This window comes from Leptolyngbya iicbica LK, from assembly GCF_004212215.1.
GTDB classification, from domain to species: domain Bacteria; phylum Cyanobacteriota; class Cyanobacteriia; order Phormidesmidales; family Phormidesmidaceae; genus Halomicronema; species Halomicronema iicbica.
The window spans coordinates 1,345,325-1,576,010 of the sequence record NZ_QVFV01000001.1; the positions used below are offsets into that span (position 1 = coordinate 1,345,325).

General features: G+C 54.3%; 201 protein-coding genes and 3 pseudogenes (2 of these 204 cut by a window edge). 82 read left to right on the forward strand and 122 right to left on the reverse strand.

The annotated features are described in order from the left end of the window. The 6 genes from DYY88_RS05660 to DYY88_RS05685 all read right to left on the reverse strand — a co-directional run. Positions 1 to 977: the 5' portion of an acetyl-CoA carboxylase carboxyltransferase subunit alpha gene (locus DYY88_RS05660; RefSeq protein WP_039725937.1), read on the reverse strand. Its footprint begins 19 nt before the window's first position; only the first 977 of its 996 coding nucleotides appear in the window; its start codon is at positions 975 to 977; its stop codon lies off the left edge, out of view. Positions 978 to 1,255: 278 nt separating this feature from the next. Next, entirely contained in the window at positions 1,256 to 2,311 is a 1,056-nt protein-coding gene (locus DYY88_RS05665) for a long-chain acyl-[acyl-carrier-protein] reductase (RefSeq protein WP_039725938.1), read from the reverse strand. 369 nt (positions 2,312 to 2,680) lie between these two features. After that, positions 2,681 to 3,376 (reverse strand): aldehyde oxygenase (deformylating), encoded by a 696-nt coding sequence (locus tag DYY88_RS05670; RefSeq protein WP_039725939.1) that lies wholly within the window; start codon positions 3,374 to 3,376, stop codon positions 2,681 to 2,683. A 671-nt stretch (positions 3,377 to 4,047) separates the two neighbouring features. Then, positions 4,048 to 5,085, reverse strand: a complete 1,038-nt coding sequence (locus DYY88_RS05675; RefSeq protein WP_039729511.1) for a fatty acid desaturase — start codon at positions 5,083 to 5,085, stop codon at positions 4,048 to 4,050. Between the two features lie 174 nt (positions 5,086 to 5,259). Beyond that, a complete protein-coding gene (locus DYY88_RS05680) occupies positions 5,260 to 6,309 on the reverse strand; it encodes a fatty acid desaturase (protein ID WP_039725941.1) in 1,050 nt (349 codons plus the stop codon). Positions 6,310 to 6,649: 340 nt separating this feature from the next. Continuing rightward, positions 6,650 to 8,374, reverse strand: coding sequence for a helicase HerA domain-containing protein (locus tag DYY88_RS05685; protein WP_039725942.1), 1,725 nt, complete (start codon positions 8,372 to 8,374; stop codon positions 6,650 to 6,652). Positions 8,375 to 9,019: 645 nt separating this feature from the next. Here DYY88_RS05685 and DYY88_RS05690 point away from each other — a divergent pair. Next, complete coding sequence (locus tag DYY88_RS05690; RefSeq protein WP_044151080.1) at positions 9,020 to 11,449, forward strand: CLIPPER-2 domain-containing protein; 2,430 nt, start codon at positions 9,020 to 9,022, stop codon at positions 11,447 to 11,449. A gap of 995 nt (positions 11,450 to 12,444) precedes the next feature. Here the strand turns inward: DYY88_RS05690 and DYY88_RS05695 are convergent. The 3 genes from DYY88_RS05695 to DYY88_RS05705 all read right to left on the reverse strand — a co-directional run bounded on the left by DYY88_RS05695 (position 12,445) and on the right by DYY88_RS05705 (position 14,814). Next, entirely contained in the window at positions 12,445 to 13,320 is an 876-nt protein-coding gene (locus DYY88_RS05695) for an S-methyl-5'-thioadenosine phosphorylase (RefSeq protein ID WP_039725946.1), read from the reverse strand. A gap of 160 nt (positions 13,321 to 13,480) precedes the next feature. Continuing rightward, positions 13,481 to 14,353 (reverse strand): MBL fold metallo-hydrolase, encoded by an 873-nt coding sequence (locus DYY88_RS05700; RefSeq protein WP_039725947.1) that lies wholly within the window; start codon positions 14,351 to 14,353, stop codon positions 13,481 to 13,483. A gap of 77 nt (positions 14,354 to 14,430) precedes the next feature. Further along, positions 14,431 to 14,814 carry a hypothetical protein gene (locus DYY88_RS05705; RefSeq protein WP_039725948.1) on the reverse strand — a complete coding sequence of 128 codons (384 nt, stop codon included), beginning with the start codon at positions 14,812 to 14,814 and terminating at the stop codon, positions 14,431 to 14,433. Between the two features lie 275 nt (positions 14,815 to 15,089). On the opposite strand from DYY88_RS05705, the gene DYY88_RS05710 reads away from it, so the two are divergent. Continuing rightward, on the forward strand, positions 15,090 to 15,329 hold the full coding sequence (locus DYY88_RS05710) for a ferredoxin-thioredoxin reductase variable chain (RefSeq protein WP_039725949.1): 240 nt from the start codon (positions 15,090 to 15,092) through the stop codon (positions 15,327 to 15,329). A 122-nt stretch (positions 15,330 to 15,451) separates the two neighbouring features. Here DYY88_RS05710 and DYY88_RS05715 read toward each other — a convergent pair whose 3' ends face one another. From DYY88_RS05715 to rpmI, 4 genes are all read right to left on the reverse strand, one after another. Continuing rightward, complete coding sequence (locus DYY88_RS05715; protein WP_039725950.1) at positions 15,452 to 15,991, reverse strand: tetratricopeptide repeat protein; 540 nt, start codon at positions 15,989 to 15,991, stop codon at positions 15,452 to 15,454. 232 nt (positions 15,992 to 16,223) lie between these two features. Then, on the reverse strand, positions 16,224 to 17,009 hold the full coding sequence (locus DYY88_RS05720) for a transporter substrate-binding domain-containing protein (protein ID WP_236146322.1): 786 nt from the start codon (positions 17,007 to 17,009) through the stop codon (positions 16,224 to 16,226). A 15-nt stretch (positions 17,010 to 17,024) separates the two neighbouring features. Next, positions 17,025 to 17,375 carry a 50S ribosomal protein L20 gene (rplT, locus tag DYY88_RS05725; RefSeq protein WP_039725952.1) on the reverse strand — a complete coding sequence of 117 codons (351 nt, stop codon included), beginning with the start codon at positions 17,373 to 17,375 and terminating at the stop codon, positions 17,025 to 17,027. Positions 17,376 to 17,468: 93 nt separating this feature from the next. Continuing rightward, on the reverse strand, positions 17,469 to 17,666 hold the full coding sequence (gene rpmI / locus DYY88_RS05730; RefSeq protein WP_039725953.1) for a 50S ribosomal protein L35: 198 nt from the start codon (positions 17,664 to 17,666) through the stop codon (positions 17,469 to 17,471). 187 nt (positions 17,667 to 17,853) lie between these two features. Here rpmI and DYY88_RS05735 point away from each other — a divergent pair, with 187 nt between their 5' ends. From DYY88_RS05735 to radA, 3 genes are all read left to right on the forward strand, one after another. Next, positions 17,854 to 18,183, forward strand: a complete 330-nt coding sequence (locus DYY88_RS05735) for a S24 family peptidase (RefSeq protein ID WP_039725954.1) — start codon at positions 17,854 to 17,856, stop codon at positions 18,181 to 18,183. Positions 18,184 to 18,189: 6 nt separating this feature from the next. After that, a complete protein-coding gene (locus tag DYY88_RS05740) occupies positions 18,190 to 19,479 on the forward strand; it encodes a Y-family DNA polymerase (protein WP_039725956.1) in 1,290 nt (429 codons plus the stop codon). A gap of 238 nt (positions 19,480 to 19,717) precedes the next feature. Then, positions 19,718 to 21,184, forward strand: coding sequence for a DNA repair protein RadA (gene radA, locus DYY88_RS05745; RefSeq protein WP_039725957.1), 1,467 nt, complete (start codon positions 19,718 to 19,720; stop codon positions 21,182 to 21,184). 40 nt (positions 21,185 to 21,224) lie between these two features. Here radA and DYY88_RS23980 read toward each other — a convergent pair whose 3' ends face one another. Further along, positions 21,225 to 21,398, reverse strand: coding sequence for a hypothetical protein (locus DYY88_RS23980; RefSeq protein ID WP_160299516.1), 174 nt, complete (start codon positions 21,396 to 21,398; stop codon positions 21,225 to 21,227). A gap of 398 nt (positions 21,399 to 21,796) precedes the next feature. Between DYY88_RS23980 and DYY88_RS05750 the strand changes: the two genes are divergently transcribed. Beyond that, positions 21,797 to 22,723: a response regulator gene (locus tag DYY88_RS05750; RefSeq protein WP_039725959.1), complete on the forward strand. Its 927-nt coding sequence runs from the start codon at positions 21,797 to 21,799 to the stop codon at positions 22,721 to 22,723. Here the strand turns inward: DYY88_RS05750 and DYY88_RS05755 are convergent. The 3 genes from DYY88_RS05755 to DYY88_RS05760 form a co-directional block, all read right to left on the reverse strand. After that, entirely contained in the window at positions 22,706 to 23,074 is a 369-nt protein-coding gene (locus DYY88_RS05755; protein WP_130199330.1) for a hypothetical protein, read from the reverse strand. The two genes, DYY88_RS05750 and DYY88_RS05755, sit on opposite strands and share 18 nt — an antisense overlap. A gap of 266 nt (positions 23,075 to 23,340) precedes the next feature. Next, positions 23,341 to 23,514 carry a hypothetical protein gene (locus tag DYY88_RS23985; protein WP_165390098.1) on the reverse strand — a complete coding sequence of 58 codons (174 nt, stop codon included), beginning with the start codon at positions 23,512 to 23,514 and terminating at the stop codon, positions 23,341 to 23,343. A 31-nt stretch (positions 23,515 to 23,545) separates the two neighbouring features. Beyond that, the gene (locus DYY88_RS05760; protein ID WP_052288282.1) at positions 23,546 to 24,187 is read right to left on the reverse strand and encodes a hypothetical protein; all 642 of its coding nucleotides are present in this window, start codon (positions 24,185 to 24,187) and stop codon (positions 23,546 to 23,548) included. A 333-nt stretch (positions 24,188 to 24,520) separates the two neighbouring features. Here DYY88_RS05760 and DYY88_RS05765 point away from each other — a divergent pair, with 333 nt between their 5' ends. Next, a complete protein-coding gene (locus DYY88_RS05765) occupies positions 24,521 to 26,899 on the forward strand; it encodes an NACHT domain-containing protein (RefSeq protein ID WP_052288283.1) in 2,379 nt (792 codons plus the stop codon). Continuing rightward, a complete protein-coding gene (locus DYY88_RS05770) occupies positions 26,896 to 27,711 on the forward strand; it encodes a response regulator (RefSeq protein ID WP_084606999.1) in 816 nt (271 codons plus the stop codon). The genes DYY88_RS05765 and DYY88_RS05770 overlap by 4 nt, the downstream gene beginning before the upstream one ends. 150 nt (positions 27,712 to 27,861) lie before the next feature. Here the strand turns inward: DYY88_RS05770 and DYY88_RS05775 are convergent, their stop codons facing one another. Further along, complete coding sequence (locus DYY88_RS05775) at positions 27,862 to 28,344, reverse strand: hypothetical protein (protein ID WP_130199331.1); 483 nt, start codon at positions 28,342 to 28,344, stop codon at positions 27,862 to 27,864. A gap of 336 nt (positions 28,345 to 28,680) precedes the next feature. Between DYY88_RS05775 and DYY88_RS05780 the strand changes: the two genes are divergently transcribed. Both DYY88_RS05780 and DYY88_RS05785 read left to right on the forward strand, forming a co-directional pair. After that, complete coding sequence (locus tag DYY88_RS05780; protein ID WP_044151081.1) at positions 28,681 to 29,667, forward strand: phosphate/phosphite/phosphonate ABC transporter substrate-binding protein; 987 nt, start codon at positions 28,681 to 28,683, stop codon at positions 29,665 to 29,667. Positions 29,668 to 29,732: 65 nt separating this feature from the next. Continuing rightward, entirely contained in the window at positions 29,733 to 32,609 is a 2,877-nt protein-coding gene (locus tag DYY88_RS05785; RefSeq protein WP_084607000.1) for a response regulator, read from the forward strand. A 310-nt stretch (positions 32,610 to 32,919) separates the two neighbouring features. Here DYY88_RS05785 and DYY88_RS05790 read toward each other — a convergent pair whose 3' ends face one another. The 7 genes and pseudogenes from DYY88_RS05790 to ptsP all read right to left on the reverse strand — a co-directional run bounded on the left by DYY88_RS05790 (position 32,920) and on the right by ptsP (position 40,417). Then, entirely contained in the window at positions 32,920 to 33,096 is a 177-nt protein-coding gene (locus DYY88_RS05790; RefSeq protein WP_084607207.1) for a DUF4278 domain-containing protein, read from the reverse strand. 501 nt (positions 33,097 to 33,597) lie between these two features. Further along, positions 33,598 to 34,056, reverse strand: a complete 459-nt coding sequence (locus DYY88_RS05795; RefSeq protein WP_165390099.1) for a hypothetical protein — start codon at positions 34,054 to 34,056, stop codon at positions 33,598 to 33,600. Positions 34,057 to 34,308: 252 nt separating this feature from the next. Then, positions 34,309 to 34,584 (reverse strand): annotated as a pseudogene (locus DYY88_RS05800) (photosystem II q(b) protein); the annotation flags it as partial. A gap of 290 nt (positions 34,585 to 34,874) precedes the next feature. Continuing rightward, on the reverse strand, positions 34,875 to 35,054 hold the full coding sequence (locus DYY88_RS05805; protein WP_039725966.1) for a DUF4278 domain-containing protein: 180 nt from the start codon (positions 35,052 to 35,054) through the stop codon (positions 34,875 to 34,877). Between the two features lie 233 nt (positions 35,055 to 35,287). Beyond that, positions 35,288 to 35,482 (reverse strand): hypothetical protein, encoded by a 195-nt coding sequence (locus tag DYY88_RS05810; protein WP_039725968.1) that lies wholly within the window; start codon positions 35,480 to 35,482, stop codon positions 35,288 to 35,290. Between the two features lie 258 nt (positions 35,483 to 35,740). Continuing rightward, positions 35,741 to 37,642 (reverse strand): glucose-specific PTS transporter subunit IIBC, encoded by a 1,902-nt coding sequence (gene ptsG, locus DYY88_RS05815; protein ID WP_044151084.1) that lies wholly within the window; start codon positions 37,640 to 37,642, stop codon positions 35,741 to 35,743. Between the two features lie 216 nt (positions 37,643 to 37,858). After that, a complete protein-coding gene (gene ptsP, locus DYY88_RS05820) occupies positions 37,859 to 40,417 on the reverse strand; it encodes a phosphoenolpyruvate--protein phosphotransferase (protein WP_039725969.1) in 2,559 nt (852 codons plus the stop codon). Between the two features lie 819 nt (positions 40,418 to 41,236). On the opposite strand from ptsP, the gene DYY88_RS05825 reads away from it, so the two are divergent. Then, positions 41,237 to 41,671, forward strand: coding sequence for a DUF4278 domain-containing protein (locus tag DYY88_RS05825; RefSeq protein WP_039725970.1), 435 nt, complete (start codon positions 41,237 to 41,239; stop codon positions 41,669 to 41,671). A gap of 35 nt (positions 41,672 to 41,706) precedes the next feature. On the opposite strand, the gene DYY88_RS05830 is transcribed toward DYY88_RS05825, so the two are convergent. From DYY88_RS05830 to DYY88_RS05865, 9 genes are all read right to left on the reverse strand, one after another. After that, complete coding sequence (locus DYY88_RS05830; RefSeq protein WP_044151085.1) at positions 41,707 to 41,928, reverse strand: nucleotidyltransferase family protein; 222 nt, start codon at positions 41,926 to 41,928, stop codon at positions 41,707 to 41,709. A gap of 48 nt (positions 41,929 to 41,976) precedes the next feature. Beyond that, a complete protein-coding gene (gene vapC, locus DYY88_RS05835) occupies positions 41,977 to 42,378 on the reverse strand; it encodes a type II toxin-antitoxin system VapC family toxin (protein ID WP_039725971.1) in 402 nt (133 codons plus the stop codon). After that, positions 42,375 to 42,569 carry a type II toxin-antitoxin system VapB family antitoxin gene (locus DYY88_RS05840; RefSeq protein ID WP_039725973.1) on the reverse strand — a complete coding sequence of 65 codons (195 nt, stop codon included), beginning with the start codon at positions 42,567 to 42,569 and terminating at the stop codon, positions 42,375 to 42,377. The genes vapC and DYY88_RS05840 overlap by 4 nt, the downstream gene beginning before the upstream one ends. 98 nt (positions 42,570 to 42,667) lie before the next feature. Continuing rightward, positions 42,668 to 42,913 carry a type II toxin-antitoxin system MqsA family antitoxin gene (locus DYY88_RS05845; RefSeq protein WP_039725974.1) on the reverse strand — a complete coding sequence of 82 codons (246 nt, stop codon included), beginning with the start codon at positions 42,911 to 42,913 and terminating at the stop codon, positions 42,668 to 42,670. 61 nt (positions 42,914 to 42,974) lie between these two features. Continuing rightward, positions 42,975 to 43,361, reverse strand: a complete 387-nt coding sequence (locus DYY88_RS05850; protein ID WP_039725975.1) for a type II toxin-antitoxin system VapC family toxin — start codon at positions 43,359 to 43,361, stop codon at positions 42,975 to 42,977. Further along, positions 43,358 to 43,588: a type II toxin-antitoxin system VapB family antitoxin gene (vapB, locus tag DYY88_RS05855; protein ID WP_039725976.1), complete on the reverse strand. Its 231-nt coding sequence runs from the start codon at positions 43,586 to 43,588 to the stop codon at positions 43,358 to 43,360. The genes DYY88_RS05850 and vapB overlap by 4 nt, the downstream gene beginning before the upstream one ends. A 29-nt stretch (positions 43,589 to 43,617) precedes the next feature. After that, positions 43,618 to 43,770 (reverse strand): hypothetical protein, encoded by a 153-nt coding sequence (locus DYY88_RS23990; protein WP_160299517.1) that lies wholly within the window; start codon positions 43,768 to 43,770, stop codon positions 43,618 to 43,620. A 39-nt stretch (positions 43,771 to 43,809) separates the two neighbouring features. Next, positions 43,810 to 45,303: a pentapeptide repeat-containing protein gene (locus DYY88_RS05860; protein WP_052288285.1), complete on the reverse strand. Its 1,494-nt coding sequence runs from the start codon at positions 45,301 to 45,303 to the stop codon at positions 43,810 to 43,812. Between the two features lie 152 nt (positions 45,304 to 45,455). Further along, on the reverse strand, positions 45,456 to 48,794 hold the full coding sequence (locus DYY88_RS05865) for an Eco57I restriction-modification methylase domain-containing protein (RefSeq protein WP_236146323.1): 3,339 nt from the start codon (positions 48,792 to 48,794) through the stop codon (positions 45,456 to 45,458). A 103-nt stretch (positions 48,795 to 48,897) separates the two neighbouring features. Between DYY88_RS05865 and DYY88_RS05870 the strand changes: the two genes are divergently transcribed. The 7 genes from DYY88_RS05870 to DYY88_RS05895 all read left to right on the forward strand — a co-directional run bounded on the left by DYY88_RS05870 (position 48,898) and on the right by DYY88_RS05895 (position 53,314). After that, positions 48,898 to 49,725, forward strand: coding sequence for a GIY-YIG nuclease family protein (locus DYY88_RS05870; RefSeq protein ID WP_084607001.1), 828 nt, complete (start codon positions 48,898 to 48,900; stop codon positions 49,723 to 49,725). A gap of 552 nt (positions 49,726 to 50,277) precedes the next feature. Beyond that, positions 50,278 to 50,457, forward strand: a complete 180-nt coding sequence (locus tag DYY88_RS05875; RefSeq protein ID WP_039725980.1) for a DUF4278 domain-containing protein — start codon at positions 50,278 to 50,280, stop codon at positions 50,455 to 50,457. Between the two features lie 228 nt (positions 50,458 to 50,685). Further along, the gene (gene psb34, locus DYY88_RS05880; protein ID WP_039725981.1) at positions 50,686 to 50,856 is read left to right on the forward strand and encodes a photosystem II assembly protein Psb34; all 171 of its coding nucleotides are present in this window, start codon (positions 50,686 to 50,688) and stop codon (positions 50,854 to 50,856) included. A 70-nt stretch (positions 50,857 to 50,926) separates the two neighbouring features. Then, positions 50,927 to 51,124, forward strand: coding sequence for a cyclic electron transport protein PGR5 (pgr5, locus tag DYY88_RS05885; RefSeq protein WP_039725982.1), 198 nt, complete (start codon positions 50,927 to 50,929; stop codon positions 51,122 to 51,124). Between the two features lie 246 nt (positions 51,125 to 51,370). Further along, positions 51,371 to 51,868, forward strand: coding sequence for a hypothetical protein (locus tag DYY88_RS05890; RefSeq protein ID WP_130199333.1), 498 nt, complete (start codon positions 51,371 to 51,373; stop codon positions 51,866 to 51,868). Positions 51,869 to 51,893: 25 nt separating this feature from the next. Then, entirely contained in the window at positions 51,894 to 52,052 is a 159-nt protein-coding gene (locus DYY88_RS24425; RefSeq protein ID WP_207223286.1) for a hypothetical protein, read from the forward strand. 170 nt (positions 52,053 to 52,222) lie between these two features. Beyond that, positions 52,223 to 53,314, forward strand: a complete 1,092-nt coding sequence (locus tag DYY88_RS05895; RefSeq protein ID WP_039725985.1) for an AI-2E family transporter — start codon at positions 52,223 to 52,225, stop codon at positions 53,312 to 53,314. Between the two features lie 64 nt (positions 53,315 to 53,378). On the opposite strand, the gene DYY88_RS05900 is transcribed toward DYY88_RS05895, so the two are convergent. Continuing rightward, on the reverse strand, positions 53,379 to 55,286 hold the full coding sequence (locus DYY88_RS05900; protein WP_084607002.1) for an amidohydrolase: 1,908 nt from the start codon (positions 55,284 to 55,286) through the stop codon (positions 53,379 to 53,381). A 469-nt stretch (positions 55,287 to 55,755) separates the two neighbouring features. Here DYY88_RS05900 and DYY88_RS05905 point away from each other — a divergent pair, with 469 nt between their 5' ends. Continuing rightward, the gene (locus DYY88_RS05905) at positions 55,756 to 55,935 is read left to right on the forward strand and encodes a DUF4278 domain-containing protein (protein WP_039725986.1); all 180 of its coding nucleotides are present in this window, start codon (positions 55,756 to 55,758) and stop codon (positions 55,933 to 55,935) included. A 1,024-nt stretch (positions 55,936 to 56,959) separates the two neighbouring features. On the opposite strand, the gene DYY88_RS05910 is transcribed toward DYY88_RS05905, so the two are convergent. The 5 genes from DYY88_RS05910 to DYY88_RS05930 all read right to left on the reverse strand — a co-directional run bounded on the left by DYY88_RS05910 (position 56,960) and on the right by DYY88_RS05930 (position 61,161). Continuing rightward, positions 56,960 to 57,958, reverse strand: a complete 999-nt coding sequence (locus DYY88_RS05910; protein WP_044151087.1) for an aldo/keto reductase — start codon at positions 57,956 to 57,958, stop codon at positions 56,960 to 56,962. Positions 57,959 to 58,153: 195 nt separating this feature from the next. After that, positions 58,154 to 58,585, reverse strand: a complete 432-nt coding sequence (locus DYY88_RS05915; protein WP_052288287.1) for a hypothetical protein — start codon at positions 58,583 to 58,585, stop codon at positions 58,154 to 58,156. A gap of 140 nt (positions 58,586 to 58,725) precedes the next feature. Then, positions 58,726 to 59,310 carry a rod shape-determining protein MreD gene (mreD, locus tag DYY88_RS05920; protein ID WP_044151088.1) on the reverse strand — a complete coding sequence of 195 codons (585 nt, stop codon included), beginning with the start codon at positions 59,308 to 59,310 and terminating at the stop codon, positions 58,726 to 58,728. Continuing rightward, positions 59,307 to 60,140: a rod shape-determining protein MreC gene (mreC, locus tag DYY88_RS05925; RefSeq protein WP_044151089.1), complete on the reverse strand. Its 834-nt coding sequence runs from the start codon at positions 60,138 to 60,140 to the stop codon at positions 59,307 to 59,309. The genes mreD and mreC overlap by 4 nt, the downstream gene beginning before the upstream one ends. A gap of 16 nt (positions 60,141 to 60,156) precedes the next feature. Then, on the reverse strand, positions 60,157 to 61,161 hold the full coding sequence (locus tag DYY88_RS05930; protein ID WP_039725987.1) for a rod shape-determining protein: 1,005 nt from the start codon (positions 61,159 to 61,161) through the stop codon (positions 60,157 to 60,159). Positions 61,162 to 61,716: 555 nt separating this feature from the next. Between DYY88_RS05930 and DYY88_RS05935 the strand changes: the two genes are divergently transcribed. Further along, positions 61,717 to 62,082: a single-stranded DNA-binding protein gene (locus tag DYY88_RS05935; protein WP_039725989.1), complete on the forward strand. Its 366-nt coding sequence runs from the start codon at positions 61,717 to 61,719 to the stop codon at positions 62,080 to 62,082. Positions 62,083 to 62,168: 86 nt separating this feature from the next. Here DYY88_RS05935 and fni read toward each other — a convergent pair whose 3' ends face one another. The 4 genes from fni to DYY88_RS05955 all read right to left on the reverse strand — a co-directional run bounded on the left by fni (position 62,169) and on the right by DYY88_RS05955 (position 69,701). Next, complete coding sequence (fni, locus tag DYY88_RS05940) at positions 62,169 to 63,242, reverse strand: type 2 isopentenyl-diphosphate Delta-isomerase (RefSeq protein WP_044151090.1); 1,074 nt, start codon at positions 63,240 to 63,242, stop codon at positions 62,169 to 62,171. 120 nt (positions 63,243 to 63,362) lie between these two features. Beyond that, a complete protein-coding gene (locus DYY88_RS05945) occupies positions 63,363 to 64,850 on the reverse strand; it encodes an MBOAT family O-acyltransferase (RefSeq protein WP_039725991.1) in 1,488 nt (495 codons plus the stop codon). Further along, entirely contained in the window at positions 64,847 to 68,038 is a 3,192-nt protein-coding gene (locus tag DYY88_RS05950; protein WP_052288288.1) for a TonB-dependent receptor, read from the reverse strand. Before DYY88_RS05950 ends, DYY88_RS05945 begins: the two co-directional genes overlap by 4 nt. Before the next feature lie 634 nt (positions 68,039 to 68,672). Beyond that, entirely contained in the window at positions 68,673 to 69,701 is a 1,029-nt protein-coding gene (locus tag DYY88_RS05955; RefSeq protein ID WP_163685917.1) for a tetratricopeptide repeat protein, read from the reverse strand. A gap of 392 nt (positions 69,702 to 70,093) precedes the next feature. Between DYY88_RS05955 and DYY88_RS23995 the strand changes: the two genes are divergently transcribed. The 3 genes from DYY88_RS23995 to DYY88_RS05965 all read left to right on the forward strand — a co-directional run bounded on the left by DYY88_RS23995 (position 70,094) and on the right by DYY88_RS05965 (position 74,242). Then, the gene (locus DYY88_RS23995; RefSeq protein ID WP_165390100.1) at positions 70,094 to 70,261 is read left to right on the forward strand and encodes a hypothetical protein; all 168 of its coding nucleotides are present in this window, start codon (positions 70,094 to 70,096) and stop codon (positions 70,259 to 70,261) included. An 84-nt stretch (positions 70,262 to 70,345) separates the two neighbouring features. Then, positions 70,346 to 73,465, forward strand: coding sequence for a phosphoenolpyruvate carboxylase (gene ppc / locus DYY88_RS05960; protein WP_367889265.1), 3,120 nt, complete (start codon positions 70,346 to 70,348; stop codon positions 73,463 to 73,465). Positions 73,466 to 73,702: 237 nt separating this feature from the next. Then, entirely contained in the window at positions 73,703 to 74,242 is a 540-nt protein-coding gene (locus DYY88_RS05965; RefSeq protein ID WP_052288289.1) for a putative outer membrane beta-barrel protein, read from the forward strand. A 333-nt stretch (positions 74,243 to 74,575) separates the two neighbouring features. On the opposite strand, the gene DYY88_RS05970 is transcribed toward DYY88_RS05965, so the two are convergent. The 4 genes from DYY88_RS05970 to DYY88_RS05985 all read right to left on the reverse strand — a co-directional run bounded on the left by DYY88_RS05970 (position 74,576) and on the right by DYY88_RS05985 (position 77,933). Further along, positions 74,576 to 74,992 (reverse strand): hypothetical protein, encoded by a 417-nt coding sequence (locus DYY88_RS05970; RefSeq protein WP_039725994.1) that lies wholly within the window; start codon positions 74,990 to 74,992, stop codon positions 74,576 to 74,578. Positions 74,993 to 75,046: 54 nt separating this feature from the next. Further along, a complete protein-coding gene (locus DYY88_RS05975) occupies positions 75,047 to 75,892 on the reverse strand; it encodes a GDSL-type esterase/lipase family protein (protein WP_039729535.1) in 846 nt (281 codons plus the stop codon). 108 nt (positions 75,893 to 76,000) lie between these two features. Continuing rightward, positions 76,001 to 77,092, reverse strand: coding sequence for a redox-regulated ATPase YchF (gene ychF, locus DYY88_RS05980; RefSeq protein WP_039725995.1), 1,092 nt, complete (start codon positions 77,090 to 77,092; stop codon positions 76,001 to 76,003). Between the two features lie 145 nt (positions 77,093 to 77,237). Beyond that, positions 77,238 to 77,933 (reverse strand): HAD family hydrolase, encoded by a 696-nt coding sequence (locus DYY88_RS05985; RefSeq protein WP_039725996.1) that lies wholly within the window; start codon positions 77,931 to 77,933, stop codon positions 77,238 to 77,240. Positions 77,934 to 78,240: 307 nt separating this feature from the next. Between DYY88_RS05985 and DYY88_RS05990 the strand changes: the two genes are divergently transcribed. Both DYY88_RS05990 and DYY88_RS05995 read left to right on the forward strand, forming a co-directional pair. Beyond that, on the forward strand, positions 78,241 to 78,813 hold the full coding sequence (locus DYY88_RS05990) for a DUF2854 domain-containing protein (RefSeq protein ID WP_039725997.1): 573 nt from the start codon (positions 78,241 to 78,243) through the stop codon (positions 78,811 to 78,813). Between the two features lie 64 nt (positions 78,814 to 78,877). Beyond that, positions 78,878 to 79,870: a ligase-associated DNA damage response exonuclease gene (locus DYY88_RS05995; protein ID WP_039725998.1), complete on the forward strand. Its 993-nt coding sequence runs from the start codon at positions 78,878 to 78,880 to the stop codon at positions 79,868 to 79,870. 66 nt (positions 79,871 to 79,936) lie between these two features. On the opposite strand, the gene accB is transcribed toward DYY88_RS05995, so the two are convergent. Together accB and efp are read right to left on the reverse strand one after the other, a co-directional pair. Then, a complete protein-coding gene (gene accB / locus DYY88_RS06000) occupies positions 79,937 to 80,428 on the reverse strand; it encodes an acetyl-CoA carboxylase biotin carboxyl carrier protein (protein ID WP_039725999.1) in 492 nt (163 codons plus the stop codon). A gap of 71 nt (positions 80,429 to 80,499) precedes the next feature. Beyond that, a complete protein-coding gene (gene efp / locus DYY88_RS06005) occupies positions 80,500 to 81,060 on the reverse strand; it encodes an elongation factor P (protein WP_039726000.1) in 561 nt (186 codons plus the stop codon). Between the two features lie 142 nt (positions 81,061 to 81,202). Here efp and DYY88_RS06010 point away from each other — a divergent pair, with 142 nt between their 5' ends. Both DYY88_RS06010 and thiL read left to right on the forward strand, forming a co-directional pair. After that, positions 81,203 to 82,324 (forward strand): peptidylprolyl isomerase, encoded by a 1,122-nt coding sequence (locus DYY88_RS06010; RefSeq protein WP_039726001.1) that lies wholly within the window; start codon positions 81,203 to 81,205, stop codon positions 82,322 to 82,324. A gap of 12 nt (positions 82,325 to 82,336) precedes the next feature. Continuing rightward, positions 82,337 to 83,335 (forward strand): thiamine-phosphate kinase, encoded by a 999-nt coding sequence (thiL, locus tag DYY88_RS06015; RefSeq protein ID WP_039726002.1) that lies wholly within the window; start codon positions 82,337 to 82,339, stop codon positions 83,333 to 83,335. 226 nt (positions 83,336 to 83,561) lie between these two features. On the opposite strand, the gene nblR is transcribed toward thiL, so the two are convergent. From nblR to glmM, 6 genes are all read right to left on the reverse strand, one after another. Further along, positions 83,562 to 84,257, reverse strand: a complete 696-nt coding sequence (gene nblR / locus DYY88_RS06020) for a response regulator transcription factor NblR (protein ID WP_039726003.1) — start codon at positions 84,255 to 84,257, stop codon at positions 83,562 to 83,564. Between the two features lie 169 nt (positions 84,258 to 84,426). Then, complete coding sequence (locus tag DYY88_RS06025) at positions 84,427 to 85,344, reverse strand: NAD(+) kinase (protein WP_039726004.1); 918 nt, start codon at positions 85,342 to 85,344, stop codon at positions 84,427 to 84,429. A 313-nt stretch (positions 85,345 to 85,657) separates the two neighbouring features. Beyond that, positions 85,658 to 87,049 (reverse strand): RuBisCO small subunit-like domain-containing protein, encoded by a 1,392-nt coding sequence (locus tag DYY88_RS06030; protein ID WP_242517574.1) that lies wholly within the window; start codon positions 87,047 to 87,049, stop codon positions 85,658 to 85,660. Between the two features lie 35 nt (positions 87,050 to 87,084). After that, entirely contained in the window at positions 87,085 to 87,756 is a 672-nt protein-coding gene (locus DYY88_RS06035) for a response regulator transcription factor (protein WP_039726005.1), read from the reverse strand. A gap of 332 nt (positions 87,757 to 88,088) precedes the next feature. Further along, a complete protein-coding gene (gene ftsH, locus DYY88_RS06040) occupies positions 88,089 to 90,005 on the reverse strand; it encodes an ATP-dependent zinc metalloprotease FtsH (RefSeq protein WP_039726006.1) in 1,917 nt (638 codons plus the stop codon). A gap of 570 nt (positions 90,006 to 90,575) precedes the next feature. Then, the gene (gene glmM / locus DYY88_RS06045; protein WP_039726007.1) at positions 90,576 to 92,018 is read right to left on the reverse strand and encodes a phosphoglucosamine mutase; all 1,443 of its coding nucleotides are present in this window, start codon (positions 92,016 to 92,018) and stop codon (positions 90,576 to 90,578) included. Positions 92,019 to 92,139: 121 nt separating this feature from the next. Here glmM and DYY88_RS06050 point away from each other — a divergent pair, with 121 nt between their 5' ends. From DYY88_RS06050 to DYY88_RS06065, 4 genes are all read left to right on the forward strand, one after another. Then, entirely contained in the window at positions 92,140 to 92,598 is a 459-nt protein-coding gene (locus DYY88_RS06050; RefSeq protein ID WP_044151096.1) for a DUF309 domain-containing protein, read from the forward strand. Between the two features lie 161 nt (positions 92,599 to 92,759). Then, positions 92,760 to 93,308 carry an LptA/OstA family protein gene (locus DYY88_RS06055; RefSeq protein ID WP_201278963.1) on the forward strand — a complete coding sequence of 183 codons (549 nt, stop codon included), beginning with the start codon at positions 92,760 to 92,762 and terminating at the stop codon, positions 93,306 to 93,308. Positions 93,309 to 93,611: 303 nt separating this feature from the next. Continuing rightward, entirely contained in the window at positions 93,612 to 94,340 is a 729-nt protein-coding gene (gene lptB / locus DYY88_RS06060) for an LPS export ABC transporter ATP-binding protein (protein ID WP_039726008.1), read from the forward strand. A gap of 52 nt (positions 94,341 to 94,392) precedes the next feature. Then, on the forward strand, positions 94,393 to 95,589 hold the full coding sequence (locus tag DYY88_RS06065; protein WP_084607005.1) for an LptF/LptG family permease: 1,197 nt from the start codon (positions 94,393 to 94,395) through the stop codon (positions 95,587 to 95,589). 68 nt (positions 95,590 to 95,657) lie between these two features. Here the strand turns inward: DYY88_RS06065 and DYY88_RS06070 are convergent, their stop codons facing one another. After that, complete coding sequence (locus DYY88_RS06070; RefSeq protein WP_052288290.1) at positions 95,658 to 96,194, reverse strand: hypothetical protein; 537 nt, start codon at positions 96,192 to 96,194, stop codon at positions 95,658 to 95,660. Positions 96,195 to 96,411: 217 nt separating this feature from the next. Between DYY88_RS06070 and dxs the strand changes: the two genes are divergently transcribed. Continuing rightward, positions 96,412 to 98,334 carry a 1-deoxy-D-xylulose-5-phosphate synthase gene (gene dxs / locus DYY88_RS06075; protein WP_039726009.1) on the forward strand — a complete coding sequence of 641 codons (1,923 nt, stop codon included), beginning with the start codon at positions 96,412 to 96,414 and terminating at the stop codon, positions 98,332 to 98,334. A gap of 158 nt (positions 98,335 to 98,492) precedes the next feature. On the opposite strand, the gene DYY88_RS06080 is transcribed toward dxs, so the two are convergent. The 5 genes from DYY88_RS06080 to DYY88_RS06100 all read right to left on the reverse strand — a co-directional run bounded on the left by DYY88_RS06080 (position 98,493) and on the right by DYY88_RS06100 (position 109,868). After that, positions 98,493 to 99,764 carry a sensor histidine kinase gene (locus tag DYY88_RS06080; RefSeq protein WP_039726010.1) on the reverse strand — a complete coding sequence of 424 codons (1,272 nt, stop codon included), beginning with the start codon at positions 99,762 to 99,764 and terminating at the stop codon, positions 98,493 to 98,495. A 16-nt stretch (positions 99,765 to 99,780) separates the two neighbouring features. After that, positions 99,781 to 101,556, reverse strand: a complete 1,776-nt coding sequence (locus DYY88_RS06085) for a putative bifunctional diguanylate cyclase/phosphodiesterase (protein WP_044151098.1) — start codon at positions 101,554 to 101,556, stop codon at positions 99,781 to 99,783. A 42-nt stretch (positions 101,557 to 101,598) separates the two neighbouring features. After that, positions 101,599 to 104,697, reverse strand: coding sequence for a GAF domain-containing protein (locus DYY88_RS06090; protein WP_044151099.1), 3,099 nt, complete (start codon positions 104,695 to 104,697; stop codon positions 101,599 to 101,601). A 640-nt stretch (positions 104,698 to 105,337) separates the two neighbouring features. Further along, on the reverse strand, positions 105,338 to 107,881 hold the full coding sequence (locus tag DYY88_RS06095; protein ID WP_044151100.1) for a glycogen/starch/alpha-glucan phosphorylase: 2,544 nt from the start codon (positions 107,879 to 107,881) through the stop codon (positions 105,338 to 105,340). Between the two features lie 388 nt (positions 107,882 to 108,269). Then, the gene (locus DYY88_RS06100) at positions 108,270 to 109,868 is read right to left on the reverse strand and encodes a glucose-6-phosphate isomerase (RefSeq protein WP_039726011.1); all 1,599 of its coding nucleotides are present in this window, start codon (positions 109,866 to 109,868) and stop codon (positions 108,270 to 108,272) included. 262 nt (positions 109,869 to 110,130) lie between these two features. Between DYY88_RS06100 and DYY88_RS06105 the strand changes: the two genes are divergently transcribed. From DYY88_RS06105 to DYY88_RS06125, 5 genes are all read left to right on the forward strand, one after another. Continuing rightward, positions 110,131 to 112,116 (forward strand): FAD-dependent oxidoreductase, encoded by a 1,986-nt coding sequence (locus DYY88_RS06105; protein ID WP_084607006.1) that lies wholly within the window; start codon positions 110,131 to 110,133, stop codon positions 112,114 to 112,116. A 23-nt stretch (positions 112,117 to 112,139) separates the two neighbouring features. Next, positions 112,140 to 113,360 carry an esterase-like activity of phytase family protein gene (locus tag DYY88_RS06110; RefSeq protein ID WP_242517575.1) on the forward strand — a complete coding sequence of 407 codons (1,221 nt, stop codon included), beginning with the start codon at positions 112,140 to 112,142 and terminating at the stop codon, positions 113,358 to 113,360. A 242-nt stretch (positions 113,361 to 113,602) separates the two neighbouring features. After that, complete coding sequence (locus tag DYY88_RS06115) at positions 113,603 to 114,754, forward strand: NAD-dependent epimerase/dehydratase family protein (protein ID WP_039726012.1); 1,152 nt, start codon at positions 113,603 to 113,605, stop codon at positions 114,752 to 114,754. A gap of 154 nt (positions 114,755 to 114,908) precedes the next feature. Next, positions 114,909 to 116,045: a glycosyltransferase family 4 protein gene (locus tag DYY88_RS06120; protein ID WP_039726013.1), complete on the forward strand. Its 1,137-nt coding sequence runs from the start codon at positions 114,909 to 114,911 to the stop codon at positions 116,043 to 116,045. A 101-nt stretch (positions 116,046 to 116,146) separates the two neighbouring features. Beyond that, positions 116,147 to 116,674 carry a DUF4864 domain-containing protein gene (locus DYY88_RS06125; protein WP_207223287.1) on the forward strand — a complete coding sequence of 176 codons (528 nt, stop codon included), beginning with the start codon at positions 116,147 to 116,149 and terminating at the stop codon, positions 116,672 to 116,674. A gap of 95 nt (positions 116,675 to 116,769) precedes the next feature. Here the strand turns inward: DYY88_RS06125 and DYY88_RS06130 are convergent, their stop codons facing one another. Next, positions 116,770 to 117,936, reverse strand: a complete 1,167-nt coding sequence (locus DYY88_RS06130; RefSeq protein WP_039726014.1) for a DNA double-strand break repair nuclease NurA — start codon at positions 117,934 to 117,936, stop codon at positions 116,770 to 116,772. Positions 117,937 to 117,964: 28 nt separating this feature from the next. Between DYY88_RS06130 and DYY88_RS06135 the strand changes: the two genes are divergently transcribed. After that, on the forward strand, positions 117,965 to 119,152 hold the full coding sequence (locus DYY88_RS06135) for a succinylglutamate desuccinylase/aspartoacylase family protein (protein WP_242517576.1): 1,188 nt from the start codon (positions 117,965 to 117,967) through the stop codon (positions 119,150 to 119,152). An 8-nt stretch (positions 119,153 to 119,160) separates the two neighbouring features. On the opposite strand, the gene DYY88_RS24620 is transcribed toward DYY88_RS06135, so the two are convergent. Together DYY88_RS24620 and DYY88_RS25025 are read right to left on the reverse strand one after the other, a co-directional pair. Continuing rightward, entirely contained in the window at positions 119,161 to 120,300 is a 1,140-nt protein-coding gene (locus DYY88_RS24620; protein WP_052288291.1) for a pentapeptide repeat-containing protein, read from the reverse strand. Positions 120,301 to 120,486: 186 nt separating this feature from the next. Continuing rightward, a pseudogene (locus DYY88_RS25025) lies at positions 120,487 to 120,708 on the reverse strand (hypothetical protein); the annotation flags it as partial. A 13-nt stretch (positions 120,709 to 120,721) separates the two neighbouring features. Between DYY88_RS25025 and DYY88_RS24625 the strand changes: the two are divergent. After that, the gene (locus DYY88_RS24625; RefSeq protein ID WP_052456670.1) at positions 120,722 to 120,961 is read left to right on the forward strand and encodes a hypothetical protein; all 240 of its coding nucleotides are present in this window, start codon (positions 120,722 to 120,724) and stop codon (positions 120,959 to 120,961) included. 287 nt (positions 120,962 to 121,248) lie between these two features. On the opposite strand, the pseudogene DYY88_RS25030 reads toward DYY88_RS24625, so the two are convergent. From DYY88_RS25030 to DYY88_RS06155, 4 genes and pseudogenes are all read right to left on the reverse strand, one after another. Next, positions 121,249 to 121,404 (reverse strand): annotated as a pseudogene (locus DYY88_RS25030) (pentapeptide repeat-containing protein); the annotation flags it as partial. 159 nt (positions 121,405 to 121,563) lie between these two features. Then, positions 121,564 to 121,827 (reverse strand): DUF2442 domain-containing protein, encoded by a 264-nt coding sequence (locus tag DYY88_RS06145; RefSeq protein WP_039726015.1) that lies wholly within the window; start codon positions 121,825 to 121,827, stop codon positions 121,564 to 121,566. Next, positions 121,799 to 122,044 carry a DUF4160 domain-containing protein gene (locus tag DYY88_RS06150; RefSeq protein WP_072041305.1) on the reverse strand — a complete coding sequence of 82 codons (246 nt, stop codon included), beginning with the start codon at positions 122,042 to 122,044 and terminating at the stop codon, positions 121,799 to 121,801. The genes DYY88_RS06145 and DYY88_RS06150 overlap by 29 nt, the downstream gene beginning before the upstream one ends. A 145-nt stretch (positions 122,045 to 122,189) precedes the next feature. Then, the gene (locus DYY88_RS06155; protein WP_039726016.1) at positions 122,190 to 123,932 is read right to left on the reverse strand and encodes an SWIM zinc finger family protein; all 1,743 of its coding nucleotides are present in this window, start codon (positions 123,930 to 123,932) and stop codon (positions 122,190 to 122,192) included. Here DYY88_RS06155 and DYY88_RS06160 point away from each other — a divergent pair. Beyond that, on the forward strand, positions 123,931 to 124,437 hold the full coding sequence (locus DYY88_RS06160; protein WP_207223288.1) for a hypothetical protein: 507 nt from the start codon (positions 123,931 to 123,933) through the stop codon (positions 124,435 to 124,437). The genes DYY88_RS06155 and DYY88_RS06160 overlap by 2 nt on opposite strands. A 37-nt stretch (positions 124,438 to 124,474) precedes the next feature. Here the strand turns inward: DYY88_RS06160 and DYY88_RS06165 are convergent, their stop codons facing one another. Further along, on the reverse strand, positions 124,475 to 124,996 hold the full coding sequence (locus DYY88_RS06165; protein WP_039726018.1) for a DUF1415 family protein: 522 nt from the start codon (positions 124,994 to 124,996) through the stop codon (positions 124,475 to 124,477). A 183-nt stretch (positions 124,997 to 125,179) separates the two neighbouring features. Next, a complete protein-coding gene (locus tag DYY88_RS06170) occupies positions 125,180 to 125,782 on the reverse strand; it encodes a GNAT family N-acetyltransferase (protein ID WP_044151101.1) in 603 nt (200 codons plus the stop codon). Positions 125,783 to 126,035: 253 nt separating this feature from the next. Between DYY88_RS06170 and DYY88_RS06175 the strand changes: the two genes are divergently transcribed. The 6 genes from DYY88_RS06175 (at position 126,036) to DYY88_RS06200 (ending at position 130,187) form a co-directional block, all read left to right on the forward strand. Next, on the forward strand, positions 126,036 to 126,428 hold the full coding sequence (locus DYY88_RS06175; RefSeq protein WP_236146324.1) for a DUF8631 domain-containing protein: 393 nt from the start codon (positions 126,036 to 126,038) through the stop codon (positions 126,426 to 126,428). Positions 126,429 to 126,802: 374 nt separating this feature from the next. Beyond that, positions 126,803 to 126,988: a TLTLP motif-containing protein gene (locus DYY88_RS06180; protein WP_072041306.1), complete on the forward strand. Its 186-nt coding sequence runs from the start codon at positions 126,803 to 126,805 to the stop codon at positions 126,986 to 126,988. A gap of 216 nt (positions 126,989 to 127,204) precedes the next feature. Next, positions 127,205 to 127,714, forward strand: coding sequence for an inorganic diphosphatase (locus DYY88_RS06185; RefSeq protein WP_039726019.1), 510 nt, complete (start codon positions 127,205 to 127,207; stop codon positions 127,712 to 127,714). A 331-nt stretch (positions 127,715 to 128,045) separates the two neighbouring features. Beyond that, positions 128,046 to 128,957 carry an MBL fold metallo-hydrolase gene (locus tag DYY88_RS06190; protein ID WP_236146325.1) on the forward strand — a complete coding sequence of 304 codons (912 nt, stop codon included), beginning with the start codon at positions 128,046 to 128,048 and terminating at the stop codon, positions 128,955 to 128,957. 110 nt (positions 128,958 to 129,067) lie between these two features. Continuing rightward, on the forward strand, positions 129,068 to 129,442 hold the full coding sequence (locus tag DYY88_RS06195; protein ID WP_039726020.1) for a DUF423 domain-containing protein: 375 nt from the start codon (positions 129,068 to 129,070) through the stop codon (positions 129,440 to 129,442). Positions 129,443 to 129,974: 532 nt separating this feature from the next. Beyond that, a complete protein-coding gene (locus DYY88_RS06200; protein WP_039726021.1) occupies positions 129,975 to 130,187 on the forward strand; it encodes a hypothetical protein in 213 nt (70 codons plus the stop codon). A gap of 221 nt (positions 130,188 to 130,408) precedes the next feature. Here DYY88_RS06200 and DYY88_RS06205 read toward each other — a convergent pair whose 3' ends face one another. Continuing rightward, positions 130,409 to 131,335, reverse strand: a complete 927-nt coding sequence (locus tag DYY88_RS06205) for an acyl-CoA desaturase (protein WP_063776170.1) — start codon at positions 131,333 to 131,335, stop codon at positions 130,409 to 130,411. Between the two features lie 229 nt (positions 131,336 to 131,564). On the opposite strand from DYY88_RS06205, the gene DYY88_RS24430 reads away from it, so the two are divergent. From DYY88_RS24430 to DYY88_RS06220, 3 genes are all read left to right on the forward strand, one after another. Beyond that, complete coding sequence (locus tag DYY88_RS24430) at positions 131,565 to 131,816, forward strand: transposase (RefSeq protein ID WP_201278964.1); 252 nt, start codon at positions 131,565 to 131,567, stop codon at positions 131,814 to 131,816. 458 nt (positions 131,817 to 132,274) lie between these two features. Further along, the gene (gene dxr, locus DYY88_RS06215; protein ID WP_039726023.1) at positions 132,275 to 133,465 is read left to right on the forward strand and encodes a 1-deoxy-D-xylulose-5-phosphate reductoisomerase; all 1,191 of its coding nucleotides are present in this window, start codon (positions 132,275 to 132,277) and stop codon (positions 133,463 to 133,465) included. Between the two features lie 9 nt (positions 133,466 to 133,474). Further along, positions 133,475 to 133,681 (forward strand): hypothetical protein, encoded by a 207-nt coding sequence (locus DYY88_RS06220; protein ID WP_039726024.1) that lies wholly within the window; start codon positions 133,475 to 133,477, stop codon positions 133,679 to 133,681. 124 nt (positions 133,682 to 133,805) lie between these two features. Here DYY88_RS06220 and DYY88_RS06225 read toward each other — a convergent pair whose 3' ends face one another. Together DYY88_RS06225 and DYY88_RS06230 are read right to left on the reverse strand one after the other, a co-directional pair. Next, positions 133,806 to 135,716, reverse strand: coding sequence for a fumarate reductase/succinate dehydrogenase flavoprotein subunit (locus DYY88_RS06225; RefSeq protein WP_039726025.1), 1,911 nt, complete (start codon positions 135,714 to 135,716; stop codon positions 133,806 to 133,808). A 286-nt stretch (positions 135,717 to 136,002) separates the two neighbouring features. Continuing rightward, positions 136,003 to 137,382, reverse strand: a complete 1,380-nt coding sequence (locus DYY88_RS06230) for a glycosyltransferase family 2 protein (RefSeq protein WP_242517577.1) — start codon at positions 137,380 to 137,382, stop codon at positions 136,003 to 136,005. 416 nt (positions 137,383 to 137,798) lie between these two features. On the opposite strand from DYY88_RS06230, the gene ebsA reads away from it, so the two are divergent. From ebsA to DYY88_RS06250, 4 genes are all read left to right on the forward strand, one after another. Further along, on the forward strand, positions 137,799 to 138,179 hold the full coding sequence (ebsA, locus tag DYY88_RS06235; protein ID WP_302849228.1) for a type IV pilus biogenesis protein EbsA: 381 nt from the start codon (positions 137,799 to 137,801) through the stop codon (positions 138,177 to 138,179). 81 nt (positions 138,180 to 138,260) lie between these two features. After that, a complete protein-coding gene (locus DYY88_RS06240; protein WP_039726027.1) occupies positions 138,261 to 139,361 on the forward strand; it encodes a phosphotransacetylase family protein in 1,101 nt (366 codons plus the stop codon). Between the two features lie 54 nt (positions 139,362 to 139,415). Further along, a complete protein-coding gene (locus DYY88_RS06245; protein WP_039726028.1) occupies positions 139,416 to 139,931 on the forward strand; it encodes a DNA recombination-mediator protein A in 516 nt (171 codons plus the stop codon). Between the two features lie 21 nt (positions 139,932 to 139,952). After that, a complete protein-coding gene (locus DYY88_RS06250; RefSeq protein ID WP_039726029.1) occupies positions 139,953 to 140,381 on the forward strand; it encodes an MAPEG family protein in 429 nt (142 codons plus the stop codon). Between the two features lie 30 nt (positions 140,382 to 140,411). On the opposite strand, the gene DYY88_RS06255 is transcribed toward DYY88_RS06250, so the two are convergent. The 5 genes from DYY88_RS06255 to DYY88_RS06275 form a co-directional block, all read right to left on the reverse strand. Continuing rightward, positions 140,412 to 142,262 (reverse strand): purple acid phosphatase family protein, encoded by a 1,851-nt coding sequence (locus tag DYY88_RS06255; RefSeq protein WP_039729561.1) that lies wholly within the window; start codon positions 142,260 to 142,262, stop codon positions 140,412 to 140,414. Between the two features lie 41 nt (positions 142,263 to 142,303). Then, positions 142,304 to 142,732 carry an SMU1112c/YaeR family gloxylase I-like metalloprotein gene (gloA2, locus tag DYY88_RS06260; RefSeq protein ID WP_039726030.1) on the reverse strand — a complete coding sequence of 143 codons (429 nt, stop codon included), beginning with the start codon at positions 142,730 to 142,732 and terminating at the stop codon, positions 142,304 to 142,306. 273 nt (positions 142,733 to 143,005) lie between these two features. Further along, positions 143,006 to 143,656, reverse strand: a complete 651-nt coding sequence (locus DYY88_RS06265; RefSeq protein ID WP_052288292.1) for a DUF192 domain-containing protein — start codon at positions 143,654 to 143,656, stop codon at positions 143,006 to 143,008. A gap of 220 nt (positions 143,657 to 143,876) precedes the next feature. Continuing rightward, entirely contained in the window at positions 143,877 to 146,252 is a 2,376-nt protein-coding gene (locus tag DYY88_RS06270; protein WP_052288293.1) for a CHAT domain-containing protein, read from the reverse strand. Between the two features lie 36 nt (positions 146,253 to 146,288). Beyond that, complete coding sequence (locus DYY88_RS06275) at positions 146,289 to 148,799, reverse strand: two-partner secretion domain-containing protein (protein ID WP_160299520.1); 2,511 nt, start codon at positions 148,797 to 148,799, stop codon at positions 146,289 to 146,291. 262 nt (positions 148,800 to 149,061) lie between these two features. Between DYY88_RS06275 and DYY88_RS24000 the strand changes: the two genes are divergently transcribed. The 3 genes from DYY88_RS24000 to DYY88_RS06285 all read left to right on the forward strand — a co-directional run bounded on the left by DYY88_RS24000 (position 149,062) and on the right by DYY88_RS06285 (position 150,870). Beyond that, a complete protein-coding gene (locus DYY88_RS24000; RefSeq protein WP_163685920.1) occupies positions 149,062 to 149,226 on the forward strand; it encodes a hypothetical protein in 165 nt (54 codons plus the stop codon). A gap of 9 nt (positions 149,227 to 149,235) precedes the next feature. After that, a complete protein-coding gene (gene nei / locus DYY88_RS06280; protein WP_039726032.1) occupies positions 149,236 to 150,060 on the forward strand; it encodes an endonuclease VIII in 825 nt (274 codons plus the stop codon). A gap of 369 nt (positions 150,061 to 150,429) precedes the next feature. Continuing rightward, the gene (locus tag DYY88_RS06285; protein ID WP_039726033.1) at positions 150,430 to 150,870 is read left to right on the forward strand and encodes a hypothetical protein; all 441 of its coding nucleotides are present in this window, start codon (positions 150,430 to 150,432) and stop codon (positions 150,868 to 150,870) included. A 260-nt stretch (positions 150,871 to 151,130) separates the two neighbouring features. Here the strand turns inward: DYY88_RS06285 and DYY88_RS06290 are convergent, their stop codons facing one another. Further along, complete coding sequence (locus tag DYY88_RS06290; RefSeq protein WP_207223289.1) at positions 151,131 to 152,003, reverse strand: mechanosensitive ion channel family protein; 873 nt, start codon at positions 152,001 to 152,003, stop codon at positions 151,131 to 151,133. A 5-nt stretch (positions 152,004 to 152,008) separates the two neighbouring features. Further along, positions 152,009 to 153,193 (reverse strand): hypothetical protein, encoded by a 1,185-nt coding sequence (locus tag DYY88_RS06295; RefSeq protein WP_052288295.1) that lies wholly within the window; start codon positions 153,191 to 153,193, stop codon positions 152,009 to 152,011. 289 nt (positions 153,194 to 153,482) lie between these two features. On the opposite strand from DYY88_RS06295, the gene DYY88_RS24005 reads away from it, so the two are divergent. Then, entirely contained in the window at positions 153,483 to 153,620 is a 138-nt protein-coding gene (locus DYY88_RS24005; protein ID WP_165390101.1) for a hypothetical protein, read from the forward strand. Here the strand turns inward: DYY88_RS24005 and DYY88_RS06300 are convergent. Beyond that, entirely contained in the window at positions 153,617 to 154,819 is a 1,203-nt protein-coding gene (locus DYY88_RS06300; protein ID WP_084607210.1) for a murein hydrolase activator EnvC family protein, read from the reverse strand. The genes DYY88_RS24005 and DYY88_RS06300 overlap by 4 nt on opposite strands. A 414-nt stretch (positions 154,820 to 155,233) precedes the next feature. On the opposite strand from DYY88_RS06300, the gene DYY88_RS24010 reads away from it, so the two are divergent. Both DYY88_RS24010 and gorA read left to right on the forward strand, forming a co-directional pair. Then, a complete protein-coding gene (locus tag DYY88_RS24010) occupies positions 155,234 to 155,392 on the forward strand; it encodes a hypothetical protein (protein WP_160299521.1) in 159 nt (52 codons plus the stop codon). A 44-nt stretch (positions 155,393 to 155,436) separates the two neighbouring features. After that, positions 155,437 to 156,789: a glutathione-disulfide reductase gene (gorA, locus tag DYY88_RS06305; RefSeq protein WP_039726035.1), complete on the forward strand. Its 1,353-nt coding sequence runs from the start codon at positions 155,437 to 155,439 to the stop codon at positions 156,787 to 156,789. Between the two features lie 353 nt (positions 156,790 to 157,142). On the opposite strand, the gene DYY88_RS06310 is transcribed toward gorA, so the two are convergent. Next, complete coding sequence (locus DYY88_RS06310; protein ID WP_242517578.1) at positions 157,143 to 158,510, reverse strand: tRNA nucleotidyltransferase/poly(A) polymerase-related protein; 1,368 nt, start codon at positions 158,508 to 158,510, stop codon at positions 157,143 to 157,145. A 122-nt stretch (positions 158,511 to 158,632) separates the two neighbouring features. On the opposite strand from DYY88_RS06310, the gene DYY88_RS06315 reads away from it, so the two are divergent. Next, complete coding sequence (locus DYY88_RS06315; protein WP_039726036.1) at positions 158,633 to 158,881, forward strand: Ycf34 family protein; 249 nt, start codon at positions 158,633 to 158,635, stop codon at positions 158,879 to 158,881. Between the two features lie 112 nt (positions 158,882 to 158,993). Here DYY88_RS06315 and DYY88_RS06320 read toward each other — a convergent pair whose 3' ends face one another. From DYY88_RS06320 to recA, 7 genes are all read right to left on the reverse strand, one after another. Next, complete coding sequence (locus DYY88_RS06320) at positions 158,994 to 159,230, reverse strand: hypothetical protein (RefSeq protein ID WP_039726037.1); 237 nt, start codon at positions 159,228 to 159,230, stop codon at positions 158,994 to 158,996. A gap of 304 nt (positions 159,231 to 159,534) precedes the next feature. Beyond that, entirely contained in the window at positions 159,535 to 160,551 is a 1,017-nt protein-coding gene (gene glsA, locus DYY88_RS06325; RefSeq protein WP_302849229.1) for a glutaminase A, read from the reverse strand. Positions 160,552 to 160,870: 319 nt separating this feature from the next. Next, positions 160,871 to 161,014 (reverse strand): CAB/ELIP/HLIP family chlorophyll-binding protein, encoded by a 144-nt coding sequence (locus tag DYY88_RS06330; protein ID WP_039726038.1) that lies wholly within the window; start codon positions 161,012 to 161,014, stop codon positions 160,871 to 160,873. A gap of 125 nt (positions 161,015 to 161,139) precedes the next feature. Further along, on the reverse strand, positions 161,140 to 162,987 hold the full coding sequence (ggt, locus tag DYY88_RS06335) for a gamma-glutamyltransferase (RefSeq protein ID WP_236146326.1): 1,848 nt from the start codon (positions 162,985 to 162,987) through the stop codon (positions 161,140 to 161,142). Between the two features lie 100 nt (positions 162,988 to 163,087). Then, entirely contained in the window at positions 163,088 to 164,215 is a 1,128-nt protein-coding gene (locus DYY88_RS06340; RefSeq protein WP_039726039.1) for a zinc ribbon domain-containing protein, read from the reverse strand. A 237-nt stretch (positions 164,216 to 164,452) separates the two neighbouring features. Continuing rightward, on the reverse strand, positions 164,453 to 165,139 hold the full coding sequence (gene bchM / locus DYY88_RS06345; protein WP_039726040.1) for a magnesium protoporphyrin IX methyltransferase: 687 nt from the start codon (positions 165,137 to 165,139) through the stop codon (positions 164,453 to 164,455). A gap of 337 nt (positions 165,140 to 165,476) precedes the next feature. Next, positions 165,477 to 166,535: a recombinase RecA gene (recA, locus tag DYY88_RS06350; RefSeq protein WP_039726041.1), complete on the reverse strand. Its 1,059-nt coding sequence runs from the start codon at positions 166,533 to 166,535 to the stop codon at positions 165,477 to 165,479. 160 nt (positions 166,536 to 166,695) lie between these two features. Between recA and xseA the strand changes: the two genes are divergently transcribed. The 5 genes from xseA to murD all read left to right on the forward strand — a co-directional run bounded on the left by xseA (position 166,696) and on the right by murD (position 173,633). Then, positions 166,696 to 167,922 (forward strand): exodeoxyribonuclease VII large subunit, encoded by a 1,227-nt coding sequence (gene xseA, locus DYY88_RS06355; protein WP_039726042.1) that lies wholly within the window; start codon positions 166,696 to 166,698, stop codon positions 167,920 to 167,922. A gap of 109 nt (positions 167,923 to 168,031) precedes the next feature. After that, positions 168,032 to 168,253, forward strand: a complete 222-nt coding sequence (gene xseB, locus DYY88_RS06360; protein WP_039726043.1) for an exodeoxyribonuclease VII small subunit — start codon at positions 168,032 to 168,034, stop codon at positions 168,251 to 168,253. A 337-nt stretch (positions 168,254 to 168,590) separates the two neighbouring features. Then, positions 168,591 to 169,793, forward strand: a complete 1,203-nt coding sequence (locus DYY88_RS06365; RefSeq protein WP_039726044.1) for an adenylate/guanylate cyclase domain-containing protein — start codon at positions 168,591 to 168,593, stop codon at positions 169,791 to 169,793. 235 nt (positions 169,794 to 170,028) lie between these two features. Then, positions 170,029 to 172,185, forward strand: coding sequence for a glycine--tRNA ligase subunit beta (gene glyS, locus DYY88_RS06370; protein WP_039726045.1), 2,157 nt, complete (start codon positions 170,029 to 170,031; stop codon positions 172,183 to 172,185). 98 nt (positions 172,186 to 172,283) lie between these two features. After that, positions 172,284 to 173,633: a UDP-N-acetylmuramoyl-L-alanine--D-glutamate ligase gene (gene murD, locus DYY88_RS06375; protein WP_039726046.1), complete on the forward strand. Its 1,350-nt coding sequence runs from the start codon at positions 172,284 to 172,286 to the stop codon at positions 173,631 to 173,633. A 30-nt stretch (positions 173,634 to 173,663) separates the two neighbouring features. On the opposite strand, the gene DYY88_RS06380 is transcribed toward murD, so the two are convergent. Both DYY88_RS06380 and DYY88_RS06390 read right to left on the reverse strand, forming a co-directional pair. Continuing rightward, the gene (locus DYY88_RS06380; protein WP_039726047.1) at positions 173,664 to 174,746 is read right to left on the reverse strand and encodes a glycosyltransferase family 4 protein; all 1,083 of its coding nucleotides are present in this window, start codon (positions 174,744 to 174,746) and stop codon (positions 173,664 to 173,666) included. Between the two features lie 150 nt (positions 174,747 to 174,896). After that, positions 174,897 to 175,532, reverse strand: coding sequence for a hypothetical protein (locus tag DYY88_RS06390; RefSeq protein WP_052288296.1), 636 nt, complete (start codon positions 175,530 to 175,532; stop codon positions 174,897 to 174,899). Positions 175,533 to 175,846: 314 nt separating this feature from the next. Here DYY88_RS06390 and DYY88_RS06395 point away from each other — a divergent pair, with 314 nt between their 5' ends. From DYY88_RS06395 to DYY88_RS06410, 4 genes are all read left to right on the forward strand, one after another. Next, positions 175,847 to 176,386, forward strand: a complete 540-nt coding sequence (locus tag DYY88_RS06395) for a Ycf51 family protein (protein ID WP_039726048.1) — start codon at positions 175,847 to 175,849, stop codon at positions 176,384 to 176,386. Positions 176,387 to 176,412: 26 nt separating this feature from the next. Then, positions 176,413 to 177,576 carry an iron-containing alcohol dehydrogenase family protein gene (locus tag DYY88_RS06400; RefSeq protein WP_039726050.1) on the forward strand — a complete coding sequence of 388 codons (1,164 nt, stop codon included), beginning with the start codon at positions 176,413 to 176,415 and terminating at the stop codon, positions 177,574 to 177,576. Between the two features lie 185 nt (positions 177,577 to 177,761). Next, positions 177,762 to 178,964, forward strand: a complete 1,203-nt coding sequence (locus DYY88_RS06405) for an aspartate aminotransferase (RefSeq protein ID WP_039726051.1) — start codon at positions 177,762 to 177,764, stop codon at positions 178,962 to 178,964. Positions 178,965 to 179,063: 99 nt separating this feature from the next. Further along, positions 179,064 to 179,252, forward strand: a complete 189-nt coding sequence (locus DYY88_RS06410; protein WP_039726052.1) for a Sec-independent protein translocase subunit TatA/TatB — start codon at positions 179,064 to 179,066, stop codon at positions 179,250 to 179,252. A 250-nt stretch (positions 179,253 to 179,502) separates the two neighbouring features. On the opposite strand, the gene DYY88_RS06415 is transcribed toward DYY88_RS06410, so the two are convergent. After that, the gene (locus DYY88_RS06415) at positions 179,503 to 180,468 is read right to left on the reverse strand and encodes a cell division protein FtsX (protein WP_367889267.1); all 966 of its coding nucleotides are present in this window, start codon (positions 180,466 to 180,468) and stop codon (positions 179,503 to 179,505) included. A gap of 356 nt (positions 180,469 to 180,824) precedes the next feature. On the opposite strand from DYY88_RS06415, the gene DYY88_RS06420 reads away from it, so the two are divergent. After that, the gene (locus DYY88_RS06420) at positions 180,825 to 181,670 is read left to right on the forward strand and encodes a polysaccharide deacetylase family protein (protein WP_039726053.1); all 846 of its coding nucleotides are present in this window, start codon (positions 180,825 to 180,827) and stop codon (positions 181,668 to 181,670) included. Between the two features lie 222 nt (positions 181,671 to 181,892). Here DYY88_RS06420 and eno read toward each other — a convergent pair whose 3' ends face one another. From eno to DYY88_RS06435, 3 genes are all read right to left on the reverse strand, one after another. Further along, positions 181,893 to 183,191: a phosphopyruvate hydratase gene (eno, locus tag DYY88_RS06425; RefSeq protein WP_039726055.1), complete on the reverse strand. Its 1,299-nt coding sequence runs from the start codon at positions 183,189 to 183,191 to the stop codon at positions 181,893 to 181,895. 86 nt (positions 183,192 to 183,277) lie between these two features. Next, on the reverse strand, positions 183,278 to 185,698 hold the full coding sequence (locus tag DYY88_RS06430; RefSeq protein ID WP_039726056.1) for a phosphoketolase family protein: 2,421 nt from the start codon (positions 185,696 to 185,698) through the stop codon (positions 183,278 to 183,280). Between the two features lie 637 nt (positions 185,699 to 186,335). Next, positions 186,336 to 187,334, reverse strand: a complete 999-nt coding sequence (locus DYY88_RS06435; RefSeq protein ID WP_039726058.1) for a 2-hydroxyacid dehydrogenase — start codon at positions 187,332 to 187,334, stop codon at positions 186,336 to 186,338. Between the two features lie 180 nt (positions 187,335 to 187,514). Between DYY88_RS06435 and DYY88_RS06440 the strand changes: the two genes are divergently transcribed. The 4 genes from DYY88_RS06440 (at position 187,515) to DYY88_RS06455 (ending at position 191,931) form a co-directional block, all read left to right on the forward strand. After that, entirely contained in the window at positions 187,515 to 188,015 is a 501-nt protein-coding gene (locus DYY88_RS06440) for a T3SS (YopN, CesT) and YbjN peptide-binding chaperone 1 (RefSeq protein WP_039726059.1), read from the forward strand. A gap of 571 nt (positions 188,016 to 188,586) precedes the next feature. Next, on the forward strand, positions 188,587 to 190,614 hold the full coding sequence (locus DYY88_RS06445; RefSeq protein ID WP_039729577.1) for an elongation factor G: 2,028 nt from the start codon (positions 188,587 to 188,589) through the stop codon (positions 190,612 to 190,614). A 325-nt stretch (positions 190,615 to 190,939) separates the two neighbouring features. Next, on the forward strand, positions 190,940 to 191,188 hold the full coding sequence (gene rpmB, locus DYY88_RS06450; RefSeq protein WP_437438578.1) for a 50S ribosomal protein L28: 249 nt from the start codon (positions 190,940 to 190,942) through the stop codon (positions 191,186 to 191,188). A gap of 323 nt (positions 191,189 to 191,511) precedes the next feature. Continuing rightward, a complete protein-coding gene (locus DYY88_RS06455) occupies positions 191,512 to 191,931 on the forward strand; it encodes an ACT domain-containing protein (RefSeq protein ID WP_039726062.1) in 420 nt (139 codons plus the stop codon). Positions 191,932 to 192,118: 187 nt separating this feature from the next. Here DYY88_RS06455 and DYY88_RS06460 read toward each other — a convergent pair whose 3' ends face one another. Beyond that, positions 192,119 to 192,316 carry a hypothetical protein gene (locus DYY88_RS06460; RefSeq protein ID WP_039726063.1) on the reverse strand — a complete coding sequence of 66 codons (198 nt, stop codon included), beginning with the start codon at positions 192,314 to 192,316 and terminating at the stop codon, positions 192,119 to 192,121. A 246-nt stretch (positions 192,317 to 192,562) separates the two neighbouring features. Here DYY88_RS06460 and DYY88_RS06465 point away from each other — a divergent pair, with 246 nt between their 5' ends. Then, positions 192,563 to 192,940, forward strand: a complete 378-nt coding sequence (locus DYY88_RS06465) for a rhodanese-like domain-containing protein (protein WP_039726064.1) — start codon at positions 192,563 to 192,565, stop codon at positions 192,938 to 192,940. Positions 192,941 to 192,985: 45 nt separating this feature from the next. Here DYY88_RS06465 and DYY88_RS06470 read toward each other — a convergent pair whose 3' ends face one another. Both DYY88_RS06470 and trpB read right to left on the reverse strand, forming a co-directional pair. Continuing rightward, positions 192,986 to 193,627 carry a ribonuclease D gene (locus DYY88_RS06470; protein ID WP_367889268.1) on the reverse strand — a complete coding sequence of 214 codons (642 nt, stop codon included), beginning with the start codon at positions 193,625 to 193,627 and terminating at the stop codon, positions 192,986 to 192,988. After that, on the reverse strand, positions 193,624 to 194,907 hold the full coding sequence (gene trpB / locus DYY88_RS06475; protein ID WP_084607010.1) for a tryptophan synthase subunit beta: 1,284 nt from the start codon (positions 194,905 to 194,907) through the stop codon (positions 193,624 to 193,626). Before trpB ends, DYY88_RS06470 begins: the two co-directional genes overlap by 4 nt. A 234-nt stretch (positions 194,908 to 195,141) precedes the next feature. Between trpB and DYY88_RS06480 the strand changes: the two genes are divergently transcribed. Further along, entirely contained in the window at positions 195,142 to 195,825 is a 684-nt protein-coding gene (locus tag DYY88_RS06480; RefSeq protein WP_039726068.1) for a Bax inhibitor-1/YccA family protein, read from the forward strand. An 8-nt stretch (positions 195,826 to 195,833) separates the two neighbouring features. Here the strand turns inward: DYY88_RS06480 and DYY88_RS06485 are convergent, their stop codons facing one another. Further along, complete coding sequence (locus DYY88_RS06485; RefSeq protein ID WP_052288679.1) at positions 195,834 to 197,357, reverse strand: glycoside hydrolase family protein; 1,524 nt, start codon at positions 197,355 to 197,357, stop codon at positions 195,834 to 195,836. Between the two features lie 233 nt (positions 197,358 to 197,590). Then, on the reverse strand, positions 197,591 to 197,944 hold the full coding sequence (locus tag DYY88_RS06490) for a hypothetical protein (protein ID WP_039726070.1): 354 nt from the start codon (positions 197,942 to 197,944) through the stop codon (positions 197,591 to 197,593). 394 nt (positions 197,945 to 198,338) lie between these two features. On the opposite strand from DYY88_RS06490, the gene DYY88_RS06495 reads away from it, so the two are divergent. Further along, positions 198,339 to 199,175 carry a photosystem II manganese-stabilizing polypeptide gene (locus DYY88_RS06495; protein WP_039726071.1) on the forward strand — a complete coding sequence of 279 codons (837 nt, stop codon included), beginning with the start codon at positions 198,339 to 198,341 and terminating at the stop codon, positions 199,173 to 199,175. Positions 199,176 to 199,549: 374 nt separating this feature from the next. Here the strand turns inward: DYY88_RS06495 and DYY88_RS06500 are convergent, their stop codons facing one another. From DYY88_RS06500 to surE, 5 genes are all read right to left on the reverse strand, one after another. Then, positions 199,550 to 201,733 (reverse strand): PhoX family protein, encoded by a 2,184-nt coding sequence (locus DYY88_RS06500; RefSeq protein WP_242517579.1) that lies wholly within the window; start codon positions 201,731 to 201,733, stop codon positions 199,550 to 199,552. A gap of 271 nt (positions 201,734 to 202,004) precedes the next feature. Further along, positions 202,005 to 202,913 (reverse strand): AAA family ATPase, encoded by a 909-nt coding sequence (locus DYY88_RS06505; RefSeq protein ID WP_039726074.1) that lies wholly within the window; start codon positions 202,911 to 202,913, stop codon positions 202,005 to 202,007. 59 nt (positions 202,914 to 202,972) lie between these two features. Next, positions 202,973 to 204,040 carry a bifunctional riboflavin kinase/FAD synthetase gene (locus DYY88_RS06510; RefSeq protein WP_039726076.1) on the reverse strand — a complete coding sequence of 356 codons (1,068 nt, stop codon included), beginning with the start codon at positions 204,038 to 204,040 and terminating at the stop codon, positions 202,973 to 202,975. 275 nt (positions 204,041 to 204,315) lie between these two features. Beyond that, the gene (locus DYY88_RS06515) at positions 204,316 to 205,191 is read right to left on the reverse strand and encodes an MBL fold metallo-hydrolase (RefSeq protein WP_039726077.1); all 876 of its coding nucleotides are present in this window, start codon (positions 205,189 to 205,191) and stop codon (positions 204,316 to 204,318) included. Positions 205,192 to 205,379: 188 nt separating this feature from the next. Then, a complete protein-coding gene (gene surE / locus DYY88_RS06520; protein ID WP_044151104.1) occupies positions 205,380 to 206,264 on the reverse strand; it encodes a 5'/3'-nucleotidase SurE in 885 nt (294 codons plus the stop codon). A 342-nt stretch (positions 206,265 to 206,606) separates the two neighbouring features. Here surE and pheS point away from each other — a divergent pair, with 342 nt between their 5' ends. Then, a complete protein-coding gene (gene pheS / locus DYY88_RS06525; RefSeq protein ID WP_039726078.1) occupies positions 206,607 to 207,608 on the forward strand; it encodes a phenylalanine--tRNA ligase subunit alpha in 1,002 nt (333 codons plus the stop codon). A gap of 488 nt (positions 207,609 to 208,096) precedes the next feature. Further along, complete coding sequence (plsY, locus tag DYY88_RS06530; protein ID WP_039726079.1) at positions 208,097 to 208,741, forward strand: glycerol-3-phosphate 1-O-acyltransferase PlsY; 645 nt, start codon at positions 208,097 to 208,099, stop codon at positions 208,739 to 208,741. 28 nt (positions 208,742 to 208,769) lie between these two features. Here plsY and DYY88_RS06535 read toward each other — a convergent pair whose 3' ends face one another. The 10 genes from DYY88_RS06535 to DYY88_RS06580 all read right to left on the reverse strand — a co-directional run bounded on the left by DYY88_RS06535 (position 208,770) and on the right by DYY88_RS06580 (position 217,546). Next, positions 208,770 to 209,069: a hypothetical protein gene (locus tag DYY88_RS06535; RefSeq protein ID WP_039726080.1), complete on the reverse strand. Its 300-nt coding sequence runs from the start codon at positions 209,067 to 209,069 to the stop codon at positions 208,770 to 208,772. A gap of 21 nt (positions 209,070 to 209,090) precedes the next feature. Beyond that, positions 209,091 to 209,918, reverse strand: coding sequence for a pyrroline-5-carboxylate reductase (gene proC / locus DYY88_RS06540; RefSeq protein WP_367889269.1), 828 nt, complete (start codon positions 209,916 to 209,918; stop codon positions 209,091 to 209,093). 74 nt (positions 209,919 to 209,992) lie between these two features. Further along, positions 209,993 to 210,622 (reverse strand): cell division protein SepF, encoded by a 630-nt coding sequence (locus DYY88_RS06545; protein WP_039726084.1) that lies wholly within the window; start codon positions 210,620 to 210,622, stop codon positions 209,993 to 209,995. A 417-nt stretch (positions 210,623 to 211,039) separates the two neighbouring features. Beyond that, positions 211,040 to 211,726: a YggS family pyridoxal phosphate-dependent enzyme gene (locus DYY88_RS06550; RefSeq protein WP_039726086.1), complete on the reverse strand. Its 687-nt coding sequence runs from the start codon at positions 211,724 to 211,726 to the stop codon at positions 211,040 to 211,042. Further along, on the reverse strand, positions 211,723 to 211,995 hold the full coding sequence (gene pipX / locus DYY88_RS06555) for a transcriptional coactivator PipX (RefSeq protein WP_039726088.1): 273 nt from the start codon (positions 211,993 to 211,995) through the stop codon (positions 211,723 to 211,725). The genes DYY88_RS06550 and pipX overlap by 4 nt, the downstream gene beginning before the upstream one ends. 377 nt (positions 211,996 to 212,372) lie before the next feature. Next, positions 212,373 to 213,854, reverse strand: a complete 1,482-nt coding sequence (locus tag DYY88_RS06560; RefSeq protein ID WP_039726089.1) for an anthranilate synthase component I — start codon at positions 213,852 to 213,854, stop codon at positions 212,373 to 212,375. Beyond that, a complete protein-coding gene (locus tag DYY88_RS06565) occupies positions 213,854 to 214,783 on the reverse strand; it encodes an energy-coupling factor transporter transmembrane component T family protein (protein ID WP_039726091.1) in 930 nt (309 codons plus the stop codon). Before DYY88_RS06565 ends, DYY88_RS06560 begins: the two co-directional genes overlap by 1 nt. 16 nt (positions 214,784 to 214,799) lie before the next feature. Then, positions 214,800 to 216,164 (reverse strand): ribosome biogenesis GTPase Der, encoded by a 1,365-nt coding sequence (gene der, locus DYY88_RS06570; protein WP_039726093.1) that lies wholly within the window; start codon positions 216,162 to 216,164, stop codon positions 214,800 to 214,802. Positions 216,165 to 216,260: 96 nt separating this feature from the next. Beyond that, entirely contained in the window at positions 216,261 to 216,776 is a 516-nt protein-coding gene (locus tag DYY88_RS06575; protein ID WP_039726095.1) for a hypothetical protein, read from the reverse strand. 41 nt (positions 216,777 to 216,817) lie between these two features. Further along, complete coding sequence (locus DYY88_RS06580) at positions 216,818 to 217,546, reverse strand: J domain-containing protein (protein ID WP_039726096.1); 729 nt, start codon at positions 217,544 to 217,546, stop codon at positions 216,818 to 216,820. Between the two features lie 231 nt (positions 217,547 to 217,777). Between DYY88_RS06580 and DYY88_RS06585 the strand changes: the two genes are divergently transcribed. Then, on the forward strand, positions 217,778 to 219,589 hold the full coding sequence (locus DYY88_RS06585) for an ArnT family glycosyltransferase (protein ID WP_084607011.1): 1,812 nt from the start codon (positions 217,778 to 217,780) through the stop codon (positions 219,587 to 219,589). Between the two features lie 84 nt (positions 219,590 to 219,673). Here the strand turns inward: DYY88_RS06585 and cysK are convergent, their stop codons facing one another. The 4 genes from cysK to DYY88_RS06605 all read right to left on the reverse strand — a co-directional run bounded on the left by cysK (position 219,674) and on the right by DYY88_RS06605 (position 224,636). Then, positions 219,674 to 220,636, reverse strand: a complete 963-nt coding sequence (cysK, locus tag DYY88_RS06590) for a cysteine synthase A (RefSeq protein ID WP_039729582.1) — start codon at positions 220,634 to 220,636, stop codon at positions 219,674 to 219,676. Between the two features lie 5 nt (positions 220,637 to 220,641). Continuing rightward, positions 220,642 to 221,076 carry an RrF2 family transcriptional regulator gene (locus DYY88_RS06595; RefSeq protein ID WP_039726097.1) on the reverse strand — a complete coding sequence of 145 codons (435 nt, stop codon included), beginning with the start codon at positions 221,074 to 221,076 and terminating at the stop codon, positions 220,642 to 220,644. Positions 221,077 to 221,307: 231 nt separating this feature from the next. Beyond that, on the reverse strand, positions 221,308 to 222,435 hold the full coding sequence (locus DYY88_RS06600; protein ID WP_242517580.1) for an iron uptake porin: 1,128 nt from the start codon (positions 222,433 to 222,435) through the stop codon (positions 221,308 to 221,310). A 764-nt stretch (positions 222,436 to 223,199) separates the two neighbouring features. After that, positions 223,200 to 224,636, reverse strand: a complete 1,437-nt coding sequence (locus DYY88_RS06605) for an iron uptake porin (RefSeq protein ID WP_052288297.1) — start codon at positions 224,634 to 224,636, stop codon at positions 223,200 to 223,202. Positions 224,637 to 225,239: 603 nt separating this feature from the next. On the opposite strand from DYY88_RS06605, the gene DYY88_RS06610 reads away from it, so the two are divergent. Beyond that, the gene (locus DYY88_RS06610) at positions 225,240 to 226,043 is read left to right on the forward strand and encodes an IS5 family transposase (protein ID WP_039726060.1); all 804 of its coding nucleotides are present in this window, start codon (positions 225,240 to 225,242) and stop codon (positions 226,041 to 226,043) included. Between the two features lie 176 nt (positions 226,044 to 226,219). On the opposite strand, the gene DYY88_RS06615 is transcribed toward DYY88_RS06610, so the two are convergent. Both DYY88_RS06615 and DYY88_RS06620 read right to left on the reverse strand, forming a co-directional pair. Then, positions 226,220 to 227,596 (reverse strand): ABC transporter ATP-binding protein, encoded by a 1,377-nt coding sequence (locus DYY88_RS06615; protein WP_039726100.1) that lies wholly within the window; start codon positions 227,594 to 227,596, stop codon positions 226,220 to 226,222. Between the two features lie 143 nt (positions 227,597 to 227,739). Then, positions 227,740 to 228,633 (reverse strand): ABC transporter permease, encoded by an 894-nt coding sequence (locus DYY88_RS06620; protein WP_052288298.1) that lies wholly within the window; start codon positions 228,631 to 228,633, stop codon positions 227,740 to 227,742. Positions 228,634 to 229,192: 559 nt separating this feature from the next. Between DYY88_RS06620 and DYY88_RS06625 the strand changes: the two genes are divergently transcribed. Continuing rightward, positions 229,193 to 230,686, forward strand: the 5' portion of a protein-coding gene (locus DYY88_RS06625; protein ID WP_052288299.1) for a sensor domain-containing protein. It continues 201 nt past the right edge of the window; 1,494 of the gene's 1,695 nt are visible here — the first part of the coding sequence; the start codon lies at positions 229,193 to 229,195; its stop codon lies off the right edge, out of view.

Below are 230,686 nucleotides of genomic sequence, written 5' to 3' on the forward strand. Positions count from 1 at the left end.
GCAGTTTCGGCAAAGACGCCCACTTGCCGGAATTTTTGGTAGCGCAGTTCCCGGCGTTCTGCTGGAGATAATACCAACAACGATTCCAGGTTATCTCGGAGCGCTTCACGCAAGATTTCTGTAGCTTTCACTGGGTCAGCGTGGGCTCCGCCCAATGGCTCTGGCAGCAGCACATCGAGAATACCGAGATTCATCAAATCCAACGCAGTGATTTTGAGGGCTTCGGCAGCTTCGGCGGCGCGGCCCGCATCTTTCCACAAAATAGCCGCACAAGCTTCTGGACTCGCTACGGTGTAGACCGAGTGTTCCAACATCATGAGGCGATCGCCAACGCCGATGCCTAACGCTCCACCCGAGCCCCCTTCACCAATGACAGTGCAGATAATGGGGACATCGAGCGCAAACATTTCACGCAGGTTATAAGCGATCGCCTCGCCTTGCCCCAACTCTTCAGCTTCGTAACCAGGAAAAGCCCCGGGAGTGTCAATGAACGTAAAAATTGGCATGTTAAAGCGATTGGCATGTTGCATCAACCGCATGGCTTTGCGATAGCCACCTGGCGAGGCCATGCCAAAATTCCGCGCCACATTATCCTTGGTGTCGCGACCCTTTTGATTGCCCAACATAACGACCGGACGCCCCTCGAACCGGGCAATGCCTCCCACCAAAGCAGGGTCATCTTTGCCGGAACCGCGATCGCCATGCAGCTCAATCCACTCGTCGCTAATCGCTTGAATATAATCCAACGTGCTCGGACGGCGAGGATGGCGAGCGACCTGCAGCCGTTGCGCTGGGGTCAAACTCGCGAAAATTTCTTGCCGCAGTTGGTCCGCACGGGTCTCTAACTGCCGCAGTTGTGCGGAAACATCGACTTCATTGTCTTCTGCCAAATTACGAATCTGGTCAATGCGCTCTTCCAGCTCCACCAGCGGCTTTTCAAAATCTAACAGAATGGTTTTGCGTTGGGTCGTCGGCATAATTTCAACTAAATCGGTTTCAGAGTCACGGCAAGCTAATGGCAGCTAAATGCAATTCAGGCTGATCAAATCAGGAAACCTCTTTCAGTAAGCATAGCGGCTCCTGTTTTTCTCTCTTGAGGGATTCACAGACTGCGATCGCCCAGTTCGTCGTCTATCCGCCACACGACTAGACAAACACTCCCATAACTCAAGCACTGATGAGCCATCAGCAAGCTATGACAGCGAAAGCTTGCACAGGGCTGTCAGGGCATATCATGGGTTTTCCCTAGCCGTAGTCAAGACCCTCCCGAAACAAGAGACGGAGAATTGAGCTGAAGCAACGGGCGGAAGCCGTGACGTACCGAAGATTGACCAATCATGTCCATTTTTTCCAGGGTGATTTGGTTGCGGCCCCATGAAAAGTTCGTGTACCACTTTTCAAACTCCAGCAACATGGACTCGGCAAAACACGCAAATAACTGCCGCGCTGGCACATCCATATTCACAATGGTCATAATGCGCCAGTCAATATCCAGGGAATGTTCGACAATGCCCCCTTTCAAGACATAGACACCTTCGGCGTTAAAGTGAGTATCCAAATTTTTGGGATAACCGCCATCAATCATGAGGCAAGGTCGTTTGAGAATAGACGGGTCAATATTGACCCCCTTAGGCATACTCGCGACCCAAACCACAATGTCGGCCTGGGCCACAGCCTGCTCCAGGCTATCGGCAACCGTGCCTCGACCCAGCTCTGTTTGCAGGTTTTGCAAACGCTCTCGGTTCCGCGCCACTAACAACAACTCTTGAATGTCCGTGCGAGCGGTAAGCCAACGACAAACGGCACTGCCGATATCACCCGTAGCCCCACACACCGCAACAGTGGCGGTGGAAAGATTGATATCCAACTTTGCGGCAGCGGCCTCAACTTGCCGACAAATGATGTAAGCCGTGTGAGTGTTGCCCGTCGTAAAACGCTCAAATTCCAACGAGACATTGCGCACCTGCCGCATCTGACTCAAATTAAAATTTTCAAAGATAATCGATGAAAATCCTCCTAAAGCCGTGATGTCAATGCCGTTTTTCTGAGCATGAGCCATCGCATTGACCACTTTACGAGCCGCTGTTTTGATGCGGCGAGCGGCCAGCATCTCAGGGAGAAAACAGGATTCGACGTAACGCCCTTCAATTACCTGCCCTGTAGCGCTAGTGACTTTGATGTCGTCAACAATCTGTGGCGGTGCGCTACACCAAAAATCGAGCCCTTGATCAGCATATTCGGGATAACCCAGGTCCCGTGCGACTGCTTGAGCGTGATCGAGACTAGTTAAGTGTCCAATAAGACCAAACATCGGTAATCCTGCGTGCCACCTGTGAGGGAATAAAGAATGAGGCGATAGCCAAAGATTTTCTCACCATACAGCATTTTTTACTTACCAAAGTCCATCATGCGATCGGAAAGTGCGGACTTTACTCAGCGCCCATTAGAACGACTGCATCAGCAACTTCACCGCCATTCAGCATATGAGTCTCGGGGCGTAGCCAAGCTCAAGCGCATGTTCACCGGGAGAAAACCGCTCCACCTGCGATGTTGAAGAATATTTGTAAAAAATGCGATCGCGACCTTGAGATTAAGGCGCGATCGCATCTTTACCCGTGAAAGCCAACTCATGACGGTGGCTTTCATACGATTATCACTTTCGTCTAGGCATAAACGAAACTTAAACAGTTGCCAGCCCTTGCGCCGACAACTTCATGACTTCACGGCTCGAAAAGCCAATGTTACCAAGCGCTTCACCGTAGGTAATCATGAAATCCTCAACGAGGGCTTCTTTTTCCATCCCTAAGACATTCGCATCATCCGCAACTTGATTAAGCATGGCCCAAACAATCGGCAGATTTTGGCGATTGGCTTCTTCTAGCTCAGCTTTGGAAGCTTCGAAGTTAGCTTTGAGCCACTCCTCTCCAAAATTGAGGTGCATATACTCGTCCTTAACGACGCCCTCAGTAATTTTGCGGGCAAAATCATCGGCAACGGGAATATAGATGTTGTAAGCCGAAATTGCAAAAGTTTCGATGATCAGTGACTGAATTAATAAACAAGTCACGATCTTGCCTTCGTCCCAGGCTTGCTTAAAATTCGTGTGCAGTTGCTCAAAAAAAGCTTGCGCGAACGCCATATCGGCAGTCACGGACAAATTCCTGCCGCATGCCTGAAAGCCTTTCATGTGGCGCTTTTCCATCTTAGCCAAACGCAAGAGATCATCCTTAGCGTCGGGGATGAGTTCTGCCAACTTACAGTAGTTGTCGAATGCCTCTTGCTCACCCTCAATTACGATCGCATTGATCCGGCTGTAAGCGTCTTTGTAGCTCTCAGACTGGTAATCGAGTGCAGGAGTGATATCCAACTGTTGCATAGCTATATAGTCCTTGCGTCTAGCATATGATACTGTCAATCCTGCTCCCAATAATACACCTCTAAAGTCAAGACCCCGCAACATAAAATATTACTGGGAAGCGGACCGAACTCATTTCAGTCTAGCTTTAGAAAAGCGGGGTCGAGGCAGTAAGTCTGATTTAGTCAACGCTGTGCCTGACTCGAGCAAATTTGATGGGTTGAGCTAGGGTGTCGATTGATAGAGACTGACCTATCAGTGCTCAAAAGAATCGATCTAAGCAGTCCAGAAGTTACATCTAACTGTATTTTTATCATCGGCACTGCTGGTAAAACGCTGACGTGCTCTGCTGAACGGTACCCCAAACGACTTACCGCCGAGGAAATTATCCCCTCGGCAGTAAGCTTGATGATGTGCATGGCCTAGTTCGAAACCGTTCCCAAATAAGACCCATCACTCTTCACTCAATCAAGGGGCCATGCACTGAAATAACCTTCCCAGACCAGCGCAGGACCTGAAAGGGTTGGGCAATGCCAAGCCCCAACGATTGTGGATGCTATTTTCAGGCAACTTCCTAACCAGAATTGATCGCTATCCTGGCGACAGCCGCCTGAATAAACTCGACATAAGTGCTCGGATCCATCACTCTGGCGAATTACATCCTCTTCTTCTGCAGGCACTTACACGCTGCACTATTTTTGTCGAGCGCGCTGATAGTACACCGGCGAGCCCTGATCAGCCACAAAATGGCAGGTGCGATAAGAACGCCAAAAGCTTTTCCAGATAGGCGTAGTCGATTTGCGATAATAGCTGCCCAAGACTGGCTTAATTGCTTCAGTCGCCGTTTGCAGATGATAGTGAGGAATGCTCAAAAAGATGTGGTGAGCTACATGGGTGCCAATGTCGTGATGAATTGGATTTAAAATCCCATAGTCACGGTCAATGGTGGACAAAGCCCCCTTTAGGAAAAACCAGTCTTCGTCGGGATACCAAGGAATATCAGCTTCGGTATGGTGCAGGTAAGTGACTAAATCGAGCCACATTACGAAAATCACATAAGGCACTCCGTAATAGGCCCCTAACGCCAGCCAACCAATTTGGCTGCCAATTGCAACTAGCAACGCCAGCATTCCCAACAACCAAATCGTGCTGGTCAGAACGTCCCACTTTTCGCTGGGCTTAAACAGGGGACTGTCAGGCAGGAAATGAGAACCACCGGGGCGACTGGGCGATCGCCGAAATAAGTAGACCGGATATGCAATCAACGGTGCGTAAAAGCGAACCAGTTTTTCGGGCCAGGTCATCTCGTTGTACTTCGTTTCACTGACGGGATACCAGCTTTCATCGGTGTCCAGGTTTCCTGTGTTGGCGTGGTGGGTACGATGGCTGATCCGCCAACCATGAAAGGGGACCAAAATAGGCGTATGGCTGAGGTGACCGACTAGATTATTGACCCACTTGTATTTAGAAAAAGAGCCGTGACCGCAATCGTGACCAACGACAAATAACGCCCAGAACATAGTGCCTTGGGCGAACCAATAAATGGGCCACAGCCACCACGCTTGGATGGCAGTGGCGGCAAAGAATAAGCCAGCAATAATGCCAATATCCAAAAAGAAATAAGCCAGCGATCGCGGTAGAGAAGGCGCAAAACAATAATCCGGAATCGCTGCACGCAGATCTTTCAGCGTAAACGGCAGCTCACTAGGGGTCGCTGCAAGACGACTCACTGACGAGGGTGGTTCGGAAGAAGGAGGAGATTGTAATTGCACAGATGAAGGCCAATCGAAGGATAAGGTGTGAACCGCTAAACCCATAGGCTTAGCAAGACAAGATCAACCAACTAGTGTTGAGCTAGCGATTCATGCTCTCAACACTATCGGCATGGAAAATACTGGGTGAGCCTATCGCAAGCTCTGAAAGGAGCGATAAGCATTCACTTCGTCATATAAGTGACATTGGCGCGTAATCTGAGCCATGAGTTGCCAAGAAAACTGACGAATGTGGATGTGCTCACCCCAGTTGCTCATCAGGCTCTGATGAGCGCGGCGCAAATTGTAAGAGGGAATACCCACGGATAAGTGGTGAGGAACATGCACATTGATGTCGTGACAGAGCACCTCAACCCACTTGGGATACGTGCAATGGACAGTGCCAGCGAGTTGAGCAGGAACTGCGGACCATTGAGCAACTGGACGAAACTGAATCTCAGGAATCGTGTGATGCACAATCGTAAAAGTGCTCATCCAAAAGTGATACCCCAGCCAGGGCATGAGCCAGAATTTCACAATGCCCCACAGCCCGAGTGTGAAGTACATCGTAGGAAAAAAGACTGCGGCAAAGGCTAGCACGACTGCGATTGAAGTTTTTACCGCTCGGCGATCGCGCTCGGCAAAGTTGCTGACCCTAAAGTGCAGAACGGCCCAATGTGCAATTGAGCCCACCCACCAAAAACTGCCTCTGAGGAGGCGATATCCCTTTTGCAACCACTGAGGTGCCGCTTGAAAGGCTTCCACCGTCCAAGGCTCCCAGGCGTTATCGACATGCAGCTTATTCGTATGAACGTGGTGATGATCATGCAGAATCCGCCAGCAATGAAACGGATAGATGAGCGGCATCATCATAATGTGGCCGACCCAATTATTCACCCAGCGGCGCTTCGCAAAGGAGCGATGACCACAATCATGACCGACTACAAATAGTCCAGTCGCCGCAGTGCCGGCAAAGAACCAGGCAAAAGGAAGTAAATACCAAGGTACGATTGCAATTGCACCGATGCCTGCAGCAACACTCAGGAGTGTGACAAGGACTGAAAACCAGGCTTTACGCCAGTCCTTTTCGAAACAAGATTTGGGAATTGTCTGAATAACGTCGCTTAGCTTCAGCTCATGTAGCTGAGAAGCGTTAGCTGCCGGGGAGAAGGCTCCGGCAGAAGACGGTAAGGTAGCAGTCATTCATAGCCTCGCATAAATATCAGACTGCGTTAGAGCGCTGATCCAAACCACCCCTTCCCTATGTTGTTGACGCCGCAAGACAGCAACGATGTGTTGCACATTCCGACGTTGCACTGATGAAATCGATGGGCAGCTCAAAATCTTTATTAAGAGTCTGATATACAAACCTTAACAGTCTACCCTAAGGTGACCGGACTTTTACTCCGGATTCTCACTCAAATCAAGCTTTTCAGACTTAGGCACAACCTGGTTTAAGCCCCATTCTCGAAGGGGTACACCGTAGGGGGTGATGCGCTGATGTGATATGTGGCGATCTCTGATGGTCTGTGCTCAGTCGCGGTTAAAAACCGAGATCTGCCTTGGCCGCTTCTGAGGCTCGGAAAAGAGATTCATCCGGCATATCTTCCCAGGCGGTGGCACCAACTTCCTGATAAAACTGAGCGTCATAGGCGCGGGTGCGCACGACTACCGGCATCGGCGTTGCGTGGCCCAGGATTAATGCCTGTTGTTTGGAATCCAGCTTTGCCAGGACCGATCGCAGGCTTTGGGCTCCGGAAACGCCCGTAAAAATCGCGTCGATATCTTTCTCATCATTCAGCAAGGCCGTGATGCGGGTACCGATTTGCGACATCACTTCGTTATCAATACCAGAGGGGCGCTGATCGACCACCAATAACGTGACGAAGTATTTGCGCATCTCGCGGGCAATGGTACCAAAAATCGTTTGGCGCGCCGTCGCTGGGTCGAGAAAGCGATGTGCTTCTTCAATGGTAATCATCAGCTGTTGGGGGCGATCGCTAGGATTTTTGGTTTGCAAAAACCGTTCCGCCTTTTGGACATAGATGGCGTGAATGCGGCGAGCAATCACGTTAGTTGCCAACATATAAGACAGCAAATTCGACTGGGAGCCAAATTCCACAATGACGTGCTTACCCCCATCGATCGCCGTCAAAATTTGGCCCACATAATTATGCGGACAGGCGGCGCGGATGTATTTCAGATCAGCTAACCGATTCAACTTCCGCTGGAGCGCCATGATCGAAGACTTATTGCCCATCTTGGTTTCACAAAAGTCTTGAATCTCTTCGTTCGTCATTGCCAGCAGCCGATTAATCCAGCTTTTGCCAAACTCATTGCGCAGAATAATGGCATTTTCTAAGCTGGCTTCCGATAGATTCAGCTCACCGCGTACCAGCATCAGATCTTCCACATCAATCTGATCAAAGCTGATGTAAAGTTCCTGAGCATCTCGTACGCCCCGGCGTTTGGTCGCTTCAGGATCAAGGGTAAAGATCTGCACCTGACCCGGAAATAGTTGCCGCAAGCCCTTAACGGTGCTGAAGTGCTTGCCCTCGCTCACGGCTTCCCAGCCATACTCGGAGTGCATGTCAAAAATCAGATTGACCGCCGCTTGTCGCTGAATCGTGCCCGATAGCAACACCCGGGTGAGGAAAGATTTGCCGGTGCCTGACTTGCCAAAAATGCCGTTGCTACGCTCGACAAATCGATCCAGATCCAGACAAATTGGCACGCTCATATCAATGGGCTGGCCAATAACGAAATTACGCCGATGGGGGTCATCTTCCCACCCAAACACGACACGAAAGTCACGCTCAGCGGCGTCATACACCTGGCTGAAATGGCTGGGAATCGTTTTGACGGGCAACAGTTCTACATTGGCGCTGCTTTGCACTTCATAAGACGCCGCACCTTTAGGACGCTGCTTTGGCGATCGCGCCGATTGACCATTGGCGATCGCATCTTCAGATTGGGGGGTAAACATCAACATGGGACTAAGGCTGGCAGTACCATAAGTCCCAGTGCCAGAGAGCACTTCTTGCAAAAACAAATTGCTGGGTTCAGGCGGATTAGCCAAAATGCGCGCACTGGCAGTGCCCAGCGCAACATCGGTGAGCATACAAAAAAAGCGCGATCGCCGACCTTGCACCACCAAAAACTTGCCCACTCGCAAATCTTCGACCGAGACATCGGGATGCAGACGCACTTCTAGGCCCCGAATGAGTGAGCCCTCGATGACAGACCCCAGCGGCTTGCCAAACTCCATAGGGTATCCCCCGCAGTATTGCTCCTAATAGTAGATCGATCCATCCACTTTTAGTACAAAAGTTAGTACGTCACTCAATATCGGAGGGCGTTTTGCAGACTGTTCAGCAATAGCTAGAGAGGCTGACGGCCCACAACGCTGACCGACACTCCCAAACATGGAGAGGAGATCGCGATCGCAACACCATGCAGACGATTCGCTCTCAATTTCCAGATCGGTTCTTCCGGAACGGGAACTTTTACGCAGAATGCATACACAGGACAGGGGCCTACCAGCTGATCAGAGTCGTTGCCGCGTGCCTTGACCGTGATTCTGGCTACAGGTCAAACTCACCGTCATAAACACCAGACTCTAGCACTTGGTTGTAATGGTCTCCAGGGGCCTCTCTCAGAGCAGATCAGAGCACTGGCAGCATGCTCCCAAGCAGCAAATTGGCCGCAGATTTTGACGACTTACAGATTTTTGAAGACTTCAGTATTAGAGCAGCTACTGCCAGTGACCAGGGAGAACAACCCGACCGATTGTTGTTCTTGTTTAGAGTTATCCCAGTCACTCTTGCGTAAAGCCAAATGATACCGAGAGTTTGCCAGTGCTAGGCATTCACTTTGGGGTGCAATTGCCATGCTCAGCTCAAGGAATATAGTGATGACGCATTACACGAATACCCCCACATCGCAGTCCACAACCAGCTCTTCTTTGCCAACTCCTAACCGGCAACTGGGGAGGCAAGTCGCCCCCAGCTTACAGAAGTTGTTAACCCTATCGACCGGGAGTCTTTTACTCTCAACCGTCGCTAAGGCACAGGCCCAAAGTGCCGTCTTTTGCCCGCTAACCGAGGGCCAGTTACCCCTTGAATGCGCCGATCGCTCGCTGACTCCTGACGAAGCTCAAGTTACAGCAACCGCAATTAATCAGCCCGATCTCGATCGCCCTCTCAACCGTGCAGTCGTGCCAACGTTTTCCGCAATCGCGGCGGCACCTCCCGATCAGGCGAGCCATGCAGAGAGCGTTCCCCAGGTTGAGGCCCAGGTTGCGATCGCGGCATCAGCTTCCCCCACCCCAACTTCCGTCATCGCCAGCCAACCTGAGCCAATGCCAGCAGCGATCGAAGCGGCATCAGTCGATTTAGCGGTGGAAAATCTCCAAAAATCGCTCAATCGTGCCGGATTTGCAGTGGAAGTCAACGGCGTCTTTGATCAACCCACGCAAACCGCACTGCAACAGTTCAAAGCGCAACGGGGTCTCAACGTTGTCGGTATTGCCGCGACTCCTGAACAAACCAATCTGGTTTCAGCCATGCCAGCGGGCTACAGTGGCGGTCAAAGTCTGCTGCTCGTGCAAAACTCTGATGACGAGTCGTCTGAGTCCGCCCCGGAGAACAGTACGGAAGCAGCCGACACGGATAGCGACAGTGACGCAGACGCAACCGATACGCCGCCTGCAGCGGAGACAGAAGCCGAAAATAGCACCGAGACAGAAACAGAAACAGAAACTCCAGCAGCCGAGGACAGCACCGACCCAGAGCCAGAAGCAGAAGCTCCAGCAGCCGAGGACAGCACCGACCCAGAGCCAGAGGCAGAGGCAGAAACAGCCCCGAATGTCCCCGAAGGTAGCGAAGACGTCGAGGACACCGATACAACCCCACCAGACACCTCCGCCGACAGCCCCACCGAAGACGATACAACCACCACGACGACAGATGAAGGCGACGATACGACAGCTGATGAGGAGCCGTCGGGTGAGCTGGACACGGACCCATCAGAGGGAGAAAGCACTGGCGCAACGGATGACCGTACTGATGCCGAAGCAGCTGACGATGCCCCGGAAACGAATGCCAACGAGCCCACTGGCGCAGATACGCCAGCAGAAGACACCCCAGCAGCGACGCCAGACCGTGTTCACGCCCCAACCCCCGAGGCATCTGTGGATAAGTCAGGAAGTCCAGCCATGACGCCGCGATCGACGCCTCCGGCAGATGCCGCGAAAAAACCGGATGAGCCCGGCGGCAACATCAGCAATACCGCCACCGGCACCAGCCGCGAAACTCCGCCCCAAGGAGCCAGCGCCGATGTACCGGTCACCAGCCAGCCGGTCTTTGGCTTTAATAAAACAGTTACGGAGGTGATTAACCCCGATGGTTCGATCGCGGCTGACAACCTTGTCGATGAGGCGGGTGACACGATTAAGTACACCATGCGGGTCAGCAATTTTGGGAATGTGACGCTCACTGGAGTCGCGATCGCCGATCCCTTGTTAAAGGCCGCTCCAGCGGAAAATGTCACCTTGAGGGTGGGCGAAGAGCTCTTTTTCCAAGGGGAATACACAGCCACGCAAGCCGATATCGATGGTGAGAACGCATACATTCACAATGAGGCGAGCTTTAGCAGTCATCAAACCTCACCCAAAACCGATGGCGAAGCCGTACCGATTCGCAAAACCCCAGCCCTAACCGTCGACAAGCAAGCGACGAATATCGATCGCAAAAACGATGGTCAACTCAATGCCGTCGGCGACATCATTGACTATTCAATTGTGGTGACCAATACGGGCAATCAAACGTTGACCAACGTCCAAGTCAACGATGGTTTGATCGGCAATCAGACCATCGATCAGTTAGCTCCCAGTGAGAGCAAAACCTTTTTAGGCCAGTATAAGTTGACGCAGCAAGATATCGACTCCAATGGCGGCGGCGACGGTGATATTGATAACTCAGTGATTGCCAAAGCCGATCAAGTTCCCCCTGCCGAAGCTTTTGCCGAAGTTGAATTACAGCAAAAACCAGCCTTAGCGATTGAGAAGCGAGTCTTGGAGGTGGATGAAACGGGAGATGGCGTGCTCAATAATGCTGGTGAAAAGATTCACTATGAGGTGATCGTGACGAATACTGGCAATCAAACGTTGAACAACGTGATTGTGACCGATCCGTTACTGGGCGGCACAGTGGACGAAGGATTCTCATTATCGCCAGGGGCCAGCAAGTCTTATAAGTTGACTTACACCATCACCCAGGCCGATTTAGACAATGGCGGTGCGCCTTTGAATGCACCAGAATTCCTCAACCCGAGCCAACCATAATCAACCAATACCTTCACAGCACCGACAGCGGGCCGCATCCCTGGTCTACGGCCCGCTGTCCGATCTGGAAGTGAGTGAAACGTGGATATATGTAGACACTCATCGGCAAGGGACACTGATGTCGTCGCTTTGCTGGCTGTATTTAACGTTGGGGACACCCGTCATGGCAGCTGGCCAGAGCGACTAACCGCGTTCCATCACAGCGCCGACGCGCACTCATCCGACCCATTTCATACGGTTTTAGTTTTGAAACGTCCCACATTGCCAATAAGGCTTGGTTATAGCAGAAGAAAAATCCTGGTCATTAGTGAGCCGATAAATCGAACTGCCCCATTTATGAGGCTTGGTAGTGCCTCTGCCACAGAGCTGAAATAACGTAAATTCATTGGTTATGTTTTCGACTGTCCCAGTAAAGGTTAAAACTGGTATCAGTAGTCGTCAAATGTACCCAGCCTCGCGGCTCTAACCGCCATGAGTCCCACTTTTGTCTCAACTATCCTGACTGCCATGATTGTGATCGGCGGCTGGGTTCTCGATCAAAACACTTTGGGCTGCAGGACCCCCGTTCGGGCAATACTCGGTCTAATCACACTTGCGATTGGATCTTGGATTTGTCTAACGATTGTGTTTGCATTTGCGTTTAAAGTTCCAGGAGCTTATGGCCCTGTGCAATATTGGGTGGGAGACTCGGAAGCTCACCGTTTCATCTCTGGACCTCGAACCATCGCACTATTTGCCATCTTGGGAGGTCTTATCTTTTCTAGTCTATCGATCCTCGCGACCTTGCTCTCTTTAGCATTCGGCCCGAAAGGAATCCGATTCAAGAGAACTGTTCTTCCGACAGCAGCACTCGCCATCTATGGATTAGCCTGGTGGTTATTCATTCGTTGCGGGTTTTACCCCAGTGCTTGAGCTGATACTCGAAATTTACAGTTGAGAATGTCTCGAGGGTATGCGGGACATTTCAACACTAAATCCGTATCACACCCGAGTCCTTACCGATATTTTTTAAGCAATAAGTCCAACTTTTCCAGCGTCGCTGCGGGAGCCTTGTCTAGAGGAGTGATCACCGCATACTTCAGCGCATCATGGGCTTCCGAAGCGGGGGGTTGAGTAGCTAGACTGCGCACCGCAGCCCGAATGACCGCTTGGGCATTTTTGGCATTCTTTTGCAAATTGCCAATGACCATTTCGACGGTGACGCTATCGTGATCGGGGTGCCAACAATCGTAATCGGTGACCAGTGCGAGCGTAGCGTAGGCAATTTCGGCTTCGCGCGCCAGCTTCGCTTCCGGCAGATTGGTCATGCCAATGATGGTCGCGCCCCAACTGCGATACAAATTTGATTCCGCCTTGGTCGAAAAGGCCGGTCCTTCCATACAGACGTAGGTGCCGCCGCGATGCAGGGTGACGTCGGGCAAATTGAGACTGGTGGCGGCATCGGCGACGACTTTGGCTAAGGCATGGCAAATTGGGTCGCCAAAGGCAATATGGGCAACAATGCCTTCGCCAAAAAAGGTGGAAATGCGGTTTTTGGTGCGATCAATAAACTGGTCGGGCACCACCATGTCTAACGGCTTAGCGGACTCTCGCAACGACCCCACGGCGGAGGCAGAAATCAAATACTGGACGCCGAGTTGCTTCATGGCATAGATATTGGCCCGAAACGGCAACTCGGAAGGCATAAGAGTGTGGTTGCGGCCATGACGGGCGAGAAATGCGACCCGAGTCCCTTCTAAAGTGCCGACAATCAAAGCGTCGGAGGGCTCGCCAAAGGGAGTGTTGACTCGCACTTCTTCGATATCGGTGAGGGCATCCATTTTGTAAAGTCCGCTGCCGCCGATAATGCCAATGGTCGCCTGTGATGTCATAGAAACGCTTTGCTCAACGCCGTTGATTGTAGCGAGTCCAGCCCGGTTTTTGCGATCGCGCGCTCATCAGAGACGTCATTGATACCGCTATGCCCTACTTTGAGCGATGACTCAAATCGCTTATAAATCCAAGAATTCAGAGCCTGAACCGCGCTACCCGTTATTGCGATCGCACCCAGTCCAGACATGTTTGCATCTGCTGCTGCATGACATCAGGAGCCGCGTGATAGCGACGACCATGCCCCGGCAACACCCACTCAAACTGGTATGTCGCTAACTTTTCCATTGATCGCACCAGTTCCGCCCAGGAATACCAGCAGTAATTGCGAAAGGCGTAGAGTTGTTGCAATCGTACAGACCACGCGAGGTGATCGCCTGTGAACAGGAAGCGATCGCGATATAGCAAGACCGTATGTCCTTGGGTATGACCCGGCACAGGAATAATCGTAATATCGGGCGCAAACACAATCGGCTCAGTCCCCTGCAAAGGCAACTCAATGTCGGCAGTACTGGGGGTGATGTCAGCGGCGTGTAAGAGGCGATCGCACCCAAACCGCTCATGCCATTGTCGATGATCCGCGACATCATCCCGATGGGTCAGATACAAATATTGCACCCCACCTAACGCCTCTAACTGTTTAACCAGGGGCGCGGCAAATCTTGGGGAATCGGTCAAGATGTTGCCTTCGGGCCGCTGAATGAAATAGCTCGCCGCGCCATAGGATTTTTCAGAATGGTAGCCGCAGTGGTAGACATTCTCCGCAATGGGAATCGGCAAACTTGCTTGCGCTGCTTTCATATCTGGCGGAGGAGCCACAGTGCCAATTGAAGCCGTAGGACAGGAAAGCACCGCCTGCAAAGCGGCCAACCGTTCAGCCTCAGTCGTGGGCTGATGAAACACGGCTGACATACCAGCCTCTCGGGTAAACACACTGGGCACCATCCATCGACAAGTGTCACAGTCGATGCAAGAGGTGTCTACATAAATGTCGCCATCAACATTTTGGGGGCGACGATCTTTGAGATGGGCCATAGTCTTGGTCAACGCTCCAAGCGCAGCTAGTTTAGGTATAGCACTGCCGCTAGGAAGCGTTGGATGGGGTGATCAGGTCATGCCACTGCGGGCACATCGGAAGGATCGGGACGTTGAGCGATCGCTTTAGCAGATTTGGCCGCTTTGCCGGAGAGGATGCGATCACCAGATTCTGCCACCTTGAGCACATCGCACCCTGGCGGCGCAGGAAAGGCACAGGCCAACTTAGCTGCGACACTGGGTGGTGCTTCAAACAGTAAATTTGTGAATCCTTCAGCCTCGTGACGATTAATCAACTTAGCCTGCAACTCAAATAATCGTAGCGCCACCAACGGATACACCTGCTGAGGAATGCCCAGCAAAGCCCATCCCTTCTTTTCCTTCGCCCGCCGAAAGCGCACAGTCTCCCAAACTGGCGAGGCAAAAGAGACATCAGCCGTGGTTGTGGCAAGACCAGTCATAACAGTTTTTGCATGAACATCTGTTCTAACTCAATATTAGTTCGTCTGTACTTTATTCGCAAGTTGGCCTGTGATCAATGCCGTTCATTTTGAGCCCTGGGCCAGAGCGATCGCCTGGGCTCGTCGTCCCCAACCCAAGGGGTGCTTGTGGGTTTACACATGGGCAAATGAGTAGTTTCTGTTACAACCTGTGCAAAGATGGAAAAGCTGTCAAAAATGTCGTTGCTTTCCCCTAAGAGCAAACGGCGAGCAATTGAGAGGAGGCATAGTTAGCCATGCAGGTTGGCGATCGCGTACGAATCAAAGATTCGGTTATCTTTTATCATCATCCCCTGCACCGCAACGCTGCCTATGATGCGCAGGGCATGGAAGGGGAAGTGACCAAGATCCTTAAAGATTGGCAAGGTCGTCCCATCAGCGCTAATTTTCCTGTGGTTGTCCAGTTCGCTGTAGAAGGGGCCAAGCGGCCTTTTCAAGCACATTTACGTAGTGACGAACTGGAAACTGTCGCTTAATCGCCGTCCCTTATTTTTCTCCATCCGTACTGGCTGACAACAGACCAGACAGACGTTAAAACCCTCGTTGTTGTTGATGTTAAGCAACGAGGGTTTCTTGTTGTTGGGGTATTTTGGATCGATTATTCCTGGCCAGCAGGCGCTAAGCGTTTACGCAGCGACTCGGCGCGACGTTTAGCAGTCTTGTTGTCAGGGTCGTACTGCAGAGAGAGCTCATACGATTCCAGCGCTTGAGCCGTCAGTTGCTTGCGCTCGTAACTATGACCCAAATTATTCAAAGCGGTGACATAGGTCGGGGCAATGTCTAGGGCTTCTTTATACTGGCGGATGGCCAGGTCATATTGCTCTTGAGCAAAATAGGCATAGCCCAGAGCATTGCTAATCAAAGCCGCTTGTTCTGACTCTTCCTCAGTTAGCAGCTTAAGCGCTTGCTTAAGTTGAATCACCGCCTGGGAATAGAGTTTTTTATCCAGCAAGAGGCTACCCAGTTCGTAGTACTCTTGAGCGCTGCCCTTTTCTTTGCTCAACTTGCTTTGCAGACGGTTGAGGGTACCCTCGACCCGTCGCGTCTTAAATACTTGGCGAATGACCAAAACCGCCGCCACACTTAATAAACCGAGCAGCGTTACCAGATAGGTCAACAGCAGATTGGTATCTTCCATATCTCCGCTTGTGAAAATCAATTCAGAACTAGCATCTTATACCGATCATCTTGACATGCTAAATGCTCTCCTTGAGGAGTTCTCTCTGAAGGTTGGAAATTCTTGACAGAAGGCGAGATGTCACGGGAGATCAGCCGTCTCAGCCCTGGTCGCAATAAGGGGGCAAGGGAGCAGCGGAGCCAGGGGGAGAGCGTGCTGGAGTCGTCCCTCAGGTTGATTGCGGGACGATCGCTCAGGGCAAGCCCCAGTAAGTGGCGCGTTCTTCGAGCCAGCCGTCGGCGTGCCACTGGCCGATCGCACCATTTACAAACCGCTGCAAGTCCATGTACTGATTGCCTTTGGGGAAGGCGATCGCCAACGGTTCCGCCGTCAGCACGCTAGGCAACAACCGATAACTGGGATACTCCTGTACCCAACCGGATAAAACAGTGAGGTCGGCCGCGATCGCATCCACCTGACCTGCCTCCGCCATCATGTAGCCCTGTTGATAGGAATCGATCCCCACCAAGGTTGCGGTCGGCAGCGTGTAGTTCACATGGGTCACAGCTTCTGATCCGGCAATCAAAGCGATCGTGCCGAGCTCTAAATCCTGCAGGGTACGAATGGCCGGGTCGCGAGTCAAGAAGGCCGTCCCATCCAGATAGTAGGGGGTGCTGAAATTTACGACTCGTTGCCGCATGGGAGTGATGGCGAGACCGGCGATCGCCAGATCAACCTCGTCATTCAGCACTGCCGAAAGCCGATCCAAGTTCGACACAGGGACAAACTGGATCGCCGTTGCATCATCAAAGAGTTCAACAGCAAGCCGGGTAGCAATGTCAATTTCCAGGCCTGCCAGCTCTCCGGTATCATCCACAAACCCGAGAGGACGCCAGTTGTCCTTAACGGCGACCACCAGATAGCCGCGTTCTTCGATCGCAGCTAAATCGGCTGAAAACGCAACTGGGGCTGCAAGAACTTGCACCCCCAGTACCATGCCAAAAATAGAAATCGGTAAGCGCATGTCGTGAGCTGACAAGACTACCTCAAAAGTTTAGGCTTTGCTGGCAATTTCGACGACCTTGCCAAATCCTTCGGGATCTAGAATCGCCATCTGCGCCAACATCTTACGGTTAATTTCAATATCAGCTTTTTTCAGCTGTCCAATCAGTCGGCTGTAGCTCATGCCGTGTAGGCGAGCTGCTGCGTTGATGCGCGTAATCCACAACCGACGAAAATCCCGCTTCCGACGACGGCGATCGCGATAGGCATACCGCAAGGCCTTCATGACCTGCTGATTTGCCGTGCGAAAGAGCTTGGAATGCGATCCACGAAAACCTTTTGCCAACTTGAGCACCTTTTTGCGGCGCTTGCGGGCGACATTACCGCGTTTGACCCGTGCCATTCTGTCTTAGTCCTTGGTATTTACAACTATCAACTCTGAAAAAGTTGATCGATTCAGATTCAAAGCCTGATGCCTTTCACTCCCAGCTCACGGCTAGGAATAGGGCAGCATCAGCTCAACATTGGGCGCATCGGCATCAACGACCACAGCTTTCTGAGATAGACGGGCTTTACGCTTGGTCTTTTTCTTATCCAGCAGGTGATTGCGGAATGCTTTGCGACGTACGAACTTGCCACTGCCTGTGCGCTTAAAGCGCTTAGCAGCCGCTCTGCGAGTTTTTAGCTTCGGCATGACGACGTTTTCCTATTTTCGACGCAGTCTTCCATGATATACCCAGCTTCTAGATCTACACAAGGGCTCTGCAACTCTGGCAGTTTTGCCATCCAAGGATGCTGGCGGCTTTTCTCAAAAAATGTGCGGATGTTGGGCGAGCCTTCCTGAATTGAAGTATAAATGAACTACTCAGGCGAGGAAGGCCATGGGTTTTCCAGTGCCCGGCGATGTCATTGAACAGAGCCTCGACCTCAATCGTTATCTCATCCGCAACCCCGCAGCGACTTTTTTGATGCGGGTCACGGGCGACATGGTGGTTGACACGGAGGTGCAACCAGGCGATTTGCTGGTTGTGGATCGTTCGCGCTCGGTACAGGGAGGCGGGTTGGTGGTGAGCGTCATGGAGGGACAACTGCTGGTGTTGCGGGTTGAACTCGTAGGTCCGCGCCTGGTACCGGCGATCGCTCCTGAACCTGCAGATTTAACCAGTCTGGAAATTTGGGGTGCGGTGACCAACATTATTCGCGCGGTTTAGATCACCATGTTTGCGCTGGTCGATTGCAATTCATTTTTTGCCTCCTGCGAAAAGGTCTTTCGTCCCGACTTGGCCAACCAGCCAGTTGCCGTACTGTCGAACAATGATGGATGTGTAGTGGCGCGATCGCCGGAAGCAAAACCGTTGGTGCCCATGCAGGCGACCCTGTTCTCGATTCGACATTTGGTCCAACGCGGCAAACTCCACGTTTTCTCTTCGAATCCGGTGCTGTACAAAGACATGTCGCGGCGTGTGATTGAGACGCTGCAACATTTCAGCCCCGAAGTGGAACAGTATTCCATTGACGAAGCCTTTTTGGGGCTGCATGGCTTTGCTCACCGAGACTTGACGGACTACGGTCAACAAATTAGAGCCACGGTGCAACAGTGGACGGGGATTCCCGTATCGGTGGGCATCGCGTCGACCAAAACCCTGGCAAAGCTCGCCGCCCACGTGGCGAAACGGCATCTCGGCTGCAAGGGCGTGCTGAACTTCAACGCGTTGGAGGAGGTGGATCAAGTCTTGGCGGCGATCGCGGTCAGCGAAGTTTGGGGCATTGGCCGCCATCTCACGGCCAAACTCCAGGCCCAGGGCATTCTCACCGTGCTGCAACTCAAACAGGCAGACGCAAAGCGCCTCAAAAAACAGTTTGGCATTCTCGTCATGCGAACCGTGATGGAGTTGCGAGGAATCGCGTGTTTTCCGATGGAGCCAGTGGCCGCGCCGAAAACGATGCGGATCGTGTCTCGCTCTTTTGGCCATGTCGTGACTGAACTCTCTGAGATCAAGGAAGCCGTGGCGACCTATGCCGCTCGCTGTGCCGAAAAGCTGCGGGATGATGGTCTGCTGGCCCATCAATTTGCAGTGGCCATTCGCACCAGTTATTACCGACCAGACAATCAATACGCTGCCGTTCGGTCCGTCTCCCTAGAGCCACCGACCAATGACACCGCAACGCTCATTCATGCCGCCATGGGCCTGACCACAGCGGCCTTTAAGCCAGGGTATGACTATCTCAAAGCGAAGGTCATCGCGACTGAACTCACCCCAGCGGACGCTGTGCAGGGTGAGTTGTTTGCCGCGCCGACCAATACCGAGAAGCGCGATCGCCTCATGACCACTATTGATGCCCTCAACCGCCAACTCCATCCCGATGCCGTCAAGTTTGGGGCAATGGGGCTGAACCCGACTTGGGGACTGCGATCGAACTATTTTTCTCAACGCTACACTACGCACTGGGATGAGATTCCGACCGTCCAGGTGTGGCCACTGTCGCAGCATTGCGGATGCAATTAACGTCAAGATTGATGGTTGAGGTTGTAGCGTGGGGTCGAAATCACAAGACCCAAGGGCTCAAGGGCTGATTTAACTGGTCCCGTGGTTGACCCGCGCGACGAGACACCCCAACTTTCTTACGGTTGGCAGAGCACTGCGCACTCTCGACTGGTCGTCTCCCCCTTTGAGCCAGCCGCCAATTCAACCGCCAGAAATCGCTCGAAAATGGTACAAAGTTATTGGACTCTGGGGACATCGCATGGCTAAGTCGCGCTCAATTTATGTGTGCAACAGTTGCGGGGCCGAGTCGTCGCAGTATTTTGGCAAATGCACCGTCTGCGGCAACTGGAACACCATGGTCGAGCAGGTGACCCAGGCAGCAGAACCCGCCAAGATCGGCGCCGTGCGGGGGCGATCGCGTTCCACCAGTCCGGCCAAAGCGGCCAAGAAGGAGCCCCGCCTGGCCCGCACCCTCAACCAGATTGAAGACCGCCCCCAGCAACGCCAACCCTCCGGCTACGACGAACTCGATCGCGTCCTCGGCGGCGGCATTGTGCCCGGTTCCCTGGTGCTGGTGGGGGGTGATCCGGGGATTGGTAAATCCACCTTATTGCTGCAAGTCGCGAATTATTTGGCCCAACAGATGGGCGTGCTGTATGTCTGCGCGGAGGAATCGGGACAACAGGTCAAGCTGCGATCGCAGCGCCTGGGCATTGGCAGTGTGGAGGGGAATGCCGACGCTGTCCCCCAGCCATCCGCCACGGACGCTGAGCCGACGGCAGCTAATCGGGGACTCTATCTACTGCCGGAAGTGGATCTGGAAACGATTTTGATGGAGTTGGAATCCCTGAAGCCAACGGTAGCGGTGATCGACAGTATCCAAGCGCTGTATTACGGTGCGCTCACTTCAGCGCCGGGGTCAGTGTCACAGGTGCGGGAATGTACGTCTGGCTTGATGCAGGTCGCCAAGCGCGATGACATTGCCCTCTTCATTGTCGGCCATGTGACAAAAGAGGGGGCGATCGCGGGGCCAAAAGTGCTGGAACATTTGGTCGATACAGTGCTGTATTTTGAGGGCGATCGCTTTGCCAGTCATCGCCTGCTGCGATCGGTCAAAAATCGGTTTGGGGCCACCCACGAGCTGGGCATTTTCGAAATGGTGGATCGGGGGCTGCAAGAAGTCCGCAATCCGTCGGAATTATTTTTGGGCAACCGCGATGAAGCCGTGCCGGGCATTGCCACCATCGTGGCCTGTGAAGGCACGCGGCCTCTGGTGGTGGAGTTGCAGTCTCTCGTCAGTCCCACCAGCTACAGTTCGCCGCGCCGATCTACCACGGGCATTGAGTTCAACCGCCTGCTGCAAATTCTGGCGGTGTTGGAAAAGCGGGTTGGCATTCCCCTTTCCAAACTCGATGCTTACGTCGCCTCATCCGGGGGATTGAATGTGGGCGAACCCGCTGCCGATTTGGGCATCGCGTTGGCCGTCGCCGCCAGCTTTCGCGATCGCATCATCGATCCTTACACCGTCATTTTGGGCGAAGTGGGGCTGGGCGGACAGGTGCGGCCCGTTTCGCAATTAGAACTGCGGCTGAAAGAAGCCACCAAACTCGGGTTCAAGCGGGCGATCGTCCCCAAAGGGCAGGGCGGTGTAGACACGCCGCTGGAAGTGCTCCCCGTGGCCCGGGTGATGGATGCGATCGCGATCGGGCTGGGCAGCACCGCTTAAACCCAGGTGAGCCTCCACTGCAGCCCAAAGTAGGTACTTGCTACTGGGTATCCGTTTGCTCGGTCTTTAACAAGTTTTGAATGTTTTGCAGGTTGGGATCATTACCCCAAATTTTGGCGGCCTGAAATAGTAAGACAGCCAAGACCGCGAGACCCAAAAACAGCTTGGCGTAGCTAACGGCGGTGCGCAGAGCAGGGCTAGTGTAAACACGCATTGCAGAATTCCTCCACAAACATTAATGCAATGGACCAAAAAATATTGGGAACAACTGGGTGACCTTGATAGGCGCTAGGCGCTATCGGGTAGATGTCGATAAGGGTCAAGCCCCAGCTCAAAGAGAGCACGGCAATTGAGTTAAGTGATTTTACCGCTGCTTTCTATTATGAAAACTGATGAGTTAAGTGCGATCGCTACGTTTCAGCTTTTACACAAAATTAATACAGAGCCGAACTCCGACTAAGCTTTGATGTCGGCCATGAGATGATCGGTGCGATCGCTCAATGTCCGTCAGCGCCTACACACAAGCCCGTCTATCGGTATCGCCTCAGCGGCTTTAGGCTCTTGAGCCGCCCACTATAAAATTGAAGCAATGATCTGACTTGAAGCAAGTTTGTGAATGCCCCTATTGACCAGCGCAACCCACTCATTTTGATCGCAGATGACGATCGCGCCCTGAGAAAACTATTGGCGATGGCGCTCACCCAAGCTGGGTATCACAGTGTCCAGGTGAGCAGCGGCGAACAAGTGCGACAAGATTTTTTGCGTCTGCAACCCGATCTGGTCTTACTAGATGCGGTGATGCCCGATGGCAATGGGTTTGAATGCTGCCAGCAACTACGCACCGAGTTTCAGACCGAGATTCCCATCCTGATGGTGACGGTGCTGGACGATCAAGACTCGATTGATCGGGCATTTGCGGCGGGAGCCACTGACTACATTACCAAGCCCATTCATTGGGCAGTGTTGCGACAGCGAGTCAAGCGGCTCTTGCTCAGTTATCAAGCTGCCCAACAAGCGCAAGACATTCAGCAACAGCTCCACTTAGCCCACAGTTGGGAAAGTCTACAGCAGGCAATGGTGCAAGGGTTGCATCAACACCTCGCGATCCACTCGTTATTGGCAAATCACACAGAGCTCTATCAAGACTGCTTTCAGGCGCAACAGATCATTGTCTTGAACGTTGATCACACCATCCGGTGGCAATGGCCTAACGCGGCTAGTGAACCACCATCGGCGTTGCATCACGAGCTGGGGAAACTCCTGGCGTCGCTGGCGCAGTCAGCATCAATCGTCCCCCATGCGCCGGCACAGCTCCCGGCCTCTGGCCCCCAATCTGCGGCAGTAACCGCCGCCTTGCAAGACTTGGCAACATACCTCAACTTGACGGCAGTCATCGTGTGGCCACTCGTTTGGGAAGGGGCTGTTTTAGGCTGGCTGCTGCTGGGTAGTCATGCCGAAACCATCGGATCTGCAAACACCCTGGCTCGTGGCCGCCAATTCGCCAGCCTGCTAGCGATCGCTTTAGGAATAACTCAATAAAGCTGAGGGCCGTTCAATCCAGGTATTTTCCCCATGCGGCTCGTGAGTAGGTAACCACGGCCAACGTGACGCGATGGCCAAGACTGGTTGAATTTCTTCAGTACAGGGAACGATTTGCCAAGCGCTCGGAGACCACGACTCAGTCAGCCATTGCTGCGTGATGGCATTGTAAATCGAGACTTCTGCCGTTCGGTAGTTCACGCCAAATAACGCCCCGGTCGCTGAGTGAGTCCCCGTAATTAAGGGGCGCACAGGCATCAGCTCAATCTGCCCAAATCCAGCATCAAAGGTTAATAACGGACGACCCTCTGGCTGACAATAGGTCACCTGCCAATCATGTAAATGAAGCATGACATGGGGTTGTTCTGGACGGCACTCTCCCTTGAAGGTACCAGTGAGGAGATGGCCATTTTGCAATCGATACGTAAAGCGAAACCGCTTGGTTGGGCCGTTAGAGGACTGCTGCGGTCTGAGCCGAGTGTCCGGTAAATGGGGTAAGGCTGACAGGAAAATCATACTGGCTATGGTGTGGAGGAATAAGTGAATAGGTTCATCGGGTTAGGCGTAAGCCACCTGATGGGCTGCCCGTGGCTGCGAAGCACGCGAGCAGGGCGACGTTACGGTGCCGAAAATCCAACGCTGACGGTGAACGTCCCAGAGCGAGAGGTCATATCAATCGTCACCATGCCAATAAACGGACAAACGACTGGCAGAATGGCGATGGAACAGCTTGACCAGTTCTGGGGCCGCAGGCGCAGCCAATTTTGCCATCTGACGGGGCGATCGCTCACGAACGTAAGAACGTCTCGAAAGAGCGACCCCCTAGACAGACTTGGTTTTCGTCATGGCCATCGCCAGGGGAGCACCCGCCAACAGCATCAAGACCCCGGTGATAGACAAAGACGGCTCATCCAGTTCCACCACTTCTTGACTGACACTCGCAGGCACAAAAATCGAAGCATGGGAGAGCGCTTGAGGCTTACCTTTAGCATTGGTGGAAACGCCCAAAGTGCTGAAGGTGCCGTCAGTGACGGTGGTGGCATCGGTAAATAAATAAGCACTGAACGCATTACTCGATTTGAGACTGAGAACAAACGGGCCAGTCAAACTATCCATGTTGAGCAAACTCCAAGTTCCCGCCACCTCGCCTTGATCAGCGGTAAAGTCGCCTTCATCAGACTTGCCCCACAAACTCCAGTCGCTCGCCTCGGTAAAGTCAGCAAACAAGCCATCATTCAGAGCCGTTAAGAAGGCACTTTGAGCACCCGTATCGTTGCCGGTAAAAGCGCCCTGGCAAGTCGCAAAGTTAGCGCCGCCAGCGGTGACCAATGCACTGCTGCAGTCTAATCCGGTGACCTGCAAACCGCCCAAATCTGCGGCTTGACTCGGCAAAGTCGTGACCGCGAGGGTGCCAACGGTTGAGAGGGTTAAAGCCAAAGCTTGCAGAGCGATCGAAGTTTTCATCATGACCTCAGTGATTTATATTTTGTCGGCAATTTTTGTCGGCAATCGAGGCGCGTCTGCCTTGATTGCGTTTTCCATAATCAAAGTCTGGCAAGGTCGTGTTGGTGTTCTTGTTTGGGCTTTGTATAAGTTCCGTATAAGTTTCTTTGGTTAAACCCTCGCGCGGCGAAAAGTTCCCGCTGAGGACCCTCAAATCACCTCTCAATACATCTCCCATCGATCGCTGTAAATGCCCATGCTGTCAGGGAGCTTGGCGTTTGACACACAAGTTGTCCGGAAATCTGTAGGTAGGGCAGCAAGATGAAGCAGAGTCATTGAAGGGCGGCTTGGGTTATGGGTCGGCGATCGCTAAAAGCTTCTTCACAGGGCCAACAAAAAGCCCGACAAGCGTTTGAGCGCACACAATGGACGCAAGAACAGCTAGCCTACGAAGTCGGGTTGAATACGCGGCAGTCGGTCTGGAAGTTTTTGACCGGACGTCCGGTAGAGCGCTACATCTTCGTTGATCTTTGCTTTCGGCTCAATTTAGATTGGCAAGAAATCGCTGATTTACCCACCCCTGTCAGCTCTTTGTCAAAGGGTACTGAGCGGCAGGCTAAGTCGCCCAGCCATGATCCGTTTACCTCGCCAACGGCGATCTCCACCGCCAGCGAAACCGACGATTTGGCCCAGCAATGGCGTGAACACGTGCAGCCGACCATTGCAAACCAATGCGGGGTTTTGCAATCGTCATTAGATCTGGGTCGCCCCCTCTCACTGGAATCGTTGTACACGCCGATTCGCATCGTGCCGCATCTGCGACATCAGCAATGGCTGGATTTAGATGAACTGCAACCCGCGACTCATTTACAACGGTTGCAATTGGCCCAAGCCCATCCTGACGCGGTGGATGCCATGACGGTCATTGAGCAAACCAGTCGCATCTTGCTCTTGGGCAAACCGGGCTCAGGTAAAACCACCTTTTTGCAACATGTGGCTAATCAATGCATCGCGGGACACTACCGACCCGATTGTGTGCCGTTGTTTCTGCAATTGCGGCACACCCTACTAACGCCGCACCTCACCGCAACCGAAGCGGGGCGATCGCCACTCCTCGGCACCCTCACCACCCTCGCGACCACAGCCGGACTCACCACCGCGCAACTACAAACGCTTCTACAGCAAGGGCGGTTGTTGTTGCTGCTGGACGGTTTAGACGAAGTGCCCACCGCGCAACTGAGTGAGCTGCTGCAAGACATTCAAAATTTGGCCCAAACCTATCCCGATAATCCCTGTTTAATTACCGGTCGCCTATCCAATCAACTCCCCTATTTACCAGGCTTTTCGGATGCCGAGGTCGATGATTTTAACCGGCTTCAAGTCCAGACGTTTGTCGAGCGCTGGTTTCAGGCTAATTTGCCAGACCGAGCACTGGCCCAACGTAAAACCCAAGATTTTTTAGATGCGTTGGATAGTGAAGCGCACCAACCTTTAAAGGAACTAGTAGCCACACCAATTTTGCTGAGCTTACTTTGCTCCGTCTTTTTAGGTCGATCAGACTTTCCCAAACAACGCGCCAAACTCTATCAAGCGGGGTTAGATATTCTCTTAGAACGGTGGGACCTGGCGCGGGGCATCCAACGTGATGATCGTTATCGGCAATTGCGAGTGGCTGACAAACTGCAACTGCTGGGGAAAATCGCCGCAACCACCTTTGAGCAGGGACAGTACTTTTTTGAGAAAACCACCCTCTTAGCCCTCATCACTGACTATTGCCAAAGTGTGAGCGAGCAGCCCGCCGCCATCGACTTAGAAACTCAGTATCGGGAAAGTGAGGCCATTCTCGAGGCGATCCAAATCCAGCATGGTCTGATTGTGGAACGGGCGAAAGATATCTATTCGTTCTCACACCTCACCTTCCAAGAGTATTTGACCGCTCGCAAAATCTTGTATCAAGCCACACCCGCCGACTTAGCCGCGACCGTTGCCGACTTTGCCGCCCATACCTTAGACCCCAACTGGCAAGAAGTGCTCCGCCTGAGCGCCAACATGATGACCGTAGCGGATCCTTTGTTAGCTCGTATGCATCAGGAAATTACCGGCCTGATCGCCCAGTCCCCAGACTGTCAGGCGGTGTTAACGGCGATCGCAGACAAGGCCGCAGCTATCGAAAGTGATTATCAACCCGCCGCCATTCGGGCATTTTATTTAACCCTCTTTAGCGATCGCGACCTGCGGTTAGCCACGGCTCTAGATCCCGCCATTGCCCAAGCACTGGCCCCAGATGTCGCCCTTGACTTAGCGCTCGCCCGCAGCTTCGAGTTAGCGCTATCGGTACGGCAAACGCCCGCCGTCGACGCCATGTTAAATCTCATATTTGCGCTGCAACTCGACCAAAAATTTGCGCTGACACCCGCTTTCCAAGCAGCCTTTACAGACTTAAGATCACAGCTACCCGACTGGGAGAATGACTGTGAGTCTTGCTATGCTTGGTGGCGCGATAAGGGTGATCATTGGCTCACCCAATTCCACACGTTACTCATGCAACACCGACACATCGGTCACCTGCGACTCTTGCCTGCGACTCAGCGCGCCTTGCTCCAGCAGTATTACCAACTGCATCTCTTTTGGCTCGATTGCTGGGGCGAAAGTCATACCACACCCGAGTTTGCCGCCACCTACTTACCAACCCTCTTGCAACCCTCGCCACTGGCCCCCTCACCGCAGTTATGACTTCCCCTCTCCCCCGTTCCCCATCGGCGATGTCCTCCTTAAAAATTCTGCTGGCAGAAGATCATCCGGTCAATCAGAAAGTGGCTCTGCTCTTGCTCAAAAAATGTGGCTACCAGGCAGACGTCGCCGCCAATGGCTACGCCGTTCTCGAGGCCATGGCTCAGACTCCTTATCAAGTGGTCTTGATGGATGTGCAAATGCCAGAAATGGATGGCATTCAAGCAACTCAGGAGATTTATCAGCAATATGCACCCGACCAGCGGCCTTATATCATTGCCCTCACTGCCTCGGTGACCCAGGGCGATCGCGAAGAGTGCCTGGCCGCTGGCATGCAGGCTTTTTTAACTAAACCGATTGATGAGGCATCGCTGCGGGTAGCCTTGACCACCGCTGAGGCGCACCTCAATCAGCTGGCATCCCCAACACCCACCCTCCCAACAACAGCACTCCCCAACGACGAGAAACTGCTGGAGCCGCAGGTCCTCGCCGGTCTGCGCCAACTAGCTGGAGAGGCCGCCCCCACGGTGCTGGCTGAATTGCTAGAAGATTTCCTGGCCGACACATTGAGCAACATTGCCAGCATCCACACCGCGATCGCTGAACGTGACGCCGCAGCGTTGCATCAATTAGGGCATCGCTTGCGATCGAGCAGTGCGAATTTAGGCGCTGTGGCCTTATCCCAGCTGGGGCAACAGCTCGAAGACCAAGGGAAAGCCGGTACCTACCCAGATGCGGCACAAGTCGAAACCCAGATGCAACGCACCTACACCGACACCGAAACGGCCTTACGGGCATGGGTACAGTCCCTTTAGACCCATGAGGCTAAGCCCCTGGTCACCGCAGCGATGCCCCTGATGGTCAAGCATGGGGCGATCGCTTCATAACCGATATCCGGAACCAGTCATTTCAGTCAGACCACTGTCTTTTGTGAGCTGGACCTGCTACCGACAGAGACCGTTAAATCAAAACCACACAATGCCAGACGCTGACATAAGCTCAATGGATTCTTCAAAATTCCAGTCGATGGGCAAGGTTGACCAGGACTTGGGCTGAGTCGCAGCAGCGGACTCTGATACAGCCGCCGCCGGGACAGCTGTCGGCTCATCTTTAGGCGCTACCGGGTTATCAGCCAAACTCAAGTTAAGCCAGGGAATCTGGCACGCTGAACTGCTCACCGATGCCGCGATGGGCGCTGTCGGTGTCGCGTGAGTATGCCACACCGAGACCGATGTTAAATGAGCGACCAGAGCAGGAGCCTCTGCTTGGACAGCGGTTTGGAAATCTTGCAACACACCGTCAAAATATGGCACCTGGGCAGGATGGTGCTCCAGACTGGCGCCCCAAGCCGTTTCAGCCGCGATCAAGGTAGCAACAATGGACAGACCAAAGCCACTGGCAAAAATTGCAATGCTCGACATCCGCGATCGCCGTAATGTTGCTCTCATCGGGAAACCTCCACTCGTTTTCAGGATGTTTCCACTATGACCACCCCCTGTTCGCGTTCGAGTTTGCGTTGTGCTTGACTTCTCGCGATCGCGTATAACTTCACCGGGCATCCATCCATCTCTGGAGGTTCAACCGACCTATAACCACGGTTGCAAACCACACCATCCGGTTATTGACAGCCCTAAAGATGACCTGACCAACCCGTGTTACACAAGCATGCACGGGGTGACCAAAACCGGACTAGAGAAGATAGCACTTCACAGGGGCATACTAAGGACGCGCATCATACCCTTTTTATTCCTAAAAAGTTTTGATTCTGCTAACTCTTCGTCATTATGCAAAGTTTCTGTAATTGGCATGGCTTCTCAGCCCTGATTGGGGGAGTCAGCCTGGTGCTTGGGCTCACCGCCTGTAGCGAACCAACTGATAAAATCACCGTCTTAGAACCGACCAATCAAACTTCAGCAGAGCTGGTAACGGCGTCGGAATCACCGACCGAGACTGTCAAATTTGGGGTCTTAGCAATTGACAGCGCGGTCTCTGTCAACGAACGATACACTCCGTTGTTAGATTACCTAACGGCAGCTACTGGGCAAACATTTGAGCTAGTGCCCCTGACGCAAGCCAGCCAATTTCAAGCAGTGGAAGCTAAAACGCTGGATTTTACAACCAATAATCCTCTGGCATCTGTACAAATTCAACGACTATATAACACCCAGTTTTTAGTCACTCACTCGCGCCCTCAAACGGGACCAAAATTCAGCGCTTTGATTATTGTTCACCGAGATAGTGACATCCAAACATTAGAGGATTTAAGGGGCAAGCATGTCGCTTGCGTAAACTTTCAAACAGCCGCAGCTGGATGTGTCTTTCAAATTCAACACTTGCTAGAAAATGGCATTGATCCATTTAGCGAGTTTGGCAAATTCGAGGAAAACAAATCTCAGGACAATATTGTTTTCTCGGTTTTAAATGGCTCTCTCGATGCGGGCTTTATCCGCAGTGGTCAGTTAGAAAAGATGCTCACTCGCGGTTTGCTAGACAGTGTCGATGAGGTGCGAGTGCTTGAACCCAGGGATGATGATTTTTTATACGAACACACAACTGCTTTGTACCCAGAATGGCCGATCGCCGCTTTGCCTGATACAGATCCAGCGCTCATTGCCGACGTTAAGGCAGCGTTGATGGCCATGCCGCCAGGGCACCCGGCATTAGCAGCGGCGAAGCTCGATGGCTTTGTTGAGCCAGAAGACTATAGCGCGATCGAAACCTTAATTGAAAACCTACAACTCAAAAGCTGGGATGCCCCTACCACAGACTAATGCACGTCAGCATCAACTTTCTTCTATACACTCCACTACGATTTACCGCGTCGTTCGCCTAGACCATGAAGGCTACTGTCAATAAGGTTCTCAATCAATTACATTGTTGGCCGCTGCGTCGTCAGAGCTTGACCTTTCAGTATCTAGCCGTGGCGAGTGTCTTCCTGCTAGCCATTCAGCTTGTCTTTGGCCTGATTCAGATTGAATGGCGATATGTGCGCCAGCTGCACTTGCTAGAGCAAAAGGTTGAGAAAAATGCCCGTTTTATTAGTGGCGTCGTGCCAGAAGCCATTCTGACGCTTGATTTCTTATCTGTAGAAACGTTGATCAGGCAGGCAAGTGAGGATGAAGATATCCTGTACATTCTGGTCTTAGATAACGAAGCACAACCGCTAACGCGATCGCTCCCACGCGATCATCCAGCCTTACTGCGTGCCCAGCCCGCCGAGCTGCCGCCACTGCCCCCCCTCGACTTAGTCGAACAGGCACGCACTCAAAATCATGTGCGCGAAATTCGCGCGCCCATTATGTCTGATGGTCGACAATTAGGCGAAGTTTGGCTCGGCTACTCTACCCAAAACCTACGGCAAGAGCTTTATCGGGCCAGTTTGATCATTTTGCTGGCATCGGTTGCGGTGAGCTTGCTGATGGCCAGCCTGACACTGATCCTGTTTAACCGCCAGGTCAATCGCCCCTTGCACGCCGTTATTGAATGGGCTCAAGCGCTCGCCGCAGGCAACTTAGAGCAGCGAGTACTCACCCAGCGCCAGGATGAAATTGGGCAGCTCAATGCCGCTCTCAACACCATGGCCCAACAATTGCAAACCACCTTAGCAGGACTACAACAGCGGATCACTGAGCGACAGGCCGCCGAGCAGCAACTGCAGCAAACCGCTAAGGAACTGGTGCAAGCGAGAGACGAGGCATTAGCAGCGACCCAAGCCAAGGGAGAGTTTCTGGCAAATATGAGTCATGAAATTCGTACCCCGATGAATGGGGTGATTGGCATGACCAGTCTGCTTCTAGAAACGCCTTTGACCCAGCAGCAACAAGACTATGCAGAAACGATTCGCAGTAGCGGCGAAAGCTTACTGACCATCATCAATGACATCTTAGATTTCTCCAAAATTGAGTCCGGCAAACTGGAGTTAGAAAACCAATCTTTTCATCTCCGGACTTGTCTGGAAGAGGTCTTGGAGTTGTTAGCGACTAAGGCCGCCGTCAAATCAGTCATGCTGACCTATGCCATGGATGCCGATGTGCCGCCGGTCATCAATGGTGATGTCACTCGTTTACGCCAGATTTTGGTCAACTTGGTCGGCAATGCGATCAAATTCACCCCAGCGGGAGATGTCGTCGTCAAGGTCACCACAACGGTGATTGCCGACACTGAGCCCCCACCTCAGTGTGAGGGGACCCCCTGTCAATCGCCAGCCTGTCAAACTCATCAAATTCAGTTTGCTGTGCAAGACAACGGTATTGGCATCCCGGTTGCTCGCCAAGAGCGACTGTTTAAGTCGTTTAGCCAGATCGACGCCTCTACCTCCCGGCAGTATGGTGGGACCGGCTTAGGATTAGCGATTTGCAAGCAACTGTGTCACCTCATGGGGGGTGATATTTGGGTCGATAGTGATGAAGGACAAGGCTCAACGTTTTCCTTCACGATTTTGGCAAACGCCTGCCCTGTGCCGGATGCGGAGACTGCTCCCCTGCCAGAGGAGGTCTTGAACAGCAAGCGCCTGCTCATTTTGGAAGAGCACGAACAGACTCGCGCAATCTTGGCTGATCAGTGCCAGCAGTGGGGTATGGTCGTTCAGACGACCACAGCGATCGCTACGGCGCGCTCTTGGCTAGAGCGTTCGGTACCGTTTGATGCGGTCATACTCACCACCACGCTTGCCGCCACCAATATCACCGAGTTCGTGAACTGGATTCGACAGCAATCAGCCTACCAAGCCCTCCCCTTAATCCTGCTATCAACCGTCATTCCAGAAGAATTTGCCGCCGCCAACCAGATTACCAACGCCATCGTATTAAAGAAGCCAATTCGCCAGTCTTACTTACACGATGCACTCATGCGCGTATTTGTGTCGCCGACAGCCCCCGCCTCGCCCCCGCTAGCCGTTCCCAACAAACTCCTGAATCCCCATTTCTCACAGCAGCACCCACTCAGAATTCTGTTGGCCGAAGATAATACCGTTAACCAAAAGCTCGCACTCGGTTTGTTGCAGCGCATGGGCTATCGCGCCGAAGCGGTGGGGAATGGTTTGGAGGTGATTGACGCGCTGTATCGTCAGCCCTATGACTTGATTTTGATGGATGTGCAAATGCCGGAAATGGATGGACTCACGGCTACCCGAGAAATTTGTCGGATCTGGCCCCGCCAACGCCCCTGGATCGTGGCCGTTACTGCTAACGCGATGCAGGGCGATCGCACCGCCTGTTTAGCCGCTGGCGTCGATGCTTACATCAGTAAACCGATTCACCTGGCTGAGTTGGTCACGATTCTTGAACAATGCCCTAAATATGACGCCCCCGCGACGCCCAGAGCCACACCGCCATCGTCTGCTGCTGTTGATATTCCAGTTTCTCAAGCTGCGGCAATGGCCTTGCCACTCATTGATCGAGCGACACTAGACAGCTACGGTTTTGATGCGGGAACGCTAGCGATGCTAATTGAGAGTTTTGTGACTGAGACGCCTGACCTCTTAGCGCAAATTGCGGCGGCGATCGCGACGGCAAATGCCCCACAACTCAGCTTTGCCGCGCATACCCTCAAGTCTGCAAGTGTGGCGCTAGGCGTCGCTCGGTTATCCGCCTTGTGTCAGCATCTGGAAGGGTTAGGCAAAGCAGGTACCGCTGCAGCAGCGAGCGACCAACTCGAGATCCTTCAGGATTTATATATTCAGTCGGTGCAGGCATTGGAAGCACTCGTTGCATAAGCATCAACCCTCTGGAACCCCGACGCGCATCCATGGCCGGAGACACCAGACCAGCATCAATGGGGCAATCGTCCATACTGCTCGTGCGATGCTCCCAACGGTGAAAATCACGATTACTCTCAGAGAGGCGCCCAGTCCCTTCTTGCCCTGAGTCTTTCTGATGCGATTCTTGAGTCCGTCGATTAATGCTGATCATCAGCAGTCGGAGATGGCAGTTAGTCAGGCTAGAAAAAACGCCCCTTTCCGTGACTGGAGAGAGGCGTGAGTTGTCTGGTTTATGTTGAGCAGGAGGAAAGCAAGAAAGCTAGACCTAAGCGGTGTAGCGGACGCCGCGATAGGTCAGTTCTTCAGTCGGCTGACGTAGGGCGACGTTGAATTGCTTTTGGCTGTAGGATTTGCCTCGGAAGGTGAGGGTTTCGCCAGTTTCAGTAGCAGCGATCGCAGGCGTGGCAGCTTCGTAGGATTGGCCGAGGAAAGAGAGTTTCATGGTGGGGACTCCGTTGCGGGTGTGGGTTTTGTTTGATGCATCAATCATCTCGTGAAAGCCCAATGTAGTGGGTGATACGAGTATCGATGGCCTGGTGATAATTACGAGCTAGAGCTGTGTTACCAACAGGAGCCACCAGTGATGAAAGTAGTCAACAAGTTATGAGACGGATCACATCTACAGTCGGGCAGGCCAAGAAAAAGGTTCTGGGCCGTCAGGATACAGCGCCTCGGAGCTCAAAAGATAATTCTCTTACGGAGTTCGGACACTGAGCCTGGTGAAGTCCCTCAACGAGCGTTGTTAAGGGGCTGGCAAGTTGTGGATAGAGCAGGAAACAGCGTGGGCGTTAAGCAGGTGGTGATGACGATTCCTTAGTGGCTAGCGGCCAAGCCATCGACGGTCTGGATGGGGGAGTTCGGTAAGTCGAGTCCCAGCCCTCTGCATACAGTTCATCAAACCAGTTGAGATAGCGCAGCATCTCCAGCTTTAACGGGCGAGCCATTACGCCACAGCATCTTTCTCAAGGTTGTCCTGGCGGAGTTGGTCAAAGTCGATCGCGCCTTTGTCCAGGTTCTCTTCGCGGAGGGCATCGAAATCAATGGCGGCCACTTCGTAGACGGCCCCTTTATCCAAGTTCTCTTCACGAAGTTGGTCAAAGTCCACCGCGCCTTTGTCCAAGTTCTCTTCGCGGAGAGCATCGAAATCAATGGCGGCCACTTCGTAGACGGCCCCTTTATCCAAGTTCTCTTCACGCAGTTGGTCAAAGTCTACAGCGCCTTTGTCCAGGTTCTCTTCGCGCAATTCACTGAAGTCAGGGATAGCGTAGCTCGCGGGAGCAATGGCGATCGTTGCAGCGTTACAGCAAGAGCTTTCATGGTTTGAACTCCTTTGTCGCTTCTGCGACTGATTTATCTTGAGTTCTATAGTCGGCCCCCCACCTGAGGTCTGCCTGACTGCCATCTGAGCTGGGCTTAATCGCTTCCTGAGAAGTCTGAGCGATTGCTAACCGTAACCTGAATCCGAGTGAGCCCCGTCACCACGCATCTGAAAACTCCCCTTAACGCAAAAAGGCACTCCCCAGAAGAGGAGTGCCTTTCATTAGGTTCTCAGACTAGCTGAGCAGTCGAGGACTAACCGATGATTTCGGGAGCCTCAGCCGCTGCCAAGTCGAGGGGGAAGTTGTGAGCATTACGCTCGTGCATCACTTCCNNNGTGCAGACCGATGGCGTTGGAGGAAGGCACCACCGCACCGTAGATGATGTTGTTGCCGTACATCAAGGAGCCAGCGACGGGCTCACGGATGCCGTCGATGTCAACGGGAGGTGCAGCAATAAAGGCGATAACGAAGCAAGTGGTCGCTGCCAGCAGGGTGGGGATCATCAACACGCCGAACCAGCCCACATACAGGCGGTTTTCGGTGCTGGTCACCCACTGACAGAACTGTTCCCAAAGGGAAGCAGATGTCTGTTGTTGAAGTGTCGTAGTCATTATCAAAAATGAGTGCAGTTTACAAATGCCCTGTCCAAGCTAAGGACATAGGCGAGAAAGTGTATGTATGACTATAAATTAACGAATGTGTAACGGAATGTAAACCATCGTTCGATAGAGTTCGTTTATAGATCTCATCCGCGCTCATTAGGACTTTTGCTTTTTTAAAGTTGAATCTTGCACTCTGCAATATCTGTGCTGGGCCAGGATAGAAAAAAGCCCCTCACCGGATTGGTGAAGGGGCAGGTGTTGTCTGACTTGAGTCACGCAAGCGGGAGGAAACATCGTGTTTAAGAGTGGTAGCGCACACCGCGATAGGTCATTTCGTTACTGGGCTGGTGGCGTGGGCTGACGGTATATTGCTTGCGGTGATAAGGCTTACCGAGGAAGGTGGCGGTTTCGCGAGTCTCGACAGCGTCAACCGCAGGCGTGGACGCTTCGTAGGACTGGCCGAGGAAAGCAAGTTTCATGGTGAGGGCTCCGTAGTGGGGGCGTTGTTATGGATAGAAACAGCCCCTTTCGGAACACTTCCTGGCATAAAAGTGTGTCCCTTCTCACAGGGGAGTGTGATAGAGCGCTCAGCATTAAAAAGCCTCCCCAGACTGTCGCGGCTGAGGAGGCTTCACCTTTCATTCAGGAGACCATCTGGTGATGGCGCTTATAGAATGCCCAAATGCTGGGGGCGGATGGGTGCGGCGGAAAGTTAAGCGGTGAGGTGTTCGTTGAGGCCATCAATGGCGGCATCAATGCCAGCGGCGGCGGTCTCTAAGTGGACATCCTGGTGGCCTTCGCTCAGGCAGTGTTCGAGGTAGCCCAGTTCGATGACCAGGCGTTGGACGATCGCTTTCAAGCGACGTTGGTGGTTCGTTGGGCGGGTGGTGATGGTGGTGGGGTGCATGGCGAGAATCCTCGGCAGTTCGGCATTACTGTTGTGATATCGCGGCTCCCCTTGTTGCAGCTAGACCCCATTTCTCAACAAAGACCGCGTTGCACGATCGCTTTCGCGCAACACGGTCTCGCATCACCATCTGGGAGCCGGGTCATCGTCATCCCCCTACACGCGATCGGGCAATGACTGGTGGCGGCCAACCTTAAACCGGATCTGCCTGCTGCGGTCAGGCGCTAACAAGCTCGCTACGTCAATGCTGAGGGCTGACTAAGCAGGGGCTTGCAGGCGCTGGTTCATTTCGGTGGCGTATTGCTCGGCGTTGAGGCCTACCACCAGGTGCAGCACCTGATCTTCTAGCCGCATGGCCGCTTTTACGCCAGATGCAGTCAGGACCGCATCGTTAACTTGCGCGGGGTCAGTCACTTCCACCCGCAGGCGAGTCATCGCCACCGGATCTACGACCCGAATGTTGTTGACGCCCCCGAGCGCCGCAATCATTTGCTGAGCTTTTGCACCGGCTGCGGGGTCAGCCTGCACGGTGGGTAACGCTGGCGCTGCAGTTGCCATCGATTCACCGGCGACCATTTCGGGCACCTGATCCGCCTCATCCCCAGCGGTCTTCAGGTATTCGATCATGTCGGTTTTGAGGTTTTCCGATCGCGGGCCAAAAATCGCTTGGGCATTGTTGCCAATTTGCAGCACGCCGGAGGCGCCGAGCGCCTTCAATCGAGCAATGTTGACTTTGCCCATATCTTTGACACCGATGCGCAGGCGGGTGATGCAGGCATCTAGACTGTCGATGTTGCTGCGGCCCCCAAAGGCGAGCACCAACTCGCGAGACATGGCCTCGGCATCTTTAGGCAAACCAGCGGCCACATCCCCGGTGATTTCCTCATCTTCGCGACCGGGGGTTTTGAGGTTAAACCGCTTGATCACAAACCGGAAGCTGAAGTAATACAGGGCGGCAAACAGCGGCGCAAAGGCCGGAATCAGCCAGACTCTCGTGCCCAGGTTATAGAAGAGGAAAAAGTCGATGAACCCGTGGGAAAAGGTGAAGCCCATGCGACCGTCGAGCATCACAAAGAGGAAATCGGCAAAGCCCGCGAGGACGGCGTGGAGCAGGAAGAGCACCGGAGCGACGAAGACAAAGGCGAATTCGATCGGTTCCGTAATGCCGGTGAGAAAGGAGGTCAGGGCGGCGGACAGCATGATACCGCCGACTTGCTTGCGGTTTTGGGGTTTGGCGCAGTGCCACATGGCGATCGCCGCCGCGGGCAAACCAAACATTTTGAACCAGTAAGCGCCCCCGATAATGCCGGCGGTGGGGTCGCCAGCAAAGAAGCGGTTGATGTCGCCGGTCACCGTTTCGCCACTAATGGGATCTACAAACGAACCGATTTGGAAGAAGAACGGCACGTTCCACACGTGGTGTAGACCAAAGGGAATCAGCAACCGCTCGACAAAACCGTATATCGCCACGGTCAGCGGCACGTTGTCTCCTTCGGCGGCCCAGGCAGCAAAGCTATCAATCAAACCGCCAATGGGCGGCCAGATGAAGCTCATCAAAATGCCGACGCCGATCGCGGTAAAGGCCGTGATGATGGGCACAAACCGCTTGCCCGCAAAGAAACCTAGATACTGCGGCAGCTTGATGCGAAAAAAGCGATTGAACATGTAAGCGGCGACGCAGCCCATAATTAAACCGCCAAACACCCCGGTATCCAACGACGGAATGCCCATGATGGGCTTGAGAATCTCGGGGTCGAGATTGAAGAAGAGGACAGAAGAGACGCCCAAGGTGGCGAGGAAAACCACGAAACCGACGACCGCCGCCAAGGCCGAAACCCCATCGTTGGCGGTATAGCCGATCGCGACGGCGATCGCAAAAATCACCGGCAGATTCGCAAAGATGGCGTCTCCCGAGCTTTTCATAATTTCGGCGAGCCAAGCGGGGAGCCAGCCGAATTTGGCGCTGGTCAGGACGCCTTCTTGAATTTTTTGAATCTCGATCAGGCGGGCGCTGCCCAAGCCGAGCAAAATGCCCGCCACGGGTAATACGGACACGGGCAGCATCAGCGATTTGCCCATTTTTTGGAGCAGGCCAAAGGCTTTATTCCAGAACTTTTGCAGGGCTGACGGCTCGGCGGTCGTCGCGGCGGCACTCGTCATCGATTCGTCCTCGTAAGGGTCAGTAAGGGGGGATGGGGAATGGGTTTTGGGTGTTAGGTGAGGGGTCGGATGCTTGAGGGTTGCGGGTGAGCCCTCACCCTAAATCCCTCTTCCAAAACTGGGAGAGGGACTTGCTCCGGCCCCCCTTCTCCCAGTTTTGGGAGAAGGGGCTGGGGGATGAGGGCCAACCATGGGCTCAGCAAGTCAGTCATTGACCTAGTCTTCTTCCAGGGGTACCAGGTCGCGGACTTCGGCGGCGGTTTCCAGGCCGAGGGCTTGGGCGGCGAGTTTTTGGCAATGATCGAGGTCGAGCGATCGCACTTGGGCCTTGATGCTCGGAATCATGGTGACGCTGGCGCTGAGTTCGCGCACGCCGAGGCCGATGAGAATGGGGATGGCCTGGGGGTCGCTGCCGATGCCGCCGCAGACGCCGACCCATTTGCCATAGCGTCCGGCCCCTTGCACTGCCTGGTCAATTAGACGGAGGACAGCGGGATGCACGCCATCGACAAAGGGGGCGAGTTTGGGGTGGCCGCGATCGACTGCCAGGGTGTATTGGGTGAGGTCATTGGTACCGACAGAAAAGAAGTCCACTTCTTTTGCCAGGGTTTCCGCCATGATGGCGGCGGAGGGCACCTCGATCATGATGCCGACTTCGACCGGGGGCAGGTCGAGCTGCTGACGTTCCTCTTCCAACATGGCTTTGGCCATCCGCAATTCTTCAATGCGGCCAATCATGGGAAACATCACCCGCAGTTGGCCCGCGCTGGCGGCCCGAAGAATGGCGCGGAGTTGCGTGCGCTGGAGTTCCGGTTGGTCGAAGCCAAAGCGGATACCCCGTTCCCCCAGGAAGGGGTTTTCCTCGTGGGCCATGGGCAGGTAGGGCAAGGGCTTGTCGCCGCCCACATCCAGCGTGCGAATGATGATCGGTTTGTCCGGCCCCATGGCTTCGGCAATGCCCCGATAGATCCCGGTTTGTTCGTCTTCGGTGGGTGCTTGGGGGCGCTCCATAAAGACGAATTCCGTCCGCAACAGGCCGACGCCTTCCGCCCCGAGGGATGCCGCTTCTTCCGCATCTTTGATGCTGCCGATGTTGGCGACCACTTCGACTGGGTGACCATCTTGGGTAATGGCGGGTTCAAAGGCGTGCTTGAGATCTTCGGCGCGCTTGGCCTGTTGGCGCTCAATGCGGGCTTTGGTGCGTTCAATCTCTTGGACGGGGGCATTGAGCCGCAGCTTGCCCTTGGTGCCATCGAGAATGACGGGGGTGCCGTCGGCCAAATCCATAATGCGGGGTTCGATGCCCGCGATCGCGGGTATACCCATCGAGCGCGCCAAAATCGCCACGTGGGAAGTCGCCCCCCCCGCCAGGGTACAGAAGCCGACGACGCGATTGCGGTCCAGATTCGCCATATCTGAGGGGGTCAGGTCTTCGGCCACCAACACCGTGTCGCGAGGATACTTAATTTCCGTGGCTTCCACCCCAGTCAGGATGCGTAGCACTCGCATACCGACATCGCGCACGTCGTTCGCCCGCTGCGCCAGCAGTTCATTATCTAACTGGGCGAGCTGATCAGCTTGTTCTTGATAGGTTTGTTGCCAGGCAAAGGCCGCGCTTTTACCCTTGTTGATGGCGCTGGTGGCAATGTCCAGCAGTTCCGGGTCGTCCAGAATTTCCTGGTGCGCCGCAAAGATCGCCGCCTTGCCCGGATCGCCTTGACCATGCACCTTGGCGCGAATGGACTCGACTTCCAGGGCGGCTTTGGCGATCGCCTTTTCTAGCTGGCGGCTTTCTTGCGTGGGGGTGCCGCCCAATTCAGGCACATCGAGCTTTTGCTCTCGCACCCGGTAAGTATTGCCCACCGCCAGTCCCGACGAGGCCGCCACTCCGAGGAGGATGTTGGGGTCGTCGGATTTGGGCTGTGGGGGCGGCGCTTTCAACGCCGACTGGGCGATACTGGCGGGAGCCGAGGCGGGGGCGGTGCCCGCTTCTCCCAAGCCCGATCGCACCGCTGCAGTCAGGTCAGTAATCGCTTGTCTGGCATCCGGGCCCTGGGCTTCGAGGGTCACCGTTTCCCCGTTGCCGACTTGCAAATTCATCAGGGCGACCACACTTTTGGCATTGGCGCAATCGCTACCTCGATGCAGAGCGATCTGGGACTGATACTTTTTCGCCAGATTCACCAACACTGCCGCTGGGCGCGCGTGGAGTCCCGTGGGGTTAGCAATCACAATCGGTTCCGAGGTGGCCATTTCACCGTCGGTGGCTGCCGTATCGGCACTCACCGCCGCCAAGACCAACTCTAGAAAAATGTCTTGCGCTGATTGCACCAGGCCCGATGGGTAGACAAATTCGGCCACGCGCTCAGTGTTCGTTACGACCACTTGGGTCAACAGGCTTTTGGCATGCAGCGCCACATAATCAAGGTCAAACTCAATGAGGGGCGTGCCTGTGGTCACGCGATCGCCCAAATTCACTTTGGGAGTAAACCCTTCACCGCGCAGCTCCACCGTGTCCAGGCCGATGTGCATCAGAATCTCAACCCCCTCGGGGGTTTTGACGGTGACCGCATGGTTAGCGGGATGGATTTGAACGACCTCCCCATCACAGGGAGCCACCAAAAGATTCGAGGTGGGATCGATGGAAATGCCGTCCCCCACCATTTTCTGTGCAAAAACCGGGTCAGGCACCTGTTCAATCGGCAGTAAAAATCCCGATAGCGGCGCCACCAGACGCACAGTTTGCCCCGTCTGCGATGGAACTTGCAACACCATAAGACAGCTTGTAAAAACGTCAGATTAAATTCTGAATCTACAAAGCTTTGATTCTTTCCAGGGGATTCTTTTACAAAGATTCTTACGTGACGGCAGCCCCCGAGTCAGCTTGAGATGCCCCTGAAACGCGCACCACCAAGCTCTTTGGCGACTTAATCTGCGGTGTTGGCGCATCGAGAATCGATACAATCCGCAAGGCGATCGCGCCAATTATCATCCCCGGCCCTCATCCTGCACTTATGGACGAACCGCCGTAAGTTCGGGATAAGAAATTCGAGCGCCTTTGCTCACCGGTTGGATCGCAAATCCCCTCCTCAGGAGCTAATCTTGTAGGGGTTTAGAAACAGCTGCAGCGCCCTGTTTGACAAAGAAGAAACGTTCAATGGCAGTGGCCAATACGTTGACACCTGNNNCAACTTAGTCTATACAATCACCGCTAGCTTCTGCTAAACGAGGTGTCTGCGATTCTCTGATAGGCTCGTACAAAACCCCTACAGGATTAGCCTCAGGAGGGGTGGCCGAAGGACGGGGTGGGTGCTGTCAGTGGCTTACCCACCCCATCAGCCCCTCCTAAGAGGGGAAAGTAAAGGGTTTTGGCTTAACCCGAACTGACGTAGTTTAGCGTCGCTGACCAGTCCCCGCGATCGCCCAGCAGACCGGCAACCCGTTAGCTACAAACATGTCAGGCCATCTACGCCATCAGGGGGAATCTGGGGTTTGGTAAGCTTGCGAACTGTCATAAGTGAGAGTTTGCCTTACGCTGAAACTCTGAGGACGTGTGGGCGATTGTGACGCCTGCTGCTGTGAGCGGGGAAATTCATGTTAGTGACATTGTTGTTACTGTTGGCGCTGACCTGTGGTGCCGCGATCGCCCTCGGCTTGTTGATTGTGGGCTTATTCGAAGCACCCTGGCTGTTTCTCTTAGTCTTGCTGGGTTTGGGGCTTTGGGGGTTGCAACGAGTTGCCGTCTACGCCACCGCCGAGGATGAACCGACCTCAGAGGAGGCCCCCACCGAGCCCTCAGCTCAGCCAGCGTCACCCATCCATGACGGCCCCACCTTCACCTATCGCGGCGTCAAATACAACGCCCCATCACCAGAAAAGTCGCAAGGTGAGTCGGCCCAAGTGACCGAAGGCGTTTATCGGGGTCAGCGCTGGCGGCGCACCAATAATGCCGATACCTCAGAGTCAGCCCCGTCCTCAGCCCAACCTCGACCCGAGATGAAATATCGCGGCCACACTGTGCAGCAGTAACGGCATTCGCGGTGTCGTCGTTGCGGCACCGGCCGCTAGTCCTCGACCAGTGATTCCAGTTCGGTTTTGAGACGCACCCGTTGGAGCAGGTCGGGCGTCATGTGAACCACAATGTCGATGTCGCTGTTGGGAGTCGCTTTACCACGGGCAACAGAGCCAAAAATGCCGATGCGAGTTACCCCATAGCGTTCTTGAAACTCAGCCTGGTGCTGTTTTAACTGCTGCAAAATCTCGGCTTGGGTGGTGGCGTCACTCATAACAGGCACAGGCGATCGCTGTTCCTATCTTACTGAAAGGCTCTGTGGTTACTGAGGTGAGAGTGCGGTGGTCAGGCCCAAGTGCTGCACAAAGGGAATGAAGTCGCGATCGCTGAACAGCAATGTGTGATTTGCTTCGATGCAAAAGGTCGCAATGATGACATCAATTGTTTTTCTCACCGTGATGCCACGCTTTCTCAAGGTGCGGAAGTTTTCAGCACTTTTGATCGCCAACTCAGGATTGCTCAGTTGAAAGACCGTCAGGGATGTCATCAACTGCTTGGCGGTTTCGTAATCAGCATCTTGCCGAAACCCCTGCAAGACTTCAGTGAGAATGATGTCACCGATCGCTAGGGGGTGAGTGTCTAAAAGCTGGTCGAGGAGTTCTACCTGGGGCGTGTTTTGACCATTGAAGTAGTCAATCCACACGCTGGAATCCACGAGAATCATGCATTCGTTCTCATAGCATCTAGATCACCTTCCCAGGCCAACTTGCCTCGAAAGCCTTTGATGGCTTCCTGACGTTTGATTTGCAAGAGCATTTTTAGCGCGAGTTCAATAACCTGGTCAGTGGTATCGAGTCCAGTTACTTTGAGGGCATCAGCGATCAAGGCGTCATCGACTTCAACATTGGTTTTCATGGTTTCTGATGGAATACATTCTATTGATTGTTAGCGTAGCCCATCCTAAACTCGATATCCCTTGCGGATAATGTCTTGCTGGGTATTCATGTTGATGTTTAAAGACTTTTGATCGGGACTTGCAGATACTCGTCAGGTTTAGCTTGATTGTTCTGAATGTCAAAAAACTGCTGCTCGATCGCTTTTAAGACGGTCGCGCTGTAGTAGGCGGTGCCGCAGTCAGTGCAAATCTCGACTGGGGTATTTGGCACAATCAGGTATTGGCCTTTATGACTGTAGAGATAAGTGGTCTGTCGTTCTTCGTAGTGAGTGCTGCCGCAGGTGTTACATCGTTTGGCTGACATGGTGTTTATGTCCTCGTTTCAGGATCGATGAATTTAGGTGAGCCTTAAATGTAGAAACACTTCACACCCACAGCCTTTCTACTGCGTAGAGATCAAAATGCGAATCTTTGCTGACAATAACGAGGGCGTTATTGAGGGCTTGGGCAATTAACATGCGATCAAACGGATCGCGGTGATGCAAAGGCAGTTGACGCACTTGCACCGTATCTTCAAAGGTAATGGGTAACAGAAGAATATCGGAAGCGGCAAGCTCAATCCCGATCGCTTCATAGGGTTGATTGAGGGCAAGTTTGCCCAATTGAACCTTGATGGCAATCTCCCAGAGACTCGCAATGCTGAGATAGACGGTGTCTGCTTTATCAATCCGATCTTTCAGGGGTTGGGGCAGGTTGGAGTGGTTTTCACTCAACCAGATGAATGCGTGCGTATCCAGAAGAAAAGCGGTCACGACATATAGTCCTGAAAGTCTTCTAAAGGCTCATCAAAATCATCAGGTAGAGGCAAGACAAAGGTGCCTTGTAAAATGCCGGAACGTCGCTTGAGAGGCTGTGACCCCTGACCAGAATTATCTTTGGCGTAATTGGCAATTAAGTATTCGGCATAGTGCAGTAGCTCATGCTTCAAGTTATCCGGCATGTGCTCTAGCGCTTGGACAATTTGGGTATCAATGGTCATCGCCTCGCCTCCAGATGCTGAGTTCCATTCTAAGGGCGCGGAAAGGGCATGCGGGGTGGGGCGGTCTGACCCATGAGGTCGATTTCTTCGGGGGTGAGGCCGTAGGCTTGGTTGACGAGGCTAGAGATGCGGTGCTCTAGGGTGGAGTCTCGCAACTCTGCGACGAGGGGGCAACGGTGCAACGTGGGGCAAGCGAGAAGGCTTAGGCGGTGGACTTGGGACTATTCAATCCCGAGCTGTTGCTTCAGTTCTTTGGAGATATTCCTGGCTTTGGCGACTTCTTCAGCGGCGGGCCATTGGGTAGATTCGTTCCATTTTATTTTGCTAAGGTCGACACCGCTGAGGTCGGCACCGTCGAGACTGGCATCGCTGAGGTCAGCCCCGCTGAGGTTGGTGCCGCTGAGGTTGGTATCGCTGAGGTCGACACCGCTGAGGATGGTACCGCTGAGGTCAGCGAAGTCGAGATTGGCTCCACTGAGATTAGTTCTGTTTAAGAGGCCATCGTAGCCAAGGTTGGCTTCCTTGAGGTCGGTACAGCTGAGCTGGGCCCCGCTGAGGTTAGCACCGCTGAGGTCGACACCGCTGAGGATGGTACCGCTGAGGTCGGCACCGCTAAGATCAGCCCCGCTGAGGTTGCCACTCTTGAGGATGGCCTGCCTGAGGTTAGCATTGCAGAAACTTGCATTGCAGTAGCGGTCACGGCCGAAGACGGCACCGCTGAGGTCGGCACCGCTGAGGTCGGCACCGCTGAAGTTGGTATCTTCGAGGTTAGCCTCCTTGAGGTTAGCACTACGGATGTGAGCTTCTTCGAGGTTGGCCCCGCTGAGGTCAGCCCCGCTGAGGTCAGCCCCGCTGAGGTCGGTACCGCTGAGGTCGGCACCATAGAGGCTAGCACCGTAGAGGTAGGCCTCTTTAAGGTTACCTCCCCTAAGGTAGGCCTCTTCGAGATTGATATCGTTGAGATAGGTTCCACTGAGGTTGGCCCTGCTGAGGTTGGCCCCGCTGAGGTTGGCCCTGCTGAGGTTGGCCCTGCTGAGGTCGGCACCACTAAGGTTGGTATTTTGGCGGTTGATAGTGTCGTGGATCAAGGCGAGATAATCACTCTCGATACCGTCAACGTGACAGTTTGGGTATTGATTTTTAGTGCCACCAATATCAAACAGATTGGCACCGCTAAGATCAGCACGATGGAGGTTGGCTTCTTCGAGGTTGGTACCACGGAGCCACGTATTTCTGAGGTTTGCCTTCCTGAGGTCGGCACCGCTAAGATCGGCACCGCTAAGATCGGCACCGCTGAGGTCGTCACCGTGGAGGTTGGCATTCCTGAGATCAGCACCACTGAGGTTAATGGTTTGTAAATCTGCTTTTGGAATATCTATCTCATAAAACGAAATATTGTCTTCATATAAATCTTCTATTGCTTTTCTGCGTGCATAGCTCGTTTCAATACCGTGAGCATTGTCAATGGTCTGCCATGCTTCATAATGTCGCTGCTTTTTTCGTTCGGGAATTTCCTTGAAGTAAAGGACTACCGCTGAAGCGATTGCAATTGACTCTGCACTATCAAATATTACTTTTGCAGGATTGACTGATTTGTCGGGTTCAAGGACGATTGCGAGACCAGCCAAAATGACGACAACTTCTGTGATTAACCGCCATGTAGGAATTGACAGTAGTTGCTCCTCAATATTATTAAATGTTTTTTTTGCCTTCATCACGACTCAACCAAATTTGTTGTCACTTTGCCAAAGGCAAATCGATAACTGACAAGTCCTTACCGCGATTGAATTTGTTCTGACTGCTGAGTGGGTGCCCTTGCCTTTCAGCGTAGGATTAGCGCTTTGGAAACGTTCACGGTCTTGGAGACTTATGGCCGATTGAAAGGCATGCGGGGTGGGGCGGTCTTCCACATGAGGTCGATTTCTTCGGGGGTAAGGCCGTAGGCTTGGTTGACCAGATCAGAGATGCGGTGCTCTAGGGTGAGGCCCGCGTTGCGGCGCTGCTGAATGGGGTGGGCGTAGTCGCTGTAGGCTGCTTTGAGTTCTTTGAGGGGTTTGGGGCCGAGGCTACCGGCGGCTTTGGGGCGGCGTTTTTTGACTTCTTTGAGGAAGTCGTCAAGGGGCAGGCTGGCGAAGTCGCTGAGTTTGTTGCCGGGTTTTTCGATGCCGTGTTCGAGCTGGAGCCAGTCGAGGATATCGCGGGTAGCTTCCTGATTAGCTTTGGTGAATTCGATCAGTTGTTGGACGGCAGGTTCGACTTCGGCGCGGATTTCGTCTGTCGGTGGAGCAATGGGAAAGTTTTCGATTAATTCTCCTTTGGGGGTTAGTGCTTCATCTTTCATGTGAGGAAGATAACGCCAGTTGTGCCACCAACCAATCGGTGAATTCAAAACAGCTAGAGGAAACAGCTCCTCCGTGGCTAAAATGAAGCATTTGTTATTTGTGTAATACCCTTCAGTGTCGTAGCAATATGACGGGTGAAACTGGATTTCTTGATAAATTATTTTTGGTTTCTCGAATCTTTTATATTGTGCAGGCATAGATTGAAGCTGCCACCATTCTTGTCTGCCTGCCCTGGAATCAAGTCTTTCTCGGTGTTGCTCAAGATGTTCTTTGACTCCAGGATATTGCTCTATTCTAATATCGGGCGTAGTCATTATCATCCAAAGCTTTTGCCACTCTGAATTCCATCTGTTAATGTCCTGTCCTCTTAGATACGGTTTGATTATTTGCACTGATTGGGAGTCTTTAGAAACAATTTCATCTCTAGTCTCTTGGTCTATTAAAAATGCTTTGTTATAGCCTGTTTTTAAGCCGTATAGAGGAGGAGTTCCAAGGAAATCATTCAGGCAAACGCCTACTACCTTGAGCTTATCCATGAGTTGTTCGACAGCAGGAGATTCTAAGCTCCACTCTTCCTTGCCATAGCGCGCCCAAGGAACCTCGTAACCTTCTTGGTTGATGTATTGAGGGAGGTTGATATTCTCTAGATGTTCCCTTGGCACTGGACACACCTGAACAGGGGCCGCCGCTTCCGGCTTCTCTATCTCTTTTGCTTCCACTGCCTCCGGCTTTCTCACTGAGACAATGCACGGAAACACATCGGCATCCTCAAAAATTGGGGCATGGCCGAAGTCGATGATTTGCTCAAACACACTGTTCTCCGAAAAAAACTGCCGTAGCGGTTCCCCATAGCCCGCCCGCAGCCACTTGTTCGTCACGATGTACGACAAAATCCCATTGGGCCGCAGGATATTCAGCCCCTTTTCGTAGAAATAGACATAGATATCCGCCACACCGTCATAGGCCGCATAGTGCTCTTGCAGATAGGGCTTGAAGGGCGTCAGCAACTCCTGGCGCACATAGGGCGGGTTGCCAATCACCACATCAAACCCGCCACTGGCAAACACCACCGGAAACGCCGCTTCCCAGTCAAAGGCATAGGCCGGGTCAAACGCCGGGTCCGCAATGATGGAGTTGCCCACCTTGATGTTGTTGTCTAGATAGGTCAGCGTCTTGCCCCGCTCCGCCGTCTTCAGCCAGAGGGAGAGCTTAGTAATCTCCACCGACTCCGGCGATAGGTCTACCCCGTAAAGGTTCTGGTTGAGGATGGTCTTCGTCAGGTCAAACAGACTGCGCTGACCGACAAACTCCCCCGACTCATCCTCCGTTTTGAGGGCGGCCAGCCGTTCATTCACTTCCTCATACTTGCGATTCAAAAAGTCAAAAGCCGCAATGAGAAACGCGCCCGAACCGCAGGCCGGATCGATCACGCGGGTTTGGGTCAGCACCTCATCCCGGTAGCGCTCCCAAAACTGAATCTCGGCCCGCTGCCGCTGCCGCACCGCATTGGCGCGAATCTGGTCAATGCCCATGGCTTCCCAGAGGGCATCTTTCTTGCGCTCCAGATATTCGCCCAGCGCCACCCCGACGATGTACTGCGTGATGAACGCCGGAGTGTAATAGACGCCCTGGGTCTTGCGGCGGCCCTGCTTCTGGTCGTATGCCTGGTGGGTCGCCTGGGCGCGCAGTTCCTCCAAATCGGAGACCGACTGCTCAAAGATGTGCCCCAGAATGTTGACCGAGACCTCTGACTCAAAATCGTAGGTGGTGAGCTGGTTGAGCTGGCTACAGAGAATGTCGGAGACCATCAATTGCTCATCGAGCAGCGGGTCGTGGGCAAAGAGACCGCCATTGTAGCCGGGAATCGAAAGGGCGCTGTTGCCCTTGTCCACCGCTTGAAAGACCGCCTTAAAGTTCTCCCAAATCGTGCGCGGACTGTAGGGATCTTGGTGGTCGTGGGCCTGTTGTAGCGTTTTCTCCGGCAGCAGCCCCCGGTCTTCGCAAAAGGCAATGAACAGGATGCGATCGAGCACCTTTTGGGCAGCGGCGATGAGGGTGATGTTGCGCTCGGACAGGTCGGCTGGCCCCATGTGGAGGAAATGCTTGGCGATCGCCAGCCGCACCTTTTTGTAGTCCTGGTAGAGCGCTTTGGTGATGTCTTCATCGGCGTTGGCCGACTCGATGAGCAACTGGTCAATGCGGGATTTGGCTTTGGGGTCCGCCGAGGCGGGCAAAAAGTTGTTGCGACACAGCAGGAAATAGAACTGCTTGAAGGTGTCCAGGTCTTCCAGGTCTTCGAGCCGAAACCGCTCGTAATAAGCCGGGGTTTTACTGGTCTGGTAAAGCCGGATTTCGCGATAGTTCGACACGATCACCCAGCGGCAATCGGGGGTGTAATTGGCATAGCGCCAGCCCTGATCCACCGCTGATTCATGGCGACCCTTGACGGCGCGATCGAGGTCATTGGTGACGCCCTTGAGTTCAATCGGGGCCACCACCCGCCCCTGAAGCTTCACCTTGCCCGAATCTTCCGTCTTGGCATGGAATAGCCCGATCGCTCCGTCCGCTGAACCGCCGCCATCGGCAATGGTTTGTTCGGCGTGCAGCTCCCAGCGATCGCCCCCAATAATCGAGCGGTACCCTAACACCGTTTGAAAGATGTCGTTGAGAAACGGCCCGTGGAGCGAGACTTCCTTGACCTTGGCGAGCCTGCCCGACTTCAGCGAGGTGATCCACTCCTGTACCTTCTGATGGCGATCGGCCAGGTCTGGCGGAAACGTGAAGCCCTTCAGGGCATTCTCGACGGTCTTCTGGTTAAAGAGGGCACCAGCAGCTTTTCCGGTCATGGCGGAGCTTGGAGTCATCAGCGGGCGCGTCCATCATAGCGAAGCGGTCTAGAAAAGACTTCGGTGAGAGACCACCGTCGTCCGGCAGTGCTAGCAGGGCACTTTAGGGACAGCTTTCCCGATGACTATGTCGCTACAACTCGCTGCCTTACCAAACTTAAGCATTCAGCACCTGGACCGCCTGCCCGATTGCCCCGCGATCTACTTTGCGATCGACGATCAGGGCCGCGTGCTCTATGTGGGGCGAGCCAAGAACCTGGCCAACCGCTGGCGCGGCAAAGGGCATCATCGCACTGAGCAACTCAAGCGCATTCATCGGCGGCATCCGGTCACGCTGGCATGGCTCGATTGTGCAGACTGCTGCGAGCGCCTGAAGGAATTGGAAGATCAATACATCGAAGAGTTTCAGCCCCTGCTGAATGGGACCGAAGTCCCGGCGGTTAAAGTCATTCCTGCCGAAACCGTCTTGCAGCAAAGCCTGGAGAAAATTGCTAAGTACGTGGTGATTTTTGGTGTGGTTGAGCCCCCTGACGCAGAGTACCCCACCGTCATCCTCAAATATCTGGGCTGGCAAAGAGAAACCACCAATCTACGCCGCATTTTCAATGGCACAAACCGCAAGCCCTCATCGCTGTATTGGACTGAGTTTGTCCGACGTAATCCAGGTGCTTGGTGGCGATCGCGATGCAATGGGGTGGCATTACAGCTCGGCCCCTGGATTGAGTTACCCGGTATGCCGATGCCCGTGACGGAGGCGATCGCCCGCGATCAGAACTTGCATCCTTTGGCTGGAATCCCACTCCTAACCCTGACGTCTGAAGTGCTGGAGCAGTTACTCCGAAGTGATCCCAATCTGGTGAAGAGCTATCCCAATCTGAAGCCTTATCAAGCCGACCCCATTCCGCTGGTGTGGAAAGACTTTGCAATGAAGCGGGGAAGGGATCAATGATTTACTCTTTCCGTTGTTTGAGCAACTCGGCGGTCGCCCCTCGCATCTACTGGCTCTTTCCAGAGATTCGTCGAGTGGCGTTGATTGCTGTTGCGAGATCGCCCCCGTGCAACGCTCCCGCTGTTGAGAATTTAGGTCTAGCTGCAACAAGCGCCAGCGCGATATCACTGCGGTAACCCCGACCGCAGAGGATTCCTGCCATGAACCCTACCGCTATCACCACCACCCGCCAAACCAACCACCAACGCCGCTTAAAAGCGATTCACCTCTGGTGAGGCTTCGCCAACGACTGCCTCAACGAACACCTCACCACTTAACCCCAGTCTTGACAATCCGTCCCCAGAGTTTGGGCATTCTATAAACGCCATCTCTTGTAGATGGTCTCCTGAATGAAAGGTGGAGCCTCCTCAGCCGCGACAGTCTGGGGAGGCTTTTTAATGCCGCGTGCCATATCACCATTCCCCGTGGGCCAGGAAACACGTTTGGGCCAGGACGCTGTCCGTAAGCGGCTGTTTCCATAAATAACAACGCACCCACAACGGAGCCCCCACGATGAAACTCTCTTTCCTTGGTCAGTCCTACGAAGCGTCCATCCATGCGGTTGACGCCGTCGAGACCAGCGAAACTGCCATCTTCCTCGGCCAACCCTACGCCCGGAAACAGTACACCAACCGCCAACGCCAACAGCCCGCTTCTGAACTGACCTATCGCGGCATTAAGTACACCACTTAAACCATCAACTTATTTCTTTCCTGTTCAACCCCTATCAGACAACTCAAACCCCTGCACTCATCACGGCGCAGGGGTTTTTTGTGGTTCTTTCACCGATCATGGCGCTCTAACCAGAGGAATATTCTGCTAGCGCAAATATTAAACAAAAGCAAATATGTTTACATTCTGTTACAGGTCTGTTACATTTATTTACATAGCAAGCGCATTTAACCCTTGGAGGTTTGGCTCATGTACACCACACAACTAGACAACGGCGTTCTCAATGCATACGCAGTCGAAACAGAAGCTTATTTGGCGGAGTATCCCTCAACTGAGCAGCAGCAGCGTTACATGCTTCAAGGTGCGATGGCTAGTTTGCTTGTAACCGGTTTGTTCCTGGTGGCACTGGCGGTGAGCTAAGCCCGGCTTGGCAATCATGACTCTCCTCTCCCACCGCTTCATCGTCATTTTGAATTAGAGGCTTATCCGAATGTTTGCTCCTTTTATCGTCCTGACTCGTCAACTGATTGGTGACCGCAAGCTCAAGCAGATCCGTGGCCAAGCGATCGCGTTACATTCCAAAGTCATTACAAACTTCTGCAACCGCGTCGGGATTCCTAGTAAAGAGCGGCAGGCGTTTATCCGCATGGCTCGGGACCACGGTAAGACGTTGGGGCTATTAGCCTAAAGCTTTCATTTTCTTCTCCTGGAGTTTGGTTTCTTGACTGTTTCCCCTTGCCGCGCGACAGCGGTGAGGGGATTTTTTTCTTATGTGCGCCGTATCACTCATCCTCAGAAAAACGCTGGTGAATCCTCAGACTTCTCAGGAAGCGATTAAGTCCAGCTCAGATGACGGTCAGGGGGGGCTCAGGTGGGGGGCCGACTATAGAACTCAAGATAAATCAGTCGCAGAAGCGACAAAGGAGTTCAAACCATGAAAGCTCTTGCTGTAACCCTGACCGCTCTGACCGCTGCAACGATCGCCATTGCTCCCGCGAGCTACGCTATCCCTGACTTCAGTGAATTGCGCGAAGAGAACCTGGACAAAGGCGCGATCGACTTTGATCAACTGCGTGAAGAGAACTTAGATAAAGGGGTCATCTACGAAGTAGCCGCTATTGACTTCGACGCTCTCCGCGAAGAGAACTTAGATAAAGGCGCGATCGACTTCGATGAACTTCGTGAAGAGAACTTGGATAAAGGGGCCATCTACGAAGTGGCCGCCATTGATTTTGACGCTCTCCGCGAAGAGAACCTGGACAAAGGCGCGATCGACTTCGATGAACTTCGTGAGGAGAACTTAGATAAAGGGGCCATCTACGAAGTGGCCGCCATTGATTTTGACGCTCTCCGCGAAGAGAACTTGGACAAAGGCGCGATCGACTTTGACCAACTCCGCCAGGACAACCTTGAGAAAGATGCTGTGGCGTAATGGCTCGCCCGTTTGCTGTGGCGTAATGGCTCGCCCGTTAAAGCCGGAGATGGTGCGCTATCTTCACCTGCTCGATGAGCTCTGTGCTGAAGGGCGCAGCGACTCAACTCGCCACCCCACTCCCTCTAGGCCGTCGATGGCTTGGCCGCCCCCGACTCGCGAATCGTCATCACCGACTGCTTAACGCCCACGGTGTTCCCTGCTCTACCCACAGCTTGCCAGCCCCCTTGACGAACAGTCGTTAAGGGGGCTTTATTGTGGTTGCATGTCTAGACTCTAGCGATCGCGCGACTTTGTGTTGCAGGGGTAAAACGTCCGCTATAGTTCTGAGAATCATGATCCAAAGACTCAGCAATGGCTAATTCTTCAGAAAAACGTGGCTTTGTGACTCTGCTGATTGGCCTCGCCAGTCTGGTACTCGTGATCGCTGGAATGCGGGCTGTTTCTGGCCTGCTCGGTCCCATTTTGCTGTCGTTGTTTGTGGTGATGTTGACCAGTCCGTTGATGCAGTGGCTCAAAGCCCGCGGACTGCCCAATTGGCTCGCCTACACGTTAGTTCTGTTAGGGGTAATTTTTGTCGGCTTGGCACTGATTGTGTTTCTCGCGGCTTCGCTGGCGCAGCTTTCAGCCGAACTGCCCAGCTACCGCAACCGGATTGATACCCAGATCACCGCATTTATCCAATGGCTGGATAGTATCGGCATCCAGGCCCGAGATATTCGAGATTTGGAATGGTTCCAGCCTGAGCGGATTTTGCAAGCGCTGTTTTACTTTATTTCGGCGTTGTTCGGTACGGTTTCTAATGTGGGCTTTACCCTGCTGATTTTCATCTACATGCTGGCGAGTGCGGCGAACTTTTCCAGCCGCTTGCGTTATGCATTAGCCACTACCAATCAGCCGATGCTCCAACGGTTTAGCTCTTTTTCTAGCAGCATCAGCACCTATCTCTTAATTAAGAGCTGGTTAGGCGCATTGACCGCCCTGTTGCAAGTGGTGCTCATGTGGATTTTGGGCATCGACTTTGCCGTTTTGTGGGGAGTTTTTTCCTTCCTGTTCAACTTTATTCCCAATATCGGTTTCTATATTTCCTTGATTCCCCCCACGCTGATTGCGTTGCTGACTTTGGGCTGGGCTAAGGCTTTGATTTTTGCCGTGGGCTATACCCTGATCAACAATTTCTTTGATATTGCGATCGCCCCTCGCTATCTCGGCAAAGGGCTGGATTTGTCGACGATTGTCACCTTTCTGGCGGTGGTCTTGTGGGCCTGGATTCTCGGTCCCATCGGGGCGTTTTTGGCGCTACCGCTCACGGTCATGGTGAAAATCTTGCTGCTGGAACCGTTTCCTGAAACCCAGCTGCTGGCGCAACTCATGGGGGCAGGAGAGGCAGGGGAGACGCCCGTTGTGGCTGTCGCCGACAGCGATCGCGAGGCTGACAACTCCTAACGCTGGGCTCAAGTCGGTTGGCAACGGCATCCGCCGCAAAGCGTGGATGGTCGGCGGCGATGCTTTAGCGCTGGTAAACGAGGTGGCCGTTCATCCAGGTTTCTAAGATGGTGATCGCACTAATTTGGGAGGGCGTCACGCGCCGAGGATCGTTATCGAGGATGACGAAATCGGCGAACTTGCCGGGTTCCAGGCTGCCCACCTCATGGTCTGAGTGCAGTTGCCAGGCGGCTTCGGCAGTGACGGCCCGAATCGCCGACTCAACGGTGACGGCTTCCCAGGGGGCGAGGGCGTAGTCTGGCTCTTTTTGGGTGCGGCGGGTCACGGCCGTCTCGATCATCTGGAGGGGATTGGGATCGGTAACCATAAAGTCAGAATGGAGGGTAAAGCCCACCCCAGCGACTTCGCAACTGCGGGCGCGATCGAGCAGTTCGGCTTTTTCTTCGCCAAAAATCTCATCCCGGAAGGCAACGCCCCAGTAGTAGACATGGCCGATCAAAAAGCTAGCTGAAACGCCCAACTCCTTCATGCGGGCAATTTGCTCATCGTGGAGGATGGAACAATGCTCAATTCTGGGCCGCAGCGATCGCACGTCAATGCCCGTGGCTTGGACGGCTTCCAGGGTATCCAACACATTGTCAATGGCGCGATCGCCGTTAGCGTGAATCGCCAGTTGCCAGCCCTGTTGCGATCGCTTCGTGGCCAACCGGGTGAGCTCTTCCGGCTCGGTGTAGGCCAGGCCATAGTTGTCGGTGTTCAGGTACGGTTCTCGCTGCAGTCCGGTGTAGCCCTGGTTTGAGCCATCCGACACCAGCTTGTAACCCGCAATGCGGGCGATCGCATCCCCAGTCTGCGGCTGCAAACCCATCTCATCCCACGCATCGTCATAGGTATAAAACGGATACGCCCGAATCCGAGCCGTCAAATTGCCGGTGGCGGCGGTGGCGTTTAACACCTCTAAATCTGCTGGCCCCAGGCTAAATTCACTCATCGTCGTTAGCCCCACCTGGTTAAACCGCGCCGCGAGATTCAGCAACGCGGCGACCGGGTCCGCATCCGCCAGGGCCGGATATCGGAACAAGACTTGCCCAAAGGCCACATTGTTTTTCATCACCCCGTTCAGGTTGCCCTCAGCATCCCGCACAAATTCTGCACCGGGCGGGTTTGCCACATCGGGAGGAATTTCCGCCGCCGCAAATGCCGCCGAGTTGGCGTAGGCCAAATGGCCCGACGCATTCAGCACAAAAATTGGGTGCTCTGTTGACACGGCATCCAGTTCGGCAAAGGTTAAGGCCTCGGGGCCAGCCTGCACCGACGGATCAAAGTTGCGCGCCACGATCCAGTCGCCGGGGGCGGTGACCGCCGCCTGCTCGCGGAGAAAGTTCAACACTTCCTCAGTTGTGGTGAACCGAGCAATGCCCACATACTCCATCAAGCCGGAAATGAGGGCGCCGGTCACCGCATGCACATGGGGATCGACAAACCCAGGCAACACCGTTTTACCGGCTAAATCAACCTGCGTGGCCTGGTCGCCCGCTAACTGAAGCACCGCCTCCTGCGTCCCCACCGCCAGGATTTGATCGCCCCGGATGGCCATGGCCTCAACCACCGAAAACTCAGCATCCACCGTGAGAATCGTGCCATTGACAAACACCGTGGTGGCGTCTGGGCTGGGGGAAACGATGGACCCCGGTGTGCTGCTGGTTGTTTCGGTCGGGGTAGATTGCGCGTGAGCAAAGGATTTGGGGCCAAAGGCCGCCGCCGCCCCGACGAGAAAGGCCCCCGATCGCATTAAATTGCGGCGACTGATGCGATCGCCCAGGGTCGAGATGTGCCCAAACACTTCATTCGTAAATGCCGTCTCTCTCGCATATTTGACCCAGGCATTCAGAGAGATGCCGCAACACCCACAGTTCAAACTGGGACGGGGCGACTGGGGATTGGACGAGGCGCTAGGTCGAGAGTGAGTCATGGTTACTGGGCCTGCCGTTCAGGCTCTTGAGACGGTGGTTGTTTCGGAGATGCGATTCTCGATTAAACCAAATCGTGGTCTATCCGGTCGCAAGATTATTCACGATGTTTACAAATCGGCCTGTCCAGATAAGTCGTCGGAGCGGGTCCCCAGGGACGGCGCGATCGCTCCCTCCAGGACGCGATCGCGTCCTCCCTACCGACGCTAAGATCCGCTGTTCGTTGTATTTCGGACAGCGCTGGTGCAGACAATCTGAGAGAAGGGTAGCCAGCAGTGATGGTTGCGTGCTTCAAGCGATCGCGCCCCTGCTGGGAATGCTGACCTAACGCCTGCCATCCCTAATCAGACCACGGGCGGTTGAAACCAATATCACACTGCCCGGTGAGCAAGAACACACTTTTGTGCCAGCAAGCTGGCGGAAAGCCGCTGTTTCTATCCTTAACAACGCACCCACTAAGGAGCTACCACAATGAAACTTTCCTTCCTCGGCCAATCCTACGAAACCTCCATCCATGCGGTTGACGCCGTCGAGACTAGCGAAACCGCCACCTTCCTCGGCAAGCCTTATCACCGCAAGCAATACACCGTTAACCAACGCCATCAGCCCAGCACCGAAATGACCTATCGCGGTGTCCGCTACACCGCTTAGATCCAGCTTTTTTGCTTTCCTCCTGCTCAACATAACCAGACAACTCACGCCCCTCTCCAGTCACGGAAAGGGGCGTTTTTTCCGGGTATCGTTCGGTTCTTTTCTCGGTTGCCAGGGTCAATTTCTATCATGGCCACCCAGGACATAAAAAGGGCACATCTTCTCGTAAAGCTTAGAAGATGCGCCGCCATGCTGAATCGATTATGTTGAAGAACAATCAGATCAAAACAAGAATATTTCCAGATCTAAAAATAATTATTTCTTTAAAACGACAACAGCACCCAGAGCGGTTCCCTTGAGTGATCTCCCATCATTAGTCGAGCCTATATGGAGCCGTTTCGATAATCTTTTCGGTGACCTCACGCCCCGTCTTACCGATGACTTAGCTCCCTGCTACAAAACAGAAGAGATATCAAAAACCTGATTGGATGCTGTTGCCTTTGATGACGTTTCAGACGTTAAATCGATAACAAACCTCCTATTTAACGTGGACTGAACGGTCATTTGAAATTGAAGCTCATCGCTTCTTGTTATTAGAATAGCCTCTCGGGGATCAGATCTTTCAGTCTGCAACCAAAGTTCATTTTTAAGTGAGTTGTACTGTCAGGGCACGGTCTTCTTCAAAAGTGACGCTTCGCATCTATCTGCAGTAAAGCTGCTGTAGGCCAATGAATGGCATCTATTGTCAGAGTGAACTAGCAGTGGGCAAAGTCCAGTGATGGGAGTTGATCGACGACCTCAACACCACGATGCCAAGCAGTTAAAGAGATGACGGCGGACCTGGAATGTGCAGCGATTAATTCACCACTGGGTATGCCCCATTGGAATTTGGGCATTGGAGTTTGGGTCAACAAACGACGCCAGCGATGAAGCTGGGGGTCATTAACCGGCCAGTCAGGAGCTCTGAATTAATTTTATCCAGGGGATTTGAGTTCATCACTCTGGAACAGAACAGGGCCGAGATTGCCGATCCCGAACTGACGTTCAATATTCAAAGGATGGCCGTCTGAGAGTCTCTAACGGGTTAGCGGGTCTGGAAGATATTTTGCACCATTTGCTTATCGCTGCGTCTGACCGCATTGTCGAGTTCTAGCACTTCGCCCGCATCAAGCCGCCAGCCCAACGCACCTGTGTTTTGCTGCGCCTGGACCAATGTTTTAGCTCCAGGAATGGGAATGAATCCCTTGCAAAGACACCAGTTCAACGCAATTTGGGCCATCGTTTTTTCCCGAAAGATGGCGATCGCGTTCAGCGTATCCAAAATTGGCTGTACCCCCGGCAGTAATTGGCGAAACACGAAACCGCGTAAACCACTGGGCAACTTACCACCGATTTCATATTTGCCAGTGAGAATGCCCAATGCTAAAGGACTGTAGGCAATCAGCCGAATTCCCAACTCATCGCACACGTCTCGAATGCCCAACTCGGTGACGGGATAGGTTGATAGCAAGGAATATTGCACTTGCAGGGTGGTGACGGGGATGCCGCGATCGCGAAAGCGAGGATAGATTTTTTGCAGTCGTTGCGGCCCAAAGTTCGACAGGCCAATGCCTTTGACCTGACCTTGTTCTACGAGATCCGCCAGCCCGTCTAGTAGAGCGCCCTCTTGCCAGGGGGCATAGTTCGCGGTTGACCAGTGCAGTTGCGCCAAATCGACGGGGCGGCCCAGTCGCTGGGCTGATGCCGCGCAGGCTTGGTGCATTGCCCCCCGAGTCAGTCGCCAGGGATAGGCAGCGAGTTTGGTCGCCAGACAGAGGCGATCGCGATTGGCCCCCTCATAGGCGCTGGCAAATTGCCCCAGCAACGCCTCGCTGCGGCCATTGAGACGGCCCGTACCGTAAGAATCACCTGTATCAAACAGCGTGACACCAGCGCTCACACAATGATTAAAGACGGCCTGCAACTGCTCATCCATCTCTGGCGAGTAACCCCACAGCAGTCGATTGCCCCAAGCCCAAGTCCCACAGCCCATCTCTGGTAGCGCGATCGCCGACGATTGAGCCACTTCTGTCGTTTGCGCCATGGGTGTCATTCTCCCAACAACCTCTCTGGCAAGTAGGATAGGCGATCGCCGACCAGACTAACTCCGTAGTGGCCCGAACTGAACTGAGAGGATGCGGGAGAGTCCAGATCCATCAAAGCCAAATTTTCTCCCAGATCAATCCAGTGCCCGACGGTGAAGTGCCGAGACGGCGGTTCCCACTAACAATCCACATTTTTAAGCAGTTTGAAAATGCTGATCGAGCTGCTGGGTTAACAGGTCGTGAACTCTAGCCAACGTCGGTTCGTCTGGGCGGTGTGACAGCATCTCAGCCATGCACTGAACAAAGTCCCAGTTAATCGCTGCCCCGTCTCGAATCGTTTTACTCGCGGCATAATAGGCGACTTCTGGGGGTACATCCAGTTCTTCTGTTTCCCCGGTAGTCAGGGCTTGCGTCGGTTTACCAGAGACCACTTTACCCCGCAGGGTAATCTGAAACCACGAGATCGCCTCATCCTGCAGATCGACGGTGACATCAAAATAGGATTCTTGGCCTTGATACCAAAGCCGCTTGGTTGGGGGGCTCTTGGCTGAGGCCTTGATCGAGTTAGTGTTGACCAGGCGTAGAGACTTGCCCAAGGCCTCTAACTCAGACTTTTGGATTTTCATGGGGAATGCTGTAGACCGGCGACATCAACAACTTAGCTTTACGGCTACGTTGTGCCTACCTCCGGAGGCGCAATCTCTAAACCGTCCACGATCGAGCAATACTTGACCGAGGGAAACGATGATATCTCCCTGCTTTACCCCTAGCTACTCGGCGGCGACATGATCTGCTCGTAATGCGCCCACCAGCGACTCAGGGGATAGTAAATCGCTGGCGCCCACAGGCTACTCAAAATAGCGGAACTCAGCGCAATGCGCTGATGCTGTAGCCAAATGGCAGGCACACCCGGATAGGGAGAGCTGCTGATCACGAGCTGATGAGCCGTGATTTGTAGCGCCATCACGGTCTGGGCAATGACGGTCATGCCAAAGACAATAATCGCGACAGAAATAAAGTCTTCCTGAATGAAGCGTTGCTTTTGGATGCGCGCCGTTAGAAAACCCACCAGGGTTAGCCCCAAAGTATGGGTGGGAAAATATCCCGTCAGACCGTCATGCACAAGTCCCAAAATGAAGCCCGCGATCGCCCCTTCGACACCAGTGCGTTGCACACTCCAAGCGACCAACCACACCAGCAACCAACTGGGCCCTACCCCGAGCAGCACCATCCCTGGTAACCGCATGGGCAACAGCAAAGTACAGACGAGGGCTGAGCCAATGACAACACCAATATTGATCCAGCGATAACGACGACGCTGGGCCAAACTCACGGGGCGACTGGTGGTCATGGCGTGCGATCGCCCTCCGCCTCATTTTCCTCTTGCCGATTAGGAATCACCTCTTGCAGGGTATCTCGCGCCTCTGGAATCGTAATGTCTTTCGGGGCAAAGGGAATGACCTCGACCCATTCGACAATACTCAACGGCGCGGTGAGTTCCACCGTCACTTCGGGAGCTGGGCTTTTGGCTAAATCGAGTGCCACTACCCGCCCAATCGGAATGTCTTGGGGGAACAGCTTGCTGTAAGCAGACGTGGTGACCACATCTCCCACCTTGACATCGGGATCTTTGTCAAAAAATTCCAATACGACCTGTTGTCCCATCGTGCCCTGAATGTAGCCAGTGGCGCGACTGCGACTAATCCGTGCGCCCACCCGACTGGTGGGATCACTGACCAACAACACCCGACTACTATTCGGCGAGACCGCAATCACGCGGCCCACGAGGCCACCCGGCCCTGTCACCACGTCATCAAGCGTAATCCCATCTTGTTCACCACGGCTGATGATGATTTGCTGCCACCAATCACCCGCACTGCGGCCAATGACAGCAGCAGAGACGCCCTCAGCAGGCAGTGAGCTTTCACCTTCGACAATTTGTCGGAGCGATCGATTTTGACTTTCGAGTTCTACCAAGCGCTGCTGCAATTCTTGCGCATAACTCGATTGCAACATGGCCTCACGAGATGGCCCGGGATGAAAGGGGCGCGTGACCCAGCGATACATTTCATAGATCACAGCACCACCGCTGTCACGCATCCCTAACGCCGCGACAATCACCAAGACCACTAATCCGGTCTTGAGGGCATATTGATTCCACCAGCGCCGCAGGGCAAACATGGCTATTCAACCTACCTTAAATACCGGAACTACCGCTGAAGACTCGACCCATCTGACTGAAGTTTTCGAGCACTCGTCCAGTGCCCAGAACAACACAGCTCAATGGATCGGCCGCCACATGAACGACAATGCCCGTCTCATGGCTGAGCAAAGTATCCAGTCCCTGTAACAGCGCTCCACCACCGGCCAACATGATGCCGCGATCGATAATATCGGCGGCCAGTTCGGGCGGCGTGCGTTCCAGCGTCCGCTTCACAGCTTCGACGATCACAGCTAAGGGCTCAGCCATGCTCTCGCGAATCTCACCCGCTTTGACGGTGACAGTGCGGGGCAAACCAGATAACAAGTGGAGTCCTCGCACATCCATGATGAGCTCATTGTCATCAGCACTGGGATAGGCTGAGCCGATCTTGATTTTGATTTCTTCAGCGGTGCGCTCACCCACCACCAAGTTGTGGACTTTTTTGAGATATTGCGTGATGGAATCACTGAGTTCATCGCCCGCGACTCGCACAGACTCACTGAGTACAGTGCCTTGCAAGCTCAAGACTGCGACTTCGGTGGTGCCGCCGCCAATGTCAATGACCAGGTTGCCTGTCGGTTCGGCCACCGGCAAGCCAGCGCCGATCGCAGCCGCCACAGGTTCATCAATCAAATAAACCGTGCGCGCCCCGGCCTGTTGTGCGGCATCCATTACCGCGCGACGCTCAACGCCAGTTACCCCACTGGGAATGCCAATAACGATGCGCGGCGAGACGAGGGTGCGGCCCTCATGCACCTGCCGGATGAAATGCTTCAGCATTAATTCGGCAGTATCAAAGTCAGCAATTACCCCATCCCGCAGAGGCCGGAGTGCTGCCACGTTGCCAGGGGTACGCCCGAGCATGCGCTTAGCTTCTTCGCCCACGGCTAAAGGTTTCTTTTCTACCTGGTCAATGGCAACCACCGAGGGCTCTTGTAGAACCACTCCTTTGCCCGAAACATACACCAGCGTATTCGCGGTGCCCAGATCAATACCCATGTCTCGGGAGAGTGAAAAACGGTCGAACAACGCCACGAGACTTAGCCCCCAAACGAACGAAATGGACGGTTACATATAAACTCGCCGAACTTAATGCTAGGCCATAGATGGCCGATTGGTATTGGAACCACTATTTGCCGAGACACTAATTCAGGGAACGTCTGTTGCAGTTGCAGTACAGACGAAGTGGATTCTATTACGTTTCGTATCAATGCGTCTAGCGGGTGATTGTCCTCAGTCGAAGTAAAATTGCCGCCGTTGTGATGTGAAATGTGGCCGACGCGGGCATCCCACACTGACAAAATTGAGGCCAGCCGGGGTAACTCAGCCACGATCGCAGGCCGTCTTTTTAGCTGTCCTCAGTCTTCCGGTAGCGATCGCCCATTTCAGGAGAAAAGTACGTCCGCTATTGTAAATTTGCGGCACACTGAACGAAGGCATAGTCGCTGGCGGCCAAGGCTGCGGAAACTCGCGAGAGCTTTGGTACAGTGAGCGACGAGGCGCATGCGGCGAGCCATTCCACTGCGTAGACAAAATCAGGAGACAGTCTGACTTATGAGCATCAATTCTGTAACCCTTGTGGGCCGAGCAGGACGTGACCCCGATGTGAAATATTTTGAGTCGGGCAGTGTGGTCTGTAAGTTTTCCCTGGCCGTCAACCGCCGCACGCGCAATTCTGACCAACCCGACTGGTTCAATTTGGAGATGTGGGGACGCACCGCCGAGATCGCCGCGAACTACGTGCGGAAAGGCAGCCTGATTGGCGTAAGCGGAGCCCTCAAACTCGATCAGTGGAACGATCGCTCCACCGGAGCCTTACGGACGTCTCCCGTCATCCGGGTTGAGCGCTTGGAACTGTTAGGCTCGAAGCGAGACAACGAAGCCGCCATGGATGCCAATTACGCTGACGACGAGTTTTAACGGACCATCAGCGTGACCTCCATGGCCTGCCACAGCATGGTGAGCCCGGTGTCAGGAGGATTTTTATGAATCAGTTCCTCGATATTTCAAACGAGTTTTAGGGAGTTTGATTGCCGGAGTGCGGTGAAGTCAGGGTTGCCCGTGCAGAGCAACACGGTGCGCAACTCTTCTAGCAAGCACTCGGCAAGCAAAGCCACACTCTCTTCGGAGTCGTTGGCCGCGAGCAAAAACGGATGTGCTAGACCCACTAAGTCCGCTCCGAGGGCGATCGCTTTAGCAACCTGCAAGCCGTTGCGAATGCCGCCTGAGGCAATCAAAGGAATCTCTAGAGCGACGGCGCGGATCTGGGTCACACACGCTGCCGTGGGTAGGCCCCAATCGGCAAAGGTTTGCCCCAGTCGTCGCTGACGCGGATCGGTAGCCCGACCGCCCTCCACCTTGGCCCATGAGGTGCCCCCCGCCCCGGCGACATCAATAGCGGCAACTCCAGCATTAATGAGTTTTTGGGCCATCGCTGCTGAAATGCCGTTGCCCACTTCCTTGGCAATGATCGGCACGGGCAATCGCTGACACAGGGTGGCAATTTTGTTCAACAGGCCGTGAAAGTTGCGATCGCCCCGCGTTTGCACGCTTTCTTGCAGGGGATTCAAATGCAGAATCAGCGCGTCCGCTTCGAGGCCATCCACCACCCGCTGACACTCCGCCAAGCCGTAGCCATAGTTGAGCTGCACGGCGCCCAAATTGGCAAACAGCAGGGCATCCGGAGCGTACCGCCGGATGGCAAAGGTTTCCATCACGTCCGGCGCTTCTACGGCCACCCGCTGAGAGCCGACGCCCATCGCGAAGCCAAAGGTTTGGGCCGCGATCGCGAGCCGCGTGTTAATCAGCCGCGCTTGCTCTGTGCCCCCCGTCATGGAAGAAATCAATAAGGGAGCGCCTAATGACTTGCCCAAAAACTGGCTCGATACGTTCAGCCTGTCCCAGTCCAGCTCGGGCAGGCAGCAGTGCTCAAAGCGATACTTTTCTAATCCAGTAGTAATTTGCTGGCACTGCACATCTTGCTCTAAGCAGACGCGAATGTGATCGGCTTTGCGCTGTTGGGTTTCGGGGGCCGCTGCTACGAGATCATTGGCAACAGAAGTCAAGGAGGAAGCAGTCATAAATCCAGATAAATGCCATGCAACTCAGGCTCGGTCTGATGCGCGACGACAGAGTATTCGCCCTCAGAGCCCAGCTCTGAAGTAGTGTCCCACAGGATCTTGTCGGGTTTCTCCGTCCGGTTAGAAGTCGAAATAAATGTATGAAAGGGTCTCACTGGGAGCAAGTTGCCACGCCGTGAAGAGCATCAGCGGCACCAGCAGTAACTTAACCGGCCAGTTGAGCTGGAGCTTGAACTCGCGCTGCGCAAAATAGAGGAACATCATCACGCCGACCAGCAGCCAGAGCAGGCTCCAGAGCTGGGGCGCAGTTAAACCCAGGGATTCGACATAGACCTTTTGGGCAAATTGCGCGTCACTGTTGACGCCCCACAGCTTTTGCAGCGCCAGGGTAAATTGCCGGGGTTCTGGCAGGCGGAAAAAGAGCCAGCTAAAGAACACCAGAAATTGGGTCGCGGCCCAGGCGGTGACCACTCCCCAAGGTTGCTGCCAAAATTGCTGCAAGGGCTGCCAACCTTGAGCGATCGCGTGATTCAGCCGATGCACGATGAGCGCCAGACCGTGAATACCGCCCCAGATCACAAAGCCCCAGGTATTGCCATGCCACACGCCAGCAATCAACATCACAATCATCAGGTTGATAGCCGTTCTGGATAACCCCTTGCGAGAGCCGCCGAGCGGGAAATACAGGTAATTACGCAACCAATCACCCAGGGTCATGTGCCACCGTCGCCAAAAGTCGGCGATGCTGGTGGTCATGTAGGGAAAATTGAAGTTTTGCGGCAGGTTAATGCCCATTAGCAAGGCGCTGCCGCGCGCGACATCCACATAGCCGCTGAAATCGAGATAGAGCTGCAAGCCATAAGCAAAGATGGCGAGCCAGAGATCCCAACTCCCGGCCCGTTCCAAATTATCCAAACTCAGGTTGACGAGGGTACCGATGTGATCCGCAATGAGGACTTTTTTCACCGCCCCGATGCCGATGAGCCACAGCCCTTCCACCGCCCAACTAAAATTCAGGCTGGGTTGGCTGGTCAACTGGCTGGTAAAGCTGTGGAAGCGGGTAATCGGCCCAGAGATCAGTTTGGGAAAGTACAGCTTGTAAGCGGCAAACTCCGGCAGGCTATTGGTGGCAGGGGCACCGCGATAGACATCGACCAGGTAAGCGATGCATTCAAAGGTGAAAAAGCTGAGGCCGAGCGGAAAGGCGATCGCGAGCCAACTACCATCCGCCACGTCAGGATTAAAGCCCTCGGGCACGAGCCATTTGAGCCAGGTTTCCACATATTTGAACCCCAGGAGCAGCAACACATTGAGGCCGACACCAAAGGTCAGCCAATAACGCCGTCGCCGATACCACTGCTGCTCGGCCATTTGCCACTGCTCGTTGGAGACGCGCCAGTCGGCGGGCATTTGCAATATTCGTCCTAGCCAAAAGTTGATCGCCACCAGGGCGAGCATTAGCGGCACGTAGTGAACTTGCAGCGAGGTGTAAAATACGATGCTGGCAATCAGCAACAGCCACGTCCGCAGCGATCGTCGGGCTAGCGCCCAATACAGACCCACGACGCTGAGCAAAAATAGGCCATACAGAATCGAAGGTAAGGTCATGGCGACAGACGATCAGGATTAGCAGCAGACAAATCACGGGCACGGGGCCAGGGGATCATGGGATCCTGAGCCAACCGCAACGATACCTGATAAGCCCCATAGCGATTCAAATGGCTGGGATCAGAGAAGTAATCGTAACGATTGGTCCAGACTTGCCCCAGATCACGGAAGATGAAATCCTCTTCGGTGGCGGAATAGCGCAGCATGAGTCGCTGAAAATCCTCTTCGGCATCGCTGCGATAGCCATCCAAATATTCGTCAGTCAGCGGCGTATTCACGAAAATGACGGGAATGTTTCGCTGCTGGGTATAGTCCAGCAATTGCTCAAAGGCAGCGGTTTGTTTGCCTTCCAAGGCAAAGTCTTCGTAGTCGCTATCGTAAGCACCCGCCACCCGGGCATACAGCTGAAAATAGGTAGCAGGGTTGAACCGCACGTCCAAGGCCAGGAAACCGTCAAAGTCGATTTGGCTCCCTTCGGGAATGGCGAGGTCAGAGGTATTGGGACTGGAAGCCGCATCGGGCGAGGAGCTGATAGAAGCGGTCAGGGGGGTCAGCAGGCGATCGCGGACAAAGGCTTTCAATTCGTCACGGTCTGGATAAATGGCAGAGCGCTCTCCCAGTTGGTCACTCAAGGTCTGATCAAGCGCCTGGTAACTACCTCGCAGCGCCTCCCCAATGGCTTGGGGTTCGTCATCAGTCACATTGACTACCGCATCGGGATCATCAGCATTAGCGGTGACCACTTCGGGATTGCGGCGACCCAGTTCGCGATAGCCGTCTGAAGCTTCGATCGCATTGAACGTGATATCCGTGCGACCACTGTTAAACGCCCGCGCCCCATCGGCCCAAATGATGATGCGCGGCAGTTGATCAGGCTTCAGTACACGGCGAATCGTCAGATCCACAACTTGAGCAGTGGAGCCATTGACCCCGAAATTGAACACGCTCAGTTCGCCCTGCCCTAAAGCGGCCAACTCGCGCTGCAACGCCGCCGGATCAACCCCGCGCAAAGCCCGTGAACTGCCAATCACTAGCACATCAGGCGGCCCGGACTCCGCCAAAAGCTGATGGTACAGCGCCAGCTTTTCATCCATCTGCTGACTGCGGAAGGAGGGATACGGGGAGTGAGACAGGAGATCGGTAGTGGGAGCCAGGGAGCGATCGGGACTCGCAACCAACTGTTCATCGTTGAAAACCGAATCCGTGGCTGCCGTTGATTCATCGGCGTCCGGTCCAGGGAGTGCCGGTAACTGCTGCTCGGCCAACCAGTCTTGGCGTTCCCATGCATCATCGGTCAGGGCATCGTTAGCCGCCGTGTTGACCACCGACTCGCTGGTTTCAGCCGCACTCGCGGCGTTCCGGTTATCAGCCACTGGCCCTGGCTTCACCAACTGCCCAAACACCCAATCAACTTGTAAGGCCAACAAGATGCCGACAGTCGCCCACACCAGACCGATTTTGACGGCATCCTGGCTGTCTTCGGCGGTCAGGGGGGTCGGCGTGCGGGTCAACTCTTGTTGGGGCACCACGAGCTGCGTGTCGTACAAAAATTGGCGTACCTGATCGCGGCCCTGCTGCCAAGCAGTTTGGAAGGCACGAGCGATCGCTCGCGACTCGGCTTCGGCATTGGACTCATCCCCTTCAGACGGCGACAGCAAATCGCCCACATATTGATCGGAGACCGCAAACATCGACTCGGCCTTGGGAACGATCGCCGGTCGGGCCTCCAAGTCTTTGCCAAAACTCCAGGCGGGACGCTGTTGCCCGGCGCGCCGACCGTATAACCGCAACCCCTTGATGTCGGACAGATTAACGACTTCTAGAAAATCTAGAATTTGCGGCACCACTTGTCGCCGGGTTGGACAAATCGGCGCATCGGCCATGATGTGGAGTAGCTGATCGCGCTGCAACGCCTGAATACGAATGCCCCCAGTCGCGAGTTGGGCCTCCAAGTCAGGATTTAACAAGCGCGTCAACAAATATGCTAACGCTGCTAAATTGCCCTGTTTCGCCAACTCGGTCGGCGCGATCGCCAGGTCAGGATGCTCCAAAGCCGGTAGGTTCAGGCAGCGGACCCAATCAGGGGTGTCGGCGTCCGGGGCCTGACCGTACACCATGAGTCGATGCACCCCTTGGGGAGCCAACTCTTCCAACAACGGCGCAATCGCCGCCATGACAGCCGCTTCATCGGGAATCGCGGGCGGCTCTGCGGTGAGCCGCGATCGCATGATGCAGTGCAGACTCTCATCCTTGCGCTCCATCGTGACGGCTGCTGCCTGCTCCCGGAGGGCAGCGTCGAGCAATCGGGCAATGGCCCCTTCGTCTCCCCAACGCGCCCATTCCCGCAACATCTCATCAGCCGGCGTCAAGTCAACACGCAGACTCCAATCTGGCGTATCTTCGCCATGCACCTGAATGACAATGGCCGCATCTTTGAACTGCGACAATTCGAGCTGCCGCAGTCGTTCCGTCACGGGTTCCGCAATCAACAGCGGGTCAGGGCTATACGCCGCCTCGCACCACACCCAGAGCCGTTGGCGATCGCTGGCACTCTCCTCGGCATGCGCTTCTGTGTCAGTGGTCGCGTCAGGATGTCCTGGCACGGGGCGCGACGCCGCCCGCACACTCACCCAAACCCCCACATCGAGGGAGCTCAAGACTTCGCTGAGGTACCAAGCGATCGCGTCGGCATCGCCCTGCTTAGCCAGACTTAAATGCGACAGCACAATGGCAGTGGTCGAGTCATCGGGTAACGGGTCGTTCACCCCAGACGGGACGCCATTAGGGGCAGCCCCATCGTGTTGCACCGCATCCGCAATTTTGAGCGACGCCCCGGCCTGCTGCTGCAGCTGCACCTGATGGTGCTCTAAACGATTGAGATAAATCGGTGCTGTCCAGTCGGGCTGCGAGTGACCGCGACGGCGACTGTAAATGTAGAGCTGATAAGCCTGGGGATAAACCGTGGTAATGACGTCCGTGCCAGCCGGATGATGCATGAGGGCATCGACCAATCGCGTCACCGCTCCCGACTGATGTAAGCGATGGGGCGTTTCAGTCAAGACATGCAAGACATTACCCCGCAGCCGCATTTGGACACGGGCATTCGAGGCAAACAGGTGAGCAATCCAGTCATTGAGGGATTGCTCAGCATTGGGCATCGGCGGCTTGGTAAACGGCTTGGCAGTCATAAAACCGGACTACGTTAGATCGAGCGGCAGCATGGAGCCACAACCCTCAAAATATAGCTGTGAAGGATATCGCAGTCTGCCGAATCTCACCAGTCAATCCGCAAAAAAAAGCAGATCTTTGCATTTTTCCCAAAGGTTGACAAGTGCACCAGCTTAGGGGTTGCGTTAGCCACACCCAGACTGGGGGCCGTCTGGCTAACTCACATCCCAGCGATCGCGGTTGATTACACCTTAGCGCTGGCGTTTTGCTTTGTGGAGCCTGCGAGTACCGCCACCTCTGATCATTCATCTCAGAACGGGGAGTCAGCACCCCCCTGACGGCTATGGTAGACACGGTCAAGAATTAGTTAGGTTTTCGTCAGTGATTATCAAAATCCGGCTAGATCCGGCCACGATTGCCCCAGCGCAGGAAAACTAACGCCGCTGCCCTCCCCAAAGCCACAATCTAAAGCCGCAATCTACCGTGACACGCCGAAATCTACCGTGATGGGACGAGATATCGGATGCCGAACTGATTCACGTCTCATTCCTTAGGAATGGGAATTTGATTAAGTGTGAACAGCCGTCTCGGCTGTTCAAGCGCAGGCAAGATGCCTGGCCCGACAAAACTTGGATTTTATAAAATCCTAATTCCTTAGTATTGGCGGCTCTGAACCACCTGCTGAGCGTAGTACCCGGCGATCGCCGGATGGCCGGCCTTGCTGTACAGCTCACTCAAGCGCTGCCAAATCACAATTTCAGGTGCCACGAACGGCAGCGTTTGGTAAATGGCTAGCGCTGACTGCAGGTAGGCGATCGCCAGATAGAAATGCCGGGTTTGTTCGCACAAATTAGCGATCTGCATCAGCAAGGCAGCAGCGTCTGGACGCACATCTTGATCAGTCGAGAGATCATTTAGGACATCGATCGCCGCTTCAAAACTGCCTAACGCCAGCCAAGCATCGCCCTGTTGGGCATAGACGCGGCCTAAATAATCCAGCGTCAGGGCCAGCCCCAGACAATCATCGTCGTTTTGCTGCCACAGCTCTAGCGCTGCCTGAAAGTGGGTTTGGGCATGCTGATGCTGTCCCTGGTGATAATAAGCCAGGCCCAAATTGTGATGCACGATCGCCCGCGGGTGAGACACTGGCACTTCTTCCAGCACAGCGATCGCCGCCCGAAATCGCGTTTCTGCTCGCGCAAATTGCTGCTGATCAAAATAGATCAAGCCCAAACCATTCAAACACCGACCCATCGCCAAACGATGACCAGCTTGGGTGGCAAAGCTCAACACCTGCTGATATGCCTGAATCGCGGCCTGCCAGTCGCCCTGGGTATGCAGCACCGCCGCCCGGTTGCACTGTTCAGCAGCCTCAATATCCTGTGGCGTTAGCGGCTGATGGTCAGCGTTTGAGGTGTTAATAGCCATTTTCGATAACGCCGCGATCGCTTGCTCAGCGGCAATCATCCAACCTTGATGACCGATTTCACGTCCCATGCCTAACAACTCCTGAAATGCTCGCTGCGCCCCAACCAGTTGTCCCTGTGCCTGATGCTGCCAACCCTGCACATACAGCCGCGAGCAAGGAGACAAATGAAACAACTGCCACCATCGCGCGACTGCGGTTGCGCCCTGACGTTCACCAAGGCGAGGATACGTTGACACCGCTGGGCTAGAACACATTGCAACTTGGGTCTGAGCAGAAGAGAACAACATTGGTGGGGGCTCCATCTCGTTAATTAGCAGTATGTAAGACGCCCACTATTAAAGGGATTCAGCTTCCAGACAAGTGCTTGGCAGTTTTCGGCAAAGCTGCCAAAACAACCCGATCAACAGCACGCTCCCAGCCGCACTGCTGCCCCATAGCGGCCAGCCCGTCCCTGCGCCAACCCCCGATCCATCCCCGACCCTCACAAATTGCGATCCTGTCCCTTAAATTGAAGTGAGAACAGTCGGCCACCCGCAGGACTTCAAAATTGGTTGCTATGACTTCGACACCTAAAGATTTTCAACAAAATCCCGAGAGATCTCAGCGAGTGAACAGTACAGGCGTCTCAAGTGTGGTAATAAGCCTCATGACAGGGCCTTTTTTGGTCACCCTCATGGGCGCTCGCACCCTGGCGGAAGCTTTAGAACAGATCGGCATTGTGAGCGAAGAACTCTTTCGCGGTGTTCGCTTGCCGAGCTTGCACGATATGGAAACGACTCGCGAGCGCACAATTGACGATACGGATAGTGAATAATGCTCAAAACTCTTAAGTAAATTGGCTGCCCTGCTTTAGTTCTGACGTTTTACAGCGATACTCTAATAGTCTATGACCTCCACTGTGCCGACTTCTTCTGAGAATATGCCAACTACCCGCGAAGCTATCGTCGAGTCCACAAGCAATGTGTCGATCACGCCGCCAGGGTCTGCCTATGGCTTGCGCGTGCAGCAACGCATCAAGGTCGTCGAGGATATATGGGAAGCCGTCTTACGCCACGAATGTGGCGATGAGCTGTTGACTCTGTTGCATCAGTTGCGCAGTCTGTGCTCCGTCGAAGGGCAGGCTCCGGCTGCACGCGCGGCGAGTGTACAAAAAGTGGTGCAGGTCGTCGAAGACTTAGAACTGCAAGATGCCATTCGGGCAGCTCGGGCCTTCGCCCTCTATTTTCAGTTAATTAACAGCGTTGAGCAGCATTACGAACAGCAGGGGCAACAGCGCCAATATCGGGCCGCCTATGGTGAGGTGGAACCGGCTTCCGCGATCGCGGGCTTAGCCACCATTCGGCCTCATCAAAACAGTGCGAGTACGCCCACCGAAGACGCCCAGCCGATCCAAAAGGCCAAGTCGACCTTTGACTATCAACTGCTGCCCACCAGCTATCGCGACGCAGGCACCTTTCACTGGCTTTTCCCAGCGCTCAAGCAGCTGAATGTTCCACCCCAACTCATTCAGCGCCTGATCGACAATTTGGACATTCGGCTGGTGTTTACAGCTCACCCGACGGAAATTGTGCGCCACACCATTCGCGACAAACAACGCCGGATTGCCTCGCTATTTCGCCGGATGGATCAGGCCGAAGATTCACTGCCCAGCATGAACGGCGTTTCCAACTGGGAAATTGACACCCTTAAGGAGCAGCTCACCGAAGAAATTCGCCTGTGGTGGCGCACTGACGAGTTGCACCAGTTCAAGCCCTCGGTGTTGGATGAAGTCGATTACACCCTGCATTATTTTGACGTGGTGCTGTTTAATGCCCTACCGCAGCTTTATCAGCGCATTAAGCGATCGCTCCACAATACCTTTCCCACCTTGCGTCCACCCCAGCCCCAATTTTGCCGCTTTGGCTCGTGGGTGGGGGCCGATCGCGATGGCAACCCCTCCGTCACCCCCGACATCACCTGGAAAACCGCCTGCTACCAGCGCAACCTGGTGATCGAAAAGTACATTGAATCCCTCGAGCACCTAACCAAGCTGCTGAGCCTCTCCCTACACTGGAGCGAAGTGCAGCCCGAACTCTTAGACTCCCTGGATCAAGACCAACAGGTCATGCCCGAACTGTACGAGCGCTGGGCCATTCGCTACCGCCAGGAACCCTATCGACTCAAGCTCGCCTACATGCAGCAGCGGCTCGAAAATACCCTACTGCGCAGCCAGCGACTCTATCAGGGCGACATCCTCAAAGAGGATCAGGGCGGCATTACCGAACTGCCGTTGTACCACTCCGGTGATGACTTCCTGGCTGACCTCCGCCTGATTCAGCGGGACTTAAACGCCACGGGCATGGTCTGTGGGGCGCTAGAGCAAATCATTTGCCAAGTAGAACTGTACGGTTTTGTGCTGGCTCAGCTCGACCTGCGACAAGAAAGCTCCCGCCATTCCGACTGTATCGACGAAATCACCGCCTATTTGCAGGTACTCCCCAAGTCTTACAACGACTTGTCTGAGGAAGAAAAAACGGCGTGGCTGATCCAAGAACTGCAAACCCGCCGTCCCCTCGTGCCCGCCGAACTGCCCTTCTCAGAAACCGTTTGCGAAACCATCGAAACCTTCCGCATGGTGCGGCGCCTGCATCGCGAGTTTGGTCCCCAGATTTGCCGCAGCTACATCATCAGCATGAGCCACACCGTCAGCGACCTGCTAGAGGTGTTGCTACTCGCCAAAGAAGCGGGACTATTTGACCCCGCCACCTGGGAATCGAGCATTCAGCCGGTGCCACTGTTTGAGACGGTGGAAGACTTGAAGCGGGCCCCCTCGGTCATGCGATCGGTGTTTGAACTGCCGCTTTACCGAGCGGTGACCCAAGGCGGTAAAACCGACGATGCGGCTGGGGAAAGTGCCATGGCTGAGGCGTCGTCAACTCAGCCCATTCAAGAAGTCATGCTGGGCTATTCAGACAGCAATAAAGACTCTGGCTTCCTCAGCAGCAATTGGGAAATTCACAAGGCTCAGCAAGCGTTACAAGCAACTGCCGACGACTTTGGCATTGCCCTGCGCATCTTCCACGGTCGTGGCGGCTCCGTCGGTCGCGGCGGTGGCCCTGCTTACGAAGCCATCTTGGCCCAGCCCGGTGCCAGCCTGAATGGCCGCATCAAAATTACCGAACAAGGGGAAGTGCTGGCCTCCAAGTACAACCTGCCCGACTTGGCACTGTACAACCTGGAAACGGTCGCGACAGCCGTGATCCAAGGCAGTTTGTTGCACAGCAGTGTGGATGAAATTGAGCCGTGGAACGAAATTATGGAAGAGTTGGCGGCCAGCTCTCGCCGCCATTACCGAGCGTTGATTTATGAACAGGCAGATTTTGTCGAGTTTTTCCATCAGGTCACCCCGATCGAAGAAATCAGCCAGTTACAAATCAGTTCTCGCCCCGCCCGCCGGAAAGGCAAAAAGACCCTCGACAGCCTCCGAGCGATTCCCTGGGTCTTTAGCTGGACCCAAGCTCGCTTTTTGCTACCAGCCTGGTACGGTGTCGGCACCGCGCTAACGGACTTTTTAGCCGAAGATCCGGAAGAAAATTTGAAGCTGCTGCGCTACTTCTACCAAAAGTGGCCCTTCTTCAAAATGGTGATTTCTAAGGTAGAAATGACCCTGGCGAAGGTCGACTTGCAAATTGCTGAACACTATGTGCAAGAGCTGACCCAGCCCGAAGATCAAGAACGCTTCCACGTCTTGTTTGAGCAAATTTCAGACGAATTTCGTAAGACGACGGACATCATTCTGACGATCACGGGCCATCGACGCCTGCTGGATGGCGATCCCGACTTGCAGCGCTCCGTCCATTTGCGCAATGGCACCATCGTGCCTTTGGGCTTCATTCAGGTCGCCTTATTGAAGCGGCTCCGGCATTATCGCAGCGCCATATCGGGCGTCATCAAATCTCGATATAGCCGCGAAGAACTACTCCGGGGGGCCTTACTAACGATCAACGGGATCGCCGCTGGCATGAGGAATACAGGCTGATCCAGACAATATGTAACGCTTTGTAACGATTTGCTTGCGGATCTGAAGATCTACGCTTGAATTAAGCCGTGAAGTATCTCTAGATACGGCTTAAAGTCCTTGTATGTCAAGGGTTTTCACGAACTGGAAAAGATGTTGTCTAGTCAATCTGCGAGTGAATGAGTTCGCAGTGTGACTTGTGTGTGGCGACGCTATCCATTGTGTTGATATTGCCTGCCTGAGGAGTGGTGTCGGAAAATGAAGCAGATTAAACGTCGATTAATGCAGGCAGCGATCGCCGCTACACTCGGTGGAGCGATCGCCGGGGGTGCGGCTTTAGTGGATGCCCGTCCAGCAAATGCGCAAGCGGCGTATGGCAGCTATGTTGGCATTGGGGCTGGATTTAGCCTCACAGAAGAGGCCGAAACTGGCCGAGGCTCTGGCTTAGACATGGTGATTACAGGGCGCTATCGCTTTCTGCGGATGCCAGTATCGCTGCGCACGACCGCCTTTTTGTTTGACAACTTCACCTTAGTGCCGACCGTCTCCTACGACTATCCCCTCTCGTGGAACACCGATATCTACTTAGGGGCTGGCGCATCTTTCCCAATTGGGGATGATGACAACCCAGGGCCTTTGGGTAACCGTACCGCTTTTGTCTTGCAGCCAGGGATCGACTACGTGTTTCCCAATAGTCGTTGGACTGCTTTTGGTAGCGCCATCATTGCCTTCAATGCCTATCGCAATGGCGGCAATACAGCCGTGGCTTTGCAAACCGGCCTGGGCTATCGTTTCTAAGAATTGGCTTCAGCGGTGTTTTGAGGCGTTGGGACGTTCAGCTCACTAGCATCTGCTCAGGAAATTGCCAACCGGCGACTTAAAACCACTCCAGACAGCCTCTGAAGCATTGATGCAACAAGCTCAGCAGCCATGCTAGCCGCCCCCCCTAGGCAGGGACGGCTAGCATGGTCTCAGTCGCCCAAGTTCGCTTCTGATGTAGTGCTTGTAATTGCTATCCACTATTCAGGACAGGCTGCTTGAGCTGGCAATACTTGGACAGCGTAGGATTTGCAGCTTTGAATTGGGTCGTTCGCGGCCGACACAGCCAAGACGGTGATGATTTTAGACGGATCAGGCTGAGGTGATCGGCGATAAGGTCTGCACGATCGCTACACGACCATAACGAGGATCGATTTCGATGCCCCAGATATTGAGGGTGCCGAGACCGAGAGCATAAGTGCCGACTTCACCAGGACTGAGGGTGAGGCAGGTTGCAAAAATCGCCCTGCGGTGTCCTAGAGGCAAAAACATCGTTTCGCCTTGGTTCAAGGCCGCTTCGTTTTGAAAGGAAAGGCGGCCCTCGTGATTGAGAATGCCCGCAGGGGTAGGGCAATGATCGCAAAAACTGACGGCCAGAAACCAACGAGCATCCGCGATGCGATCGAACACGCGCTCGGGACGAGGGTGCTGCAACACGCGATAGCCACCCTCGACCGAAAGAATGGTGCCGCCTAAAAATCCGCAAACCATATTGGTATTGGGATCCATCGCTGTCCTCTGAGGTCTACAAGTAGTCGCAGTATGTCGGTGGAGTCGCCCCTGCTAGCGATCGCCGTCCTCGTTCAACTGGAGGGCGATCGCCGTGCGCCATACAAGATACCCCCGGTCATTCAAATGCAGACCGTCGGTGGTCAGGTCAGGCCGCAAAGCCCCCTCGCCATCGGCAAACAACGGATAGAGATTCAGGTAATCCACCCCTTCCGCCTCGGTCATCTGAGCGATCGCTGTGTTGACGGCTTGAATGCGATCGTTAGGGAGTTGCAGCAGGCGATCGCGGCCCTCCCAAGTCGCCCGTTCCGACCCGTGGGGCAAAATTGACTGCACGATAATATGAGCGTCTGGATGCTGCTGCTTCAGATATTGAACGGTCTGTTCCAAATTTTGGGCAACGGCCTGCTCTGGCACTTGGGCGATCAAGTCATTAATGCCCACCATGACAAAAATGGTGTCAGGTTGGGTGCCATCGAGAGCATCTAAGCGACGCAGCAGCATATCTGATTTTTCGCCAGAGATACCCTGATTGAGCCAAGTGCGGCGACCCGGCAGCAGTTCTTGGGGAAACCACAGGGAAATGGAATCGCCCAGCAACACCGTTAACCGGGGAGCATCAGCATGAGCACGCGCTTCCTGACGCACTAGCTCAACCCACTGTTGGTAGTTGAAATATTCGCGATCGCCCACCGCAGTGACGAGTCCGTCTGTTGATTCAGCCGCCTCACTAGCCATTGATGCCTTGGCTTGAGGCAGCACCGAAGTGGTCGGTGTGGAATCTTTGGGAGTGCGATCGCCTTCCCAAGTCAGCGACACCGCCATCAATAACAGGCAGTTCATCGCCAGCGAGAGCAGTGCCCAATAGGGCGCTTTTTCCAGTCGTTCCAGCACTTTCATGAACATGGCGTCGTGGAGATTGGCTCAAATTGTATCAAGCCATTCCAGACTGCGCTGTATTCACAAACAATTCCTCAAAGTTTTGCGCTGGCGCTCGGGTCATCCCACTTACACATTGAAGCGGAACAGCATCACGTCCCCTTCTTGTACGACATAATCCTTACCTTCACTGCGCAGTTGGCCCTTTTCTTTGACTCCATTCATCGAACCCGCATCGACTAAATCCTGATACGAAACCGTTTCTGCCCGAATGAAGCCGCGCTCAAAGTCGGTGTGAATTACTCCAGCGGCTTGCGGCGCTGACATGCCAGCTTTAATCGTCCACGCCCGCGTTTCTTTCGGGCCGGTAGTGAAGTAAGTTTGCAAGCCGAGCAGCTCGTAAGTGGCGCGGATAAGGGACTGTAAACCGCCTTCTTCGACACCGAGGGATTCGAGGAAATCGGCTCGGTCTTCCTCGGGCAACTCGATCAGCTCTGACTCTACCTGGGCTGAAATGACCACGACCTCAGCGCCCTCGGCAGCTGCGATCGCCTTCACCTGTTCCACGTAGTCGTTCCCAGTTGCCAAGTCGTCTTCGTTGACGTTGGTGGCATAGATGACGGGCTTACGGGTCAGCAGCCCCAGCGGCTTGATGAGCAATTCTTCTTCAGGCGTCAAGTCAACCGTGCGGGCAGTTTTGCCTTCGTTTAGCACGGGCAGCAACTTATCAAGGACATCGACTTCCGCCTGAATTTCTTTATCTTTTTTGGCTTGTTTACGAGCGCGCTCCAGCCGCTTTTCGACCTGGGCTAAGTCAGAAAGCGTCAGCTCTAAATTAATAATCTCAGCGTCTCGCGCCGGATCAATCGAGCCAGAGACGTGAATAATGTCGTCGTTTTGGAAACAGCGAACGACGTGAACGATCGCATCCACTTCGCGAATATTGGCAAGAAACTGGTTGCCGAGTCCCTCGCCTTTGCTGGCCCCTTCCACCAGACCCGCAATATCTACAAATTCCACCCGCGCCGGAACAATCTCCGCTGACTCAGAAATTTTGGCCAGCACTTCCAACCGCGGATCGGGCACGGCGACCACACCAACGTTAGGCTCAATGGTGCAAAACGGAAAATTTGCCGCTTGCGCTTTGGCATTGGCCACTACAGCGTTAAATAGAGTGGATTTTCCGACGTTGGGCAGCCCGACAATTCCGGCTCTGAGCATAGCGATCGCACGAGTATTTCAAATAAACCTTTACCAGCATAGAGGATGAAGGATGAGTCAGCGATGTGAGTCACCCGTTGGAGCTAGATAGACGGTTCGGTGGCCGACCTGGCGGATTCATCGTCATCATTCGGTCAACCCAGGCTCAACTTGACAAGTGGAGCTGCTGCGCAATGGTAGCGACGGCATCTTTGAGGTTATCCACAATGAAATCGGGGTCGTAGGTAGATAGCCGATGGCGATCGCGAATGCCACTCAGCACCGCTACAACAGGCAAATCATGGGCTCGCGCCGCCGCAATATCGGCCTCAGTATCGCCAATCATCCAGGTTTCAGCCGCGGTAGGCAATTCGGCGAGGGCTTTTTCCATCAGGCGAGTTTTCTCCACCACGTCGTGGGTCTTGACATAGACATCTGGCAGGCAATAACGCACCGCTGGCGGAAAAAAGTGGGTCAGGTCAAATTGTTCTAAAGCAAAGTCCAGTGCTTGCTGTCGCCGCATGGTCACCACAGCCAAATCACCTTTGAGCGTTTGGATATGCTGCAACGCGGTGATCGCATAGGGCACCGGACAGTCATATTTCAGATAGGCATGGTTATGCACCGTCTCTCGCCGCAGCAAAGCAAAGCGACGGGCCTGATCATCATGTAGGCCAGAGTAAGCGCCGATTTGCCGCTCCGGCACTTGCGCCCGTTTCAGTCGCCAAAACTCTTGTTTTGACAAACAAGTTACTGGCTGATCGGGCTCTTTCGCTTCTTCCAGACAGTATTGATAAACCTGGTAATACCGTTCCGACACATCCATGATAGGACCGTCAAAATCGGTGAAAATGCGCAACATCGTGGGCAACTAACCTCAGAGCGGCAAGCGGTTAACAATCATCAGTATCAATATCATCAATGAAGAATTATTAAGTGAAAACCTTCTGTTCATTCTGACATCTCATTGATCCGCCTTCATCGTCAATTTTGATTGAGTTGGGACGTTCTTAGGCTGGTGCTCTAGCGATCGCTCAGTTTGATACAGGTGTCGGGGCTGCTAATGAAGGATTCACGGCGATCGCTCCCAGCTCCCCTCCTCACCTTCTTCCCAAAACTGCTAAGCAGAACGATACAATTCATTAAAGTTAAGTCCGAGAAAAATCAGTATGTTACGGAAAACGTCCCTCGGGAATGTGTTGCTTGTGGTCGGTGGCATCCTCACTATTGTTGGGTTTATCGCCTACTTTCAAGAAAATGCAACCCTCAACTTGGCTGGTTTTTTCTACGGGATTCCCGTATTACTGGGGGGCTTAGCGTTGCGGGCAGCGGAGTTAGAACCGACTCAGTATTCCCACGAAACAACGCCAGAGGTGCTGACCCTGCGGGAACAACAGGCGACACCGACCCAAAATCAAGTGCGTAGCGATGTGACTCGCTATCGTTACGGCCAAGAAGCCCATTTAGATGAAGTGCTAGAACGGTTGGGGTTGGCCCCGACTGACGAAGAGCGGCCAGTATTGGCGGCGGTGCGCGAGGAATCGATCGACGGCGCTTATGCCCTGGTGTTGGAATTTGACTCGCCATTCATTGGGCTCAGCAAGTGGCTGGAGAAGCAGACCAAGATTGAAACGTTTTTTGGCCCAAACATCCGGGCGGAAATGACGGCACCGCAAGAAAACAAAGTCGACCTGGCGTTAATTGCAGTAGCGACCCCGGAGCCAGCGGAAGTGGTTTCCTAGTGCCAATTGTGAGTCTGGAGTTCTCGACCGCTCCGCTGTTGCGATCGCAGTGACTAATCAAACCATGCCTCTAATTACCGTCCGCCCCGAAGGACTGTATTGCGAAGCCGGAAATTTTTACATCGATCCCTGGCGGCCAGTGGAAACAGCGCTGATCACCCATGCCCACGCCGACCACGCGCGCTCGGGGTCGGAACAGTATGTAGCGATGGCCAGCGCCGAGGGCATTTTACGCAAGCGGCTTGGGGCGAATATCGCGCTGCGAAATGTCGCGTATGGCGAAAAGCTGAAATACGGCGATACCTGGGTGTCGTTTCACTCAGCGGGACATGTGCTGGGTTCGGCGCAAATTCGGGTGGAGCACAAGGATGAGGTCTGGGTCGTCTCGGGCGACTACAAGCGATGTGCAGACCCCAGTTGCGCCCCGTTTGAAGTGGTGCCTTGCGATACGTTTATTACCGAAGCGACGTTCGGCCTGCCGATTTACAAGTGGAATAGCGGTGCAGAAACAGCACGGCAAATCTATGACTGGTGGCAGTCCGACCGCGATCGCCCCTCGATTCTCTTTTGCTACGCCTTTGGCAAAGCCCAGCGGGTGCTGAGTGAACTGACGAACTTTACCGACCAGACCGTGTACGTGCACGGGGCGATCGCCGCCCTCAACGACATCTATCGCGCCCAAGGCGTCCAGATGGTGCCGACCGTCAACACCGCCGATATGCCCAAAAACCATAAATACAAGGGAGACCTCGTGTTAGCGCCCCCTTCAGGTCATCGCTCTAGCTGGATGAAGCGCTTCAAATCTCCTCAAACAGCGTTTGCCTCCGGCTGGATGGCCGTGCGCGGGGCTCGACGGCGACGCGGCTACGAGCGGGGTTTTGTGCTGTCTGACCACGCGGACTGGTCGAGTCTCATTCGCACGATTCAAGAAACCGGAGCCCAGCAGGTCTACGTTACCCACGGGCAAAACGATGTGCTGTCTCGCTACCTACAAGAAGTGTGCAACATCAATGCCCACCCCTTAGAGACCTTGTTTGAAGGGGAAGGCGACATTTAGCTTTGCCACGTTCAGTTTCAGGACTCGTTGCTGACTCTCAGTCAAGGGGTTCCAATCACTGTGAAATTAAGGCTTGACTCGCATCAACGGTTGCCCAAATTCCACTGGTTGAGCGTTCTCCACCAGGATTTCGACAACCTCACCGGAAACTTCCGCTTCCAACTCGTTCATCAACTTCATCGCTTCGATAATGCAAACCGTTTGCCCGGTTTGGATGCGATCGCCAATTTCCACAAAAGACGGTTCTTCCGGTGCTGGAGCGCGATAAAACGTGCCGACCATCGGCGACGTAATTTCCAACAGATTGGAATCAGCAGAAGGCGGTGGCGTCGGAGGAGTCGCAGCTGGGGCCGTCTCAGGAGCAGGCATCGGAGCGACCGGAGCCGCAGCGGGCTGTTCTTGTGAAGACATCGCAACCATGGGAGCACTAACCGGAGCGATCGCCCCTTGCTTGCGCAGCGTCAGCTCAAAATCAGCCCCCTTCAGGATGAGTTCCGAGATATCGGTTTGGCTGAGTGTCGTCACCAGCTCCCGCAGTTCACTGAAATTTAGTTCCACTATCGCCTTCCCTACCAACAAGATACAGTTGCCCCAGACGGAGGACGGGTGAGAGCCTCCCGACTCTGGCCCTAATTCTCCCGCCCTAAATAAGAGTCGTTGCGGGTATCAACCTTGATTTTTTCGCCAATCGAAATAAACAAGGGCACCATCACTTGGGCGCCAGTCTCGACGATGGCGGGTTTCGTGCCCCCCGTGGCGGTATCACCTTTGACGCCGGGGTCAGTTTCAGTCACTTCGAGCACAACCGAAGTCGGCAGTTCCACTTCCAGAATCTGCTCATTCCATCGCACCACGCTCACTTCCATCTCTTCTTTGAGATACTTAACGCGATCGCCCACTTGATCTTCAGTCATGCGCACTTCTTCATAAGTCTCCATATCCATGAAGACCAAATCTTCACCATCTCGATAGGTGTGCTGCATCACCTTTTTCTCGAGATTGGCTTGGGGCACTGTCTCACCAGCGCGAAACGTTTTTTCCACCGTGTTCCCGGTTTGGACGTTTTTCAGCTTCGTGCGGACAAAAGCAGATCCCTTGCCTGGCTTGACATGCAGGAACTCGGTGACCTTCCAAACTGACCCATCCAGTTCAATACTGACGCCCGTACGAAAGTCGTTGCTGGAAATCATAACGCTCGCTACCCGTGGCTCTTTGAATATCGGCACCTCATTTTACCGCTCAGCCGCCAACTTTCTAGAATGCTTCTGGAGATGCCCGCACTATGGCAAGATCGAAACGTCTGCTGAATATGACGCTTTGCTAGCCTTACTTATGCATTTATTTAATCGATGGTTGCTTTGCCTGGTTTTAGGCGTGGTGTTTTGGGGTGGCGGACTCATCGCCACTGTGCCCCCCAATGCGGTGGCTACCCCTATGCCAACCTCACCGCTAGTGGCTTATTTACCCCCAGGTAATGCTGTAACAGATGGGCGCGCCCTATTGCGCTACTCCCTGCCCATCGACAACCAAGATATTCGAACCATTCAAAAAGATTTAGAAGGACTGTCAGAGTGGCTACGCAGCAAGCGCTGGGGACCGATCATCCGCGACGCCAAGAAAATTGATAAGTTAATCGGCCGCCGTCGCGACGCCATCTTGGGGGATATACCCTCTGAGCGTCAGACTTTGGCAGCACAATATCTCGATGAGATTCGCGCGGGGTTAGAGCCGCTGATCGCTGGGGCCGAAGCCAAAAATCGCGAGACGGTTTGGGTACAACGCGGCGACCTCCTCGAAAAAGTCGGCGCCATTGAAGAAATGATGGTCACCGAATTTCCGTTTGAGGTGCCTGAGGAATATAGCCACTTGCCGCAGCTCAAGGGTCGCGCCACCGTTGAGTTTGAAACCAACAAAGGGACGATGCTCGCGGTGATCGACGGCTACACCGCGCCAGTGACCGGGGGCAACTTTGTTGACCTGGTGCAGCGGGGCTTTTATGACGACATGCCTTTTATTCGGGCCGAAGACTTTTACGTGCTGCAAACAGGGGATCCGGCAGGGCCAGAAGAGGGCTTCATTGACCCCAAAACGGGCGAATACCGGGCAGTGCCCCTTGAAATCTTAGTCAAGGGGGACGAAGAGCCGATTTATGGAGCCACTTTAGAAGAATTGGGCCGCTATTTGGATGATCCGGTGCTGCCCTTTTCGGCCTTCGGGGTGATGGGGTTTGCCCGGCCTCCGAGTGATGTGAACGGCGGGTCTTCGCAATTTTTCTTCTTCCTGTTTGAACCGGAACTCACGCCAGCAGGACTCAACTTACTGGATGGTCGTTTTGCAGTGTTCGGCTGTGTGGTCGAAAACAAAGAGCTGCTAGAAGAACTGGGCCAGGGCGATCGCATCGTTTCGGCGAAGGTGATCGACGGCTTGGAAAACCTCGTCCAACCCACTACTTAGGGAGACTGATGCATGAGTCAGCCAACTGTGGCTGAACTGGGTGAGCTGGAGTTGCTAAAGCGGCTCCAGCCTTTTTGTGAGTCCGCGTTGATCGGAGATGATGCGGCGGTATTGCCACCTCGATCGCAGGCCACGGTCATCACCACCGACATGCTGGTGGATGGGGTGCATTTTAGCGATCGCACTACGCCCCCTCAGGCGATCGGGTGGCGGGCGATCGCGGCCAATCTGTCTGACCTGGCGGCGATGGGCTCAGTCCCGACTGAAATCACCGTCGGACTGGCGCTCCCTGGTCACACCCCAGTCCATTGGGTCGAGCAGGTCTATGAGGGCATGGCCGCTTGCCTCCGGCAATATGGCGGCAAGATTGTCGGTGGCGATGTGGTGCGATCGCCTCAACCCGTTATCGCCATCACTGCGTTGGGCACCGTGGCACCCCAGCGCGTCATCCGGCGCGATCGTGCCCAGCCGGGTCAGGTCATCCTCGCCACGGGTTGGCACGGAGCCTCACGGGCGGGGTTAGAGCTACTGTTGCAACCAGACTTGCAAACGCCGCTCTCAGCCAGCGATCGCCAAACATTTATTCAGGCCCACCAGTATCCAGTGCCACGGCTCGACATTGTGGAGTTGTTTGACGCTCTGGAAGATGACGAATTTGGGGCGATCGCGGGTATGGATAGCAGTGATGGTTTGGCCAATGCCGTGCTCTGGCTCTGCCAAGCGAGTGGCGTGGGGGCGCAGTTGATGCGATCGCGTTTACCGCTGCCCCAGGCTTTCACTCCCTGGCTCAGCGATGCCACCGCCCTCGACTGGTGCCTCTACGGCGGCGAAGACTTTGAGCTAGTGCTGTGTCTGCCTGCTGAAATTGCCTTGGAACTTTTGCCCGTGCTAGGTTCGCAAGCCAGCATCATCGGCACGGTGGCAGCTAGCCCTGAAGTGTTGCTAATGGATGACGTGGGCGATCGTTCCCCGCTGACGCTCACCTGGGAGAGCTGTTTTCAGCATTTTTAACCGAGTCAGGCCAGGTTACCGGAACCAGGTATCGCGGCGCAGATAGCTTCGCTCATCTCTTTGACAGAAAACGAGGGGCCGACAAAACTAGAATTTTATAAAATCCCAGTTTTGTCGCACAGGCAAGATGCCTGCGCCGGGACAGCCGAGACGGCTGTCCACACTTAGATTTAACATCCATGTTTTCAACTTTTGGACTCTCTGCACTTAACTGCGAATTTTTATATCAGCTTTCGCGCAAGACGTAGCCCACGCCGCGCACCGTCTGAATGAGCCGTTTATCGTTATCGCTGTCAATTTTGAGTCGCAGGTAACGCACATACACCTCAATCACGTTGGACTCGCCAACAAAGTCATAGCCCCACACGTTTTCCAAAATTTGTTCCCGCGCCAGCACCTCTCGCGGATGCTCCATCAGATATCGCAACAATTCAAATTCTTTGGTGGTCAATTCGATCAGACGGTTATTGCGGGATGCCGTGCGCGTGCCGACATCGAGCGTGAGGTCAGCAAAGCGCAGTTGCTCGGCAGTGGTATCACCGGGTTGCAGGTAAATCTGCACAATCTTCAAAAAGGCATCCGCCTGATACGGTTTTAGGCAGTAATCGTCAGCCCCAGCTTCTAAACAAGCAATGCGATCGTCCAAGGTATCGCGGGCCATCAGCATCAACACTGGCATACAAAATTGCTCGCTGCGCAGCTTTTGACACACCGCCAGCCCTGATTCGCCATCCAACAAGCGATCGATGATGATGAGATCCGGACGCGATCGCTGCGCTTGGGCCAACCCGCGCTCCCCAGTGGTTGCCGTACTCACCCCATACCCCGCCTCGGCCAAGTCATGGCGCACCCGCTCGGTTAGATCAGCATTCGCGCAGATCAGTAAAACCTGTGGCACCGCGTCAATCGCATTACTGTCCATACTGCTAGGACTCCCAACCCGGTCGGTAACGATAGTTCAACCTGTCATGTGGGCAAAGTGACCCCGCCTGCGCGGAGCATCGACGATTCAGCCATCCATAGTAGCTGAAGTAGCCAAGTTATGAACTCTATACCATGGGCGATCGCCCTACCAATGGCGCCCAACGCCCCTAAGGCAACTCCACCGAAGTCGGCTTGGCAATATGGGGCAATCCCCAGCCCAACTTTTCACGCAGCACGCGAAAGAACTCCGGCGATCCCAACCGAATGAACTTGGCAGGATAAGGCGAGGGCTCCGTCGCCACCCAATCTTCCGGCATCACATAAGAGCCCGCATTGCCATCCACTACCATGACCAGCGGGTCAGTATTTGCCGCCGTAATCTTGACCGGCTCCGAATCGGGGAAAACAATGCCCCGTGAGGCCAGCGAATGCGGACAGATGGGAATCAACTGCGTCACCGAAACCCCGGGCGTAATGACCGGACCACCGGCCGATAGCGAATAGGCCGTAGAGCCAGTGGGGGTTGAGATAATCACGCCATCCGCCGCGATATCCACCGGCGCATGATTGCCCACCGACACCTCAAAATGGCACATGCTGGTCAGTGGCTCCCGATGCAAGACCATCTCATTCAGACAGAGCGCTTCCCAGACCGTATTCTCACCATGGCAGACCTTGACCACAATCATCGAACGTTCTTCGACACGGTAATCGCCCGCCAGCACCTGCTCCATTGCTTTGGGCAACTGGTTCAGATACGCTTCCGTCAAAAAGCCCATGTGTCCGGTGTTGACGGTGAGCAGGGGAATGCCAGCTGGGGCCACCTGCCGAAATGCCGATAACACTGTGCCGTCGCCCCCTAACACCACCGCAAATGCCATGTCTTCGTCAAAGTGCGGGGGAATAAGACTGTCAACTGGCGTGTGACAGATGGGGCGGGTAGGACTGGAATAGCCCAACAACCCTCCCAAACCATTAGCCATGTGCACTTCACAGCCTTGCACAGTCAATTTCTCACGCCAGAGAGCAGCCGCTTCTTGAGCGGCTGGCTTCATGTCATTGAAAATAATCCCAACCTTGGGCACGCGTCACGTCCAGAGGGTCTAAACAAAACTTGAGTGGCGACCTGTAGGTCCAGCCGCTCCGTTGGCAAAACTCAGCCACAATTCTGTCATTGCTGCCGAAATTTGCCTATCTCATTAGGCTACCGCCTTTTTTGCCTGGTTGCTAAGCGATGGCAAAATTCGTTTTGATGCCGATCCCCTCGCACCGGGTTCCCAAGCCTCACTGAGCACAAAAGCGTCAGAGCTCACACAATCCGGTTGTCTATGGCGGCATTAGGTTCAGGGGCGTTACAAGATCAGTCACCACTCTTCCCAGCATCCCTGTATCGGTGGCTCAAACGGCTCCCGCAGGCTCCCCTGGCCGTTGAATGATTTCTTCCAATACCCGTTGTCGATTTTTCGGATCGACACCAATTAGCCGCACATACTCATCGGGGAAACTCACCAAACACTGCTCTAGCGCAGCGATCGCTTCGTCGGGATTCTGAGTATTGATTGTGGCGCAACTCTGCCACGAGTTGGTACGAAAGCGACGCTGATCCACATGTTCGGTGCTGATACGGTAGCCCTGTTGCAACAGCGACTGCACATGGCGGACAGTCTCGGTTGATAACGCTGCCGTTGGCCCCGCAGGAGTTGGCGCTGATGGGGGCACCGACATCGTTGTTGGCGCATCCCCTGGTGCAGGAACCGGGGCAGCGGTTGCCTCATAAGCCCGGTAAAAATTGTCCGTTGGCATCGCCGCCGCCGTTTTGGCAGGCGATCGCTCCCGCAGTGCCCGATTATATTGATCGGCTAAACGCATTTCTTGCAGATGGCGCTGCTCGTTCACCATCTGCTGGCCGACCTCTAGCAGGTGCTCCAGGGAAAACTGCGGCTGGGGAAAATGGAGGGGTTCTGCTGCATTGACCACTCGACTCGATACCTTTTGAATGCCGACGGAGTGGATAAAGTCGCGCACCTGCTCGTCGTAAATTCGCGCCCGCAATGCGCCATAAAAATCAACCGCCTGCTGGGGAAACGTATCTACCAATTGCTCAATCGCCGCGGCCCCCAAATTGTCTGGCGCAAAAATCCCCCCCACAATGCCAATGCGATCGCGGCGATCGGGCTGCCAGTAAAACTTTTCCATGCGGCCATCCCGCACGAGGGGTTCATACAGCGTGGCAAAGTCGTTGCCTGTGACGATGATCGGTACTCGCTGAATGGGCTTATCGTCATAGCTGCCGGGCAACTGCACATTAGTCGGATTGTCGGCGATATTCATCAGCGTGTTATTCACCAACTGGGTGTTGACGGTATATTGCGTCATCGCATCAAACCGACCCGCACCCGCATCCAGATCGTTGATCATCAGGACGGCCATCACACCCCGCACTCGCACCAGTTCCGCCGCTTCGCGATAGCGCAGGCGGATGAGTCGCGCCGGATCGCCCGCATCAGGACTCTCCAACTCTCCGCCGGAAATGTGAACGACTTCAATGCCCATCTGCTCGTAAACCAGGTCACACTGAAAGGTTTTGCCCTCGCCCTTACGTCCGTGGACGCCCAAAATGAGCGGTACTCTGACCCCATCCAGATTGAGATAGTTTTTAGTGATGTGAACCGCGAGTTTGTCTAAAAAGCGCGGTGAAATGTAGTAATCCATGAGCCGTTGAGAAGTCAGGCGATCGCCAACTGCTACGCAAATGCAGCAGCCTGATCCATTATCCCGGGTGGACGCCACGCCGTGACCGATCATTACTGGAATTCAGCGATGATTTATTCGACCAAGTGATGATCCATGGCAAACCGCACGAGTTCAGCCCGGTTGCTGGTGTCAGTTTTGCGTAGCAGATTGGTGACGTATTTTTCAATCGTGCGAGGACTGAGGAAGAGAGTAGCGGCGATTTGCGCGTTCGACATCCCCTCAGAGAGCAAGTCTAATACTGACTGCTCTCGATCAGTAAGTGAAAAATGGTCATCCAGCAGTGGTGCAGCCACCGACACTGAAGCGGCATGGGCGGCGACAGGGACCGGTTCTGGCACTTGCTGATATTGCAACCAGGCAGTTTGAATAAGCTGCGATCGCGCCAGCAGATTTTTGACGACAGCGCCAATTTCTGGCAGTTCAAACGGCTTCTCAATATACACATCACAGCCCGACTGATAGCCCTGCACCCGCTCTTGGGTTTGGGTCCGGGCTGTCAAAAAGATGACGGGCAATAATCGCCAGGCAGGTTGCTGCCGCAGGCTTTTTAAGAATGCAAAGCCGTCGATGCGCGGCATACTAATGTCGGTAATGACGAGTTGCGGCTGACACTGACTAATCAGCTCCAACGCTTTCCAGCCATCTTCGGCTATGACGACGATATAGCCCTCTAGCTCGAGATAATCTTTGAGCGAGAGTCGGATACCCTCATCATCGTCTACTACTAAGATTGTGAGCGGCATAGGCTTGAGCAGCGCAGCAACAAATCGAACATTTAGATAACTTCTCTGTAACTACAGGCTAAAGGCTTCAGAGAAACTTATTGTGTATTTGTTGCTGAAGTTCAATAAACTTTTTGTGGCATGGTAAGCGCAGAGCGCTGTGGCGATCGCGATTCGCTCACCGCGACTTCAGATCTCATTGGTTCATAGCTGACCAGCGCTATCATCCGTCTTCTCACCATGCAGGACAAGAAACCCATTGCTGGATGGGCGAAACGGTGACGATCCCACACGGGGAGAAAGTTTCTCTGGTGGGTGAGATCGCCTGCACAGCATCGACGCATGGATTATCGCTAAACAGCTGCCGGTGACTCCTGAGTTTGCTTTTTGGGAATATCCGTGTACTTTTCAACGATTTGACGGAATTCATCCCCATCCATCGTTTCAATCTCTAGTAGCCGATCCACCAGATAATCAATTAGTTCGCGATTGTCGCGCAACATGCCACGGGCGCGATTGTAAGCCTGTTGGGCAATTTCCCGAACTTGTTTATCAATCTTGGAAGCCAGCTCTTCCGAATATTCGGAGCGGGGCATCATGTTGCGCCCCAAAAAGACTTCATTACCCATGCTTTCCAGAGCGACTGGCCCCAAATCCGACATGCCGTACAGGGTCACCATTTGTCGGGCCAGGTTAGTCACCTGCTTAATATCGCCGCCCGCTCCGGTGCTGATTTCTAAATCGCCAAACACTTCTGCCTCAGCCGCTAAGCCCCCCAGGGCAACCGTAATGCGATCGAGTAGCCAGTTGCGCGTATACAGACCACTATCAATCACATCTTCATCCGGTAAGGACTGGGTGAAGCCTTCGACGCCGCCGGAACGAGGAATGATGGTGACTTTATTGAGAGCGTCGGCATGTTCTAACAGCGTCGTCAGCAGCGCGTGGCCGACTTCGTGATAGGCGGTCATTTTCTTGCGATTGCTATCCAGCAACGGCGTGAGGCTCAAGCCAATGGTCAACCGATCAATGGCGTCTTCCACGTCCTGCATGGTGATGGCTTCTTTGCGACGACGGGCAGTGAGAATAGCCGCTTCGTTCAACAAGTTCGCCAGTTCTGCGCCCGAAAAGCCGGGGGTGCGGCGAGCGATCGCCTCCATCGACACTTCCTCGGCAATCTTTTTGTTGCGGGCATGCACCTTCAAAATTTCCAGCCTGCCCCCGTAGGTCGGCAAATCGACAATCACCTGCCGGTCAAACCGCCCCGGTCGCATGAGGGCCATATCCAGCACATCCACCCGGTTGGTGGCGGCGATGACAATGACACCGCTATTGCCCTCAAAGCCATCCATCTCGGTCAGCAGCTGATTGAGAGTCTGTTCACGTTCATCATTACCACCGCCGATGCCCGTGCCCCGCTGTCGTCCCACCGCGTCAATCTCATCAATAAAGACGATACAGGGTGCATTTTCTTTCGCTTTTTTGAACAGATCGCGCACTCGCGAAGCGCCGACCCCAACAAACATTTCCACAAATTCCGAACCAGAAATGCTGAAGAAGGGTACCGCTGCCTCGCCCGCGATCGCTTTCGCCAGCAGCGTTTTACCGGTGCCAGGAGGGCCAACTAGCAAGACTCCACGGGGAATTTTGGCCCCGATGGCCGTGAATTTCTCGGGATTCTTCAAAAACGAGACGACTTCTTGCAGCTCTTCTTTGGCTTCTTCGATGCCTGCGACATCGTCAAACTGCACACCCGTTTTGGCTTCCATCTGGAACCGGGCACGCGATCGGCCAAAACTCATGGCTCCACCGGCATTGTTGGCCGTCCGGCGCAAAATCAACAGGAGGCCAAACAGCAGCAGCATGATCAGCAGCGTGTTGGTGGCAATCCAAGCGAGGGCGTTGCCGCCGCCCTCGGGCTCGATCTCAACATCAACGTCTTGAGCCCGCAACCGTTGAATCAGCTCTGGGTTGTTGGCATCCCCCTCAAATAACACCACTTCTTGGGGCGGATCATCTTCACCGTCGCTTTTCAGCACTACATCGGCTGTATTGGTATTGGGGTTGATATCAACCTGCTCAACCTGCCCCGAATCAACCAACTCTAGAAATTCGCCGTAGGTCAGCTGGTCGTCTTCCTCAGTTTGAGCCAACACTGGCGGCAAAGCAGCCAAGCTTTGCATCAAAAACCAGGTCGTCGTCAACAGGCCAGAAGCCGTTACTTGAGCAGTCCGCCGGAAAAGAGAGGGTTGACGCAAACGGTTTGCCATAAAACGTGCCTTTAATCTTCGTATCTGCGAGAATCCGTCCGTCCCTTGAGCAAGGGGGAAATGATTGGTCAGGGCTCAGAAAGCCTGATCATCCCCTAGTGTAATCGGTCTGCTGGGGACTGTGTCGCCATCGGCGAGGTTAGAACTGGGCTCACTGACCACCGCTCTAAAATGAATCACGATTTCTGGCTAGGGGAACGAACGGTAAAGCTTTACCCAAACTTCATGACAGTTCATCGTCCGTTCATAAATCCTTTATTCATAAAAATATTTGGATTTTGACTACCGACCGATAATAGAACGTAGACTGCGCAGTCACCATGATGACTGGCACAGGAGCTGTCTAGCAATGAAACGATTGTTGGAAAAAGTTTGGCAGAAAATGATCGGCATAATTGCAGCGGAAGTGCCTACTGCGATCGCCACCTGTGAATTTGACTGCCGAGCGCTAAGCTGTAACGCCCAGCATTGGGCCAATTGTCCCTATCGCCAATCCAAATAAGACGCGATCGCTCACTCGCCGCGCATTAAGCGATCGCGCTGATGGAGGCCCACAATGCCCTGTCTTCCCTAAACTGCCAGGTGTTGCCGCACCGCTGCCGCAATGTGATCTGTCCAATGATCGACTAAGGGCTGCTGCTCCGCCTCGACCATGACCCGAATCAGCGGTTCAGTGCCCGATGGCCGCACCAACACGCGCCCTAGAGCGCCCATGTCGGCTTCTGCCTGAGCAATGGCCTGCACCACTGGATCACAAGCTTGCCAGTTTTTGCGGCGATCGCGATCTTCGACGCGAATATTGTCCAGACGTTGGGGATAGGTGGTGAAACTTTGATCCACCAAAGCCGCTAGAGACCCCCCGACTTTTTGCACCAAATCGGCCAGGTGCAGCGCCGTCAAAATACCATCGCCAGTGAGACTGTAATGGTGGCAGAGAATATGGCCGGATTGTTCGCCTCCCAGTTTGGCGCCCCGGTCAACCATTTCGGCGTGAACGTGCTGGTCACCGACCTGGGTGCGCAACAGCTCACCACCGAGAGCGTTCCAAGCCCGCTCAAAACCGAGGTTAGCCATGACGGTGGAAATGATCAGGTTATTGGGCAGACGCTGTGAGTCTTTCAGCAGCTTGCCCCAGAAATAGAGGATGTAGTCGCCATCCACAATGCGCCCTTGACCATCGACGGCAATCACGCGATCAGCGTCGCCGTCAAAAGCAAAACCAATGTCGGCTTGATGCTCACGGACGGCAGCTTTCAGAGGCTCCAAGTGGGTGGAACCGCAATTAACATTGATGCGATCGCCGTCAGGCAACCCATGAATGCCAATGACTTCTGCCTGAGTACTGTCAAACGCCTGCGTGGCAATGCCCGCCGCTGCGCCCCAGGCCATATCCAGCACAATCTTCAACCCGCTCAAATTCAGATTAGGCAACGGTTGCCGCAAAAAATCCAGATATTGCCCCACCAGTTCTGGGCGATGGTGCCACTGTCCCCAAGCCGTAACGAGCGTTGGGTGAGGGGCTTCTAACCCCCGGAGCGATCGCTCGATATGCTGCTGTACAGCCGTCGGCAATTTGGTGCCCTCGGGGCCAAAAAACTTGATGCCATTATCTTGAGGCGGGTTATGGCTGGCCGAAATCATCACGCCCCCGATCGCCCCAACCGCTGGGGTCAGATTCGCCACAGCAGCGGTGGGACACAATCCTAAATTCCACACTTCCAACCCCGCCGAAGTGAGACCCGCCGCCAACGCTGATGACAGCATATGCCCAGAGTTGCGAGAATCTTGGCCCAGTAAAATGGGGCCCTGAGCGCCATAGTGCTGCTGCAACACCTGCCCCGCCCAGTAACCGATTTGGGTCGCTAGAGGCGCATTCAATAGCTCGCCGGCCTGCCCCCGGATACCATCGGTGCCAAATAATTGGGTCTGGGGCAAGTCGAGAGTCTGCCAACCCAAGCCTGGGGGCAACGAAAACTGTTGGCGACTCGCCGGTCGCGCTGGGGTGCTTACCATAAAACTGACTCCTCACACACTCATCAGTGGAGAATACCACCTCTGCTTAACAATCTGTAGTTTGCTGGCAGAATGCTCGATCTGATCAGAGGATGAGAGGGCTCACCCATTGCATAGATCGATGCCTTCAGAACCGCTACAGACTGACGATGCCCAACTACATACAGGTATCCAGCAATTCAATCAGGGCGATTACTATGCTTGTCATGACACGCTGGAAGCCATTTGGATGGAGGCCGAAGTCCCTGAAAAGCCTTTTTTTCAAGGCATTTTGCAGCTAGCCGTCGCGCTCTACCATCTCGGCAACCAGAATTGGCAAGGCACCGCTATCTTGCTCGGCGAGGGCATCAGACGGCTCGAACCCTTTGAGCCGCAGTATCGCGGCGTCGATGTCACCCCATTATTAGACTGTGCCAGTGCTTGGTTAGAGGCAGTGCAACAACTCGGCGTTGAGCAAGTGGGAAACCTGGCTACAGCCTTACAACACAGTCAACTGGGTCAAACCACGACGTTGGCGGCCATCTCCTTGCCGCAGTGGCAGATTCACTATGATCATCCTGCCGACTCGACGACAGATTGAATGTCATCAAGTGTCTACATAATTGGCAGAATAGAGCAGCGATCGCACAAAAATTAATACGGATGCGCTGTCCTCAGCCGGAACTGAGAATAATGAGGTAGCGTCTTTAACCATTACTATTTGAGAGGCGAAGAATGGTCGCTCAGGCCGGGATGTTAACCATGAGGCACAGACAATCATTGAAGCGGCGATGGCGATCGCTGGCGGCGGTTGCCACCCTAGGCGGGCTGGGATTCTGGCTCGCGATCGCACCCGCTCCCCATCCCCGAGCTTTGGCACAGAGCGCCAATTCCGGGGTCATTACCTTGCGAGCCGACATTCAAGAGGCCAATGCGAATACTGGAGTCATCGTGGCCCGCGGCAATGTGCGCATCGATTATCCCGCCCGGGATATTGTCGCAACCTCGGCACAAGCTCAATATTTCAGTAACGAAAACCGCATGATCCTCAGCGGCAACGTTGTGGTGCTGCAAGAGGGCAACCGCCTACAGGCCGAGGTGGTGACCTATCTGGTGGATGAGGGACGGTTTATCGCGATGCCTCAACCGAACCAACAAGTTGAGACCACTTACATCATTCAAGACAACCCCACCACGCCGACGGGCGACAGTACAGAAGAGGATGCGGCAGCCACGGCTGACGAGACAGCCCCAGACGAGACTCTCCTCATCGCGCCTTTAGAACAGCCTGCAATGCCGAATCCGGAGTAAGGGAGCGATCGCATGGCAGCCTGCTTGCCGCTGGCTCAGTGAGCAGGCACGCTAGCTAGCCTCTTGCGGCTGTCAAGGTCACTCCCTTGATTGCAGAGGTACGGTGCATCAGGCAATGGGCGATCGCACCCCCGTTATGATCCCGGTGACGGGTCTAGCCATCCCTGGTCATCCAAACCAGTCCCCTCGCCCCCGTACCTTTTACCAGAGTTGCCCCATAACCCAACATTTCCCTCAACCAAAGGAAAGCGCTTTGATAAAATCGGAGCTAAGCCTTGATCATTCCACTGGATACCAAGTCCTTTGAAAATCATTCTGGAAAATGTAGAGAAGACTTACGGCAAGCGGCAAGTCGTTCACCAAGTTAGTTTGTCAGTGGGCCAAGGCGAAGTCGTGGGGTTATTGGGACCCAACGGCGCGGGCAAGACCACCACCTTTTATATGGCGACTGGACTGGAACGCCCGGATATGGGGCGAGTCTGTCTGGATCAAATTGATATTACTGACTTGCCCATGCACCAACGAGCCCGCCTGGGCATTGGCTACTTAGCTCAAGAACCGAGTATTTTTCGTCACCTATCGGTGCAAGATAATTTGCTATTGGTCATGGAGCAAACGAGCGTCCCCTCGCATCTGTATCAAGCCAAGCTCAACAACTTGCTCAAAGAGTTTCGCTTAGAAACGGTCGCCAAAACTCAGGGTAATCTAGTGTCTGGCGGGGAGCGCCGCCGCACCGAACTGGCCCGCGCCCTGGCGGCGGGCGAAGAAGGTCCCCGATTCCTGTTTTTGGACGAACCCTTTGCCGGGGTTGACCCCATTGCAGTGACGGAAATTCAAGGGATGGTGGCGCAATTACGCGATCGCGGCATTGGCATTCTCATCACCGACCACAACGTGCGGGAAACCCTGCAAATCATTGATCGCGCCTACATCATGAGCGAAGGACGCATTCTCGCCTCGGGCACCGCCGAAGATCTCTACAACAATCCCCTAGTCCGGCAACATTATCTAGGAGAGGATTTCAAGCTCTAGATTTGCCTGGTTTAGCCACAGCCGTTTAACTTGCATCCCTGCTAACTTCCCTATGGACACGCCCCTTTCTAAATCCTCCGTGCCGCAGCCCGTGCGCAACCCGCTCGACTGGCTGCAAGTCTCCGTCATGGACGGATATATCGTGCGCGAGATTCTCATGCCATTTTTATTTGGCGTGGGGGCGTTTTCCTCCATTGGAATTTCCGTCGGGGCGCTGTTCGAACTCATTCGTCGGGTGACTGAGTCGGGGCTCTCCCTCGGGTTAGCCATGCAGATTTTTGTCTTAAAGCTGCCCGAGTTCATCGTTTTAGCGTTTCCGATGTCGACGCTGTTGGCAACGATGATGGCCTACAGCCGTCTCTCTGCCGATAGTGAACTCATTGCCCTGCGCGGCTGTGGCGTCAGTGTGCGGCGCATGATTGCCCCAGCGATCATTTTCAGCATCGCTGTTACCGGCGTCACGTTTGCCTTTAATGAATTGATCACACCCGCTGCTAACTACCAAGCCGATATCACCCTCGATCGCGCCCTCAATTCCGAGCGTCCCCCTTTTCGCGAACGCAACATTTTATACCGCGAGTTTGAAGATATCGACGGCGATGGTGACGGTGACGACGATGAACAGCGCATGAGGCGGCTATTTTACGCTGAGAGTTTCGACGGCGAGCGCATGTATGAGGTCACCGTGCTCGACTATTCCCAAACGGGATTGAGTCAGATTGTGAGTGCCGACTCCGCTATTTTTAATGTCGACGAAAAAACTTGGGACTTTTATGACGGCACCCTGTATGCAGTGTCGCCCGATGGCTCGTTTGGCCAAACCATCACCTTTGACACCCAAGAAATTCAGTTGCCCAGTACGCCGTTCGACATCGCCAACCGGACTAAAGGGGATGAAGAGATGAACATCGCCGAGGCCTCACGGTATCTCGACGAAGTCATTATGAAAACCGGCGATGAGAAAGAAATCCGTACGTTCAAGATCCGGATTCAGCAAAAGTATTCGCTGCCGTTTGTCTGTGTAGTGTTTGGCTTAGTCGGAGCCTCGCTAGGGGTGCGCCCACAGCGCACTGGCAAAGCTACGAGCTTTGGTATTAGCGTCATTATCATTTTCAGCTATTACCTGATTGCCTTCATTTCCAATGCCATGGGTGAGGTGGGCATCTTCTCACCGGTGATTTCTGCCTGGCTACCGATCTTCCTGTTTCTCGGAGTTGGCGTACTCCTGCTCCAGCAAACCTCTAATTAATTAGAAACTACCAGCGCTGCCAAGCGGATATGGCTGACAGCACTGGTAGCATTGCCCATGCGATCGGACTAATTCATTGGGATGTAAGTCGGGGCGACGTTTTCGGGCCGATATCCCGCCGCGATACAGGTCGCGAGCGAGTCTTCGGTGGCATACCCCAGCTCATCCGCAATACCGGTGACGCAGGCAGCATAACGCTCGGGCAAGATGGTGCGATGGCAATGGTCGAGCACCGATTGGGAATCAACCACGGTCAAATCACCGTGAATTGTGGCGACACAAGAGGCCACCTCGTCGGGGCGGCGATCGCGGCTACAAGCTGACAGCGCTGCCGTCGGCGTCACATCCGCCGCCGCCAGTACCCCAGCAACACAGCCAGAAACTTCGGTGGGACGATAGGCATTGGCACAAGCGATCGCGGCTGCCTCAGCGCTCACCCCAGCATCCAGCAATTCACTGGCGCAAGCCCCATAATTTTGGTCAGTAGCTTGGGCCTGGGCAGCCGTCGCCAAAAGGGGCACCGTCCCCGCAGAAAATAAAGCGCCAGCGACAAACGGTATCACGGGCCACTGGAAAAGTTGCACAGTCCGAGAAGAATGAATCATGACAGAAGATTAACGGTTTTATCAGTTGATTAACGGTTGAATTAAGCCCTGTCAGCAAAAATTAAGGCTAATTTACGATATTTGAGGTCTTCTGTTTCCAAAACCTCCCCCTTATTCCACCACAAACCGACCGTTTTGGAATGAGGGCGGCGACACTAATCTTCTACAGTAGAAGTTAGCTAACACGTTACCTACGTAAACCTGAGGGTATCTCGCTATGCATTTGAGTGACGTAACTCATCCAAACCAACTCCACGGTTTGTCCGTTCATCAACTAGAACAGATCGCGCGGCAAATTCGAGAGAAGCACCTAGAAACTGTCGCCACCAGTGGTGGACATTTAGGGCCGGGTTTGGGAGTCGTCGAACTAACGTTGGCACTGTATCAAACGCTCGATCTAGACCACGACAAAGTCGTTTGGGATGTGGGCCATCAGGCTTATCCGCATAAGCTCATCACCGGACGCTACAACGATTTCCATACTCTGCGGCAAAAAGATGGAGTCGCGGGCTATCTCAAACTTTCCGAAAGTCCGTTTGACCACTTTGGGGCGGGCCACGCTTCAACGAGTATCTCTGCCGCCCTCGGCATGGCTCTGGCGCGTGACTTACAAGGCGATGATTTTAAGGTGGCGGCCATTATCGGTGACGGCGCTCTGACCGGCGGCATGGCCTTAGAAGCCATCAACCACGCGGGGCACCTGCCCAATACGCGCTTGCTGGTAGTGCTGAACGACAATGAAATGTCGATTTCGCCCAATGTGGGAGCAATTCCGCGCTACTTAAATAAGATGCGCCTCAGCCCACCCATGCAGTTCCTCACTGATAATTTGGAAGAGCAATTTAAGCATCTGCCATTTGTCGGCGATTCCCTCACGCCGGAACTGAGCCGGGTGAAAGAAGGCATGAAGCGGCTCGCTGTGCCCAAAGTCGGAGCCGTTTTTGAAGAGCTGGGCTTTACCTACATGGGGCCAGTGGATGGGCACAACCTGGCGGAACTCATCAATACCTTTAACGAAGCGCACAAAATCGAAGGACCAGTGCTGGTGCATGTGGCCACAGTGAAAGGCAAAGGGTATGCGATCGCCGAAGAAGATCAAGTCGGCTATCACGCCCAAAATCCTTTCGATTTAGCCACGGGCAAAGCGAAGCCTTCGAACAAACCGAAGCCGCCCAAATATGCCAAAGTCTTTGGCAATACTCTGACCAAAATCGCGGAAGACAACCCCAAAGTTGTCGGCATTACCGCCGCTATGGCGACCGGGACGGGCTTGGATATCCTCGCGAAAAAGCTGCCCAAACAGTACATCGACGTGGGCATTGCCGAACAGCACGCCGTCACCCTTGCAGCTGGTCTCGCGGCTGAAGGCATGCGCCCTGTCGCCGCCATTTACTCCACCTTTTTGCAGCGGGCGTTTGACCAGATTATTCATGATGTCTGTATTCAGAAACTACCCGTCTTTTTCTGCCTTGACCGGGCGGGCATTGTGGGCGCTGATGGCCCCACCCACCAGGGCATGTACGACATTGCCTATCTGCGCTCCATCCCTAATATGGTGCTGATGGCACCGAAGGATGAAGCCGAACTTCAGCGCATGATGGTGACGGGCATCAACTACACCGCTGGCCCGATCGCAGTGCGATATCCGCGCGGCAATGGCGTTGGCGCCCCGCTGATGGAAGAAGGCTGGGAACCCCTGCCGATTGGTAAAGCCGAACGGCTGCGGAGCGGTGATGACGTGCTGATTTTGGGCTACGGCTCGATGGTGTATCCCGCCATGCAAACCGCCGAAATCCTGAGTGAGCATGGCATTCAGGCAACCGTCGTGAATGCTCGCTTTGCTAAGCCCATTGATGAAGAGCTGATTTTGCCGTTGGCGAAACAGATTGGTCGCGTCGTCACCATGGAAGAAGGCTGCACCATCGGTGGTTTTGGTAGCGGGGTTGCGGAAGCCCTGTTGGATGCGCAGGTACCGGCCCAAGTCGTGCGCCTGGGAGTGCCTGATGTGCTGGTGGACCATGCCACGCCGGATCAGTCCAAAGCCACCTTGGGGCTGACGCCGTCACAAATGGCTAGCACCATTCTTGAAAAGTTCCAAATGGCGGAGCTATCAACCAACACGTTGCAGAAAGCTCAGTAATGGGCGATCGCTAACCGCCCAACGCAAAACTACATCAATATTGAATCGGGGAGCGAAATGTTCGCTCCCTTATTTTTTGGCGCTGATGAGCGTCGCTCATGCCCCAAGTATCCCATTGCCCCAGCCAAGAGTCGGCTCCCAATAAAGGGGAACGCAGTCTAAGCCTGAGTAACGGGCAACGTCACTATAAACTCGGTGCCGGTGGCAACAGAGCTATGGAAGGTCAGAGTGCCATGGTGAACGTCCGTCACAATGCGGTAGCTCGTCGTTAGCCCCAGTCCTTTCGCTCCCACTGGCTTAGTACTAAAAAACGGCTCGTACACCCGAGTTTGAATTTCGTCAGGAATCCCGCCGCCAGTGTCAGCGATCGCAATTTGGACTTGGCTAGGATTGAGCTGCTGCGTACGGAGGGTGATAGAAGGAACGACACGCTCATCCTCCTCGGACAAAGGAGACGCCCATAAAACATCGATGCTGTCGATCGCATTTTCCAACAAATCTAAAAACACTTGCCCGATCAGTTTGGCCTCGCAAGCGACTGGAGACAGCGATTGATATTGACAATCCACCTTAATTTCTGGACGTTGATTGGTTTGCCGAAAACGCGGTTTTAGCAAGATTAATAGACTATCTAAGGTTTGCTGCAAGTCAATCTCTTTGACACCCGCTTCACCATGATGCGAGAAAGTTTTCAGTGCCTGCACAATCTTTTCAATGCGCTCTGCTCCCACCTGCATCGAATCCATCAAACTAGGAAAATCATCGAGCGTAAACTCAATCTCTTCGGCCACCTGATCAGAAATGGTCGTGGGCGCAACGGTGCGATATTGCTGAATCGCCTGCTTTAACGTCTGAAAATAATCCTGCGCATGAGATAGGTTGCCGATAATAAAGCTGACCGGGTTATTAATCTCATGAGCAACCCCGGCGATCAAATTTTCTAACGCCGCCATCTTTTCTTGCTGGATGATCTCGGCTTGATTCTCTTTCCAATATTGCAGCGCAGTCTCTAACACTTGGTTCTGATTAGCCAGCTGCTGATTCAGTTTGGCAATGGATAGCTGTGTGCGAATACGGCTGACAATTTCGGCCTGTGCAAAGGGTTTCGAAACGTAATCTACCGCCCCCAAGTCAAACGACTTAACCTTATCAGTCACATCATCCAGCGCACTCAAAAAGATGACGGGAATATTGCGGCTTGCTTCACAGTCTTTTAAGCGCCGACAGACTTCATAGCCATCCATTTCTGGCATGTTAATGTCGAGCAGAATCAAATCGGGCGGGTTAGCGGCGACCGACATTAAAGCCAGATTGCCGCTGACCGCTTGTCGCACGGCAAAACCTTCATCCTTTAGGATTTCAGACAACAAGCGAATGTTATCTGGCACGTCATCCACAATTAAAATACTGTCTGCCGCGTTTCCTGACATCCTAATGAGTCAAACCTCAAAATCTTGCAATCTGTTGAATCACTTGCTCGGCAGATGCGGGTTTACCAAACCAAAACCCTTGCCCTGAGTCGCAGCTTAAACTTTTCAGGAGTTGTAGCTGATCGGTCGTTTCAATGCCTTCTGACACAGTGGTCATATTCAAGCTGTTAGCCATACTGAGGATGGCGGCAATAATCTGGAAGTCACGATCTTTTTGCGAGAGTCGACTGATGAAAGAGCGATCGATCTTCAGCGTTTTGACGGGCAATTTATGCAGATAGCTGAAGGATGAATATCCGGTGCCAAAGTCATCAATGCAGAGGTGAAAACCCTGATCTGCCAAAGCTCGAATAACATCGGTTGCCAGAACATTATCTAATAAAGCAGTCTCGGTAATTTCGAGCCTTAGATGCTTGGGTAACAAGCCATAGCGATTCAAGAGTTGTGCTAACTCTTGGGGCAGAGTAGACTGCGTAATCTGCGAGACCGATAGGTTAAAAGCAAGGTAAAAATCTTCACCGACTTGGCCCTGCTGACGCCATTCGCACAGTTGTTGGCAGGCGGCTTCGAGCAGTTGTTTGCCAATTGGTAGCAGCAGACTGGTTTCCTCAGCCACAGACATAAATGTGTGGGGTAGGAGTAAGCCGCGCTCAGGGTGCTGCCAGCGCATGAGCACTTCGAAACCAATGGGCTGATCAGTGGCGAGGTCAACGATGGGTTGATAGTGGGGCTGAAACTCTTGGGCCGTGATGGCGCGGTTAAGGTCGGCTTCAATTTGCAACAGCTCGATGCTGGCCTGCTGCATGATGGGATTAAAAATGCTGTAACAGCCTTTGCCGTTGGCTTTAGCGTTATACATGGCGATATCGGCATCGCGCAAAATGTGCTCGGGCTGCTGATGTTGCACAGGATTACTCAAGACAATGCCCACACTGAGGCTAATAAACGCTTCGCCGTGGGGTAGCTGGAAACCAGGGCGAATTACATTGATCAGTTTTTCGGCACAAGCGATCGCCGCCGCTTGGGACTCGACTTGTGACAGCAACACCACAAACTCATCGCCACTAAAGCGGGCCAAGACATCTTCTGGGCTCAACTCACGACTCAACCGCTCAGCGACTTGAATCAGCACTTGATCACCCACAAAATGGCCATACGAGTCGTTGATGAGCTTGAAGCGATCGCAATCACAAAACAACACCGCAAACTGGTAGTCAGGATCCCCTTGGACGGCTTCTAACAGTCGCGTGATCGATTCCATCAGGAGCGATCGGTTCGCTAAACCGGTGAGTTGATCGTGATAAGCCGCCTGGGTCAATTGGGCATTCGCAAGTTGCAGCGCTTTAGTGCGATCTTTGATCACTTGCTCTAGGGTCAATAGGGTTTGTCGGGCAAGCACCTGATTGCGCACTCGCACCAAGACCTCGGCCATTTGAAAGGGCTTCGTAATGTAGTCAACGCCGCCCACCTCAAAAGCTTTGACTTTATCGAACGCATCGCTGAGAGCACTGAGAAAAATGATCGGCACATCCGCGGTCACCTCATCGGCTTTCAGCTGTTTGCACAGGGTGTAGCCGTCCACTTCGGGCATACAGATATCAAGCAGGACAACGTCTGGCAACATGGCCTGAATTGCAGTTTTGGCCATTGCCGCATTGACGGCTTTGCGAACACTGTAGCCATTGGTTTCTAAAATTTCAGAAAGCAGGGCGATATTTTCGACAGTGTCATCAACGATCAAGATATCGGCCTGTAACGGGGCAGCCAGAGTCTTCTGCAGGGTAGTAGTCATCAACTTTGCTCGAGGCGAAAATTTAGAATCAGAGGAACGTCGCTATTTCACTTTCTCTTCAGATTCTTCTAGCAAGCCTAGAACTTGGTCGAATCTGAACACATCTGTAAGTTGGTAGAGTTTGTCAGCTAGCATCGAATAATCTGAATGAATTTGTTCGATCAGGGTGCGGATTGCCGTATCGCTACAGCGGGTAGCCGCCTGCCGTAATTGCTCACGCCACTCTGGTGACATCGCAGCGAGGCTCTTGATGAGCGCATCGGTGTTAGTCGCCGCCGCTTCAGCAGGGGCAGAGATGGGGGCGTCAGTGACATAGCGATATTGCAAATTCAGATGCGTTTTCATCAAATTAAATAAATCCTTGGCCTGAAAGGGTTTGCGCAAAATCGCGTCGCAACCGGCAGCGATAATATCGGCATGGCTCTCTTCAAAGGCGGTGGCAGTGAGGGCCAAAATCACGGTAGGAGGGAGTTGACGATCGCGCTCTAACTGACGAATGCGGCGGGTGGCGGCGTAACCATCCATCACGGGCATACGCATATCCATCCAGATCAGGTGGGGCTGCCAGTCTTGCCACAGGGCGATCGCTTCTTCCCCGTTGACGGCCTCACGAATCTCAAAATTGAGGGGGGTGAGCACATCCAGCAGCAGCACCCGGTTAATCGCGTTGTCTTCAACTACGAGGCAACGCAACCGGGGTTGTCCAGGGGCTAACCCCGTCACGTCATGATGGGCGATCGGTTCCTCTTCTAGGGCCGGGGTCATGGTTGGCGCGACCTGAATCGTGAACGAGAAGCGAGTGCCCTGACCTAACTCACTGGTGACCTGGAGTTCCCCCCCCATTTCTTGCACATATTGTTGACAGAGGGCGACGCCGAGCCCAGTGCCCTGGCCTGATTGCAGCCCCGATTGGGTTTGCTGAAACGGGGCAAACAAAGCGTCGATTTCTTCGGCAGAGATGCCCATGCCGGTGTCTTCGACGGTGAATTGTAAGACGATCGCTGCCGCCGGCTGCTCACGGGGGCGATCGTCCGCCACGACCGCCGCCTTGAGGCGCACATAGCCCGACTGTGTAAACTTGATGCCGTTGCTCAACAGATTGAGCAAAATTTGCCGCAATTTACCTTGGTCGGTCAGCACATACTGCGGTAAGTCGGGCGCAAGGATGAGCTCCAACTGCAAGCCTTTTTTTTCTGCCTTGACTCGGAGCATGTCTTGCAGCGTGTGGAGCAACCGCAACAAGTTAAATTCTTCAGGATTGAGTTGGAACTTGCCCGCCTCAATTTTGGACATTTCCAGCACGTTATTGATCAGGCCAAGCAGGTGTTCACCACTGTTGTTAATAATCTCGACGTAGTTTTGTTGACGGCTGGGCAAAGTGGAGTTGCGCTGGAGCAATTGTGAAAAACCGAGAATCGCATTCAGCGGGGTGCGCAATTCGTGACTCATATTGGCCAAAAATTCACTCTTCGCCTGATTGGCTCGCTCCGATTCTTCTTTGGCGATCCGTAACGCTTGCGCTTGTTGGTGCGTGCGGGCAAATAAATCGGCCTGTTTAATAGCGATGCCGAGCTGGGTGCCAATCCGCGCCAACATTTCACATTCGCCCATTTGCCATTGGCGCGGGCCATCGTTTTGATAGCAAGCCAACAATCCCCACAATTGGTCATTTAAGAAAATGGGCACGATGACATATGCGCGGGCCTGAATCGCTTTGAGCAGATTGAGATAGCAATTGTTAAAGCCCTGTGCATACACATCTTCAACGGCAATGTAGTCGATGCCCTGGGCATAAATGCCGCCCTGGTTTTCTTGCAGATAGGTATCGCGGATGATCGTGGCATCGACCGCGAGGCGACCAGGAACGCATTGATCTTGCTGAAGCAGTTGCTCTTGCCAGGGACCCACACCCGTTTTTTGGAGGAGGGCTTGCCAGGGGACATCGACTGCCTCGGCGATGACTTCCCCACTCCAATCTGGTTGAAAGCGATACACGATCGCGCGATCGCACCCAATGGCTTGGCGCACCTCTTTGACCGTACTGCGAAAAATCACGTCGAGTTTCATGCTGCGGCGCATTCGTTGCAGCACTAGCGAAGTCGCTCGTTCTTGCTGAGCCACTTGGGCCAGTTGTAAGTTGCGCTGGCTCAGTTCCTCTGTCCGCTGAGCCACCTGCTGTTCCATACCGGCATAGGTAGCGCGCAATTCGGCTTCGGCCTGTTGGCGTTGCAGTTCGGCGGTGGCTCGCGCGGCAAAAATGCTCATGATGGCTGCAGCCTCATCCGGGCGCTGCAAAGGGCGATCGTGCACCACACAGAGCGTTCCGATCGCCTGGCCAGTATCGGTCAGTAACGGCACTCCCAGATAGGATTCCGCCTTGGCCTCAGCAAGTAAGCGCGAGTCGGGAAACTCAGTCTGAACCGCCGCTGGTAAGTAATACTGCTGCCCCGTCGTAATCACCCGGCTACAAGCCGTACCGGGCAGCGCCACCTGAAAATTTTCACAGACTTTGCCCTCGCCCCACACGGCCAGCGCCTGAACCGTGTCAGTGTCTGCCTGATATTCCGACACAAAGGCATAGTTCACTTTGAGGGCCTGCGCCATGTTTTTGACTAACGCCGCGAAGAATGCCTCTCCAGTGGCCGACGCCGTGCCCTCGACCAGGCGCTGCAACGTTTCTTGAGATTGTTGGCGGACAGTCATTTCAGCTTGTAATTGTTGATTGAGATCTTCTAGATCTTGGGGCGATCGCAGCGCCAAAAATTGCGGCATCCACTCCACCAGCTTGAGCGCCGTGACGACGGAAATGAACGCGGTCAACGCTCGCTCTGTCCCAGCGACCCAGTAGTTGGGAAACCACAGCACCCAAATATCCAACAGGTGCCCCACCCCGCAAAACGCAATAAAGGCCCCAAACAATAGGAACACCTGCGTAAACGGCGTATCGTGGCGGCGGCGGACGAAGTAAACCAGCATGATGGGGATCGAAAAATAGGCCAGCGCAATCAATACATCGCTCACCACATGCAACGTCACCAGAGGCGTTTGCCACAGATAGCAATGTCCATGGGGAATATAGGAATTCTGCAATTGCCCCAGCCAAGCGATAGTGCTCACCGCGCTCGCAGCCGCCCCAGCCATATGTTTCCAACCCTGTATGCAATAGTCTGGTCATAGGTTGCCCATTTGTGATGCCAGAGCTTGAATGTTACGAGCTATACCATCAGCTTACTGAGAAATCGGGCACACCACACAAATCATCTAGACGTTTTATGGCAGCCCAGAGGTTACCCGTGCTTTCGTCTATGGCAATCCGCAGCTATGGCAATCCGCAGTCAGGTGCCGAGAGCCCAAAAGTTTAAAGTATGAGCGTTGAATCGAAGTGTGGACAGCCGTCTCGGCTGTCCTAGGGCAAGCAAGATGCTTGCTCAACAAAACTTGGGTTGGATTTGAAAAATCCTGCTTCCTAACCTAAGCCCCTCGTTTGTCCGTCAAATCAATGAATGGAGCTATCTGCGCAGCGCTATATGGCAATCCGCAGTCAGGTACCGACAGGTAAGGGGCTGCGGAGATTTCTGAGCAAGAAATCACCTGGAAAAGACGGGGGGTCGGTTGCGGTTGATGCCAGGAACCCCAACACAGTCAAGCGTCTGATCTGGTTGGGTCTCGTGCCTCGACGCCAACCGACACGGGGACAGAGACCCGATTGCGTACTCCTCCCACACAAAAAAATCGGGCCAGATCAGGTCTGGCCCAATTGTCGTGAGACTATACCAATGACTTACACCGTCAATGAAGCCTGGGCTTGGTCATAAATCGGGACGGTGACGGGTAGAGGCTTGACTTTCCAGATGTCTTCGCAGTATTCGCTGATGGAGCGATCGCTGGAAAACTTCCCAGTGCGCGCCGCATTCAAAATCGACATGCGGGTCCAGTTGTCTTGATCCCGGTAGGCTTGGTCTACTTGATCCTGACAATCAATGTAGGCCTGATAATCCGCCAACACCACAAAGGGATCGTGGTGTAGCAGATTATCCAACAACGGTCGGAAGAGTTCTGGATCACCGTGGGAGAAGTGACCGTGGGCGACTAAGTCCAGCACAGCCTTCAGCGTTTCATTACTATCGTAATAATCCCAGGGGTTGTAGCCGTTGGCTTTGAGTTCCTGCACTTCTGGGGTCTTGAGACCAAAGAGGAAGAAGTTTTCGGCCCCCACTTCTTCACGGATTTCGATGTTTGCACCATCCAAAGTACCGATGGTCAGTGCGCCATTCATCGAGAACTTCATGTTGCCCGTGCCAGACGCCTCTTTGCCCGCAGTGGAAATCTGCTCCGACAGCTCGGCGGCAGGATACACGCGCTGACCAAAAGTGACGTTGTAATCCGGTAGGAAGACTACTTTGAGGCGATCGCGCACATCGGGATCGTTATTCACCACATCGCCGACCGACGTGACGAACTTGATCATGAGCTTCGCCATGGCATAGCCCGGAGCCGCCTTGCCACCAAAGATAAAGGTGCGGGGCGTCAGGTCAATGTCAGGATTCGCCTTGATGCGGTTATACAGCGTGATGATGTGCAGCACCTTCAGATGTTGGCGCTTATATTCGTGAATCCGTTTGACCAACACGTCGAACATCGATTCGGGGTTGACCGTGATCCCCGTGCGCCGCTGAATGTGCTCAGCCAAGTCGCGCTTGATCGACAGCTTAATTTGCCGCCACTCATGACGGAAGCCAGGATCGTCAGCGTACTGCTCCAGTCCTTTCAGCTCATGAAGATGCTTGATCCAGTTATCGCCAATCTTGCTGCTGATCAAGTTGGTTAGCCGAGGATTCGCCTGCACCATCCACCGTCGAGGCGTCACCCCGTTAGTTTTGTTGTTGAACTTCTCAGGGGACAGTTCGTAGAAATCCTTGAGAATGGTAGATTTCACCAGTTCGGTATGCAGCGCCGCCACCCCGTTGATCGAGTAGCTGCCCACGCAGGCGAGATTGGCCATGCGCACTGAGCGATGACCGCTTTCATCAATTAACGACAGCCGCTCCAGGTGCCCTTCATCGCCCATGAACTTCACCCGCACCTGATCCAAAAAGCGGCGGTTGATTTCATAAATGATCTCCAGATGGCGAGGCAGGATGCGCCCAAACAGATCGACCGACCATTTCTCTAGCGCTTCAGGCAACAGAGTGTGATTAGTAAAAGCAAAGGAGCGACTGGTGACATCCCAAGCGGTATCCCATGCCATGTCGTGCTCATCAATGAGCAGCCGCATGAGCTCAGCCACCCCGATCGCCGGGTGAGTATCGTTGAGCTGTACGGCAAACTTTTCGTGGAAGGTGTTGAGACGACGCCCACTGGTCAAGTGAATGCGGATCATGTCTTGCAGCGCGCAAGACACAAAGAAGAACTGCTGCATCAGGCGCAACTCTTTGCCCTGCACTTGCTCATCGTTGGGATACAAGACTTTGCTGATGTTCTCAGACACGATCTTTTGGTCCACCGCGCCATAGTAGTCACCCACGTTAAAGACTTGGAAGTCAAAGGATTCCGGAGCTTCGGACTTCCACAAGCGCAGGGTATTGACCGTGTTGACCTTATAACCCGTGATCGGGGTGTCATAGGGAATGCCTTTCACGATTTGAGCGGGCACCCACCGCACTTTGTATTGGCCTTGGTTGTCCACATAGGGCTCAGTGTGACCGCCCAGCTTGACGGTGACGGCAAAGCTCGGTCGGGCAATTTCCCAAGGGTTGCCAAACTGGAGCCACTTGTCGGTCATTTCGACCTGCCAGCCATCGCGGATGTCTTGGTCAAAGATGCCAAATTCGTACCGGATGCCGTAGCCGAGTGCGGGAATTTCCAAACTGGATAGGGAGTCCATGTAGCAGGCGGCCAAGCGACCCAAGCCACCATTGCCGAGACCGGGTTCTTCTTCTTGATCGATCAGGACCTGATAATCCAGATTCGATTCCTGCACGGCTTGCCGAACTTCGTCCTGAATGTCTAAGTTAATCAGGTTATTTTCCAAATGCGGCCCCAGCAGAAATTCCGCTGAGAGGTAGGAAACGATGCGGGTGTCGGGCTGCAAATAGTTCTTTTTGGAGTAGAGCCAGCGGGGCATCAGGCGATCGCGCACCACAAACGCGAGGGCCAGATAAAAGTCATTTTTCGAAGCATGTTCGGGCAGTTTGCCCTGAATGTAATACAGGTGGTCGGCTAAGGCGCGGCGTAGGGTTTCGACGCTGAGGCCGGTGCGATCGTCTTCGATCGTAATGGGACAATTTGCTAAAGGATCATTGGCTAAAGGATCAGCAGCAACCATATTTCAGATTCCTCCAAGGGTTAGAACAGGTTTTAGACAACAACGCTGATTGAGGCGTTGGACCTGGCGCTTTCACCAGGCAATCGATTAAATTTCCAGGTAAGTTTTTCGGCAAACGTGGGAGTCATGCAAGATAAAAAGCTTTCAGACACGGACAGCGATCGCGCACTGGGATAGGCAACGATCATGGCTCACAAGCTGTCACCGGGTTCGAGTACACCAAAATCAGGCAAGGGGCAGCCGTGATTTTTTCGCCACGGTAGCAAATAATCATGGTGCGTCCACTGATTTCACAACAATTTAAAGACTTGATTGCATTAACTCTGACTGTACTGAGTGCTTATGATCTCAGTGGCCACTGAAGAAACGGCAAATTCCCCCGCAAAATTTAAGACTCTGACGATGCTTTGGCCGCCACATTGAGTTTCGAGGGGGTGCGGCGATCGCCTTGCAGGGTGATGCCGCGATTGTTGGCGGCCAAGTGTCGCAGTATTTTGTACACCGATTCCACTTGGTCAGTCGCGCCCGCTTTGTCGGCCACCGTGGCCAGCGGCAGGGGCTGATCGAGCGATCGCACCACGGTCAACACGCGACGTTGCAAATCGATAATCGAAGCCGCCGCTTTTTTGCCCGCTTCGACGCCGGGTTGGTGGTAAGCATTGATATTCACCAGCGAGGCATACAGGCCCACTGCCCGCTCGTACAGAGCGATTAGCGCCCCCACCGTGCGAGGCGTCACCTCATTGATGGTGATGGTGATCGATTCGCGCTGATTGTCATAGAGCGCGGCTCGCGTGCCCTGCAAAAACCCATTCAAGAAGTCGCCGGAGGTTGCATCGGGCTCCACTTCAATGGATGGCCCTTCCCGATCTTTCAGCACTTCAATAAACGTCGCGAAAAAGTTGGGCACGCCCTCGCGGAGCTGCTGCACATAGGCATGTTGGTCGGTGGAACCTTTGTTGCCATACACAGCGATCCCCTGATGAACGACGTTGCCATCCAGGTCTTTTTCTTTGCCGAGCGACTCCATCACCAGCTGTTGCAAATAGCGAGAAAACAGCAGCAGACTGTCTTTATAGGGCAGCATCACCATGTCCTTCTCGCCTTGGCCGTTACCCGCGTAATACCAGGCCAGCGCCAGCAGCGCCGCCGGATTCGTTTTCAGATCAGCCACGCGGGTGGCGGCATCCATTTCTTTGGCGCCCACCAGCATAGAGCGGATGTCAATGCCGAGCAGCGACGCCGACAGCAGACCAACCGCTGACATTTCCGAGGTGCGGCCCCCCACCCAGTCAAACATGGGAAATTCGGCGAGCCAACCTTCCATGCGTTCCAGCTCGTCCATCTTGCTGCCAATCATGGTGATGGCGACCGCGTGGGAAGGAAAATCCAAGCCCAGGGCTTCGAAGCGGTGTTTCACTTCCAACATGCCGTTGCGGGTTTCGGGGGTGCCGCCGGACTTGCTGGTAATGAGGACGAGGGTGCTTTTCAAGTCGTCGCCCAAGCGATCGAGCACCAGATCCAGCCCAGCGGGATCGGTGTTGTCCATGAAGTAAATGTCCATCTTGGGATTGATGGGCGCGAGCGCTTCGGAGACAAACTCGGGACCCAGAGCCGAGCCGCCAATCCCTACGGAGAGAATGCGGGTGAACTGATCAGCTTCCGCTGGCTTGATAGTGCCAGCGTGAACCTGCTGCACAAAGTCGTCAATCTCATCGAGCACGGTGGTAATCTCTTGCCCCAAGTCGTCAGGGGCTAAGTCGGGATCCCGCAGCCAATAATGGCCCACCATGCGGTCTTCGTCCGGATTGGCGATCGCCCCTGCTTCCAATGCCGCCATGTCGGCAAAGGCTTTGGCAAACTTGGGCTGCAAACTTTCCACAAAGGCGGCATCAAAGCCCATGCGGCTGATATCAACGTAAAGCTCCAGCCCATCGTGATAATAGAGCCAGTCTTCGTAGCGCTGCCAGAGTTCGGTGGCGTTCATGAACACTCCTCATTTGCACTGCTCTCGTCGCGATGTGGCTGATCGGACGGGATCTGCGATCGCTTTCACCATAACCAATGGTTTTTCTGCAACCAAGAGATTTTAAGACTCCTTTTTCAATTCTGGGGAAAGTCACGGCTAACACCGCCCGCGATCGCGATCGCCCAAATTTCTCTACGGAATTTGCAGAAAAGTGCGCCAGTTCAGGGTTCTATTGCTACACTCTGAAGCACTTAGACTGACTGTACTACTCCCGTTCACAATGGCAACGCGCCGCTTTTATCGCAATCTGGCTGCTAAGCGCCGACAACGCAAGCGTCGGGCCACCTTTTTCTCGATTTTGGCGATCGCGGGGGGAGCCTTGCTGCTACAAGCGTTTCACATCGCAGCGGGCTACCTCGAAGCACCCGCCACCTTGGGCACCATTCAGCTTGGCAAAACGTTGACCGAAGGCACCACACTGATTGGGCTACAGGATGTCAAAGCCGCCAATGGTCGCCCTCAGATTTCACCATTGCCCAAAGCGGAAGAAGTGTGGGAGTGCGAGGTCGTGGTGGTGGGCGGCACCCTGGGCGGGGTCGCAGCAGCGAACCATGCGATGCGGACGGGCGCCCAAACTTGCTTAATTGAGGTGACGCCCTGGCTAGGCGGGCAGATCAGCTCTCAAGGGGTTTCCGCCATTGATGAGTCGCGAACGATGCGGCAGTTTCAAAACTTTTCCGAAAGCTGGCGCGAGTTCAAACGCTCCATTCGCAGTCAACCCGTGCGGCTGCCGGGGTGGACGGGGATGAGCGATCGCCAATTCACCTACGAGACCAATAGCTGCTGGGTCGGCTCTCTCTGCTTTTTACCCCGCGCCGGAGCCAACGCCTCAGAACAACTGTTGCAGTCGGCCTTGGCATCGTCGCCCCAAAGCCGCTGGGCCACGTCCACCGCGTTCAAAGGCGCTGCTTTCGACACATCAGGACGCAACATCACCGCCGTTTATGCGGTGCGCCGGACGCCGAAAAACGAAAATTATCTGCCCAAAGGACGGCTGTCGCAAGAGCTCTACGACTGGTATGCCTGGTCGAGCAGCGAGTTGTACGACAAAAAGCCGATTCGCCTGCAGCCGCCCGCTGGTCAGCGCATGATCGTCATCGACGCCACCGACACCGGCGAATTTATTGCCTGGGCCCAAGTGCCCTTTCGGGTCGGCTCTGATGGTAAAGACGTGCTGGATGAGCCCAACGCCCCCGTGCAGTCCAACCCCGCTTGCACCCAGGCATTTACCTATCCCTTTGTGATGGGCATTGTGGACGACGAAGGCGGCAGCAAGCAAGCCCTCGCTCGGTTAGAAACCAGCCTGCCCAAAGACGAACACCGCAATATGTTCGGCATGGAAGGGTTCCCCATGTACCACAATGGCGGCCTGTTTAACTATCGCCGCATCATCAGCCGTCAGACCGGAGAAGGCTCGGTCGCGCGCACCGCCACAGGCGAGTTGACGATGATCAACTGGACCGAGGGCAATGACTGGAACATCATGGACGATGCCCTCGTGATGACCCAGGACATGCTGCAAGATACTGGGCAATATCAAAACTGGATGGGCGGTCTATCCATTCAAGCGCTAAAAAATGGCGAAAACCATTCCCTGTTGTTTGCGGAATGGCTGATCGATCATCAAGCAACCAGTGAGTTTCCCCTGACGTTTTTGTACGGGCCAGATGCTCCCATGTGGACGCAGTCGGGGCTGAGCATGGTGCCCTACATTCGCGAGGGACGGCGCATCATTGGGCGGCCCGCCTACGGGCAAGAGCAATTCATGATGACGGAGCGCGACCTGCGGGTCGATATTGATGGCGGGCGTGAATTTGCCCCCACCGCGATCGCCCTCACCCACTACGACATCGACATTCACGGCTGTCGGTGGCGCAATTGGGCGCCCTCTTACGAGGCCACCCGCGCCAGCGTCAACGAACGGCTAGCGCGCCCCCTGCCCATTCCCCTCGAAGCGTTGATCCCCGTCGGCGTTGATAACCTGCTGATTGGCGGCAAGAGTATTGCCGGGTCGCACATTGTCAATGCCATGACCCGAGTGCACTATGGCGAATGGAGTGTCGGCGCGGCCGCTGGGGCCACTGCGGGCTGGCTCACTGAGGTCGCTCAACCCACCAACCTCACCCCCTCGCAAATTGTGGTAACGAATCAGATTGGCGATCTACAAAAATTCTTAGTCGATCAAAAACTGCGCTACTACTGGTAAGAGACGAATTCGGGATCAAAGGTGTGTGGCAAGCCAGGTTAACGAAACTGCCCTCCGGCTGGGGGCGATCGCGGCGATGGCGGTCTCTCCTGATGGGACTGGTCGCGATCGGGACGCTGCTGACCCTGACCGGCTGTGACTTGCCCCAGGTCAGCGCCGAAGAGCGGCTTTTCTTGCCCCTGCAAATTGAGCTGTTGGACGTGGCAACACTGCCTGCCCAAACGTTTGCCGACACCCCCGTCGGCGGTCTCTCGGCCCTCACCTACGATCGCCAACGCGACGTGTTTTACGCCCTGTCCGATGATCGCGGTCGCCTGGCGCCGCCCCGGTTTTACACCCTCGCGATGGCCACCGACTTCAGCACGCCCGAGTCCCCAAAAATTGCCGATATTGCCGTGCAGGCCATCACCACGCTGAAAGATCAGGCGGGTAATGAATATCCCAGCGATCGCCTTGATCCCGAAGGTATGGTGCTCTCGCCCCGCCAAACCGTCTTCATTTCCAGCGAAGGGGTCCCCGCCACCCAAACCCCGCCCACCCTCAATGAGTATGATCTCGCCACCGGACAGCTCAAAACCGAATTCCGCCTCCCCGCCCGCTTTTTACCCACTGTGCCCACCGAGGAAGAGCCGGAGCCAGCGGCACAAGGCATTCGCGACAATTTGGGCTTTGAAGCCCTGACCCTGGGACCGACCTCTAGCGCTGGAGCATTCGAACCCTTTCGCCTCTTCATGGCGACCGAATCCGCCCTCGCCCAAGACTTTGACCCCGATCCCGCCAATCCCCTTACCAACCGCTTTCTGCATTACCTGATTGGGCCGCAGCAGTCCACCTTCATCTCCGAATACGCCTATCCCCTCAGTCTCGAACCGTTGGGCACCGTGGTGAATGGCCTGACAGAGTTAGTGGCGATCGACCAAGGCGGACATTTCCTCGCCCTTGAACGAGTCCTGGGCATTCGCGGTTTTGTCATCAAGCTCTTTCAACTCGCCACAGGCGGCGCGACCGACATCTCAACGTTGCCCGCACTACCGTCGTCAGACAATATCAATCCAATTCAAAAACAATTGCTGCTGGATTTCACCACACTAGAGGTACCGGTGGCCGCGATCGATAACCTGGAAGGCATGACTCTGGGGCCACCGCTACCGGATGGGAGCGCCAGTCTTTGGTTGATTAGTGACAACAATTTTTCTGATGATCAGTCAACTCAGGTGTGGTTATTTCGCCTTGCGATCGGGTAATTAATCACAATTGATCCCGAGGCTTTCTCCACCCCAAAAAAGTTGTCGAATTTGCCTTTGCGTTTAGGGTGCTCTTCACAATCGCGGGATGTCTTAAAGCCCAGTGACTTGACCGCAATCCCTCTGTGCAAAGAAAACCCAAAGTCACAGTGCTCGAGCCGAGACTTTTTTAGGACACTATGTTTAGGGGACATAAAACTGATACATTAAGCGGGTATTGGCGATGTGTTTGATTGATTAATATGAGAGTCTTAGTCATCGGCGGCGACGGATATTGTGGTTGGGCAACGGCGCTTCACTTGTCTAACCGAGGCCACGAAGTAGGTATTTTCGATAGTCTGGTACGGCGTCATTGGGATGCACAATTGTGTGTCGATACTCTGACGCCAATTGCGCCCATCCAGACTCGTTTGCAACGCTGGAAAGATTTAACAGGCAAAGAAATTGACCTCTTTGTCGGTGATCTGAACGATTATCCGTATCTCGAAAAAGCATTGCTGCAGTTTCAGCCCGATGCGGTTGTTCACTTTGGTGAACAGCGCTCTGCGCCTTTCTCAATGATTGACCGTGAGCACGCCGTCTTGACTCAAGCCAATAACGTCATTGGCAACTTGAATCTGTTGTATGCCCTGCGCGATCATTTCCCCGACTGCCATCTAGTGAAGCTGGGCACGATGGGCGAGTACGGCACCCCCAACATCGATATCGAAGAAGGCTACATCACCATCGAGCACAACGGTCGTAAAGATACCCTGCCGTATCCCAAGCAGCCAGGCTCGTTCTATCACCTCTCCAAGGTGCATGATTCTCATAACATTCACTTCGCCTGCAAAATCTGGGGCCTGCGCGCCACCGACCTGAACCAAGGGGTAGTGTATGGCGTCTTGACCGAAGAAACCGGCATGGATGAGCTGTTGATTAACCGTCTAGATTATGACGGCGTCTTTGGTACGGCTCTCAACCGTTTCTGTATTCAGGCAGCGGTGGGACATCCCCTCACGGTTTACGGCAACGGTAGCCAAACCCGCGCTTTCCTCGATATTCGAGACACCGTCCGCTGTATTGAAATCGCAGTGAGCAATCCGGCTAATTCTGGTGAGTTCCGCGTGTTCAACCAGTTCACGGAAATGTTCAGCGTCAATGACCTGGCGAAGCAAGTGCAGCAAGCGGGCAGCACGTTGGGCGTCAAGGTCGAAGTCAAGAACCTGGAAAACCCCCGGGTTGAGGCGGAAGACCACTATTTCAACGCTAAAAACACCAGCCTGCTGGATCTCGGCTTAGAGCCGCACTACCTGTCAGATTCTTTGCTGGATTCGTTATTGAACTTTGCGACCAAGTACAAAGGCCGCGTCGATCAGAGTCAGATTCTACCTAAGGTGAAGTGGCGTCGTTAGACCGTCAATTTATCTGGTTCCGTTATCGAGAAGGGAGATTAGATTTGCCGATGTTTTAGGGCCTTTAGGGGTGTCTAGAAAACTGCGAGTCTAGTCTCTTTTTTGTTTGCCGCTAATTTTTTGTTTAAATGTCCTAGCTTCGAGTGCCAAGCCCATGCGTATTGCCCTATTTACTGAAACCTTTTTGCCCAAAGTTGACGGAATTGTGACCCGCCTCAAGCATACGGTGGAGCACTTACAGCGATTGGGGCATGACGTGATGGTGTTTTGTCCTGAGGGAGGGTTGAAATCCTACAAAGGGGCGCAAATCCACGGAGTTTCCGGGATGGCGTTTCCCCTTTATCCCGAGTTGAAGCTGGCTCTGCCGCGCCCATCTATTGGCGAGGCGATCGAAGCGTTTGCGCCCGATCTAATCCACATTGTGAATCCAGCGGTGTTGGGGATGGCAGGACTGTTTTATGCCAAGACGCTGAATATTCCACTGATGGCGTCGTATCACACCCACTTGCCCAAGTATCTGGAGCATTATGGCTTGGGCGTGTTGGAAGGGGTGATGTGGGAGCTGATCAAAGCGGTACACAATCAGGCCCGGATTAATTTGGTGACCTCGACGGCGATGCAGGAAGAGCTGACTGAGCATGGTGTCGAGCGGGTGCAGGTCTGGCAGCGAGGGGTCGATACGGAGCTGTTTCGCCCGGAACTCGCCAGCCGAGAAATGCGCGATCGCCTGACTCAAGGTCACCCCGATGCACCGCTGCTGTTATATGTGGGGCGGCTCTCGGCCGAAAAAGAAGTCGATCGCATTAAGCCGGTGCTGGAGTCGATCCCCGATGCGCGACTAGCGCTGGTGGGCGATGGTCCCCACCGCGAAGATCTGGAAAAGCACTTTGCCGGAACGCACACGAACTTTGTGGGCTATTTGGCCGGGGAAGAACTCGGTTCCGCCTACGCTTCCGCCGATGCGTTCGTTTTCCCCTCTCGGACAGAAACGCTGGGACTGGTGCTGCTGGAAGCGATGGCGGCGGGCTGTCCGGTGGTGGCGGCCAATGCCGGGGGCATTCCCGATATTGTCACCAATGGCGAGAACGGCTATCTGTTTGATCCGAAGGATGAGGGGGGAGCGATCGCCGCCACCCAGCGCCTGCTGGATCGCGGGGCCGAGCGCGAACTGATGCGCCGCAACGCCCGCATGGAAGCGGAAAAGTGGGGCTGGAACGCGGCTACCCGGCAGCTAGTTGACTTTTACACAGCAATCTTGAGCAAGAACAGCACCTTACCCACTGCCGCCTAAGTTAGCGAGTCGATCCTACAGACTGTTTACAGGGCATGTGCCCGTTGATATAGCAAGCCATTGCCAAGGTCGTTAGGCTGGTAACAGTTTTAAACTGAGGGATGGCTGTGCGGCAACGTCAGATATATACCATAGGGGGTTTGCTGGTTGCGATCGCCCTACCGTTGGCCTGGTGGGGACATCAGAAGGTTGCCCGCGCCCCCGAAGCGCCGCCTGCGATCGCCGTGTTTCCGGCATCAAAGCAAGGGCCAGCCGCCAGTCTGCCCCAAACCATGACTACGGCGGACGAAGCGGCGATCGCCGACATTATTCAGCAGCAGTTGGCAGCCTTTCAAGCCGACGACGCGGAGTTAGCGTTCAGCTTCGCCAGCCCCGATATTCAAGCCCAGTTTCAGACAGCAGATCAGTTTATGGGCATGGTGCAGACGATGTACGAACCCGTTTACCGGCCCCAGTCCGTTGAGTTTGGCGCGATCCAATTTATCCGCGGACGACCGGTGCAGGCGGTCACTGTGCTCGGCCCCACTGGCACCTGGGTCACGGCTTACTACCAAATGGAAAAGCAACCCGACGACACCTGGCGCATTGCCGGATGCGTGTTAGCCCCCGTCGAGGGCGAGACCATCTAGCAGGGGCGAGACCATCTAGCAGGGGCGAGGCATTCTCGAAGCGAAGATTCAGACTGAGCCCAAACGGTCACATCGAGAATGCCTCGTCCCTACGGTTAACGCCGCCGCAGTTTGCTCACCAGCTTGCGTGAAAACTGGACATTGAGTTTTTCGCGATCGGCCCAGTCTTGCAAAATTCGGTAAAACAGTTGGCGATCCGGGGCTTGCAGCACCGCCGTTTGGTCAGCCGTTTCGATCGCATAGGGATACCCACTGCCCACAATCACCTCCGCTTTCACCCAGTCAATGACCGTTTCGGCTAAGCCCGCTTCCCACAGCCACCGAGGCAGTTCTAGTCGGGCCGGGGGACGATCGCGGGTGGTCTGCAAATAGGTGAAAATGACTTGATCTTGTTGGTCGCCATATTTATCGAGAATGCCCTCGCGATCGCAGTGCAGCAGTGGGGTGCGATCGCCCCAGTTCATCAACCGCTTCAGCACCTGAGCATCGTGAATCGTCTCCACCGCTCTCACCTCGGGGTCGTAATGCTGTAATAGCGTCGTCAAATCGCGAGCATAGGATGTATCGATAAAACCCACGAGGGGAACCCGGTATTGCTGACTGGTGGCGAGCAGCTTCACCATCGCATTGACATAGGCGGCTTGACTTTCGGGATCAAAGGCATCGGCAAAGGTCACCACCAGCGAACCATCAAACAGCACCAGCGTCCGCTCCGGGCACCGACAGGTCTGCATATAGCCCACCAGTCGCTCCACTTCCATTTCAAAACGCCGGATATTGACCCGGCGATCCACGGGCTCGCCCTGATGATTGACCCGCAAATCATCCGGCGTCAGCACGTCCAGCGCAATGTCTTTGGTGTATTGACCATCCGGCGTGTGGGGATTTTCAAACCAGCCAATCTGAATCAGCGCCACAGGTAGCGACACGTCTTTGCTGGGAAAAATCTGCGAACCATCCACCGCAAAGGTCGTGACCCCCGATAGCTGTTCTTTCACCCACACGAGACTGTCTTCGCGATTGGCCCAGTGGTGCGGATTCGCAATGACGCCCTTCTTCACCGCCTCAAAATCTTCTAGCAGATGCGCCCCAATCCCCGCCTTGGACAATCGCTTAGCCGTTTTCGCAAAGGGCTCCTGGGTCAAGCGGGTCCAGGCGTCGCGATAGCGGTTCAGGTCTTGTCCCAAAGTCTGGTCAAACGAGGAGAGCGCTTCACGCTTCTCTTCCAATACGGCGCGAATTTGAGCAGGGCTAACGGGCATACATCCTGACCCTTTTGATTTAGGACTGATGTATTATAGTACGGTTTTCCCGATCGCATTGCCCAATTTTGCCGCGAATGCAGACGTGATGGATGCAAGGGCGGGGACTACGCCACCATCGCAACGAGCCATCCGGTGCGGCGGTGAACGATCGCGCGGCAATAGATTTGCTACCCTATGCAGACTGAATGGATGGAGTCTACTGCCGTTGGAAGGGGAATCTGCGATCGCGCCACCACCACATCCCAACGCTGATTTGGGGCGATCGCCGCTAGTCATTGGCAAAGTGGAAATTCCGCCGGGCAAGCGGGTCAAGGTCGAAATTCCCGTGACACGGCTCCCCACGGGCACCACGTTATCGCTCCCCGTGGCGGTGGTGCGGGGACGCTATCCCGGCCCCTGTCTGTGGCTGAGTGCGGCCATCCATGGCGATGAGCTGAACGGAGTCGAAATTATTCGCCGGGTGGTGCGATCGCTCAAATCGTCTTACCTCCACGGCACTGTGCTCGCCGTCCCCGTGGTGAATATTTTTGGCCTGATCGAACAGTCCCGCTATCTGCCCGATCGCCGCGATCTCAACCGCTCCTTTCCCGGCTCCGCGCGGGGATCGCTGGCCGCCCGCCTCGCCGCCATCTTTATGCAAGAGGTGGTCAGTCACTGCACCCATGGCATTGACCTTCACACCGCCGCCATTCACCGCAACAACTTTCCGCAAATCCGCGCCAACCTGCAAGACCCCACCACTTACGCCTTTGCCAAAGCCTTTGGGGCGCCGATCATCATCCATGCGGGCACGCGCGACGGCTCCCTGCGCGAGGCCGCCGCCAAGCGCCATATCCCTACTCTGCTGTTTGAAGGGGGCGAGGCGCTGCGTTTTGGCGAAGACGCGATTCAAGTGGGGGTGGATGGGGTACGGCGGGTACTGGCGTATTTGGATATGTACACCCTGGATGCGCCAACCCAAGTACCGCTCGCGATCGAATCCTACGAAACGAAATGGATTCGGGCCTCGCGAGGGGGCTTTTGGCACCGTAAAGTGGAGCTCGGCCAGCGGGTCAGCGCTAAAGAAACCCTGGGATTTGTCAGCGATGCCTTTGGCGATAAACCCACCCCCGCCCGCAGTCCGCTCAATGGCTACGTCATCGGCTACAGCCAAAATCCCCTGATCCACCAGGGCGACGCCCTCGTTCACATCGCCAAAGTTACACCTAGCTAGCTAACTTACTACTTGTGTTCTAGCTCAGAATTATCAGGAGGCTGCCAATCAAAGTTGGGATGGATAGCTTTAAATTCTCGCAGCTGCGGTTCTAAAACTTCAATGGGAACAGCCAGCTTGTCTGCGAGTTCGAGGACGTTGTTGGCAAAGTCAGTAGCGGTAGCGATTCCAGTGCCAAGGGCAACAGCTATTCTCAGCAACCCCATCAAGCGAGTTTTCAACCTTGCGGGACTAGGCTTTTTAAATTGCTGAAGGTCGTGGGTCAAGTCTTCTAAATGGACTTGAACGGCTTCCTTTTCAGTCTCTGGAAAGGTCTGAGCGTAACTTTGCAGAGACTCTAGTGTTTGCAAGATTTTGTCGGCGTCTTGCCCATAATGTAGGCTCACCTGACCGCTGATTTCGCCCAGATTGATGACGTTGCCTTGTAGGTTGTTGCCCGTGTTGACAAAGCTGCCGTCAGCGGCAGAAATGTTGGGATTATTGCTGTGGGTCATGGCAGTGGTTGTGACAGTCACGTTACTGGCGGCAGGACCGAGGCTGAGCATAATGGCCTTGAGGTCATCGGCCCGTTTACGTTCACCTTCGAGTAAACCCCGGGCTCTGGCTGCTTCTAGCTTAAGGGCCTGCAACTCATCAAAATCTTGTTCAAACTTGCCTTTGTTAGTGCCTGGGGGCACGGCGACGGTGACGAGCATATCTTCCCCTTTGCGCTCGTAGCCTTGGACGGCATCGTCAGGCAAATGGTAGTCGGCCATCAACTGCGCCAGAGTGTCTCTGAAGACCTGGGGATGAATGCCCTGACGAATCAGGATTTGCACCGTGTCGAGCATTTCTTTGAAGAACTTCTCGAAGTCGCCTGGTTGGAAGATCTTGTCGGGATTGTGGGGCCGCCGCTCGCGATTGCCCTGGGCATCGGGTTCTGCTTTGAGGAAAACGTACTGACAGTCAATGTCTTTGAGAATGGTGGTTTCATCAATATTCCACGCTTCCAGGCAGGCTCCGGTGAGGTGCGCCCCGGTGAAATCGGTGCCGACGCATTGCGCATTGGTCAAGTTGGCCCCGTGCAGTTCCGCGCCCGCCAGGGTTGCACCGTTGAGGTCGGCCCCTATGAGGTTTATGCGATGTAGGGTGGCTCCCGCCAGATTCACACCTCGCAAATCATCATATGAGAAATCTCGATTAACACCGTCGAGACTCACAAGCAGATCACGAAGCCAGGGGTCGTCTAGGTTGCTGTATTCAAATCCGAGAAAAGTACGCTCAAAATTTTCAACGTTGCGCCACCGAACATTTTTTAGCAGTATTGGACGCTGGGAAGAACTGGAAAAGTTAGCCCTATTAAGGTCTGAATTAGCGAAAGATGCCCTGGTCAAATCAGCACCAATAAACTTTGTACCGGTCGCGGAAAAAGCAATACTTCTTAGACGCAATGGCCAAAACCTATGATCGTCTTGACGTAGAAAGCAAATAATTATAACTGTAAAAATAAAATTGATGAAAGCGCAAATGCAGGCTCCATATATTGCAATAGATCCAGCGTAACCATTCGCAATCAAAACGCCGACACTAATGGCGGCGCTGAGTGAAGTAACTAATGCAATTGCAAGAGCGATATGCGTAGAAAAGGCACATAAAATAGCAATTATTATGGCAAGGGCTAAAGCGAATGCACCACCAGTTGCACTGACAGCAAAAGCGCCAATGACGCTAACCACAACGGAAACCGCAAAAGACTGTGCCTCAGCAAAATCAGTTGTTTTTATGATAGAAACAGCTACAACTAGCGCCAGAGACAAAATGGCAGAATAGATTATATACTTCAATGCTCGGATATTAAATCCTTGATCCCAGATTATGAAGTAGGCTACGATAACGGGGATTAATCCTGCTACGATTCCGAGAGGATTGGTTGGACTGCCAAGAATATGAAAGCCGCTTATTATACTTCCAGAAGTTCCTTGTATGACACCAGCTACAAGGGCAACAGCAGCTATCTTTATGATTTCAAATATAGATTGCGAAAGTTGTAAACTAGTTTTAATAGAACAAAACTTTGTTTCTAGTAAGTCTGTGTCTATAAATTGGACGTCGCGAATATCCGCTCCCGTAAAATCTGCGCCAGATAAGTCAGCATCCTCAAAGTGACAGCCGCGTAAGATGGAACCTCGAAAGTCACGCTCTCCGGCGGCATAGTCTCTTAACACATCTTTGGTTTTAAGTCGCTGTCCGTGGTACTTACCGCGATCTGACATCGTTAGATTGAGGATTTTGACTTGAGGTTAGGACAGTTGAGAACCCCCGGATTCTTTCCAGAGTCGATGCTAATTCATGTGAATCCAGTCAAAGAATCTAGGGTCCTGGGTGCTCAGCAAATTTTCTCTATTTAAGCCCAAATTCTTGGGGATGCACCACTAGCGTCTAGCCTCCGGCGAAGGTGCGCCGCGTAGCAAACCAGCTGTGCTGAGATCTTCATCCAGAGCTTCCCAATGCATACCATAGCCACCGCCACAAACTTCCCACTGGCTCCGCTGTGTGGGCGTCGCGTTCAACAATCGGGGATACCAGACCAAAGGCACTGTGATAGTCCGACCATCCATCAAATCCACGCTGATCGTGTCTTCCGTGAAATGGACATCCTTGACCCGCTCATCGACTTGAATCGCCAAACCAGCCATACCAGGCCTCCAAAAACAGTTGCTGATGTTCTAAAACAAGCTTGCGTAGTTTGCGTAACTCCTTGGGACTAAAGCCAATATTGTTAGCCAACTCTCCTGAATCTAACCAAAATTTAGCGGATTCACGGTCTCTATCAACGTGAATATGAGGCGGTTCATTGGGTTCATGACTGTAGAAATAAAACCGATAAGGCCCAAGCTTTAATACTGCTGGCATCGTTCCGATTTGGCTGGGAAGCGTTGACCGGGGTATTGGCTGAGATCTGACATGGAGGGCAAGAGGGGGTGAGAGTGGGGAGCGGGTGCCAGCAAATTTTTTCTATTTAAGCCCAAAGTCTAGGGGATGAGTCAGCGATCGCGCTCTACAGTCCAGCCGTGTCCAGTTCTTGTTGTAAGGCGGGCAGGCGTTTGTGCTGAGATCGCACCTGTTCCACATACTCAATGAACTCCGCCGCGCGATCGACTTGGGCAAAGAGAGGTTTCATTGCCGTGAGATATTGGGCCGCCCGGCGATAGTTCTCCCGTCCGCGTTGCTCAATCGCCGCAGTGATTAATTCCTGATAGAGGGCGATCGCTGTTCCCGGTTGATCGGTGCTGATGGCCGCCGCCACGGGCGCGATGTGGGCGGCCCGTTGCCAGCAGGTGCATTGTTGTAGGTTGTAGAGCGCCATCTCCCAGTCCTGTTCCCATAGGGCAATGTCAATGAGGTGCCCCAAACGGTTTTGCGATTCGAGCTGAGTGAGCAGTGACTGCCGTAGGGTGTCCCATTGCCCCAGGGGATCCGCCTGCACCTGCAAGGTGCGATAGCCCTCAAGCGTAAAGCGGGTTTGCAAAAGTTCGGCTTGTACGGCGATGAATTGTTCGGGTGAGCCGTGATTTTGATAAAACTGCGTCAGCCATTCCTGGTAGACGTAGCTCCGCGCCTCAGTTTGCGCAAAGTGCTGGACGAACGCCAGGGCGCGATCCACTTCTCCTGCTGCGATCAACGCATCGGCAAACTGAACAACCAAACCGGGCAATCCGGAGAAGTGGGCTTGGGCGATCGCCACTGCTTCCCCATAGCTGCCGTTGCCCAGATGCCAATCCGCCTGTTGTTCGGGTGTGCCAAATTTGAGAATGGTGGCGGCGGCCTGCTGGTCATCTCCCTGGCGATCGGCCCGCGCGGTTAACAACTTGACCAGATAGCTCTGCGCCCAACTGCCCGAGCGACTTTGAGGCAGTTTCGCCAACTCTTCATGGATGCGGGGTTCTAGCCAGTCCCAGTCGGCGGCGGTGGTGTGCGCGGTCAGGGCCTCCCCAGCAGGATAAGCATAGTCAATGCCGCCCAACTCCAAATCTTTCAACACCGCGTCAAACAAGGTTTCCACCCAGCGGCGGCGGCGGTTGCGATCAAGTTCCTCGACCTGGATAAGGCAGTCTTGCAAGCCCGCCGCCATGTCTTGAATCACACAGGCCACTGCGCCGTCATAGTCGATTTCAAACACGCTGAAGTCGTAGCGCTGGTTGGCAATCGCCAGCAGCAGTTGATACACATCCCCGGCGTGCAGCCAGTCGCCGCCTTTGCTCAAGCGATCGCCGTGATCGACCAGCGCCTCCAGTCCCGCCGCCATCGACTGCATTTCCTCCCCCTGAAAGATCCGTTCCGCCTGACGCGAATATTTCGCCAGATCAGGGGCAGCCCCTCGGGCGGGCGCTTGGGGCGCATCGACAATGGTCATCAAATCGGGATACCGCTGCACCATCGCCTCAACCATGGTGAGCAGATCGGCGCGGCTGCGATCGCCGAGCAATTCCGCAACCGGCTGCAGCTCTTCGAAAGTGTCGGGGGTGTGAATGTAAGTCAGCAGCAGCGCCACTTGATGTTTGCAAATGCCACCCCAGTCATAAGGGCAGGTGCAGCTTGACGCCTCAATGCCCGCTTGATCAAAAGTGACCTCAGTCCGATAAACGCCCGTACCCATGCAGTCGGCCCAAATTTTGGCCCCCTGACGTGCGCCTTGAGCGATCGCACCCTGGCGAAAATAGCGTTGTCCCCGTTGCCAACTTTGCTCAGTGGCCAACGCTTTCACCTGCTTTTCCGTGAGTCTGGGTAAAGATGCCGCCATGGATATTTCAGGAGTGACCGACTACTCTGGTCAGCATAGAGTAACCACAATTTCCATGGGCAAGAAAAAGAACAAATCGTCAGAGCGCATTGGACACCTGCCGCCTCAGCACGATTTCTTTCTCAACCCTCATCTGGATGCTCGCTTCACCCGCTGTCCGAAGTGCGATGGCAAAACCAAACTGCGGAAAAAACCGCTGCTGATTGTAATCAAACCCGCCCAAGTCATCAGCCTAAATAAGACCTGTCGCTACTGTGCTGACTGCGATCTGCTGATTGCCCACAAAGACGAACTCGACGAACTGTTGGAGTCGGCTTGTCGCCAGCTCTATCCCCAGTTGGTGGGCAATGAGTATTGTGTCTTTGGCACGCTCGATCGTAAATCCTGGCGCGAAGGCCACCACAGCTCTTCCCTAGAGGATTTGCTGGACACCCTGCACGACTTCAAGCGGTACCTCGAATTTGAGCCGCCCCGCTATGTCTGGGTCTTTGAGGGCGACGATTAAGCCGAAAGGTAAATCGCCTCAAAATAGAGAGCATCGGTTAACGTTCATGAAACCCGATCACGTCTAAATCCGCTGCCGTCCAATTTTGGTAGTAGCCCGTTTGCCGCAACGACTGGGTGACCTGATTGAGAAAGGGAGTCGACTGAATCGAGAGATGTGGATAGGGCGATCGCCGCGTATACACCCCTTGGATATTGAAATTATCCTCAGGATGACCACCAAAGGCCATTAACTCTAGCGGTAGCAGGTGTAGATTGAGCGCCTCGACAAATGACTCCATCGCGGCCAAAGACATCCCTGCTGGCCGGGGATGAATCATGATGAGGATTTCTGACCCAGCATCCCGAGTAAAGTCAGTCACTAGCTCCATGAATTGGGAGTCTGGTTCCACCTCGTTCTGAGTGAAGGGGTACACCTGAAATTGGATGGTGTTGTCTAAACGAGCTTTGCGAGCAAAGGGACATACTGGCAAATCACCAAAAACGGGATGGGGAACTTCGACAAACTCTCGTAAGTACGCCATCATGGCGTCAATTACGACTTCGTTTGGCTGACTCACGTAAAACTCCTTTGACCGCAACTTAACAACTCGGGCTCAATGAGCCTCAATCCGGAGTTAACCTAACACAAGCAATTGCTCAACCTCAGATTTGGCAACGTTCTCAGGGCGAGGATGGCAACCTCAATTACGCGGCGCAACGCTCAACGAACAAGTCGCCGTGAGTCGCGCCCTAGCCCATTCCTAACTTGCTGCCGCTAACCGAGTGCTGAGCGTTGCTGTCGAAATTTTGTAGACCACTTCATCTAATACATGCCCCGTCAGTGCAGTGATCACTTGCTCACGAAAGACTACCCCGCCCAGCGCTTCCGGAATTTTGCGGCTGGCGATATTAGCCCGATCCACGGGATAAATGACGTAGTCGAACGCTAACGTTTGCACAAGCCAGCGGGCCACCGTGCAAATCGCTTCGCGACCATAGCCCTGCCCCTGAGCACTTTGCTTAATCCAAATGCCGAGTTCGGGCGATCGCGGCCCTTGAGTGAGATGTACGCCGCAACAGCCCAAAAACCCATCATCAGACAGCGTAATCGCCAGCACTAGCTCCGTCTGACTTTCCATGGCCGCCCGCGATCGCGCGATGAACTCGAGCGTCTCGTCCAGGTGCTCTGCTGGCTTAGGATACATGTAGCGCGTCACCGCAGCGTTGAACTCCGCGAACATCACCGCCGCATCCCGTTCCTCCACAGACCGCAAAATGACGCGATCGCCCACCAGGCACAATGCGGCCAGGTCAGGCGTGGGGGCACATTTGAAGATAAAAGGCTGCACATCAGTTGGCGTCATCACTCCACCCTGGCTGGTCAACAGTCAATTCTCGGAAATGACTACGGCCACCGCCCCTAATTTCCGCATGACGACTTGGCTACGAATGCCTTGCATTCTTGAAGCAAGAGGCCTTTTGATGCCAGCGAGATCGCCGTCCCCAGTCCTTGCGCAACCTTCACCATGCGATGACATTCGCCAGATTTTTCAGCCGTTGCCTTGAGATTCTGGCATCTCCTTTGTAGACTCAGTTTGCACTGTGATGATAAAGGCTATGGAAGACACGCCCGTGTTGTCAGAATTTGAGGCAGCCCCCACGCTCGCTGGAGTAGATGAGTTACCACCCGACGCCTATTTGACTGTGGATGATGTGCAAAAACAGATCAAGCGATCGCGCGCTTCGGTCTATCGCTATGCCAACACGCATCCCGACATCTTGAACCCGCCCTTTGATGCCGATAAGCTCAATCCCGAGGTACGGCGCGATCGCGACGATCCCCTCCTATTTCACCCTCGCGAAGTGCGACGATTTGCCCAAGACATTCTCGGGCTCAACCCCACTATCACCGTGCAACCGTCCGAAGAGACCACCACCCAAGAAATTCTCAAAGCCATCCTGAGCGAATTGCGCGCCATTCGCCAGCAGTTAGAAGCGCAATCAGACTAGTCCCGAGCAAACTTGGAGCGTGACAACTGCACCACCCACTACACGGCCCATATCCCTAAGGGGTGATCGTCGCACAGTGCCCCGCATTCAAGGCACATGAGCATCCTTTAAAGTTAAGGAAAGGAAAAACAGCTCACCATTGATATTTATTTACAATTTTCGTGTACAGTATGTTGTTCAACTCACAATTTACGCAGAGTTTATTCGCTACTGTAGATGTCAATTGGGCCTGCCGACCTTAGAGAGCCTAAAGTTTCTCTAAGCTTTCTTGCAGATTGCAATCTGCTTTGAGTTACGCTGTGCTCAATTGGAAGACTAGAGTATGTGGGTCTGTACGCACTGTTTGCAATTTCTGGTATTGTCATCGCGTCTTTATGGAATCTGCTAATACCTCCGAGAATGCCTCGGAACCTCCGAGTAGTCGCCTTTCTCACGTTGTCGGCACGGTCATTGCACTGTTGACGCTAATGCTACCGCTTCTAGCGATCGCACATTACTCTGCTGTAGATCCGCCTCCTGCCACCTTACCCAGCTATCCACTATCGCGATCGCCTGAATAAATGATTGATGAGGATCCCAGCATCCCTCTAGGGTTGATTGGCGTCTTCGCCTAAAATGCTAGGCGAAGCGTTGTCTTGTGCTGGTCAGAGTTGAAATCGCTGACTCGATTCGGTGACTTCATCACGGCTCTGTCGTTAGCGGCATCCCTCTGAGCAGACATCGGGAGTATTTGGCTCCACAACGCTTGCCGACCACATCATATCTGGAGACGCATTGTGGATTTATCTCGGATTCCCGCTCAGCCTGAGCCTGGTCTAATCAATGTTCTGATTGAAATTCCGGCGGGCAGCAAAAACAAGTACGAATTTGACAAAGATATGGGGGCCATGATCTTAGATCGCGTCCTCTTTTCTTCGGTGCAATATCCCTACGACTATGGCTTTGTGCCCAACACCCTCGCCGATGATGGTGATCCACTAGATGGCATGGTGCTGATGGATCAGCCAACCTTTCCGGGATGTGTGATTGCGGCTCGACCCATTGGCATGTTGGAAATGGTCGATGGCGGCGATCGCGATGAAAAAATTCTCTGCGTACCCGCCGAAGATCCACGCTATGCCAAGGTGATGTCTTTAGATGACATTGCTACCCATCGCCTCGACGAAATTGCGGAATTCTTTGGCACGTATAAAAACCTCGAAAAGAAAGAGGTGCAAATTTTGGGCTGGCAAAACGTCGATAAAGTGAAGCCCTTAGTGCAGCAATGCATTGACGCAGTCAAATAACCTGGTCGCTGAGTATCGATGTTCAGTGGGGATGGGTATCCTGATAAACAATGAGGCGGAATGAGGCGGTCGATGTTGACTACCTCACCACTGTCCAGACAGTGTACTGCGCTGGTGAGACGGGTTTCCCATCTCCGACTAATCACGATGCTCGGCTCGTTTAATCCGGAGCGGGAGCTGAGCGTTAGAGTAATAAAAGCCACTAAACTTTCCTGAACATACTGAAAAGCGCCAGAATATTTATCAATCAAGTGCTTCGCAATCGACTTTAGGCGACCGTTATTCATGCCAGCGATTACGTAACCTAACCTTCTAGTTGTTGTTTTTCTCCATGCCAGACACAGATGCTTCAATGCTGACAGAAAGTAATTCGACACCTGCAGAAGGGGTGCAAGCTACGGTGATGTCAGCAACCGAATGTTTGACGGTTAAGTTTTGGGGCGTACGCGGTAGTGTGCCGACACCGGGGGCTGACACCGTTCGATATGGCGGCAATACCGCTTGCGTAGAAATTCAACTGCCCGGGCATCGGCTGGTGTTTGACGGTGGGACGGGGCTGCGAGTGCTGGGCAAACACTTGCTCGAAGCTGGCCATCCCGTCAGTGCCCACATCTTTTTTACCCACACCCACTGGGACCGCATTCAAGGATTTCCTTTTTTTGGACCTGCATTTATCGCTGGCAACCATTTTGATGTATATGGCGCGACTGCTGCGAATGGCGCATCCATCAAGCAGCGCCTGACGGATCAAATGCTGCGGCCTAATTTCTTCACGCCGCTGCAGAATATGTCATCCACTATGGAATTTCATAACATTGCCGCCGGCAACGTGATTCACCTGGATGATGATGTCACGGTCGAAACGATCGCGCTCAACTCTGCGACCAGCGCACTCGGCTTCCGAGTCAACTATGCGGGCAAGTCAGTCGTTTACGCGACCGATAGTTATAGTACAGAGGCTGGCCCCGACCCGAGCTTGTTGTATCTGGCTCAAGGGGCAGAGTTACTGGTGTATGGCGGCACTTACTCGGAGCCAGTATATGCCAGTATGGGCGACGACCCCCAGGCAATGTCTTGTGACCAAAGTATTGCGATTGCCGAAAAGACCCAAGTCAAAGAAATGATCTTGTTTCATCACAATCCACGCCACGATGATGACTACCTTGATCATCTCGAAATGGAAATCCATAATCGCTGTCCACAATTGCGTCTAGCGCGTGAAGGGATGACGCTCCAGCCTTAAGCCGAGAGCACGAGTCGTCGGGAGCAAATCATTCAGCACTCATCTTGATTGCGTCGCCCTGCTGAGAATAGTTTTACCCTGTGACTATGGATGATTCACGGTGAGTAACGATGCAATTATTTTTGGCGATCGCAGCAATTTTGGGAGGACTCGCCGTAGCAGGGGGAGCCTTCGCGAGTCATGCCTTACAAAATCAATTGACTGAGCGCGCGATCGCCGTTTTCAACACTGGCGTCCGCTATCAGATGTACCATGCGCTGGCACTGCTAACAGTCGCCATGCTGTTAGGGACAGCCAAACAAGCTTTACCGTGGCTGACGGCAGCAGGTTGGTGTTTCATCGTCGGAGTCATACTGTTTTCGGGCAGTTTATACCTCATCAGCTTGGCCGGGCTCAAAGCCTTTGGTCCCGTCACGCCGATTGGTGGGGTTGCGTTTATTGCAGGTTGGGTCTGTCTAGCCGTTGCTGCCCTGAGATGGGCGTAGATCATCCTGGGCCAACTTTGCAACTAGAAAAGTAAATTCCCGCTACTGACATAGGTGGATCAATTGCAGAGAGAGACTCAGCTGTTGATGCGATCGCGGTCCCAGAGTCCCCTGACCCAAGTGCTGGCAATCTCTAGCCTTCCTGAGAAAAGTCAACGCAGAAGAGACACAATCACGTCTTACTTGAAATCTTTAAAGAAGTAAAATATTTCAACTCAAAACGTTGACCAGCATGAGACTCAACACTGCTTGTTAGCAGAATCATCTGGAGCAGCTGCTTGCCATTTGCAGCGACAACAGATATTGCAGTTTGTTGATTTTTGCATCGCTGGCCCATGTTTTGAAACATAGAATGTGGGCGTGTAAAGGTTTATAGTCCCTCTTGAGAAGGCTGTCATCTCGTTGTCGATAATATGAGCACAGCGATTCCCGCTCGAGGCTTTGCTATTAGCTAATCATTCATATTCATTAGCGAAAAGCTGTTTGAGCGATCGCTAAACTTAAGGTTATTGATTAACGGAAAGTGAAGAAAATGCCCCATCCTGCACCCAGCAAAGTCTATGAAAATTTGCAGAAACTCGCCACTGCAGATACTGCACAAAGCGCTGAATATCGGCAAGATGCAGTTGAAGTGTTAGCTGACCTGGATGTTGACGTTGATGTGCGCCAGGAGATCGCCGATCGCCTCGACGACGCCAACCACCTCATGACCCTCAACAACGTTGATGGCGAAGACAGTTACTAACTATTCCGTGAGCCGAAAGCGACGAAGACTCGGTTCAGTGAACAATACATCGCAGTCCGCAGTCAGGTACCAACAGACAAGGGGCTTAAGCTACTTGTTCCGCAGCATGGGAATGTACGGAGCTATTACGCGGCGCTATATAAAACAATGGGGTTCAGCCTGACTAAATCAAGGCTGAACCCGATGTCGCTGAAGGCAGACGGTTGACCTTAGCCGCCGTTTTAGCGATTGGCCGATAATTGCGGCTTGGGAGATTCTCGTTGCGGTCTAGCCGCCTGCCCTAACTGGTTGCTATCGTTGGCCCGCTTCAACAGCGACTGTTCGGTGGGCAGGTGCAAACGTGAGGCTAACGAGACTCGCTCTAGCAGCCGAATGAACTGAAAAGTAGGATCAGGCAAATAGGTCACTTTGCCATTTTGTAAAGTAATGCCGTGGCGACTAGAATGAGCGATCGCATGGTGCAGGTTATGCCACCCCTCGCCCAGCGTCAGTACTGCCACCAGGGCATTATTACGGCTATTATCCCCCGTGCGAAAAGGTTGTTGACCAACTAAATGACATAGAGAATTCACCGTCTGCACCCCATGAAACAAGAGGGTGGTACTCAGGCAAAATGCTCCAAAATATTCGACACCACCAATACCGTACGAGAGCAAACACAACGCCACTAATGGCATAAAGTGAACGCGATCAAGTCGCCTTAAAAAAGGATCCTGCTCCACATCGACAGGCAATTTAGCTGGAAAAAACCAGCGCGAGAATAGCCAGCCTCCTTGTGACCAGTAAATTTTATTCACTCCGGGGAGTGGCCGACAGGGCGAGTGAGCATCCACCGCTTGGTCAGAATGTTGGTGATGGGCCAGATGATGGGCCTTCCACCAACTAGGGCCCATCTGCCCAGCCGCCGCACCGACTAAGCAACCCACCCATAGCACCAGCTTCGGAGCTCGATAGCTATTGTGGGTAAGCAACCGATGATAAATCGCAGTGGTGGCTAGCATACGGATGCCGTACCAGCCCACAGCCCAAGCGATCGCGCCCCAAGATATCCCTGTCGTCAAAATCAACAAGGCACCGCAATGACTGAAGAGGATCAGTGTTGGGCCAAGTCCGTAAGCCAGGATGGTCAGCGGAGAATACTGCCGCATATTTATTTTGTAAGCCCCATATTTAGCAAGCCTTAGTCTAACGACATATAGGGGCGCCCACGATGCCGACAAAATCGTAGCTCATCTCAAATGGCTGGAAACGATTCATCGGGAAGGATGAAGAGACTCGTGGCAGGTAATGCCCACAATCCCAAAATCACCGTCCACAATAGTTATCCACATAGAGCCTATTTGAGATCTTTCGGTATTTCCGTCAAAGAAAACCATGATGTCTAGTTCCTTAGTCACCATGGCTTATTCCAGCGGTTTGGCGGATGCCGAACGGAAACTCCTCGAACGCCTCTTGCCCGAGATCTTGCTCCCCAAACAGCAGACTCGACCGCTTGAATGGAGCTATCGCGAGATTATCGACGGCATCCTTTATCGCCTCAAGAATGGTTGTAACTGGGCGGACCGGACCTGTCCCGAGACTAGCCACCTTATTCGACGGTGTATTGGCACTACAAGCAGTGGCGTGTAGACGGTACTTTGGCGCGACTGATGACGGTTCAGCATGAGCGGGGAGGTCGGAAACAAGCCCCACGGGATTTGTCCCCGTCAAAGCCCGGTGGGTACTGGAGCGCTCGAATGCGTAGATGGAACGCTGCAAGAGTGTGACGCAGAACTTTGAGCACACCTTCGACCATGCCAAAGCTCAACTGGATCTGTGTTTCATCAGGCTCATGTTCAAGCGACTGGCAGCCGCTACTTAGCGATCTCAAATGGGTTCTACAAGTCGTCAGGATAACGGCAAGCGGTTTTCATGCTGTGCGGTTTGCCTTTGCGGGGAATAGCCCTACTGCGGGACCATTAATTCAGACGTGGACTTCACAGCATCACCAGTCTGTGCAGACGCGGAAGACATGCTCTCAGCCTAGAGAGCTTGGGGCACATCCCAGAAAATTGTAAATTGGGAATGACCTGCACCCTGGTAACACCGTGAAAGCGATTACTCTGCTCGGCTCCACTGGCTCCATTGGTACGCAAACCCTGGACATTTTGGAATCCCATCCCGAAGATTTTCGCTTAGTGGGGATTGCGGCTGGCAATAACGTGGAACTGCTAGCGCAGCAGGTACGTCAGTTCAAGCCCGAGATTGTCGCCATCTGTAACGCCAGCAAGTTGCCAGATTTGCAGGCCGCCTTAGCAGACCTTGATCCCCAACCAATTATTTTGGCGGGCGACGATGGGGTGGTGGAGGTGGCGCGGTATGGCGATGCCGAAGCGGTGGTAACGGGGATTGTGGGGTGTGCCGGGTTGTTACCGACTTTGGCGGCGATCGAAGCCGGTAAAGATATCGCTCTGGCGAATAAGGAAACCCTGATTGCCGGGGGGCCTGCGGTGCTGCCCTTGGTGGAAAAGCATGGGGTGAAATTGCTGCCCGCCGACTCCGAGCATTCCGCCATTTTCCAGTGCCTGCAAGGCGTTCCTAATGGTGGCCTGCGGCGGATTATTTTGACTGCTTCTGGCGGGGCCTTCCGCGACTGGCCGGTGGACAAGCTGCCTCAAGTCACCGTCGCCGACGCCCTCAAGCATCCTAACTGGAGCATGGGCCGCAAAATTACCGTCGATTCCGCCACGTTGATGAATAAAGGGCTGGAGGTCATCGAAGCCCACTATCTGTTCGGCCAAGACTATGACGACATTGATATTGTGATCCATCCCCAAAGCATCATTCACTCGCTGATTGAGTTGCAGGACACGTCGGTGCTGGCCCAACTCGGTTGGCCCGATATGCGGCTGCCGTTGCTTTATGCCATCTCCTGGCCCGATCGCGTCTACACCGACTGGGAACCCCTGGATCTCGTCAAAGCCGGAACGCTGACCTTCCGCGAACCGGATCACGCCAAGTATCCCTGCATGGATTTGGCCTATGCGGCGGGACGAGCCGGGGGCACGATGACCGCTGTGCTCAACGCGGCCAACGAAAAAGCCGTCGAGCTATTCCTCGACGAAAAGATTAGCTATCTGGAAATCCCGAAAGTGATTGAGCGGGTGTGCGATCGCCACCGCGATGATCTGGTAGCACAACCCGTGTTACAAGACATCTTGACGGTTGATCAGTGGGCGCGCATCGCCGCGACAGAGGTCAGCCAAAATCTGACTTCCCCGGTAATGGCCCAAGCATAGGATCAATCGATGGAAATCGCGATCGTCATCGGCATTCTCATCATCCTGTTTCTCGTCACGACATGGGTGCTCAAAGTCGTGCGAGCAACGCTGAGGCTCGCGATTTTGATGGCGATCGCGCTGTTGGTGCTGTTCATTATCGGCATCGGCCCACAAACCATTTGGGAACAGCTGCAAAACTGGCTACCGGGTTTCGAGCCCGTCAATCCCCAGTAAAGCTTTCACAGCGGTGAGGCGGGCGATCGCACAAAAGTTCTTGGTTCCTGCTTCACAAACGTCCCTACTACCCAGCCACTCAGCCACGAAAGTTGCCTGAATGTTTGATGGACCAGCAAGTCCCTTACTTGTAGCTGCGCTGGGTGAGCTGTACATTCTCGAAGTTCAAGTCTTCGCGATGCAGGGTGGGGGTGCGATCTCGCCCCTGATATGCCCAAGCCGCGACATAGGCAAAGTGGTCGTCGTCACGCTTGGCTTCGCCGTCGGCGGTCTGGTGTTCCTCCCGGAAATGTCCACCGCAGGACTCTTCACGGTGCAGCGCATCCCGCGCCATGAGTTCTGCCAATTCCATAAAATCAGCCACGCGCCCGGCAAACTCTAAGTTTTTGTTCAAGGTGTTGGCCGTGCCTGGCAATTTGAGGTTGTGCCAAAATTCTTCACGCAGATCTTGAATGCGGGCGATCGCCGTTTCCAATCCGGCCTGATCTCGGGCCATGCCCACGTAGTCCCACACCAATCGACCCAGTTCTCGATGAAAGGTCATGACCGTTTTGTCGCCGCGAATCTGCAAGAGCTGTTCAATATGGTGGCGAGCTGCGTCCTCCACCTCAGCAAAAGCAGCATGATCCGGGGTAACGGGTTCTGGTTTTTGCGTCGCGAGATACGCGCCCAGCGTTTGGGGAATCACGAAGTACCCATCGGCCAGCCCTTGCATCAGCGCACTCGCGCCCAAGCGATTGGCCCCGTGATCGGAAAAGTTTGCTTCCCCCAGCACAAACAAACCGGGAATCGTGCTCATCAGGTGATAGTCCACCCACAGTCCGCCCATCGTATAGTGGACGGCGGGATAAATGCGCATGGGCACCTGATAGGGATCATCCCCGGTGATGCGCTGATACATGTCGAACAGGTTGCCGTATTTAGCAGCGATCGCCTCTTGACCCTGCTCAGCGATCGCATCCCGAAAGTCGAGATACACCGACAGTCCGGTTTCGCCCACGCCGCGCCCCTCATCGGTCATCGCTTTGGCATTGCGCGAGGCCACATCTCGAGGCACCAAATTGCCAAAGGCCGGATAGCGCCGCTCTAAGTAGTAATCGCGATCGCAGTCGGGAATCTCGTTGGGTGATCGGCGATCGCCGGGTTCCTTGGGCACCCAGACCCGACCGTCATTGCGCAAGCCCTCGCTCATCAGCGTCAGCTTCGACTGATAGTCCCCCGAGACTGGAATGCAGGTGGGATGAATCTGCGTATAGCAAGGATTCGCAAAATACGCCCCGCGTTTGTGGCAGCGCCAAGCCGCCGTCACGTTGGAGTTTTTGGCATTGGTCGAGAGATAGTACACATTGCCGTAACCGCCCGTACAGAGCAACACTGCATCACCGCTATGGCGCTCCAGTTCCCCGGTGACCAAATTCCGCGCAATGATGCCCCGCGCCTGACCGTCAATCACGACCAAATCCAGCATTTCGCGCCGGGCCAAGATTTCCACCTGTCCCGCCTGCACCTGCCGCATCATGGCGCTATAAGCGCCCAGCAACAACTGCTGCCCCGTTTGCCCCCGCGCATAAAACGTCCGCGACACGAGGGCTCCCCCAAAGGAGCGGTTCGCCAGCAGGCCACTATATTCCCGCGCAAAGGGCACACCCTGGGCCACACACTGATCAATGATGTGGCTGCTGATTTCCGCTAGACGGTGGACATTGGCCTCACGAGACCGGTAGTCGCCGCCCTTGATCGTGTCGTAAAACAGCCGCCAGACGCTATCGCCATCGTTGGGATAGTTCTTGGTGGCGTTAATGCCCCCCTGCGCCGCAATGCTGTGGGCACGGCGGGGCGAATCTTGGATGCAAAAGCTTTTGACGTGATAGCCCTGCTCTGCCAAAGTCGCGGCCGCAGAAGCACCCGCTAATCCGGTACCCACGACGAGCACGGTATGTTTGCGCTTGTTGTTGGGACTCACCAAGGGACTGTGTTCTTGAAACTGAGTCCACTTATCAGATAACGAACCTGCCGGAATTCGAGAATCAAGCATAGCGCCAGCAAACTTTTACAACGACTGAGCTAGTTAGGGCAAACCAGCCCAGACGAGCTGCGATCGCCACCCTCACTATAAAACTTGAGCTAGGAGGCGGCAGCGACCCACTCGGTAGCCAGCCGCAACGCTAGTCCTATGCTGATCCTGGCTGATGTCAACGCGATCGCACGCGCCTTAGCAACAAAACAACGCAAATCATTCAGGGCTGCGCAAATCATTCAGGGCTGCCGGACAGACCTTGCGCAGCCGTCAATCAATTGACTCAAACTCCAGTTACCCAGCATTAAGACTGCGAAGAGACACTGGCTTCAATCACCGTCGGGTCATCAACATCACCATGCTGAGTTTTGACCCATTTCAACCGTTTAGGACGAATCGCCATCCGGGTCGTCACCGTCGCCACTACCACCAACCAATGGGTCATATAAATCATGCCGCGCACGGTTTGCACCAACACCGAGAAGAGCGAGGCACTTTGACTACGACGCAGGCCCTGGGCCATGCCCACCGTGGCAAAAATCGCTGCCGCACTGGATAAAGGCACGAGCATGGGTGGCCGCTGCCGCGCGATCGCCAGCACCAAATCGGGTAGGGCCGCTGTCGGCAACCCATACTGAATCATCCAAAATAGGGCCAGGTCTAAGGTCTTACCCCAGCCCAGGCGACGCGGCGTCAGTAGCCGCCAATAGTCTAAATAGCGCTGATAGCCCCCCTCGGCCCAACGGTTGCGCTGATGCCAGAGGGCGATCGCTTGCGTCACCCCCTCTTCCCGCACCGCTGGGGTCATCATCAGCGGCACATCCCAGCCGTTGACGTGCAGCTTTAGCGTCAAATCCAAATCATCCGTGATGGTTTCTTCATTCCAGCCACCACATTGTTCCAAAGCAGTGCGCCGCACAAACTGGCCGTTGCCGCGCAGTTCACCGATGCCTCCCAAAGCATTGCGCTTGAGCTGACAGTAGGCATCAAAAGCCATTTCGGCCACTTGCCCCCGCGTCCAAAAATTTTGGGTGCCGTTAGCGATCGCCTTCCGCAACTGCACCGCCCCCACCTGCTCTTGCTGAAACAGGGGTACCGCTCGTCGCAAGCAATCGGGGGGAATTTGCGCATCCGCATCAAACACCAGCAAAATTGAGCCCGGAGTTGTCGGCCAAACCTGATTTAACGCGCCTGACTTGCCCCCAGTGGCGGTTTCATCGCGATGGATAACGTGCAGATTCTCTTGATTTTGGGCCAGCTGATCCATCAATAGCCCGGTGCCGTCGGTGCTGTTGTCATCAATCAACCAAATATCAAATCGGGTCGCGGGATAGTCGATCGCGGTCAACGACTTCACTAACCGTTGAATCACTTGCACTTCGTTTTTAGCCGCCACCAAAATTGAGACCGTGGGCCACTGACTCAGATAAGCAGCCGTCCGCTCGCTAGGAGGCGTGTCTTGCCAACTCGGCAGCGCCTCTGGGGTCACCTGTGGCACCCGCCGCAGCACACGCACCAAATGCACACCAGTCACCAGCACCAAGCCATAGACCAGCCATTGGCCCCAAACCACTAGATGCAGCAGCGCAGTAAACGCCCAAACGGTGACTAACGCGATCGCGGCCTTGAGCCGCCGCCGCTCGTAGCGATGAAAATCATCAGCCGCCAGCGGAGATAAGTTCACCGAGTTGCCCTTAAACCCATTCAACATATCGCTGATCGTGCACTCCGCTGTCGACTAAGAACGTGAATACCCAGCCCGAAGAACCGCCTCGTGGGCGATCGGTGCCGGTCCAGATTTGGCAGCTCACCCCGGCCGGCTTCTGATCGGCCGCCCAGTCAGAACTGAATGGCGCCGAGATCAGATGGCGCTGGGGGCACTGCCAGGCAGCTTGATCTTTGGCCAAGCATTCACCTGAAATCTGTTCTCATCCTAGCGGCTTAAGGCTTCTTAACGATAAATGTTATGCCTGGAAAGGCGGTTGTTGTGCTATCACTGAGGTCAAAATGCCCAACTTCGGGAACCCTAGAGCTGGGGCAGTGAGGTTTGCACTTGCCACCTCACCTGAGTCATCAGTCACACAAATTTCCAAGGCCGCTATGTCACTGACGTTTGAAGAGATTAAACCCGCTCAAAAAGCTGAAATTGGCGTTTACCTACCCTATTATCAGGGCAACAAGCGCAATGCATTGCCTTACGCCATTGGCCTCTATAAACAGGGCAATTTAGAAGGGGAACGGGCGATCGAAGAAGGCGAGAGCATTCCCTTTATCGCCACCTGGAATGTCTCGACGCTACCCGCCGATTTAACCCGCTGTCGCTTGCAATTTGATGATGACGCCGACTTGAGTTATGAGATCACCATGGCAACATTCGAATATGTTGATTTTCTATTCGATGTAGTGGTTGCCCTGCGTCACAAGCGACCCGCTGATTTTTCTAAGTCTTTCTATCGTAAGCTTTTACGGTTAGACGATTAGGGTTGCGCCACCGCACTCGGCAAAGAGTGGCAAAATTGGAAGGGCAGTCCCACCGGTAAGCATTAGTAAGGAGCGAGAGGAGTGCCCAACACCGCCAAGCATCTAATTATTGGCTCAACAGCGCCCTATAGCGGCAAGTCAACCCTGGCCATTGCCATTGGCAGTCAGTTACAAACGATGGGGGTGCCGATGAGCTGGGGCAAGCCTTTAGCGTCGGTGGATGCTTTTGGCTACGGCTTAGATGTCACAGACGGTGATTTAACTTTTGTCCCCACCACCCTGGGACTAGAGGCAGCCCACCAGTCGGCCAACTTACTATCGCTCAACCGACAGTCTTGGATGGCGCAGATTCAGCAGCCCAACACAGCTGGACTGGGGGAAACGCTCAGCCACTATTGGGACGACGTCAAAGGTGATCTTGCCCTGCTGGAAGGGCCTTCCAACTTAGAAGAAGGCGCACTGTTTAATTTGTCTTTGCCGGAAATGGCGATCGCGTTAGACGCGCAGGTCATTTTGGTCATGCATTCCAACACGTTGGGCATGATTGATCAGCTCGTGGCCGCCCAAAAACGCCTCGGCCCCAACTTACTCGGTGTCGTCTTGAATGAGGTGAGCGAACAAGATAGTGAGTCCACGCATAAAACCATCGCACCCTATCTAGAGCAACTGGGCATTCCGGTGTTGGGCATGCTGCCCGAGTTACCTTTTCTCCAAGGCATTCGCGTCTCAGAACTGGTGCGGTATCTGAATGCTGAAGTGCTCTGCGGCGAAGACCACCTCGATTTGGTCGTCGAGAGTTTGAAAATTGGGGCCATGAATGTGAACTCGGCCCTCCGCTTTTTTGGGCAAGGGACCCACCAAGCGGTAGTGACCGGGGGCGATCGCCGCGACCTGCAAATTGCGGCCTTAGAAACCTCAACCCACTGCCTGATTCTCACCGGCCAAATTGCACCCAGCAAAGACGTGCTGCTGTTTGCTAAAGATAAGGAAGTGCCTGTGTTGTCCGTGGCGACCGATACGCTGAGCACCGTCGAGCGGATTGAAATGCTGTTTGGGCGCTTACCGCTCAACAATCCCGACAAGGTGCCCTTAATCAAAGAGCACTTAGCTAGCCAGGTCGATATGCAACGATTATTGACATTGATTGGCTTAGAGACCCCTGCGATCGCACCCCGTGGCTGACATTTTCCACGAGACTGATACAATAGGCGCGTTCATTCATTTCGTGTATCTCCGTTGAGTCAGTCCATTGATGCCCCCTTGGAGTCGTCCAAGGTTGATGTATTTCTGCAAGAATTGGCTGCCATCCAGCAGTCCGGCTCGAAGCGTATTGCGATTTTGGGCTCGCGGCACGTGCCGATTACCCATCAGCAGCTCATTGAGCTGATGACTTACGCTTTGGTTGTGGGGGGCAATCGGATCATGACCTCTGGGGCCACTGGCACCAATTCCGCTGCCATTCGCGGCGCGTTGAAGGGTGACCCCAACTTGCTGACGGTGATCTTGCCCCAAAGTTTAGATAAGCAGCCCCGCGAGTCACGCGATCAGCTGGATCAGGTCATGCACTTGGTCGAAAACAGCAGCAACGATTCGCTGTCTTTGGCCGAAGCCAGTGCTATCTGCAACCAAGAGATTATTTCTCGGTGTCAGCAACTCATTTGTTTTGCCTTTCACGACAGCCATACGCTGCTTCGCACCTGCGAAGATGCCGAAGATCAGCGCAAAATTGTTACCCTGTTCTATTTCGATTAATCGCCCTCGCTCAGAGCTACTATGACGCTTTTGACCCAACTGCCCATGCCAGCTACGCTGCTCGTGTGCATTGTGATTGCTGCGGTGCTGGTCTACGCGCCGTTTATTTTGGTCGGAGCGGCACGGTTGCAAATGGGCTATGACATGTCGGCTCCGCGTACTATGACCGACAAAATGCCCTTGTATGCCCAACGAGCTAACTGGGCCCATCAAAATTCTTTCGAATCGCTGGCGCTATTTGCCCCAGCAGCCCTGATGGCTTACGTCACCGGGCAAGATTCCACAATCGCCCTGGGCGCTGCGATCGCTTACATCATCGCCCGCAGCCTCTATAGCGTTTTTTACATCCTGGATATTCCTATACTGAGATCGGCGATGTTTGCGATCGGTAGTCTGGGCATTTACACCCTATTTTTCCTCAGCTGTCGCACAGCGCTGGCCCTGGGCTAATTGCTTTAGGAGTGTTGGGTTTTCTAGGTTTCAGCCTCTTTGCCCAAGGATAAATTCATCAAATTTGACGACATCTGAATTGGGTTGGCGGGTATCGAAATAGTAGCTGGTGACTTTGCCGCTCCCCGTTTCCAAAATGCTGAAAGCGGTGATGTCATTACTGGCAATGTAGGGCAAAGGGCTGCCCGAGTCATCTTCTAACGGGGCCAGGGTGGGCATCACCGGGGCAAGTCCGTTGGGATCTCCTTGGGCCACATAATAATCTTGTTGATAGCCGTTAAATTCGATCGTGTCTTCGCCAGGGGGCATCTGACGCTGCTCGGTTTGCCAAAACGCACCGTAGGTATTCCCCACATTCGAGGTTTCTAAAAAGTGCATGCCCGACTCGCTGACAAAGCGATTCCACAGGTGGGAATGGCCGTAGAGCACCAGATCGACGCCTGCACTTTCTAACAAGGGCATCAGGTCGCGCATGATGTAGTCATCGCGCTTGGGGTATTCGTAGCGGACCGCACGCAGAGCGCCGTCGGGGTAGCGATCGTACAGCGGCACCGGATCAGTAAACGGGGGCACAATGTTGTCGCCTAAGCTATGGGGCGGGTGGTGCAGCATCACGATTTGGTAGCGCGCTTGCTGAAATTCGGGGCTCGCTAGCTCAGATTGGAGCCATTGATATTGCGGGCTACCGGCATGGATGGGCTCAAAAATATGTTGGCCATGTCCCCAATTGATCGGGTTGCCCAGATCCGCCAATCGCTCTTGAAACCGTCCCTGTACGCCAATTTCGACCGCTGGCCGTCGCCAAATATTGGTCACAAAGAGAGACACCAAGCGTACATCGCCAAAGGTAGTCGCGTAAAACTGGCTGGTGGGGCGATCGCGACCCGGCACTTCAGCCATTGGCAAGGTGAACAGCTCTTCGTAGGTATCCGTATTAAAGGAATGATTCACAATCCATTGCTGGCGCAGAGCCGGATCACCCTGGGCGTTGAACAACTCGGGTTGGGCATCGTAGACAGCAACGGCCGCCGCGCGGGGTACCGGATCATTGAATTGCTTATTCAACGGGGTGAAGGGTGAAACCCGACCCATAACTTCATGGTTGCCGATCGCGGGAAATAGGGGTGCTGACTGAATCAAAGCGCCGCCACGATATTCTTGATTGCCTAACTGATAACTCGCGCGGCCTTGCAAAGCGGGAAAAAACGCGGCTCCTGTCGCATCGTCAAACCACTCAGAGGCGCGATCGGGCACATTCACCAAATCGCCAGCCACAAATACGGCATCGACCGCACCGACAGTTTCCTCAACTTTTTGCAGGTTGGCTGCCGTCATCGGCTTAGCCTGGTGGTCAGAGGTCAGCAAAATTTTCAAGGGTGTCCCGGCGGCGGGCGCTGCCGACAGAGTAAATTCCTCGCTCGTCAAGATTTCGCCATCATCGGTCACACTCTCAACGCGATAAGGCCAACGCTGACCCGGTTGCAGCCCTGTCACCTCCGCCTCATGTCGCCAGACCAAGCGAGGAGCCGGGGCCTCCAGCGCCTCACCACTGGGGAGATTAGAGGCCTGGTCTTCTTGCAAACGAGACAGCAGGCGCGTTGTGGCTGGCACCGTCGACGCATTGTCCGCTAATCTGGCCCCCGATCGCGGGCCGTAGTATACCGTGTGGGTCTGCCCGGGAAACTCAGTAAACCAAACCACCCGCACCGATGTCGCGGTGGGCAACTGCAAAAACGGATCGGTGAGTAATCTGCCCATGGCTGGCGAGCCTGAACTGCTAGTCGTAAAGGACACTTGCGCCTCTAAGGTAATCACCAGCAAAGCCACCACCGTGAGCACAATGGCAGAAATCAGCAATGTCAGGTTTTCGCGCCGGGTCATAGTGGCCATCCTGAGCTAGCAACAGGGCTCTTAACTCATTCTCAAGCGAGAGCGGTGGAACGGACAATTTCCTGGTTGGGTGCGCCGACTTCGTACAGTTCAATGGGTAAACCGTCGGGATCAGCCAAAAAGACAAAGCGGCAACCCGTATATTCATCCGTGCGTACAGCTTCTACGGGCACCTGGGCCGCCGCCAATTTGGTGAGCCAAGGGTCGAGCTGAGATACCGCAAATGCCAAGTGACGGAGGCCTCGCGCCTCGGGCTGAGTGGGGCGAGGCGGCGGATCAGGGAAAGAGAATAATTCCAGTTGTGAACCATCGGGCAAAGCCAAGTCTAGCTTGTGAGATCGCCGCTCGATCCGGTAATTTTCGGCGATGATTTTGAGGCCCAAAATGTGGCAGTAGAAATGGCGCGACACCTCATAGTCGGAACAGATAACGGCTACATGATGGATGCGCAGTAAGGTCATGACGGATCATCGCCACCAATGGACTGGCTAATCAAACGATCGCCGCATGCAGCATTCAAGGTTCGAGCTGCAACCGTGGAAGTAGAGAATAAAATGCTGCAGCCTTGATCCGAATCTTTGAGTCCCTTAGAGATCAGCATTTTATAGACTCCAAGTTGCATTTTGCCTGCTCTGGCACTGCCGAGATGGCTGTTCACACTTAAGTAAATTCCCATTCCTTAATCGGCAATAGTTCAGTTGCCCACTAGCTTAAATTGGACCATGGGTTGCTACCTAAGAGGCTGAAGAGTCTTCTGGAATCGCCTCAGAGTCTTCGTCTTCGAGCCAGGTGAACTCGATCGCATCTCCCGCTTGCATCCCCAGTTCGGCGGCCCGACCCCCACGCAGCTCTAGCACGTAGTCGACAGGTTGCCGCCCCGGCCCATAGGTGGGACAGGGATCGCCCTCGCAGGGGGGAACATCGCTCGCGATCGCCACCACCTCACCTTGGTGAATGAACACCATATCTAAGGGGATCAAAACATTTTTCATCCAGAAGCTCACGGGGCGGGCCGGCTCAAAGGGAAAGAGCATCCCGCGATCGTCCGGCAAAGATTCTCGCGCCATGAGGCCAATCGCCTGTTGTTGAGGCGTTTCTGCCACTTCGAGACCGAGCGTTTGATCCGCAATCTCGACCTCAGCGGCGACGGGCAAAATTTGTCCTTGGGCTAATAGCTGTTGGTTCAGCAGTTCTTGATCCAGCTCAGGTTGGGAGGGGGCTGGGGTTTCGGCCGTCGGCGAGTCGGCTGGGAGCGGAGCGGCCGAGGGTTCTGGCGATTCACTTTCGGAAACGGCTGCGTCACAGCCCACCAAAGCCGCCACAGATAACACTGACCACAACACAGAATGCACTAAGCCAACACGCCACTTAGCAAAAAGCTTCACTCACTCAACTCCTAACTGACGGGTCAGTTTTGTCGTAAGTTATGCCAACGATAGTAGCGTTATAGCGCTGATGACTCGTTGGTTTCGCTGTCATAGCATACCGAAAAAATCTGCCTGTTGTGTGTAGCGCTTGACCCACCATTGCGAGCCTTGCCGCCCACCGCTTGGCAGCACTTGGGCAAACTGGTTCCCCCTGCACGGTCACAATTCGGCAGGGCGTTTACAACGGGGCGGGATTGCCCACCAGAACAAAAGCAGCCCAATTGATGGGATCAGGATATTGGGCGCGGGTTTGGAGCATGGCTTGGCGAAGAGCCTGGGCTTTGTCGGCACCCTGTGACAGCTCGGTATAAAAGGCTTGCATTAAAGTAGCGGTGGGCTCATCGGGCACCGCCCAAAGCGAGACGACAGTACTTTGGGCTCCTGCTGATAGCAGCGATCGCGATAAGCCCACCACCCCATCGCCTGTCACTTCGCCCAGGCCGGTATCACAAGCGCTCAACACCACTAGTTGGGCGGACAAAGACAGATTGGCAATTTCTCGCGCGGTCAATAAACCATCATCATCGTCGTCGGGGGCGAGGGCGATCGCACCAGGAATGGGAATGCGATCGGTGGTATCGACATAGTCCAGCAGGCCATGGGTCGCGAGATGCACCACATTGGCCGTGGACATGGCCGTTGCGACCTGCGATTCGGTAGCGTCGCTGCCCAGTATCGCCTGCGTTTGCAAGAGGTCGGCAATGGCGATCGCTTCCGCTTCCGCCCCCGGTAAGGGCTGCAACTCGCCTTCTAAGCTGGGGACAGCAGGCATGGTGGGATTGCCCACGACTAGGGGGGCAGCACCAACCATCGTCGCCTCAGCCAGCGTCAGGTCGAGCAGTTGAATTGCAGGCGTAGTGAGCAAGGTGTGCTTATCAACCAGCGCCTGCCCGGCGGCATCCGTAAGCGCAGCAAAGGGCAGATAAAACAGCGATTCGTGGGGCACCAGCACCACCAGCGCGTCGGGATCATCGGGGAGTGCGGCCTCGATCGGTGCAATCAAACGGGTGTAGAGATCATTGAGATCAGACGAAGATTGGGCGCGATCGGTCTGCACCACGCCAATGCCACGGGTGCGGCCCAAGGCCCCAATGGCCGAACGACTTTGCTGCACCTGCTCATTCAAGCTGAGGGTGATGCCCGCCAGGGAAATTTCTTCAAAGGTTACGGTGCCGTCCGGCGCGACCACCCACACAAATACCCGCCCCGCTTCACCCCGCTGCCGACCCTGCACGGTGAAGTCGTCTTCTGGGACGATCGCATATTCCACCAAGGTGGCGTCTAAGCGCTGGGCGACCTGACGCAATTCATCAATGGTCGGCGCGGTGATGGGCGTGTCATCCGTGGCAAAGGATTCCACAAAGGCGCGAGCCCGCCCCGCTTCCGAGGTTTCCAGCGCAGCGATGTAATCGCCTTGGGCCACCTGCACCTGCATCAGCAGGTTGTAGGTATAGATTTGGGTATCAAAGACGTTGACTTTATCGGCATCGGCTAGCCCCCGACGGAGGGCAGATAGGAGCTGTACTGATTCTTGCAGGGCGATTTCAGCTGGGTCAAAATCGCCCGTGACGAGTTGGGTATGGGCCAAATTGTTCAAAGCATCGGCCAGCAGCCGGGGCGTTTCGAGGTCGCGGGCGATCGCCACGCTGGCTTGATGACTCCGCAGCGCCTGCTCAAAGTCATTCGCATCTTCAAAGGCGACGCCCAGGTTGGTCAGCACGGTGGCTTGTAGCTGGCGATTGCCCGTTTCTACCGACAGGGCCAGACTGCGCTGAAACTGAGCGATCGCGGCGGCTTGATCGCCCAACTTTTGGTAAGTGCCACCCAGGTTATTCAAACCATACGCCGCAGACCCGAGGAAGCCCGCGTCCGTAGCCAGGGCAATGCCCCGCTCATACCAGGCGATCGCCCTGTCGAAGTCCCCCTCTAGGCTGTAAAGACCGCCCAAGTTCATTTGGGCGGTCGCTTCAAGAGACGGGGCGTTGACGTTAGCCGCCAGAGTCATGCTCGTTGATTGGGCGGCGATCGCCGAATCATAATCCCCTAGCGCTTCGTAGGCATTGCCCAAAAGACCATAGAGCTGGGCGATCGCGGCCGATTCGGGCTGATCTTGTAATTGCGTCAGCGCCTGTTCATAGGTCTCTACCGCTTGGGCAAATTGCCCCGACGCTTGATAGGCAATGCCCAAATTGCCCAAAGCTTGGGCGACGAGATCGGGCCGCTCCAGCATTTCGGCAATCGCGGCACTCTCACTGGCATAGGCAATCGCGTCACCATGACGACTGAGGGACAGGGTGGCGGCGGCCAACGCATTCAGCGTCAGGGCCGTTTGAGTGGAATTTTCTGCGGCTCGAAACCCGCTCAAAGCCGACTCCCAGGCAGCGATCGCCGCCTCGTAATCGTTAGCCTGAAATGCCGTCAACCCGGTTTGAAAAGCCGTGGCAGGGTCGGGCTCTCGGACGCTTTGACTAATGGTGACAGCTGCCGACGGCAGCCATCCTCGCGGCTGGACGTCAGCACTCAGCAACGCCGCCGCCCACAGGGTCGATAACATGAGATTCTCCCCACTTAGCGCTCAATACGCTGTGCTTTACTCTTCACACTCAGCGTCAGGGTCTTCCTCATTGTCGTCACAAATTTCTAAGATTGACTCTTCTGCTTCGGTCTCAATGCCGCGCAGGGTTTCTGCATCGTCGTCGTCGGAGAGGTCATCCAATCCGGTGGTGTCGGCGATTTCGTTAGTGGGTTCAAACAGTTGGCTCTCTAAAAAGGTGACGATGGTGCGATCAGGCTCGGCGAACAGCAAGCCCGCCAAGGTGCCGTTTTCGCCAGGCGGGGGCGCGACGCCGCCGTCACCCACGATCGCCGGCCCGATGAAAAAGTCGCGTGCTTCAAATCGGCGAGTGTTGAGGGTGTCAAAGGCGATCGCAATTTCGCCGCGAGTGTTGGGATCGATCTTCACCCCCCGGAAAAAATATTGCTGGTCGGCAGCGGGGGGAATGGGATTATCCGCCGCGTCACGGGGTAGAGGAATCGCGACAAAAATACTCAGGTTGTAGGTGTCAGAAGCGATCGCGTTACCAGCGGCATCTCGCTGCGACACCGCTTCGACCCGAAAGAAATCTTCCACGCGGAAGGTGTCGGCGGCATTGACCACCAGTCCACCAGCCCCAGCCAAGATACCATCGACGATGATGTCGCCCTGCGTGGATTCCAAATAAACGCGACTGCCGTTGCCGCCGCCCAGCCCCACCGCTCCCGAAATCAGCGGTATCCCATCGGCATCAATAATCTGGCGCTGGAGCGCATTCAAATCGCCCGCTTGAATGGAGGAACCGATCACCGTCAAGTTACCGTCCGTTTCCACCGAGGGATCAATATTGGCGTTATCGTTGCCGTCGCGCCAGGTACGAATATCGCCCAGGGTCACCGCTCCCCCCGCCGTGATGAATACATCGCGTCCCGGGGCTGAAATCGTGTCGCTCGGATTCATGGCAAAAGTGCCGCCGGACTCAAAGCGAATCGGGGCGGGATCGGGCGGCACCTCACTGGGCACGAGGGATTCGGTGATCTCCACGCCATTGATGAAAATGGGCGATCGCTCGGCAAAGGTAAGTTCGTTGTCGGCCAAATCTTCGATGGTGATGCTGTTGCTGGCCCGTAAGGTAACAGCGGTATCACCACTCAGCCCTTCCAACTCCGATTCAAAAATGAGAGTGGGAATGGGATCGGTCAGGGCCAGGTTAGTCTCGCTCAGCAGCGTCGCCAGCGTATCTGTGTCATCACCGTCGGCAGTGCCATTGCGAATGATGATGTCGGTCGGGTCGAGCAACAGTTCGCCGTCGGTGCCCAGCGGGGCGGTCGTATTCACCATGCCGTCAAAGAGCAGCGATCTCGCCCCCGACACTTCTACAAACCCGCCGTCGCCGCCCAGGCCCCCCCCTTGGGCCGAAATCTCCCCGGCAAACGCTGTCGTGTCATCTGACCAGAGAATCACCGTGCCGCCATCACCCTCCACGAGTGCATCCGCGGCGATCGCGCTCTCGGCATCCATCACCGTCAAGGTAGAACCTGGCAGCGTAAGTTGTCCCATCAGATCACCGCCCACGCGCACGGTGCCGCCCCCCTGGTCGCCTGAAGCATCCACCGTGGCGCTGAGCAAACTGACGCGATCGCCCACCACCGTCACATTGCCGCCCTTGGTGCCAGAGGTGTCGAGGGTGCCCGTGGCGATCGCGGTCCCTGGCACATCGGCAACGGCGGTATTCACCAGGGCGATCGTGCCATCAGGATTTGTCGTGATGCCGGTGGCGGTGGCAATGTCGCTGCCCGTCAACAATTCCGGCAAAGCTAATGGTGAAAAGGGCAAGGATGTCGGAGCTTCAGCAGACAATGCTTCCAACTCTAGGCTCAGGGCCATGTCGGTTTGGCTAATGCGGACGAGGTTGCTGTCGGGGATGGCGGCGATCGTGATGTCGCCCCCCGGTGCAGTCAGCGTCCCAGTGGAAATCACCTGCCCCCCCACAAGGGTGATGGACTCGCCTGGCATGACAGCCAAATTTGCGGCGTTGACGATCGCGCCTTCCTCGCCCGTAAACGCAAATCCGGTCGGCGTTCCCGCCAACTGGCTGTAATCGTTGGGGCCGAGGACATTAAACAACGCCTCATCAAACAGCACCCCGCTGGCGGTAGTCGCCGCAAACGATCCGGCCAAATCAAGCTGGGCATTGGGGCCAAACAAAATTCCGGCAGGATTGATGAGATACAGATTGGCCGCACTGCCCGCCACCTGCAAGCGCCCGTCAATATAGGAAGCCTGACCGCCCGTAATTGCACCCAGAATCGATTGCACGTTGGGCTGGGCCAAAAACGCCGCGGTCTGGTCTGCCGTCAACCCAAACTGAGTAAACGCATGGAACAAAGTCTGCTGGTCAGCCGACAGCTGCCCCCCCGTAATGTTGAAAGTTGGCCCAGCGGCCTCAACCTGGGTCGTTCCGCTCGGATCGGGAGTAATGGGGCTTGCCTGTCCGGATAGCGCAAACCCCAACAGCGTACTACCCACCACCAAAGCAGAGACCGACGGATGCAGAACAATATTCATGGGGCAACGGGGGCAAGACGAAGGGTTAACAAGTCGCCACCGCCAGCGATGTGGGAGCGCGATCACCGCAGCGATCGCCGCATCCATCCCAGCACCAAATAGGCAGCATGAGCAAAGGACGTAAAAGAAAAATCAGCGTTTTCCGTACATTTTCGGAGGCTGCGTCTAGCTTACTGGATGAAATCCGCCATTTCATCTGAGCGCGATCGCCGAAAAAGATTGATATATCAGGGTTATTGGCGATTTACCCCTGACTGCATCAATGACAAAAATTGATGTTTTTAATCCGCGTGGCCCAGTGCTGACGCCGCCGACTCGGCCTGGTCTGCGGAAGGCCCAACACCATTGCTGGCAGCATCGCCAACCACTCCTTATTCCGTCGCCACCCGCGATCGCCGAAAACGTTACAGTATGTAACGACGACTGAGGGTGCAGCATGCCTGAGGGGCCAGAGATTCGCAAAGCGGCAGACAAATTAGAGAAGGCGATCGCTCACCAGCCCACGACCGAAGTCTTCTTTGCCTTTGAACATCTGCAACCCTACGCCGAAAAGTTGACCGGGCGTACCGTCACCCATATCGCCACCCATGGCAAAGCTCTCGTCACCTACTTTGACAACGATCTCTGCGTTTACAGCCACAACCAGCTCTACGGCAAATGGATGGTGCGCCAGGCTTACAACTTTCCCAATACCAATCGGCAACTGCGATTTGCCATCCACACCGATCGCAAATCGGCCTTGCTCTACAGCGCATCAGATATTGAAGTCCTGACCGCCGACGAGGTGCTCCACCATCCCTTCATCCAAAAGCTCGGGCCAGATATCCTGAACCCGCAAGTAACCCGCGAACAGATCTTTGATTGGGTGCAGGAAAAGACGTTTTATCGGCGGCGATTCACCACGCTGCTGCTCGATCAAGGCTTTCTCTGTGGCGTGGGCAACTACCTGCGCAGCGAGATTCTGTTTGTCAGCGGCATTCATCCCACCCAGCGACCGACCGACTGCGATCGCGAACAGCTCGCCCGGTTCGCCGATGCCGCTCTGACCATTCCCCAGCAGTCCTATCACCACAACGGCATCACCAACGACCTCGACATCGCCCAAGATTTGAAGCAACGCGGCTGGCCCCGGCGACAATATCGCCACTGGGTGTTTGGCCGTGATGGGCAAGGCTGTTATGCCTGCGGCACCCCAATTGTGAAGGAGCGATCGGGCGGGCGGCGCTACTATTACTGTCCCACTTGCCAACCCACCGACTAATCTCAGTGTTCTGCGATCGCGATAGATCTTGACTACTTACTAGGGGGAGCGGGGGAGCCAGGGGGCAGCCGATTGGGTCATGATTGAGAGCATCGATATCACGCTCATTCAGTTGCGACTGAGGTTTGATCACGGCTTTAACCTCACCGCCTGCGGCACCTCTCCTTCGCAAGGAGAGGTTTAGTTACGGGTTGGCTACGACTTCATTGGCAACTGCTCAAAACTCTGGTTCCTCTCCTTTGCAAGGACTAAGTGAGGTTGGCGAGATCGCTCCGCTGCCATGCTGCCCGCTTTCTGTAGCGAGATGAAGTGATATTCAGTCCCCGCCTTAAAATCACGAAGATCCCCTTTTTATTTGAGAAGACCAAAATGACACCACAACTATGGGGCTTGATTGTTGGCGGCTTTTTGCCCGCCCTGTTTTACGGGCTCTCTAGCGTGTTTGCCAAAACGAGCTCTAATGCGGGCATGTCAGTCGGCGGCCACCTCTTTTTTATCGGTATCGCGATTAGCGTGATGGGGGGTCTCTTCAACCTGTTTTTACCGGGGAATGTGCCATCGATCGCGGCGGCCATATCGTCCGCCATGCAAGGTATTTTGTGGGCGATGGGCACCGGCTGCGTGGTCTTGGGACTGCTGAAATATCAGGTTCCCTTGGCCAAACTGGTCCCCCTTTACAACATGAACACCCTGGTAACTGCTGGATTAGCGCTCATGCTATTTGCGGAGTGGCGCGATACCGATCCCGTCAGACTGCTCATCGGGGCCAGCTTGATTGTCGTCGGGGGAGTGCTGGTGTCGGGGGCGTGACAGTTAGGCCGTTGTTGGCAAATAGCCTGCCCAATCGTTGGGGTTAGGCACTACTTGAGTATGTGTTTAGCGTTCCGCAGAATCCCCTCCATTGGAGGGGTGCCCGCAGGGTGGGGTGGGTTTACCCCTTTGAGTTACAGAGTGACAGGCCGACCCACCCATCCGCCCCTCCCAAGAGGGGAATTCAGTACTGAATGAGTGGATTGACGCTAAACACATACCTGCCCAACCTGTACAGGTCCTTGACTGGTTTAGGGAGGCTATTCGCTAGATGCCCCCGACGCCTCGTCAGCATTAGGCCAGCCCACCTGGGGATAGGGCACATGATGCCGCGCACAGGCTTGTTTCACCCGCAATACCAAGTCGGTTTTGTAAATAAATTCGTCCCGCGCATCCATCGGATACGCCTTGAGTTTGAGTTGGGTCGCCCAGGGCTTTTCGAGAATGATGACCGTGACGGGCAGCTTGAGCTGCGTATAACGACTGCTGTAAGCGGCTTGATACAACAAATCTGAAACCAGCTCTACATTCGCGGCGTGGGCAATGTAAAAATCCGTGACAATCTGCGCTTCGAGTTGGCCGCTGTTGGCGTTCGAAATCGGTTCATTCCACAACGTGTTGTGGGGAATCGTAACCGTGTCATCGCTAGGGGTGCGGAGTCGAACTTCGCGCAAGCCATAGTTCACCACCTCGCCGTAATGGTCGCCAATGCGCACGCGATCGCCCATCCTAAAGGAACCTTCAAACAAGGTGACAATGCCCGCAATGATCGAACTGACATAGTCTTTGAAGGCAAAGCCGAGGGCGACGGCGATGGTACCCGTCAGCGCCAGCAGATTGGACCCCGTGGGATTGACAAACAAATGCAGCAGGCGAGCGATCGCCACCAATAGCACCAGCGCTTTGAGAAAGGGCACAGATTGTTTGATCACCAGGCGAAAGCGACGCGGCACTTTTTCAGAAATAGCGGTGGTGAAGCTTTGAATGGCCGTCAGGAGACCGTAGGCGATCGCCACCGTCAGCAGCGCCTGGAGCAGCGATCGCCACGTGACTTCCTTAAACAGCGCCTCCAGATTTTCCGCCGTGGGGACGGTCTCTTGCGCCAACAGCCAGAAGTGAAGAGAAACGGCCATCACAGTCATGCCTGCCCGATCAAAAAATTGTTGTTGCCCAGTTCGCTATAGAGCTTGGGGTAGTGCGCCGGATGCACCGTCAACCAGCGTCCCGTTTGGCGCATCAGCCCTTCGCGCCGCAACACTTGCACCCGCGAGCGAATCATCCGCTCGTCTTCGCCCATACTCAGGGCCAGGTGCGATCGCGTCATCTCCCCATGCAAGAGCAGCGCGTGCAGCAAGTAACGATCCAGCGCTTCCAGACTCATAAGGCTGGGCAACTTCGGTTTGCGCGGCGTGATTTCGAGACAGCTCAGATCCGGCGGCAACGTCCCATCTGGCGCGAGCCGTTCCGCCTCTACGCACAAAGTCTGCAACCAAAGATAAGCAGCGGTGGTCGCGCTGCCTGCCGAGACACTCGCCAAAGTCTTCCAAAAGTCCGCGTCATCCTGGGCAATCTGCAGCGTTAACGACAAGTCTGGAGCGCTTTGCAGCACGACCTCAGCTAAGGGCCGCAGCCAGTCCGCCAAGTCCTCACCCGACAGCGACGGTAAAGTCATTGTCCGTTCTAAATAGGCCCCAACCTGACACACTTTGTCCAAAAATGCCCAGGCCCAATGGTTACAGCCCATCACCCAAAAGCACGAGTCATCCTGAGCCACCTGATTTTGCAAATATTCAATGCCCTGCCAGCCCTGAATGCAGCGCAGAAAGCAGGGTTCCAAGCTGGGAATGACGTTAATTTGTAACCGCGATGCATGCATGTCGGTCTGGGTCACAGGCATCGCGGGTTGGTCACCTTCGCTTTTTTGTTCGGGAACGAGCTCTCGCTGCAAATGTCCCGTAATTTCCAGGGCATTGGGGGGACGATGATAGCCGCTGAGCAAAAAGCGCACTTCGTAATCCAGCAAGTAGTCTTGCAGACTCTCTTTGAGGATGAGGGCGATCGCGTCCACCGGACGGGTCAACACCACGAGACAATTGCTCACCGTTTCCGGATTCGCTTGCCAAGCCTGCAGCGCTTCCCGCGTCGCTAATTGAATCGCTGTCGTATAAGGCACCGGCGGCGGCAACGCTTGCAGTTGTCGGGTCAACGCTTGCGTGATGCCCGCTGGCAAAGCCGCCCACTGCGATTCACTTTCGGTGACCGTCGGGGCGACCGTCCACTGCCGGGTCAGCCACTGGGGCAGCGATCGCCATAACTCTGACACCTGTCTTGTCACCCTGCCACCTCTAGCGCTTTGTCTGCCATCCTAAGACGCGCCTCTGACTCTGCCCGCCGTCCCGTCACAATCTTGGTCACACCACCCCAGCGGGTCACTCCCCCCAGCGACTGATTGAGATTTGTTCCCCACGAGAGTATATTAAGAAATACAAAGGCGCTTCTCCGCTGCCGCTGGAGAATGTTCCTCATAGTGATGATTGCCAGGATACGTCTTTCGAGGATTCGTCGACATATCCTGGCTTTTTTGTTGTAAACCTCATCCCCAAAGAGACGCCATGGCCAGCAAAGAGCAAATCCAAAAGCACCTATCCCTTAGTTCCAACATTAAGTTAGGGCCGACTGTGCCCGACGAAAGAGCGGAGCAAGCTCGCAAGATGCGCATTATGGAACACATCAACCGCAGCAAGGGCTAAAGGTACGCCATCGGGTTAACTGGCGACCCGTTTTGCCGCACCTCGAAATGCAGGTGCGGCCCTGTGGATAGGCCCGTGGAACCGACTGCCGCGATCGCCTGCCCTTGACTGACGGCTTGGCCCGCACTGACAAACAATCGACTGCAGTGGGCATATAGCGTCGTGATGCCCCCACCATGGTCAACGATCACGGTGTTGCCATAGCCGCCGCGCCAACCGGAAAAAATCACTCGGCCTGAATCTGCCGCATAAATGGTCGTGCCGGTCGGCGCGCCAAAATCGACCCCCGCATGAAGGCGCGAAGTGCCCAAAATGGGGTGACGGCGATAGCCAAAGCCGCTGGTCATGCGTCCATTCACAGGAAACACAAAGACACCAGTCCCGCGCACCACCCCCGTCGAAGCGGCAACTCTTTGACGAATGAGGGCAGCAATTTCTTCCGAATCCCTAGCCAGTTGCTCTTGAGCAGCAGCTAAGGCCGCTTTATCGGTTTGCAGGCGACTGATGAGCAACTCTTGCTGCGAGGCTTCGGCTTCATACTGCTGTTTTTTCGCCAACAGTTCTTGCCGCAGCAAAAAGACTCGGGTCTTTTGCGACTCGACCACGGCCCGTTGCTGTTTAATCTCATCCGCCTTGGCCTTCAGGTCGACCAGCACATTGCGATCGGCCTGATAGACCCGCTGTAACTGATAGCGACGATCCAAAAATTCATTGAAATTTTCGCTCTGGAGCAACACCGCCCACCCCTCGCCCCCTTGCTGACGCTGCAAAAACTGCAAGCGGCCCACTGCGGCGCGGCGCACATCTTCGTAAGCGGCTTCGGCTTTCAGCAAGTCATTTTCAAGCGCCTTGAGTTCATCCTCCGCTTTAGCCAAGCGAAATTCGGTGTCAGCAATTTGCTGGGCCGTGGCAGCAATGGTGTTTTGCAGAACATCTAAATTCTGCTCAGCTTGATCGGTTTGTCGCTCTAGCTGCTGGGTTTGCTGTTGAATGTTTTGACGCTTTTGGTCAATCGTCTCTTTTTGCTCCCGCAGGTCATCAATGGACTGGCTGATGAGGAACGAACGCTCCATGGCCTGCACAGGCGTATGCAAAATCAGGCTATGGCACAGCGCGATCGCGATCGCCAGCACCACCGTACTCACCCACCAACGCCGCCGTCGAATTTGCGGGGTTGGTCGCATCCCATTTGCAGTCATCTTTTCACCACCTGCTGTCAATGCCTGCTGACCCATGTCATGCCCATCCATCACCCAGAGCACCCCGAAGAATCACCGCATTTTAGCGGCAAAGCCGCCAACGCACACTCAGTCCTTTCAAAAAGTCGCCGATTTTTTGCCAACTCCCCGTTGTCGCTCCCACGAGTGCAGCACTTAACGCTAGATGCAGCGTATCGCCCATAAAACTTACCCTATATAGAGCAAATCGCTCGCCATTGATACATAACTGCAACATGACTCGCGCGCCACCTCTGTTGGGGATTGTGGATTCTCAAGGGAGTCTGTGGGAGTCCGTGGTGGGCGATCGCAATTCGACCTTCAGCATGAGCATCCGTTGACATCCCCAACCAGAATTGCCCTGACTCGCCAACGGCCCTTACAACAACTTTTACAATGGAAAAAGAAAACCCCGATGACACACAGTTGGGCATTGTGCGATCGCGCAAACTAGTCACCGCTCCGGAGGTCTGTGGATTGCGGTTTACTGACCCAGATCAGCATCCCGTCACCGTTGACAGTCGCCCCCAGTCAGGCACTCAAGCGGGTTTGTGAGCAGTTGTCGGTCTATCAGTCATGGGAATCAAGGAGGAACATTTATGAGCTACGATTTCGACCTATTTGTAATTGGCGGGGGCTCCGGGGGCATTTCATCCGCTCGGCGAGCGGCCCAATATGGGGCTAAAGTCGGCGTCGCTGAGGCTTGGACTATCGGCGGCACCTGCGTCAATCGTGGCTGCGTTCCCAAAAAGCTGATGATGTATGCGTCCCGCTTTCCCGAGCAGTTTCATGCGGCAACGGGGTATGGCTGGAGCCAAAGCGACAGCAAATTTAACTGGTCAACTCTGATCAAGGCGGTAGAAAACGAACTCAAACGGCTGAACGGCATCTATGACGGCATGTTAGAGCGCTCTAACGTGCAAGTATTTCCGCACTATGCCAGCTTTATCGACTCCCACACGTTGGATGTCGGCGGCGAAAAGATCACGGCGGAGAAGATTCTCATTGCCGTGGGCGGCAAACCTGTATTGCCCCCCATCCCCGGCATCGAACACGCCATCACCTCAGACGATATTTTCCACCTGCCAGAACAACCGCACAAAGCGGTCATTTTGGGCGGGGGCTACATCGGCTGTGAATTTGCCTGCATTCTGAATGGATTGGGCACTGAGGTGACGCAAGTCATTCGCGGCGACAAGATTTTGCGCGGCTTTGACGAAGACATTCGCGATGAAATTCAAGCCAAGATGGTTGCCGACGGCATCCACATCATGACGCAGACGGACATCAAGCACGTGGCCAAAACGGACAATGGCGTGGATGTCTGTGTGTTGATCAATGGGCACGAAGAGCACATTCTGGCCGATGTGGTGAGCTTAGCCGCCCTGGGCCGCAAGCCGAACATCGAGAAGCTGGGGCTGGAAAATACTCAGGTGGAGTTGGCGGCGGGCGCGATCGCCGTCGATCAATACAGCACCACTGCTGAGCCCCACATTTTCGCGGTCGGAGACGTGACGGATAAGGTCAATTTGACCCCAGTGGCGATTTCCGAAGGTCGCGCCTTTGCCGACACGCAGTTTGGCGGGCAGTCGCGCACCATGAGCTACGACAATATCCCCACTGCCGTCTTTACCTCGCCAGAAGCCGCCACCGTGGGCCTGACGGAAGCAGAAGCGATCGCCCAATATGGCGAAGATGGCATCAAGGTGTATCGCTCAAAATTCCGCCCCATGTTTTACACCATGCCGGATATTCAGACCAAGACGCTGATGAAGCTGATCGTGCATGTGGAGAGCGATCGCGTGATCGGGGCTCACATGGTCGGTGACGATGCCGCCGAAATTATCCAAGGGGTGGCGATCGCGCTTAAAACGGGGGCGACCAAAGCGAACTTTGACGCCACGGTGGGCATTCACCCCAGCGCCGCCGAAGAGTTCGTCACCATGCGTTAAGACCTCACAGAGTCCTGGATAGGATCACTTTCAGCCACCTCAGCGGTATCGTCTGGGGTGGCTGTTTGCTGTGTGGGGCAACCATCACCTGATCCTGTGAGCAAGAACACAAAACCTAACCGGGAGAGCCGCGCAATGGGGCTGTTTTTATCAACATCACCACGCCAGGAGCGTTACCCCCATGACCCCCGAACAAGTACAAGGACTATGGATTTGCCTGATGATTAGCGTCTCCACAGTAATCATTTGCCCCGCTGTTCTATGGGTTCTGCCCGATCGCTCCGCCGCTTAGGCATCAGACTTGAATCGGTGCGACAACAGCAACAACAGCCGCCTTAGCCGTTCAAGCCCCCCTAGCGATGCACTTGCTGCCCCAGCCAGGTCAGGGCCTCTGCCGAGGTCGTGATCGTTCCCTCAGCATGGGCGATTTCGGCGGCGGCGAGTAGTTGCCCAATGTGCGGCCCCGGACGCAGCCCCAATTGCTGAATCAAATCGCGCCCCGTCACCAACGCATGGGGATGAGCCACCGGATCCGCCGGATTCAGGAAGCGCTCAATCAGCTGCGTCAACACTGGCAAAGGAATACCTTCTGCCAAGCCCACCAGAACTAACGCAATGAAGCTGTTGCCCGCTGTTTTAAACAGTTGATATTGCTGTCGGGGCGCGTCATCGCCCTGCGCGATCGCCTGCAACACTTCCCAACTGCGCAAAATCGCCAGCACCGCTTGCTGCTCGGCCCGGCTGTATTTGAAGTGGGTCAGTTCCGTTTCGGCAATATCCACATCGGGCGACAAGATACGACTCAGCTTGGCTGCCTTAAACCAGCTCCGGTGAAATCCGGGGGGCGTCTGTTCTTTAATCCACCCGCTGAGCAACGCCGCAAATCCAGGACAATGCTCCTGCAACTGCGCGGCTGCCGCATCCACTGCCGCTAACTGCCGAATCTGCACGGCTGACAGGTTGGGAAGCCAGGTACAGAGCACATCATCTTCCCAGGCCAGCTTCATCAGCGGCGTACCCTCGGGCTTGCTTAACAGGCTATCCAGTTCGCCGCGCACGCGCTCTGCCGCCACTTTGCCCAGCAGCGGAGCCAGTTCGTGAATGGTGGAGCGAGTCGGTTCATCCAGGGTGAAATCAAGCTGCGCCGCCTGCCGATAGGCCCGCAAGAGCCGCAGGGGATCGTCCGCCAGATTATCTGCCGCAATCATCCGCAGCACTCGCCGTTCTAAATCAGCACAGCCCCCCAGCGGGTCAAAGACCTGCTCGGTGTGGGGATGGTAGGCGATCGCGTTCACGGTGAAATCGCGGCGATGCAAGTCGGACTCCAGACTGTCCCCCACTTGTTGGGCAAAGTCCACCGTCGCCTGGGGAAACACCACCCGCGCAATCTGATTCTGCGGATCGAGCACGACAAATCCGGCTCCGTAGTGACGGGCGATCGCTCGCGCCGTTTCCACCGCCTGACAGGGCACCACAAAGTCCAAATCCAGATAGTCGGCTTTGCGGCCTAGCAGCGCATCGCGTACACTCCCGCCCACTAAATGCGCCGATTCCGGCAGGAGGGATAGCTCAAAAGGCCAGGTCTGAGGCGATAGTACAGAGCTCACGGACAGCGCAGCAGCAGCGAAGGGAGATTGTTCGAGGGAAACAGCTTGCAATGCAGGACGACGGGTAAACAACAAAGCCTTCGGGAACGAGAGGGGATTCACCGATGAAGGCACAGCTTTTCATTTTGCAACATTGCTTCCCACTCTGACAGCAGCTCAACCGCAAGTTGCGCTAGATTAGCAAAAACTTAGCACTCTCTTGTTCCACAGTAGGCCGTTTCTTCGGAAAAGATCCAATGTGCATTTGTGTGAATTGCCACTATGTCGATCGCTGCACTACCTACAACGCGGTCGAAACCCAGCACCAGCAACCCCACCTGACGGAGTCGCCAACTTTTGAGGCGACTAACCCCACCATTAATGTCAACATTCGCCAAGATGGCGACATTATCGAGATGGAATGGGATGTGGTCGGCTGCGACAGCTTTGTGGAAGAAATGGGCAAATGGTCGAAGCTGCGCCCCGGTGAACTGGTGCCTACGTAGCGATCGCATTCAGAGCAGGCAGGGGACGCTCCCTTTGAAAGGGAGCGTCCCCTATCGGTAATCGTCTTTTGCCAAGAATGATGGGATTGTTTGGGGCGATCGCCCTCGCTCGCTATCCCGCAACGCTGGCCACTACCAACCGCAGCGTCGTGAAGAACAGCGGCCATTCGGTATAGGCCGGGAGCAACGCGGTCAGGCGATCGCCCCAAATGAGCGTGCTGTAGCTGCCGCCAGTAACCAAACCGGAGAGGAGAATCGTGAATATACTGAGCTGATCGATAGGTAAATCAAATTGACCGATCAGCCGATTTCCGGCCTTTGGGGCGCGATTTGAGGATTGCGAGGCCATGGAATCGCGATCGCCACGCGAAGATATATTTAGTTGAAACGGTCTTCCCAAGAAAGGTCGAGGGAAATGGATGTCAGAGGAAACACTAAGCGTATTCAATTTAGTTGAAGAGAGAAATCTTATCGTCGTTAATATCAGTATATTTTATATTTCGAGGCAATGTCATCCCCTTTCGACAGATTTTTTCGGTAAAAATCCACTTTTCAGGTATAAATTATTGCTCAAATCCGCCAAGACGCGGCGACAGCGATCGCTGTCGCGCCAAGTACTCTGTCCCGGCGCACCCTCGACTTTCCTCGCGCCCCTAGCTGGGAGTCGGCGTATTCGGCAAAGGGCGACCAGTTGGCTCGACTAAGTCTGCCGTTAAACCTTGATGGAAGCGGCAGTGACCCATCGACAGATCAAACATGTGGAAGCCGTATTCTTGCGATAGGGCTTCAAACACCTTGAGGCCGCGAACGCTATTGCCATGTTCATCCAAAGGCGGCGAGAACACCGCAATGCCCGCTTGGTTGGGCACCACCGCGATGAGCCCGCCCGACACCCCACTTTTGGCTGGAATGCCCACCCGAAAGGCCCATTCCCCCGCAAAGTTATACATGCCGCAGGTGTACATCACGCTGAGCACATCGCGGACATACTCTGGCTGCAAAACTCGCTGCCCTGTAATGGGGTGTTTTCCCTGATTCGCGAGCGCAGCAGCCATCGTCGCCAAATCTTGGCAAGTGACCAGCAGGGCACATTGCTGAAAGTACAGATCGAGGGCTTCTTCAATATCGCCGTTGATCATGCCGAAATTGAGCATGAGGTGGGCCATGGCGCGGTTACGATGCCCAGTGGCCTTTTCCGACAGAAAGGTCGAAATATCGACGTAAACATCTCTGCCGACGTAGCGCTGAAACATGGCCAGCATCCGATTGAGGCGTTCGGTAGGGGTATCGCCTTTGATCAGACTGGTGGTGGCGATCGCCCCCGCGTTGATCATGGGATTATCCGGACGGTGGGAGGTTTCATCCAGGCGAATGTGGGAGTTGAAGGGATCGCCTGTGGGTTCCACGCCAACTTTTTCCAGTAAGCGATCGCGCCCCCAATCCTCCATCGCCATACCGTAGACAAATACTTTGGAAATGGACTGAATGGTGAACTCTTGCTGAAAATCTCCCACTTGAAACATGCGACCATCCAGCGTGACGACACTGATGGCAAATTTGCGGGCATCGGCTTTGGCAAGTTCGGGAATATAGCTGGCGACCTGCCCAGCCGTTAAGTCCCGATACTCTTGATACAGCGTTTCCAAAAACGATTGAATGGGGGGCACCACGTTGTCTACCTTTGCATGATGGGGCAGGGGCGATCGCCCGCTTATGTCACCATATCAGGCCAATTTGTCGGCAGCGACGCCCGACACCAAAGTGTTGCCGCTCCCGCATTCAGCCCAGCAATTCACCGTGATCCAATGTGTTGCTGAAGAACCATGAATATCCAGTCCGGGACAGCCTTGCCATGACCAGCGAACAATAAAAAAGGGCAAGCTTAGCGCTTACCCTCAGAACCTCTGACTGGGAGACGATGTCTCCTAGAAATACTGGCTGAGCCTTACCAAGACCAAAGAGACTCAACCTTGAAACGAATTGTAAAAATTACATCAGACCTAGCTGAGACAGGATGCCTTGGCCAGTGATCAATTCAGTCGCGATGCCGATTACAAAACCAAGCATTGCCAAACGGCCATTCCAGTTCTCTGCAAACTCGGTGAAACCAAACTTTCCTTGCTCTTCAGTCATGTTACAAACCTCTGTTGCTTCAAGGGGATAGAGGCTTCTACAACCTCTTGTTTACAAATGTAACTATTCTCCAGAGAATTTGCAACATTTCTTCAACATCTATCTCCATAGACAGAGAGCGCTTGCTAGGGCAAGGCTAGGGCACTACCACCTCCGCGTCTCGTCGGTTCGGCAACGGCGATCGCCCTGCCGTCTGGCTTGACAAGGATGCCAGTAGCCGCCCCGATTTCATCGGTAGAGGTCAATTGATGACCTTGGAGTGATAGAGCTTCACCCAAATCTGTGAGTTCGAATCCCTGATCGACCAGGGTGACACCACTGTTGCGTTGCGATAGCCGGGGGGCCGCGATCGCGTCCTCCAGGTTCATCCCTAAGTCCATTACATTCACGGCAATCTGCAAAACGGTGGTGATGATAGTGGAACCACCAGGAGACCCAAACGCTAGTAGGCCGCCATCGGGTGTCAGCGCGATTGTGGGGGCCATGCTACTGCGGGGCCGCTTGCCTGGTTCTGGCACGTTGGGATGCGGCGCCTCGGGGTCAAAATCTGTCAATTCATTATTCAAAATGAAACCGTAGCCAGGCACCACCATGCCGGAACCGCCCGTGGATTCCAGGGTGAGCGTGTAAGCCACAGCCATGCCATCGCGATCGACCACCGTGAGATGAGTCGTTGAGAGGCCCCCAGGAGAAGAGGCTTGAGCGACCGGGGGTAGGGTCGTGAGGCTGGGACTCGGATCGCGCTGAAAAGGCAGGGGATCCCCAGCGATCGCTCGATAGTTGGCCTCATCCTCCGGAGCCCTTGGCGGCAGTTCACTGCGCCGCTGACGGAGATAGTCATCGTTGAACAGGCCAGCCAGCGGCACATCCACATATTCCGGGTCACCCAGATAGGCATTGCGATCGCTAAACGCCAACCGTTCCGCTTCGATCAGCCAGTGCAACGCCTCCGCTTCGGTCATGGCACTGAGATCAAAGCCTTCCAATAGCTTCAGGGTTTGGGCTACAGTCAAGCCCCCGCTACTGGGCAAGCCCATGCCAAAGAGGCGATAGCTACGATAGGTGCTGGTCACCGGGGAACGCACCCGCACCTCATAGCGATCCAGGTCGGCCTCGGTTAACCTTCCCGGCCAGACTTTGAAGGGAGGCGCTTCGACTGCGGGAGGCGCTTGCACGGTTTGGGCGATCGCGCGGGCCAAGTCACCGCGATAAAAATCATTGACGCCGAGAGTCGCCAGGCGGCGGTACGTCGCAGCTAAGTCCGGATTCCGAAAACGACTGCCAATGGCGGGCGATTCCCCCCCTGGCAAGTACAGGTCACGGGTGCTGGTGAAGGCCGCGAAGCGATCGCGATTCCGGTCAACTTGCTCCGCAAAAGTGGCATCGACCGTGAAGCCCGACTCGGCCAGATCAATAGACGGTTGCAGGATTTCGGCGAGCGATCGCGTACCGTATCGTTCCAGTGCCGTGGCCCAGTTCAGCGGCGTTCCCGGCACGCCGACCGCGAGGCCGCTGCTGATGCGATTGGGGAAAAACGGCAAATTTTCGCCTGTGTCACTGTCGGGGTCGCGAAATAACTCGGGAGTCACGGCGGCGGGTGCTTCCTCTCGACCATCCAGGGTAATCACCGTGTCACGATCGGGCTGGTAAATCAGCATAAAGCCGCCACCACCAATCCCTGCCGAAAAGGGATCAGTGACACCCAACGCAGCAGCCGTCGCGACAGCGGCATCCACGGCATTGCCACCTGACTTTAAGACGTCGAGGCCAATCTGAGTCGCCCGCTGATCAACACTGGCAACCGCTCCCCCAGTGCCCACAGCGATATGAGGCGAGGGTTGCGATCGCCCCACTCCGGGCCACCATACTCCGGTCAAAAGACCACCCGCTAACAACCCCACCAAACACCATCGCCTCCAGCGCGACAGCATTACCTGTACTGTTATCAACAGTTTCGTCCCAATTTTGCCCATGGGCATGCACCTCACCCGACGCCTGCAACAGTCTTTAGCATAAGACTGTCCAGCCATGAGAAGGTGGCCCACGCCGCCCCCAGACAGAGCCCTTGAGACGTTACTGACGTACCAGGCTATGGCAACGAGCATCGTCATAAAATCGCCCAATCTCAATCTCAAACTGCGTACCCACCGGGGTGGTGCGCCATTCTGATTGAGGGCGATCGCAGCGATAGGATTTGTTCGTCTCAACATCGACAAGCTGTAGCGTATAGGTTTCGATGCTCCGCCCTTGTCGTTTACAGCCCAGAGACGTGCTGCTACAGGGTTGAATATTGACGGTTGGCCACATCGGTTCATCCGATAAACCGGCACCCACAGCAATCACCCATTCATCTACGTTCCACTCGTCGACCTTGTAAGTACAGTGTTCGTCATAAACGGGCTCTTCACGGTAAGTTGTCGTGCAAAAACTCTCTTCCCGAAAGGTGCCATCTCCCTGGTCGACCTGTTGAGTACTGCAAGTTTCGCCATCGGCAATCCGACGAGTGCCGCTCTGTTGGGTGCTGCAACTCACGTCGTAAGCGCCGCTGGGTACGCTACCTTGCCAATCGCTATCAGAGCGGGTCTCGTACACTTCAATGGCAATGCGGCGCTGCCAGTCATGGCCGGTCACAGCCACCGTTGCGGGTATGGTCATTGAGTACATCACCACCCCGACCAGTCCCCCCAAACCCGTTACAGACGCAATACTGCCGCCGATGATGACGGGCTTGTTGGCCATCCAGCGATCGCCCAGCGATCGGCGAGCCGGTTTTGCCGGTTGAGTACGCTGCCTGGCCCGGCGAGGATGCCTCATGGCTTGGCGTTTCGCCATCTCCTGCGCGATCGCCTGTTCTCTCTGCGCTTCCTGCAACAAGTCTAGATTTTGGGTCGCAAATCTTTCCTCGTGGCGCTTGCTGCGCGAGGGCACAGTGCTTGCTTCTTCAGCCCCTTTCATCGGGGCACCACAGCGAATACAAAATTTTTGGTCAGCCGCATTAATCGAATCACAGGCAGAGCAAATCCGATCTTTGCCAGCAAAGGTATAGTTTTTGACCTCGACCTTGTCAGCGTCAGAGGGAAAGTAGCGCCAACTGGGATCTTGGGATGCACCGCATTGGGGACAGGTCCGATCGGTTTTAGCGAAAAGCTTTTTCTGACCGCAAAATTTACAGTCCCACAGCATTTCGTAAACTTTGCCCATGGCTATATCTCTCAAACCTTAGCTTCTAAATCGCTCGGGTGATCCGTTCCATAGCGTCTTTAGAATGCCCACTGAGAGAAAAAGTGAGCGGTTTGAAAAACCTGGTCATCAACTACCAGCGGAGCAACCACCAAGCGGAAAATCAACTTGGCGGCATACAGCACAGTACAGCCGTGGCTCCGCCGAAGACCGTTGTGGAATTGTTGTGTTCAGCCCCTACGCCTGTGGAGCCTGCGGCTAACGAACGGCTTCAATCAGGCGAGAAAAGTAGAACTGAGTTTTGTTCATGGCTTTGCGCTCAATCTTCCACCCCAACGATTCGAGAATCTGGACGATATCTTTTTCCGCATGGAGATAAGCCCGCGTCGCTTTACTCGGGCCAGGGAAGAAGCTGCCGACTTTTTTCAAAGCACTGTAAAACGCAGTTTTCGGCGCGAAACTCAAAATCACCCGTGACTCAGCTAGCGAGCTCAAATGCTGAATCATACCCGCCGCTTTGTCTTGGGGATAATGGATCAGCACATCCAGACAAATGACCGTGTGGTACTTGCCCGTCAGCGACTCTAAATCAGAAGCTTGAAACGAGGGAATCGGGCCAGCCGGGAGAGCAGCGATCGCCCGCTCATGGGCCTCACCCACCATTTTTTGAGAAATATCGCTGGCGGTGACCACCGCGCCCGCTTGAGCTAAGGGAATGCTTAAACTGCCGACGCCGCAGCCCGCATCACAAATCGATAGCCCTTTCAAATTGCCATCAGCTTCTAACCAAGCCATCACCGTGTCGATAGTCTGCTGGTGGCCTTTCCGAATGTCGCGCTGGACTTTGTTGACTTCGCCATCGCCGTAAATCCGCCGCCACCGATCAAAGCCAGTGGCGTTGAAATACTCACGAACGACCGATTTATCGTCTACCGCATTGGTCATAGTGATTAAAAACAGTTTCTAATTCTTGCAGAATGTCACAACCTTACTGCCACCTATATTACGTCCAAAAAGGAAAAGGCTGGAAGCGGATTTCAGCGAAAAATCCCCCCTGATGACCGTGGCGCAAATATCCATTTTTCACAACTTTGTAGCGTCGAGAGACAAGGCAACAGTCGATGCGCAAAGCAGAGGCAAGCGATAGCGTCTCTTAGTTCTACTCCCAGAACGAACGACGAAGACGAGCAGGCCACCTCAATGGGGGTCTTCTCGTACCCAGAAGCATTTAGCTGCCTGGATTAGGCATTAGCGATCGCCCATCAACCCTCCAGACTATGCCTTAATCATCGTCTGGCATATCATCAAAATCGTCTGTGGCCTCAGCCTCCGAAAAACCACCAATCTCGAGCTTCTGCTTCACCTTATTTTCGATTTCGATGGCGAGTTCAGGCTGTTCTTTCAATAGTTTGATGGCATTGTCGCGGCCTTGACTGATGTTTTCGCCGTTGTAGCTGTACCAAGCGCCCTTGCGGACAATGATGTCGTGCTTTTCAGCAAGATCAACAATGCAGCCGAGGCTTGAAATGCCTTCACCAAAAATCACATCAAACTCAGCGATGCGGAATGGGGGCGCCACCTTATTTTTGGCGACTTTGACTTTGGCACGGATGCCATATTCTTCGGTGCCTTTCTTCAGGGTTTGAATGCGGCGAATATCAAGCCGTACCGAGGCATAGAACTTCAGGGCATTTCCCCCCGTGGTGGTTTCCGGGTTGCCGTAAACGACGCCGATTTTCAAGCGCAGCTGGTTAAGGAAGACGACTGTACAGCCAGATTTACCAATGTTTCCGGTGATTTTCCGCAGGGCTTGGCTCATTAAGCGGGCCTGTAAGCCGACGTGGGCATCGCCCATTTCCCCTTCGATTTCAGCGCGGGGGACAAGAGCGGCGACGGAATCCACCACGACGATGTCGATCGCGGACGATCGCACCAACTGATCCACGATTTCGAGAGCGGCTTCGCCCGTGTCCGGTTGCGACACCAACAACTCTTCAATATCAACACCGAGAGCCCCTGCATACACGGGGTCGAGGGCGTGCTCAGCATCCACAAACGCCGCTGTGCCCCCCTGTTTTTGCACCTCTGCGATCGCGTGCAACGCCAGGGTCGTTTTACCGGAACTCTCAGGGCCATAGATTTCAATTACCCGCCCCTTGGGCAGTCCACCGCCTAGCGCCATATCTAGGGTCAATGCGCCTGTGGGCACCGTCGCCACTTTCATCCGGCTAGCGTCGCCCAGCTTCATGATGGAGCCTTTACCAAAATTGCGCTCAATCTGGTTGAGCACCATATTTAGGGCTTTATCTTTCTCGGAATTCCCAGTGGTAGTCTTAGCCATACAGTCCCTTAAATCGCAGAGTGCTGAGCAAAGTTAACGCTAGTCTAGCGACAAACCTGATTTTTTTAACCCTTCCAATCATACATACGCATGTACTAAAATACCAGCGTTATGTTTGTCCCCTGACCCACCTGATCGCCCTCCCATAGTTCCCCCTCAAATGTCACGAATTCCTGTTGCCGTTCCCGATACCGCTCTGAGTGTGGCGGGGGTCACCGACTATATCCAAGCGCTGCTCGAACAAGACCCGCAGCTCAACCGAGTCTGGGTGATGGGTGAGGTCTCGAGTGCCAGCGATCGCGGCGGGCACATCTTCTTCACGCTGCAAGACACTGAGGCGACGGCGGCCATTCAGGCGGTGGTGTGGCGATCGCAGCGGTCAAAGCTCGTAACCCTGCCAGCCGCTGGCGAACAAGTCCTCTTGCTGGGACAAATCCGCGTCTATCCTGCCCGGGGTCAGTATCAGCTCAGTACGCTGCAACTGTTGCCCGCTGGGGCCGGTCTGCAAGCGTTGAAGCGCCGCCAACTGCAAGAACGGCTCACCGCCGAAGGGCTCTTTGATGAGGACCTGAAACGGCCTTTGCCGGATTATCCTCAACGCTTGGCCGTCGTTACTTCCCCCCAAGCCGCGGCCTGGGGCGACATTCAGCGCACCTTACAACAGCGGCAACCGGGGATGCAGGTGGTGCTGTCGCCTGCGATCGTGCAGGGGGTTCAGGCGCCCAAGTCAATTGCCCAAGCCATTGAGCGAGCCAGTAGAACCGCTCAGGCCGAGCTGTTGATTGTGGCGCGGGGCGGCGGAGCGCGAGAAGATTTAGACGCCTTCGATGACGAGCAAGTGGTGCGGGCGATCGCGACCAGTCCGATTCCAGTCGTGACGGGCATTGGTCATGAACGCGACGAAACCCTGGCGGATCTGGCGGCGGATGTTTGTGCCCATACCCCGACGGCTGCCGCTGAGTGCGCCGTACCCCATATTGCAGACCTGTGGGCCGATCACGCAGCTCGCCGTCAGACGGTAAAAGAAGCCCTGCAATCAGCGGTGCAAATGCATTACGAACAGGTGGCTGACTTACGCCGTCGGCTAGAGCAGCTGCGGCTCGATCGCCAACTCGACCAAGAGCGTCAGCGCCTCGCCTGGCACCAACAACAGTTACGACAGCTCGTGCAATATCGCTTGCAAGCGGCGCGGCAACAGTGTCAATATTTGGCCCAAACCTTGCAGACCCTTGATCCAGAATCAGTGCTGAAACGAGGGTATGCCGTCGTGAGAGCAGAGGGCGATCGCGTCATCGATCATGCCGACCAAGTCACGGTGGGCGATCAGTTACAGGTGCAATTAGCCCGAGGCACCCTCACCGTAGAAGTCAAGGATCGCTCATCCTAAGGCCATAACTTGACATCATTTTTGATCGCTGTGGTTGCTCCTTTGCCACTCCGAAAGCGGCTCCCCCTCCCACCTCCATCAACTTCAATTCGCAATTTCATCGAAAGCCATGACCAAATCTGCCAAATTGCCCAAAAACTGGTCTTACGAAGAGACCGTCACCAAAATTGAAGCCACTGTGACCCGGCTCGAACAAGGCGAATTGCCCCTTGCTGCCGTCTTCGAGGAATTTGAGCTCGCGGTGCAGCAGTTGCAACAGTGCGAAAGCTTTTTGCAAGCCCGCCAGGAACAGGTCGATCTCTTGATTGAAACCCTGGATGAAAGCATCTAGGGAAAGTGCGTACGCTGACCAGCGTGAACGTGAATTCAAGCCACACTTGAGCAATCGTCAGTGATGTTTGGTTGGCTTGCAATTTGTACCCACTTCCCGGAATCCTGGCAGGGACGACCGTAAAACATCAGTATCGATGAGCGGTTCGGGTGTCGCTGCGCTGGGCGAGTGCCCTCAAAAACCGACGCTCAGGTCTCGGAGTTAAGCTGGGCATACTGAAGGCAGACCCCGAGCTTAGCCTCAGCCGCGACTGCTGATTCAGTCCAGTATGGACGCGCTACTTGGCTGACCAAAACTGCCTACTGCCAATCTCTTGGTCGCTCACCCCAGCAACTTTATGAACCCTGTCTCGGCAGAATCTGGTTACCGCCTTTTACTCATTGATGCGTTGGGTAATCAGTCTTCGGCGTTGTTGTCAGGTCTGGAAAATTTGGGAGCCACCGTACATCAGGCTAACGCGATCGCCGATGCTTGGCCCATGCTGACGACTCAGCTACCCCATCTGGTGCTCTTGACAGTGCCGTCAGGCCAGCACGAGGGCTATGACTTTTGTCAGCAATTACATGAGCGCCCCCAGACCGCCCACATTCCGGTAATCTTCATCGGCCCTGGGGAACAGAAAGTTGATCGCTTACGGGCCTTTGCCGTCGGTGGGGTTGATTTCATCCCCTTACCCTATTGGCCTGAGGAAGTTGTCGCTCGGGTACAGCGACATCTCTCACTCACCCAGCCATCTGACCGCACCCACCAGATGCGACAGATCATGGCACAGCGCGGCTATTCACCCCTGTTAGCTAACTTGCAAAAAACGCTGCACCAGCAGGCGCTCAAGCTGAAAGCACAAAATGTGCAACTACAGCGGGAAATCCGCGAACGTCACGAAGTGGAAAGCGCGCTGAGACAAGAGCAACAAAAATCCGAGCAGCTGTTACTCAATATTTTGCCGGAAGCAGTGGTCAACCAACTCAAGCAGTTTCAAGGCTCATTGGCAGAGCGGTTTGACGAGGCGACCGTCCTATTTGCCGATATTGTCAGCTTCACCCCGTTGGCCGCGCAATACAGTCCCCTAGGGCTCGTCAATCTCCTGAATCAAATCTTCTCAGCCTTTGACCACCTGGCAGAAGACTATCGTTTAGAAAAGGTCAAAACGATTGGCGATGCCTACATGGCGGTGGGGGGAGTGCCCGTGCCCTGTGCCGATCATGCTGGGGCCGTGGCCGAAATGGCCCTGGCGATGCAGACAGCGATTCGCCAGTTTAAGCCGGTATCGGGAATCCCATTACAGCTGCGGATTGGTATCAATACCGGCACCGTGGTAGCCGGAGTGATTGGGATTAAGAAGTTTAGCTATGACCTCTGGGGCGACACCGTCAACGTCGCCAGTCGGATGGAATCACAAGGCCAGCCCGGCAAGATTCAAGTCACGGAAGCCACCTATGAACGGCTCCGCGATCGCTTTCGCTTTACCCCCGCTCAAGAAATTGAGATCAAAGGCAAGGGGCGGATGCGCACTTACTATTTGATTGGCCGCTTGGAGTAGGGGACGGTTCGCCCTCGCGATACACTATTGAGGTTTGTGAGAATGGGCTGTCTGCCGTCACTGCTCGGGTCACAGATTCCCCGCAGTGATGTGCTGGAACGGACTCCGTCATGCACCAGCAGTGATCGCAACTGGTTTGGGTCAAGTCTGGCAACAGTCAGCTGACGGAAGTCCAAACACTGGCCCATTTCTCAGTGCCTGAATGGCGGCCCACGGCAGGAAGACAACGAGAGTTATGGCAACGTTTTTATTAGAAGTTGGGACCGAAGAACTGCCCGCAAGTTTTGTGGAAGAAGCCCTCGCCCAGTGGCGCGATCGCATTCCCGCCGAACTGGAGGAAGCTTTTTTGACCCCAGGCGAGATTCGCTACTATGGCACGCCGCGCCGTCTCGCACTCCTGTTAATAGACTTGCCGGAAAAACAGCCCGATCGCGAAGAGGAGGCCAAAGGGCCACCCGCCAAAGCCGCCTTCAAAGATGGCAAACCGACAAAAGCCGCCGAGGGCTTTGCGCGATCCAAAAATGTCAGCGTGGATGATTTGGAAATTCGCGAGACGGACAAAGGCGAGTTCGTCTTTGTGCAGCATCAGATTCCCGGTCGTCCAGCCACCGAACTGCTGCAAGAGTGGGTGCCGCAGTGGATTTTGGGCTTAGAAGGCAAACGCTTTATGCGCTGGGGCGATGGCGATTTCAAGTTTCCGCGCCCGATTCGCTGGCTGGTGACGCTGCTCGACGACGCCTTGATTCCCCTAACGCTGGAAAATGGCTCAGAGAAATGCGAGAGCGATCGCATTACCCAAGCTCACCGAGTCTTGCATCCCGCCCCCATCACTTTGAAACAGGCGCAGGATTACGTCACCGCCCTCCGCGATGCCTACGTAGAAGTTGATGTCGACCATCGCCAAACTCAGATCAAAGCCGCCGTCGAAACCGCCGCCGCCGGAGTCAACGGCACGGCTCGCATTGATGGCGACCTGCTGAGCGAAGTTGCCAACCTGGTGGAATGGCCGACCGCAGTGGTCGGCGAGTTTGAGCCGGAGTTTTTAGAACTGCCGTCCGAAGTCGCTATCATGGAAATGGAGAGCCACCAGCGCTATTTTCCCGTCCTCCAACCGGGGACGGCGGATCAATTGCTGCCGTACTTCATCACCATTTCCAACGGTGATCCCCAAAAGTCGCAACTGATTGCGGAGGGGAATGGCCGGGTGATTCGAGCGCGGCTCTCCGACGGCAAGTTTTTCTTTGACGCCGATCGCGCCGTTTCTCTCGATACCTTTGTCACCAAGCTCGACACCGTCACCTTTGAAGAGCGACTGGGCTCGATGGGGGCGAAGGTTGATCGCATCGAAGCGATCGCGACCCTGATTGCCGACCAGTTGAATCTGGGCGAAACCGAGCGGCTGCACCTGCATCGCGCCGCCCACCTCTGCAAAGCGGATTTGGTCACCCAAATGGTGGGTGAGTTTCCCGAGTTGCAGGGAGTGATGGGGGAAAAATATGCGCGTCATAGTGGGGAAGCCGAGCCCGTCGCGATCGCCATTGCCGAGCATTATTTGCCTCGGGGCGCACATGATCAGCTACCTCAAACCCTGATTGGGCAAGCCCTGGGCCTGGCAGATCGCCTGGATACCCTGGTCAGCATCTTTAGCCTGGGCATGTTACCTACCGGGTCGTCGGATCCCTTTGCGCTGCGACGGGCGGCGAATGCGATCGTCACCGTCACCTGGGACGCCAACCTCGACATCAATTTGCACGAGCTGCTGGATCAAATTGTCAGCACCTTTGTCGACAATCCTGATCTGACGGTGGATCAAGCTGAACCGCTGCGATCGCAGCTCCAGGACTTTTTCCTCCAGCGGGTGCAGACCTTGCTGCAAGACGATCTGGGGATCGACTACGACTTGGTCAATGCGGTGCTGGGTGAAAACGACCCGACCTATACCCAGCGGGCGCTGACAGATTTACTCGACGTGCGCGATCGCGCCACTTATCTCCAATCCATTCGCCAGGACGGCACCCTCGCCAAAATTTACGAAACGGTGAATCGGGCGGCCCGGCTAGCGGCTCAGGGGGAGCTAGACACGACCACCCTCGATCCCGCGCAGGTAGTCGAGCCGGGCCGCTTTCAACAAGATTCGGAACGAGCCTTTTACGACGTGCTGCAAACGCTCTTGCCCCAAACCCAAACCGCCCAGCGAGATCGCGACTATCAGCAATTGATTGCGGGCCTGGAAAATGCCGCGCCCGTGGTCAGCCGCTTTTTTGACGGGCCAGACAGCGTCATGGTGATGGACAAAGATCCCGCCATCCAGCAAAATCGATTGAATCTCTTGGGGCTCCTTCGCAACCACGCCCGCGTGCTGGCCGACTTTGGGGCCGTGGTGAAAGGGTAGTTTGGGGCATCAACGGGCGCTAAGAGCCGCAGCTAGAAACGCAAACCGGGGCGGCGGCAGAGTGACTTCTACGTTTGGGGTGGCGTAGCTACCAGGTTATGGACAAACAGGCACATGTGATTGGGTTGGGCAAATCGGGCATCGCGGCGGCGCGACTGCTGGCACAACAGGGTTGGCAAGTCGTGTTGAGCGATCGCAACACCACCCCCCTACTAGCCGAAGCCGTATCAACGTTAGAGTCCGAAGGCGTGATCGTCCGGCTCGGCCACAGCTTTACGGCGGCGGATGAGGCATCCCTAATTGTGGTGAGTCCCGGTGTGCCCTGGGATCTGCCCGCCCTGGTCACGGCTCGCGAGCAAGGCAAAGAAGTCATCGGCGAGGCGGAGTTAGCCTGGCGCAACCTGAGCGATCGCCCTTGGGTGGGCATTACCGGCACCAATGGCAAAACCACCGTCACGGCGCTCACGGCGGCAATTTTTCAAGCGGCCGGACTCAACGCCCCGGCCTGCGGCAATATCGGCGAGGCGATTGGCGAAATCGCCCTGCAACCCACTCCGCCAGATTGGGTCGTCGCTGAACTGAGTAGTTACCAAATCGAGGCGGCGGCGACTCTGGCTCCCCAAATCAGCCTGTGGACGACATTTACCCCCGACCATCTGGCGCGTCATCACACCCTCGAAAACTATTTCCGCATTAAAGCCAAGCTGTCCCATCAGGCAGAGCTAGTCGTGCTGAATGGCGACGATCCCTACCTGCGCACCCAGGCCGTCGACTTGTTCCCTCAGCCCTACTGGACGAGCACCCAAGGGCGCGAGGCAATCGCCCCCCTGATCCCCTTTGCTTATATTGAAGACGGCTGGGTCAAGGTAGATGGACAGGCGATCGTGGCCGCCGATGCGCTGCATATGGTGGGCACGCACAACCAGCAAAATTTGCTCCTCGCCGTTGCTGCTGCTCACCTAGCGGGACTCGATGCAGCGGCGATCGCCCACGGCGTTAACACGTTTCCTGGGGTGCCCCATCGGTTAGAGCGGGTCGCCACCTGGCAGGGCATCGACTTTATCAACGACAGCAAAGCCACCAACTACGACGCGGCGGCGGTGGGACTACGGGCGATCGCTCCCCCGGCTATCCTCATCGCAGGCGGCGAAGCCAAAGACGGCGACGATCGCGAATGGCTCGACGAAATTCAGGCTAAAGCCGCCCGCGTGCTCTTAATCGGCAGCGCTGCCCCACAGTTTGCCGCAAAACTCGATCAGGCAGGCTTTGCCGCCTACGAAATCGTGGAAACGATGGAACGAGCCGTCCACCGCAGCACCGAACTCGCCCCTCAACTCTCCATCAAAACCGTGCTGCTCTCCCCCGCCTGCGCCAGCTTCGATCAATATCCCAACTTTGAGGTGCGCGGCGACCATTTTCGCAGTTTGTGCCAGTCGATCCTCGCGTAGAGTCATCCGGTTCTGTTGCCTGGGTGGGTATTAGAGAAAACGCTGTAAGACGGCCACCGTAGCTTCTCCCGTCCGTTGCCAACTGAATTGCGCCGCCCGATCGCACCCCGCCTGACCCAACTGCCTGACTAGATCAGGTTCTCGGGTCAAGCAGTGCATGTGGTGGGCGATCGCCCCCGCATCGGTCGGATTCACTAGCAGCGCCGCATCTCCCGTGACTTCAGGGATAGAGGCGCGATCGGAGGCAATCACCGGGGTGCCGCAGGCCATCGCCTCCAGTACCGGCAGCCCAAACCCTTCCCACAGGCTGGGGAAAATCAGCGCCAAGGCTTGATTGAGCAAACCAGGCAACTGGTCGTAGGAAACATAATTCAGAAATTTGACCTGGGCGGTGATGCCCAACTCGTCGGCTTGCCGTTTGAGATCGGGGGTATAGCGGGGATCATCCGGCCCAGCAATCCACAGCTCATAGTCCCGAGCATTGGTCAGTTGAGCGAATGCTTGGAGAGCGATCGCGCCATTCTTGTATGGCGCTTGCCGACCCAGTAGCAAAAAATAGTTGCGCCGCTCCAGCCCCAAGGGCTGAAAGTGCTGGGCGTCGTGGGCCAACAAAATCGACGTAATTTTTGAGGAACTCACGCCATAAAACTGCGTTAAATCCCGCGCAGTCGCCTCAGAATTGCAGAGGATGTGCTCTGCCGCCCGCAACACTTGCGGCACATAATATCGATGCAGCCAGGTTTGCGCCCGGGACACCGAAAACCGCAGCGGGATCAAATCGTGTACCATCACGACGGAACGGCAGCGGCTGAACAAGGGCGCTTCCGTAATCGGGGAAAAGAGGAGGGGTGGTGATGAGGGCGATCGCGTCGCCAGTTGCCGATAAATCGCTGGCAAACGAAACTGCGTCCACAGCAGCCGCCGTAGATGTCCCCGCATCCCGTATTCAGCCGTCATGCGATCGGGCACGGGATGATAGTCGGTCAAGCCACTGGCTGCCGTCGCCAGATAGTGAGGCTGCAACTCCGCCAAATAAGGCAACAAATTGAGGGCGTAGTTCGTGGTCCCCGTGGGTCGCTGCAACAAATAGGCCAGATTTACCAACACGGTCATCGTTGTTCCCGCAACCTCTAACGACTAAGGGATCAAGATCTGAAGGAAATCACATGGTGACCAAATCATGACGATGCTTGACTGGACAGCCGAGACAGCTGTGCCAACTGATTTCAGCCCTAATTTTCAAACACTCAGTCTGGCGGTTGCTTACTCGCCACCTTCGGGAGCGGGCTCACCCTCAGGGGCAGCTTCGCCCTCGGGAGCAGTTTCACCTTCCGGAGCGGCGGGCGCCGGTTCCGACCCTTCGGCTCCGCAGTAGGTGTTGACCTCATTGATGATGGTCGATTCTTCTACCGACAATTCTTGAATCTGCTGAACAGCCTGCACCGTTTGCTGCTGGGACTCTTCAATTTTGGCGGGCAGATCGGCCTCGGTTTCCACCTCTTGCACCACGCTCATGGCCGAGCTGGCCTGGGTTAGCGCAGCGCTAAAGCCCTGCACCATCTCGATGTAGCGATCGCGATAGCTAATGAGTTGTTCGTCGCTGAGATCAGTGTTCTCCAGTTCTGTGCCCAGCGCGTCTAAGTCGCTGACGACGCCATCCACGGCTTGCACATACTGGTCGGCAGCCGCTTTAATATCGTCCAAACTTTTGACCTGCGCAGCATTAGCACTAAAGGTTTGAATGTTGCTCTCAAAGGCGGGCATAAAGCCTTGAGCTTTATTGACGATTTCGGCGAGGCGATTGCACTGCGACACTTTGGACTCACCACAACCAGCCGCCAGCAAAGCGATCGCGGCACTGGCTGAAATCACTCCAAGACGGCGGCGAACTGTCAGCATGAAGGTCTCCTTCCAAGTCAAAAATCAATCATCCACACTAACCGAAATTTCTATCGGCTGGGCACATGATACTCTCGATTGTCCGCTCCGCCCGGTCAATTTTGCGCAGAATTTGCCTAGCCTCCCTCAGCCGCGAGCGGCTCATCCTTAAAAGTCTTGGAGGATGTCCTCATAAAGCTGAAACGAAGCTGTTAGGATCAAGATTCGTATTTTTTAAACTGAGCTAGCACGGCTAGATGCCTCGATGTCAGCTGTCGCTAGCATGACTGTGTTCCTTGTTGTGCCTCGGGTTTACCCTACCCTTTGAGATCATCATGCCCACTCCCGCCGAGTTTTTAGAAGCCACTAAATATTTTGGGATTGCCACCCTCACCATGGCTGGCATCACCTTACTAGCCTTTGTCTTGGGCTGGGGATTCCGGTTTCGCCTCGTGGGGATCACCAGCTTTATGGGAGTGTTGACCGGGGGCATGTTGGGGTTGAGTTTTGAACCCTTTACGCCCACCGTGGTGCCGGGTTCCGTGCCCTACAAAACAGTGTATGACTCTGGCGCGGCCCAAATTGTCATCAAAGTGCCCGACACCATTACCCCCACGGAACTAGAAGCAACGCTGCAACAGGCCGCCGCTAATCTGTTAAAGCCCAGTCGCTTGGGAAGCATGGGGGTAGCTCCCACCATTCGCGCCCGCTCGATCATCCACGAGCCTGGGGGCGTCTCCAACTTGGTTTACTTGGGTCAAGCGCAGCCAATTCGTGAGCCCAATGCTGACCCCGCTTTGGATATTCAGATTTTTGACGAGGCTTTTGACACGCTGGCTCAAGCCCACTCAGAGCTGGCTAACGACAACGCTTAACGACACGTTTACTGTACGCAAACCCTATGAACCCAACTACTTTGCCGCCGTTGATGATTGCTCCGGCTCAAGTGAGCCGTGGCCCTGGTATTTTGCCGACGATGGGGGGAGCGATCGCCACCCTCGGCAGTCGTCCGCTCGTGATTGGGGGGGAGCGATCGCTCGCCACCGCTGACCCTTGGCTTACCCCCGCCTTACAAGACCTCGCGACCGCGACCGCAACCTACGGCGCGGACTGTAGCGAAGTAACTTTGGCGAAATTAGCAGCGGCGATCGCAGCCCATAACGCCGATCTCATCATCGGGGTCGGCGGTGGCAAAGCCCTGGACACCGCAAAGCTGGTGGCCCATCAAGCGCAGTTACCCGTGGTGACGATTCCCACCTCGGCGGCGACTTGTGCCGCTTGGACGGCCCTGTCCAACGTCTATTCAGAGGAAGGAGCCTTTCTCTACGATGTGGCCTTGGCCCGGTGTCCCGACCTCTTGATTTTGGATTATGACCTGATCGCCACCGCCCCCCAGCGCACCCTGGTTGCGGGAATTGGTGACGCTCTCGCCAAGTGGTACGAAGGCTCCGTCAGCAGCGGTAACTCGGACCAGACGCTGATCATTGCCGCCGTACAGCAGGCGCGAGTATTGCGAGACCTGCTGTTGCAAAAAACGCCCGCCGCGTTGGCCGAGCCCGGTGGCGCCGAGTGGCGAGAAGTCGTGGATGCCTGCGTGTTGCTCGCCGGAGTGATGGGCGGTCTCGGCGGGGCGCAATGTCGCACAGTGGCAGCCCACGCCGTTCACAATGGCTTGACTCATTTGCCCGAAAGCCACGGCATCCTGCATGGCGAAAAAGTCGCTTACGGCATTCTCGTGCAGCTGCGGCTGGAAGAAATTGCCCAGCAATCTTCCCTGGCCTACACGTCGCGTCAACAACTCATGCAGTTTTATCAGGCGATCGGCTTGCCCCAAACCCTGGCCGATATGGGGATGGGCGAGGTGCGGGTGAGCGATTTGCAACGCGCCGCCGAAATCACCTGTCGCCCCCAGTCCGACATTCACCACTTGCCGTTTAATGTAACCCCAGAGGCTCTGATGGGGGCATTAGTTACCACCACTGCCGAAGAGATGAAACTGAAAAAATCGCCAGCTTCCACTGCGGCGGCAACGCCAACCCGGAAGTCAGCGACGCGATCGCGATAACACCTCCCCTGTGAGGGCATCCCCAATGGCCCAACGGCTTTGTCGTCGCGGGCAAATATTGAGCCTACGAGAGAAATTCGTGAGACCAAAATGGGGTGCCCTTCGGGTTGTAAGCTAGAAAACCTAAAGACTTTTGCACAGTGAGCGCCACTACGCGCTCCGATATTTACGAGAGGATCGCAGGCATGAATCTGGATTGGCTGCAACCAGCAGAGCGGGTGCGGCGTTTGCCCCCCTATGTGTTTGCGCGGTTAGATGAACTGAAGGCCAGCGCAAGAGAGCGGGGCCTTGACCTGATTGATTTGGGCATGGGCAACCCCGATGGCCCCACTCCTCAGCCGGTGGTCGATGCCGCTCACGCAGCGATTCAAGACAGTGCCAACCACGGCTATCCCCCGTTTGAAGGCACGGGCAGCTTTCGCGAAGCCATTACCCGCTGGTATCACCGGCGCTATGGCGTCAGTCTCGATTCGAATGGAGAGGCGCTGCCGCTGCTGGGCTCGAAAGAAGGGCTGGCCCATTTGGCGATGGCTTACATCAACCCTGGCGACACGGTGCTGGTGCCCACTCCCGCCTATCCGGCGCATTTTCGCGGCCCGGCGATCGCCAACGGCCAGATTTACGATCTGCCCTTGACGGTCAAAAACGACTGGCTGATTGACGTTTCCGCGATTCCCGAAGACGTGGCTCGCCGCGCCAAAGTGCTCTTGTTCAACTATCCCAACAACCCCACAGCGGCAACGGCTCCCCGTGAGTTTTTTGAAGAGATTGTCGCGTTTGCCCGACACTACGAAATCATGCTGGTGCATGATCTCTGCTACGCCGAACTCGCCTTTGACAACTATCAGCCCACCAGCCTGCTAGAAATTCCCGGGGCCAAAGAGATCGGCGTCGAGTTTCACACCCTTTCAAAGACTTACAACATGGCGGGTTGGCGCGTGGGCTTTGTCGTCGGCAACCGCCACATTATTCAAGGACTCCGCACCCTGAAAACCAATCTCGACTACGGCATCTTTTCGGCCCTGCAAAAAGCGGCTGAAACCGCCCTGCAACTGCCCGATAAGTATTTAGACGAGGTCCAAATCCGCTATCGCACTCGCCGCGATTTTCTGATCAAAGAATTTGCATCCCTCGGTTGGGAAGTGGCCAAAACCCGCGCCACGATGTATCTGTGGGTGGCTTGTCCGCCCGGCATTTCTTCCACCGACTTTGCCCTCTCAGTGATGGAGCAAACGGGCGTGGTCTTCACGCCGGGGAATGCTTTTGGGAGCGGCGGCGAGGGCTACTTCCGGGTGAGTTTGATTGCGGATTGCGATCGCCTCGGTGAAGCCATGAACCGTCTGCGTCAAGCCAATATCCGCTTTGAACCTGCGACCGCTCAAGTGTGAGTTTGTAGTCGGCCTTCCTGTACGCCGGATTTCCGCTGTCGTTGGTCCGACTACCCTACAATTTCTTACTAGTGATGACACCCAGTGGAGTAGCACCCCATGTTTAATATCGGCTGGACGGAAGTGATTTTAGTTCTCGGAGTCGGGCTACTCATCTTTGGCCCCAAAAAGATTCCCGAACTGGGCCAAGCCTTGGGCAAAACTTTGCGGATCGTCAAAGACGAGTTGAACACAACCGATGTGGAAGAGACCACTTACATCGAAGAGGAAACCGAAGAGCGCTCTTAACCGCAGGCGTTGTGAGTCGCTTCAGTCTTGAGAGGGAGCAGGGCGCTAAATTTACACAACTTGCAATGTGGCAGGCAAGCGCTGTGGGCTGAAATCACCGCCCCAGAACAGCCAAAGCTCTGTACGGGTTAGGCAGTGCCCAACCCCACGATTTCGGAGGCATTTGGCAAGCAGCTCCCTTGTGTATCAGAGTTAGCGGTGATGGCTTAAACGAAAGTCAATGGCTCATATCTTCTGTGCTTCACGCGGGTTATCGCAGAGCATACTTACGCACAGCCACCAGACTGCCTAGCAGGCCGATAATGCAGCCTAAGCTCAGCAGAGAAGTCGGCAGCAGGATGGTTTGCTGAGGAGTGAGTTGGAGCCCATTGACCACAAATTTGATAAAGTCGGGCTGCTGGTTCACCAGCTCAAACAGAAACTGGTGAATGCCCGCGAGGAGTCCCCAAGCCACGCCCGCCCCGACGAGGCCAAAGAAGGCTCCTTGGAGAATGAAGGGTAAGTAAATCCAGGCATTGGTTGCACCGACTAGCTGCATGACTTCAATTTCTTGACGACGGGCCATCACAATGAGGCGAATGGTGGTGGTGATGACGGCGATCGCGGTCAAACTCAAAATGCCAATCACAAAAAAGCTCGACCAGCGTAGACCTTGATTGAGCTGTTCGATGCGCTGCACCGCTTCATCGATATACAGCACATCACTGACGCCCTGAATGGTTTGGAGCTGCGCTGCCAGTTGGGGCACATCTTCCGAGCGATTTGCCTTGACCCTCAGCGCATCCACCAGGGGATTGCCCTTAAGCTGCTCCGTCGCCCCGGCAATGTCCGAGATGCCCAAGTCAGCCACTAGCTGTTCCCAAGCCACTTCTTTGGAGATGGGCTCGACATTGGTGACCGTGGGCAAGGCCGCCACCGCATCTTGCAGCGAGTCGGCGGGCACGCCACTGTCAAGATAAACCGAGACTTCGAGCTGACTGCCAAATTGATTGAGCAACCCTTCGAGCTGCCAACTGGCCTGCAGGCTAATGCCAAAGAGAAATAGCAGCACGGTCATGGTGCTAATGGCAGCCCAGTTCATCCAGCCGCCACGGCGCAACCCTAACAACGTTTCGCGAATAAGATAGTCAGCTTTAGCAAAAGCCTTAAACATCAGAATTAACCAGGGATAGCAGGAAAATTTTAGATCGCGCGATCGCCGCTCTTCGACGCTCAAGCGGCTATTGTCGTCTCATGATTTTAGAAGGTCAATGCGACCACGTGAGCGATTTTGTAAACCCTCTGCAATGTAAACACCCTGGACACCGCGTGGCCTCGCAAAGAGGCTGATTCCCACATGTTTGCGAGAGTGTGGCTTAAATTAAGCGGGACGACCAGCCTTTGTCAAGCGGTCGCAGCGAAGGTTTACAGGGCGATCGCCCCTACAGATCAACAGATGGCGCTCATTCGACTAACAGCCGTTGGAGCAAGAGCAATTTGCGGCATAATTCAACCGAGCGGACGGTGGCGCGGCGCGGCGAGAACGGCTCATCACCGCGCCGAGACAATACATGGCATGGGGAGAGAACACCCTTGAGAAAACTGATTGGGCTGACCGCGATCGTCGTCATCTGTTTCTTTCTCGGCAACTGCGTCCAGCGTTTCGTGGCCGCTAGCCAAATGGTGCCGCAACTTGCGTTTCCCCTCAGTGCGGCTGCCCATGAGTTTGCGGCCATGCTCCAGCCCCGCTTTCCACAAGTGCCGATCAGAGCACAACCGCCGGTGTTCAACGGCACCGACATCAACATTGACCTGATTAATCAGTGGCTCGGCGACAGCTCTCCCGAAGTTTTTCTCACCTTTGATGATGGTCCGAGCGCCGAGGCGACGGTGCAAATTTTAGATGTGTTGCAGCGGCATGACATCAAGGCCACTTTTTTCGTGCTGGGCAGCAACGTTAGCCGTTTACCGGATGTGGTGCAGCGCATTGTCGCCGAGGGGCACGAACTCGCCCTGCATTCCCACACTCATCCCAATTTTTTGACCCTGACCCGCGAGCAAAAAGAGGCCGAAATCGCCCAAAGTCTGTCACTCTTGCACTGGTACTTTCCCGAGGTGCGGATTCGCTGGTTTCGCCCACCCTATGGGAAATATGACCAGGAGGTCGTGGATATTGCCCATGACTACGGCATGTGCATCGCCATGTTCAACGAAATTTCCACCGACAACAATTCCTCAGCGGGGGAAATTGCGCGGGTGGTGCTCAACAGTCGGGGCAAGATTATGGTGTTCCACGATGGGCAATGGCCGCCACTGGGGCGATTGAGCGAGGCGGAAGCACAGCTGGTAGCCGGGCTCAATCGTTCTGTGGGGATCGCCAAGGGACGTGGAGCCAAATTTATGACGCTGAGCGATTATTTTGGCGGCTTTTGTCCGTGATGGTCAGCTCCCGTCAAGTGCTGAGCTTTTTATGTACCTATCGGGTAGGCTTCCAGCCTGTCGCCCTCACGATTCAGTAAACAGGAGCCGTCCAGCGATCGCAGACAGCCAGTATGGCTATCCAACAAGACAGCGAGGACTCGCGGCGATCGCCTCTCCTCTGAAAAAGGCCGCCTTGCTCAACCAGACGGCCCCAGTCATCAGACGATCAGCTGCATTACGTTAAGCGACCAACTGCTTGCCTTTAAATGCCGCAAGTCCGGCGTAACGGGCTTGGTCCCCCAAGGCTTCCTCAATGCGGAGCAGCTGGTTGTACTTCGCCAACCGCTCGCCGCGACAGGGCGCCCCGGACTTGATTTGCCCCGTTTCCATGGCGACGACGAGATCGGCGATAAAGTCGTCGGGGGTTTCGCCCGAGCGGTGGCTGACCATGCAGGTGTAGCCGTTGTCGTGGGATAGCTTGATGGCTTCCAGGGTTTCGGTGATGGAGCCAATCTGGTTCACCTTGATCAGGGTGGAGTTGCCGACCCCATCCGCGATCGCCTGCTGGATAATCTTCGGATTCGTGACAAAGGCATCGTCGCCCACCAGTTGGAGGCGATCGCCCAACCGCTGAGTCAGCAACTGCCAACCCTCCCAATCTTGCTCGCCCAAGCCATCTTCCAAAGAAATGATGGGGTACTGATTGAGCCAGCTTTCCCACAGATCGACCATCTCGGCAGCGGTCTTTTTGCTCTGATCCGACTTGTAGAACAGATAGGTGCCGTCGTCCTGGTACAGTTCGCTGGTGGCGGGGTCGAGGGAAATCGCCACCTGATCCCCGGCTTTCAGACCCGCCGCTTCAATGCCTTCGAGAATCACCTCGATCGCTTCCACATTGGACTTCAAGTTCGGCGCAAAGCCGCCCTCATCACCGACCCCGGTGCTGTAGCCTTTCTTTTTCAACGTGGACTTGAGGGCGTGATACACCTCCGCCCCCATGCGCAGCGCTTCGGAAAAGGTGGCGGCTCCCACCGGGGAAATCATGAATTCTTGGAAATCCACCGTGCTGTCGGCGTGCGCCCCACCATTGATGATGTTGAAGCAGGGCACGGGCAGCAACGTCGCGTCTGGATTGAGGTAGGCGTAAAGGGGATGCTGTTTGGATAATGCAGCCGCGCGAGCCACCGCCATCGACACACCCAAGATCGCATTCGCGCCAAACTTCGATTTGTTTTCCGTGCCGTCTAGCTGCAGCATTTTGCCATCGATGGTCGCGAGATCGGTGGCGTCCATATCGGTGAGGGCAGCGGCGATCGCGCCATTCACATTCGCCACCGCCTGCAAAACGCCCTTGCCGAGATAGCGAGACTTATCGCCATCCCGCAATTCGTTAGCCTCGCGGATGCCCGTAGACGCACCTGACGGCACAGCAGCCCGGCCCAGGCTGCCGTCGGCCAGCGTCACATCCACTTCCACCGTCGGATTCCCCCGGGAATCGAGAATTTCTCTCGCGTGAATCGTCTTAATTGCGGTGCTCATGTAGTCTGCTCCTATGTAAAAGAAGAGGGGCGAATACAGTCCCTCTCCCAAAACTGGGAGAGGGATTTAGAGTGAGGCTGCTAACTTTACTGGCAGAAGTCTTCACCCTTGTAAGGCCACTTCCAGTTCACGACTTCATCGATATCCTTGCCTTCCTCAAAGGCGTAGGTGAGGCACTCGATGATCTTGTTCTTCATGCGCTCCTTGACGTGAGCGGCCGCGGACCCGAGCTTGGGCACGCGATCAATCACATCAATCACCAGGTTGAAGCGATCGATCTGATTGCGAATCGCCAGTTCCAGCGGTGTGTTGATGTTGCCTTCCTCCTTATAGCCCCGCACATGAATGCGCTCTTGGTGCGATCGCCGATACACCAACTTATGAATCAACCAGGGATAACCGTGGAAGTTGAAAATCACCGGCTTGTCGGGGGTGAACAGGGAGTTGAAATCCCAATCGTTCAAACCGTGGGGATGCTCCCCTTCTGACACCAGTTTGAACAGGTCCACCACGTTGACAAACCGCACCTTGAGGTAGGGGAACTCTTCCCGCAGAATCGCCGTTGCCGCCAGTGACTCCATGGTGGGAATATCGCCACAGGAAGCCATCACCACATCAGGAATGTCCGGCTCGGTGCCGCAGTCATCATTACTGGCCCAGTCCCAAATGCCGATGCCCTTGGTACAGTGCTCCACCGCCTTATCCATCGGCAAAAACTGCAGGTGCTTCTGCTTATCGGACACGATGACGTTGATGTAGTCCACACTGCGGAAACAGTGATCCGCCACCGAGAGCAGACAGTTCGCATCGGGCGGGAAGTAGACCCGCACCACATCGGGACTCTTGTTCGTCACCAAATCCACATAGCCGGGGTCTTGGTGGCTGAAGCCGTTGTGATCTTGCCGCCATACCAGCGACGACAGCAGAATGTTGAGAGACGAGACCGATCGCCGCCAGGGCACATGGTTCTTGCAAATATCCAGCCACTTGGCGTGCTGGTTAAACATAGAGTCCACAACGTGGGCAAACGCCTCGTAGGTGTGGAAGAGACCGTGGCGACCCGTGAGCAAATAGCCTTCCAGCCAGCCCTGCAGGGTATGTTCCGACAGCATTTCCATCACGCGCCCATCCGGCGATAGCTCCGAACCGTCCAAATCTTCTTCGTAGAAGTCCGCCATCCAGGCTTTCTTAGTGACTTCGTACACCGCTTGCAGTCGGTTGGAGGCCGTCTCGTCCGGCCCCATCAGCCGGAAGTTGTTGGGATTGTCGCGCATGATGTCGCGCATCAAGAATCCCAGCACCTTCGTATTCTCAAATTCCACCGTGCCCGGTTCAGGAATATCAATGGCATACTGCTTGAAGTCAGGCATCGTCAGTTCGCGGCGCAGCAAACCGCCATTGGCCTGCGGGTTCGCACTCATGCGACGATTCCCCACTGGCGACAATTCCTGTAACTCGGGGATCAACGTGCCGTTCTCATCGAACAGCTCTTCGGGACGGTAGCTCTTCATCCACTCTTCGAGGCGACGCAAGTGCTCGGGGTTGCTGTGCATGCCCCCCATCGGTACCTGGTGCGCCCGCCAAAAGCCTTCCACTTTATGGCCATCGACCTCTTGTGGCCCCGTCCAACCTTTGGGCGTGCGGAGGATAATCATGGGCCAGCGCGGTCGCACCGGATTCCCACTGTTGCGACACTCTTGCTGAATACCGCGAATCTCGTTGATGCACAGCTCCATCGTGGCGGCCATCTTTTGGTGCATCTCAGCGGGATCACTACCCTCGACGATGTAAGGCGTGTAGCCGTAACCCCGGAATAGCGCTTCCAGTTCTTCATGGGAAATCCGCGCCAAAATCGTGGGGTTGGCAATCTTGTAACCGTTCAGGTTCAGCACAGGGAGCACGGCCCCATCACGAATCGGGTTAATGAACTTATTGGAATGCCAGGCCGTCGCTAGCGGTCCCGTCTCGGCTTCGCCATCGCCCACCACGCAGCAGGTGATGAGATCGGGATTGTCCAAAATGCTGCCATAGGCGTGAGACAGGCTGTAGCCCAACTCGCCACCTTCGTGGATGGAGCCCGGCGTCTCGGGGGTGACATGGCTGCCAATGTGACCCGGGAAGGAGAACTGCTTGAAAAACTTCTCCATCCCCCGTTCATCCAGACTCTTATCGGGATAAATCTCGGAGTAGGTACCTTCCAAATAAACGGGACCCAGCACTCCCGGTGCCCCATGACCTGGCCCAGCCATAAAGATCATGTCGAGGTCATACTGCTTGATCAGCCGATTGCAGTGGATGTAGGTGAAGCTGAGGGCAGGAGATGCGCCCCAGTGCCCCAGCAAGCGGTGCTTCACATGCTCCGGCTTTAAAGGCTCTTTCAGCAGCGGATTTTCGCGGAGATAAATCATGCCCACGGCGAGATAGTGGCAGGCTCGCCAATAGGCATCCATTTTCCTCAATTGTTCATCTGAAAGGGGCTTCGTCTGAGGAGAAGACGCAATGACCATATTATTTAGCTCCAACGGTTTGTTCAGTCGTCAATCAGGGGAAGTTTCGACGTTATCGCTTGCGGGCAGCTCTCATGCGATCGAGCGTAAACCCGTAATTTTAAAATGTGGTTATGAGCGTTACATTTGACCGCAACATTCTTTGAATCTACAGGCACCAAGCGCATAAGCCATCCCTGGCACGCGCAGTCCCATCAGGGTAACAGTTTGGTGAAACCTTAATTTTTCCTAAACAAATGATTGCTTGACTGCTTGTCTTTGGTGATGCTTTTTACCAAACTCGGCGATGCATCTATCCGAATTAAGATTTAGCATAAGCATTCACTATGAATGTCTCCTAATATTTTTCTTTCCCTGTATTTGTGAAGCCTAAATCGGATAATTTTGGTGACGAATTTATTTATTTTGAAGACGGATTTTTAGCTTATTTCAAGATTTTGATGGACTTGGGGAGTCGGGGAGCAGGGAAGCGGGGAAGCGGGGAAGCGGGGAAGCGGAGACATTGGGGGATGAGGCATGAATCAGTTGGGGCCGTCGAGCGAGCTATCTACTGACGGGAAATGGCTAGCGTCCTGGCTGCCGTGCTCCCCAATCACTTTGGCCTGGCGCAATCCTAAGTGCGATCGCCCGATCGCGCTTAGGATTGCGGCTTGATCTGATTGATGCACTCGCGGCCCGCTTCAATATCGTCAATGTTGCTCAGGGTGGTATCGGCAATATTTGCCAATGCCTCGCGGGTAAAAAACGCTTGGTGAGCGGTGATCACCACGTTGGGAAAAGACTGCAACAGTTGAAAGGTCTCGTCTTGGATGACGCGATCGGAGTGGTCTTGAAAGAACAGCTTTTCTTCTTCCTCATAGACATCTGCGCCCAAATAGCCCAATTGACCACTTTTCAACGCATCAATCACCGCCCGCGTGTCGACCAAGCCACCGCGACTGGTGTTGATCAGCATCGCCCCCGGTTTAGCACTCTGTAAGGATTCCGCGTTGATCAGGTGATACGTCGCTGGCAGCAGCGGGCAGTGCAGTGAAATGATATCGGACTGCGCCAGCAAGTCGTGGAGGGGCACGTAGGTTGCGCCTAAGGCTAGGCAGTCGGGATTTTCGTACACGTCGTAGGCCAGCAGCTTGGCCCCAAACCCTTTCATAATCTGGGCAAAGCACAGGCCAATTTTGCCCGTACCGACAACACCGACCGTTTTGCCGTGAATGTCGAACCCGAGCAGTCCGTTTAGTTCAAAGTTGTCATCGCGCACGCGGTTGTAAGCACGGTACAGCTTACGGTTGAGGGAGAGAATCAAGCCCACGGCGTGTTCGGCGACAGCATAGGGCGAGTACGCGGGCACCCGGACGACGGCTAGCCCCAGTTCAGCGGCCACTTGCAGATCGACGTTGTTGAAGCCCGCGCAGCGCAGGGCGATCGCTTTCGTTCCGGTACTCGCGATCGCCCGCAACGTTTCCTCATTCAGCTCATCATTAATAAAGACACACACCACCGGAAAGCCTTCCGCCAGGGCTACGGTCGTCGGATCTAACCGGGGCTCAAAAAACACCAGTTCGTGAGGGTGATGTTGATTCGCCGCCGTGAATGAAATCTGGTCGTAGGGCTTAGTGCTGAAGAAGGCAATTTTCATATGGACTGGGGAGTATAGAGTTGCTCAGGCGGTCAGGCATCGTTAGGCTATCATCCGCGTCCCCGGTGCGTCTTCAGAACTTGGGGTCACTGCATCTCTACGTCTTGGGAGATAGCAAGCGATCGCAGCACTAGCAGATAATGGTGCTCGTATTGTTTCTTTAGCCTTGGCCTTCACCTTATGGCTCCGCCCTTTAGCAACTCAGTGCAGCAGCTGACCTATCAAAAAGTCGCTGATTATCTGAGCGGTTCCGATCTCTTTCAAGCCTCGTTGCGTACTTATCGCGATCGCCCCAAGTTCGACATCCTCTACGGTTCGGCCCTGATCGAAATTGAGGTGCTGCCGTGGGAGGTACATCCCTGGGAAGCGGGCGACCTGGCCACCGTGCGGGCCACCAGTTGCGTCACCGTGGGCAGCACGCTGGAGTGCGAACTCTTACAGTTCTTGCTGACAGAAAATCGGCGGATGCGCTTTGGCGCTTTTCATCTGGACGATGCGGGCCAGGTGGTCTTTTCAGAAAGTGTGCTCGGCGGCGAAGAGATGTCAATCATTGAGTTGCAGACTTGCATTCTTTCCGTGGTGACGATCGCCGATACCTACGACGACATCATTGCCGAGCGGTTTGGGGGGCAGCGGGCCAGCGATCGCTTACCCCAAAGTTTCCCCCAACCCTTGGCGTAACTCGCGCGGCTGGAGAGGTTACCGTCATCTGCTAGAACCGCACACTTGGGAACAAAGAAGACAATACCCCAAAGTACGAGCATGCAAAGCACAGCAAATTTAAGAGGATGTTTGAGAATTCATCCGAGGTATCAAATTAGGCTAAGCGTCGCACCATAATCCGAATCATAGCGAGGTAGATGAATGCCTNNNAAGGGCTGATGGTTCGTATCTTCAGCTTATGGCGAGTGAGCTTTTTTACTGACTGAGCGATTTATCAAACATCCTCTAAGGATTTATTCAATATTCGGCTGGCTATATTCTTTCGTGAAAAACAGCTTTTTCTTTAGGTTTAATTCGTCAGTTTTGTGACTTCAGTGTCTGGTTAACACCCATCAAAAACGTTCACTTTTCTCAATATCGGCTTACGCTTCTTAGCTCAGTGAATTTTTTTGTGGAAGAGAATCCCACCGTTTATGAGAGCGTTAATGTGAAACTAAGCCAGTAGATTAACTGGTCATTGATTCACCCAACTTCCCAGGCGCTACGGGTGGTTAGGTGAAGCCGTTTCACCTCAATGGAAGGGGTAATTATGACCCAGAAAGTATTAGCGGGGCCTCGCAATGTTGCCATTGTTGGCCCCTACTCTAGTGGTAAGACCACCCTGTTAGAAAGTTTGCTGTACATCGGGAAAGCCATTACCCGCAAAGGCAAAATTGAAGAGGGAACCACGCTGGGAGACGCCACACCAGAAGCCCGAGATCGCACCATGACCGTTGAATTAAACGCCGCCAGCGCTGAGTATGGCGGCGTTCGTTTTAATTTTTTAGATTGTCCGGGTTCCGTCGAGCTACAACAGGAAACGGACAACGCTTTGATCGGTGCCGATGCCGCCATCATTGTGTGTGAAGCAGACCCAAGCCGGGTATTGACCCTGGCTCCTCTGTTCCAGTTTTTAGACAGTTGGGAAATTCCCCATCTGATCTGGATCAACAAAATGGATCGGGCCACCGCGCCGTTTCAAGAAGTGCTAGAAGCGCTAAAAACGGTTTCCAGTCGGCCCATTTTGCCGCAGCAATATCCCATTCGCGAAGACCAAAGGCTGGTAGGCTTTATCGACCTCATCACCGAGCAGGCTTACCACTATCACGCCAATGCACCCGCTGATCCCGTGCCCCTGCCAGCCACGTTGAAAGCGCAAGAGCACGCCGCCCGCGACGAAATGCTAGAAGCTTTGGCCGATTTTGATGACCATCTGCTCGAAGAACTGTTAGAAGAAATCGAGCCCCCCCAAGAGGAAATTATTAAAGACCTCAAGCAAGATTTGGGCGCTGACCTGATTGTGCCTGTCTTTTTCGGTATCGCGTCCGATGACTACGGCACCCGTCCCCTCTGGGATGCCCTCGTCAAAGAAGCGCCCGAAGCCAACGCCACCGCAGCGAACCGTGGGCTGGAAGCCGACGGCGACGAAACGTTGGCCCAAGTCCTCAAAACCTTCTACACCCCCCAGGGCGGCAAGCTGTCGCTAGTGCGACTTTGGCAGGGTAGCCTCAGCGATGGTGATAGTTTGAACGGCGATCGCATGGGCGGCATTTATCAGCTCATGGGCCAGCAGCAAAACAGCGTCACCCAGGCTCAAGCCGGGGATATTGTGGCGATCGCTCGCCTCGACAGCGCCCTGACCGGAGCGACTTTGACCACCCATGGCGAGCCCAGCGTCGAACTGCCGACCGCTGAAGTGCTGGCGCCCGTCTATGCCCTCGCCATCACCCCCGAAAAGCGCAGCGACGAAGTGAAGCTGACCGATGCCCTCACCAAACTGATGGAAGAAGATCCATCCCTGCGATGGGAGCAGCACGGCGACACCCACGAGGTGATTTTGTGGGGCCAAGGCGAAGTGCACCTGAATATCACGCTGGATCGCCTGCGTCGCAAATACAACCTGCCCATGACCACGCACCTGCCGCGCGTGCCTTATAAAGAGACGATTCGCAAAGCGGGCAAAGAAATTCGCGGTCGCTATAAGCACCAAACCGGCGGCCACGGGCAATTTGGCGATGTCTATCTCGACATTCAGCCGCTCGATCGCGGCGCTGGCTTCAGTTTTGACCAAAAAATTGTCGGTGGCGTCGTGCCCCGCCAATACATTCCCAGCGTAGAAACGGGCGTGCGGGAATATCTCAGCCAGGGGCCGTTGGGCTTCCCGGTGGTCGATGTCGCGGTCACCCTGACTAATGGCTCCTATCACAATGTGGATAGCTCGGACCAAGCCTTCAAACAGGCGGCCCGCATCGCCATGCAAGAGGGTTTGCCCAAGTGCGAACCCGTGCTGCTAGAGCCTGTGGACGCCGTGGAAATTTCGGTGCCGACCAGCTTTACCTCTAATGTGTTGAAACTGATCAGCACCCACCGAGGACAAATTCTCGGCTACGAGGGCAAGGCGGGCTGGCAAGGTTGGGATGTCGTTTCTGCCTATATTCCCGAAGCGGAAATGCAAAAGCTGATTCTGGAACTGCGATCGCTCTCCATGGGGGTCGGCACCTTTAACTGGAAGTACGACCACCTGAACCCAGTGCCAGATGAGTTGCGCGATCGCATTCTTGCGGAAACCAGCTCGTAATCCCGCTGCTCTCCTCTCAACCCAGTTGCCAGACTGAATAAACGTCAAACCGATCTCCCTGTAGGCACTACTTAGCCCCAGGGAGATTTTTTAGGGTTTCAGTGAGATGCTAACCACTGACATCAAGTGTGCCGTTGCTAGAGAGGGACAGTAAGAGCCGCACAAACAGCCAGCAATGTGCGGGGTCGGACAACTAACCGATTCACCTGAGCGGTATCGGGGAGAGCAACTCAGCCATCCTGAGAATTGCCGCAAAGCCGCGATCGCACTTCCGTTGGCGAAGGATTTCGCCTATGATAATTATTTGTGAATAAAACTGACCGTTTTGGAGAAGCTGATGGCTCGTCATTGTGATCTCACTGGCAAAAAGGCCAACAACGCCTTTGCAATTTCTCACTCCCACCGTCGCACCAAGCGCCTGCAAGAAGCCAATCTGCAGTCCAAGAAAGTTTGGTGGCCCCAAGGCAATCGTTATGTAAAACTTCGCCTCTCGACGAAAGCGATCAAAACGCTTGAGAAGAAAGGTATCAGTGCCATGGCTCGCGAAGCTGGCATTGATTTATCTAAGTATTAATCGTTTCACACCGACGGTCGGTTAGTGATTGCCACCAAAGTTCCCTGAAGGTCAGACACCTTGAGGGAATTTTGTTTTGTCCAGCTACATAGAATATTGTGGCGATCGCCTCATCTGTTCCGGCACTTACGTGCGCGGATACTGAAACACCTGCCAACTCCCGGCTGCGGCTAACCACAGCCACTTTCAGCCCATCAGCTTTCGCCTCGCCCTACTCGCGATAGTGTTCCGATCAGTGATGCCATCATTCCAAAAATTGGGAGAAAATCGAGTCCTCTGCTACCAGGCATTGACCGACCGTTTACCTCAGCGCCAACATCAACATGTCTGATGCTCCAGTCGGCGAAACGCAACTCTCAGTCTTGCTCAGCACATTACAACCTGAGCTGCATCCCGATACCTTCGTGTTTGTGACTCTGCCCACATCGCATGTTCCCGACGATCTAGAACCTGTGTGTCAGTTTCGCGAGGCAGAAGGGTTGACATTGATCGTGCCTCAAGCTCAAGCGGCCCAAGCTCAACTGTCGTATCAATATCCCTGTCGCATGATCACGCTGACCGTTCACTCTAGCTTGGCTGCCGTGGGCATGTTAGCCGCCATTACCCAAGCGCTAGCAACAGAAGGCATCAGCACTAATGTGGTGTCAGCCTACTTTCACGACCATCTTTTTGTCGCCTGCAATCGCGTCGAGGCAACGCTTGACTGCTTGGCCCGACTGGCAGCGACCGCATTAGACCCCTGATCTCAACCTATTGCGCTCAAGCCACCTATGGCGACTGAAAATCCTGTTTAAAGACCAAAACTCCCTGCAACCCAGCTGACTCCATTGAGAGTTAGCGCGATCGCAGAGAGCTTATGAATATTTGCACTAGGCATTGCCAATCGCTGCGCACAATTATGTAAATCGCGACTGAACAAGGCTCGGTCAATTAACGCAGCACCAAAAAGAAATTGAGCGCCAGTAAAGCCGCCGAAACGCCCAGGAATAAGTTGCTCATAGATAACGAAGCATGATTGTCGGCTCGCATTTGGTCGGCAAGCACAGCGACCTTAACCTCGTCTCCACCGTTTTGGTAGCGATTTGAATAGCGCATGTCTAAGTGACCTTGTTTGATCGATATATCCATAATGTAACAAAAACGTTACAAGATTGCATACACTCTCAGACTGGCGGTATTCATCATGATGACGGCCCTGTGTAATCGCTAACGCTTAGAGCAGACTCACCTGAGAAGTCGGCCTGTGAGAATTAGGGGGATCCTGAGAGGCGTCATGGATTTAGAACATAAAACGGGATCGCTGTGCAAGTAATTCAAAGTTTTGTTAACTTGCAGATAGTTAGAAGACTTAGACTCAGTTATTAGGTATCTGAAATGGCTAACCGATTACTTGGTATTTTTCCGAAACCTGCGGCCATGCAGGACATGTCTCGCGTTTATGATCTGAAGTCGCGTTTGGATTGGGGCGAGCCCGCACTGACCATTATCGATATTCGCGATCGCGCGCTCTTCAACGAGAGCCACATCATGGGGGCAATTTCTATGCCCATGGCTGAGTTACTTGGCCGGGTGCAAGCCGCTTTGGAATACGATCGCGATATTTACCTCTACAGCCACACCGATGAAGAGGCTGTGCAAGCGGCTCAACAGCTACGCGATGCTGGTTATCAGAAAGTCTCTGTGGTACGTGGCGGAGTCGCAGCCTGGAAAGCCGCTGACTTCCAAGTCGAAACTGGTATGGCAACAGTATAAGCGTTAAGACTGAAGAGCAGTTATCGCTCGGTAACTGCTCATCAATTAATGCTCAAAGATATTGGTATATTGCAGCAGGTCGAGGGTGACTAGAGTAGGAATGCAGCTAAAGCATTCTGAAGCTAGTTGTCTTCGACCTTCTCTTTGCAGCATATGGGTCAGCGATTGGCGAATCTCATGCAAAAATCGCACATCGTTGGCGGCATACCGGAGCTGCTCATCAGAGAGATGCATCGCGTTGCCCCAGTCAGAACTTTGCTGGGTTTTGTCCAGTTCGACGCCAGTCATTTCTCTCACCAGCTCTTTCAGTCCGTGTCTAGGACTGTAGGTGCGAATCAGCTTGCTGGCGACCTTCGTGCAAAAGATCGGCTTCACATCAATTTCCAGGTGATATCGCATCGTTGCCAGGTCAAACCGGGCAAAGTGAAAAATCTTGGTGATGTTTTGGGCTTCCATCAGGCGCTTGAGATTGGGCGCCGCTTGTTGGCCGAGCTCGATGCGTACAACACTCACATACCCGGCTTCGTCACAAAGCTGCACTAAACAGAGGCGATCGCGCCACGGCAGCAAGCCCATCGTTTCAGTATCGACAGCGATCGCCTCTGCCTCTAAATACCGCTCTAACAACTCGTCAGAGAGATCGCGATCGCAGACCTCAAACATCTCTGGGGCTAACCCTTCACTCACGACAGATTCCCCAATGCTTTGGCTACCGTTTGCACATCCTTATCCCCACGACCAGAGCAGTTGATCACAATCCGCGGATCGTCCGACAACTGCGGACACAAGGTTTCCAAATATGCAAAGGCATGGGCCGTTTCCAGGGCGGGAATGATCCCCTCCAGCTGTGACACGAGCTGTAGCGCATCCAGGGCTTGCTGGTCAGTAACGCTGTAGTATTCGGCCCGACCAATTTCTTTCAAATAGCTGTGTTCTGGCCCGACACCGGGATAATCTAACCCCGCACTGATCGAGTGGGCTTCTTGAACCTGGCCGTTGCTGTCTTGCAGCAGGTAACTCATGGCACCGTGCAGCACCCCCACTCGTCCCTGGGTCAGGGTGGCGGCGTGCTTGCCCGAGAGAACGCCTTCGCCCTCCGCTTCGACCCCAATCATCCGCACCGAGGTGTCGCCAATGAAATCGTGAAAGAGGCCCATTGCGTTGGAGCCGCCGCCCACACAGGCCATCAAAATGTCGGGTAAACCGTTCCACTTCTCCACACATTGAGATCGCGTCTCTTGACCAATCACCGCGTGAAAGTCCCGCACAATCATCGGATAGGGATGCGGCCCGGCCACTGACCCCAAAATATAGTGAGTCGTTTCGACATTGGTGACCCAGTCACGAATCGCTTCTGAAGTAGCGTCTTTCAAGGTGCCGGTGCCAGCCGTGACAGGGCTCACCTCGGCCCCCATTAAGCGCATCCGAAAGACATTGAGGGCTTGCCGCTCCATATCTTGCACGCCCATGTAGATGACGCACTTAATGCCAAACCGGGCGCAAACGGTCGCGGTCGCGACGCCATGCTGTCCGGCTCCCGTTTCCGCGATGACGCGCTCTTTGCCCATGCGCTTAGCCAACAGCACCTGTCCCAGCGCATTGTTAATCTTGTGAGCACCCGTGTGATTCAGATCTTCCCGCTTTAAGTAAATTTGTGGGCCGCTGCCGTCGGGACGGACGTAATGAGCCGTCAGACGCTCAGCGAAGTAAAGCGGGGTAGCGCGGCCAACATAATCACGAAGTAAGCCATCTAGCTCGGCTTTGAAATCTTCGGTGTCGCGGTAACGGTAATAAGCTTCTTCCAGTTCAGCCAGGGCGGGCATCAGCGTTTCGGGCACGTACTTGCCCCCAAATTGCCCAAACCGACCGAGCGGATCAGGCCGCGCAGACAGGGCTAGTGCATCAGCGGATAGCTGGCTCAGAGGAGTGGACTCGAGGTTAGAAGGAGAAAGCGGCGTCTGGGTCACGGGTTTTAAGGCGATAGAACAGCGGCAGTGGCAATCATTATAAAGAATTGCGTGAGCCCCTTTCAGGCGATGTGGGCTTAAGAAAGCTGAAAGAAAGCCGAAACCGGTCATCAAGCCATCAAGTTGTTGACATACTTGAGGTGAGGCCGCGCTAGGAAAACTGGCGACTGTCGCGGCATCAACGCCGCCGCCCCAGACAGGTGGCTTAATGGATGAACCTAAGGAGAAGTGCCCATGATCACTGTTGCCCAAGCGCTGCCGAGCGATCGCGCCGCCTTTATTCGCCGCACCTACACCCATTTGGCGGGGGCCGTGCTCGCATTTATCGCGGTGGAATGTGTCTTGTTTATCACCGGCATCGCGGGAGCCATCACGAATCTCCTGGCAGGCAGTCGGTTCATCTGGCTCGCTATCTTAGGCGGCTTTGCCATTTTGGGCTGGTTTGCTCGCAGCATGATTGCGCGGGCCAAGTCTGGCGAACAAGCCTATCTGGGCTTGGGAATATACGTGGTCGCCGAGGCACTGATTTTTGCCCCCATTCTCTACATTGCGGCGGTTTACGCTGGGGATGATGTGATTCCCATTGCGGCGGGGCTGACGCTGTTACTCTTTGGGGGCTTGACCGCGATCGCCTTCACCACCCGTCAAGATTTTTCCTTCCTTCGGGGATTCCTCACCATCGGCGGCTTTGTGGCATTGGGGTTAATTCTCTTTAGTGTGCTGTTCGGCTTTACCTTGGGCCTGATCTTTTCTGGCGCGATGGTCATTTTCGCGTCAGCGGCCATTTTGTATGACACCTCCAAAGTCATGCACCACTATTCCACCGACCAGCATGTCGCCGCGTCGTTAGAGCTGTTCGCCTCGGTGGCGCTGCTGTTTTGGTACGTGTTGCAGATTGTGATGTCCCTACGCCGTTAAGGCAGGCATCACCGGAGCTGACAAAACTTGCGCGAGTTATCGAACTCTGGATCTTGCCACGAGTAGGCAAAATGGCTCACCGAATTGATCTGAGGCATGGCCTGACGAATCGCCTGCATCTGCGCTTCTAACGACGGGCGATTGCGCATCGACTGCCCCCAGGCCCCGGCAAGGGCCGGTTTTACGGACTGGGCACCCTGCGGCCCAGCCGCTGCCATCACTCGGCGAATCTCATCCAAAATGCAGCCGGTATGGCCACACACGCCATAGGCCATCGGATGCCAAGACATCCAGGTGGGAAAGCGATCCCAATACTGTAAGCGCGAGTCAAAGCCATTCCCCACCGTTTGGTTACCGAGGGGAAAAAAGACGGCTCCGGTGCGCAAGCCCCTTTGCTGAGCTAACTGCCCCGCCTCAGTCAGATAGTCCACCACGCCCTGCACGGCATGAGCGACGGTCAATTGCCATAGCTCCCGCTGCAAAGTAGATAACGCAGCAGGAGCGACGTTACCTTTTTGATCGGAGGGTACACGACTCTGCCACAGGGGCTCTGAGTCGTTGGGATAAGCCTGTCTGACAGCTTCCAAATCAGTGGGTGATAACTGCCCCTGCTCAAGATAGCGCTGGATTAACGCCAAGCCTTGGGCGTTGGTGGCGCGGCGCAGTAGAGCATTACGGGATGCCTCGCCATAAATCCACAGGTCGGCAACATCATCAGTGACTGAGTAGCCGCCAGTCCCTCGGGGATACCGGATGTAGTCGAACAAAATGCCTTGGGGACGGCGCTCGGCCACCTCTGACAGGACCGTTTGAAAGTGTTGTCGCGCTTCCAGACTGTAGGGATCGACAAAGACCTCTTGGGCATTGCTGCTCAAGCCGTTTTGGGCAAAGGTGTAGGTATCTTGACCACGCCCGTTCATGGCGAGGGTGCGGCGCTGTTGCGGATTCAGGGTGTACGTATAACCGAAGTTCAACGAAAACACCCAGGCATAGGTTTGCAGTCCGCGTGGTGTGGCTTTGGCGATCGCCTCTGCCAGCAAATCGCGCTGCTCATAACCAGGTGTCTGCACCACCGACGGCCACACTGTCGGGTTATCGGCCTTTGGCAGCAACACCATGCCGCTATAAAACGCTTCCGCATAGACCTGGTTGTAACCCAAGTTGGCAATGCGATCGAGCACCGCTTCGAGGATGCCAGGTTGCAAATCACAGGGATAGAGCCGCAGCCAAACAGCTTGTTCACGGGGCCAATTGGCGGCTCGACATCGAGCCAGCGCCTGGGCATGTTCCGACACCAAAGCTTCGTACTGTGCTTTGGCTTGCCCATCATTATTTTCAAAGGCAGCACGGCGCAGGGCTTCTTTGCGAGAGGCGTCGGCTTGGGAGATTTGACAATAGCTGTTGAGCTGGACGGCACTAGCGCGCTTCGGCAATGCCGCCTCTAAGGTCATGGCACTGCCTAAACCGATCGCGATCGCCGATATCACTGACCCCAGCACAGACCGTAGCCATGTACGTTGCAAATGTTTCATGCCCATCCCGTGTCGTGTTGATCCTGTCCCGGTAGACGCGCTTAATGCCCCTAACGTTTCCCATCATTTGGCCGTGAACAATACAACGGTTAGGCGGGCGATCGCCATGGCAATATCGATTGCTCAAGCAGACCAAATGGAGTCAGCCAGCACGACAAAACAACCCCATCACCACTGACTTGGTTCACCCCAGCCAAAATCGATGCTTCATTCTAATTCGGTTGCTCAAAAATCTACTCAGTGGCCGAAAAATTGCCTTCCGCATCATCCATATCGTCAGATATTTCGGCTTCAGCCAGTTCTAATTGCTCTAACAGCGCATGGAGCCGCATCCGTTGAATATAGGGCCAGCCACCACTGATTTCGATATCGCGGAGTAGGGCATATAGCCGCTGACGGTTGGTCGGCAAAGAATCTTGAAACCAAGCATCACGAATCTGGCTATGCAGTTCTTCTAACAAACGCAGCAGTCCTAACAAGGCGATTTCGTCACCAATGCGGGCGATCGCCGCTTGTTCCGACGCCTTGGCAAGCTGCTTGAGATCGTCTGGCAACTGGTCAAAGTCAATATCAATGCGATCGCCCATCGTACTTACTTCCCATTAGAACCTAGCAGTCAAATCTCACCTACTCTATCGGTTTCTCTCCCGACATCCAGAAATTAATATCATTTACACTTCTTAACTTTAGAGTCTGAATCTGAGAACTCTACCGTGCTCCGTCGCTGAGCCATGTAGAATGCTAACTTGAGGCTTTGAATCGCCCCCCAAGACAGCTCCAAATCATCCCCAGGTATCCCCCTCCGGGACTCTTTATGAGGACACTATCATCATGTATTCCTGGCATGGTTCATAGCTGCACTTAGTTAGAGTGGCGATAAATTCACAAAACTGCGTCAGCAGTTTGCCAAAGCTGAGATTAATATTCTGCTCCGACAGAACTCCATTTCATACAGAGACTCTATTGCTTTTGAGGTTGACCATGAGGTATCGCGCGCTCATTGTGGCTTTCCTGGCTGTTTGCCTGGGCTTTTTAACCGCTTGCAGTGATGGCCCCGTCGCCACCGCTGACGTTCCCCTAACCTATGACGAGATTCGCAACACTGGGTTGGCAAACAAGTGCCCTCAGCTCTCTGAGACCGCGAGAGGTACCATCCCAGTTAGCGCTAGCCAGTCTTACCAAATTGCTGGTCTATGCCTAGAACCGACTAGCTTTTTCATTAAAGAAGAGCCCACCAATAGCCGCCGCGAAGCGGAATTCATTCCGGGTAAATCCCTAACTCGTTACACCTCGTCCCTTGACCAAGTCCGTGGCGATCTGGTGCTAGAAGATGATGGCAGCCTAACGTTTTTAGAAAAAGACGGTATCGACTTCCAGGCCATCACAGTACAACTCCCCGGTGGTGAGCAAGAGCCCTTCTTATTCACCGTCAAAGGATTAGTCGCTCGCTCTCAAAGCGATCTCAATGCAGTCACTACCTACACTGACTTCGAAGGTGATTACCGGGTGCCTTCTTATCGGACATCTAACTTCCTCGACCCCAAAGGACGCGGTTTGGCAACAGGCTATGACACCGCTGTCGCACTGCCAGCCCGTGGCGATGAAGACTTAATTCGGGAAAATACGAAAGCTTTTGACGTGTTGGAAGGTCACATTTCGCTAATGGTTTCTAAAGTTGATCCAGAAACCGGCGAAATTGGGGGCACGTTTGAAGCGATCCAACCTTCTGACACTGATATGGGCACCGCAGAGCCCGTAGACGTCAAAATTCAAGGCATTTTCTACGGCTATTTAGAAGAAACCACGGAAGAAGCCTAACGGCCTCCAACGACTGACCACTCCAATAGGCTGACTTGACAGCTCAGCTTGACTCAACGAGGAGAGATTGAAATCAATCTCTCCTCGTCGTTTATGGTCTGTTTACTTGTCTTGGCCGGTTGTGAACTTCACCAAACGCGGCTCTTTGCCAGATCATCATTCAAAGATCACATTTCAACCGTGCATCCTTTGCCAGATCAGGCGATAAGCCTTGTCAGACAGGCCAATCAACCGCCATCTTATAGATTTTGAGAGTGCACCCCATGCTCGCTGAATATTAGTGCAGATCAATAATTGCCCTGGACATTTCCGGTATTTATGCAGAAATGTCCAGGGCAAATTTGTATCCAAGCTAGTTCACAGGTAAATCGTGATTAAACCAGGGTGCCGCCATCGATTTTGCGGACAGCGACCACAGCCGGACGCGGTGCCGCGTTGACCTGCTGACTGGGCCAATTAGAGCCCAGGGGCACGTCGCGCTCTTGGGTAAAGAGCTGACCATCGGTCGTTTTCATCGCAAACTTGCGCGTCTCAAAGGCTCCCTCTTTGCGAGTGCCATAAGTTTCACCTGGGTGCTGAGCCGCCAAAAAAAGAGTCGACTGGTCTTGGGTGATAAACGGGCCACACATCTCACATTCCATCGGGCCATAGGCAAACATCAACGCTTCCCCAGCATGTGGCCCCGAGGTGGGAATGTACCAGACTGAATTGTTGCCAAACAATCCGCGCAGATTCGACTGGCTGACGGCGTTACCTTCTTCATCAATTCGGCTGGCGACTTCGAGATTATGCTTACTGGTGGACATATCCGTCACCATCCACAGGTTGCCGCTGCCATCGATTTCCAAATTATCCGGGTTCGAGAAGCCAAAGCCACCCTCGGCAGGTTCACCGCCCAAAGCCATCATTTCCCAGGTAAAGGTCATGGCGGCAGGGTCCGTTCCCGTCTCTTGCAACTTCATGATCCAGCCGTGTTCATAAGGCGTTTCGCCATTCGGGCCTTGAAAGATAGTGTTATCGGGGCCGCCGTCGCCACCGGGGCCACCTGACGTAAAGGCGATGAACAATGTGCCATCAGCCGCCACATCGGTGTCTTCGGGGCGGGCGGTGCAGATCGCGCCTGCCGCATTGGCGGCAAAATGCGCGTCGATCAAAATCGCCCCCTGCTTTTCCTCAGCAGAGCCTTCGTACAGATCGCCTAAGGTGCGATATCGCTGGGCAAAGGCCCGCATCTCAGCATCGGACTCAACTTTGACCACGCCGCCTGCGGGCCGTTGCGGCAAGGTAATCATGCCGCCTGCCACTTGGCTGGGCATATCGGGGTTCACCGCTGTATCGGCTTGGAGGGCAATCCACTGGCCGGTGCCATCCGCATTGAATTTGGCCGCGTAGAGCATGCCGTCGGTCATGAGTTGGGAGTTAGTTTTGCTGGTGGGATTCATCACCGTACCAGCACTCACAAATTTGTAGAGGTGGCCGCCCCGGCGATCGCACCCCGAGTAAACCGCCAGCTTTTGATTAGCGACGGCGCGTACTGCCACGGCTTCATGGCGAAACCGACCGAGCCAGGTGTGCTTGACCCCGTAGTCGTCAGCGTTGGCGGGATCCACCTCTACCATCCAGCCATACTTATTGCCCGCGTAGCCAAAGACGCCACCCAGGCCATCAAAGTCATTGGCCTCGACGATAAATGGCTTTTCGGAGGTTGGCAGGGAAGTGCCATCGGCAAAGACGGGTTCGGGTACGTAGTTCTGAAAGTTTTCTTCAGCACTGAGCACCGTGCCCCAGGGGGTAGTGCCGCCCGCGCAGTTATTGAAGGTGCCGATAATTTTTTCGCCCAAGTCGTCTACATAGCCCCGACCTGAGGTTTTATTAAAGACAGCCACAGCCGGCCCTGTGCTGGCTAGGTAACGGCCATCTTCCAGACCTGAGAGGCCCGTGATGCGGCGATCGGCAGGGGAGAAGGTACGCTCCCAGGCACCAGCGGCATTACGGCGCACTGAGATGACGCCAATCCCCACGTCGGTCAGGGCTTCTTTCCCCAATTCACGCAGCTGCGCCTTGAGCACACTGTTATCGGGCACGTCGTCAAAATTAATGCCCGCGTCGCCCGCAGCGATCGCAGCAGTCTTGATTTCATCCAAAGGCAGTGACTGACCAATGACATCAGGATACGTTTCTAGCCAGGTGCTGCCGCTGATGTATTCAAAGTTGATCGTCAAATAGCCTTCGTTGGGTGCAGTTTCGACCAGGGACAGGTAGTCGTTGTTGTAGCCAAAGCGCGAGTCACCAATTTGATCGCCCCAGGCTCCAATGACGTCGTAGGTGTAGCCCTCAGGCACCACCAACTCATCTTGCACAATGTACCGACTAAATTTCGTCGATTCGTTAGCGGAGGACAAGCCCATGTAGGGCATGGGCATCGGGCCTTCGACGGGGGTGAACGGTAGCGAAGTGTTGGCCAGGGCTGGCGCACCTTGCAAAGGGGCTGCCAGTTCTTTACCCGTACGCCCCCAAGGGACTAAAGCGGTCGCCCCAGCAGTGGCGCCTATAAACATCAAAAACTGTCTGCGCTTAAGGCTCATAATGACCTGTGTTCTCTGCTCAACATCAGATGGACTGGTGTCATCAGCTGCTGAGCCGGAGCAGCCATTTATGGCATTGACCGATGTGCCAACCTTCACCATTTACGGCGGGGCAGCGATCGCTCCCTGATACGACAACCCTGACAACACCTGCCTTCCAGTGCCAAATCCTAGGGCGGCCAGATTAATGACAGGTAATGTGAACGTTATGGGTCGGCAAATTTTTCAGATTCCTATTGGAGCTTTAGGGCACGGGGACGGAATCCAGAAGGGAAGCAATGAGCGGAGCCCCTTGATGGCCCCCCGCAGGAATCAAGCGGTGAGCCAACACATAGGGGGCTAACTGTTTCACATCGTCGGGCAAGGCGTAGTCGCGATCGCTCAAAAATGCAAATGCCTGCACCGCCCGATAAAACGCCACGCTGCCCCGAGGACTCACCCCCAAGGTGATATCGATATGGTCTCGCGTGGCTCGCACCAGCGACAAAATATACTGCTTGACGGATGCCTCAACCCGCACTGTCGCACAAGCAGCCTGAATGCCCGCCACTTCTTCGGGTGTGATACAGGGCTGCAAATCCTGGGGACGAGTAGGGGTCGTCAAGCGATCTAGCATGTTGCTTTCTTCGGCCTCAGCGGGATACCCCAGAGAAAACGATAGCGCGAAGCGATCCATCTGGGCTTCTGGCAGCGGAAAGGTACCCTGATATTCCACTGGATTCTGAGTCGCAATGACGAAAAACGGGGTAGGCACAGGGCGGGAGACGCCATCCAGCGTCACCTGATGTTCTTCCATCACTTCTAATAAAGCTGACTGGGTGCGCGGTGTCGCCCGATTAATTTCGTCCGCCAGCAGCACGTGGGCAAAGACGGGGCCCGGCATAAATTGAAACTGACCGCTGCTGGGGTTCCAAATGTTGGTGCCGGTAATGTCAGCGGGCAGCAGATCAGGCGTACATTGCACTCGCTGAAACGACCCATCAATGCAGCGTGCCAATGACTTGGCTAAGAGCGTTTTGCCCACACCAGGCACATCCTCTAGCAAGGCGTGGCCGCCAGAAAATAGCGCTACCAGCACCAGACGAATCGCCGCTTCTTTGCCGACGATAGTTTTGCTGAGGTTGTCAAATAACTGCTGGACGCGATCGCTCATACCCAATTCCTAACGGTAATGCTGGCTTTATGATGCCCTGCTGCCCGGTAAATTGCCCATTACAGCACCGCTAACGCCGCCTCACAATCCGCTTGGATTTGGGCTTTAAGATGCTCTAACGAGTCAAATCGCTGTTCCGGTCGGAGGAATCCTTTGAGGGCCACCGTCAAGGTCTGGCCGTATAGATCGCCTTGCCAATTCAGCAAATGTACTTCGATCGATTGGTTTTGCCCGTCTACAGTTGGGCGCACTCCCAGATTCATCACCGCCGGTAGCGCCTTATCGTCGGCATACCCCGGCACCCCGTAGACCCAAGCGCTATAAACACCGGTGCGGGGCAAAAACTTTTCGGGGGGTACTTGCAAATTGGCGGTCGGAAAGCCTAATTGACGACCGAGTTGTTGTCCCTTAACCACGCGCCCCAGGAGGCGATAAGGTCGCCCCATGAGTTGCTGCACCTGGTCAATATCCCCGGCGCACAGCGCTTGGCGAATGCGGGAACTGCTAATGCGATCGCCCCCCTCATGGGCTAACTCAACCACTGTGACGCGCGTGCCTTGTTGTTCAGCCAACTGCTTCAGCAAGGTGACATCACCCTGTCGCTGACGACCGAAGCGAAAATCGGCCCCCACACTAATATGCCGAGCCTGCAAGCGTTGCAAGAGCACTTGTTCGACAAATACCGCTGGCGGCAAATTTGATAACTCCGCATTAAACGGTAACAACACCAGTTGCCGTACGCCTAAGAGCTTCATCAAAGCGGCTTTTTCGGCTAGAGGGGTCAGCCAAGGCCGCGACTGCCCCGAGAAAAATTCCTGAGGATGGGGATAAAAGGTCACCACGGTTGGAATCGGGGAGGGTGCGCCGGGCGGCAGATACGCTGGAGGGGCCGCTGGCTGAAAATCACACTCATCTAGCAATAGCGGGCAGCGATCGCTATATCCCTGTAGGTTGGCAAAATCGGTGGGCGGCGTGAGGTGCTGAGCAGCTAGCACTTGAGACGCACTAGGCGCGATCGGCAAAATGGGCCGAATCACCGTTTGATGCCCTAAATGAACACCGTCAAAGTTCCCCAGGGCAATATCCGATGGGGTGTGAGCCGTTGACAGTGACGAAGTAATCCACACGTTTACATTCTGACATAATCCGCCTCCATGCAGGACGCCAGCACCTACAAGACCTTCGGGCGCATCTCATGTATTCAGGCGCATCCCATGTATAGGCAAATTCTGCATTATGAGGAGGACGGCTATTTGGCCCGCGATCGCAATCCAGCTATCCGCTTGCAACGCCCGGCTACCCCTGCAGCCAGTCGATGATTTCTACGGTTAGCGCTCAAATCACCTAGCCACCACCCTGAGAAAGTGACCGTTATCTGCCGTTGCGCATGAGCCACTGAGGACTAGGCGAGCACGGCAGACTCTGGAGCCGACATCAGATCAATGACCATTCCCTCTTTGGCCACAACGCTGTTGGGATACTGCTCTGCGGTGTCTTGAGCAATTTCATCCATAAACTCATCGTTGTGCAACGGATCGTGATGGAAAATCACGAGTTGCTTGACGTTGGCCGCCTTGGCAACTTTTACGGCTTCTTGCCAGGTGGAGTGCCCCCAACCCACTTTGCTGGATTTTTCGTTGTGGTACTCGCTGTCGGTATAAGTCGCGTCGTAAATCATGACATCAGCATCACGCGCGAGCCATAAAACATTTTCATCCAGCCGATCGGGAAAATGTTCAGTATCAGAAATGTAGGCAGCAGCTCGGCCATTCCAACTGACTCGATAGCCGACAGCTTCACCAGGATGATTGAGCAGCGTGTTCTCAACTTTGACGTCACCGAGCTGCACGGCTTCGCCAACATCAATATCGCAGAATTTCATATCCGCACCCATAATCTGCAGCGGTACGGGGAAATTGGGATGCAGCATTTGGTCATTCAAACGCTGCTCGATTGTGCTGCCATTGGGCGCGATCGCGCCATAAATGTCAATTTTGTTGCCCGGTACAAAAGCCGGAACAAAAAAGGGAAAGCCTTGAATGTGATCCCAGTGTGAGTGGGTAAAAAACATCGTCACGTCCAGGGGCATTTCGGATAAAAGTTTTAAGCCCAGTTCTCTTAAGCCAGTACCGCCGTCAAAAATGAGCAGCTGGCCACCCACCCGCATCTCAATACAGGAGGTGTTGCCGCCGTAGCGCACAGTGTGAGATCCAGGGCAAGCAATGCTGCCACGGACTCCCCAAAAACGGACCAAGAACTGGTTTTCTGTATCAGACATGAGTGTGTTGCTTCAAGAGTTGGCAAGTCGCTGCGAAAGCTGCTCCGACACTGACCATTAATATGCCCTAATGGTATTGAAAATCTCGAAAGTCTGCTTGATCAAAGTTTTGCCTAAGATAATTCTATCGAATCGGTTTGTGGCGAATCTTTACAAACCTCAAGAGCCATCTAGCCACCTGCACTAATTTATGATTTCACCGCTCCGTCTGAAGCATCAGGACGAAGTGACGAGCACTCGCACTGAGCCTGCCAAGCCTGTAGCTGCATCATGCCCGCATGGGAGGTGAGATTATATTGCAGTGGCGTCATCGTGATCCAATTTTCTTGAATTGCCAAAACGTCTGTTGGCATCTGCGCTAAAGCTTGAAACTGCGGCAGTTGCTCTAATTGTTCAGCGAGTAGCTGATAGCTGTCTTCATCATGGGCCACGGGTTCCAGCACTTCGCCTGCTAACCAGTAATAGGTTTTACCGCGCGGATCAACCCGCTTTTCAAACATATCGATATACCGCCGCACGCCCTGACGCGCAATCACACATCCGGGGATATCCGCCGCTGCGACGGGCGGGATGTTGACATTGAGCAGCATCGGTTCAGGCAGTGGCTGCGCTGCCAAGGTCTCGAGCAGTTGTCGCGCAAACTGAGCAGCAGGCTCAAAGTCACGGGACGTAAAACTGGTGAGGCTGAAAGCGATCGCGGGAATCCCTTCAATCACGCCTTCCATCGCTGCCGAGACTGTGCCGGAATACAGCACATCCGTCCCCAAGTTGGCACCCTGATTAATTCCTGAGAGCACCATATCCGGCGGGCTGTCGAGAATTGCCCCCAGGGCGAGTTTCACGCAGTCAGAGGGGGTACCTGAGCAGGCCCACGCTTGAATCTCGGGATGAAACACGCCTTCCACCGACTCAGCCCGAATAGGGTCATGTAGGGTCAAACCATGCCCAGTGGCCGAGCGTTCGCGATCGGGACAAACCACCACTACCTGGTGTCCGGCAGTCGCGAGGGTGTCTGCCAGTGCCCGAATGCCCATGGCAAATACACCGTCGTCATTGCTAATGAGTAGTTTCATACCGTCTCAATCTGACCTTCTCACGTCAACCAGTTAGCTCGTGCCAAAGCCCTAATTGTAGAAGGAGCCGGGCGGACGTTGAGGATAACGGACCCACAAGGGCGAATGGGACAGACCGAACTGATTACCGTTGGGCTGACCCAGGCGATCGCGCCCTCAATACAATAGAGTGGTTAAAGTATTCCCGCTGAGGCGCGATGGCTCGTCAGCATAACCCATGGTTCATGGGGGTATCGCCGCTGGGGCAGAACGCTCTTAGCCGCGATCGCGCCCATTGTCACCAGCCACCGCGTTTTAGTGTGAGCTGCCTCTAGCTGTCGTCGATTCTGTTTAGTACCTGGCATGACCCCACCTTCTGCAAGTTTAGAAGCCGATTTGCAAACCCTACAGACGGCTGGCGAGGCGGCGATCGCTGCTGCCGACAGCCTCGACGCATTGGAAAAGATTCGCTTAGATTATTTGGGCAAAAAGGGTAAAGTCTCCAAGGTCTTAGGGGGCATGGGCAAACTGCCACCAGAAGATCGCCCTCGCATTGGCTCCTTAGCTAACCAAGTCAAAACGGCCATTCAAACTCAGTTGGATGAGCAGAAAACCCAGCTGCAAGATGCCGCAATTCAAGCCCAGCTAGCGGCCGAAACGCTGGATGTCACCATGCCCGGCGTGTATCAGCCTCAGGGGCGCGTGCATCCCATCAACAGCATTATTGACCAAATCACCGAAATCTTCGTCGGCTTAGGCTACACCGTCGCTAGCGGCCCTGAAGTCGAGTCTGACTATTACAACTTCGAAGCGCTCAACTTTTTGCCTGATCACCCAGCGCGGGACATGCAAGATACGTTGTATCTGCCCAATGGCGACCTCCTGCGCACCCATACGTCAAATGTGCAGATTCGCTATATGAAAGAGCATGAGCCGCCTTGCCGGGTCTTGGCGACCGGTCGCTGCTATCGTCGCGATACCGTCGATGCGACCCATGCCGCCGTTTTCCACCAAATCGAATTTTTTGCGATCGACAAAGGTATTACGTTTACTGACCTGCGGGGCACCATTCGCGCCTTTATCGATGCCCTATTTGGCGATATTCCCATTCGCTTTCGGCCCAGCTACTTTCCCTTTACCGAGCCCTCCGCTGAGGTGGATGTGGAATGGAATGGCCAATGGCTGGAAGTCTTAGGTTGCGGCATGATCGACCCCAACGTCTTAACAGCCGTGGGATACGATCCGGAAATCTACACTGGGTTTGCCGCTGGTCTCGGGGTTGAACGCTTGGCGATGGTGCAGCATGAAATCGACGATATTCGTCGCCTTTACGGGAGTGATCTCAGGTTCTTGCAGCAGTTTTAGAGGCTTCAGCCGTAAATCAGGAAAAGCCCTGCACAGTTTTGCGGCTATGCAGCGTCTTGTGGTTGCTTCATAGCACCCGATTATCGCTCTGGATCTGTCGCCATGGGATGAATTTTAAGTGTTGAACTGCATTAAGTGCAGCACTATCGAAAGTGGCAAAATCACGAGGGCGTATAGAGTGCTCACTTTTGTATTGCTAACCTTCCAGAGATCAGAGACACACTAAATCCCATCAGCTCTCAAGCCAAGGTACTCCGCCGGTTGGGGAGGCAAGGGGTGATCGCTCTGTACAGCAGTTTCTACTTCTGTGAGGTATGGCACAGGCCCTAAAGCCCTGGTTGAACCTTTTCAGATCTGGATTTGCACTTTACTCAGCTGGGAAACGCAGTAAATGATCCCCTGACCTTTGTAAAAGTTCGAGCAGCCAGATTTAGAGGGATCACGCTGGACAGTACACTGAAGAGTGGTGTCCCCAGGGAGAAATCATCATGGCTTGGCTAGTTGGAGTACTGACGCTGTTGGCAGCTTACTTGCTCGGCTCAATTCCCACGGGATATATCATCGCCAAAGCTGTGCAAGGAATCGATATCCGCGAACACGGCTCAGGCAATACGGGCGCAACCAACGTCATGCGCGTTGTTGGCAAGAAAGCGGGGATCGCTGTATTGGTGGTGGATCTCTGTAAAGGGTTGTTGGCCGTGCTAATGGTGCAAGGACTATTGACGGCCAGCTATGCCAACTTGCCAGTTTGGCTGGAGACGCTGCCGTGGTGGATGACTGGAGCAGGCTTGCTGGCAATTTTGGGCCACAGTCGGTCGGTTTGGCTGAACTGGACTGGGGGCAAATCGGCAGCAACGGGGCTTGGGGTGTTGTTGGCATTGTGCTGGCCCGCGGGACTCGGGGCGGCAGCAGTATTCGGAGTGACGCTCGGCCTCTCAAGAATTGTCTCTCTGGGATCGATTACTGCCGCTTTAGCATCCGTGGTGTTTATGGTGGTGTTTCAACAACCGTTGCCTTACATCTTGCTGGCGATCGCAGGCAGTCTCTACGTCATTCTGCGCCATCGCACCAATATCCAACGATTGCTAGAGGGAACAGAGCCACGCTTAGGCAGCCGAACGCCCACCAGCTAATCTCCATCTAAGCAATCCTGCCTTTTCATCAGCGCTGGTAGCGTCCCCAAGAGAGAAAAGCAGTCACTACAAACAGAATGACGGCTGAACCCAGGACGGCAGGCAAGATCGGTACGCCTTGAATATCCCAAGTGACAAAATCGGGAATGGGTAGCGAATAAGTTGTCTCTAAATACTTGATAACCCATTCTCCCAACCAGACACCCGCAAAGCCAATCACAATCAGGCCAAAGATTTTGCCGGGTATGCGACGGGGAATTAAAACAGTCGCTAAACCGGCACAGCCCAGGGCAATTAAAATTTGAACGACTAAGCGAGTCCAATCCATGGCTAGTCTCCAATCGGGGGGTTAAGTCCCGAGCTCATCAGCGCGATCGCAGGCAGCCTTGACCGCACGAATCAACGCAGTGCGAATGCCACCCGCTTCTAGTGCGGCAATGCCAGCAATGGTGGTGCCCCCTGGACTTGTTACCCGATCTTTGAGAATTGCCGGGTGCAGGTCGGTATCTTGCACAAGGGTAGCGGTGCCCCGTACGGTTTGAATGGCAAGTTGTAGAGCGATCGCCCGCGGCAGACCAGCAGCAACGCCACCATCTGCCAGGGCTTCGATCATGATGGCCACGTAGCCAGGGCCAGAGCCAGACAAGCCTGTTACGGCGTTAATCAGATTTTCGGGTACTTCGACCACATCACCGACAGCGGCAAAAATTGTCCTGGCCTGGGCGAGATGGTCGGCGGTGGCGTGTTGACCGGGAGCGATCGCGGTCATCCCCGCGCCTACGGTAGCGGGAGTGTTCGGCATTGCCCGTACGACCGGCCAGCCAGGAACTGCCGCTTCGAGCGTCACGAGCGGCGTACCAGCCATGATCGAGAGCAATAGCGAAGTCTGTTGACTGGCAGCAGCCTGCAAGTCTGGCACCAGCTTGCTAAAAATCTGCGGTTTGATCGCTGCCATTACCACTGCAGCATTGGCAATCACCGCACGATTATCACCCGTAGCTTGCACACCATAGGTGTCAACCAAAAACTGCCGACGCGATGCCGACGGATCCCCGACAGCGATCGCCTCAGCGGCAAAAATTTTCAGAGAAATAAGGCGAGAGATGAGTGCTTCACCCATCACCCCGCCTCCCAAAACGCCTAGCTGTGTTGGCAACGAGCTAACGTCCTTTTTCAACGAACAGTAGAGTTGACGATGTCGCCATCGTCGCTATCAATCACGCTCTCAGCAGTGCTGATGGAGTGAGGCAACTACCCCATACCCACAGCGCGGTCAGTTCCCCAAACGGGCGTAGGAGGAACGCTGCGAGGGTCAACCATCGGCGTTTGAGGCGCCATGGGCATGTCTTCCTCAACATCGGTCGGCGTGCTCACATGCACACAGTTGGGCGTAAACAGGAAGATGCTTTCACCAATGCGCTCTTGATGGCCATCGATGGCATAGGTGCCGCCCGCGACGAAGTCAACTGCCCGCTGAGCCTGATCCGGATCCATCGTGGTCAAGTTCAGTACGACCGACTTGCGTTCCCGCAGGGCTTGAATCGCTTGTGGCATCTCCTCAAACGAGCGTGGCTCCATCACCACAACTTCGGAGGCACCATTAATTGCTCCAGGCATACCAATCACATTACTTCCCATGGTGTTCATTCCAGCTTCATTGGACAACATCCGCTCGCGGACTCGACGGCGCGCGCGCACGTCTTCTTGCACAGGTTGCGGCTGGGGCTGCGGAGCCGCCATTACCGGTTGTTGTGGTGAGTTTTCTTCTTGATAGAGGGTCTGGTAATCATCCCCAGCCTCGATCTCGTCATACTCATAGTCGTAGTCGGCAGGGTCGTTGAGGCCGACAAAGTCTCTTAGTTTATTGAACAAGTTGCTCACAGCTACACTCCATGACAATCAGCAGTTTGCAGGCCAAAGACCCGCTCAGCATGAGAGATGATGCCAACGACCTCGTTTAGCAGCTTCCTACTGCGTGAGTGAAGAAACAAACTAATTGAGGCAAGAGGCGTCGTTTTCTAGCCGAATCAAAGATTGAATCAGTCACAAAACGAGTCGTTCGTTGAACCGCTTATACTCTAATCGAGTTTGCGGAATTTGAGTCCACAGTATACACGAAATCCCTAAATGGACACCCCAATTAATAATTAGTTAAAAACTTTAGGATCTTTACCAGCGCTTGATTTCATCCTTTGGATTGAATTGATCCGATCGCACCGATCAAGTTTTTTGATCGTGGCCAGGGTTGCAGGATCAAACTAACTCGAAGCAAACTTGCAAATGACCGATCGCTGAAACCTAAGCAGGGCGATCGCCAAAGAGAGTTGTGCCTAGTCGAATCATCGTTGAACCAGCAGCGATCGCAACTGGATAATCGCCCGACATCCCCATCGAAAGTTCTGATAAGTGCAGCTGATCAAACCCTTGCTGATTGATTTGATTGGCCAAAATTTTCGCCCGCTCAAAGATGGCTTCCACCTCGGCCATTGAGCTTTCTAAAGGGGGAATGGTCATTACCCCCACAATGTTTAAATGCCTCAGTTGGTTCAATTCCGGTAGAGCGGCCCACAGTTCTTCTAATGAAAAGCCGAACTTGGCCGGATCGGGCACCATTTTGACTTGCAGACAACAGTAAGGCGATCGCCCGATTTCGCCTGCAATCTTGTCCAGCCGCGTCGCAATTTTGAGACTATCGATGGAATGAATCCAGTCAAAGTGCTCTAATGCCTTGCGGGCCTTGTTGCTTTGCAGATGACCGATCAGATGCCAAGTAATGTCATCGAGGTCAGTCAGTTCAGCTTGTTTGGCGATCGCCTCTTGCACCATGCTTTCGCCAAAATCGCGGAGATTGGCCTGGTAGGCAGCTCGTACTGCACTCGCCGGTTGTCGCTTAGAAACACCAATCAACCTCACCTGGGGGGGGAGGTCGCGGGTAATTATCGTGATGCGATCAGCAATGGAATTGGTGGACGGAGACGCGGTCATTGAAAGGTTTGCTTGTAGATCTTCTGCAAGCGATCGTACTCCGAATAGTTGCCCTGTCGCCGCACAGCACGCATCCTTTCTTCAAACCGTTGTCGCGCATCGCTGCGACTGACCGAATCAAAGGTGAAGCCTCGAGGGATGGTTGCAGTCACCACAAAGAACAATCTCTGGGCATACAAGGTCGCGAATAACTCTTGCCCTTCGGCCACCATACACAGCCGGAAGAGTAGACCAAACGTTGGGTGATTAATGTAATTTTCTGTACTCATCCAGGTGGGAAAACTTGAGTCATGGTACCGCTAGCCACCCAAACACTTTAGGTCATCACGGGATGTAACACTAGAGTGTATATCAGGGTGGCACTTTGATTACAAAAACCGTTGAATACGCCGCAATTTTCCGGCAGTGGATAGTAAAACGATCTCCACGACTCACCGACCATGACCTATCCCAGTGCGATCGCATCGGGCACCATAGCTTGGCAATTATCGTGTCAGGGGACGGGTCCCTTGGCCAATTCCTGCACATCTCGGCGGAGCCGACAAGGGACCCGTCCCCCTAAGACCGTCGCCGATCGCTCCCCTTTATGCTCAGGAGTATCGCGCGAGCGCCCCTGACCATGACTCGCTGCAAGTCCCGACAAGTTTTACAGAGCGGTCATGGTTTCGTCCGTGAGGCCGATCGCGAGCAACTGGGCTTGCGCTTTTTGCAGCGACTCACGCCACTCTCGGGTCGGTTCACTATCGGCCACAATGCCTGCCCCCACTTGGCCCCACACAGTCTGTGAGTCATCCTGAGCCTGAGGAGCCATCAGCAAGGTCCGAATCAAGATATTCAAGTCCAGCTGGCCGCGCCAATCCAAATAACCACAAGAGCCGTAGAATAAGCTGCGCCGCCAGGGTTCCAACTCTTCGATGATTTCCATGCAGCGGACCTTGGGACAGCCGGTGATTGTACCGCCGGGAAACGTTGCCCGTATCAAATCGATCGCCGTTTTATCGGGTGCAAGCTGCCCCACGACATTGCTGACCAAGTGCATCACGTGACTGTAGGGTTCCAGCGCCAGCAGTTCGTCGACCTCGACCGTACCCCAGGTACAGACTCGTCCCAAGTCATTCCGCTCTAGGTCCACAAGCATGATATGTTCCGCCAGTTCTTTGCGGTTACTGAGCAGTTCTTGCGCTAAGGCCTGATCGGCGGCTGGCGAGGCCCCCCGAGGGCGAGTACCTGCGATCGGGCGAGTTTCAGCCCGTTGACCTTGGTTGCCAGCCCGGAGAGAGACCAGGCGCTCTGGCGAGCAACTCACCACAGCTCCCCACGGCGTCCGCCAGTAGCTCGCAAACGGAGACGGATTAATGCGATGCAGGTGTTGATAGATCGTCCAGCTATCGGTGGTGGTTTCAGTGGTGAAACGGAGTGATAGATTAGCCTGAAAAATATCGCCTGCGCGAATGTATTCCTTGGCCCGGCGCACAGCAGCTTCGTAGGTAGCCTGGGAGGACGCAAATTCCAAGGGTTTAGCAAAGGCTGGGGAGGATAGCGGGACAATTTGGGCAGTGGCGATCGCCTGCTCCATTGCATCCAATTTTGCGGGTTGCGTAGCCGCTAACCAGAGCTGCTGCTCGACGTGATCCAAAATGGCAAAGGTATCTGGCTCGTACCAAAAGGCCACGGGAAAGGGCAGCGGGTCAGTATTATGAGTCGGCAGCGTTTCAATTTCCCAGGCCAGATCATAGCCCAACCAGCCCAGCCAGCCCCCCGCAAACGGTTCCAGTTGGGTCGCCAGCGGTTGGCCCTGCTCGTCCAGCAGCATCGTGGGGGCGTGGGGGGTGGCCAGTCGGGCGGCCAGCATCGGCAAAATTTCACTGACTGGAGGCGTCCACACCAGCGGGCGATCGCCCTCACACCGGGGCGGTCCAGCGCAGATCGAATAGCGAGCCAGTCGGGCTTGGGGAGTCTCAGGCGGCAGCTGATCAGGACTTTCCAACAGGGTCGCAATAGTCTCCCAGTCCGCGTTCCGATTCGATGTGTTGGCACCGGATGAGGGCCGACCGTATAGCGCGGCAAAAATATCCGACCCCGTTTTGCCGTTGAGGGGGCGCGATCGCACGTACCACGGTGACAGCATCAGACTCCTTCGCTACCCCAGACAACGCGGGCGTACCAAAAGCCAACGAGCACGACTAACGCTATAAAATCAGCCGTCCGCAAGCGCAGCTCTGACCATTTCACGCGGTGGGTATTCGGAGTCGTAAAACCTCGTACCGCCATCGCCGCCGCCGTCTGTTCAGCCCGAAGCAGTAGGTTTTTCAACAACCGCTCAATGACCGCGAGCCACACTTGCGCGGAGCCCCGAAAGCCGAGTTTTTTCCAGTTGATGGCACGGGTTTGGACGGAACGAATCAGGTTTTGCGTCTCTTCCAGCACGAGGGGGATGAAGCGTAGCGCCAGCGTGACGGTAAGGGCAATTTCGGTGACAGGAACCTTGAGCGATCGCAGTGGACGCATCAGCACCTCAATCGCCACCGTCACTTCTTCCGACGCAGTGGTCAGCAAAAACAAGTTGGTGCCGTAGATGAGCGTAAACAGTAGCGTACTCAGGCGAATGCCCAGTTCTAGCGATCGCTGGGTCACCGTCAGTCGCCAAGCGTCGAACACGACATACTGGTAACCCGTTGCCGGTGGCATCTCAAACGCCGCTGGGGGAAATTGATCGGGAAACGGCTCAACGCTCTGGATCGCGGCTGGTGACGGCACCGGCGACAAATAATCGATCGCCAAACCATCCGGCAGCAGTGAGGTTAACACCAGCATCATGGTGCAGAGAAACAGTAACCACCCCATTTGCTGCCGCCACACCCGCAGGGGAATCAAAGCAGCGATCGTCAACCCCATCAACAAGCCCACTAAAAAGAACCGCCAGCTCGCATTCGCCAAAATGGGGCTGACCAAAATGCTAAACAGCCAAAATAGCTTGACACGCGGGTCGAGGCGATGCAGCCAGGTGACCGGCTCTTCGAGATAGAGGCCAATGGGCAGGGTTTTGAGCAGATCCATGCTTCAGGTCAAGCGGTTACACTTTCGTCGCGCGGTTGGCACTTTGACGTTCCAGATCCCGCATTTTCTTACCTCGCCACAATAGCCGAATCGGGCTGCCTTCAAAGCCTAAGTTTTGACGAAACTGTTTCTCAATATAGCGGCGATAGCTCTCACCAAACAGTTTCGGATCATTCACAAACAGTGCAAATGTAGGCGGTCGCGCCGTGACCTGGGTGCCGTAATAAATCCGGCCTTGCCGGCCCTGCCGCGTGGTGGGGGGCGTATGCCAACCGACCGCTTCTTCCAGCACTTCGTTAACCACTGAGGTGCTGACGCGGCGGCGATGCTCTGCTACAGCTTGATCTACTAAGTCGAGAATATTCGGCACGCGCTGCCCAGTCATGGCGCTGGTATAAATCCGCTTGGCCCATTCCATGAAATAGAGCTTGCTGCCAATGGTGCGATCGTATTCATAAATCGTGTGGGAGTCTTTGTCCACCGCATCCCACTTATTCACCACCACAACGCAGGCGCGACCATCCTCTTCAATGCGTCCCGCCAGTTTCTGATCTTGTTCAGTAACGCCATCGATCGCATCAATCACTAGCAGCACCACATCCGCCCGGCGAATCGCTTTGAACGCTCGGTTGATGCCAAAAAATTCGGGGCCATAATCCACATTCTTTTTCTTCCGGATGCCAGCGGTATCAATCAAGCGATAGCGCTTGTCATCTCGCTCCACCAGCATGTCGATCGCATCGCGCGTCGTCCCCGAGACCGGACTGACGATCGCGCGATTTTCCCCCACAAACGCATTCAACAAACTGGATTTGCCCACGTTGGGGCGGCCCACAATCGCAACCCGAATCTCTTCCGGTTCCTCAATGGCTTCCGGGGGCGGCAGATGGCTCACCAGTTCATCCAGCAGTTCGCCTGTGCCGTTGCCGTGAATGCCCGAAACGGCATAAGGTTCGCCCAATCCCAACTCCCAAAACTGCGCGGCTTGAATCAATCCTTGATCTGGCGATTCGCACTTGTTCACCGCGAGAAAGACAGGCACGGAATGCTGTTGCCGCAGCCACTGGGCAATTTCGAGATCGGATGCGGTCGGCCCTTCTTGACCATCGACGACCATGATAGCCGCACTGGCTTCACTCAGAGCCAGCATCGCCTGCTCGCGAATGTAGGGCAAAAATTCCGTATCGTCGTCAAAGATCAGCCCTCCGGTATCCACCACCAAGAAGTCCCGATCGGCCCAAAAGGCGGGCTTGTAGGTGCGATCGCGGGTCACCCCCGGCGTGTCGTAGACGATCGCCTCTTGCACCCCCGCCAGCCGATTCACGAGAGTAGACTTGCCCACATTGGGGCGACCAATAATTGCAACGATGGGAAGAGGCATGGATTCAGGCCGAGGAGGATGAAGAGATGACTTTATTGTAGCGATCGCTTTCCAGCAAACATTTTATTATCGCAGGGATAGTGCCACATTGATCACTTACAGTTCTGAGAGATCGACTGTCGCATATTCCCACTGGCCCCAGGGCACATAGCCCCAAGGCAATTCCGGGCAACCGGTCGCATGACGGGGAAACACTAGTTCACTGTGCTGGACATAGGCGCGGCCACAGCTTAAAAAACTGCCTTGATGCAGCGCCCACCCCTCCAGAATTTCCATAACTTGATTGATGTCATACCCGCCGGAGCCGCCGCCGGGTAAACGCACGATCGCATAAATTCTCCCGCCCCGCCGAATCACGCTAACGCAGTCAGCACATCCTTGAGCCGTCAAGGCACCTGGCCAGAGTTCGAGCGGTACGATGAATCGGATGTCGTCGGTGGAATGTTTGAGGTACAGCTCAGTGTGCGTGACGGTTTTCCCGGTGGGCAATGCGATCGCGGTTGCCGCAAGATCATAAACATATGGTGTGCCGCTGACTAGCGCATTGGGTCGCAGATCAGCAAATCGCAGCCATTGCTTCGACAAACCTTGGTAGACAACGGCCATCGCCATAATGACTAACCAAGCACTCGCCAACACTCTGACTGGTTTCTTCAACGGCTCGCTACCTTCAACTTGTCTTTCGCTTCCCGCCGCAGCTTGGCCGAAATACGAAATAGCTCTTGCCCAGTGTGCAAATAGCTTTCCTCATAGCAGTAGGTATAGCGCTCCATTTCCTCAATGCCGTCTTCAAGCTGGTTGAGGCAATAGTAAAGATTGGCCGCTACGCCTGCGGTGCTAGACGGATTAGAGACAGATTGAAACTTCGTCCGTGCTTTTTCCAAATTGTCCCGACAGCCTTCGAGATAGCTCTGGAAGTTTTCCATCAGCTCATCGTCGAAGGGATCGCCCGACAGTGACCGAATTTCGGCCTTGAGCGGATTGAGGATTTTCGCAATGAGGCGGTCCACCGGGTTATAGACTTTGCTGACCCAAGTCGCAAAAGCATCGTCCGCCGCTTGAGCGGCCTGTCGCCGTTGCTGATAGTGGGCCTGCGATTGGGCCGTGCGGTTGGCCCGATCGCGAATCTGACTTTCAGACTGGAAACCGGCCTGTTGCGCGCGGCGATCGCGATCGTAATCTGAACGCGACTGCGGGTCGCCCAACACTTCGTAAGCGGCGTTCAAACGCTTGATGCTCTCGGCATCCCCTGGATCACTCTGGGTATCTGGATGCAGCGCCTTCGCTAGTCGTCGATAGGACTGCTTGATTTCTTGCTGAGTCGCAGTTTCTGCAATCTTCAGCGTGCGGTAGTGATCAGTCTCAACGGATCTCGCAGTCATAGCAGCCTGTCTACAGTTTGAAGCAACGTTGAGGCGCGATCGTCCTCTGCCTCATTGTGGAAGATTCCCCGCCTAGATGCAAAGCCTCCATACACCCTCACACCCAATCACCCATCTACCCTCACACTCCCCGTATGCCAGCTCTGGTTGTGACCCGCCCCGTGCCATGGGAATAGACGAATCGCTGTACCCTAGAAGACTGGTTCCCTATTTCCGGCTTGGTACCTGACCATGAAGCATCCTCCCCTCAAGAGTGCCATTCCCTCATCGCTCACTACGCACCAGTCACAGCAGCGAGAACTTTGGGTAGCCGTCGGCTGGGTCATGCTCATGTGCGGCATCGCGTTTTTTCTCGGCTTGGCGAGTGTCGGCCTAGTAGATGAGACTGAACCCCTCTTTGCCGAAGCCTCCCGCCAAATGACCGTCACGGGTGACTGGGTGACACCTTATTTCAACGGGGTGACCCGGTTTGATAAACCACCACTGGTGTACTGGCTGATGGCGATCGGGTTCCAGATTTTTGGCGCGGGGGAATGGGCGGTGCGATTGCCGTCGGCCCTCGCAGCCACGGCGCTAGTGGGCATGGGCTTTTATACCTTGCGTCGATTTGGCTTTTCGCGACCAGAACTGGCCACTGCCATCACGGGAGAGATGAACGGTACCGCTCCACAGCGATCGCGCCTCAGCCAGCGCAACTTATTCGGGTCCGCCATGATCGGCTCTGCCGTCATGGCCCTACACCCGGAAACGATCGCCTGGGCCCGGAGTGGCGTGTCAGACATGCTGCTCTCGGGCTGCATGGGCATCGCCCTATTCACCTTCTTTTTGGGCTATGCCCAACCCGAATTTCCCCAACGTCAGCGCAACTGGTATCTCACTGCTTACGTTTTTCTGGGACTCGCCGTCCTCACCAAAGGTCCGGTGGGCTTGGTGTTGCCGGGTCTCATCGTGCTGGCCTTTTTGGCTTACGTCGGTCAATTACGCCAGGGACTGCGAGAGCTGCAGCTCGTGAAAGGGGCAATCATCTTCTTCGCCATCACGGTGCCTTGGCATGTGCTGGTAATTGCGGCCAACGGACAGGCGTATATCGATTCGTTTTTTGGCTATCACAACGTTGAACGGTTCACCAATGTCGTGAACGGTCATGCGGCTCCCTGGTACTTTTATTTTTTGGTCGTAGCCGTTGGATTTTTGCCCTGGTCGCCTTTTTTACCGTGGGCGATCGCTCGTCTCCAGTCCCACCGTCGCCAGTTTTGGCAAACCCAACCCCGGTCGTCTCACCTGGGGATCTTTGCGTTGACCTGGTTCATCGTAATTTTTGGCTTTTTCACCATTGCGGTGACTAAGCTACCCAGTTATGTCCTGCCCCTGATGCCCGCTGCATCGGTGTTGATCGGGCTCGGTTGGAGCGATCGCCTCTGCCCATCACCACAAACACCAACCAGATCCGGTCTGGGCTTTTGGGTGAGTTATGGCTTGAATCTCTTGATTTTTGGCGTCCTCGCTGCCGCTGCACTCTACAGCCCCAACTGGATGGGCAATGACCCAGCGATGCCTGGTTTACCCGATTTAGTCCGGGAGTCCGGCGTGATGGTGCGGGCCGCCTGGATTTGGGGCATAGCTTTGCTAGTGGGCATCGGCTTACTGCTGCGTCGCCGTCATCGCTGGTTGTGGAGCGTCAATTTGGTGGCCTTTGCCGCCTTTATGTTGCTGTCAATTTTGCCCACCTTTCAGTTAGCGGATCAGGTGCGCCAACAGCCTCTGCGCGAGATTGCGGCGACCGCGATCGCCGAACAGCAACCAGAGGAGTCCCTTTATATGGTTGGGTTTATGAAACCCTCCCTGGTTTTCTATACTCAAGCCCCCGTCACCTATATCGAACGCCCAGACGAGTTGCGCGATACGCTGCAGGCAGAGCCGACCCAATCGGCACTGGTGGTTGGTACCGCAAACGAACTTACAGCGCTCAATTGGCCTGGCGCATCAACCCCATTGGTCACCACTGAAACGTATAACCTGGTGCGTCTGTCCCCCGCCGAATAGTCGACCGCTAGCAGCCGTATCGTTCCCGAGTCGGGCGATCACCGTGGGCATTTCACTGTGTCGGTAGAACCCGCTCAACCAAATTTAATTCAGTGCAACTGGCGCTAGTAATTCTGGATCTTGGAATAATGGCGTACTCAGATACCGCTCGCCAAAGCTAGGCTGAATCATCACAATCAGTTTGCCGGCATTTTCGGGACGCGAACCGACTGCGATCGCCGCTTTCAGCACAGCTCCGGTCGAAATCCCCGATAACAGTCCCTCTTCCCGCGCGAGCCGCCGTCCATAGTCAATGGCTTCCTCATCGCTGACAGTAATTACCTCATCGATAATCTCGGTATTTAGCACCTCAGGAATGAAGCCCGCACCAATGCCCTGAATTTTGTGAGGTCCGGCATGACCGCCCGACAAAATCGGACTGTTGGTGGGTTCCACCGCGATCGCCTGAACCTCGGGCTTGCGCGCCTTGAGCACCTCTGAAACGCCTGTAATGGTTCCCCCAGTACCTACCCCGGCAATCACCATATCTACGGTGCCATCCGTATCCGCCCAAATCTCTTCAGCCGTGGTTTGGCGATGAATATCAGGATTGGCCGGATTGGAAAACTGCTGCAACATATAGGCATCAGGCAGGGTGTTGACCAACTTTTGGGCGCAACGAATACAGCCTGACATGCCCTCTAAGCCGGGAGTTAACTTAAGCTCGGCCCCAAACGCCCTCAGCATGGCGCGTCGTTCGCTACTCATGGTTTCAGGCATGGTCAAAATCAGTCGATAGCCTTTGGCTGCTGCCGCCATCGCGAGCGCAATACCTGTATTGCCTGAGGTGGGTTCCACCAGCGTGGTGCGACCGGGGGCGATTTTGCCAGCAGCCTCAGCCGCATTAATCATATTGATGCCAATGCGGTCTTTCACCGACGCCGAGGGATTCATCCCTTCTAGCTTGACAACAATATTCGCCTGACAGCCCTCCGACTGGGGAATGCGATTAAGGCGAACGAGCGGAGTGTGACCAATGAGGTCGGTAACATTGTCGGCGATACGCATGGTCACTAAATGTAATACATCAGGTCAACTTGTTGTTTAGCTTTGCACTGGTCCAACAAATCCTGCAAGGTTTGCTTACGCAGCGCGTCTTCCGCCGCTTGTCGAGCCGCTTCCCAAGCCTCAGCGATGACCGCCCCTTCAGAAGTTTGTGGCGTAGTAGCGGTCTCTTTAGCTACATCAAACCCTTCGATGCAGCTGACAATCTCATAGAGGGTAATTTGCCAGGGCGATCGCGCTAACAAATAACCGCCCTTCGCCCCTCGTTGACTTTTGACAAAACCCGCTCGCCGCAGCGTGGCGAGGAGTTGCTCCAGATAGCGATCAGGAATGTTTTGCTGAGCCGCAATTTGGCGAATTTGCATCGGGTCACCAGTCGCAAACCCACGTCCCAGTTCCAGTAAAGCTAACAGCGCATATTCACTTTTGCTAGATAGTTCCACAAGCGTTTGGATAGACAAAGCTGCCTACCAGTATAACCCCGGTTCCCCAGTCGGGTTTGCAGGATTCTAAAATCGCATAGTTTCCCTCACAACAATATGCTTCGAGTGCAAGCTTAAATAACCTCCATTTCTGGCCAAATATCCAGCATTAACCTGCCATGAAAAAAGGGAGAGCAGTAACTGCTCCCCCTTTTATGCTCTTCTAACTAAGCAGAGAATACGACTTTCTGATTAGAAGGAGAAGGTTGCACGGAGTGCACCGTACCACTGGCTACCATCACCAGGATCAGCCAAAGTACCCGTGTCCAAATCGCCGTAGATAACAGCAGGAGTGATGGTCAAGAATTCGTTGACCGGCACACCCAAGTAGACTTCGAACATAGAAGGATCGCGTCTGTCGCTGTAGTCAGGCAGATCGGCGTAGTAAGCACCGAGAGTAGACCCTTCAAAGAAGATGTCTTCGATACCAGCACCAGCCATCCAATGGAAGTCATCGTCGTCGCCGTTGTCACTCCAAGCAGCAGTACCAGCAACAAAGAACTGACCGAAGTCAAGGTTTAACAGACCAGCAAAAGTGTCAGTGAAGTTTCTGTCACCGTCACCATTACCGCGCATATAAGCAACAGCAGCGTCAATCAAACCATCGCTGATGTAGCTACCCTGGACGATGTAGGACTGGCTAGCTGCGCCAGCAATACCATCACGGGGGTCGTTGGAGCCGTCTTCGCCATTGTCAGCGGAGTAACCAGCGTCGATAACGAAGTTGTCACCGAGAGCAGCACTACCACCAAAGGCGAAACCGCCGCCACCCATGTCGAAGTCATACAGGACTGGACCACTAGGATCAGCAACACCAGGACCATCGAAAGGAACAATGGTGCTAACTACAAAGTCGTCAGTCTGGATGCTATTAGCAGCCACGATGAAGTCGAGATTATCGCCAACACCAAAGCTGTAGTAGAAGTCGTCAATGACGACATCAAGGTTGCCAGTGCCAGAAGCATTAGCCAGACCACCGGCAAAGTTCATGATGCTGAAGTCATTGTCACCAGCCTGCAAACGAACGCGCAAGCGATCATCGCCAGTGAAGCTGGAGTCAAAGTTCAAGCGAGCCCGAGCGGTGAACGCCAGGTTCTCATCAGTGTCAACATCAATCCCAGTGTTGCCACCACCAATTTGAATGGTGGTTTCGCCGAAAGGAGCAACCAAGTTACCGTCGACCTGACCACGCAGTTTGGTGGTGGTGGAGAACTGCTGAGCGCGAAGTTCAGCGGTCTCAGCTTCCAGCGCATCAACGCGACCGCGCAGAGTGGCCAATTCAGCTGCAAATTCTTCCTGCAAGCGCTGAATGGTAGCCAAAGTTTCAGGGTCGAGACCACCGTCAGCAATCAAGAAACGGATGGAANNNAGCGCTGAATGGTAGCCAAAGTTTCAGGGTCGAGACCACCGTCAGCAATCAAGAAACGGATGGAATCCAAACAAGCGTTCAAACCAGCGGCAAACTCGTAACGAGTCATGAACTGGTTACCACGGTAAGTCCGAGTACCGAGGTCACCTTCAATACAGCCGTAATCTTCAACCAAGGACTGCAGAGCGCCGAAAGCCCAGTTGTCCGGAGTCGGAGAAACATCGACGAGTTCGTCGATGGTGCTAACTTGCGCGTTAGCGGAACCAGCAAAACCCATGCCCAACAGCACGGGGCTTGCTAACAATACTTTCCACAATTTGTTAGACATTTACCCTTTACTCTCCTCACACCTTGAGGTTAGGTTCAATTAGCCTGCACGTGTACAGGCCAGCAACCACAACCAGCACCACACTGGCTGCGGAACTGCTTGAGCAAATACTAACAGATTGAATTCGAGCAGACTAGTCTGTGAGCCTAAAAAAGATCTGTCACATCCCTGAAATCTGCCATGTCCCCGAAAGTACCTGACAGATTACACATGTGAGAAGCCCTGCCAGAAATGGTTTCAGCTTTGTGCGTATTGACTTGCCTTCATCTCCTTCATCAGGAAACCGTAGCATTGGATAAATATGCGGGCTAAATTTATCTTCAAAAACTACAGTCCCCTGACAAAGGTGAATGCATCTGTATTAAGGATGCCAACTAAGCCCTTTGCTTAGAATTCGAAAGTTGTTCGAATAACGCCGTACCACTGGCTACCATCACCAGGATCCGCCAACGTACCCGTATCCAAATCGCCGTACACAACCGCAGGTGTAATGGTCAAGAACTCATTGACTGGAATACCCAAGTAGACCTCGAACATAGAGGGATCGAGGCGGTCGTTATAGTCAGGTAGGTCGGCGTAGTATGCACCAAACGTAGAGCCTTCGAAGAAGAGATCTTCAAAGCCCGCACCGGCCATCCAAGAGAAGTCATCGTCATCGCCGTTATCGTGCCAAGCAACGGTGCCCGCAACGAAGAAGCCGTCGAAGTCAAGATTCAGCAAACCGGCGTAAGTATTAGTGAAGTTTCTGTCATCACCATCGTTACCGCGCATATAGGCGATCGCGGCATCAATTAAGCCATCGCTGATATAGCTACCTTGGATAATGTAGGATTGCTCAGCCGCACCCGCAATGCCATCACGAGGATCGTTAGAGCCATCTTCCCCATTGTCAGCAGAGTAACCAGCATCGATAACAAAGTTTTCGCCTAGGGCTGCACTACCCCCAACAGCGAAACCACCACCACCCATATCAAAGCCATAGAGTTGAGGCGTTCCAGCATCAGCGACCGCTGGCCCATCAAAAGGAACGATAGTGCTGACGACAAAGTCATCGGTTGCAATGCTGTTAGCGGCCACGATGAACTCGAGGTTATCGCCGACCCCAAAGCTATAGTAAAAGTCATTGATTTCGACATCGAGGGCGCCGTCATCAGAGTTGGCTAGGCCACCGGCAAAGTTCAAGAGATCGAAATCATCATCGGCAGCCTGCAGACGAACCCGCAAGCGATCATCGCCAGTGAAGCTGGTGTCAAAGTTCAAGCGAGCCCGTGCGGTGAAAGCTAGGTTCTCGTCAGTGTCAACATCAACTCCAGTATTGCCACCACCAATTTGAATGGTGGTTTCGCCGAAGGGAGCAACCAAGTGAGCATCAACCTGACCACGCAGTTTGGTGGTGGTGGAGAACTGCTGAGCGCGAAGTTCAGCGGTCTCAGCTTCCAGTGCATCAACGCGACCGCGCAGAGTGGCCAACTCAGCTGCAAATTCTTCCTGCAAGCGCTGAATGGTAGCCAAAGTTTCAGGGTCGAGACCACCGTCAGCAATCAAGAAACGGATGGAATCCAAACAAGCGTTCAAACCAGCGGCAAACTCATAACGAGTCATGAACTGGTTACCACGGTAAGTCCGAGTACCGAGATCACCTTCAATACAGCCATAATCTTCAACCAAGGACTGCAGAGCGCCGAAGGCCCAGTTGTCCGGAGTCGGAGAAACATCGACAAGTTCGTCGATGGTGCTAACTTGCGCGTTAGCCGAACCAGCAAAACCCATGCCCAACAGGACGGGACTTGCTAACAATACTTTCCACAATTTGTTAGTCATCATTACTCTTCACACCTTTGCAGTAATTGCCCGATCGCGTTGATTGAGCCAAAGCTCCGCGAAATAGACAGGCGAGTCAACACAATCCCTAATCAGGATTTTTATCAACTCGAAAAGATACTATCAGCTATTAATAAAACGGTAAAACTTCTAAAAATAACTATTCCTTTAATTCCTCTTAATTAACTGATTTAAGGACTAATTAAAATACAAAGAAATCATATTTATGAAAGGATTAAGAAAGGCTGCGCCAGATGCTTTAACGATTCGATATAAGTAGGTGGAGATAAATAAACGTAGGTATATGTAGATTGTGGTTGAGGAACGAAACCCAACGCCCGCATGGGTTACGCTGCGCTAACCCATCCTACAAAAGCTTTGAATATTTAGGGCGCTTTACTCACCTTGCCTTGATACCCGCAGCAGGTCTGAGGCTATTGAATCTTTGGGGCTGATAGACTTGACAAAACAAACCTAACTCACCCATGAATTTTAGAGGATGTTTGATAAATCGCTCAGTCAGTAAAAAAGCTCACTCGCCATAAGCTGAAGATACGAACCATCAGCCCTTGAGTGAAGATACGAACCATCAGCCCTTGAGTGAGCATGAGTAAAGTCTATCCGAGTGACCTCACCGCCGAACAGTTTGCCTTTTTGTCCACCCGCTTTTTCCTGGACACCTCAGACGGGGCCCCCCGAGGTCGACCACGCACCACCAGTCTGTGGGCGATTTTGAATGCGATCTTCTATGTGCTCTGCGAAGGGTGTACCTGGCGGGGCTTACCCGGCGACTTTCCCCCCTGGCAAACGGTTTACACCTATTTTCGGCGGTGGAAAAAGGATGGCACCCTGCTGGCCATCCACGACGAACTCTATGTTCTCAGCCGCCTGGTGGAAGGTCGTTCAAACAGTCCTTCAGAGTTAATTGTTGATAGCCAAAGTGTCAAAACTGCCACGATGATTGCGGATGAGGTGGGCTATGACGGCGCGAAAAGGGTCAAAGGTCGCAAGCGGCACCTGACCATCGACACCTTGGGTCTGGTTTTGCGGGTCTTGGTGACCGCTGCCGATGTTCCCGAGCGTGAAGGGGGTAAGCGGGTATTGCAGAAAGTGAAACAGATGGGGGCGACAGTGCGTCGGGTGCATACCGTCTGGGTGGATGGCGGCTACGATGGAGCCCCGTTTTACCAATGGGCGATTGACACCTTGCGCTGGGTGATTTGGGTCGTCCTCAGGCCAGAAGCGGCCCAGGGATTTGTCTTGCTAAAAAAACGGTGGAAGGTGGAGCGCACCTTTGGGTGGTTTAACCGCTATCGCCGCTTGAGCAAAGATTATGAGGTCTTACCCGAAACCAGTGAGGCATTCATCTACCTCGCTATGATTCGGATTATGGTGCGACGCTTAGCCTAATTTGATACCTCGGATGAATTCTCAAACATCCTCTTAGGCTTGACGCTGCACTCAAAGGCATCGGCAACGGTACAGAAATCCGCAATCGGGGAGGGACAGGCAAGGTGTCCCAGCCGTTTGATCGAGGAGTCACTCGTTGGTGCCGCACCTCCGTCAATGCTTTAAATTTTGAATATTTAAAGCGCGCTGGATGTGATTGATACTTTGGGATCTACTTGAAAGTCAACAATCCCAGTAGCCTTATAGTTGTGGTCTGATTGCACCTTGAACATTGACGCATCAACAGCCCGGTCTAAGTAAATCTCTTCCCCGTTAATACGTCCCAGCACACCAGAATTCAGAAAATACGCACCAGGGGCGAGAGCACAAAAGAATTCAAAACTGACATAGATTAGGCTGCCTGCTGAGACATATTCGATGGCATTGCGGTGAGTATGCGAGGCCGCACCGCCTAATTCAAAACCGGTGATCGTTTTGATCATCATGCCGAATCTGACCTGGAAAGCTTCCTGAGAAAAATAGACTGAATAACTATAAATATACTTTTCGTTACTTAGCAGGAGATTAGCCTGACGACCGGCCAACGTAGTCACTGAGGGGTTCTTAATTTTTGCGCCTTGCGACTGATACTCAATCGTATGTTGTGGCTTGAGGTAAGGGTCGTAGCCAACTTCTAACATTCGAGATGGGTCGGTCTGGTCTTGGCGATCGCTTTCAATGAGCTGCTTGGGCGCGGCAAACTGCTCAGCCAGGGCACTATCGTCACTGGTTCCTTCTCGTTTATACATCTCTCTGAGTTCAGCCCGTTTTTCAATCGGCGCAAAGAGAAATTTTTGGTAGTTTGCGATGACAATTTTTGGGGCCCCTTGCAGCAGCAACTCGCCATCATCAATCAGCGCCGCGCGATCGCACAGTTCGACGATTGACCCCGCAGAATGCGACACAAATAGCACCGTTGCCCCTTTTTCCTGCAGATCATAAATCCGAGCAAAGCATTTGCGCTGAAACGCTTCATCCCCCACCGACAAAGCTTCATCAACTATCAAAATGTCAGGATCAGCATTAATCGCAACCGCAAAAGCCAGTCGAACATACATGCCACTGGAATATGTTTTGACGGGCTGATGAATAAAATCACCAATATCAGCAAAGGCGGCAATATCATCAAACCGCGCAGTGATTTCTTCTTGAGACAACCCTAAGATACGACCGTTAAAAAAGACATTTTGTTTGCCGGTGAATTCAGGATTAAAGCCACTGCCTAGCTCTAAAAGCGCAGAAATTCGACCATTGACAGTTACTTCGCCCTGGCTAGGTTGCAGGGTGCCGGCAATAATTTGCAACAGCGTACTTTTTCCAGAACCATTACGCCCGATAATGCCTACAGTTTCCCCAGCATTAATTTCTAGATTAATATCCCGCAGGGCCCAGAATGTTTCTGCTTTAGCTTTACCGGGGAGCAACAATTCTTTTAAGCGCTCAGTTGGGTGATGATAGCGTTTATAAGCTTTAGATAAGTTTTCTAAGACAATTGCTCGGGTTGGTGATGACATCGGCGATTAAATCAGTGCTAGCGCTGGTGATGCAGGAAATCGATAAGAAAACAATAGCGTCCTCATTATTGAGATACAGTCAATTTTTGTTGTGGATAGCGAACTGCACAATGAAACTTGGAGCAAAGCTCAAGAAGCGAAAACTAAAGTACATCGGCAAATGCTGGCCGTAGCTTACGATAGCACCAGAGACCAGCCACAAAAATAACAGCAGAGATCAGGGTTGACACACCCCACTCAGCCCAATGATTGATTTCACCCAAGAGTATGGTGTCTCGATACATTTCACAAATTGCGGTGATGGGATTCAGCCACAACACCCAAACTTGAAATCGCTCTGGAATGAGGTCAGCAGGATAAATGATCGGCGTGGCATAGAGCCAAAGATTGAGCAACACGCTGAGAGTTTGGGGAATATCGCGAATAAACACCGTCAGCCCGGATGTGAGAAATCCGAGCCCCGAGGTGATTAGCAACTGGGGGATCCAGACCAATGGCAACAACAATATAGTCGGATGTAGCGTCTGGGTCGTAATCGTGGTCAGGGTAATGAGGGCGACCAAACCAAAGGTGCTTTCGATAAATGCAGTTCCGACAGGCACTAGGGGCAGCAATCCGAGCGGAAAGACGACTTTTTTAACCAGGCCGGGTTGGCTAATGACGCTGGAAGCAGACGTGGTGATGCCTCCGCTAAACGCCAGCCAGGGCAACAATCCGGCAAATAGCCACAGCCCAAACGTTAGGGGACTATCGGAGGCGACTTCCTTCAGCGTGAGTTTGACCTGCAAGACGACTGAAAAGACGTAGGTGTAGATCAACAGCAGGGCAATTTGGTTGATAAAGGGCCAAAGGTTGCCTAAGAAAGATCCCTTATATCGGGACGACATATTCCGTTGAATGAGGGTCGCTAATAGCGCTAACTTGCTCCACTGGTAATCGCTGAGGGGAATTAGCGGCTTCAGGCGTTGCAGCGATCGCCCAAGTTTATGCAGGCAAGATTCTATAAGAGATTTTACGGGCCTGATAGCAGCTCTCATCAAGTCATTCCCTAGTTTTAGTTGCCTCTAAGATATGCAAAAAGCCTACTAGCACTGCTCAACCTACTTTGGTTGGGATCATCCAGCTGAGACTTCAATGTATCAGATGGCCTTCCCTTTGTTATCGATCCCGTGGTAGCACCAACCGAAATAGAGCGATCGCCTCTAAATTACCCGAGCAAGCTAGTGTCATCTAAATGAGTACCGCTCCAATGAACGCAACACTAACGGACAAGCAGACCCGGAGAAGACCATGCGTGACGTGTAGCTCAAACCAAGAACAAGTTTAAATGGGATGTTATCTACCCTGGGGATGACTTCCTGATGCCCTAGAAGAGTGGCAGGAGCCCTCCATCAAAGTGGGCAGCGACGTGGGCCGGGTCGGCATATTTCCTAACAATTAGTGAACATTGATTGGTGAATGTTTTCTGATTTTCACATTGGCCGATGCTCACATTTTCGGCATAATAAAAGCTTTTAGACTGAGATGACCTGGTTTAAATCAGGTTGACTGGCATGACTTTTGGACACGGCGGTTGATTGTCTACAGACTTTTTGCATGGATATTTTTAAAAGTTTATTTGATAGATGCTGTGATGCCGTCGTCATTGTCAATGAGCAGGCTGAGCTGATCTATGCCAATCTGGCGGCCTGTCAGCTATTGGATGATCCCTCGGGCGTGCTCACAGCAATGCCCGGGCAGGATGAGGGACAACTGTGGGAAAAACAGCAAGGCCGACTAATCGAACAATCCGGCAGTCTATTGCAGGCGGTGCTCGCTCATGAGCCCGTGCTGCATCAGGAATTTTTGCTCCAGCGATCGCACACTGCGACCTGGTTGGCGGTTACTAGCCAAGCGTTTCATCTACCCAGTCTGGACTTTCATGGAGTGTTACTGCTGATGCATGAAGTTAACCCGTCACCAGACAGTGACGATTTGCGCAGTAGTCTGGCGAGTCGGGATGTGTTAGCGAGTTTGATCAATCGCAGCATTTTGATGGATCGCATTCAGCAAGCCCTGCAGCAAGACCATCAGACTCAGCAGGGTGGGATTGCCATTTTGTGTGTGGATATTACGCGCTTAAAGACCGTCAACGATGCATTTGGCTATCTGGCAGGCGATCGCCTCTTGGTCGAAATTGTGGCTCGACTGAGCAGTAGTTTGCGGCCTAAAGACGTCATTGCCCGCCTCGGGGGAGATGAATTTATCGTGTTGCTAGAAGACATCGAGACGGAAGCCGCCGCGATCGCAATGGCCGAAGCCTTACACGCCCAAATGGCGACTCCGTTTGTCATTAACGGTTGTGAAATCGGCATCGGGCTAAATATCGGCATTAGTTTGAGCCGGGCCCAAATTCTGGACGCGGATACCTTGTTGCGGCAGGCTGATCGCGCCATGACAGAAGCCAAATGTCACTTTGGAGAACGTTATCGGATTTTTGCCGGTGAGCTCACCACCAGCCCCGAAGATACTTTGCACCTCGAGATGTCGCTTAAACAAGCGATCGAGAAAGGCGAAATGTATCTTGAATATCAGCCCATGGTGCTCGTGCGGATGCAGGAAATTATCGGCGTAGAATCGCTCGTGCGCTGGCAACATCCCGAACAAGGGTCGCTGTCTCCGGGTCAATTTATTAACATTGCCGAACGAACTGGTCTCATTATTCCGCTCGGGTGGTGGGTGCTCGAAGAGTCGTGCCGTCAGCTCAAAGAATGGCAAGAGACAATTCCCCAAGCTCAAAACCTATTTGTGAGTGTGAATATGTCGAGCCAGCAATTCGCCCAACCGGACGTGCTCGATCGCATCAAAGCCATTTTGCAACGCACTCGACTATCGCCTCAATCTTTAAAAATCGAAATGACTGAGAGCGTCTTGATCAACAACTCTGAGTCAATTATTGAAATTTTGGCGGCCATTCGTGATTTGGGCATTCGACTATCAGTCGATGATTTTGGCACCGGGTATTCTTCCCTCAGCTATTTACATCGCTTTCCGGTCGATACGTTGAAAATCGATCGCTCCTTCTTAGAAAATGCCGACTCTGATTATGAA

Excerpts from the sequence above, each read along its gene's own strand:
- DYY88_RS05805 (WP_039725966.1), bottom strand. The coding sequence starts at position 35,054 with ATGAAACTTGCTTTCCTCGGCCAGTCCTACGAAGCGTCCACGCCTGCG.
- DYY88_RS06125 (WP_207223287.1), top strand. The coding sequence starts at position 116,147 with ATGGCTGTGCGGCAACGTCAGATATATACCATAGGGGGTTTGCTGGTT.
- DYY88_RS06150 (WP_072041305.1), bottom strand. The coding sequence starts at position 122,044 with ATGCCAGCAGTATTAAAGCTTGGGCCTTATCGGTTTTATTTCTACAGT.
- DYY88_RS06390 (WP_052288296.1), bottom strand. The coding sequence starts at position 175,532 with ATGCTGACAGTTCGCCGCCGTCTTGGAGTGATTTCAGCCAGTGCCGCG.
- DYY88_RS06405 (WP_039726051.1), top strand. The coding sequence starts at position 177,762 with ATGAATCTGGATTGGCTGCAACCAGCAGAGCGGGTGCGGCGTTTGCCC.
- DYY88_RS06180 (WP_072041306.1), top strand. The coding sequence starts at position 126,803 with ATGGAATCTGCTAATACCTCCGAGAATGCCTCGGAACCTCCGAGTAGT.
- DYY88_RS06010 (WP_039726001.1), top strand. The coding sequence starts at position 81,203 with ATGCATTTATTTAATCGATGGTTGCTTTGCCTGGTTTTAGGCGTGGTG.
- DYY88_RS05665 (WP_039725938.1), bottom strand. The coding sequence starts at position 2,311 with ATGTTTGGTCTTATTGGACACTTAACTAGTCTCGATCACGCTCAAGCA.
- DYY88_RS06055 (WP_201278963.1), top strand. The coding sequence starts at position 92,760 with ATGAGGCACAGACAATCATTGAAGCGGCGATGGCGATCGCTGGCGGCG.
- DYY88_RS06430 (WP_039726056.1), bottom strand. The coding sequence starts at position 185,698 with ATGGTCATTGCGTCTTCTCCTCAGACGAAGCCCCTTTCAGATGAACAA.
- DYY88_RS06225 (WP_039726025.1), bottom strand. The coding sequence starts at position 135,716 with ATGCTTGATTCTCGAATTCCGGCAGGTTCGTTATCTGATAAGTGGACT.
- DYY88_RS05895 (WP_039725985.1), top strand. The coding sequence starts at position 52,223 with ATGGCTAATTCTTCAGAAAAACGTGGCTTTGTGACTCTGCTGATTGGC.
- DYY88_RS06170 (WP_044151101.1), bottom strand. The coding sequence starts at position 125,782 with ATGACGCCAACTGATGTGCAGCCTTTTATCTTCAAATGTGCCCCCACG.
- DYY88_RS06410 (WP_039726052.1), top strand. The coding sequence starts at position 179,064 with ATGTTTAATATCGGCTGGACGGAAGTGATTTTAGTTCTCGGAGTCGGG.
- DYY88_RS06610 (WP_039726060.1), top strand. The coding sequence starts at position 225,240 with ATGAGTAAAGTCTATCCGAGTGACCTCACCGCCGAACAGTTTGCCTTT.
- xseB (WP_039726043.1), top strand. The coding sequence starts at position 168,032 with ATGACCAAATCTGCCAAATTGCCCAAAAACTGGTCTTACGAAGAGACC.
- efp (WP_039726000.1), bottom strand. The coding sequence starts at position 81,060 with ATGATTTCCAGCAACGACTTTCGTACGGGCGTCAGTATTGAACTGGAT.
- nei (WP_039726032.1), top strand. The coding sequence starts at position 149,236 with ATGCCTGAGGGGCCAGAGATTCGCAAAGCGGCAGACAAATTAGAGAAG.
- rpmI (WP_039725953.1), bottom strand. The coding sequence starts at position 17,666 with ATGCCGAAGCTAAAAACTCGCAGAGCGGCTGCTAAGCGCTTTAAGCGC.
- mreC (WP_044151089.1), bottom strand. The coding sequence starts at position 60,140 with ATGTTTGCCCTGCGGCGCTGGTGGAATCAATATGCCCTCAAGACCGGA.
- DYY88_RS06505 (WP_039726074.1), bottom strand. The coding sequence starts at position 202,913 with ATGAGCGATCGCGTCCAGCAGTTATTTGACAACCTCAGCAAAACTATC.
- DYY88_RS05915 (WP_052288287.1), bottom strand. The coding sequence starts at position 58,585 with ATGAAAATCCAAAAGTCTGAGTTAGAGGCCTTGGGCAAGTCTCTACGC.
- DYY88_RS06490 (WP_039726070.1), bottom strand. The coding sequence starts at position 197,944 with ATGGGCGATCGCATTGATATTGACTTTGACCAGTTGCCAGACGATCTC.
- DYY88_RS06130 (WP_039726014.1), bottom strand. The coding sequence starts at position 117,936 with ATGCCCGTTAGCCCTGCTCAAATTCGCGCCGTATTGGAAGAGAAGCGT.
- DYY88_RS06320 (WP_039726037.1), bottom strand. The coding sequence starts at position 159,230 with ATGGCCTCGCAATCCTCAAATCGCGCCCCAAAGGCCGGAAATCGGCTG.
- DYY88_RS06615 (WP_039726100.1), bottom strand. The coding sequence starts at position 227,596 with ATGTCATCACCAACCCGAGCAATTGTCTTAGAAAACTTATCTAAAGCT.
- DYY88_RS06585 (WP_084607011.1), top strand. The coding sequence starts at position 217,778 with ATGAAGCATCCTCCCCTCAAGAGTGCCATTCCCTCATCGCTCACTACG.
- DYY88_RS06340 (WP_039726039.1), bottom strand. The coding sequence starts at position 164,215 with ATGGGCAAAGTTTACGAAATGCTGTGGGACTGTAAATTTTGCGGTCAG.
- DYY88_RS05945 (WP_039725991.1), bottom strand. The coding sequence starts at position 64,850 with ATGACCTTACCTTCGATTCTGTATGGCCTATTTTTGCTCAGCGTCGTG.
- gorA (WP_039726035.1), top strand. The coding sequence starts at position 155,437 with ATGAGCTACGATTTCGACCTATTTGTAATTGGCGGGGGCTCCGGGGGC.
- DYY88_RS06145 (WP_039726015.1), bottom strand. The coding sequence starts at position 121,827 with ATGGCTGGTTTGGCGATTCAAGTCGATGAGCGGGTCAAGGATGTCCAT.
- DYY88_RS06105 (WP_084607006.1), top strand. The coding sequence starts at position 110,131 with ATGGCAACGCGCCGCTTTTATCGCAATCTGGCTGCTAAGCGCCGACAA.
- DYY88_RS06205 (WP_063776170.1), bottom strand. The coding sequence starts at position 131,335 with ATGCGGCAGTATTCTCCGCTGACCATCCTGGCTTACGGACTTGGCCCA.
- gloA2 (WP_039726030.1), bottom strand. The coding sequence starts at position 142,732 with ATGACCTTACTGCGCATCCATCATGTAGCCGTTATCTGTTCCGACTAT.
- DYY88_RS05685 (WP_039725942.1), bottom strand. The coding sequence starts at position 8,374 with ATGGAGTTTGGCAAGCCGCTGGGGTCTGTCATCGAGGGCTCACTCATT.
- DYY88_RS06395 (WP_039726048.1), top strand. The coding sequence starts at position 175,847 with ATGCCCACTCCCGCCGAGTTTTTAGAAGCCACTAAATATTTTGGGATT.
- DYY88_RS06460 (WP_039726063.1), bottom strand. The coding sequence starts at position 192,316 with ATGGATATATCGATCAAACAAGGTCACTTAGACATGCGCTATTCAAAT.
- rplT (WP_039725952.1), bottom strand. The coding sequence starts at position 17,375 with ATGGCACGGGTCAAACGCGGTAATGTCGCCCGCAAGCGCCGCAAAAAG.
- DYY88_RS05695 (WP_039725946.1), bottom strand. The coding sequence starts at position 13,320 with ATGACATCACAGGCGACCATTGGCATTATCGGCGGCAGCGGACTTTAC.
- DYY88_RS06455 (WP_039726062.1), top strand. The coding sequence starts at position 191,512 with ATGTCTGATGCTCCAGTCGGCGAAACGCAACTCTCAGTCTTGCTCAGC.
- DYY88_RS05765 (WP_052288283.1), top strand. The coding sequence starts at position 24,521 with ATGGGTCGGCGATCGCTAAAAGCTTCTTCACAGGGCCAACAAAAAGCC.
- DYY88_RS06285 (WP_039726033.1), top strand. The coding sequence starts at position 150,430 with ATGACACCACAACTATGGGGCTTGATTGTTGGCGGCTTTTTGCCCGCC.
- radA (WP_039725957.1), top strand. The coding sequence starts at position 19,718 with ATGGCTAAGTCGCGCTCAATTTATGTGTGCAACAGTTGCGGGGCCGAG.
- DYY88_RS06515 (WP_039726077.1), bottom strand. The coding sequence starts at position 205,191 with ATGTCTGATACAGAAAACCAGTTCTTGGTCCGTTTTTGGGGAGTCCGT.
- cysK (WP_039729582.1), bottom strand. The coding sequence starts at position 220,636 with ATGCGTATCGCCGACAATGTTACCGACCTCATTGGTCACACTCCGCTC.
- glyS (WP_039726045.1), top strand. The coding sequence starts at position 170,029 with ATGGCAACGTTTTTATTAGAAGTTGGGACCGAAGAACTGCCCGCAAGT.
- DYY88_RS05690 (WP_044151080.1), top strand. The coding sequence starts at position 9,020 with ATGACGCATTACACGAATACCCCCACATCGCAGTCCACAACCAGCTCT.
- DYY88_RS05715 (WP_039725950.1), bottom strand. The coding sequence starts at position 15,991 with ATGGAAGATACCAATCTGCTGTTGACCTATCTGGTAACGCTGCTCGGT.
- DYY88_RS06155 (WP_039726016.1), bottom strand. The coding sequence starts at position 123,932 with ATGGCGGCATCTTTACCCAGACTCACGGAAAAGCAGGTGAAAGCGTTG.
- DYY88_RS06250 (WP_039726029.1), top strand. The coding sequence starts at position 139,953 with ATGACGCTTTTGACCCAACTGCCCATGCCAGCTACGCTGCTCGTGTGC.
- DYY88_RS06135 (WP_242517576.1), top strand. The coding sequence starts at position 117,965 with ATGTATTATAGTACGGTTTTCCCGATCGCATTGCCCAATTTTGCCGCG.
- DYY88_RS06175 (WP_236146324.1), top strand. The coding sequence starts at position 126,036 with ATGGAAGACACGCCCGTGTTGTCAGAATTTGAGGCAGCCCCCACGCTC.
- nblR (WP_039726003.1), bottom strand. The coding sequence starts at position 84,257 with ATGGACAGTAATGCGATTGACGCGGTGCCACAGGTTTTACTGATCTGC.
- DYY88_RS06560 (WP_039726089.1), bottom strand. The coding sequence starts at position 213,854 with ATGCTGTCACCGTGGTACGTGCGATCGCGCCCCCTCAACGGCAAAACG.
- ychF (WP_039725995.1), bottom strand. The coding sequence starts at position 77,092 with ATGCTCAGAGCCGGAATTGTCGGGCTGCCCAACGTCGGAAAATCCACT.
- DYY88_RS06580 (WP_039726096.1), bottom strand. The coding sequence starts at position 217,546 with ATGACTGCGAGATCCGTTGAGACTGATCACTACCGCACGCTGAAGATT.
- psb34 (WP_039725981.1), top strand. The coding sequence starts at position 50,686 with ATGTACACCACACAACTAGACAACGGCGTTCTCAATGCATACGCAGTC.
- fni (WP_044151090.1), bottom strand. The coding sequence starts at position 63,242 with ATGACTGCTTCCTCCTTGACTTCTGTTGCCAATGATCTCGTAGCAGCG.
- DYY88_RS06070 (WP_052288290.1), bottom strand. The coding sequence starts at position 96,194 with ATGATTCATTCTTCTCGGACTGTGCAACTTTTCCAGTGGCCCGTGATA.
- DYY88_RS05755 (WP_130199330.1), bottom strand. The coding sequence starts at position 23,074 with ATGCTTCATTTACATGATTGGCAGGTGACCTATTGTCAGCCAGAGGGT.
- DYY88_RS06565 (WP_039726091.1), bottom strand. The coding sequence starts at position 214,783 with ATGGATCTGCTCAAAACCCTGCCCATTGGCCTCTATCTCGAAGAGCCG.
- DYY88_RS23995 (WP_165390100.1), top strand. The coding sequence starts at position 70,094 with ATGACAGGGCCTTTTTTGGTCACCCTCATGGGCGCTCGCACCCTGGCG.
- dxs (WP_039726009.1), top strand. The coding sequence starts at position 96,412 with ATGCATTTGAGTGACGTAACTCATCCAAACCAACTCCACGGTTTGTCC.
- murD (WP_039726046.1), top strand. The coding sequence starts at position 172,284 with ATGGACAAACAGGCACATGTGATTGGGTTGGGCAAATCGGGCATCGCG.
- DYY88_RS05760 (WP_052288282.1), bottom strand. The coding sequence starts at position 24,187 with ATGAAAACTTCGATCGCTCTGCAAGCTTTGGCTTTAACCCTCTCAACC.
- DYY88_RS24425 (WP_207223286.1), top strand. The coding sequence starts at position 51,894 with ATGGCTCGCCCGTTAAAGCCGGAGATGGTGCGCTATCTTCACCTGCTC.
- DYY88_RS05735 (WP_039725954.1), top strand. The coding sequence starts at position 17,854 with ATGGGTTTTCCAGTGCCCGGCGATGTCATTGAACAGAGCCTCGACCTC.
- DYY88_RS05780 (WP_044151081.1), top strand. The coding sequence starts at position 28,681 with ATGCAAAGTTTCTGTAATTGGCATGGCTTCTCAGCCCTGATTGGGGGA.
- DYY88_RS06115 (WP_039726012.1), top strand. The coding sequence starts at position 113,603 with ATGAGAGTCTTAGTCATCGGCGGCGACGGATATTGTGGTTGGGCAACG.
- DYY88_RS05935 (WP_039725989.1), top strand. The coding sequence starts at position 61,717 with ATGAGCATCAATTCTGTAACCCTTGTGGGCCGAGCAGGACGTGACCCC.
- DYY88_RS06270 (WP_052288293.1), bottom strand. The coding sequence starts at position 146,252 with ATGTTATCGACCCTGTGGGCGGCGGCGTTGCTGAGTGCTGACGTCCAG.
- DYY88_RS05970 (WP_039725994.1), bottom strand. The coding sequence starts at position 74,992 with ATGGATCCCAATACCAATATGGTTTGCGGATTTTTAGGCGGCACCATT.
- DYY88_RS05785 (WP_084607000.1), top strand. The coding sequence starts at position 29,733 with ATGAAGGCTACTGTCAATAAGGTTCTCAATCAATTACATTGTTGGCCG.
- DYY88_RS06065 (WP_084607005.1), top strand. The coding sequence starts at position 94,393 with ATGGACACGCCCCTTTCTAAATCCTCCGTGCCGCAGCCCGTGCGCAAC.
- DYY88_RS05955 (WP_163685917.1), bottom strand. The coding sequence starts at position 69,701 with ATGTGTTCTAGCCCAGCGGTGTCAACGTATCCTCGCCTTGGTGAACGT.
- DYY88_RS05905 (WP_039725986.1), top strand. The coding sequence starts at position 55,756 with ATGAAACTTTCCTTCCTCGGCCAATCCTACGAAACCTCCATCCATGCG.
- DYY88_RS05975 (WP_039729535.1), bottom strand. The coding sequence starts at position 75,892 with ATGAAAGTGCTGGAACGACTGGAAAAAGCGCCCTATTGGGCACTGCTC.
- DYY88_RS06195 (WP_039726020.1), top strand. The coding sequence starts at position 129,068 with ATGCAATTATTTTTGGCGATCGCAGCAATTTTGGGAGGACTCGCCGTA.
- DYY88_RS06100 (WP_039726011.1), bottom strand. The coding sequence starts at position 109,868 with ATGAACGCCACCGAACTCTGGCAGCGCTACGAAGACTGGCTCTATTAT.
- recA (WP_039726041.1), bottom strand. The coding sequence starts at position 166,535 with ATGGCTAAGACTACCACTGGGAATTCCGAGAAAGATAAAGCCCTAAAT.
- thiL (WP_039726002.1), top strand. The coding sequence starts at position 82,337 with ATGAGTCAGCCAACTGTGGCTGAACTGGGTGAGCTGGAGTTGCTAAAG.
- DYY88_RS05910 (WP_044151087.1), bottom strand. The coding sequence starts at position 57,958 with ATGGCGCAAACGACAGAAGTGGCTCAATCGTCGGCGATCGCGCTACCA.
- ftsH (WP_039726006.1), bottom strand. The coding sequence starts at position 90,005 with ATGGCAAACCGTTTGCGTCAACCCTCTCTTTTCCGGCGGACTGCTCAA.
- DYY88_RS05795 (WP_165390099.1), bottom strand. The coding sequence starts at position 34,056 with ATGGCAGTCAGGCAGACCTCAGGTGGGGGGCCGACTATAGAACTCAAG.
- DYY88_RS06440 (WP_039726059.1), top strand. The coding sequence starts at position 187,515 with ATGGCTCCGCCCTTTAGCAACTCAGTGCAGCAGCTGACCTATCAAAAA.
- vapB (WP_039725976.1), bottom strand. The coding sequence starts at position 43,588 with ATGACCATTGATACCCAAATTGTCCAAGCGCTAGAGCACATGCCGGAT.
- DYY88_RS05700 (WP_039725947.1), bottom strand. The coding sequence starts at position 14,353 with ATGGCCCATCTCAAAGATCGTCGCCCCCAAAATGTTGATGGCGACATT.
- DYY88_RS06380 (WP_039726047.1), bottom strand. The coding sequence starts at position 174,746 with ATGACCGTGTTGGTAAATCTGGCCTATTTGTTGCAGCGACCCACGGGG.
- DYY88_RS05845 (WP_039725974.1), bottom strand. The coding sequence starts at position 42,913 with ATGTCAGCCAAACGATGTAACACCTGCGGCAGCACTCACTACGAAGAA.
- DYY88_RS06300 (WP_084607210.1), bottom strand. The coding sequence starts at position 154,819 with ATGACTGCAAATGGGATGCGACCAACCCCGCAAATTCGACGGCGGCGT.
- DYY88_RS05810 (WP_039725968.1), bottom strand. The coding sequence starts at position 35,482 with ATGCACCCCACCACCATCACCACCCGCCCAACGAACCACCAACGTCGC.
- DYY88_RS06575 (WP_039726095.1), bottom strand. The coding sequence starts at position 216,776 with ATGGCGATGGCCGTTGTCTACCAAGGTTTGTCGAAGCAATGGCTGCGA.
- glmM (WP_039726007.1), bottom strand. The coding sequence starts at position 92,018 with ATGGTAAGCACCCCAGCGCGACCGGCGAGTCGCCAACAGTTTTCGTTG.
- DYY88_RS06200 (WP_039726021.1), top strand. The coding sequence starts at position 129,975 with ATGCCCCATCCTGCACCCAGCAAAGTCTATGAAAATTTGCAGAAACTC.
- DYY88_RS05875 (WP_039725980.1), top strand. The coding sequence starts at position 50,278 with ATGAAACTCTCTTTCCTTGGTCAGTCCTACGAAGCGTCCATCCATGCG.
- DYY88_RS05890 (WP_130199333.1), top strand. The coding sequence starts at position 51,371 with ATGAAAGCTCTTGCTGTAACCCTGACCGCTCTGACCGCTGCAACGATC.
- DYY88_RS05965 (WP_052288289.1), top strand. The coding sequence starts at position 73,703 with ATGAAGCAGATTAAACGTCGATTAATGCAGGCAGCGATCGCCGCTACA.
- DYY88_RS06120 (WP_039726013.1), top strand. The coding sequence starts at position 114,909 with ATGCGTATTGCCCTATTTACTGAAACCTTTTTGCCCAAAGTTGACGGA.
- DYY88_RS06605 (WP_052288297.1), bottom strand. The coding sequence starts at position 224,636 with ATGATGACTAACAAATTGTGGAAAGTATTGTTAGCAAGTCCCGTCCTG.
- bchM (WP_039726040.1), bottom strand. The coding sequence starts at position 165,139 with ATGACCAATGCGGTAGACGATAAATCGGTCGTTCGTGAGTATTTCAAC.
- DYY88_RS05680 (WP_039725941.1), bottom strand. The coding sequence starts at position 6,309 with ATGACTGCTACCTTACCGTCTTCTGCCGGAGCCTTCTCCCCGGCAGCT.
- DYY88_RS05830 (WP_044151085.1), bottom strand. The coding sequence starts at position 41,928 with ATGAGTGACGCCACCACCCAAGCCGAGATTTTGCAGCAGTTAAAACAG.
- DYY88_RS06050 (WP_044151096.1), top strand. The coding sequence starts at position 92,140 with ATGCCTTCAGAACCGCTACAGACTGACGATGCCCAACTACATACAGGT.
- xseA (WP_039726042.1), top strand. The coding sequence starts at position 166,696 with ATGTCACGAATTCCTGTTGCCGTTCCCGATACCGCTCTGAGTGTGGCG.
- DYY88_RS06080 (WP_039726010.1), bottom strand. The coding sequence starts at position 99,764 with ATGTCAGGAAACGCGGCAGACAGTATTTTAATTGTGGATGACGTGCCA.
- ptsG (WP_044151084.1), bottom strand. The coding sequence starts at position 37,642 with ATGACGAGTGCCGCCGCGACGACCGCCGAGCCGTCAGCCCTGCAAAAG.
- DYY88_RS06275 (WP_160299520.1), bottom strand. The coding sequence starts at position 148,799 with ATGAATATTGTTCTGCATCCGTCGGTCTCTGCTTTGGTGGTGGGTAGT.
- eno (WP_039726055.1), bottom strand. The coding sequence starts at position 183,191 with ATGAGCACCGCAATTAAGACGATTCACGCGAGAGAAATTCTCGATTCC.
- mreD (WP_044151088.1), bottom strand. The coding sequence starts at position 59,310 with ATGACCACCAGTCGCCCCGTGAGTTTGGCCCAGCGTCGTCGTTATCGC.
- DYY88_RS06620 (WP_052288298.1), bottom strand. The coding sequence starts at position 228,633 with ATGAGAGCTGCTATCAGGCCCGTAAAATCTCTTATAGAATCTTGCCTG.
- DYY88_RS06445 (WP_039729577.1), top strand. The coding sequence starts at position 188,587 with ATGACCCAGAAAGTATTAGCGGGGCCTCGCAATGTTGCCATTGTTGGC.
- DYY88_RS05705 (WP_039725948.1), bottom strand. The coding sequence starts at position 14,814 with ATGACTGGTCTTGCCACAACCACGGCTGATGTCTCTTTTGCCTCGCCA.
- DYY88_RS05900 (WP_084607002.1), bottom strand. The coding sequence starts at position 55,286 with ATGACTCACTCTCGACCTAGCGCCTCGTCCAATCCCCAGTCGCCCCGT.
- DYY88_RS06255 (WP_039729561.1), bottom strand. The coding sequence starts at position 142,262 with ATGACCCGGCGCGAAAACCTGACATTGCTGATTTCTGCCATTGTGCTC.
- DYY88_RS06480 (WP_039726068.1), top strand. The coding sequence starts at position 195,142 with ATGATCACTGTTGCCCAAGCGCTGCCGAGCGATCGCGCCGCCTTTATT.
- ggt (WP_236146326.1), bottom strand. The coding sequence starts at position 162,987 with ATGGGCAAAATTGGGACGAAACTGTTGATAACAGTACAGGTAATGCTG.
- DYY88_RS06190 (WP_236146325.1), top strand. The coding sequence starts at position 128,046 with ATGCCAGACACAGATGCTTCAATGCTGACAGAAAGTAATTCGACACCT.
- DYY88_RS23980 (WP_160299516.1), bottom strand. The coding sequence starts at position 21,398 with ATGCGTGTTTACACTAGCCCTGCTCTGCGCACCGCCGTTAGCTACGCC.
- DYY88_RS06485 (WP_052288679.1), bottom strand. The coding sequence starts at position 197,357 with ATGAAACATTTGCAACGTACATGGCTACGGTCTGTGCTGGGGTCAGTG.
- DYY88_RS24010 (WP_160299521.1), top strand. The coding sequence starts at position 155,234 with ATGGAAAAAGAAAACCCCGATGACACACAGTTGGGCATTGTGCGATCG.
- DYY88_RS05710 (WP_039725949.1), top strand. The coding sequence starts at position 15,090 with ATGCAGGTTGGCGATCGCGTACGAATCAAAGATTCGGTTATCTTTTAT.
- DYY88_RS06330 (WP_039726038.1), bottom strand. The coding sequence starts at position 161,014 with ATGACTGAAGAGCAAGGAAAGTTTGGTTTCACCGAGTTTGCAGAGAAC.
- pgr5 (WP_039725982.1), top strand. The coding sequence starts at position 50,927 with ATGTTTGCTCCTTTTATCGTCCTGACTCGTCAACTGATTGGTGACCGC.
- DYY88_RS05670 (WP_039725939.1), bottom strand. The coding sequence starts at position 3,376 with ATGCAACAGTTGGATATCACTCCTGCACTCGATTACCAGTCTGAGAGC.
- DYY88_RS06160 (WP_207223288.1), top strand. The coding sequence starts at position 123,931 with ATGGATATTTCAGGAGTGACCGACTACTCTGGTCAGCATAGAGTAACC.
- DYY88_RS06035 (WP_039726005.1), bottom strand. The coding sequence starts at position 87,756 with ATGCCGCTCACAATCTTAGTAGTAGACGATGATGAGGGTATCCGACTC.
- DYY88_RS06290 (WP_207223289.1), bottom strand. The coding sequence starts at position 152,003 with ATGGCCGTTTCTCTTCACTTCTGGCTGTTGGCGCAAGAGACCGTCCCC.
- DYY88_RS06435 (WP_039726058.1), bottom strand. The coding sequence starts at position 187,334 with ATGAAAATTGCCTTCTTCAGCACTAAGCCCTACGACCAGATTTCATTC.
- DYY88_RS06535 (WP_039726080.1), bottom strand. The coding sequence starts at position 209,069 with ATGGATTGGACTCGCTTAGTCGTTCAAATTTTAATTGCCCTGGGCTGT.
- DYY88_RS05995 (WP_039725998.1), top strand. The coding sequence starts at position 78,878 with ATGCCTCTAATTACCGTCCGCCCCGAAGGACTGTATTGCGAAGCCGGA.
- DYY88_RS24625 (WP_052456670.1), top strand. The coding sequence starts at position 120,722 with ATGGCGGCGCTGAGTGAAGTAACTAATGCAATTGCAAGAGCGATATGC.
- DYY88_RS06315 (WP_039726036.1), top strand. The coding sequence starts at position 158,633 with ATGTGCATTTGTGTGAATTGCCACTATGTCGATCGCTGCACTACCTAC.
- surE (WP_044151104.1), bottom strand. The coding sequence starts at position 206,264 with ATGAAACTACTCATTAGCAATGACGACGGTGTATTTGCCATGGGCATT.
- DYY88_RS05985 (WP_039725996.1), bottom strand. The coding sequence starts at position 77,933 with ATGTTGCGCATTTTCACCGATTTTGACGGTCCTATCATGGATGTGTCG.
- DYY88_RS05950 (WP_052288288.1), bottom strand. The coding sequence starts at position 68,038 with ATGACTGCCAAGCCGTTTACCAAGCCGCCGATGCCCAATGCTGAGCAA.
- DYY88_RS05790 (WP_084607207.1), bottom strand. The coding sequence starts at position 33,096 with ATGAAACTCTCTTTCCTCGGCCAATCCTACGAAGCTGCCACGCCTGCG.
- pipX (WP_039726088.1), bottom strand. The coding sequence starts at position 211,995 with ATGAGTACAGAAAATTACATTAATCACCCAACGTTTGGTCTACTCTTC.
- DYY88_RS06465 (WP_039726064.1), top strand. The coding sequence starts at position 192,563 with ATGGCTAACCGATTACTTGGTATTTTTCCGAAACCTGCGGCCATGCAG.
- DYY88_RS05870 (WP_084607001.1), top strand. The coding sequence starts at position 48,898 with ATGACTATGTCGCTACAACTCGCTGCCTTACCAAACTTAAGCATTCAG.
- DYY88_RS05990 (WP_039725997.1), top strand. The coding sequence starts at position 78,241 with ATGTTACGGAAAACGTCCCTCGGGAATGTGTTGCTTGTGGTCGGTGGC.
- ptsP (WP_039725969.1), bottom strand. The coding sequence starts at position 40,417 with ATGGTGTTGCAAGTTCCATCGCAGACGGGGCAAACTGTGCGTCTGGTG.
- vapC (WP_039725971.1), bottom strand. The coding sequence starts at position 42,378 with ATGATTCTCGTGGATTCCAGCGTGTGGATTGACTACTTCAATGGTCAA.
- DYY88_RS06365 (WP_039726044.1), top strand. The coding sequence starts at position 168,591 with ATGAACCCTGTCTCGGCAGAATCTGGTTACCGCCTTTTACTCATTGAT.
- DYY88_RS24005 (WP_165390101.1), top strand. The coding sequence starts at position 153,483 with ATGGCCAGCAAAGAGCAAATCCAAAAGCACCTATCCCTTAGTTCCAAC.
- der (WP_039726093.1), bottom strand. The coding sequence starts at position 216,164 with ATGCCTCTTCCCATCGTTGCAATTATTGGTCGCCCCAATGTGGGCAAG.
- DYY88_RS06500 (WP_242517579.1), bottom strand. The coding sequence starts at position 201,733 with ATGTTTATAGGCGCCACTGCTGGGGCGACCGCTTTAGTCCCTTGGGGG.
- DYY88_RS05865 (WP_236146323.1), bottom strand. The coding sequence starts at position 48,794 with ATGACTCCAAGCTCCGCCATGACCGGAAAAGCTGCTGGTGCCCTCTTT.
- DYY88_RS06550 (WP_039726086.1), bottom strand. The coding sequence starts at position 211,726 with ATGACCGCGTCTCCGTCCACCAATTCCATTGCTGATCGCATCACGATA.
- DYY88_RS05740 (WP_039725956.1), top strand. The coding sequence starts at position 18,190 with ATGTTTGCGCTGGTCGATTGCAATTCATTTTTTGCCTCCTGCGAAAAG.
- pheS (WP_039726078.1), top strand. The coding sequence starts at position 206,607 with ATGACCCCACCTTCTGCAAGTTTAGAAGCCGATTTGCAAACCCTACAG.
- DYY88_RS06095 (WP_044151100.1), bottom strand. The coding sequence starts at position 107,881 with ATGGTTGCTGCTGATCCTTTAGCCAATGATCCTTTAGCAAATTGTCCC.
- DYY88_RS06090 (WP_044151099.1), bottom strand. The coding sequence starts at position 104,697 with ATGGCTGGGGCGGCTGCGAGCGCGGTGAGCACTATCGCTTGGCTGGGG.
- DYY88_RS05840 (WP_039725973.1), bottom strand. The coding sequence starts at position 42,569 with ATGAAAACCAATGTTGAAGTCGATGACGCCTTGATCGCTGATGCCCTC.
- DYY88_RS05775 (WP_130199331.1), bottom strand. The coding sequence starts at position 28,344 with ATGAGAGCAACATTACGGCGATCGCGGATGTCGAGCATTGCAATTTTT.
- DYY88_RS24000 (WP_163685920.1), top strand. The coding sequence starts at position 149,062 with ATGACAAAAATTGATGTTTTTAATCCGCGTGGCCCAGTGCTGACGCCG.
- DYY88_RS05770 (WP_084606999.1), top strand. The coding sequence starts at position 26,896 with ATGACTTCCCCTCTCCCCCGTTCCCCATCGGCGATGTCCTCCTTAAAA.
- plsY (WP_039726079.1), top strand. The coding sequence starts at position 208,097 with ATGGCTTGGCTAGTTGGAGTACTGACGCTGTTGGCAGCTTACTTGCTC.
- DYY88_RS05825 (WP_039725970.1), top strand. The coding sequence starts at position 41,237 with ATGTTAGTGACATTGTTGTTACTGTTGGCGCTGACCTGTGGTGCCGCG.
- DYY88_RS24430 (WP_201278964.1), top strand. The coding sequence starts at position 131,565 with ATGTCTAGTTCCTTAGTCACCATGGCTTATTCCAGCGGTTTGGCGGAT.
- DYY88_RS05930 (WP_039725987.1), bottom strand. The coding sequence starts at position 61,161 with ATGGGTATTGATCTGGGCACCGCGAATACGCTGGTGTATGTTTCGGGC.
- DYY88_RS05860 (WP_052288285.1), bottom strand. The coding sequence starts at position 45,303 with ATGAAGGCAAAAAAAACATTTAATAATATTGAGGAGCAACTACTGTCA.
- DYY88_RS06400 (WP_039726050.1), top strand. The coding sequence starts at position 176,413 with ATGAACCCAACTACTTTGCCGCCGTTGATGATTGCTCCGGCTCAAGTG.
- DYY88_RS06495 (WP_039726071.1), top strand. The coding sequence starts at position 198,339 with ATGAGGTATCGCGCGCTCATTGTGGCTTTCCTGGCTGTTTGCCTGGGC.
- DYY88_RS06220 (WP_039726024.1), top strand. The coding sequence starts at position 133,475 with ATGGAAATCGCGATCGTCATCGGCATTCTCATCATCCTGTTTCTCGTC.
- ebsA (WP_302849228.1), top strand. The coding sequence starts at position 137,799 with ATGTCACTGACGTTTGAAGAGATTAAACCCGCTCAAAAAGCTGAAATT.
- DYY88_RS06085 (WP_044151098.1), bottom strand. The coding sequence starts at position 101,556 with ATGACTACTACCCTGCAGAAGACTCTGGCTGCCCCGTTACAGGCCGAT.